The organism is Pelomonas sp. Root405 (assembly GCF_001425165.1).
In the GTDB taxonomy this organism is placed as follows: Bacteria; Pseudomonadota; Gammaproteobacteria; order Burkholderiales; family Burkholderiaceae_C; genus Pelomonas.
In genome coordinates this window covers 399,230-629,915 of sequence record NZ_LMDU01000014.1, presented here as the reverse complement: position 1 = coordinate 629,915, position 230,686 = coordinate 399,230, and the positions used below count along the sequence as shown (strand labels likewise).

The window sequence follows — 230,686 nt, the reverse complement described above, 5'->3', positions numbered from 1 at the left end:
ACAGCGCCTACCAGCTCTACCACCGCCCGGCCAACCGCTTCGTCGCCGATTTCGTCGGCCAGGGCGCCTTCCTGTCGGGCAAGGTGGAAAGCGACTTCGAGCTGCGCGTCGAGCTGGGCGTGGTGCGCAGCCCGCAAGTGATCCGCTGCGCCGAACGCGGCGAAGTCTGCGGCAGCGGCTGCGCGGTGGACGTGCTGCTGCGCCCGGACGACGTCGTGCATGACGACGCCAGCCCTATCACGGCCGAAGTCGTCGCCAAGGCCTTTCGCGGCGCGGAGTTCCTGTACACGCTGCGGCTGCCGAGCGGGGCGACGGTGCTGTCGGTTGTGCCCTCGCATCACAACCATGCCGTCGGCGAGCGCATCGGCATCCGGCTGGAACTCGATCACGTCGTCGTCTACCGGTAGCCGACGCACTCGGTGCGCCCTCGGATTGATGTCGATGTCCTTTACACCTGCCGACGCGGCAGCGTGTGTGTTTCATAGAGGGAAGGCCCGGTGGCCTGAAGCTTGCTTGTAACAGGCAGATCGCCCTGGAGAACAAGATGAACTTCCGTACCGTCCTTGCTGGTCTCGCATTCGCCGCAGCTGTTGTGGCCGCTCAGGCTGCGCCTGTCCTCAGCATCCAAGCCGTCGGCGGCGTCGACCTGAACAATCTGGTCGTCGGCCAGACGTTCCAGGTTGAAGTGATCGTGAACGGCGACATCGCCGGTGAGGTGGACGCCGGCGGTTCCGGCGGCGGTGGTCTGTCTGATGGCTCTCCATTCCTTGACCTGACGAACATCGTGATCGGAACGCTTGGCCAGGGCGTCGATTGGAGCTTGAACCCTTCGCTCTTCATCATCGATTTCGAAGCCATGGCTGTCGGTAGCAGTTTCATCGGTACCAGCAATCAGTGCCTGAACTCCAACATCCAGAACTACGGCTGCGGTTTCTCCAGCGGCCCGCTCAACTTCACCGTGCGTGACCCGAACCGCCTGCCCGAGCCGGCCAGCCTGGCGCTCGTGGGCCTGGCGCTTGTCGGTCTTGGCAGCATCCGCCGCCGCCGTTGAACCTCGCGGCCTCGGTGGCCGCCTCTCGTCTCATCAGGGCCCTCAGTGGGCCCTGTTTCATTTGCGCATGACCGCGCGTGGAAAGCCGTGTTGGATGCATGGGCGCGGCATGGCGCCTTGTCCGACGCACGCCATGACGCTGCAATCCTAGGCTTGGCCGCATGGCTTCTCAGAAGATTGCGGGCCCTGTCATCGGCACGGCTGGCTGGTCCATTCCCGCCAAGACGGCGAGCGCCTTCCCGGCCGAAGGTTCGCAGCTGCAGCGCTACGCCAACCTGATGCGCTGCGCGGAAATCAACACCTCCTTCTACCGCCCGCACCGGCCGCAGACCTACGAGAAATGGGCCGCCAGCACGCCGGCCGACTTCCGGTTCGCCGTCAAATGTCCCAAGCAGATTTCGCATGAGTGCCGGCTCGACGGCGCGGATGCGCTGCTGGCCCGCTTCGCCGAAGAGGCCGGCGGCCTCGGCCCGAAGTGGGCGGTGCTGCTGGTCCAGCTGCCGCCCTCGCTGCAGCTCGACGCGTCGGTGGCCAAGCGCTTCTTCAAGCGGGCGCATGCCGTGTTCGGTGGCGTCATCGTCTGCGAGCCTCGCCACGCCAGCTGGTTCACGCCCGAGGCCGAAAAACTGCTGATCAAGAGCGAGGTGGCGCGTGCCGCCGTCGACCCTGCCAAATGGCCCGGAGCCGACGCGCCCGGCGGCTGGGCGGGCCTGCGCTACTACCGCTGGCATGGCTCGCCGCGGGTCTACTGGTCGTCCTATGAGGCCGAGTGGCTGCAGGCGCGGGCGCGCGAACTGACGAGCGACGCCGACTGCTGGTGCATCTTCGACAACACCGCGTCCGGTGCGGCGCTGCAGAACGCGTTGCAGCTTCAGGAACTCGTTTGAAGGCTTACCACTTGCAACCCTTGCCACGCGCCGTGTCCAGGGCCAATGGCACGACGGCCAGGATGCCGGCGCCTGCGTAGGCATTGCGGCAGTCCTTGTTGGCGGCGTCCTCGATGGACTGCTCAAGCTTGGACTTGCGCTCGGGGGGCTGGGGCAGCATGTCGACGAGGCCCGGGCCGCGGCGGGCCGCGATGTCGCCGCGTGGCAAGGACAAGTTGAGCGGCGCCCTCGGCGCGCTGGCGGCTGCCGAGGGCGGCACGGCCAGGTCGACACCCAGGCGCGAGCCCGCATCGGGCGAGCCGGCCGAGGCCTTGGGCGCCGCGTACGGGTTGGCGTTCGGGTCGCCCCTGGCCGGGCCGCTTGGCGCGACCACCTCGCCCGGCAAGGCGCCTGACAACTCGGGCAAGGATTGCCCGCCCGCCGTGGCTGCCGCTGCGCGCGCGTTGGGCGCGGCCTGCAGCGGCGCGACGCCGCCGGCGCTGTCTGCCGATTCCAGCCGGCGCACGGGCGCGGGCAGGTCCTGGCCAGCCTGCAGCGTGGCCGCGGCAGTGGAAGGCGTGGCGGTGCGCAGCTCGCTCGACCGGCTCAGCGGCGTGACGGCGGCGCCTTGCCCGGTCGCGGCCTCCAGCCGCTGCACCGCGGCGGGCAGGGCAGTGCTGGGCGCGGACTGCGCGGCGGCGGTGCCCGGGGCAGCGCGCAGCTCGGCTGCGTTCGGCAAGGCGGTGGCGACGCCGGTTTCGGCGGGGGCTTCGAGGCGGCGCACCGGCGCCGGCAGATCGGCGCTGGGTGCTGCCGCGGCGGCCGTCACTGCGGGCGTGCGCAGGTCGGCCGGGCTCGGCAGCGTGGCGGCACGGGCCGCGGTGGGCGCGGCATCCAGGCGACTGACGGCGGCCGGCAGCTGGGCAGGCAGCGTGGGCAGCTCGGCCGGGCGGCTTTGGGGTCGCAGCTCGGCAGCCGACGGCAGCGGCGCGACGGCGGCGTCGGGGCGGGCTTCCAGGCGGCCGACGGCGGCGGGCAGCTCGGCAGCGGCCGCCGGCTGCGCGGCGCTGCGCGGCTGCGGCGTGTCGACGCTCTCTCGCTCGATGGGTTTGAAGCCCTCGGGCAGGCTCAGGGTTGCCGTGCTCGGCGGCGCGGGCGAGACCTCTTCGGTCCGGGCGGCCTCGGGCGGCACCTCGCGCGGGTTCCAGCGGCCGAGTTCGGCCGCTCCGGTCTCGGCCGCCTCCGGCGCGGCGGGGCGGACCTGGCCGCCCTGACGCGGCGCCGCGCCGCTGCCCGGTGCGCCGTTGTCGCGCCATTCCGTGCTGGGCTCGCCCGGCGGTGCGCCGGCTTCACCGCCGCTTCGGCCCAGCAGCTTGACGGTCAGGCTGCCCCAGACGCCTTCGCCGGGCGCGGCCGTGCCGGTGGCATTCCCGAACACCAGCACCAGCCAGATGTGCAGCAGCACCGCCAGCAGCAGGCAGCGCTCCAACTGGCGCGGCTGCAACTGGCGGAGGTAGGGCGGTGGGCGACGGAGAACGGCAGCAGTCACGGCCGGCGGATTGTGGCGCGGCGCGGCAGCGGGCTTGTTACCGGCTCTGTCGTTCAGAAGACCGTTTGCGCAAAGGTGTCACGGCCTGCCGCCTTGGCGCGATAGAGCGCGCGGTCGGCGCGGTCAAGGATGTCGTCGGCGCCATCGCCCGTGCCGCCCCAGCAGGCCATGCCCAGGCTGGTCGTCACGCTGATTTCCTGGCCGCTGGGCAGCAGCATTGGCGCACGGATCGCGTCAACGAGCTTGGACGCCACCTGCGAGGCCTCGGCGGCATCGTGCAGACCTTCGAGGATGACGATGAATTCGTCGCCGGCCAGGCGGGCCGCGGTGTCGGTGGCGCGCACGGCGTTGCGGACGCGGTTGGCGAATTCCTTCAGCACGACGTCGCCGGCGGCATGGCCGTGGCCATCGTTGATGCCCTTGAAGTGGTCGACGTCCATGAAGATCAAAGCCATGGCCTTGTGGCTGCGGCGGGCGCGGGCCAGCGCCAGCACCAGCCGGTGTTCGAACTCTCGACGGTTGGGCAGGCCGGTCAGCGGGTCGTTGCGGGCCAGGTCCTGCAGCCGGCGCTCGGCTTCCTTGGTCAAGGTGACGTCGCTGGACAGCGCGTAGATCCCGCTCACGCTGCCGTCGATGTGGCGGTCGGGGATGTAGATGGTGTGCAGCTGGCGTGTGACGCCCAGGGCCTGCGACGCGACGTCGAACTCGACGCGCTGGCCGCCCAGTGCTTCCTCAATCGCCGGCAGGCGCTGTGCGTACAGGTCGGGGCCAATCAGGGCTTTCAGGTGGGTGCCGATCGCCTGCTCAGGGTCGACGCCCATCCATTCCTTGAAGGTCTTGTTGACGAAGGTGAGGCGGTGGTGGCGATCAATGTAGGAGATGAGCACCGGCAGGTTGTCTGCGATGGCTTTCAGGTGGGCCTGGGCGTCGCTGACACGCTGCTCGGTCAGCTTGCGTTCAGTGATGTCGAAGGTGACGGCGAACACGCCGGTGACGTGGCCGCCGGCATCGAACTCCGGCACATAGGTCTGCTGGTACTTGCGCGCGTCGCCACCGCGCGGACCGGTCTCGGGCTCGAAGACGACGGTCTCGCCGGCCATGGCCCTGCGCAGCCAGGGCATGACTTGCTCCACGTAGGCCTTGTCGCGCACCTCGCCGATGTGTTTGCCCAGCAGCTGTTCAGGCGGCAGGCCGAGCATGGTCTCGAACTGGCGGTTGGCGAACAGGTAGCGGCCTTCGGCGTCGAGGTGGGAGATCAGCGCCGGCAGGTTGTCGGTGATGGCGCGCAGGCGCCGCTCGCTGCGCTCCTGCTGCAGTTGGGCGCTACGCAGCTCGGTGATGTCGAAAGTCATCAGATAGAAGCCGTTGACCGCCTGGGTCAGCGCGTCACGCATGGGCACGAGGTGGACCTGGAAATGGCCCGTGCCGCCGCGCCAGGGCAGGGTGCCCTCGAAGGACTGGGGGTGTCCTTGCAGCACGGCCTGTACATAAGCCTCGTGCAGTGCGTAGCTTTGCTCGCCCAGGCCTTCCTTCATCGTCATGCCGATGGCGCTCTCGGGCCGCAGGCCATGCACCTTGAGCGCCAGGTCGTTGGCGTAGATGCAGCGCTGCTCGGCATCGAAGACGCCCACCAGCGCGGGAATGGCGTTGGTGATGTCGCGCATGCGCTGCTCGCTGGCGGCGAGCTGGCTGGCAGCGGCCTTGCGCTGGCCGATGTCGCGCACGAAGGCATGCGCCGTGTAGCCGTCGCCCGAGTGGGTGGGCGAGGCGGCCACGGACAGCTCGACATCGATGCGCCGGCCGTCGCGGTGCTGTGCGGCGACTTCGACCCGCTGGTTGACGACGCGCCCCTGGCCGGTGTGGCGGAAGCGCGCCATGCCGGCCTGGTGTGCGGCACGCGATTCGGCCGGAATGATGAGCTCCGCCAGGCGCTGGCCCGTTGCCTCGGTGGCGCTGTAGCCGAACAGCGCCTGCGCCTGCAGGTTCCAGTCGGTGACGCAGCCTTCAACGTCGATGGCGATGAAGGCGTCGCCAGAGTGGTCAAGGATGGCCCGGCAGCGTGCCTGCTCGTTGGCCAGCTGTTTGACCAGCGGACGCACGTGCAGCCTCAGCACCCAGGTGCCCACCAGTGTCAGCCCGCACATCAGCAGTACCAGCCAGCCCAGGCGCTCGCGGATGGTGGCGAAGACCGCTTCGATGTCTGCCTTGACGACCATCGCCAGGCCGGTGCGCGCCAGCGGCACATAGGCCGCGACGACCGGTTTGCCGCGCAGGTCGGGTGTCAGCAGGACGCCGGATTCGCCCAGCAGCGCTCGGTTGATCGGCAGGTTGACCCGGCCGCTGGCGTCGAACATCGGGATCGTGAAGGCCGTCGGGTAGAGCTTGGACGGCACGCAGGAGGCCACGGCATCGACGCGGTTGCAGATCAATACATCGGCGGAGGCGTCACTGTCGTGCACGCGCAGCACGAGGCGGTCCATCAACGCCAGGCGTTGCTCGCTCTGGAAGCGGCCGACGACCTCGCCGCGGTCGGTGACCGGCCGGTCGGTGGCGAGGATGAAGCCGCTGGACCAGAGCAGGCGGCTGGTCGGCGCGTAGTCGCGCGCCAGCGCCAGCGACGGCGTATCGGCCTGCGCCGCGAATTTGCCGGCCTCGGCCAGCGTCGTGCCTGCGGTGCCGACAAAGCGGGCCGCGGTCACCCCGGCCGTCAGCAAGCTGCCCGTGATGGCGCGCAGGCGCTCGCGCCGGGCCGCGTCGGCGGGGTTGTCGGCCAGCTGGACCAGCTGTTCGACGACGACCGGCCGGGTGGCAATCGTCTCGGCCAGCCAGACCCCCTGGTCCACCGCGCTGGTCAGCGCCTCGCCGGTGACGACCGCGGAGGCGTACACGTCCTGCTTGCGCATGCGCTCGAACTCGGGCGCCAGTGCGGCGAAGCCGCCCGCGCCGGCGGCAACGGCCACCAGGGCCAGCACGGCCAGCGACCGGTGGGTGATGCGCCGCTCATGCAGATCCAGGCGCTGCTGCACGCCCGTCCAGCGCAGGCGCAGCTCCCACAGCGCCGTCGCCAGCAGGGCCAGGCCGAGGGCGGTCGGCAGCGTCAGGCGGTTGAACGAACCCCAGTGGTAGAGCTGTTCCAGGTTCAGCAGATAGCCCAGCACGCCGAGCGCCGCAATGAGGGCGGCACCCGCGATGCAGGCGGTGCTGAGGCGACGCGCGAGGCGGTCCGCCCGGCCGGCCAGCAACGCCATGCTGGCAAACAGCAGGAGGAAGCCGAAGCAGGCATTGGGCGAGATGCGGCCCGGGTGCGGGTTCTGCGCCGAAGGCAGCGCGCCGCGGCCGAAGTCGATGCCCAACGACATGCCGCTGGCGGCTTCGATCAGCATCAGCACCGGCATCACCGCCAGCAGCAAGGCCAGGCCGCGCACGACATGGCCCGCCTTGGCGCTCGGCGGCTGGCCCTGGGGCCAGCCGGCCATGAACCAGACCGCCGCGCTGCCAGCCAGCAGCAGCGTCGCCGCGACGATGCCCGCCTCGTTCAGGCCGGGTAGCCAGTCGCCGAGGTCGATCCTGAAGGCCCAGCGCAGGGCCACCAGGCCGGCGATCAGCATGCAGGCCAGCGCCGCCCAACGGGCGGTGGTCAAACGAAGCAGGGGCGTCATCAGGGCAGCGCGCTGGTGGGGATGTGTCCGGCCAGCAGCTTAGCCGCGCGAAGCCGCGCCGTCAGGGCCAGTTGCCCAGGATATGAGTGACAGGCGCGAGCCAGCGGCCGTCAGCGCTCACGCTGCGCTCGGTGACGACGGTCGCGCCGCTGGCCTCGCTCACCAGCACGGTGGAGCAACGCGTGCCGTAGACCGCCGCAGCCGGCTGAGCGGGGTCGGGGATGCGGATGAAGCGCGGCGACAACAGGCGCTCGCGCGCCAGGCCGACGCCGGTGTCCGGCAGTTCGTCATCGCGCGCGGGGCTGTCGTCGGCGAGCGCCTGCAGCAGGCGCTCGGCCAGGTCTTGCGTGCCCGTTGCCGCGGCCAGCGCCTCGGCCATCGCTGCCTTCAGGCCAACGGCCTTGGGCCAGGGCGTGTCCAGCGCGGCGTTGGACAGCGCGTGAATGCCCTGTACCAGCGCGACGGGCGCCGCGGCCCGATTGCTGAGCCAGTGCCAAGCGCCACGTGCGACATCGGCCGTGATCAGGTTGAAGCCGTTGTAGCCGCCGGTCAACCGGCTGGCGAAGGCCGGCGCTTCATCACTGGCGCCCAGCCAGTCCACCACGAGGGCGCCGCGTGACGGCGCATCGGGGTTGTGTCGACCGGGCTCCCGCACATTGGTCAGCAGGGCCAGCCGGCCGGCGCGGCTCAGGCCGAACCAGGTGCCGCCGGCGCTGAGATCGCGGCCTGCAAGGATGTCTGGGTGATCCGCCCACCACGCCATGGGCGCTGCATCGCGGGCGAAGAACTCGTCGCGGTTGGCCGCGATGACGAGGGGGAAGCGCGGGTGGGCGTTCAGCGCGAACGCGGCGAGGCACATGCCTTCAGCACTCGACGATGTTGACAGCGAGCCCGCCGCGCGCAGTTTCCTTGTACTTGGTCATCATGTCTGCACCGGTGTCGCGCATGGTCTTGATCACCTTGTCGAGGCTGACGAAATGTGTGCCGTCGCCGCGCAGCGCCATGCGCGCGGCGTTGATGGCCTTGACCGACGCGATGGCGTTGCGCTCGATGCAGGGGATCTGCACCAGGCCGCCGACCGGGTCGCAGGTCAGGCCCAGGTGGTGCTCCATGCCGATCTCGGCGGCGTTCTCCACCTGCTCGGGCGTGCCGCCCATGACGGCGCAGAGCGCGCCGGCGGCCATCGAGCAGGCCACGCCCACCTCGCCCTGGCAGCCGACCTCGGCGCCGCTGATGGAGGCGTTCTCCTTGTAGAGGATGCCGATGGCCGCAGCGGTGAGCAGGAAGTCGATGACGCCGCGCTCGCTCGCATGGTGGACGAAGCGCGTGTAGTAATGCAGCACCGCGGGGATGATGCCGGCCGCGCCGTTGGTGGGCGCCGTGACGACGCGGCCGCCGGCAGCGTTCTCCTCGTTGACGGCCAGCGCATAGAGGTTGACCCAGTCCATCACCTGCAGCGGGTCGCGCAGCGCGGCCTCGGGGTTGGCGGTCAGGTCGCGATGCAGCTGCGCCGCGCGGCGCTTGACCTTGAAGCCGCCGGGCAGGATGCCCTCGGTCTTGCAGCCGCGCACGACGCAGGCCTGCATGACGTCCCAGATCTTCAGCAGGCCGGCGTCGATCTCGGCCTCGCTGCGCCAGTGGCATTCGTTGCGGCGCATCAGCTCGGCGATGGAGATGCCGTGGCGCTGCGTCTGCACCAGCAGCTCGTCCCCGCTCTTGAAGGGGTAGGGCAGCACGGTCACGTCGGGTGCGATGACCTTCTGCTTGCTGCCGTCGGCCGCTACTTCATCGCTGACGACAAAGCCGCCGCCGACCGAGTAGTAGACGCGGTTGGCGATCTCGCCACCTTCCGCGTCGAAGGCGATGCAGCGCATGCCGTTGGCGTGGAAGGGAAGCGTCTCGCGGCGCTTGAAGATCAGGTCCTTGGCCTCGTCAAAGGCGACGGCGTGCTGGCCAAGGAGTTGCAGATGGCCGGCGCGGATGTCGGCCAGCAGCAGAGGGATGGCTTCGATGTCCACCGTGTCGGGCTCATGCCCGGCCAGGCCGAGCAGCACCGCCTTGTCGCTGCCGTGGCCCTTGCCGGTGGCGCCGAGCGAGCCGTACAGGATGACCTGCACGCGCGCCACGTTGGGCAGCAGGCCGTCGTGCTGCAGCCGCAGCCCGAACAGGCGCGCAGCGCGCATCGGCCCGACGGTGTGCGAGGAGCTCGGGCCGATGCCGATCTTGAAGAGGTCGAAGACCGACACCGCCATGGCTCAGGCCTCCTCGTATTCGGACAGGGGCACGCAGCTGCAGAACAGGTTGCGATCGCCGTAGACGTTGTCGACGCGGCCCACCGGCGCCCAGTACTTCTGGCGGCGCAGCGAGGGCAGCGGGAAGGCGGCGACTTCGCGGCTGTAGCCGTGCGTCCACTCGGTGGCGCTGACGACCATGGACGTGTGCGGGGCGTTGACCAGCGGGTTGTCGTCGCGCTTCAGCTTGCCGGACTCGACATCGGCGATCTCGTGACGGATCTGGATCATCGCGTCGATGAACCGGTCCAGTTCAGCGCGGCTCTCGCTCTCGGTCGGCTCGACCATCAGCGTGCCGGCAACCGGGAAGCTGAGCGTGGGCGCATGGAAGCCGTAGTCGATGAGGCGCTTGGCGACGTCCTCGGCGCCGACGCCGGAGGTTTCCTTCAGCGGGCGCAGGTCCAGGATGCATTCATGGGCCACGCCGCCGCCCTTGATGCCGTCGATCTCGCCGCTGAAGTGGATGTCGTAGTGGTCCGACAGCCGTGCGGCGACGTAGTTGGCCGACAGGATGGCGACCTCGGTGGCCTTCTTCAGGCCCTCGGCGCCCATCATGCGGATGTACATCCACGAGATCGGCAGCACGGCCGCGTTGCCGAGCGGCGCGGCGCTCACGGCGCCGATGTTGGTCGCCTTGCCGAGACCCGCGGTGCGATGCGCCGGCAGGAAGGGCACGAGGTCTTCCACCACGCAGACCGGGCCGACGCCGGGGCCGCCACCGCCGTGCGGGATGCAGAAGGTCTTGTGCAGGTTCAGGTGGCTGACGTCGCCACCGAACTGACCGGGCGCGGCAATGCCGACCAGCGCGTTCATGTTGGCGCCGTCCACGTAGACGCGGCCACCATGCGAGCGCACGAGCTGGCAGATCTCCTTCACGTGCGTGTCGAACACGCCATACGTGGAGGGGTAGGTGATCATGATGGCGGCCAGCTTGTCTGCATGCTGTTCGCACTTGGCCTTCAAGTCGACGAGGTCGATGTTGCCTTCCTTGTCGCACTTCGTGACGACGACCTGCATGCCAACCATCTGCGCGGACGCCGGGTTGGTGCCGTGGGCGCTCTCGGGGATCAGGCAGACCGTGCGCTGGTGGTCACCACGCGACTCGTGCCAGGCCTTGATGGCCAGCAGTCCGGCGTACTCGCCCTGCGAGCCGGCGTTGGGCTGCAGGCTGATGCCGGCATAGCCGGTGCACTCGCTCAGCCAGTTCTGCAGCAACTGGTCCAACTCGGTGTAGCCGGCCAGCTGGTCCTGCGGCGCGAAGGGGTGGACGCCCGCGAACTCCGGCCAGGTGATGGGGATCATCTCGGCCGTGGCGTTGAGCTTCATCGTGCACGAGCCCAGCGGGATCATGCTGCGGTCCAGCGCCAGGTCTTTGTCCGACAGGCTGCGGATGTAGCGCAGCATCTCAGTTTCGCTGTGGTGGGTGTTGAAGACCGGGTGGGTCAGGTAGGCGCTGCTGCGGCGCAACTGTGTGGGGATCAGGCTCTCCACGCCGCCGGCGAACTCGTCGACCTGGGGCCGGGTCGCGCCTGCGGGGGCGAGCCAGCGCCAGATGGCCTCGATGTCGGCGCGCGAGCTCGTCTCGTCCAGCGCGATGCTGACGTGCTTGTCGCTGTGCTTGCGCAGGTTGGCGCCCTCCGCCACGGCCTTGGCCAGCACGGTGGCGGCATCGCACTCGACCAACAGCGTGTCGAACACATGCGGCGTCACCACCTTGACGCCCATGCGCGTCAGGCCGGCGTGCAGGATGGCCGTGTAGCTGGCCACGCGCTCGGCGATGCGCTTGAGGCCCTGCGGGCCGTGATAGACCGCGTACATGCTGGCCACGACGGCCGGGAGCACCTGCGCCGTGCAGATGTTGGAGGTGGCCTTCTCGCGGCGGATGTGCTGCTCGCGCGTCTGCAGCGCCAGGCGCATGGCCGGGTGGCCTTGGGCGTCCTTGCTGACGCCGACCAGGCGGCCCGGCATCGAGCGCTTGAACTCGTCACGGCAAGCCATGAAGGCCGCATGCGGGCCGCCGCAGCCCATCGGCATGCCGAAGCGCTGCGTGTTGCCGACGACGATGTCGGCGCCGAACTCGCCGGGCGAGACCAGCAGCGTCAGTGCGAGCAGGTCGGTGCAGACGATGAACGCGGCCTGCTTGGCATGTGCCTGCTCAGTGAAAACCTTCAGGTCGTGGATGAGACCGGCGGTGCTCGGGTACTGACAGACGACGGCGAAGTAGTCGTTCTCGGCCATCAGCGTCGGTGCCATGCCGACCTTCACCTCGATACCCAGCGGTGCGCAGCGGGTCTGGATGACCTCGATGGTCTGCGGGTGCACGTCGCCGGCGACGATCAGCGTGTTGCTCTTGCTCTTGACGCCGCGCTTGGCCAGCGTCACGGCCTCGGCGGCCGAGGTGGCCTCGTCCAGCATCGAGCCGTTGGCGATGTCCATGCCGGTGAGGTCGGTCACCATGGTCTGGAAGTTGATCAGCGCTTCCATGCGCCCCTGCGAGATCTCGGCCTGGTAGGGCGTATAGGCCGTGTACCAGGCGGGGTTCTCGAGGATGTTGCGCAGGATGACGCCGGGCGTGTGCGTGCCGTAGTAGCCCTGGCCGATGAAGCTCTTGTAGACCTTGTTCTTGCCGGCGATGAGCTTCAACTCGGCCAGTGCGCCCGCCTCGGTGATGGGCGGGGGCAGCTTCATGCCGCCGGTGGCGCTGTGCTCGCGGCGGATGGATTTGGGCACCACGGCGTCGATCAGCGCGGTCCGGCTGGCCACGCCGACCGCTGCGCACATCAGGGATTCATCGACGGCATCCGGCCCGATGTGGCGGGCGTGGAATTCGGAGGCGTCTTCGAGTTGGGAGAGCGGCGTCGGCATGGCAGGTCTTTGGGCAAAGAGAGAACCAGATGCAACCACAGAGGCACAGAGACACAGAGACACAGAGAACTCATCTCTGCCTTGCTCCGTGCCTCCGTGGTTGCATTTACTGAGCTGGGGCGTACTACAGCGTCTTCAGCAGGGCGTCGTAGGCGGTCGAGTCCATCAACGCGTCGAGCTGGCTGGGATTGCTCAGCTTGACCTTGAAGAACCAGCCAGCCTTGAGCGGGTCGGTGTTGGCCAGGGCCGGGTCGTCGCGCAGGGCTTCGTTCACCTCGACGACCTCGCCGTCTACCGGCATGTAGACGTCGGCCGCGGCCTTGACGGATTCGACGACGCCGGCGACTTCCTTCTCGGCGTAGGTCTTGCCCACTTCGGGCAGGTCCACGAAGACCACGTCGCCGAGCGCATCCTGCGCGTGGACGGTGATGCCGACGGTGGCCGTGCCATCGCCATGCACGTCAAGCCATTCGTGGTCGGGGGTGTATTTGATGGACATGCTCAGCCTCTGTAGTAGCGGTTGGGGGTGAAGGGGGTAGCGGAAACGACCATGGGCGTGCGCTTGTCGCGCACGATGGCGAAGACTTCGGTGCCGATGGCAGCATGCGGCGTGCCGACATAGGCCAGGGCGACCGGCTGGTTGACCGTGGGGCCGAGGGTGCCGCTGGTGACGATGCCGATCTCGGTGCCGTCGGCTGTCACGATCTTGGCGCCCTCGCGGACCGGCATGCGTTCCTTGCCGATGAGGCCGACGCGCTTGCGGCTCGGCCCTTTGGCGAGTTGCTCGTCGATGACGGCAGCACCCGGATAGCCGCCGGCACGCGCGCCACCAGCGCGGCGCACCTTCTGGATGGCCCAGGTGATGGCCGCTTCGACCGGCGTGGTCGTCTCATTGATGTCGTGGCCGTACAGGCACAGGCCGGCTTCCAGGCGCAGCGAGTCGCGCGCGCCCAGGCCGATGGGCTTGACCTCGGCGTGGCTCAGCAGCTTGCGGGCCAGGGCGACGGCGGCGTCCTGGTGGACCGAGATCTCGAAACCGTCCTCGCCGGTGTAGCCGGAGCGGGTCAGGAAGGTGTCGATGCCGTCGAGCGCGAAGAAGCCGCCGGTCATGAAGGTCAGCTTGGCGACCTCGGGGTTCAGGCGGCTCAGCACGTCCACCGCCTGCGGGCCCTGCAGCGCCAGCAGCGCGCGCTCGGGGACAGGGATGACTTGGCAGCGCGAGCCGATGTGCTGCTGCATGTGAGCAATGTCCTGCGCCTTGCAACCGGCGTTGACCACGACGAACAAGTCGTCGGGCCGCCTGCAGACCATCAGGTCATCCAGCAGGCCGCCTTGCTCATTGGTGAACAGGGCATAGCGCTGCTTGAACTCACCCAGGTCGACGATGTCGACGGGCACCAGGGTTTCCAGCGCTGCGGCGGCATCGGCGCCGACCAGGCGCACCTGGCCCATGTGCGACACATCGAACAGGCCGGCAGCAGCACGTGTGTGCTTGTGCTCGGCCATCACGCCGGCCGGGTATTGCACCGGCATGTCGTAGCCGGCGAAGGGCACCATCTTGGCGCCGAGTTCGACGTGGAGGGCGTGAAGAGGTGTCTGCAGCAAAGAGGACATCAAGTGCTCCGATGGGTCGGGTTTGGATGTCCTCGCTGTCCGGGGTACCTGAGAGATTGACAAGGCGGTTTGCAGTCCCGCGCAAGCTTGCCCCTTCGGTGGACGGGCTCGGCGGCCCGCCTCTCTCCAGTGAGGAACGCGCCGAGTGTCTGTCACCCGTCGCGTCTTGTCAGTCCTTCTGCCTGAGCGTTTGAGTCTGACGACCCTGCGCCTTCGGCGGCCCCCAACTTCACCGGGGCGCTCTCCTGAACGGGGCGGATTCTAGCGGTCAGTCGCCATGCCCATGGGCGGTTTCCAGCGCCTCGCTGTCGATGGGCATGGTCTTGCCGTCCGCGCCCTCGAAGAACATCGGCTTGCGCGCCTTGGCCACTGGCGCCAGCTGGTTCATCGTCGCGGCATCGAACAGCCGGCCGTTCTGCATGACCTGCACGACGCGGTCGCTCTGGCGGATGTCGGCCAGCGGGTTGCCGTCGATGACCACCAGGTCGGCCAGCTTGCCCGGTTCGATGGAGCCCAGGTCCTTGGCCATGCCGAAGTTGCGCGCCGGGTTGATCGTGGCGGTGCGCAGGGCCTCATGCGGCGTCATGCCACCCATGACGAACATCCACATCTCCCAGTGAGCGCCCAGACCCTCGCGCTGGCCGTGGGCGCCGATCATCGTGTTGACACCGGCACGGGACAGGACCGTCGCGGTGCGGGCCACGCGCAGGATGTTGAAGTCCTCCTCGGGCGCGGTTTCCCGGCGCACGGCGCGCGGCTCCAGCACCGTGCGGGGGACATAACGGCTCAGCAGCGGATGCTTCCAGACCTCGGTGCGGGCATACCAGTAGTGCTCGCCGTCCAGGCCGCCGTAGCCCACGTTGAGCGTCGGCGTGTAGCCGACAGCCGCCTGGCTCCAGAGCTGCTTGACGTCGTCCCACACGTCGGCCACGGGCAGCGAATGTTCCACCGTCGTGTGGCCGTCGATGATCATGCTCATGTTGAGCTGGAACAGCGAGCCGCCCTCGGGCACGACCATCATGCCGGTCTGGCGCGCGGCCTCAAGCACCTGCTGGCGCTGGTCGCGGCGCGGCTGCTGGTAGCTCTTGACGCTGATCGCGCCTTCGGCCTTCTGGCGGTTCAGGTGGGTCAGCGCGTCGTCCAGGCTGTTAACGTTGGAATACGACGGCGTGCGCGCGCCGTAGAGAACGTTGCCGGTCGAGTAGATGCGCGGCGCCAGCACCAGCCCGGCGCGCTGCATCTCGGCCTGGGTGAAGATGGCCGCGTTCTGATTGCTGGGGTCATGCAGCGTCGTCACGCCGAAGGCCAGCGATGCGAGATTGATCCAGCTCTGCTGCGGGATCAGTCCCGCATCGCTCATCGCGCCGTGCCAGTGGGCGTCGATGAAGCCCGGCACGATGGTCTTGCCGCCGGCATCGATGCGTTTGGCATCCGCCGGGATGGCGATGTCCTTGCCGACGGCCGCGATGCGGTTGCCGTCGACGATGACGGTGCCGCCTTCGATGACCTCGTCACCCTTCATCGTCACGATGCGCGCGCCAGTCAGCGCGATCTTGCCGTTCGGCTTGTCGCTGGCCTGCTCGAAACCGATCTTCTGCGCCGTGGCCTTCTCCTTGCCCTCGGCCTTGGCCGTGAACAGCTCGTCGCCCAGCGTGAAATGCAGCTTGCTGCTGTCGCCGCTCCAGTGCAGGGCGGCGCCAGCGTTGGGGGCCAGCTGGCGCACCGGCAGCGCGTCCATCTTGGCGCCCACGGTGATGACCTTGCCGGACTGACCTTGCACCGCCGGCAGCGGCGTCACATAAGCGTGGAAGCGCTCCACGAAGCCCAGCCACTGGCCATCGGGTGACACGGTGTATTCAGAAGCCGCATCGCTGCGCGCCACCTCCGTCTCAGTGCGGTCGCGCAGGTTCAGGCGCGTCAGCGCGAAGCGCTGCTCGACCTCGCTGGGGCTGCTGGTCTTGGTGAAGAACAGCTCGTCGCTGCGGGCCGCGAAATGAGCGCCGCTGCCTTCCTTGCTGATCCGTTCCGGCTTGCCCGAGCCGTCGGCGGCCGCCAGGTAGAGGCCGGTGTCCAGGCTGTGCCAGGGGCTGGTCAAGCCGCCGCCCTTGACTTTGCGGTAGACGACCTGCCGGCCGTCCGGCGACAGGCGAGGCTCCAGGTATTTGCCGGGCTCCTTGACGAGGACGGTCTCTTTGCCCGACGCCATGTCCAGGCGGCGCACCGTGCCCTGCGTGTCGTCGCGCCAGGTGGCAAAGACGATGGTCTTGCCGTCGCGCGCCCAGTGCGGGGCGAACTCGAAGGTCTCGGCCTGCTTCGTCAGCCGGCGCGGCGAACCGTCCGGCAAATCCTTCACATAGAGCGAACCCAGCGCCGAGTACACGACACGCTTGCCGTCCGGCGACACCTGGGCGCCGCGCAGCTGGTGCACGGCGAACTTGTCCGGCGCCACCTGCTGGGCATAGCGCATTGGCTCGCGCATTTCGCGCGTGTCCTTCACGTGGAAGGGAATCTCCGCGGCCGTGCCCTTGAATGGGTCGACGCGCCAGATGCGGCCCTCGGCCCAGACGACGATCTCCTTGCTGTTGGGCATCCAGGCAAAGCTGGGATACACGCCCCACATCGCCCAGATCTCCTGCAGGTCGCGCGACAGGCCGCTCCAGGCGGGGCGTTCCGCGCCGGTCTGCAAGTCCTTCAGGAAGAGGGTGCTCTGGTTGCGCACGCGGCGCACGAAGGCGAGGTACTTGCCGTCCGGCGACGGGGTCGGCCGCACCGCGCCGCCCGGGCCTTGCACGAAGGGCTCGACAGAGCCATCGCTGAGATCCTGGCGGAAGATCTTGTAGATCTCGCCGTTGCTGTTCTTGTTGTACTCAAAGACGCGGCCGGGCGTCGTGTCCTGCGAGTAGTAGAGGTACTTGCCGTCCGGCGAAATGGCCGGCTCGCCGAGGTCCTTCTGCCAGTTGGGCTTTTCGTTGAGCTGCACGCCCTTGTTCTTGGCCGCGTCGCCATCGACGTGATACAGCCAGATCTCGCCCGAGCCCGCGCTGCGTGTGCCGGTGTAGTGCTTGCGCGCCAGCAGGTATTTGCCGCTCGGGTGCCAGGCCGGGTTGTTGAGCAGGCGGAAATCCTCCTTGGTCACGGCGCGGCTGCCGCTGCCGTCGACATTCATGATCCAGAGGTTGTCGCCGCCGCCGGCGTCGCTGAGGAAGGCGATCTGCGTGCCGTCGGGCGAGAAGCGCGCCTGGTGCTCCCAGGCGATGGAATGGGTCAGCGACTTGGCCTCGCCGCCGCCGATGGGCAGGGTGTAGAGGTCACCCAGCAGGTCGAAGACAAGGGTCTTGCCGTCGGGGCTGACGTCCACGCTCATCCAGGTGCCGGTCTTGACGTCGATGGTCGCCGTCCTGGCGACGCCGGGCGGGGCGTTGACGTTCCAGGCGGGCGCCTTGGCTGATTCTTTGGAGGCTTCTTTCGGCCCTTCCTGGGCATTTGCCGCCAGGGCGGCGGCCAGCAGCAGGGCGGGGGCGAGGGTCGGACGGCGCATGGACAAGGTTTCGGAAGACCAAAACCTTCGATGCTAACGAAGCCAGACTTGCCACGCTGGAGGTCAGGCCTCCTTCGGACTCAGGGCTTCCCCTGGGTCAGCCCAGCAGCCACCAGATCAGCAAGCCGCCAAAAATCAGCCATTGCAGGCCGTAGTAGGCGAAACGACTCCTGGCCTTGATGCGCTTGCCGAACAGCCGCACCTGCTGCACATAGGCAAACAGCTTGTTGATGCCGCCGGTGCGGTCGGTGTCCGAATTGGGCGCCGACGCGGCGCGGATCAGCGTGTGGCTGATGAAGTGGTTGAACCAGCGTGCCACCGGGTTGTTCAGCGGCCGCTCGATGTCGCAGAACAGGATGATGCGCATCATGTCCGACTGGTTCTCGGCGTAGTGCAGGTAGGTCTCGTCGAAGATGACACCCTCGCCATCGCGCCAGAAATAGCGCTCGCCGTCGACGGAGATGTAGCAGCTGTCGGCATTGGGCGTGACCAGGCCGAGGTGATAGCGCAGCGAGCCGGCGAACGGGTCGCGGTGCGTCACCAGCCGGCCGCCGGGCGGCAGGGCCGCGAACATGGCGGCCTTCACGGTCGGGATGCGCTGCAGCAGCCCCGTCGTCACCGGGCACAGCTCGCGGGCCGAGGAATGGGCCTCGTCGTACCACTTCAGGTGAAAGCGGGTCCAGCCGGTCTTGAAGAAGCTGTTGAAGCCGGCGTCGTTGTACTTGTCGCTCTTCTTGATCTCACCGGCTGCGGCCAGCTGATGCGCCTCGGCGCGGATGTCCTGCCAGTGCGCCTCCAGCAGCTTGAGCTCCGGAAACTCGGCCACTGGCAGATACGGCTTGGCCGGCAGCTTGGAGAACATGTACATCAGGCAGTTGATCGGCGCCATGAAGGTCGAGTGGTCCGTCAGCTGGCGGAAGAAGCGCAACCTCACCTTGCCGCGGAAATGCACATAGACCGTGCTCGCGATGAAGACCGCGACGATGCCGAGCTTGATGTAGGGAATGTCGTTCATCGTCAGTAAGTCAGCGCCCGTAAAAGTCGGCCTCGCCCGGCGGGCGCGACTTGAAGCGCTTGTGCAGCCAGAAGTATTGGTGCAATTGTCGGCGCGCCTGGGCTTCGATGACCGCGTTCATGCGCGTGGCGTCGGCCACCACGTCGGCGGTCGGGAAATTGTCGAGCGCCGGCTCGATGACCAGCGTGTAGCCATTGGCCTCGCGACGGGGGTAGCAGGGCAGCACCGCCGCCTTGGTCACCGCGGCCATGCGCGACAGCCCGCCGATGGTGGCCGCCTGCACGCCGAAGAAGGGCACGAAGACCGAGTCGCGGTGGCCGAAGTCCTGGTCGGGCAGGTAATACAGGCGGTAGCCGTCCTTCAACGCGCGCAGCGTCGGCCGCGTGCCCTGCTGGCGCGCAAAGATGATGCCGGTACCGAAGCGCAGCCGCTTGGCGCGGAAGAAAGCGTCCAGCCACGGGTCTTTCTGCACCGAGTAGATGCTGACCAGCGGCGTTTCCAGCGAGATGCGCAGGCCTGCCAGGTCCAACCCGGTGAAGTGCGGCATCATCAAGATCACATTGCGGCCGTCCAGCGCGCGCAGGTGCTCCAGGCCTTCGATGCGCATCAGGCGCTTGAGGCGCTCCTGCGATGCGAACCAGCAGTAGCCGTACTCCAGCAGCATCTGCACCATCGCGACGAAATGCTGGCGCAGCAGGCGTTTGCGCGCGGCAGGCGTCCAGTTCGGCAGCACCAGCGCAAGGTTGACCGTGCCGATATGCCGGCGCGACGAGGGCAGAGCGGCGAGCAGGCTGCCGATGACCCAGCCCAGCCCCGAGATGACGCGAAACGGCAGCCAGCTCAGCAGCCACACCAAGCCGACGAGCACGCGCAGCAGCAGCCTCACGCCCACGCGTCCACCTCAGTGAGAACCGTCCATGCCATCGTCCACGACCCCTTGCTCCAGGGCCGGCATCGTAGTGGCTGGGCTGCCGGCGTGCCGTCCCGGCATCGCGATTGCCGCCGTGGCAGGGCTTTGAAGACCACGAGCGGCCCCATGCCAGACGACCGAGACCCGAGCCCGCCATGAACCTCGCCCAATGGGCGCCCAACCTGCCGCGCGCCAGCGGCTGGACGCATGACGCCCGGTTGCTGGCCGACCCCTACCGCCATCTGTCGGTGCTGATGCTCGCGCGCGACACCGACGCGCTGCAGCTGCGCCTGATGGGCGAGCCGACGCTGTGCCTGGTCGGCGGCGAGGCGGTGGCCTTCTTCTACGACGACCGGCAGATCCGGCGCCACGGTGCGGCGCCCGAGCCGGTGCGCGCCACGCTTTTCGGCAAGGGCGGCGTGCAGGGACTGGACGACGCGCAACACCGCCACCGCAAGGCCTTGTTCACCGGCCTGCTGGGGCCGGGCGCCGTCGCGGCCCTGGTGGCACGGTGCGCCGCGAGTGGCTGCAAGCCCTGCAACGCTGGCAGCACTGCGAGGAAGTGCAGCTGTATGGCGCGCTGCAGGAGGTGCTGGCGGTGGCAGTGTGCGACTGGGCTGGCCTGCCGCTGGACCCCGGCGAGCGTGGCGTGCGAACGCGCGAGCTGGTGTCGCTGTTCGACGATGCGGCCCGGGGCGTCGGCGGGCATCTGCGTGCCCGGCTGCGCCGCCATCAGGCCGAGGCCTGGGCGCGCCGGCATATCGAGGCGGTGCGCGTGGGCGCACGGCGCCCTGCCGAGGACACCGTCCTGGCGCGTATCGCCCGGCATCCCGATGCCGACGGGCGCGAGCTGCCGCCAGCGATTGCGGCGGTGGAGCTGCTGAACGTGCTGCGGCCGGTGGTGGCCGTGTCGGTCTACCTGGTGTTCGTCGCCCATGCATTGCAGGGGCGTGCCGACTGGGCCGAGCGGCTGCGGGACGGCGCGCAAGGCAAGGAGGCCCTGCATTTCGTCCAGGAGGTTCGGCGGCACTACCCGTTCTTTCCGCTGCTTGCTGGGAGAACTCGCGCCGGCGCGCGCTGGCGCGGGGCCGCCATCCCGGCGGGCATGCGCGTCATCCTCGATGTCTACGGCACCAACCACAGCCGGCGCGACTGGGTCGAGCCCGATGTCTTCCTGCCCGAGCGCTGGGGCGCCTTTGCGCTCCAGACGCCGTCGGCCTTCGTGCCCCAAGGCGGCGGCCCGGCGGCGACCGGCCACCGCTGCCCCGGCGAGGACGTGGCGCTGCAGCTGATGCTGCTCTCGCTGGACATGTTCCTGCTGCGCATGCGCTACGAACCCGGCGAGCGCCGGCCGCCGCTTGACTTCAGCCGCCTGCCGGCCCTGCCCGAGGGCGGCCTGGTGATACGCCGGCCCGGCGCGATGCTGCGAAGCCCGCAGGTGCTGCGCGTCTAGCGAGGTGAGGGCGGTACCGGCAGGCGCTCGGGCCGGCCCGACAGGCGTTCGAACTCCTGCGGGTCGTGCGAGCAGAAGACCTGCACTTCCGGATGGCCGGCCGCAAAGCGGCGCAATCTCTCCTGGTTGGCCAGCCGCGTTTGGCGCGATTTCTCCATCAGCGTCTGGTACGCGCGCAGCCCCGGCGTGCACCAGGGGCGCTCCGCATCCATCTCACGATGATGGAAGTAGGCATCACCCGCCTGCAGCAGCCAGCGCCCTCCCATGTCGACCGCCACGCCCGCATGGCCGAAGGTGTGGCCAGGCAGCGGCACGAGCGCGATACCTGCGGGCAGGCCCTGGCCGGTGCAGACCTGGTCGAACCCGAACCACGCTTCGCCACCGCTGGCGCCGTGCAGCCGCCAGCGCGGGTGCGAACTCCATTGCTGCGGCCGGTAGCGCTGGCGGTCCAGCCACGTGGTCTGGCGGAAGGCCTCGTCGCGTTCACGTTGCAGCAGATGGATGGTGGTCTCGGGGAAGTCGTCGAGGCCACCGGCATGGTCGAAATCCAGATGCGTCAGCACGATATGGCGCACGTCGGCAGGCCGATAACCCAGCGCGGCGATCTGGTGCGCCGCCGTCATCTCCTGCCGAAAGTCGGGGCTGAGCAGGGCCAGGAAGAAGCCGCTGAGCCGCGCACGCGGGTTGGCCACGTCGCGTTGACCGAAGCCGGTGTCGACGAGCGCGAGGCCGTCCCGAGTTTCGACCAGCAGGCAATGGCAGCACAGGCTGCCGCGCGCCAGCACCGAGGGCGAACGCCCGTCCATCAGCCGGCCGCCGAGCGGACAGGACGAGACGCAGTTGAGATGGCGGGTTGCGAAATTCATGCGGCAAGAGCGGCGCGGGCGGTAAGTTCTACGCCTTCAAAATTTCAGAAGTAGCCGGCGTCCAGGCGCAGAGCTCGCCGCAGCTGCAGCGCCGTCTGCTGGCGCATGGCCGGTCGGGCCTCGCGGCCGATCTGCAGGCTGTGGGGCCCGGCCCAAAGCGTGATTGGTTCGCCGTCGCGCGCCTGAATGCGCACCATCGACACGGGCCAGCTGATGCGCTGCAGCCGGGTGCCGCATTGCTGCTCGATGTGCAGCATGCCGTCCTCGCCCAGGCGCAGGGTCTCGCCATCGAGTGCGTGCCTTGCATAGCTGCAAAGCGCTGCAGCGAGTACGACGATGTTGAGCAGCGCAAAAAGCACCACCCACCACATGCCCTGCGCCGCCGCGGCCAGCGACACCCCCAGCAGGGCGAGCGCCGGCACGCTCGCGGCAAGCAGCGCCTGGCACGGCGTCAAGGAACAGTTGCGCCGCAGCTGCCAGCTCGTGGTCGTCGGTGTCATGGTGCTCAGCCGATCACGCGGGTCGCGCTCTCGTCCAGCTTGGGCGGTGTTGCGAAGGTATGGAAGGGCGCGGGCGACGGCACTTCCCACTCCAGCCCTTCGGCGCCTTCCCAGGGCTTCTGCGGTGCCGGCGCACCGCGCTTGCGCAGCACGGGCAGCACGATCAACAGGGCGAAATAGGCCTGCGCCAGGCCGAAGGCAAAGGCCGCCACCGAGGCCAGCATGTTGAAGTCGGCGAACTGCAGGGGATAGTCGGCATAGCGACGCGGCATGCCGGCCAGGCCGAGGAAGTGCATCGGGAAGAAGGCGACGTTGAAGCTGACCATGGAGACCCAGAAATGGATCTTTCCGCGCAGCTCGTCATACATGACGCCCGACCATTTCGGTGCCCAGTAGTAGAAGCCGGCGAACAGCGCGAACAGCGAGCCGGCGACCAGCACGTAGTGGAAATGCGCGACGACGTAATAGGTGTCGTGCACCTGGATGTCGACGGGCGCGACCGACAGGATGATGCCGCTGAAGCCGCCGATGGTGAAGACGAAGATGAAGCCGACCGCGAACAACATCGGCGTCTCGAAGCTCATCGAGCCCTGCCACATCGTCGCGATCCAGTTGAAGACCTTCACGCCTGTCGGCACGGCGATCAGCATGGTGGCGTACATGAAGAACAGCTGGCCGGTGACCGGCATGCCGGTGGCGAACATGTGGTGCGCCCAGACGATGAACGACAGCACGGCGATGGCCGCGATGGCATAGACCATCGACGTGTAGCCAAACAGGCGCTTGCGTGCGAACGCGGGCACCACGTGGCTGACGATGCCGAACGCCGGCAGGATCATGATGTAGACCTCCGGGTGGCCGAAGAACCAGAAGATGTGCTGGAACAGCACCGGGTCGCCGCCGCCGGCCGGGTTGAAGAACGCGGTGCCGAAATGCCGGTCGGTCAGCGTCATCGTGATGGCGCCTGCAAGCACCGGCATCACCGCGATCAGCAGATAGGCGGTGATCAGCCAGCCCCAGCAGAACATCGGCATCTTCAACAGCGTCATGCCGGGCGCGCGCATGTTGAGGATGGTCACGATGATGTTGATGGCGCCCATGATGGAGCTGGCGCCGAGCAGGTGCAGCGAGAAGATCGCCAAGTCCATGCTGGCCGGCATCTGGTAGGTCAGCGGCGCGTAGATCGTCCAACCCGAGGCCGGCGCGCCGCCTGGCATGAAGAAGCCGGCCACAAGAATGATGGCCGCCGGAATCGTCAGCCAGAAGCTGAAGTTGTTCATGCGCGCAAAGGCCATGTCTGACGCGCCGATCAGCAGCGGCACCATCCAGTTAGCAAAGCCGACGAAGGCCGGCATGATGGCGCCGAACACCATGATCAGGCCGTGCATGGTCACCATGCTGGTTGTAGAGATGCGGGTTGACGAACTGCAGCCCCGGCTGGAACAACTCGGCGCGGATCAGCAGGGCCAGCACGCCGCCGACGAGGAACATCGCGAAGCTGAACAGCAGGTAGAGCGTGCCGATGTCCTTGTGATTGGTGGCGAACACCCAGCGCCGCCAGCCGTGCGGCGTGTCGTGGTGTTCATCGTGCGTGGCGCCCGCGTGGGGCGCGGCGATGGTGCTGCTCATGTCGGGCTCCTCGGCCGGCTATTTGGGTGTGGCGCCGGCCGGCAATCCAGATGCCATTCAGCCGCCGCCGATGCCGGCGATCACCTTGCCGCTGCCTGCGCAGTTCGGGCACACGCCACCACTGTCAGCGCGGCCGCTGCCGCCGCAGTCGGGGCAGGGCGCTTCACCGGTGCCGGGTGTGCCAGCCGGCGCTTCGTCCCCGGGTGCGGGGTCAGCGGCGGGCGATGGCGTGGGGGCGTCTGGCATGTCGGGCTCCTTGGCATTCGCGTGAGGCGGTGTGAGGTGCGAGCAAATCCGGCGCCCGGTGGTGCGCCCGGTAGTGCGCCCGGTAGTGCGCCCGGTAGTGCGCTCTGTTGTGCACCCGTTCGGGTGCCTCGTTTGCCCGGTCGTGCTCCCCGACCAGGAGAACGCCGACATGCTTGCCATGAACTACCGCGGGCCTTACCGCGTGCGCGCCGCGCACAAGCCCGATCCCTGCATCGAACACCCGGATGACGCCATCGTGCGCGTGCTGCGCTCGTGCATCTGCGGGTCTGACCTGCACCTCTATCACGGTCTGGTGCCCGACACGCGCATCGGCACCACCTTCGGCCACGAGTTCGTCGGCGAGGTCATCGACACAGGCCCGGGCGTGCAGCGCCTGAAGGTCGGCGACCGCGTGCTCGTGCCTTTCAACATCTTTTGCGGCAATTGCTTCTTCTGCCAGCGCGAGCTGTTCGGCAACTGCCACGACACCAATCCCGAGGCGACCGCGGTGGGCGGCATCTACGGCTACTCGCACACGGCCGGCGGCTACGACGGTGGCCAGGCGCAGTTCGTGCGCGTGCCGCGCGCCGACGTCGGTCCCACGCTGATCCCGCCCGACATGGACCTGGACGATGCGGTGCTGCTGACCGATGCGCTGCCCACCGGCTACCAGGCCGCCGAGATGGGCGACATCGCGGAAGGCGACACCGTCGTGGTCTTCGGAGCCGGGCCCATCGGCATCTTCGCGGCCAAGTCAGCCTGGCTGTTCGGCGCGGGGCGCGTCATCGTCATCGACCATGTCGAAGAGCGGCTGGCCTTCGTGAAGGACTATGCGCAGTGCGAGGTGCTGAACTTCCGCAGCGTCGACGACATGGCCATCAAGATCAAGAGCATGACCGATGGCCTGGGCGCCGATGTCTGCATCGACGCGGTGGGTTGCGAGGCCGAGGGCAGCGCCCTGCAGCGCCTCACCGGCGTGAAGATGAAGCTCCAGGCCGGCGCGGCCACCGTGCTGCACTGGGCCATCAACTCCGCGCGCAAGGGCGGCAACATCTCCATCGTCGGCGTCTACGGGCCGACCTTCAATGCCGTGCCCATCGGCAACGCGCTCAACAAGGGCCTGACGCTGCGCATGAACCAGGCCAGCGTCAAGCGCCACCTGCCGCGCCTCATCGAGCACATCCAGTCCGGCCACATCGACCCCAAACGGATCATCACGCACCGGGTGCCGTTGGAAGAGGTGGCCGATGCCTATCACCTGTTCGCCAACAAGCTCGACGGCTGCATCAAGACGGTGCTGATCCCGCCGGGCGTGTCGGTCTAGGAGCCCACCATGCAAAACACCCCGCAAGACAGCCCGAAAGACGCCCAGCGCTTTGCCCATATCAAGGGTTGGGGCAGCGATCTGCCGCAATCACGCCGACCTGCCGTGCCGATGGAGCACTCGCCACCGCGGCTCGATGTCCAGCCTGGGCCGCCCGCGCAGCAGCCTGTCCATGTCGAGGTGCTGCATTCCAACGAGCGACCGGGCATCACGCCGCTGTTCGGCTCGACGCTGCCGCCCAGGGGCCTCAGCGGTGCGCTGCGCCGGCAGGCCTTTCGCCGCAGCGAGAACGACCTGCGGCATTGGCTGATGCTGCTGGCGGCCGACCGGGTCGACATGGTCGAGGGCCTGGTCGGCGACCTGCTGCGTGGCCATGTGCCGCGCATCTATGCCGAGATGGGCGGCCGCGCCGAGATGCGCCACAACCCGGCTGGCACGGTGAAGAAGGCCGTCGGGCTGCTGGCCGTGGTCGGCGTGGCCTGTTGGCTGATGAAGCGGCGCGGGCGCGTCTGAAAATAGCGGGCGGCGGCTCATCGCCGTCGCCCGCCGACGCCATCGCGCCGCCCTCAGTTGCGGTCGGCGCGGGCGCCCAGGTCGCCGCCGGTCGAGCCGCCCGCACCGCCGTAGCCGGTGTTGCCGCCGCTGGTGCTGCTGGGGTCACCGGCCCCGCCCATGCCGCTGGTTCCCGATGTGCTGCCGCTGATGCTGGTGCCCGCGCGGCCGCCGGTCTGGCCCGTGACTTCGGGGCTGTTGGTGGTGCCCGAGCCCGTCGTGCCTTCGCGATGGTCGTTGGGGCGGGCGCTGTCGGTGCCCGCGATGCCACCGGATGTGGCGCTGGTGTTGCCGGCTGTGCCGCCAGCACTGGTGGACTGGGCGATCGCGATGGTGGCGACCGTCAGCGCGCCGGCGGTGAGGGCGGCGGTGATGAATCGAGTCTTCATGAACTGCTCCTTGGATGGGTTGAACCGCAACTTGTGCGGACCAACCCGGAGCAAGTGGCGTTCCCCGCCCCAGGTGGGCGTGGGTGCAGTTCGCGCATCAGCGACGCGGCGGTGTTGAGATCCTGCCCAGGAAGTCCGCGTGCGCGGGCATGGCCGCCACCGTGCGGGAGATCGCGCCGTGCACCGAGTGGAGCTGCCGGCGGATGAGCTGCGGGTCCACCAGATCGATGTAGGGGTCGTAACGCTCGGGGTAGACGCCCAGGCCCATCAGGATGGAGGCCCATGACGGCTCGGCAAAGCCCTCGGGCTCGATCACGGCGACGCGGCCGGTCTTGCGGAACAGTTCAATCTGATGCGCGAGCTCGTCGGGTATCGGCATGTCGGCGCAGTAGCGCCAGAACTCGCTGTCACGCCGTTCACCGAGCTTGTAGTGAAGGATGATGAAGTCGCGCACGGACTCGTAGCGGTAGGCCATCTGCCGGTTGAACTCGTCCGCCAGCGCGGGCTGGAATGACAGGTCCGGCAGCATGGCGGTCAGGCGACTGACGCCGTCCATGATGAGATGCAGGCTGGTGGATTCCAGCGGCTCCAGAAAGCCCGACGACAGGCCGATGGCCACCACGTTCTTGACCCAGCCCTGCTTGCGTCGCCCGGTGACGAAGCGCTGAGGGCGCGGCTCGTCGAGCGGTTTGGCGTCGAGGTTATCGAGCAGCATGCGCTGCGCCTCGTCTTCGTTCAGGTAGCCGCTGCAGTAGACCAGGCCATTGCCGGTGCGGTGCTGCAGCGGGATGCGCCATTGCCAGCCCGCGGTGCGGGCCGTCGACCTTGTGTAGGGCGTGATGGGCTCGACACGCTCGCTCGGCACTGCCAGCGCGCGGTCGCAGGGCAGCCAGTGGCTCCAGTCCTCGTAGGGCGAGTTCATCGCACCGCCGATCAACAAGGCACGAAAGCCGGAGCAGTCAATGAAGAGGTCTCCCTCCAGCCGGCGCCCGTCATCCAGGTGCAGCGCGGCCACGAAACCGTCGTCGGGGCGCGTCTCGACGCGCGTGATGGTGCCCTCGACGCGCTCGGCGCCGTGTCGCAGCGCGTAGTCGCGCAGGTAGGCGCCGTACAGCGACGCGTCGAAGTGAAAGGCGTAGTCGAAGGCGTTGGACGCAGCTGGCTCGCCGGAGGTCGGCGGGGTGAAGCGCATCTGGCGAGCCATCACCGTCGCGGTCGACCATTCCTCGTAGGAAGGCAGCTTGTCGCCCAGCGCCTGCAGACGCAGCCAGTAGGCCCACAGCGGGCGGTTGTGAATGGCCGGGCCGAACCCGCCAAAGCCGTGGAAGAAGCGGTTGCCCATGCGACCCCAGTCCTGGAACTCGATGCCGAGTTTGAAGGTGGCACGGGTGCGGCGCACGAAGTCGGCCTCGTCGATGCCCAGCATCTGGTTGTAGAACCGGATGGTGGGCAAGGTCGCTTCGCCGACACCCACGGTGCCGATGTCCGCCGACTCCACCAGCACCACCTCGCAATGCTGATCGGGTTGATCAGGCCGGCACAGCATGCGCGCCAGCGGCGCGGCGGTGATCCAGCCTGCGCTGCCGCCGCCCACGATGACGATGCGCTGAAGTGGACGATTTCGCACAGGCAGTCTCCAAAAAATGACAGATGTGGTCAGTCCAGGAGTTTGCCCTATGTCCAGTTGGTCATACCAGTTGTACGCTTGCGGCACGGCATCTGAAAGTGATTCTGGAGGACGCCCAAGGTCTGCTGGTCGCCCGGCAGGCCCAGACAAGGCACCCCAAGGCGGTTTTCTCGGCAACAAATAGTTGGTGCGATGGCCGAACTAAATGGCTGCAGTTCAGGCTCTGAAGTCAGGTGCCCCAGTTCAATCAAAAAACAGGAGACAGAACGTGGCGAAAAAGTTGGTTCCGCAGGCGCGCAAGTTGACCGTTGCAGCGGCCTGCGCTTTTCTGGCCGCCTGCGGAGGCGGGGGTGGAGGCAGCGGAGGCTCCGAAGGCCGGCTGCAAGTCATCGACTTCAAGTACCCGGGCGGCAACACCCTGCTGAACGGTCCGACCACTTTGGTGGCCACCGCCACGTCCGGCCTGCCGGTCAGCTTCCGCAGCGGCACGCCCACCACCTGCACGGTCGCGGGGGAGAACCAGCTGACGCTGGTCGCTGCCGGTGAATGCCTAGTGATCGCCAGCCAGCCGGGCGGGGCGGGGTCGAGCGGCGTCAAGTGGGCAGCGGCCGACGATACGAGCCAACTGTTCAACGTGTTGAAGCGTGCGCAGGTGGTCGCGTTTACGCCGCCCGACTATGTGCTCAGCACGGCCACGACATCGGTCGCGCTCAGCGCGACGGCGGACTCGGGGCTGCCGGTCACGTTCTCGAGTGACACGCCGGCCGTGTGCGCCATCAGCGGCAGCACGCTCAATCTGCTGGCCAAGGGCTCTTGCGCGGTGTCGGCCAAGCAGGCCGGCAATGAGAACTACTCGGAGCAGACGACGCAACGCTTCATCGCCGTCGACCCGCTGCTGGTCGCCGACGGCTTCGCGCCGGGCGGCGGCCGCGGAACCATGAACAACCTGCGCACGAAGCAGGGCGGCGGCGTCATGGTCAACCCCTGGGCCAGCCCGTTGAACGCGGGATGGGAATGGTGCGATGCCAGCGCAGGCGATTGGTGCTACAGCACGGTCTCCACCGATGGCACCACGCTTGAGTCGGCCCTGCATATCCGCGACACCGCGTACACCGGTGGCTGGCAATACAGCTTCAACCGCATCGACATCTTCGCGCCCGGCCTGACCGGCTTCAATGGGTCGGGCGACACGACGGGCGGGCTGCAGGTAACCACCGAGAAGGCGCTGGGCTTCACCCTGGGCTTGAACGCCGATCTCTACTCGGCCGGCAAGCCCGTCGTCGTGCACCTGGACCTGGGCAAGCGCAACAACGGCTGCAACGTCACCCTGAGCACCCTGGTGTGGGCGCCGGCGCCTGGGCTGATCGGCTACGCCGTGCCGCTGAGCAACTTCGCGGTGACCGAGGCGTGTGGCCTGTCGGGCGTCACCACGGCGTCGCTGGACAACGATGTGCGCACGCTGCCCAACCCGTTCAACAGCTCGGGCGTGCCAGTCAACGCTGCAGCGTTTGCGGCGGGTCTGGAAAAGATGGCGGCCTCGCGCGCCTCGGCGGCGACGCTGCTGCAGTCCTCCAACATCGTCCGTACGCGCTTCTGGTTGATGGATGCGAACGTGGACAGGAAGACCGCCGGCATCTTCGCCTCCGACTTGAGCATCAAGGGCGCCATCACCATCCAGTAACCAGTCGGCGAGCGGCGTGCAGGTCAGCGAGCAGCCCCCGGCGCCGATCTGGACTGTGACGCCAGCATCGCAACGAGCGGCCCCGGCATCCGGCGCCAGGGCAAGCGGCAGCGCCGAGCACCGCGGTTGCCGCCGGACACATCGAACGAATACGGAGACACCATGAAAAAACAGTTCCGCACCACGGCCATTCATCGCGGCATGGTCCACATGATGCTGCTGACCGTCGGCAGCGCGGCCCTGGCGCAGTCGGCAACGGAGAAGCCACCCGCCACGCCCGCCAACCTTGAAACCGTCGTTGTCACCGGGCAGCGCGCGGCGCTGCAGACGGCACAGAAGATCAAGCAGAACGCCGAGGAGATCGTCGACTCGGTCGTGGCAGAAGAAGCCGGCAAGTTGCCGGACAAGTCGATCACGGAGGTGCTGCAGCGCGTGGTCGGCATCACCATCGACCGCAACAAGTCACGTGGCGACCCGGAGCATTTTTCCGTTGAGGGATCGGGCATCAGCGTGCGCGGCCTCAGCTGGGGCTCGTCGCTGCTGAATGGCCGCGAGACCTTCTCGGCCGGCTGGCCTGGCCGGGAGCTGAGCTGGGGCGACGTGCCACCCGAGCTGATGGCTGGCGTGGACGTTTACAAGAACCCGTCCAGCGAGATCATCGAGGGCGGCGTCAGCGGCACGGTGAACCTGCGCACCGCGCTGCCCTTCGACTTCAAGGGCACCAAGGCCTACGTGTCGCTGGGCAACAACTACACCCAGCGCTCGGGCAAGAGTTCGCCCAACGTCTCCGGCCTTTACACGACGCAATGGAACACCGACCTGGGTCGCGTGGGCGTGCTGGTCGACCTGTCCTACAACCACTCCAGCTTCAAGAACGAAAGCATCCAGCTCGACGCCTACTACCCCCGTACCGATCTGATCGCGGGCCAGACGGCGTGGGCGCCCAAGTCGGCGTCCTACCGCACCAACACCGGTGACAACGAGCGTGGTGGCTTCTACGGCGCCCTGCAGTGGAAGAAGGACCGCATGGAGTCGGCGCTGACCTACTTCGTCGCCGGCGTGCGCGAGGAGGGCAGCGAGCAGGGCATCTATGCCACCGTCGAGAATGCCTACCGATCGGTGATCAAGGACGCCAAGTACGACGACCGCAATGTGCTCGTCTCGGGCATCTACACCTACCCGTCCGGCGGCCTGGGCGCCAATGACTTTGCCGAGGGCGGCCTGAGCTTCGCCGCCCCGCGTGGCTGGAACCGCAGCAAGTCTCAGACGGGTGAGCTGGCCTGGAAGTTCAAGTGGACAGTCAACGACCGCTGGCAGGTCGAGAACGACCTGCAATGGGTGCACGCCAAGACCGAGGGCTTTGGCGGCAGCGTGCAGCTGGGCACGTTCGTGCCTAGCATGTCGGTCGACGTGAGCGGCACCGACCCGGCTCGCATCGGCTTCGACGATGCGGCGCGCACCTTCCTGGCGGACCCAAAGAACTACTACTGGAACATCGTCATGCCAGGCCAGAGCAAGGCGGACGCCGACCTCTACGCCTGGAAGGCCGATGCGCGGTTCCGCTTTGAGCACCCCGTGCTGCGCGACTTCCGATTCGGGTTCCGCACCGCCTACCGTGTCGCCGACCGCCAGGAAGGCAGCGGCAACGGCTGGACCTCGGTGGCCGAGCCCTGGTCGGTCCGCCAGACCTCGCGTCCAGGCAACCCCCCGCTGCCCACCGATGAACAGAGCTGGCAGTCGCGTGGCAGCTTCGGCTACATGAGCGATCCGCGCTACGCCACTGTTCCCGTCGAGGTCTACGACTTCGGCAAGTTCTACAACGGCAAGGTCGGCACGCTGCCCAACATCGTGCTGCCGACGCTGGACGTGGTGCGCGACTATCCCGGCTCCTATGCGACGCTGGTCAACGAGTACCGCTATCAGCAATGCCTGGACGGCGCCCAGCTGTTTGGCCAGCCGGCCGCCAATTGCGACCCGGCCACCTACAACAACTTCAAGGCGTTCACCTACGACAACGATCCATCCAAGAAGAGCTCGCACAGCGAACGCACCCAGTCGGTGTACGGCACGCTGCGGTTCGGCTTCGATGACTGGAAGTTCCCGCTGGAAGGCAACCTCGGCGTGCGTGTCGTGCACACGCATGTGGTGTCCCATGGCTATGAGAAGTTCAAGCCGACTTACAGCGCAACGACGCCGCCGGACCTGCCTCGCTTCGACGAGGTCGAGGCGCCGTTGAACGTGGAAAAGAAGGCCGTCCATGTGCTGCCATCGTTGAACCTCAAGCTGAATTTCAGCGACACGCTGCAGGCCCGCCTGGCCATGGCGCAGAGCATGAACCGCCCCGGCTTCGACAAGCTGCGCGAATACATCGAGCTGAGCCAGAACTACGACGTCACCAACAAGACCGTGACCTACACCGGCAGAAACAACGGCAACGTCAATCTGAAGCCCATCACGGCCAACAGCTTCGACCTCGCGCTCGAGTGGTATCCGCAGGGCGGGCAGTCGCTGACGGGAACGGTGTTCCACAAGGATGTCAAGGACATCATCATGAACACGGTCTACACCCGCACCTACAAGAGTGCAGCGGGGAATCCGCAGACCTTCGCCATCAGCGGCCCCGACAACGTAGGGCGCGGCACGGTCAGCGGCATCGAGATCGCCGGCATGACCTATCTTGACCGCCTTCCCTTCCTGGCGGGCGTGTTGCCCGAGTGGGCCAAGGGATTCGGCGTGTCGGCCAACTACACCTACATCGACGGCAAGCAAAAGCTCTACAAGGAGTTCGACATTCCCTATTGCGGCGCGGGCAACGCGACCAGCACCGCTGCCCTGCAGGCCTTCGGCTGCGACACCAACGGCCTGCCGTTCCGTGACCTGCCACTGCCCTATATGGCGAAGAACTCGGCCAACTTCATCATCATGTACGACCGCGGCCCGCTGTCGGCGCGGCTGGCCTACAACTGGCACAGCCGCATCCTCCAGGCGACCGATGCCAACGGCACGCGCGGCACCGACGCCACCAGCGCGGACCCCGCGCGGCCCGGTGCACGGGATGTCGGCTGGGGCCTGCCGACCTGGCAGGAGGGCTTCGGCCAGTGGGACGGCAGCATCAGCTACCGGTTCAGCGACAAGCTGAGTCTGTCGCTGAACGTGACCAACCTGAACGACGTCATCGTGCGCCAGACGCAGCAGCAGCACATCGGCAACATGGGCCGCGCCTGGTTCTACCCCGGTCGCACCTACAACATGGGCGCTCGCTACGAGTTTTGAACTCGTCCGGTCAGAAGTCGCATGCCGCCAGGGCGGTTTCAACGCGGGTCGCTGCTTCGAACCCAGTGAGGTGCAAGTTGAAATCACCCAGGTCCATGCTTGGCCATCACGATGGCAGCGAGAACCATGTCGCAGACGTTTAACCGCATCGTCGTCGTGGGTGGAGGCAGCGCTGGCTGGATGACGGCAGCTGCCCTCGTCACAGGGCTCAAAGGCCGCGTGGCGGTGGAGGTGGTCGAGTCCGAAGACATCGGCATCGTCGGTGTCGGCGAGGCCACTTTCCCGTCGATCCGCGACTACAACCAGCTGCTGGGCATCGACGAGGCCGAGTTCCTGCGCGCCACCAACGGCAGCTACAAGCTCGGCATCCGCTTTGGCGACTGGCTGGAGGTGGGCCAGGACTACTTCCACACCTTCGGCCATTTCGGCAACCTGTTCGGGTCGCAGACCCTGTGGGCCCAGCATCGGCGCATGGGCCTGACCGAACCGCTGGGCCAGCAGTGCGTGCCCACGGTGATGGCAATGAAGGGGCGCTTCGTTCTGCCGAGCGAGCAGGCGCAGTTCAAGTACGCCTATCACTTCGATGCGGTCAGGTATGCGGCGTTCCTGCGCGAACTGGCGGTCAAGCGCGATGCGCGGCACACGCAGGGGCGTATCGCCGACGTGTCGCGACGGGCCGACGGCGGTGTCGCGGCCCTGCACCTTGACGACGGGCGGCGGGTGGAGGGCGACCTCTTCATCGACTGCTCGGGCTTCAACGCGCTGCTACTGGGCAAGACGCTGAACGAGCCCTTCGTCGACTTCGGCCACTGGCTGCCCGTTGACGGCGCCTGGGCCTGCCCCTGCGAGCGCACTGGCGAAGAACTGGCCCCGTATACCCAGGCCACGGCGCTGGAAGGCGGCTGGGCCTGGCGCATCCCGCTGCAAAACCGCACAGGCCACGGCCACGTCTTCGCGAGCCGTTTCATCGACCCCGACCGCGCGCGCGAACAGCTGCTGGCCCGGCTCGACGGCAAACCGCTGGCAGAGCCGCGGCTGCTGCGCTTCAGCACCGGCCACCGTGAACGCTTCTGGGTGCACAACGTCGTCGCCATCGGCCTGTCCTCGGGCTTCCTGGAGCCGCTGGAGTCGACCAGCATCTACCTGATCCAGGACGGCATCAGCCGGCTGATGGCTGCGCTGACGGCAGTAACAGCGGGACGCCCGCTCAACGAGTCGGACCTGGCGCTGTTCAACGACGGCGCCGCGCGGCGCTTTGCACGCATCCGCGACTTCATCATCCTGCACTACTGCCTGACCCGCCGCCGCGACAGCGCGCTGTGGCGCCACGTGTCATCGATGGAACTGCCCGAGACGCTGGCCTTCAAACTGGAGCTATGGCGGCGCTACGGCGTGCTGCACCAGTACGACGACGAGGGCTTCGACGCGACCAGTTGGCTGGCCGTCCACGCCGGCATGGACCACTGGCCCGAGCGCCACGACCCGGTGTATGGCGAGATCCCGCGCGAGCGTGCGCTTGCGGCGCTGGACCAACGCCGTCAGGCCATCGAAGCCTCGGTGGAGCGCATGCCGCCTCACCACTTCACGCTGCTCAAGATGCTGGCTGAGCGCCGGGTCTGAGAAAGGACGGCGCCAGGTGGCGTCGCCTCAGCACCTGTTGACGTGGTCGAGTGAACACGTCAGTCAAGACAACCTTTGAACTTCACACCAAGCGATGCGCCTCCCCAGCTTTGTGCAACACCTCACCGTCTGCTGTGCGGCCCTTGCCTGCGCGGCCGCGCATGCGGCGGAGCCGGCGCCCGGCGCCAACCCCGTGCTGCGGGACCGCTTCACCGCCGACCCCGCACCGCTGGTCGTGGGCGACACGGTTTACCTCTATGCCGGTCGTGACGAGGCCAAGGGCAACGACTTCTTCCTGATGAAGGAGTGGGTGGCCTATTCGTCCAAGGACCTGCGCCACTGGACCGCCCACGGCGCCTTCATGAAGCCCACCGACTTCAAGTGGGCGGTGGGCGACGCCTGGGCCGCACAGGTGGTGCAGCGCAACGGCCGCTTCTATTTCTACGCCACCGTGCAGCACGACAACACCCACCAGGGCAAGGCCATCGGCGTCGCGGTGGCCGACAACCCGCTGGGCCCGTTCAAGGATGCGCGCGGGTCCGCGCTGGTCACTGATGCCACGACGCCCGGCCCCTACGGCTGGAACGACATCGACCCCACCGTCTTCATCGACGACGACGGCACAGCTTGGCTGGCCTGGGGCAACCCGGTGCTGTACCTGGCCAAGCTCAAGGCCAACATGACCGAGCTGGACTGCCCCATCGAAAAGATCGCGCTGCCCAACTACACCGAGGGGCCGTGGCTGTCCAAGCGCAAGGGGATGTACTACATGACCTACGCGTCCATGGCGCATCAAGGTCTCTTCGAGCACCTGTCCTATGCCACCGCGCCCAGCCCGCGCGGGCCCTGGACCTATCAAGGCCTGCTGACCGGGCCGGTGCCCAACAGCTTCACCATCCACGCGGGCCTCATCGACGACTTCAAGGGCCAGTCCTATCTTGTTTATCACAACGCCGGCCTGACCCTGAACGGCGAGACCGGCGCCGGCAGCCGCCGCTCCGTCGCGATGGAGTACCTCCACTACGACGCCGACGGTCGCATGTGGCCGGTCAGGCAGACCGAGGCGGGCGTCAGCAAGCCGCCGCAGCCGCCCACCGGCAAGGTGGCGGCGCTGGCGGACCCGGGCCGCTCTGACCCGCGTGTGGCCGTCCAGCAGTTCGCTCAGGGCTATCCCGACACCTGGCCGGGCGACCCGGCACTGGCCTCGGTCACCCGGCCTTTCGAGCAGACGCCCGAGCCCATCGGCTTCAACCGAGACGGCGGCTCGACCCGCCTGACGCAGACCTTCGTGCCGCGCGCCGACATCCCGCTGGGCCGGCTGAGCCTGTATGCCGGTGACGGCCACGGCACCGACGCCACGCGCTCGCTGCGCCTGTCGCTGCGCGACGTGGAGGCGGGCACCGAACTGCTCGGCGCCGGCGAGGGCCTGGCCATCGCCTACCGGCCGCAAGGCGCCGGCCTGCTGACTTTCGACTTCGGCGCCCATCCGTCCATCGTGCTGAAGTCCGGTCGCCGCTACGCACTGGCGCTGCAGGGCGAGAAAGACGCGGTGACGATCAATCTGCGTGCCAGCCGCAGCGACGTTTATGCCGACGGCGAGGCGACCCTCGATGACCGGCCGCTGAAGGACAAGGACGGCCGGCCCGCGGACTTCGCTTTCGCGCTGTATGCGCGCCAGGCGCGCTGAGACGGCCGAGGCGTGCTCCCCGGATTCGCAATGACCCGAGACATGGACAAACACCCTGACAGCCCGAGCCGCACGACCACCGGCTCTCCGGCCCGCCTCATGAAGCGCGCGATTTCTCCGCTGCTGATGGTCCTCGCACTCTCGGTCGCGCCCCAGGGCGTTGCGGCGGCCGAAGCGTCACAGACGGCTTCTGCCCGCAACCCGCTGATCTGGGCCGACGTCCCGGACATCGCCATCATCCGGGTCGGCAAGACCTACTACATGAGCAGCACGACCATGCACATGAGCCCGGGTCTGCCAATAATGAAGTCGACCGATCTGGTCAATTGGCGCATGGCGTCCTACGCCTACGAAACCCTGGCCGACAACGACGCCCTCAACCTCGCCAACGGCAAGAGCGCCTATGGTGAGGGCTCGTGGGCCAGCAGCCTGCGCTACCACGACGGCGTGTTCCACGCGTCGACGTTCTCGGCCAACACCGGGCGCACCCACATCTACACCACGCGCGACCCTGATCGCGGCCCGTGGAAGGCGACGAGCTTCGAGCCCTCGCTGGGTGACCACAGCCTGTTCTTCGACGACGACGGCCGCGTCTACATGGTTTACGGCAGCGGTCGCATCATGCTCATCGAGCTGAAGCCCGATCTCTCCGGCATCAAGCCCGGCGGCGTGAACAAGACCCTCGTCGAAAGCGTCAACGCCCTGTTCGGCGCCGACCAGGGCGGGCTCAAGGGCGAGGGCTCGCAGCTTGTGAAGGCCAACGGGCGCTACTACCTCTTCAACATCGCCTCGCCCGGCAGCCGCTGGGCGCGCACCGTCATCATCAGTCGCGCCGACAGCCTCGACGGCCCCTACGAAAGCCGCATCGCGCTCGATGACCGTGGCATCGCCCAGGGCGGCCTCATCGACACGCCGGAAGGCAAGTGGTACGCCTACCTCTTCAAGGACAACGCCGCCGTCGGCCGCATCCCCTACCTCGTGCCCGTGACCTGGAAGGACGGCTGGCCCGTGCTTGGCAAAGACGGCAAGGTGCCCATGACGCTGGATATCCCCGCCGGCGCGCAGGGCGTCTCTGGCGCCTCGGGCATCGTCGCCTCCGACGAATTCGACCGCCGCGCTGGCGACCCCGAGCTGCCCCTGGCCTGGCAATGGAACCACAACCCCGTGCCGGGTGACTGGTCTCTGACCCAGCGCCCGGGCCACCTGAGCCTGGCCACGAGCCGGGTCGTTCCCACGCTGCTGGAGGCGCGCAACACCCTCACGCAACGCAGCTTCGGCCCACGCAGTTCGGCCACCACCCGCATCGACGTGAGCGGCATGAAGGACGGCGACTGGGCCGGCCTGGCCGCCTTCCAGAGACAGTACGGTTTTGTTGGCGTAAAGATGAGCGACGGCGCCAGATCGCTGGTGATGGTCAGCGCCGAATCCGACAAGCCCGAGGAAGTCGCGTCCATTCCGCTGTCCGGCAAGACCGTGCACCTCAAGGTCGACTGCGAGTTCGAGCCTGCGCCCGAACTCGCCCGGTTTTCCTACAGCCTCGACGGCAAATCGTGGACGCCCATCGGCCGCCCCTCGCGCCTGGCCTACACCTTCCCGCACTTCATGGGTTACCGCTACGGCCTGTTCTATTACTCGACCAAGACCGCCGGCGGACGGGTGGACTTTGACTACTACCGCGTCGGGCAATGACACGGCCTGGCCGCATGCCGCCCCCAGCCGGTTCGGCCCTACATGAGATGACAACCCTGTGAACACCCTCAAACACGGCCTCGCCGTTCTCGGCCTGGTCGCGGCGCCGGCCTTTGCCGCCAACACGGTCAGCATCCACATCGACGCCGGCAAGCCTGGCCCGGTCATCAACAAGTACGTGTACGGCCAGTTCGCCGAACACCTCGGCACCGGCGTCTACGAAGGCATGTGGGTCGGCACCAAGTCGACCATCCCCAACACCCGGGGCTGGCGCAATGACGTCGTCGGCGCGCTCAAGGCCTTGCAGGTGCCGCTGGTGCGCTGGCCGGGCGGCTGCTTCGCCGACACCTACCACTGGCGCGACGGCATCGGCCCGCAGGACAAGCGCCCGAGCAACATCCACGGGGACAAGGTCGAAGAGATCAACGCCGTCGGCACCCACGAGTTCTTCGACCTGATCGAGATGATCGGCGCCGATGCCTACGTCAACGGCAACGTCGGTACCGGCACGGTGCAGGAGATGGCCGACTGGGTCCAGTACATGACGGCGGAGGGCGGCTCGCCGCTGGCCAGGCTGCGCGCGCAGAACGGCCGCGAGAAGCCGTTCAAGGTCGCCTACTTCGGCATCGGCAATGAGCTGTGGGGCTGCGGCGGCAACATGAAGCCCGACTACTACGCCAACCTCTACAGCAACTACGAACACTTCCTGTGGGCACCCGAGAAGTCCCGGCCGAAGATGATCGCCAGCGGCGGCAGCGGCTTCGACACCGCGTGGACGCAAGTCCTGAGCAAGGAACTCAAGGGCCGCACGATCGGCATCACCGTCCACCAGTACACCGTCCCGACCGGCAAATGGGAGCTCAAGGGCAAGGACCTCGGCTTCAAGGAAGGCGAGTGGATCTCGACCCTGGCCAACACCTTGAAGATGGATCAGCTCATCAAGGATCACGTGGCCGTGCTGGACAAGAACGACCCCGAGAAGAAGATCGGTTTGATGATCGACGAGTGGGGCACCTGGTATGACGAAGTGAACCCCCGAGGCGGGCTGTTCCAGCAGAACTCCCTGCGCGACGCGCTGGTGGCGGCGCTCAACTTCCACATCTTCCATGAGCATGCCGAGCGGGTCCCCATGACGACCATCGCCCAGATGGTCAACGTGCTGCAGGCGATGATTCTGACGGAGAAGGAGAAGATGGTCCTGACGCCGACCTACTACGCCTTCCAGATGTATGCGCCGTTCCAGGACGCCAAGTCGCTGCCGACGGCGATCAAGGACAACACAAGCTACAGCTTGGGCACGACGACCATTCCGGGCGTGAGCGCTTCGGCGGCGCGTGCCAAAGACGGCAAGGTCTACCTGTCGCTGGTCAACACCGATCCGCACAAGGCGGTTGATGTCGCCGTCAACGTGAGCGGCACGAAGGTCAACGGTGCGGCCGGCAGGGTGCTGACCTCGGCCGCGATGGACGCGCACAACACCTTCCAGAACCCGCAGGTCATCAAGCCCGCCGCGTTCAGCACGCGTGCCGCAGGCGGCAAGCTGTCGATCAAGGTGCCTGCCAAGGCCGTGATGGTGGTCGCTTTGGAGGAGTGAGCCTCGTCTAGAAAGTCTGAGGAAAAAGATGCGAGGTTCAATCGCTACAGGCCTGATCGTCGTCGCGCTTGTTGCTCAGCCTGATACGTCCTTCGCGTGCAGTTGCGTACACCGCTCGCCGGAACGCGCGCGGGATGCAGCGGCCGCGGTGTTCACGGGGCTGGTCACCGCCGTCACACTCGACACGAAGTGGATTGACTCATCGGCCAGGCGACCGGGCGATTGCCGGACCCTGATTTCCGGCGACGAAGACGGAGTCGCCCTCTGCGAGCAAGGGCAGGTCGCGGTCCGCTTCCGGGTGTTCAAGTCATGGAAGGGGGCCACCGCGAACGAATTGATCGTCCGAACTGACTCTCAGGTCACCGCCTGTGGTGTGGACTTCCGTGTCGGAGGCATCTACCTGGTCTACGCCGTCGGCGAGGTCGGCGGGGCGTTGGAGACAAGCCGCTGCCTGCGGACACGTGTGATCGGCGAGGCTCAAGGCGATATTGACGTGCTGGGTCCCCCTGAGCGAGATGCGTTCCAGCAAGGGCTCCAGCGAGAACCCCCAAGGCCCTGAAGCCGTGGTCAGCGCATAGCCCTTGTGGCCGCGCTGCCATGCTGATGTTGTTCAAAAGATCTCGATCACCGTCGCCGCCGAGGCCAGGCCGTCACTGACGGCGCGCAGCGTCGCGCGGCCACTGTCCCCGGTCTTGCCAGTGGGCTGCAGGATCACCTGGGTCTGGCCGTTGAACAAGCTGCGCTGCCACGGTGCAGCCGGTGTGGTGGTGCGCAGCGTCGCCCAGCGGCGGCCGCTCTGGGCGGCGTCGAACAACGCGCGCGTGCCGCCTGCGGGTGTCGGGAAGACGGCGGTCAGCGTCGCCTCGGGCCCCTGCGGCCGGGTCGAGGTCGATGGCCGCCATACCGGCCTCCTGGCGCGGTGTGACCGCACGGCCGTCGAGATGGAACTGCACGCCCGGCGTCACCTCGCCGAGCAGACGGCCGGCCAGCCGAACGGGGTGGTCTCGCCGCGATAGTCGAAGCCGGTCCAGACGAACATGCCGGCCAGGAAGGGGCGCTCGGCGACGAAGCGCCAGCCTTCCTCGATGGACGAGGTGTAGCTGGCGCCCGTGCGCTTGTCGTAGGCGGCGACGTGGGCGCGCGCCGGATCGTTGGCGTAGACGCCGCGCGTGGCATGCGTCGCACCTTCCTCGCTGACAAGCATGGGCCGGTCGGGGAAGCGCCGGTGCATGGCGTCGATGTCAAGCTGGCCCTTGTAGTTGAAACCGATGACCTCTGCGCCCGCCGACGTGCCTTGCGGCTGGCCCGAGCTGGAGGCGGCCTGCGTCACCGGTCGCGTCGGGTCCAGGCGCTTGACGATGGCCGTCATCTGCTGCGTCAGCCGGGTGCCGATCTCGCTGTTCTCGATCGCCCATTCCTCGTTGCCGACCGACCAAAGGATGACCGACGGATCGTTGCGCCCGCGGCGCACCATGCGCTCTAACTCGTCACGGATCTGCGGCGCCGTGCCCATCATGCGGTGCTCGTCGATGATGAGCATGCCCAAGCGATCACAGGCCTCCAGCAGCTCGCGCGTGGCGGGGTTGTGGGCCGAGCGGATGGCGTTCACGCCCACCACCTTGAGCATCCTCAACCGCGCCTCGTGCATGCCGTCCGGCAGCGCCACGCCGATGCCGGCATGGTCCTGGTGGTTGTTGACGCCGTGCAGCTTGACGTGGCGGCCGTTGAGGAAGAAGCCCTGGTTGGCATCGAAGCGGATCGTACGGATGCCGAACGGCGTGTCGACGCGGTCGACCACCTCGGCGCCGCGCTTGACGACGGTCGTCAGCGTGTAGCGCTGCGGCGCCTCCAGTCACCACAGCCGCGGCGCCGTGACGCTCAGTTGCGCCGTCGCGTCCAGGCTGGCATCGGCGGCCATGCGGCTTGCGGGCACGCTGGCGCGGGCGACGACGCTGCCGGCCGGGTCATGGTGTGCGGGCGTTGGCGTGCGGTGGTGCTGATCATCTTGCCTGCGGCTTGATGTGCAGGATCACGCGCTGGTAGCGGGTGAGGGCGGGCGTGCCTTTGTCGGTGACCTGCACGATGACGTGGGCGGTGGCGGGCTCGTCCACTTCGGGTGCACGCAGCGAGATGCGAGGCTGAACCTCGGCGCCCAGCGGCAGCGGAGCCTTCAGCGTGCCGGCCTCGGGGTAGGGGATCCACAGAAAGCTCAGGCTGTCGCCGTCGGGGTCGCTGCTGGGGGTGGCGTCGAGGGTGACCCAGTCGCCGCCTCGCACGCGCAGCTCGGCGGCGTGGGCCAGGCGCGCGACGGGTGCGTGGTTGGCTTCGGCGGGCGCGCGCGTCGTCCACAGCATGCGGGCGGCGAAGTCGTTCTGGATGGCATCGCGCCAGCGCCACAGCGTCACGAGCGCATCGTTGAACTCACGCGCCCCGGGCTTGAGCGGGCGGCCGTAGGCTGAAGCAACCACGGGCCGGTAGCGGTCCACGGCGTTGGTCCAGATCGGGCGCGTCTCCTGCTCGACGGGCACGCCGCCGGTGAAGCCATCAGGGTCGGTGTCCTCGCGGCGCGGCGTGTAGAGCTCGTAGCGCCCGCCCCAGCCGCCCCAGTTCGGGTGCTCGGGCGCGTTCAGGCCGTTGGGAATGATGCCGAGGAAGGAGGGCGTGTCGCCCTCCATGCCGTAGGCGATGTCGGGGTAGGCGGCGCCGAGCGGGCCGTGGCCTTGCTGGATGTGGCGCGCGATCCAGGCGTTGCTGACGTGCTGGTTGTCGATGCCTTCGATCTCGCGGTGCATCGCGGCCCAGGTGGGGCGCGCATAGCTGCCGGGGCTGACGATGTAGAAGAGGCCCGGGAACTCGCGGCGCAGCCAGGCGCCGCTGTCGTCCTGGTCGGAGATGGTGTAGACGCGCAGGCGGCTGACGGCCGCGTCGACGGCGTCTTTCGGGCGCGTGCGGCGCAGGCTGTGCAGGGCCTGCGCCAGCGTGTTGGCGCCGCCCCAGACGCTGACCCACAGCGGGCGCGGGTCGGCGCGTTCAAGCTCGCGCAGCAGCAGCTCTGAGCCGGGGCTGTCGCGCCCGTCGCCGATGGCCTGCATGCCGTAGCCGGGCTGGCCCGGCACCACGCGGGCCAGCAGCTGCGCGGCGTCCGGGTAGGCGCGGTCGTGCTGGCGCAACCGGGGCAACACCTGGGCGTAACGCTGAATGAGCTGTTTGATCGACCCGGGATGTAGGCCCTGCTTCATGTGCACCGACGTCGTGGCCACGAGGCCGCGCAGCTCGATGTCGTTGGCATAGAGCAGCAGCCGCACGAGGGACTGGGTGTCGTCGGGCTCGTTCTCGATGTCGGTGAGGACGACGAGGCGCGGCTTGACGGGCGGCGCTTCAGGGGCGGCCGAAGCGGTCGAATCGGCAACTGACAGCATGAGCGCGCCGACGCACGTGAAGAGGGCGTGCTTGAGCTTCATGCGTTCACGGGTTGGCGGAGGCGGCTGCAGCGCGCGGCCATTGCAGCGACATCCTTGACTGGTTGCGCACGACCGTGAGTTCCACGCGCCGGCCCGTGGCCAGCAGCGCCTGCAGCGTCACCATGTCTTTGATCGCCTGCTGGCCGCTGCCAACGATGACATCGCGCGGCTTGAAGCCGGCCGCCTCGCCCGGGCTGCCCGCCTCGACGCTGAGCACGATGAGCCCCGCCTTGTCGCCCAGCCCGGCGGCCGACTGCTCGCCCAGCGTCTCGACCGGCTTGAGGCTCAGGCCGTGCAGTTGCTGCGCGGCTTGCAGCGGCGCGGCCTGGCTGAGCTGTTGGGGCACCGGGAATGCAGGCCGCAAGGCCAGCGCCTTCAGCCGCGCCGGGCGCACGCCGAAGTCGTCCATCGGGAAGTTGACGAAGCCGACGCGCTCAGCAAGCGCAGCGTTCGTGACCGTGTAGTCGCCACTGGCCGGGGCGGCGAAGCGCGGGTCACCGGCGACGGAGTCGGCGTCGACGCCATGGGCCTGGGTCTTGCGCAGGTCGGCCTCGTTCGCAAAGAAGTTGCGGTTGACGCTGCGCCCCCAACGCCTGATCTCCACCGGCTGGTGCGCGCCCATGACGAGGTTGGACTCGAACACGTCGCCGCCGTTGTCGAACCACACATGCGGGTGGAAGCTGCCGTTGATGAGGATGTTGTTGCGCACGATGCGCTGGAAGCCCTCACGCAACTTGAGGCCGCCGGCCAGCATGAGGTTCTCCTCAATGACGTAGTTGGAGGCGCCGTCGTCCAGGTCCACGTCCCAGCCGCGGTCGCAGCGCCAGCGGTTGCGACGCATGACGATGGGCTCGACGGCGTCCAGCAGCGCCAGCTCGGGGTGCGCCGCCGCGCGGCGGTCCATCTCGGCGCGGTCCGGGTGCCAGAAGCGGTCGCGGCCCCAACTGTTGAAGCTGCCGTGGTCGCCGGTCAGGCGCACCGTGTCGAAGACATCGTTGTGCGTGATGCGGTGGCCGCCCCAGGTGCCGTCGCCAATGTTGATGCCGGCGCGCGGCATGCGGTAGATGCTGTTGTGGTCGACGCTGATGCGCGCGGCCATCGCGATCTGTACGCCGGTGGCCTGCCGGTCGATCTGGCCGATGTCGTGGATGAGGTTGTCGCTGGCCTCGGAGTCCTTGGGGTAGGCATCCGACTTCGGGCCGGGCGTGCGGTCGATGGCCGCGACCTCCAGCCGCTCGTGGTATTCGAACAGCGGCGAGCGCACCGCCTCCGGCCGGCCGACGAAGGCGATGGCCGTGCCGCCGATGTCATGGATGTGGTTGCTCGACACGGCCACGCGCTGCGCGCGGCCGCTGACGACGACGGCATGCCCGCCCAGCCCGGTGAACTCGGAGCTGTCGACGCGCACGTCGCGCGCGTTCTCCACCGTCACCGCGCCCACGCGGTAGAACTTCCAGTCCGAGCGCAGCAGCGGCTCGGTGGCCTTCAGGAATGTCGGCTCGGTGTCGCTGAACTGCAGGCCGCGCAGATGCACATGCTGCACGTCGGCTGCCCGGCCCTCGATGCGCACCAGCGCCTCCAACGTGCCGGCGCGAAAGCCCCGCGCCGGCGGGCGCTCGCCGGCAAGCGGCTTGAAGTACAGCCAGCCCTGCTGGCCGTCATGGAACCACTCGCCCGGCGCATCCAGCTCCTCCAGCACGTTGTCGACCCAGCGGTCCTTGTCGCTCGGGGGCATCACGCGGTTGTTGGCCAGCTGCGGGCCGTAGTCCAGGCTGCCGTCAGCCGTCTTGCCGAGGATGGGGACCTGCAGGCCACCCCAGCCATAACCGTGCAGTGCGTGCAGCACCGCGCCCTGCGGGTCGCGCCAGCGCGCCACGCGCTCGGGCGACGTGGCATCGGCCGCGCCGCCGAAGCCCGGGGCGGCTTGGTCGAAATTCGGATAGCGGGCGCGCACCAGCGCGTGCTGGCCCAGCCACAGGCGTTGAAACGACGCGCCGGTGAAGCGCGCGCGCCAGAGGCCGTCCTTCCATCGTTCCCAGCGCAGCGCCGGCAGCGGCGTCGCGCCGCTCAGCACCGGCTGGGCGCCGGGCGCAGCGGCGAGCACGAAGGGCTGCTGGGCCGTACCCGACAGCGTCTCGTCGATGACGATGGGCGCGGCCAGCGCGTAGCGGCCGCTGGCCAGCTCGATGCGGCGGATGCGCTTGTCGCTCCGGGCCTTCAGCAGTGCCGCCTCCAGCGAGCTGGAGTCCTTGACGGTCAGTGTCTCGGCCTGTGCACCGCCGGCCAGAACCGCCAGCGTGAGCAGCAGCGCCTTCATCCTCATGACGCGGCCTTGATGCGAATCATGACCACGCCATGCGGCGCGACCTTGGCGCCGTAGCTGCCGCTCACGCCCTTCGTGACCTTCTTGCTCCACAGGTCCTTCACGTCGGCCTTCTTGTCGTTGGGCAACTGGAGCAGCTCCCAGGCCACCTTCATGTCGGCCGGCGTCTTGCCGCGGTTGAACAGCACCACCGCGTGCTCACCGCCCGACAGCGGCCGCACCCAGACCTCCAGGTCACCTTCCTTCAGCGCGCGCTGGCCTTGCTTGCCCAGCGGGTCCTGGTCGACGGCGATGACGTCCTTGTTGGTGAGGATGCGCAGCGTGTCGGCGTCCATCCTGGAGAGGTCATTGCCGGCGATCAGCGGCGCGGCCAGCATGGCCCACAGCGAAAAGTGGCTCTCGTACTCGGTGGTCGTCATGCCGCCGTTGCCCACTTCGAGCATGTCGGGGTCGTTCCAGCCGTTGGGGGCGGAGTCGCCCGACAGGTCGGCGTTCATGTCGAGGATGTTGGTCATGCCATGCGACCACCCCTTCTTGCCCTCCCAGGCGTCGTAGATGTCGCCCGTGGTGCGCCACAGATGGCCGACGGGGTGGGCCCAGCGGCCAGGCTTGCTGCCGCCCCATTCGCAGAGGGAAAACACGATGTCACGGCCCGACTCGCGCAGGGCCTTGGCCATGATGGTGTAGGCCGCCTCGGCGTTGCGGGTGCCGGTGTAGCACCAGTCGTACTTCAGGTAGTCGACACCCCATTTGGCGTATTGGCGCGCGTCCTGGAACTCATGGCCGGCGCTGCCCGGGCGGCCGCCGCAGGTCAGCGAGCCGGCGTCGGAGTAGAGGCCGAACTTCAGGCCCTTGCTGTGCACATAGTCGGCCAGTGCCTTGATGCCCGACGGGAAGCGCTCGGGGTCGGCCTGGATGTTGCCGTCGGCATCGCGGCTCTTCTGCCAGCAGTCGTCGATGACGATGTACTGGTAGCCGGCGTCTTTCATGCCGGAGGCGGCCATGGCGTCGGCCTGCTGGCGGATCAACTGCTCGCTGACGTTGCAGGCGAACTTGTTCCAGGAGTTCCAGCCCATGGGTGGCGTGGGCGCAAGTTTGGGCTTGGGAGCCTCGAGCTTGAGGGTGTCATGCGCGTGGGCCGGCAGGGCTGCCAGGGCGCCGAGCAGGGCGAGCGTGTGAGCGGTGCGTTGGATCAGATGATGCATGGGGACTCTTTCAAAGATATGCGGCGGTGGACTACTCAACGGCCGTAGCGGCGGCCGGCCGATTCCAGCGGCCAGTCGTCGGTGCGCAGTGGCGGCAGGGGCAGGCCATCGCCGCCGACGACGTTGGCCTCGCTGGCGTTGTTGACCCAGGCATAGCGCGCCGCGACAGGCGACGGCACGGCGGCACTGCGCAACACGATGCGGTCGCCGTCGAGCCGGGCTTCGGCCGGTAGCCAGCGGCGATCGGCGCCGGCGACGTAGAAGCCGCGCGGCGCCTCACCGGTGCGCGCGGTGCGCAGGCCGCCGACGGTGGTGTCGAAGCGCAGCTCCATTTCGCCGCCCCGCACCTGGTGGCCGGTCAGGCGCGGGCCGGTGGCCGGTGTGGCGCGCAGGCCCAGCTCATGCAGCGCGAGCCCGGCCAGGCGCTGGCCCACCGTGCGCTTGTTGCGCGGGTGGATGTCGACCGCGTCGCCCACGTCGATGGCCGTGGCCATGCCGGTGTGGGGCAGGGCCAGCGCGGCGGCCTGGCTGGCGCGCAGTTCGGCCCAGCCGTTGCCGTCGGGCCGGTTGTCGGCCAGCGGGAACCAGGACGCCAGCTGCACGAAGTAGAAGGGCAGCTTCGCGTCGGCGAACTGCGCGCGCCAGTCCTGGATCAGGCGCTTGAAGCCATCGGCATAGGCGGCCGCGCGACCTCCGTTCTCCTCGCCCTGGTACCAGAGCACGCCACGCACCGACAGGCCGTTCAACGGCGCGATGAGGCCGTTGTGGCCCAGCGTCGGTGCGTCGTTGATGGCCGGGCCAGCCGCCGCAGCGACCTTCTCGACGCGCGCCCGCCAGGTGCCGGCCAGCGAAACCGCGCCGGCCGCCGTGTCCAGCCGCAGTTCTGCGGCTTCGCCCTGGATGCCGCCGCCGCCACCGTTGTCGGTCACGCGCATGGCGATCCAGTTGGCGCCGGCGCGCAGCAGGCCGGCGGGCACGGCGTAGCGGCGCGGCTGATCCCAGCCGCACTGGCCGCCGACCTTCTGACCATTGACCCAGGCCTCGTCGCAGTCATCCACCTTGGCCAGGTGCAGCTGGGCCGTGCCTGCCGCCTGCGCCGCGTTCAGCTCCACGCGCTTGCGCATCCAGACCACGCCGTCCACGTCGGGCAGGCCCTGGCGTTCCCAGTTGCCGGGGGCCTTCAGCGTGGGCCAACTGCCTTCGATGTCGCCGGTGGCCGACCAGCCCGCAACGTCGACACCCTGCAGCGGCAGGCCTGGCTGCCAGGCGGCAATGCGCGGCAGCACGCGCTGGGCCAGCGTGGTGCCGAAGGCGGCGTTGTCGGCCGGCAGGTTCTGGACGAAGGGCGCGAGGTCCGGGTCGCGCAGCGCGGCCTCGCGGCTCATCCAGGTCTCCAGCATGGAGCCGCCCCAGGCGGTGTTGACAAGGCCCATGGGCACGCCCTGCACAGCCTGCAATTGCTTGGCGAAGTGGTAGCCGACGGCGCTGAACTCGGCCACGCGGCCCGGCTCGGCGACGACCCAGCGCGCGGGTGCGATCTCGGCCTCCGCCTTCACGCTGGCGCGGTGCGGCACGCGCAGATGGCGCAGCTGCGCGTTCTGCGGCGAGGCGACTTCCTGCGGGCCGGTGTCGGTCTGGGCCAGCACCCATTCCATGTTGGACTGGCCGCCGAGCAGCCAGACATCGCCGATCAGCACGTCGTTGAGCGTCACGGTCTGGTCGCCCTTGACGACGAGGCGGTGCGGACCGCCGGCCGGCAGCGGCGCCAGCTGAACACGCCAGCGACCGTCGGCGCCGACGCGCGCTGTGCCGCTGCGGCCACCCAGTTCGACGTTCAGCGTCTGACCGGGCGTGGCCTGGCCCCACACGTTCAGCGGCCGGTCGCGCTGCAGCACCATGTGCTCGCCGAACACTTCGGCCAGGCGCACATCGGCCTGTGCGTTGGCGGCCAGCAGCGCCAGCAGCAGGGGGAGGGAAGTCTTCTTCATCAGGTCTTGGGGGAGGAATCAAAAGTGATGTTCTGCGCGGCGCCCTGGTAGGTGACGGTGCGGGCCTGCTCGGCCTGGCCGGGTGGCGCCATCAGTCGCACGTTCAGCTCGCGACGCGCGACCATGCCGGGGTAGCGCCCCTGGCGGGCGCCGATGTGCAGCGTGCGGCGCGCGTCGTCCCAGCGCAGCGCGGTGGTGGTGCGCTCGCCGCGCTCGTAGCGGTAGGTCTCGCCGTCATCGTCGTAGAGCGTGCAGCTGGCGTCGGCGCCGGGGTAGATGCGGATCTCCCACGGCGCGTCGCGGTGTTGGCCGGTGTGCTCGACGACCGGGCCCAGCGGCACGACCGAGCCGGCGCGCACGAACAGCGGGAACTGGTCCAGCGTGTAGTCGCGCTCGACACTGCGGTCGCCTTTGTGCAGCTCCCCGGTCCAGAAATCGAACCAGTCGGTGCCGGCGGGGAGCAGCGTGCGCTGGCGCTGGTCGATCTTGCGCTGGGCCTCGGCCGCCTCGCGGCGCTGGGCCGGCGTGCGCCAGGCCAGGCGCAGCACACGGCCGCCACCGGCCTGGAAGAAGTCCACGCGCAGCTTGATCACCTGGCCTTCGCGCAGCGTCATGAGCTGGCCCTTGAAGCGGGCGGCGCCCATGGTCCAGTCGTCGACAACCAGCTTGTCCTCCAGCCACATGCGAAAGCCGTCGTCGCCCTCGACACCCAGCTCGTAGTCGCCGCTCTCCGGCACGGTGATCTCGCCAGTCCAGCGCACGGAGAAGTTGCTCAGGCCCTTCAGCCCCGGCGGGATGCTGCCCAGCGGCGGGTCGGGCCAGTGGTGGGCGACCACGGTATCGACGGTGCGGCTCGCCGGTTTGTCGAAGTTGACGCCGTCGAAGTACTCCATGACCAGGCCGCGCTGGCCGTCGGGCGTGCGCAGCTGCGTGGCCGGCACCGTCTGCGGCGGTGGCGCCTCGGGGTGGAACATGGCCCGCGTGATTGGCTGCACCAGGAAGGCGGGGCCGAACATGTAGGTGTCGTCGACCTTGCGCAGCGCCGTCTGGTCGGGGAAGTCCATCGCCAGGCCGCGCATCATCGTGTAGCCGTCCTGCGTGCTGCGCCAGGCCAGGCCGTACAGATACGGCAGCAGGCGCATGCGCAGCTGCGCGGCGCCCAGCAGCGAGGCGTAGACCTGCGGGTCCAACGTCTTGAACAAATAGGGCTCGCGGTCCACCGAGGTGCCGTGGATGCGGTAGACCGGGTTGAAGATGCCGAACTGGTTCCAGCGCGCGTACAGCTCGCGCCAGGACGGGTTGTTCTGGCCGCCGGCGAAGTTGACGAAGAAGCCCCCGGTGTCCTGCGTCCAGTAGGGCTGGCCGGCCATTGCGACGTTGAGTCCGCCGGCGATCTGCGCGCGGAACGTGGCCCAGGAGGCCGTCGTGTCTCCAGACCAGGATAGGGCCGCATAGCGCTGCTGCCCGGCCCAGGCTGAGCGCGTCAGCGTCAGCACCCGCTTGGCCGCAGGGCCGGCGGCGCGCTGGCCCTCGTAGACGCCGCGCGTCGTCACCAGCGTGTAGACGTTGAGGTAGCGCGTGGTGTCGCCCATCGCGGTCATGCCCAGCTTCTTGATGTCGGCCTCGACTTCGCGCGGGTCGTGGGCGGCACCGCCCACCTCGACCTCGGTGCCGTCCATCCACAGGGCATCCACGCCGATGTCCAGCAGCCCCTTCTTGGCATGCTTGAAGTAGATGCGGCGGCCCTCGGCGCTGAAGGCGTCGTAGATGCGCGCCTTCTTGGAGATCCAGTGCAGCGGCTCGAAGCGCAGGCCCTTGGCATCCAGCTCGCGGGCCAGGTCGGTGTCGTTGCCGACGCTCGGCCAGATGGAGGCCATCAGCTTCACGTTGAGCTTGCCGTGCAGCTCGCGCGCCATGCCGGCGGGGTCGGGGAAGCGCTCGGCGTCCCAGACCATGCCGCTCCATTTGCCGTCCCACTCGCGACCGTTCGGACCGTTCTTCTCGCCGCCCCAGTACTGCCAGTCCTGCACGATGTAGTCGAGCGGGAAGCGCTCGGCGCGGAAGCGCTTGACCACGTCCAGCAGCTGCGCTTGAGTCTCGTAGCGCTCCTTGCTCATGAAGAGGCCGAAGGCGGCCTTGGGGAACATCGGTGCGGCACCGGTCAGGTGGCGGTAGCCGCGGATGACGGCGTCCATGTCGGCGCCGGCAGTGAGGTAGTAGTCGGCACCCGCCGGCGCGCTGTCGGCCGTGAAGCTCATGCCCTCGGGCCGGTCGCGGAAGGTCATCTTGGAGTAGACGTCCAGCAGCAGGCCCCAGCGCCGCGTGGACACGAGGAAGGGCACGACGATGCCGATGTTGGTCTGCACCATCAGCACATCGCGGCCGCGGTAGTCCATGTAGGGCTCGTCGTACTGGCCCAGGCCGTAGAGGGACTCGTCAGGCGTCAGCGTGAAGGTCTGCGCCAGCGTGTAGCTGGGGCTGCCGGCGATCTCGACTTGCTTGAGCTCGGTGGGCGAGGTTGCGCGCTCACGCGTCAGCGGCCGGCCGTCGGCGGTGAAGAAGGCCAGCGCGCCGCTGCGCTTGTCCACCGTGATGCGCAGGCCGGCGCCGGTCAGCGCGAGCTGGTCGCCTGCTTCCTGCACGTCGAAGGCGAGCGGCTGCGGCCGTGCCACCACGACGAGGCTGGGCTGGGTGGTGTGGGCCTGGCCAAGGTGGGCGGCCACCCGCACCAGGCTCGGGCCGTAGAACAGCACGCTCTTGGTCAGCCCGCCAGCGCGGAACTGCAGGCCCTCGGCGACGCGCCGCCAGGCGAAGCCGTCGGGTGGGCCGTCCAGGGGCAGGGCACGCAGCTGGCCGGCGGCGTCCAGCGCTGAAGGATGGGGGGACGCCTTGGCGCCCGGGGCAGCCAAAGCGCCGGCGGGGACACAGGCCATCAGGCCGACGAGGTCTCGACGCTTCATGTCAACGCAGCGTGGGATGGTGAGCGCGCGGGTGAGCCGTGGCGGTTCTCGTGTTCATGAGCGATAGAGGGATGAGAGAGAAGCGGGCGTTCAGTTGCTGTACAGCAGGCCCCGGCCGGTGCCGCTGAAGTAGATGCGTCCGTACATGCCTTGGTCAGCCGCGATCGCGCCGATGCCGCCGAACTGGTGGGCGTCGTCGTTGAAGCGCGTCCAGGTGGCGCCGGCATCGTCGGAGCGATGCACGCCCCACACGCCGCCCACCACGCCCACCACATAGACCGCCGCCGAGTGCGGTGCGCCGGCTTTCGGCTTGCCCAGCGCGATGGCGCTGGCGCCCTGCACGGCGGCCCATTGGTTGCCGGTGAAGATGGACGCGAAGTGGCTCAGCTTGGTCCAGGTCGCACCCGAATCGGTCGAGCGGTACACGGCGTTGCCGTCGGCCAACCAGAGCTCACCTTCGGCGTTGGGGTTGACCGCCAGCGAGGTGTTGCCGAAGTAGTTCGGCGCCAGCTCTGCGGCCACCGAGCCGGCGCTCAGCGTGAAGGTATGGCCGCCATCCGTCGACACATACACCTTGCCCGGCGTGCCCCACCAGTGGCCACCGGAATCGTAGGCATACACCTTGTTGGAGTTCTTGCGATCCGCGACCAGGCGATAGGCGCGGGGGAAGACGGCGTTGATCGCCGGCAGATTGGTCGCGGTCCAGCTGGCACCGTTGTCCGTGGTGTACGAGGGCACCGAGTTGCCGGGCGCCCAGACCGCCTTGTTGCGCCCGGTCACGGCGATGCTCGCTTCTCCCCCCTTGTTGTCTGCCACTCCTTGCGGGTAGCTGGCGAACTTCGTCCAGGTCTTGCCGCCGTCGCCGGACCAGTAGCCGAAGCCGGTGCTGGTGCCCAGGACGACGCCGATGGTGGCCATGTATTGCGGGTCGGACCAGGCCATGTCGGCGGCGAAGCCGTTGCTCCATTCGGTGCGCGGCGTGAGCGTCGGCTTGGTGGCGAGATCGGTGTGCACCCAGGTGCCGACGTCGCCTGAGCTGTTGATCACGGTGTACGTGGCGCCAGCGGGCGGCGTGGCCAGGCTCAGCACCGCTGTCTCCTCCAGGCCGTCGACCAACTCGTTCCAGCTTGGCGTGGCCGAGGCCGCGTTCCGCGTTTCCCATATGCCGCCGCCAGTGACGTGCAGGACGCGATCCGGGTTGAACGGATCGATCTCGACATCGTCAGGCCAGCCCCAGAAGCCGCCATCAGCCGGCATGCGCGGCATGGTGGCCGCGATTTCGCGCCAGGTCTTGCCGCCGTCGCCCGACCACTGGATGACCTGCTGACCGCTGTAGTTGCCCCACGAGTTGGTCACGCCCAGCGCGATGCGGGTGCTGGCGCCCGTGCCCGACACCGACAGGCCACCGAGGCCAAGGCCCGTGCCCGTCCCGCCGCTGTTCGGGTCTTTCAGCAGGGTCCAGCTGCTGCCGTCGAACTTGTAGAGCCGCGCGGGGCCGCCTGCGCCTGGGCCGGGGTCCTTGGTGAACACGACATAGAACACGCCGTCGGCAGCGCGCACCATGTGCGGAATGTGATGGCCGGAGACCGGCGTCGACACCGCGGCCCACGAGGCGCCGCCGTCGGTCGACCGGTACAGGTTCGAGGCCAGGCCCGCTGCATTGACGTAGTCCGGGTTGATGGCTGCATAGATCGTCTGCGTGGCCGAGCCGCTGCCCTGGGTGCCGGTGTCGTAGACGACAAGGCTGACGCCCATCGCGCTGCCCATGCTCAGGGCGTTGACCTGGTCCTGGGTCAGCCGCGTGCTCGACAGCGACGTGACCTGGGCCCAGGTCAGGCCGGAGTCGGCCCTCTTCCACAGCCCGGCCGTGCGCGAGCCGTAGAACATCGTCGACGGCTTGTTGGGGTCTACCATCAGCCGTTCGCCGATGGCCCGGCCGGGGTTGTTGCCGCCCAGCGGGAAGGGCAGGGCGACGTGGGTCCACTGGTCACCGCGGTTGCTGGAGATGTACAGGCGGCCGTTGCCCTCGGACGTGTACATGCCGGCGGCCATGTAGACGAGCTGGTCGTTGTTCGGATCGACGGCGATGCTTTCGATGCCGTGGAAACGGGCCTCGCCGCCACCGAAGCCCACGCCGTCGGTGATGGGCAGCCAGGACGACGTGGCCTCGTGCCATCGGTAGGCGCCGCCGATGTCGGTGCGTGCGTACAGCAGGTTGGCGGTGGTCGGGTGGAAGACGAGGCCGGTGACGTAGCCGCCACCGCCCCATTTCACGCTCGTCCACTTCGCGGCAGGGGATGTCGTCCCACCACTGCCGCCTGCGGGCGGCGGCGGTGGTGGCGGGGGAGGCGGCGGCGGAGGGGGCGGCGGCGTCCCGCCGCCGGACGATGGGGGCGGTGGCGTGTCGCCGCCACCGCCGCCACCGCCGCCACCGCCGCAACCGGCGGTGATGCTCGCGGCAAGGATGGAAAGGACGAAGGACCGTTTACTGCACTTGTTCATGAGGGAATCCTTGCCCCTTGCGGGGCAGCTGGCGCTCCGTGCCTCGACTGCGGCAACCCAATCGCGCACGAAGATCAGCGGGAGCCGCCGGCGGGCTCGACCCGGTAGTAGTCAAAGTCCACACGGCCGCCGGCGGTCTTGGTCGAGTAGAAGAAGAGGCCGAAGCGGTAGCCCATGAAGTGCGGCGCGGTGTAGGCCAGGCGCGAGGGGCGGCCGATGGGTGTCCAGGTCTTGCCGTCCAGGCTGTAGGAGAAGCCGGCGACTTCGGGCGCGGGCTGGAATTCCGTGTCGACCTTGAGGTGCACGGTCTTGCCCGACAGCGCAACGGTGGCGACCTCCTCCGGCTTGTCGGCGTCGGCGCTCACCATGACGAGAGACCTGACCCCGCCGCTCATCTTGACGCCGACAAAACCGTAGTTCTTCTGGAAGGCGCTCAGGCCGGCCCAGTCGCCGTCCTTCATGCCGCTCACGTCGATGCGGGTGGTGGCCGAACTCTTGGGGCCGAAGGTGCGCTGGGTGAGGGTGTTGGTGGCCTCGGGCAGCGTGGCGACGACCCGGCTGGTGGACAGGCTCAGGTGGCCCGGGCGTTGCGTGAGCGACCAGTCGCGCGGCACGGGGTTGTGGTTCCATTGCCAGGCCAGCGGCAGGTCGGGGTCGCCGGGCCGGCGGTCGAACTCGTCGGAGGCGACGATGCCCGAGACGCCGGAGACCCCTTGACCACCGGCAGGGATGTCCAGCGTCATGGGCGCCTTGCCGTCGGTGCCGAGCACGGGCCAGCCGTCCTTCCAGGTCACGGGCACGAGGTAGGGGATGCGACCGACGGCGCCGTTGTCCTTGAAGAGATAGGCGTACCACTTGCCGTCCGGCGTGTCGATGAGGCCGCCCTGGGCGATGCCGCGGTCGTCGAGCGCGATGCGACTCTCGTAGGGGCCGTCGATGCTGTCGGCGCGGCTGATGATGACGGTGCGCGCCCAGCGGCTGCCGGGCGAGGCGATGTTGAAGAGGTAGTAGCGGCCGTCGACCTTGAGCAGCTGCGAACCCTCGCCATTGAGCCCGCCCAGGTCGGTGCCGAAGACGGTGTTGACGTTCTCGATGAGCACCTTGTTCACGCCGCCGGGCTTGATGCCGGAGAGGTCCGGTTTCAGCTCGACGAGCGTGATGCGACCGCCGCCGTAGACCATGTAGACGCGACCGTCGTCGTCGAAGAACAGGCTGTGGTCATGCAGCGCGGGCGCGAAGCTCACCTCCTTCCACGGGCCGCGCTCGGGATCGCGCGTGCTGTAGATGTGGGTGCGTTCGCTGGTGTACGCAAAAGTCGATGCGTAGAACACGCCGTTGTGGTGACGCAGGCTGCTGGCCCAGGAGCCGGCACCGTAGGCGTTCTTGCCGTTCTCTAGCCGCATGGCTTCGTTGTCGGCCAGGTTCTGATGGGCGTAGGAGGCCATGCGCCAGTTGACGAGGTCCGGCGAGGTCATGATCGGCAGGCCCGGGCTCATGTGCATCGTCGTGCTGCTCATGTAGTAGGTCTTGCCGACACGGATGACGGCGATGTCGGGCACGTCGGCCCAGATCAGCGGGTTGTGGGCAAGGGCAACCTGTGCAGCGGGTGCGGCCTGTACGGCCGGAGCCGCCAGACACGCGACGCCGGCGAGCGCGACGGCCCTCAGCAGGGACGGGATCTTGTCGGTCATGGGGGTGTCTGACCCTGAGCCAGGGCGGGCGTTCATTTCTTGCACAACGCGCTGATGGCGTTGGAGGCGGTGGCCGTGATCACGCCGAGCCGATAAGGCAGCTCGATGTAGTCGTAGCTCTTGCCCTTTTCCATGTCCAGACCCTGGTAGAGGAATTGCAGCGGCTTGCAGGGGTCGATGCTCAGCGTCTGGTCGATGCCGTCGCGGATCAGCTCGCCGTGGGACACGCCTTCGGACCAGATGCGGCCGTTGAACTTGACGTTGTCCGTGCCTGCAAACAGGTTCATCGGCGCGCCGGGTACGGGTTGCCAGGCGCCATCCAGGCGATCCGCTGTCCAGGCGCGGAAATACCTGCCCTTGGGGCCCATCGCCTCGATCAGCGTCAGGTACTGGTTGGTGCCAGTGATCTTGTAGGTGTTGCTCGCCTCGAACACGTCGTCACGCTTCGCATCCATGACAACGACAGGTTCGGAGAAGCCCTGAGGGAAGCGCGCCAACGTCGTCTCGCCGCGGTAGAAGCGGCCGTTGTCGCCGGTGAAGAAGAGATAGCACTTCTTGTCGTCGCAGATGTTCCAGAAGTCCAGCCAGGCCGCATGGCCCTTTTCGTCTTTGACGCTTGCCGGCACGGCGGAGTAGAAGGGCTTCGGCGCGGTCCACGACATCGGGTCGGCGATGTTGCTGGTGGTGGAGTACAGCGGGTCACCGCCCTGGTAGATCAGGTACCAGAGCTTTTGCGGCGCAAAGTAGTAGACCTGGGGAGCGGCGCGGTAGCCGGGCCCGATGGGGGACTTGTCGAGCATGAACTGAGGGGCTTTGGGGGCATCGTCCCAGTTCGCAAAGCTCGTGTAGGCCATGCCCCAGCCGCTCTTCGCGGCCGTGGTCATGAAGACGTGATAGCGGCCGTCGTGATGGACGATGGTCGGGTCCTTGACGCCGAAGATGTCGGCGCGGTCGGCCGGCGGCCTGATCAGCGTCTCGCTGGATTTCCATTCAAAGCCGATGGCTTGGGCCGCCGTCCCGCCACCGGCGTCGGGCTTGGCGTCCGCGGCTGCGCTGCTGCCACCGCAGCCAGCGACGAGCCCGGCCGCGAGCATCGAAGAGACGAGAAGTTGTTTATTGCACTTGGTCATGAGGGAAGGCGGTTTCTGTTTGGATGGAATGGCTCGCGCGTCGGCAGTGCTCACGGCGCTGGCTCCAGCACCACGGCGGCGCCGCCCGCTGCGGCCAGCGACAGGTTCAGCACGTCTTTGCGGGTCACCTTGCGTTCGGTGCGGCGCACTTCGCGCACGACCTCGCCGTCCTGCCAGATCGTGGCGCGCCAGTTGCCGGGCGGCAGGAAGCCGAGCGGCACCTTCTGCGTGCGGGCCTGGTCGCCGGTCATCGCGCCGAGGTACCAGGTGTTGCCCTGGCGGCGCGCCAGCACGATGTCGCGCCCCGGCTCGCCGGAGATGAAGCGGGTCTCGTCCCAGGCCGTGGGCACGCGCTTGATGAAATCGAAGCCGGGCTCGCCGCGATAGTTCGAAGGGTCATCGGAGACCATCTGCAGCGGGCTGTCGTAGACGACGTACATGGCCAGCGCCTGGCCGCGCGTGTTGTGCACCAGCGGCATCTCGGCACGCACCTCGAAGGAGGCCGCCGTCGCGTTGCGGAAGCCGCCCGGCGTGTAGTCCATCGGCCCGACCAGCATGCGCGTGTAGGGCAGGGTCACGTTATGGCTGGGCGTGACGCGCGTGCTCATCTTGCTCCACTCGGCGCCGAGCACGCCCTCCTGCGTGATGTAGTTGGGATAGGTGCGCTGCAGGCCCGCGGGCACATAGGCGCCGTGCAGGTCCAGCAGCAGCTTGCGCTTGGCGGTGGCGGCGGCGATGCGCTCGTAGAAGTCCACCACCTGCTGGTCGTCGCGGTTCATGAAGTCGACCTTGACGCCCTTGATGCCCCAGCGGACGTAGGTGTCCAGCACCTCGTCCATGCGCGCGTCCACATGCACCCAGTGCGCCCACAGCAGCAGGCCCACGCCCTTGGCCTCGGCATAGCGCGCGAGCTCGGCCATGTCGATGCCCTTGGCCGGGCGGGTGATGTCGGTCTCTGGGTGCGCGTCGCAGCAGCCGCTCGGGCCCCAGGCCCAGTTGACGTCGATCAGGTAGTAGGGAAAGCCGGACTCGGCCGCGAAGTCGATGAAGCGCTTGTAGGCGCCCATGTCGGCCTTCATGCCGACCAGCGGGCCCGACCACCAGTCCCACGCCGCCTTGCCGGGCTTGACCCAGCTGAAGTCGCCGGTCGGTGCCGGGTTGAGGTTGCCGACAAGGTGCGACTCGATCAGCTTGCCGGCCTGGTCGGCCATCATGACGGCGCGCCAGGCGGTCGTCAGGCCGGCGGGCGAGACGAAGGCCGGGCCTGGCCGCCCCGGCACGCCGGACAGGTGCAGGCGCAGCGCGTTTCCCTCCTGCCGCAGCGAGGCGCCGGTGTAGCCCTTCAGGTTGGCCTGCGTGATGGCGTAGTGCGTGCGACCCGAGGGCGTGGCGCACACCACCGGCACGTCGTAGGCAACGCTGGGCTTCAGCTGCGAGATGCGCAGGCGCTCGAACGACTGCTCGTGCGAGCCGTCGGCATGCGTGACGAGGCAGGACGGGTCACCGGCCGGCACAAAGGCCGTGCGTTCGCCGCGCAGCTTGACGGGGCCAGTGTCCTCAAGACGGTAGCGAAAGGCGACGCCGTCGTCGTAGGCGCGGGCGTCGATGAAAAGGCGGCGGCCGGCGCCCGCCTCGCGGAAGGTGAGGGTCGCGCCGCGGTAGTGGTCGCGCGCCGAGGCCGCCTTCGTGGCGACGAGGGGAATGACGCGGTCTTCCGCGACGTCCTGGCGCGACTCCAGCGTCAACGTGCCGAGGGCGGGGCCGTCCAGCTCCAGCCCGAGCGGGGAGGGCGCGATGACGGCTTCGCCACGGCGGCTGATGCTGAACTGGCTGCCGTTGTCGGCGATGCGCAGCGCGACGCGGCCGTCGGGCGAAGTGATGACGGCGTCGGCCGCCTGGGCGCCTGATGCAGCCAGGGCGAGCGCGGCGATGGCGAGGTGGATGGTGGTGGTCTTCATGGGAATGTGTCGGCTGTGCTGGTCTTGGGGAGCGTTCATCCCAGGCGTATTTCGACGGCGCGGCCGGTGTAGACGACCTCGCGCAGCGGTGTGGATTGCAGCGTCGGCACGCCGCTGCCGATGCGGTGGATGCGCAAGCGCTTGGTGGTGCGCATGCCCGCGAAACGCCCGCTGCGCGCGGCCAGGCGCAGCACGCCGCGGCGGTCGTCCCAGGTCATGCGGATCACGCTGAGCCCACCCTTCTCGTAGGCGTAGTCCAGGCCGCCGTCCTCGTAGAGGTTGAAGGCACCGTCGGCGCCGGGCACCACGTAGAGGTCGAGCACCTCGCCGGTGGCCTCGGCGGTGGACTGCAGCACCGGCCCGAGCGGCAGGACGCTGCCGGCGCGCAGGTGCAGGGGCATGCGCTCAAGCGGCGACGCCACGTCATGCGTGCGGCCACCGGCACGCCGTTCTCCTGTCCAGAAATCGACCCAGCCGCCGGTGGACTGCGGCAGGTACACCGGCCAAGTCGACACCTCAGGCGCCAGGACCGGCGCTACATGCAAGGCGCGGCCGAACATGTAGGTGTGCGCCTGGTCCAGGGCCTGCTCGTCCTGCGGAAAATCGAACACCAGCGGCCGCATGATCGGCGCGCCTTTGGCATGCACCTCGTGGGCCAGGCTATAGAGATAGGGCAGCAGCTGATAGCGCAGCTCCAGGTACTGGCGCGCTAACGTCTCCACCGTGTCGCCATAGCGCCAGAACTCGGTGTTGGTCATGTAACCGTGCACGCGCTGCAGCGGCAGGAAGGTCGCGTACTGCAACCAGCGGATCAGGCGCTCGTGGTAGGCCTTGTCGGTGTACTGGCCGTCGCCCGGGCGGAAGAAGCCGCCAGCGTCGATCGTCCAGTAGGCATAGCCGGCGGCGGCCATGTTGAGGCCCGCGGGGATCTGCCGCTTGAGCGTGTCCCAGTCGTTGCCGATGTCGCCCGACCAGGTGGCCGCCGCATGGCGCTGCTGCCCGGGGAAGGCCGAGCGCGTCATGATCATCACGCGCCGGTCGGGCGCCGCCTGGCGCTGGCCTTCGTAGACGGTGCGCGTGACGTACCACGGATAGGCCAGGCGCACGCGCTCACCGCGGCCCGCGGCCGTACGCCGGCCCACCAGGTCGTCGTTCTCGGGCTCCGTCGCGTCCTGCCACCAGGCGTCGATGCCGAGCTTGAGCAGGCGTTCGCGCTGGTTGTTCCAGTAGAAGGCGGCGGCCTTGGGGTCGAAGAAGTCGACCCAGTCGGTCTGGTCGATGTAGTGACCGCCGGCTGCGGCTGCGCGACCGAGTTCGGTGTCGCGCGCGATCTTGGCCCACACCGACAGCATGAGCCGCCCGTTCAGGCCGTGCACCTCGCGCACCAGCGCGGCGGGGTCGGGGTAGTGGGCCTCGTCGAAGCGCATCGCGTTCCAGCCGTGGCGGCCCCAGTACTGCCAGTCCTGCACCATCACATCGACGGGCAGCTTGCGGCGGCGGAATTCGCGCAGCGTGTCGACGATCTCCGCCGACGAATGGAAGCGCTCCCGGCAGTGGATGTAGCCATAGGCCCAGCGCGGCATCACGGGCGTCGCGCCGGAGATCTCGCGGTAGCCCTCGAACACCTCGTCCGCGCTGGGGCCGGCGATGACGACGTAGTCGATGGCATCGGCCACCGGCGAGCGCCACGAGGTGCTTGCGCGCACGGGGCCGAAGCGCAGAGAGGGCGAGTCGTCCTTGTCGGCGTGGATGCGCACCTGATGCTCGCCCGGCTGCAGTTCGACGACGAAGCCGACCGTCGGCGGCAGCCAGTGGTTCGCGATCTCGACACAGGACTTGCCATCGATCTCCACCGAGTGGCGCGAACCCATGGCGCGGCCGACGTCGAGCAGGAATGCGAAACGGCCCGGCGTGCCCGTCTTGAACGTGCCTTCGAAGCGCGTCAGGTTGCGCACGACCTGCGCATTGCCCGTGGTCGTCGTCACATCCACGACTTCGGCCTTGCTTTCGGCATTGGCACGACTCAGCGCCACCCACTGCTCGGGCATGTTCAGCTCGGCCATGCCGTTGTTGTGCCAGAGCAGGCCGTAGCCGCGGCTGGACAGCATGAACGGCAGGCTGATCTGCGTGTTCACCTGTGTCAGGCGGCGCGGGAAGCCGCGCAGGTCCATGGCGCCGTCCTGGAAGCAGCCGGTGCCGTAGAGCCGCTCGCCGGCGGGTGACTCGAACACCTGCTCGGCGATGAACACGGGCTCGTCACCCAGCTGCGACGGCGTCAGCCGCCGCGTGCCGGGCGCTTCAGCGAGCAGCAAGGCGCCGCGGCGGTCGAAGAAGCGCAGCGCCCCGGTCCCTTTGTCCACCTCGCAGCGGATACCCGGCAGTTCCAGGCGGGTCGCGTTGGCACCCGACGTCTGCTTCATGAGGGGCTTGGCGCGGCCGGGCAGCAGCGCGAGGCTGGGCGGCGGCACTGGAGTCGCGGCCTGCGGTGGCAGGAAGCGCACGCGCAGCGCCCGGTCGCAGAGCGCGCTGATCCGCAGCGTGCCTTGCGGCGTCGTCAGCACCCATTCCGGCGTTAGCGATGCCTGCACGCCGTGGGTCGCGACGCTCGCTGGCTCCAGGTTGCCGGCGGCGGCGTTCGCCACGCTGGAGGAGGCCATCGGGGCCGTTGCTGCCGCAGCGCCCAGTGGCGCCGCGGCTGCGAGGGCAGCCTGCAACGCCTGGCGCCGGGAGATGGTGGGTTTGCTATTCATGCGTGATTGCGGTTGCTGGCTTCACTTGCGCTCGAAGCGCCAGTGATCGAACTCGAACATCGTCGGCTCGCCATGACCCCTGAAGATGAGGAAGAGGTCGTGCACGCCCGTGGCGCCCGCGACGGGCACGCTTTGCTGCTGCCACTGATCCCGGCCGCCGGTTCGGGCTACGGTCAGCGTGCCGAGGTGTGGCCCATCGACGCTGTCGAGGCGCAATTCAATCTTGCCGCCGTCCTTCTCGCTGGCCAGGTTGGCGACAAAGCGGGCCGCGCCCTTGCTGCCAAAGTCGACGCCGTTGACCTTGATGTAGCTGTGATCGGTGATGCGCGTGACGACCATGCCGACCTTGTCATTGCGCGCGGTCTTGATGCCAGGCGCCCAGTCCATCGGGCGGTCCCGATCCCGCTTCACGCGGGACGTCCAGGCCATGGTTTCGGCCTCCACGCGTTCGTAGGGCGACAGGGGTTTGAGCGGAGCGACCCCGACGTTGTCCCACCAGGGAAGCATGTTGATGGTGCCGTCCGCGTTGTAGTCGAACCGGGTCACCGTGACGGAGCGGCGCTCGCGATGGATGGGCGTGTCGGCAAAGTTCAGCCGGTAGTTGAACCCGAACACGTAGGACCCGCCCATGAAGTCGACGATGCCCGGGTGGTTGCCCGTCGAGTTGGCGTTGTGGTCCATGATGTCGCCCTTGTAGACCCAGGGGCCGGTGGGCTTGTCGCTCATGGCGTAGCCGATGCCTTCGGGGCAGCAACTCGACGCGTAGGCCATGTAGTACCTGCCCTGGCGCTTGTAGACCCAGGGGCCTTCCTGGTAGTTACGCGGCTTGCCCTCGGCCTGCTGGATCTCGCCGCTGTAGGAGACCATGTCCGGGTTCAGCTTCACGTAGTACAGGTTCGGGTTGCCCCAGTACATGTAGGCCTGCCCGTCGTCGTCGACGAAGGCGGTGGGGTCGAAGTAGCCGATGGCCTTGTCGATCAGCGGCTTGCCCAGGGCATCCTTGAACGGCCCCTCGGGCCTGTCGGCCACCGCGACGGCGATCACGTTCTTCGGCCAGCCCTGCACGCTCACCGACGCGTAAAGGTAGAACTTGCCGTCGCGCTCGACCACCTGGGAAGCCCATGCATCGTTGTCCTGCACTGCCCACGGGAAGGTCGCCAGCGATGCGACGACGCCCTTGTCGGTCCAGTTGGACATGTCGGTCGACGTGTAGAGCCGCCAGTTGCGCATCTTGAACTCGCGGGCGTCGTCCTCGTCCTGCCCGGTGTAGAGGTAGACCACCCCCTTGTGCACCAACGGCGCCGGATCGGCGGTGAAGCTGGTCTGGACGACCGGGTTCTCGGCTTGGCTCGGCTGCGGCCAGACGCAGGCGAGTACAAGCGCCACGAGCGCATGCATGCCACGATGGGTGGTCATGCGAGCCCGCCTCCTCGAATCCTCAACGCCACCGCCGGCGTGCCGGCCAGGCCCTCGGGCAGCCGCACTTCCAGCCCTTGCGGCGTGCGCTTGAAGGGCAGGCCGTCGGTGGAGCCCACGGCTTCGACGCGCTCGATCACGCCCGGCGCCAGCGCCGAGTCCTGCGCCAGCGATGCGATGCGCATGACGCCGTCCTTCGGCCAGGCCAGCCCGATGGCGTAAAGCGCGCCGGCCTTGGTCGTGAAGCGGATGTCCTGGGCGGTGAAGCCCTTGACCTGGCCTTCGCTGAACATGCCGCCACCGATCTGCGTCGGCCCCTCGCCGAAGCTGCGCCACGGGCGGGTGCCATGGATGGCCTCGCCATTGCTGCCCATCCACTCGGCAAGCCCGTCCAGCACCTTGCGCTCGTCGGCGTCGATCGTGCCGTCGCCGCGCAGCGGGATGGACAGCAGCAGGTTGCCGTTCTTGGAGACGATGTCGACCAGGCGGTGGATGACGCTGGCCGCCGACTTGTAGTGGTGGCCTTCGAAGACGCCGCGGTTGTAGTGCCAGTCGCCGAGGCAGGTGTCGGTCTGCCAGGGCAGGGGCTCGATGCCGGCGCGCTGGCCGCGCTCGACGTCCTCGACCAGGCCGGCACGCCTGTCATGCGGAAGTTCCTTGGCGTTGAGGACGGCCTCCAGCTTGCCGCCGTGCCAGGCCATGCTGGCGTTGTAGAAGTGCGCCGCGATGTCCAGGCCGGCCTGGCCCAGCGGCAGGCCGGTGTTGTCGAAGTAGACGAGGTCGGGCCGGTAGCTGTCGATCAGGTCGCGGCAGCGCAGGAACCATTGGCGCGTGAATGCCGGGGTTTGCGCGGGCGGCTTCTCGTCCCAGACGCGGTCGTTGCGCTCATGCCATTCGGTGGCGGCGCTCGCGGTGGTGATGCCGTCGGGGATCACCATGTTGCGGCCGGTGTAGAGGTCCTGCGGGTCCAGGCCTTCCCACCATTTGCCCTTACCGTCCGCCTTGGTCAGCTTGAAGGCGTCGTAGCGCTGGCCGGCCAGCGGGCCTTCGGCGTCGTAGCCATAGGCCGTCTGGAACCAGTGCCAGGCATGCGCCGAGTGGTTGCTGACGCCGAAGCGCAGGCCCCTGGCGCGGGCGGCCTTGGCCCAGGTGCCGACGATGTCCTTCTTCGGGCCGACGCGGACGGAGTTCCAGGGGTGGTATTTGGAGTCGTAGGCGTCGAAGTTGTCGTGGTGGTTGGCGAGCGAGACGAAGTACTTGGCACCGGCCTTGGCGTACAGGTCCATCAGCGCTTCGGCATCCCAGTTCTCCGCTTTCCAGCGGTTGTTCATTTCCATGAAGCCGACCTTCGTCGGATGGCCGTAGGTCTTGACGTGGTGGTCGTACTGCCAGTTGCCTTGCAAGTACATGCTGCGGGCGTACCAGTCACCGGCCTCGGGCACGCACTGCGCGCTCCAGTGGGCCCAGATGCCGAACTTGGCGTCGCGAAACCAGTCGGGCGTGCGGTAGCCGCCGACCAGGGAATCCCAGGTCGGCTTGAAAGGAGAGGGCGCGGCTTGCGCGGCCGGCAGGCCGGCGGCGCCCATGGTTGCGGCGGTGGCCTGCAGCAGCGCGCGGCGGGAAAGTCTCTGGTTCATGGCTTGCTTTCAGTGAAATCGGTGGCCGCTCACGCCAGGCCCCGGCCGCGGACCTTCAGCGCGATTGCGGGTGCCAGCAGGCCTTCGAGCAGGCGCACTTCTTCAGCCGCGGGCAATGCGCAACGCGCTGGCGTGGCGGCTGGGCACGCGCTCGGGCACGTCCACCTCCAGCGCCTGGGCGGTCTGGCGGAACTTCAGCGGCCCGCCTCCCAGCAGCTCGACCCGGCGCACCGGGCGCGGGTCGTGACCGTTGCCTTGGCGCAGCGAGGCGATCTTCAGCGTGCCCCTGGGTTCGCCCAGCGTCAGCGCGTACAGCGCATCGCCCCGGGTCGTGAAGCGGATATCTTGCGCGGTGTAGTCCGCGTTCTCCTTGAAGGCGCCGCTGGCGGCTTCGGTCGGACCTTCGCCGTGGATCTTCCACGGCCGCGTGCCGTGGATGGCTTCGGCGTTGACCTTCATCCAGGCGGCCATCTCGGTCATCAGCAGGTCCGATTCGGCCGTCAGCGTGCCGTCGGCACGCTGCACCACGTTGAGCAGCATGTTGCCGTTCTTGCTGACGATGTCGCACAGCATGGCGATCACCTGCGCCGGCGTCTTGTAGCGGTCGTGCTCGGAGTGGAACCAGTCGCCGTTGGACGTGCAGGTCTGCCACGGCAGCGGGTTGATGCCCGGAAGCACGCCACGCTCGACGTCCTGCACGCCCACCTCGGCGATGTACTCGCCCGACCCCAGCGCCTTGTGGTTGTACACGGCCTGCATGTCGCCGTGGCGGCGGATCGAGGCGTTGAACAGGTGTGCCACCATGCTGCGGCCCACCTCGCCGAACGGGATGCCACCGTCGGAGTACAGCAGGTCCGGCTGGTGGCTGTCGATGAGGTCGACGATGCGCCGGTACCAGATCTCGTGGAACTTCGGGTTGGTGGTGTACCAGTCGCCGCCGCGGTTCAGGTACGGCGTGTCGTGAGGCTCGTGGTAGAGGTCGAAGTTCTCCGGCTTGGCGCCGTCATAGGCCACGCCCAGCTTGGGCCAGAACTGGTCGCACTGGTGGCTGGTCCACCACCAGTTGTGACTGGTCGCCAGGTGCTCGGAGACACCGAAGCGCAGCCCGCGCTTGCGCGCGGCGCGGCCCCATTCGCCGACCACGTCGCGCATCGGCCCCACCTTGGTGGCGTTCCAGCGGTGGTGCTTGGAATTCCACAGGTCGAAGTTGTCGTGGTGCACGCCCATCGAGACGAAGTACTTGGCACCCGCGGCCACGTAGCGGTCCATCAGCGCCTCGGGTTCGAAGTGCTCGGCTTTCCACAGCTTGAGGATGTCCTTGTAGCCCACCTCCGAGGGATGGCCGTAGGTCTTCACGTGGTGTGCGTAATGCGGGTGCCCTGGCACGTACATGAAGCGCGCGTACCAATCGCCCTGGGCGGGCACGGCCTGCGGGCCCCAATGCGACCAGATGCCCAGCTTGGCATCGCGGTACCACGCAGGGATCGCAGACTTGCGCAGCGACTCGGCAGCCGCCGTGAACGGACCGGACGCCGGCGGCGGCGCGTACGGCGCGGGCGCCACTTGCGCGCAGCCTTGCGCCTGTGCGAAGCGGGCGGCGCCCAGGCCGCTGGCGGCCAGCAGAGGAGTGGTCAGGAAGCGGCGTTTGCTCAGGTGGGACATGGGTTCTCACTCAGTGGGCGGGGGTAGGGTGGTCGTTCCGCGAACACCACCGCTGCCGCCGCCGCAGGCGACGACGCTGAAGGCCAGCAGCAACCAGGCGAAGGCCGAGGCTGGGGTGAGGCGAGGCGGTTTCATCGTTGGAGTTACTGCTTGGTGCTGCGTGGCACAGCCCGCCCTGCTTGGGGCGGGGCAGGCTGCTTTGATGGAGCGAATGGAGGCGCGGCGGACGGCGCTCGGTGCCACCGTCCTGATGCCGCTACCTCACTTGGCGCTGTCGACGATGGCCTTGATCAGGTCGGGGAAGTACTGCGCGCCGGTCGAGCGGTTGAACAGGCCGAACTGATGGTTGGCGTCGTAGCCGTTGTCCCACCACACCGGCACGATGCCGCGCTGGAAGGCCGACTTGGTCACGTGCCGGGTCCAGTAGGTGCGATAGGTGCCGGCCGGGTCGTACTCCGACTTCAGGATCGCGCCGTACTCACCCAACAGCACGGGCATGCCGGCATCGACGAAGCGGGTCTTCAGCTTCTGGAACTGCGAGTCGACATAGGCCTCGTTGGCCCAGGTCTCCGTCACGGCCGGGTTGGTCGCGATGGCACCCCATTGCCAGATCGTGCTCTTGTCATTGAGCGCGAAGTTGAACGGGTCGTAGAAGTGCACTTCCAGGAACATCCGGTTGGTTGCCGAGTCCGATGGCTTGATGAAGCCGTTCAAGGTCGAGTCGATGTTGGTGTTGAAACCCTGCACGACGAGGTGGCGCTTGGCGTTGTTGCCGCCCGTGGCCCGCACCGTGTCGACGAAGACCTGGTTGAACCCGTTCTGGACGGCCTGGTACTCGGCCGTCGGCGGACCGTAGTCGCCGGACACCATCACCTCGTTGGTGCCGGCGAACAGCAGGTAGTCGTCGTGGTTCTTGAAGTTGTTGGCGATCTGCGTCCACAGCTTGGCCAGGCGGGCGTTGGCACTCGCCTGGTAGGCGTAGGTCGGGATCAGCCAGCTGCCTTCGTGGTGCGTGTTCAGCACGACGTACAGACCGGCGTTGCGGGCATAGCCGACGACCTCGGTGACGCGCGCCATGAAGGTCGGGCTGATGTTGCCGTTGGCGTCGGCGTACTGGTTCCAGCTGACGGGCAGGCGGATGGTCTTGAAGCCGGCCGCCTTCACCGCGTTGATCAGCTGCTGGTTGATCAGCGGGTTGCCCCAGTTGGTCTCGTTGGGCGAGGCGTCCAGCGAGTTGCCCACGTTCCAGGCGGGCGACATCTGCTGCGACAGCTGCACGCTCGTCAGGTCGCGCATGGAGCCCGGCACGGTGATCATGAAAGCTTGAGTGCTCTTGGCGCCGCACGAGTTGGTGTAAGTGGCGGTGGCCGTACAGCTGGCGGCGGGCGTGATCGTCTGCTCGCGTGCCGAGCCGGACGTGCCGCAGCCGCTCCAGCCCCACGAGCCGCCGGTCACCGGCTGCGGGCCGAGGATGGCCGAGTTGCCTGCGGTGACGGACGCCGACGAGGTCTGCGTCCAGGAGCCGTTGGCGCTGATGTAGGGCGTGATGGCCGTCGGCGTGCAGGCAGTGCCGCGCGTGGCGGTGGCCGCGCCGGAGTTGTAGCTACCGCCTTGGGCCGTGAACTTGACCCAATACCAGTACGGCGTGCCGGTGTTGGCCGAGGTGTCGGCATAGCTCCTGGCGCTGCTGCCTGGCACGGCGATGCGGCTACGGCCGGCGGGGTCGGCGTCGGTGTCGCGGTAGACCTCCAGTCGCGAGACGTTGCCGCTGACGGTCCAGTTGAGCTGGTTGCTGTTGGCGGAGCCGCTGGCCGTAAGGCAGACGGTGGCGCCGCCGCCGCTGCCGCAGCTTTGCGCCTGTGCGAGCGTGCCTGCGCTCGCGCCGAAGGCGAGCAGCAGGGCTGGTATCAAGGTTCTCATGTTCTACCTTTCACGGTTGAAAGTGCTCGGCCGGTTGTCTCCTCCGGACACGAGCGTTATGTGCCGGCAGGCCCGGCGCCGCGAACTGGACGCCAGCCTGCCGACCCTTGCTTCAATTGCTGTAGAGCATTCCCCGGCCGGTACCGCTGATGTAGATGCGGCCGTAGATGCTCTGGTCAGCCGCCATCACGCCGATGCCGCCGAACTGGTTCGCGTCGTCGTTGAAGCGCGTCCAGGTGGCGCCGGCATCGTCTGAGCGGTAGACGCCCCACACGCCGCTCACCACGCCCACCACATAGACCGCCGCCGAGTACCCAGTGCCAGGCTTGGCCTTGCCCAGCGCGATGGCGCTGGCGCCCTGCACGTGGGCCCACTGATTGCCGGTGAAGATCGAGGCGAAGTGGCTGAGCTTGGCCCAGGTCGCACCGGAATCGGTCGAGCGGTAGACCGCGTTGCCGTCGGCCAGCCAGAGCTCGCCCTCGACGTTGGGGTTGACGACCAGGGAGGTGTTGGCGAAATAGTTCGGGGCCAGCCCCACGCTCACCGAGCCCTGGCTCAGCGTGAACGTGCGGCCACCATCCGTCGAAACGTAGACCTTGCCCGGCGTGCCCCACCAATTGCCGCCGGAATCGTAGGCATAGACCTTGTTCGGGTTCTTGCGATCGGCGGCCAGGTGGTAGCCGCGGGGGTAGACGCCGTTGATCGCCGGCAGGTTGGTCGGCACCCAGGTCGCGCCGTTGTCCGTGGTGTACGACGGCACCGAGTTGCCGGGTGCCCAGACCGCCTTGTTGCGCGCGGTGACTGCGATGCTCGCTTCCTGGTTCGTGTTTGCTGCGGCGCCGGGCGCGTAGGTGGCGAACTTTGCCCAGGTCTTGCCGCCGTCGCCGGACCAGTAGCCGTAGCTGATGTTGCTGCCGAGGACCGCGCCGATGGTGGCCATGTACTGCGGGTCGGACCACGCCATGTCGGAGGAGAAGCCATTGCTCCAGCTGGTGCCCGGCGTCAGCGTCGGCTTGGTCGCGAGATCCGTGTGCACCCAGGTGCCGACGTCGCCCGTACTGTTGATGACGGTGTAGGTTGCGCCGGCCGGCGGCGTGGCCAGGGCCAGGACGGCGGTCTCCTCGATGCCGTTGATCGGCTCGGTCCAGCTCGGCGTGGCCGAGGAGGCGTTGCGCGTCTCCCAGATGCCGCCACCAGTGACATGCAGCACGTGGTCGGGGTTGAGCGGATTGATCTCGACTTCGTCGACCCAGCCGGCGAACCCCTCATCGGGTGAATGCGGCATGGTGGCCGCGATCTCGCGCCAGGTCTTGCCGCCATCGTTGGACAGCTGCACGACCTGCTGGCCGTTCCAGTTGCCCCAGGAGTTGGTCACGCCCAGCGCGATGCGGGTGGTCGCGCCGCTGCCGTAGACCGACACGCCGCCGAAGCCGAAGTTGGTTCCGCCGATCGGGTCGACACTCTTGAGCAGGGTCCAGGTGCTGCCGTCGAACTTGTAGAACCGGCCGGGGCCGCCAGCGCCGGGCCCGGCGTCCTTGGTGAAGGCGATGTAGAACATGCCGTCCGCGGCGCGAGCCATGTGCGGGATGTGGTAGCCGGCGACCGGGACAGTGACCGCTGTCCAAGAGGCGCCGCCATTGGTCGACTTGTACAAGTTCGAGCCCAGACCCGCTGCATTGGCGTAGTCCGGGGCGACGGCTGCGTAGATCGTCTGCGTGGCCGTGCCGCTACCCTTGGTGCTGGTGTCGTAGACGACCGTCTCGACGCCCATGGCCGTGCCGCCGTTGGCGTTGATCTGCTCCTGGGTCATCTTGAGGGGCGACAGCGACGTGACCTGGGCCCAGGTGAGGCCCGAGTCCGTGCTCTTCCACAGGCCGGCCGTGCGCGAACCGTAGAACAGCGTCGAGGGCTTGTTGGGGTCGACCATCAGGCGCTCACCAATGGCGCGGCCGGGGTTGTTGCCGCCCAGCGGGAAGGGCAGGGAGACGTGGGTCCAACGGTTACCTCGGTCGCTGGAGATGTACAGGCGACCATTGCCTTCGGACACGTACATGCCGGTGGCCATGTAGACGAGCTGGTCGTTGTTCGGATCGACGGCCATGCTTTCAACGCCGTGGAAACGGGCCTCTCCTCCGCCGAAGCCCAGGCCGTCGGTAATGGGCAGCCAGGACGACGTGCCCTGGTTCCAGCGGTAGGCGCCACCGATGTCGGTGCGCGCGTACAGCAGGTTGGCGGTGGTCGGATGGAAGACGAGGCCGGTGACGTAGCCGCCACCGCCGAACTTCGTGTTCGTCCAGGTGCCCACCTTGATCGAGAACGCCTGCTGCGTCTTGGCGCCACAGCTGTTGGTGTAGGTGGCGGTGGCCGTGCAGGCTGCGAGCGGCTGGACGGTCTGCTCGCGCGACGCGCCGGCGGTGCCACAGCCGCTCCAGCTCCACGTGCCGCCGGACGACGGCTGCGGACCGAGGATGGCCGAGGCGCCGCTCTTGATGGTGGCCGATGACGTTTGCGCCCACGCGCCGTTGGCGTTGATGTAGGGCGTGATGGCCGTCGGCGTGCAGGCGGTGCCGAGCGTGGCATTGGCCGAGCCGGAGTTGTAGCTGCCCGCGTTGGTCGTGAACTTGATCCAGTACCAGTAGCGCGTGCCGGTGCTGCCCGAGGCGTCGGTGTAGCTCCTTGCGCTACTGCCTGGCACGGCGATGCGGGTGCGGCCGGCGGGGTCGGCGTCGGTGTCGCGGTAGACCTCCAGGCGCGAGACGTTGCCGCTGACGGTCCAGCCCAGCTGAACGTTGCTGGCCGTGCCGGTGGCCGTCAGGCAGACGGTGGCACCACCACCGCTGCCGCAGCTTTGCGCCTGTGCATGCGAGCCTGCGCTCGCGCCGAAGGCGAGCAGCAGGGCTGGTATCAAGGGTCTCATGTTGTACCTTTCACGGTTGAAAGTGCTCGGCCGGTTGTCTCCTCCGGATACGAGCGTTGTGAGGGACGTGGCTCAGCGCATGGACCTACATCCCGATGACGATGGATTTGGGCGGCAGTTCACAGGCTGGCAGAAGCTGTCCATGCCTCGCCAAGAAGCCGGTGCAGCGGGGCAGGGGGGTAGGGCATCCGCAGCAGATTCCACGCATTGCCCTCAGCGGCGGCGTCTTCACGCCACCTGGCTTTCATTGCGCCGGTAGAACTTCAGAAACTCGTCATCTCGGCACAGGCGTCTCGTCTGCTGCGCGCCCCCGGCGCCGTCAAGGCAGCCGACTTTTGGGAAGTCAGCGGCCTGACCGGTTCGTTGGTGTTGAAAGTTTGTCTCCTGTCTTCTTGCCCAAGGACGCGCTGCGCGGAGGCCGTGGCAACGTTGTCAATTGATCGCGCCTGCGGAGCCAATCGGCCGCCGTTGATCAAGCCAATCTGGTCTATCCACTTTGCCACAAACGATCAATGTGGTCTTACCAGGAAAATCCCGAATGCCGATTGGCTTGGCTACGTTGTTTTACATAATGCACATTGTCGATATCTGGCTTGCATTGGTCACCGGGTACGGCATCGTTCCATGCCGGCAATGCATAGGGAAAACCCTTGTGTTGATCAGTAAAAACCCTAAGATAGCGTTGCACTTACAAAGAAAGGGAAACAAATGGAACTGCTTATCGTGACCTTGGCATTCGCAACGCTCGCTCTCGTCGGCCAACTCGGCGATGTTCTGGGTGGTCAGTACGGCGACAAGCGCATCTGACATGCACCGCCGCAGGCGCCAAGCCTGCATAGCGTCTCAGGGCTGCTTTGGCAGCCCTTTGTTTTGTCTGAGCGTCCTAACTGCCGACGATCCATATGAACTCGATATAGAAACCGGCAAAGAAACGATATTTCAGACGTAGCAGCGACTTTTAAGCTTCGAGCCGTTTCTGTAGCAGTCACGGCCCATGCGAATCACCAAGCTGACGACCTACCGCCTCGCGCCGCGGTGGATGTTCCTGAAGATCGACACCGACGCCGGCATCAGCGGCTGGGGCGAGCCCGTCATCGAGGGCAAGGCGCGCAGCGTCGAGGCCGCCGTACACGAGTTCGAGCCTTACCTCATCGGCCAGGACCCTTCGCGCATCAACGATCTCTGGCAGGTCATGTACCGCGGCGGCTTCTACCGCGGCGGCGCCATCCTGATGAGCGCCATTGCCGGCGTCGACCAAGCGCTATGGGACATCAAGGGCAAGGTGCTCGGCGCGCCAGTGCACGAGCTGCTGGGTGGCCTGGTCCGCGACAAGATGAAGGTCTATTCCTGGGTTGGCGGCGACCGCCCGGCCGACGTCATCCGGGATATCAAGCGTCTCCGCGAAGGTGGCTTCGACACCTTCAAGATGAATGGCAGCGAAGAGATGGGCCTGATCGACAGCGCCCGCAAGGTGGACGAAGCCGTCGCCCGCATCGCCGAGATTCGCGAGGCCTTCGGCCACGACATCGAGTTCGGCATCGATTTCCACGGCCGCATCGGCGCGCCGATGGCCAAGGTCATGCTGAAAGCGCTGGAGCCCTACCGGCCGCTGTTCGTCGAGGAGCCTGTGCTGGCCGAGCAGGACGAGACCTATGCCCGCCTGGCCCAGCACACCGCCATTCCGCTGGCGGCGGGCGAGCGCATGTATTCGCGGTTCGAGTTCAAGCGCGTCTTCCAGGCCGGTGGCCTGTCCATCGTGCAGCCCGATCTGTCGCATGCCGGTGGCATCACCGAGTGCCACAAGATCGCCGCGATGGCCGAGGCCTACGACGTGGCCTTCGCACCGCACTGCCCGCTCGGCCCGATCGCGCTGGCGGCCTGCCTGCATGTCGACTTCGTCTCGCACAACGCCGTGCTGCAGGAGCAGAGCATGGGCATCCACTACAACCAGGGTGGCGAGCTGCTCGACTATGTGTTGAACAAGGAAGACTTCCACGTCGAGAACGGCTACATGAAGCCGCTGACCAAACCGGGCCTGGGCGTGGTGGTCGATGAAGAGAAGGTCATCGAAGCCAGCAAGATGGCGCCCGACTGGCGCAACCCGCTGTGGCGCCATGCGGACGGCAGCGTCGCCGAATGGTGATGAGCGACGCCCGTCTCATCGCGCTGGACTGGGGTAGCACACGGCTGCGCGCCTTCCTGCTAGGGGCGGACGGCGCCGTGCTGGCCACCCGACAGTCCGAGCAGGGGGCGTCGACCTTGTCCGGCGCTGACGCCTTCGCTGCGGCGCTGGCCGCCGTGGTCGCTGAGTGGCCCGCGCTGCCGATGCTGGCGTGCGGCATGGTCGGCAGCCAGCACGGCTGGCGCGAGGCTCCCTATGCGCCCTGCCCGGCCGACGCCGGCGCGCTGGCACGCGACGCCCTGCAGATCGACGTCCGCTTCTGGATCGTTCCCGGGCTGATGCACGACGCCGGCCAGCCCGACGTCATGCGTGGCGAAGAAACGCAGATCGTCGGCGCCCTCGCCTTGCACCCTGAGTTGTCCGAACAGGCCTGCCTCGTGCTGCCCGGCACGCATTCCAAATGGGCGCGCATCAGCGCCGGCCGTGTGACGGATTTCGCCACGCACATGACCGGTGAGCTGTACGCCGTGCTGCGCCAGCATTCGGTGCTGGCCCGACTGATGCCGGCCGACGCGGTCGCGGCGCCGTCCTCCCAAGGGTTTCTCGCGGGCGTCGATGCCGCACGCCAGGACGGGGCCCTGGGTCATCAGCTGTTCGCCGTGCGCACGCTCGGCCTCTTCAAGCGCCTGCCCGCCGAGCAGTTGCCCGACTACCTGTCCGGCCTATTGATCGGCCACGAGATTGCCAATGAGCTGAAGGCCGGACCGCCAGAGCGCCTCGCCCTCGTGGGCGACCCGGCGCTGTGCGAGCGCTACGCCTTGGCGCTCGGGCGCTTCGGCATCCAGGCGCCGCTGCAACTCGACAACACCGCGCCCGCCGGCCTGTGGCGGCTCGCGCAAACCATGGGGCTCTGACATGCTCGACCAGGCACTGCAACAACTGCCCCTCGTCGCCATCCTGCGCGGGGTCAAGCCCGATGAGGTCGAGGCCGTGGCCGACGCGCTCTACGCCGAGGGCTTTCGCGTCATCGAGGTACCGCTGAACTCACCCCAGGCGCTCGATTCCATCGGCCGCCTGGCGCGCCGCATGCCCGAGGACGCACTGATCGGCGCCGGCACCGTGCTCAGTGCCGACGCCGTGCGCGACGTGCAGATCGCCGGCGGCCGCCTCATCGTCATGCCGCATGCCGACGTGGCTGTCATCCGCGTGGCCAAGGCCCGCGGCCTGGCCTGCGTGCCGGGCGCCGCCACGCCGACGGAGGCCTTTGCTGCCCTTCAGGCCGGGGCCGATGCCCTCAAGCTTTTTCCCGCCGAGCTGGTCACGCCGCCTGTGCTGAAGGCCATGCGCGCCGTGCTGCCGCGTGAGCTGCGGCTGCTGCCGGTGGGCGGCATCACGCCCGAGACCATGGCGGTCTACCGCAAGGCCGGTGCGGCGGGCTTCGGCCTGGGCTCGGCGCTGTACAGCCCTGGCATGACAGCGGCCGATGTGACGACAAGGGCGCGGGCCTTCGCGCAGGCCTGGGCCAAGCCCTGACTCGCAACGCGAGACAACGACATCCGGAGACTTCCCATGAACCGCATGCTCACACTGTGTGCGGGCCTGGCGCTGGCCGCCCTGGGCCAGGCCAATGCTGACACCCTGCTCAAGCTCGACGCCCGCGCGGACACGGCGGCGCCGCAGACGGGCCACATCCAGCTGGGCACCGCGCGCGCTCCCAAGGGTGAGACGCTGGCCATCAACAACCAGTACCTGCTGCGCGACGGCAAACCGTGGCTGCCGGTCATGGGCGAGTACCACTACACCCGCGCACCCGCCGCGCAATGGGACGCGCAGCTGCGCCTGATGAAGGCCGCCGGCATCGACATCGTCGCCAGCTACGTGTTCTGGAACCACCACCAGGAGCAGCCTGGCGCCTTCGACTGGAAGGGCAACCGCGACCTGCGCCGCTTCGTCCAACTGGCCCAAGCCGCCGGCTTGCAGGTGGTCGTTCGCCTGGGCCCCTGGGTGCATGGCGAGGCGCGCTACGGTGGCATCCCGGACTGGGTCGTCGACGCGATGCCGACGCGCGGCAATGACGCGGAATACCTCGGCCATGTGGAGCGCCTGTACGCCGAGATCGGTACGCAGATCAAGGGCCTGCTGTGGAAGGACGGCGGCCCCGTCGTGGGCGTGCAGTTGGAGAACGAATACAACCTGCGCGGCCCCGGCGGCGGCGAGGAACACATCAGCGCGCTGAAGAAGCTGGCGCTGAAGGCCGGCATGGACGTGCCGCTCTACACCGTGACCGGCTGGGACGGCGCGGTCTATCCGTCGGGCGAGGTGATCCCCGTGTTCGGCGGCTATCCCGACGAGCCCTGGGCCAGGAGCGAGAAGGAGCTGCCGCCGAAAGAGACGCACGCCTTTCGCTTCAACACCCGCGTCAGCGGCGATCTGGGCGCGCAGACCAGGTCGCACGGCGCCGGCACCGCCGAGACCGACAAGGACAAGGTGCCCTTCTTCGGCGCGGAGTACGGCCCCGGCCTACCGGCCATGTACCGCCGCCGCACGCTGGTTTCGCCGGACGACATCGCGGCCATGCTGCCGGTGCAGATCGGCTCGGGCGTGAATCTGCTGGGGTACTACATGTTCCACGGCGGCCGCAACCCGGTCGGCGTGGGCGGCACGGGCCTGGAGGAAAGCTCCCTCAGCGGCGGCTACAACGACACGCCGCGCATCAGCTACGACTTCCAGGCGCCGCTTGGACCCGACGGCCAGCAGCGCGCGGTGCTGACCAAGCTGCGGCCCTTCCACTACTTTCTACGCGACCACGGCGCCCTGCTCGCCCGCATGACCGTGCGCCAGCCCGAGCGGGTGCCGGCCAACCCCACGGACCTGCAGACGCTGCGCTGGTCGGTGCGCAGCCGGGGTGACAGCGGCTTCCTGTTCGTCAACAACCATGTGCGCCAGTACGCGATGCCGGCCCACACGGCGGTGCGCTTCGAGGTGCAACTGCCTGGCGGTGCGCTGACCCTCCCGAGCCGCCCGATCGACATCCCCAACGGGGCCTACTTCATCTGGCCCATCAACATGGACCTGGACGGCGTGCTGCTGCGGCATGCCACGGCCCAGCCGGTTGCGCGCCTGGATGCAGGCGTGCAGGGCATCGTGCACGTCTTCGCGGCAGTGGCCGGTATTGATGTCGAGTTCGCCCTGCCCGAGGGCGTCAGGACGTGGGCGCCGGATGCCGGCACGCTGCAGCGCGTCGGCAGCGCCGGCGGCCGCGCGGTCAGCGTCATGCTGCTGACGCCGGCGCAGCGGGATCAACTGCAGATCCTCGACCTGGCTGGCCAGCGCCGTCTCGTCTTCAGCGACCAGCAAGCCTGGGTGGCCGACGGCAAGCTCCAACTGCGCGGCACCGGCACGCAGCCGCTGCGCGCCGCCGTCTTTCCCGCCCTGCCCAAGCCGCGTGCGGCTGGCCTGCAGGTCAGCCAGGACGGCTTGCTGCAACGCCTGGAACTGGCCGCCGATTCAGCGGCTGAGCCGGCGCTGCACGTCAGCGCTCTGCGCCCGGCCGGCAATGCACCGCGCGTCCTCAAAGGCGGCCTGGCCGGTGCGGCCCTGCAGCCCATCCCCGAGGCCTTTGCCACGGCCGCAACCTGGTCGCTGAAGCTGCCCACCCAGCTCACCCCGGACGCCGAAGACGTGCTGCTGGAGCTGGACTTCGTCGGCGACATCGGCCGTGTCTTCCACGGCACACGCATGCTGGATGACTGGTTCTACAACGGCCAGCGCTGGCAGATCGGCCTGCGCCAGTTCGGATTGAAGCCGGGCGCCGAACTGCGCCTGGGTGTGCTGCCGCTGCGTGCCGACGCGCCCATCTACATCGACGCCGCGCACCGCCCTGCGTTCGCTGCCGGGCAGGCCCAGATTGCCGAGTTGCGCGGCGCACGGCTGCTGCCGGTGCGCCGCGTGAGCATCACGCCATGAGCGCCGTGCTGCCCGACACGGCGCTGGAGTTGGCGCTGCCGCACGGTGCCACCCTCGGCGAAGGCCTGCTGTGGCACGCCGGGCGCTGGTGGTGGACGGACATCGAAGCCGCCACGCTGTTTGCCTGGCAGCCCGGTGCGCCGGGACCGCTGTTCTGCCGGCTGCCAGACCGGCTGGGCAGCTTTGCCCATTGCCGCTCGGGCCGCGTGTTGCTCGGCCTGGCCAAACGGCTGGCCGTCGCCACGCTGAGCGACAAGCTCGAACTGGGCCAGCTTCACACGCTGGCGCCCGTGGACGCCGCCGAGCCGCGCACCCGCATCAACGATGGCCGCACGGACCGCAGCGGCAACTTCGTCTTCGGCACGATGAACGAGGCGAAGGAGAAGCGCCAGATCGCCAGCTTCTACCAGTTCTCGCTGCGCCACGGCCTGCGCCGCCTCGCCCTGCCGGCGGTGGCGATTGCCAACAGCATCTGCTTCAGCATCGACGGCCGCCGCATGTATTTCTGCGACACGCTGTCCCAGCGCATCCAGCAGTGCGACTACGACGCCGAGTCGGCACGGGTTGACAACCTGCGCCCGTTTGCCCACATGGACCGCCCCGACGCCTGGCCCGATGGTTCGGTCATCGACGCGCAAGGTTGCCTTTGGAATGCGCAGTGGGGCGCCGGCCGTGTGGCACGCTACGACCCCGACGGCCGGTTGATGGGCGTGATGACAGCCCCCGCCGCCCACACCACCTGCCCAGCCATCGGCGGCCCGCGGCTGGACCAATTGATGCTCACCACCGCCCGCACCGGTCTGGGCCGCGAGGCGCTGGCCGCGCAGCCGCTGTCCGGCAGCCTGTTCGGCCTTCGCCTGCCCAAGGCGCTGGGTGTGCCCGATGCCCTGTTCGAAGATTGAGACAAGACTAGGAGACGACCATGAACATCCAACGACGCACCCTCACTCTGGCCATGCTGGCCACACCCTTCGCGCTGCACGCCGCCGAGCCCGTCAAGATTGGCTTCCTCGTCAAGCAGGCCGAGGAACCCTGGTTCCAGGATGAATGGCGCTACGCCGAGCAGGCCGCGAAGGACAAGGGCTTCACGCTCGTCAAGATCGGCATTCCCAACGGCGAGAAGATGATGGCCGCCATCGACAACCTGGCCGCGCAGAAGGCCGTGGGCTTCGTCATCTGCGCGCCCGACGTCAAGCTCGGCGTGGCGGTGAACCGCGCCGCCAAGCGCCACAAGCTCAAGGTCATGTCGGTCGACGACCAGCTCGTCGACGGCGCCGGCAAGCCCATCGCCGACATCCCGCACATGGGCATCTCGGGCTACGAGATCGGCAAGCAGGTCGGCCAGGGCTTGTTGGCCGAGATCAAGGCGCGCGGCTGGAAGCTTGACGAAGTCGGCGTGCTGCGCGTGGCCTTCGACCAGTTGCCCACCGCGCGTGACCGCACCATGGGCGCAGCGGATGCACTCAAGGCTGCGGGCGTGCCGGCGGCCAACATCGTCGACGCGCCGCAGGCCAAGACCGACACCGAGAGTGCCTTCAACGCCGCCAACATCGCCTTCACGAAGAACGCCAAGTTCAAGAAGTGGGTGGCCTTTGGCCTCAACGATGAAGCGGCCCTGGGCGCCGTGCGCGCCGGCGAAGGCCGCGGCATCAAGCAGGACGCGATGCTGGCCATCGGCATCGGCGGCAGCCAGACCGCGCTCAACGAGTTCACCAAGCCCACGCCGACCGCCTTCTACGGCACGGTGCTGATCAGCCCCAAGCGGCACGGCTACGAAACGGCCGCGATGGTCTACGACTGGGCGACGCAGGGCAAAGCGCCCCCACCCGTCACGCTGACCAGCGGCATCCTGATGACGCGCCAGAACCAGGCCGAACTGCGAAAGCAAATGGGTCTCTGACATGGCCGTTCTGCAGTTCGACAACATCAGCAAGGTCTTCCCCGGCGTCAAGGCGCTGAACGGGGTGAGCTTCGAGGCCCATGCCGGCCAGGTGATGGGCTTGCTCGGCGAGAACGGCGCAGGCAAGAGCACGCTGTTGAAGATCCTTGGCGGCCAGTACAAGCCCGACGGAGGGCGGCTGCTGCTGGAGGGTCAGGAGCGCCACTTCACGTCGGCTGGCGATGCCATCGCGGCCGGCGTGGCCATCATTCACCAGGAGCTGCAGTACGTGGCCGAGCTGACGGTGGCCGAGAACGTGCTGCTGGGCCGGCTGCCGACGCGCCTTGGCTTCGTCGATCACAAGGCCGCGCGCCGCATGGTGGCTGCACAGCTCGCGGCGATTGGCGTGGACCTGGACCCGGCGGCACGGCTGTCCGACCTGTCCATCGCCCAGCGCCAGATGGTCGAGATCTGCAAGGCCGTCATGCAGGACGCCAAGGTCATCGCCTTCGACGAGCCCACCAGCAGCCTGTCGCACCGCGAGACCGAGATCCTGTTTCGGCTGGTGAAGCGCCTGCGCGCCGAGGGCCGCACGCTGATCTACATCTCGCACCGGCTGGAAGAGCTGTACGAGCTGTGCGACGCCTGCACCATCTTTCGCGACGGCCGCAAGATCGTCACGCACCCGGTGATGACCGAGGTGCCGCGCGAGCGGCTGATTGCGGACATGGTGGGACGCGAGCTGCAGGACATCTACGACTACCGCTCGCGCGACCAGGGCCCGATGCGGCTCGAAGCCCGCGGCCTGCACAGTGCGCGCCTGCCCGAGCCACTGAGCTTTGGCGTGCGTGCCGGCGAGGTGCTGGGCTTCTTCGGCTTGGTCGGCGCCGGCCGCAGCGAGTTGATGCGCCTGCTCTACGGCGCCGACCCGCGCCGGGGCGGCGAAGTGCTGCTGGACGGCAAGCCCGTGCCCACGGCCGGCCCATCGGCGGCCATCGCCGCCGGCATCGTGCTGTGCCCGGAGGACCGCAAGGAGCAGGGCATCCTGGCCCATTCGTCGGTGGCCGAGAACATCAATATCAGCTGCCGCCGCCACGGCCTGCTGGGCGGCGTCTTCCTGCGTCACGGCCAGGAGGCCCGGCGCGCCGACGACTTCATCCAGAAGCTGCGCATCAAGACACCCCACCGCGAGCAGGAAATCCGCCTGCTGTCCGGCGGCAACCAGCAGAAGGTGATCCTGGCGCGCTGGCTGGCCGAGCCGGGGCTGAAGGTGCTGATCCTCGATGAGCCGACGCGCGGCATCGACGTGGGCGCCAAGAACGAGATCTACAAGATCATCCACGACGTGGCCGCTTCGGGCTGCTGCGTCATCGTCATCTCCAGCGAGCTGCCCGAGGTGCTGGGCATCACCGACCGCCTCATCGTCATGCGCGACGGCCGCATCAGCGGCGAACTCTCGCGCGAACAAGCCAGCGAGACCGCAGCACTCGCGCTGGCGCTTCCGGATGGCGTGCCTACTCAGCCTGCTGCTGCCCTGCATTGATCATGAACACCACCACACTGCCTGAACCCGCCCAGCGCCCCGCCATGAACTCACCCGCCCGCGCCCTGCTTAAGGAACACAGCATGACGCTGGGCTACGGCCTGCTCTTCATCGTGCTGGCCTTCACCGTCGAGAACTTCTTCTCGGCGGCCAACATCACCGGCCTGCTGCTGTCGGTCGCGCAGATCGGCATGGTGGCTTGCACCATGATGTTCTGCCTGGCCTCGCGTGACTTCGACCTGAGCGTCGGCTCCACCATCGCCTTCGCTGGCGTGCTGGGCGCGATGGTGCTGGAAAGCACCGGCAGCGTGCCCATCGCCGTCTTTGCCGGCCTGGCTGCCGGCGCGCTGATTGGCGCCGGCAACGGCGTGTTGATCGCCTACCTGCGCGTCAACGCGCTGATCGCCACGCTGGCCACCATGCTGATGGTGCGCGGCCTGGCCTTCATCGCGTCGCAGGGGCAGGCGGTCGGCATCGCCGATGAAAGCTTCTTCGCCTTCGGCGACACCGTCGTGTTCGGCCTGCCGCTGCCGATCTGGATGACCGTGGTGTGCTTTGTCATCTTCGGCGTGCTGCTCAACCACACGGTGTTCGGCCGCAACTCGCTGGCCATCGGCGGCAACCCCGAGGCCGCGCGGCTGGCGGGCGTCAAGGTCGAGCGCCTGCGCGTGTGGATCTTCCTGCTGCAAGGTGTCGTCGCGGCGCTGGCCGGCCTGATCCTGTCGGCCCGCATCACCAGCGGCCAGCCCAACGCGGCGACCGGCTTCGAGCTGGACGTCATCTCTGCCTGCGTGCTGGGCGGCGTGTCGCTGGCCGGCGGCAAGGCGCGCATCTTCGGCGTCGTCATCGGCGTGCTCATCATGGGCACGGTCGAGAACGTCATGAACCTCTTGAACGTCGATGCGTTCTACCAGTACCTGGTGCGTGGCCTGATCCTGCTGGCGGCCGTGTTGCTGGACCAGCTCAAGACCCGCGGCGAACGCCGGAGCTGACACCATGGGTCAACGCCTGCAAGGCAAGGTCGCGCTGGTCACCGGTTCCACGCAGGGTATTGGCAAGGCCGTCGCGCGGCTCTTCGTCGCCGAGGGCGCCAAGGTGATCCTCAACGGCGTGGACACCGATGCCCACGGCGAGGCGCTGGTGGCCGAGCTGGGCACCGACAACGCGCTGTTCGTCGCCGCCGACATCGCCGACGAGGCCGCCGTGCAGGCCATGGCCGCGCGTGGCGCCGAGCGCTTCGGGCCCATCAACGTGCTCATCAACAACGCCGGCATGAACGTCTTTGCCGAGCCGCTGGCGATGACCATGGCCGAGTGGCAGCGCTGCTTCGCGGTCGACCTGGAAGGTGCGCTGCATTGCAGCCGCGCCGTGCTGCCCGGCATGCTGGCCGGTGGCGGCGGCAGCATCGTCAACATCGCCTCGGTGCACGGCCACCGCATCATCCCCAACACCTTCCCGTATCCGGTCGCCAAACACGCGCTGATCGGCATGAGCAAGGCGCTGGGCATCCAGTACGCGGCGCAGAACGTGCGCGTCAACTCGATCTCGCCCGGCCTCATCCTGTCCGAGCGCATCGTCGAATGGCTGGACACCCTGACGCCTCAGCAGCGCCAGCAGCAGATCGACCTGCTGCCGCCCAAGCGCATCGGCGAGCCCATCGAGGTGGCCTACACGGCGCTCTTCCTCGCCAGCGACGAGGCGCGATTCATCAACGCGACCGACATCCTCATCGACGGCGGCCGCGCGCAGCTCTACCACGAGTAGGCGGCATCATTCAGGCATGACCGACCCGCGCTCCGACCGCTTCGTCCGCTCGCACCTCAAGACCCGCCAGCTCGTGCTGCTGGTGGAGCTGGGCCGCCACGGCTCCATCCTGCATGCCGCGCAGGGCGCCAACCTGACGCAGCCTGCCGCCTCCAAGCTTCTGGCTGACCTGGAGCACGCCCTGGGCGTGAAGCTGTTCGAGCGCCTGCCGCGCGGCGTGGCACCCACCTGGTACGGCGAGGTCATGATCCGCCGCGCCGGCGCGGCACTGGCCGAGCTGGACGCGGGCCACCAGGAGGTCATGGAGCTGCTGTCCGGCCTGTCGGGCCGGGTCGCCGTCGGTGCCGTGCTGACGCCGTCGACCACGCTGCTGCCGGCTGCCATCACGCTGCTGAAGGCGCGCCAGCCGCGTGTGCACATTGCCATCTCGGTCGACACCAGCAAGCTGCTGATCCAGCACCTGCAAAGCGGTGAGCTGGACATCGTCATCGGCCGCGTGCTGGACAGCGAGTCCGCCGCCCAGCTCAGCTTCGAGCCGCTGACCGACGAACCGCACTGCCTGGTCGTGCGCGCCGACCATCCGCTGGCCGGCCGCAGCGACCTCAGCCTGCCCGAGCTGGCCCGCCAGAGCTGGATCCTGCCGCCCGGCGGCAGCATCCTGCGCGACCGCCTGACCGCCCTCTTCCTGTCCGCCGGCCTGGACCAGCCCCAGCAGACCGTCGAGACCCTGTCCCTGCCCGTGATCACCAGCCTGTTGAGCCAGTCCGACATGGTGTCGGCCCTGCCCGAGGAGCTGGTGAAGCCTTATGTCGAGACGGGCCTGTTGACGGTGCTGGATTTCGACTTCGGCCTGCGCATGGACGCTTACGGCATCGTCACCCGACGCGGCCATCAGCTGTCGCCGGGCGCGGAGCTGATGCTCAACTGCCTGCGCGAGGAAGCGGCACGGCGCCATCTGGCCGGCCGCTGACGCCGGCGCCGCTATCCTTCCCCGGAACAGGCAACCGGGACCGCTCAACATGAATCTCACCTGCGACGTCGCCATCATCGGCGCCGGCACCGCCGGCATGGCGGCCTACCGCGCCGCACGCGTGCATACCGACCGTGTGCTGCTCATCGAGGCCGCGCACTACGGCACGACCTGCGCGCGCGTCGGCTGCATGCCCAGCAAGCTGCTGATCGCCGCGGCCGAGGCCGCTCAGGGCGTGCGCGAGGCGCACCGCTTCGGCGTGCAGGCGGAGCCGCCGCGCATCGACGGCCGCGCCGTCATGCAGCGCGTGCGCGACGAGCGCGACCGCTTCGTCGGCTTCGTGCAGGAAACGGTGCACGGCTGGCCCGAGGCGACCCGGCTGTTCGGGCGCGCGCGCTTCGTCGGCGCGGGTGTGCTGGATGTGGACGGCCAGCGCGTCGAGGCCAAGGCCGTCGTCATCGCCACCGGCTCACGACCCTTTGTGCCGCCCGGCTGGCGCGAGCGCCTGGGCGCCAGCCTCATCGTCAATGACGACGTGTTCGACTGGACCGACCTGCCGCGCTCGGTGGCCGTCGTCGGCGCCGGCGTCATCGGCCTGGAGCTGGCCCTGGCCCTGCACAAGCTGGGCGTGCGGGTGCGCTTGTTCAACCGCGGCGAGCGTGTCGGCCCACTGACCGATCCTGAGCTTCAGAAGCTGGCGCAAACCATCTTTGCTGCGGCGCTGCCGCTGTCGCTGAACGCCACGCAGCTCGACCCCGTGATGGATGGCGACCAGGTGCTGATCGGCGGCGAGCGCTTCGACGCCCTGCTCTGTGCCGCCGGCCGTGAACCGAACCTGGACGACCTCGGACTGGAAGCCCTGGCCCTGCCGCGTGATGCCAAGGGCCGACCGCTCGTCAACCGCCACACCAGCCAGTGGGGCGGCCTGCCGGTGTTCATCGCCGGCGATGCCACCGACGACCGGGCGCTGCTGCACGAGGCGTCGGACGCCGGCCGCATCGCCGGCGACAACGCGGCGCGCTGGCCCGATGTGCACCATCGGCCGCGCCGCACGCCGCTGGGCGTCGTCTTCAGCGAGCCGCAGATCGCGTTGGCAGGCGCCAGCCATGCGGAGCTGGTGGCCGACGGCCGCCACTTCGACACCGGCCGCGTCAGCTTTGCCAACCAGGGGCGCAGCCGCGTGATGCTGGTCAACCGCGGCGCGCTGCATGTCTATGCCGAGCGCAACACCGGCCGGCTGCTGGGCGCCGAGATGATCGGCCCGGCCGCCGAGCACCTCGGCCACCTGCTGGCCTGGAGCGTGCAGCGCGGCGACACGGTGCAGCAGATGCTGGACTGCCCCTTCTATCACCCCGTCATCGAGGAAGGTCTGCGCACCGCGCTGCGCGAGCTTCACAGCGACCTGCATCTTCCGGCGCCGCCCATCGAGAACTGCATGGACTGCGATACCGAGGCCGAGGTGGGCGGCTGACGACGCTAGGATGACCTGATGAAGAAGTTCGCCACCTGGAACGTCAACTCCCTCGCCGTCCGCCTGCCACAGGTGCTGGACTGGCTGGCCGCCCACCCCGTCGATGCGCTGGTGCTGCAGGAGACCAAGCTCACCGATGACAAGTTCCCCACCATGGAGATCGGCGAGGCCGGCTACCAGGTGCAGTGGTTCGGCCAGAAGACCTACAACGGCGTCGCGCTGATCAGCCGCGAGCGGGCCGATGACGTCGTCAAGAACATCACCGGCTTTGCCGACGAACAGGCACGCGTCATTGCCGGCACCGTGGGCGGCGTGCGCGTCATCGGCGGCTACTTTCCCAACGGGCAGGCACCCGACAGCGACAAGTTCACCTACAAGATGAACTGGCTGACCGGCCTGCGCACCTGGCTGATCGAGGAGATGAAGCAGCATCCCGAGCTGGTGCTGATGGGCGACTTCAACATCGCGCCGGAAGACCGCGACGTCTACGACCCCATCGGCTGGGCCGGCCAGATCCACTGCACGCCACAGGAGCGGGAACACTTCCAGCAGCTCATCAACCTGGGCCTGACCGACGCCTTCCGCCTCTTCGAGCAGCCGCCCAAGAGCTGGAGCTGGTGGGACTACCGCAACCTGGCCTTCCGCAAGAACCAGGGGCTGCGCATCGACCACATCCTCGTCAGCGAAGCGCTGAAGCCCCGCGTGACCGCCTGCGAGATCGACAAGCTGCCGCGCAAGAACGAGCGGCCGAGCGACCACGCGCCGGTCATCGTGACGATTGACGGCTAAGCGCGCGCGGCGCTACTTCTTGGCCAGAACCCAGGCGACCAGCGCATTGGCATGGCCATGGCCCATCGCATGCTCGGTCTTCAGCATGTTGACCAGCTCCATGTGCTTGAGCGGACCCGAGCTGGTGATGAGCTGCTCCCAGTAGGCAATGGGATGGCCGTATTTCTGCTCGATGGAGGGGAAGTAGCTGGCGGGGCCTTTGACCTTGTCTTGCGTTGCCATGTGGCTGATCCTGGGTTGTGGCGAGCGCCTGGCGGCTCTTGCTGACGACGATTCAACACGGCCAGTTTCGACCAAGGCGCTGAGGAGATCGACATGAGCAGCAAGACATTGGCCGGCAAGGTCGCCCTGGTGGCGGGCGCGACCCGCGGCGCGGGCCGCGGCATCGCCGTGGCACTGGGCGAGGCGGGTGCGACGGTGTACTGCACCGGCCGCAGCACCGTCGCGGCGCGGTCCGAGATGGACCGGCCCGAGACCATCGAAGAGACGGCCGCGCTCGTTGATGCCGCCGGCGGCCGAGGCATCGCCGTGCGTGTCGATCACCTCGTGCCTGCCGAGGTGCGCGAGCTAGTCACCCGCATCGAGAGTGAACAAGGCTCCCTGCACATCCTGGTCAACGACATCTTCGGCGCCACACGGATCGAATGGGGCAAGACGGTCTGGGAGTCGGACCTCGACTTCGGCCTGCACAGCCTGCGTCTGGCCATCGACACCCACGCCATCACCAGCCACTGCGCCATTCCGCTGATGTTGAAGGCGCCCGGCGGACTCGTCGTCGAGATCAACGACGGCACCGAGGCCTACAACGGCACCCGCTACCGCAACTCCTTTTTCTACGACCTGAGCAAGGCGGCCGTGCTGCGCATGGGCTTTGCGCTCGGGCATGAGCTGAAGTCGCATGGCGCCACCGGCCTGTCGCTGACGCCGGGCTGGCTGCGCTCCGAAGCCATGCTGGAGGCGTTTGACGTGACCGAGGACAACTGGCGCGATGCCATCCAGCGCGTGCCCGGCTTCGCCATTGCCGAAAGCCCCGCCTTCGTCGGCCGGGCCGTCGTCGCGCTCGCCGCCGACCCCGACGTCGCGCGCTGGAACGGCCAGTCGCTGTCGAGCGGCCAACTGGCGCGTGTCTACGGCTTCACCGACCTCGACGGCAGCCAGCCGGATGCCTGGCGCCACATGCTGGACAGCGAGGCGGGCGACGTCGACGTGGCTGACTACCGCTAGATCGCGTCCAGGTTCGCCTGCAGCCGCTCGAAGAAGCGGCCCATGTGCGAGCCGTCGCAAAGCGCGTGGTGAACGTCCACGGCCACCGGCATCAGGAGCCTGCCGTTCACTTCGTTGAAGCGGCCGAAGGCCACCTTGGGCCGGTCGTCGCCCTGGCCGCGGGCGTGGGTGAAGGCAGTGAAGGCCAGCCAGGGCAGCGCGGTCATGTGCACCAGGGTCTCCTCGCGCACGTCACCGGAATCGTCGGCGGCAAAAAGATCGCCGCTGGCGCGGCGCACGCGCTCAATGCCGGGTTTGGCCCGGGCGGCAAAAGCCGCGAGCGAGGGTTCGCGCGGTAAGGTCAGGAAGCCGAAGCTGCCGTCATCGCGCAGCACCGTCGTGCTGGCGTGGATGACGGCGAATTCGCGCACGCCATCTGCGGTCAGCGTCTGGTGCATGCCGTCGATGCCGTTGGCAGCCTCCAGCGCGGCGTGGTGGTAGGCCAGCCACGGCGTGGCGCCATGCCTTGCGGCGCGCTCGCGCAGGCCGGTCACGTCGACAGGCACGGTGACGCTGAACGCCGGCTGGGCCATGCGGCGGAAATGTTCGAGGGCCGCGCGGCGCGGCCAGGTGTCCAGGGGGATGTCGCGGTCTTGCATGTTGCGCATGCTCGCACGACAGGCAAAAAGAAGCCCGGAACCGTGAGGCTGCCGGGCTCTAAGGAGTTGAACGTTGCTGGCGCGTCAGGCGCTCAGATCGCCCAGCTGCGAGGGTCGCATGCCGAAGTCATAGAGCGCACGCTGAAGCTCCTCGGCGCGGTCCTCGCCAAGATCGGCGAAGAGCCGGCTGTTGGGCGTGCTGCGGATCTGCCCGATCTGGTTGTAGCCCAGCGTCTTGGCGCACGCCAGGGTCCGCGACGTGAGCGGCAGGCATTCGAGCGGCGCCTGGTCGGCGAGGCTCAGCAACCGGGCATAGGTTTTGGCGGAGATGGACACGGTGCCAGGGACGGATGAGGAGATCGGGACCGGGTGCAGCGGATCTGGGGAACGGACCGTCGGTGCGGAGCTCGTTGTCTGGAGCTGGTCACCGGCGCCGTCCACTACCGCATGCTTGTCGGCCAATGATGCTGTCTCGCCGATCAGCCACCAAGCTTAGGCAGGCCGAGGATTTCGCAGATCAGGTCGATGACTTTCATGGGGGCTCCTGGTGAGTGACGGGGCTGGAATTCGCTTGACCGAACTGTCCCTGTTTTCACCCCCCTAGAAACCTAGCAAGTCTGCTAGGTTGCGCTCACGCCAAGCGCATCAAAGCAGTCCGAAGGCAACGCACTTGAGCACGGCTTGGTGCTTGGACGTCACGTCCAATTTGCGCATGGCATTGCCAAGATGGAAGTTCACTGTCTTTTCACTCATGCCCAAGATGACGCTGACTTCCCAGGCAGTCTTTCCTTGGGCAGTCCAACTCAAGACATCGAGTTCTCGCTTGGTCAACTTCGGCAAATCGCCCTTGTTTAACTTCGGGCTCAACAACCGGTCCGCAGCTGTCAACGCATGGGCCGCGAGCAGTTGAAGCCCTGCCACCATTTGCATGAGCTGCATGCCGGACTCAGGTAGCGCTTCTTCGCGGTCCACGCCAAGCAGAAAGTGCTTGTCTCCTGGGAGATGCAGCTTGACCGCGATGCCTGTCTTGTAGCCAAACGGTGCCTGCGCTTCCCAGATTTCTCCAGCCCCTGCGGATGAATAGGTCCGCTGGTCGTACACGACAGGCACCGCCTGCGTCATGAGCTTCGTCATCACCGGATCACGACGAGCCTCTCCGAGATCCTTGGCGACTTCGAGGTACCCCTCTGGTGTATTGCCCAACGAGGTGATTTGTACGTTTGTGTCCTGGAGCACACCGCGCATCAGCACGCCCGAAATGATGGGGAACCCCATCGCATCCGCCGTCGCCACAAGCCGGCGCTCGAAGCTCGCAAAGTCCTCGCTCAAGCCGACGTCGATCAGCTGCTGATAGTTCATTTCGGGCTTACCCATACCTGCCAAGTCTGCCAGCTTGTTCCTCCTCGACCGTGAACAGAGACTGCCTCCACGTTTGAATCCCACGACCTAGAGGTAATGTTCATGCCGACCTTGATCAAGCTGCCCGAGGGCAGCGTCTGCTGGCCCGTTGCTGCCTTGTCCAGCGCCGCCCAGGATGTCCGTCACGCCCAGACCAGCGTGCACCGCAACCGCAGCAGCGAGCGCCCGACCGCCGGCACGACGCGTTGGGAGCGCTGCTATGCCGATGCGCGCGCCTGGGTCGAGTGGGACTGGGTTGAAGTGGGCGAAGGCACCGTGGTGCAGGTCGATCCCCTCAACGTGCGTTCCAACGTGCTGCTGCTGGACGACCACAACCGGCCCTTGCTGTCGTCCCGCCGCCGCGCCACGCTGGCCACGCTGGTCTATCTGCTGCCCTGGCAGGGCCCGGTCCTGGACCAGCTGCGCCTGGGCGAGCCTTCGCGCCGCAGCGGCGCGCCAGCCGAACGCCTGGCGGCCTGAACCTCGGCGACAGCGCGCCTCGGCGCGCTTGCGCAGAATCGGTGGCTCTTCCACTGCCGCCACCACCATGAATCCGACCGCCCCCGAAGACGTCCTCGCGCAATGGCAAGCCGACGAAGCCGCGCTGCGCGCCGTCACGCGACCCGAGCCAGGCGTGGCGCCGCGCGCGCTGATGGCCGGCAAGACCGGCCTGCAGCAGATGCAGGCGCTGATCGACGGTGAGGGCCCGGCGGCGCCGATCAGCCAGACGATGGACTTTGTGCTGGTCTCGGTGGCCGACGGCGAGGCCATCTTCCAGGGCCGGCCGCAGTTCAAGCATTACAACCCGCTGGGCAGCGTGCACGGCGGCTGGTTTGCGACGCTGCTTGACTCGGCGCTGGGCTGCGCGGTGCACACGACGTTGCCCGTCGGCCGCGGCTACACGACGCTGGAGTTCAAGGTCAACCTGGTGCGGGCGTTGAACGACAAGGTGCCCCTGGTGCGCGCCGTCGGTCGCGTCGTGCACCGCGGGCGGCAGGTGACCACGGCCGAGGCCAACCTCGTCGGCCATGACGGCAAGCTCTACGCGCATGCCTCGACGACCTGCCTGCTCTTCGACTTGCCGGCCTAGACCCGTTCCAACTTGGCGTGCGGCAGGGCCGGCAGCCGAACGCTGATGCGGTCTCCCGGGCGCACGACGCCGCCGGCCAGCACCACGCTCATGACGCCGGCCTTGCGCACGATCTCGCCGTTCGCATCCTTGTCGACCACGGCCTTCAGCAGGCCCGCTTCGAAGTTCTCGATCTGCGGGCAGGGGTTACGCAGGCCGGTCAGGCGCAGCAGGACGTCGGCGCCGATGCGCAGTTCGGTGTCGCATGGCAAGGCCAGCAGGTCGATCCCGCGCGTGGTCAGGTTCTCGCCCAACTGGCCAGGCTGAACCCCGAAGCCCCGCCGCGCAAGCCCGTCGAACAGCTCGCCCTGGATCAGGTGCACTTGGCGCAGGTTCAGCTGCGTCGGATCCTTGGCAACGCGCGAGCGGTGCTTGACCGTCACGCCGCAATGGGCGTCGCCTGCAACGCCCTGCCCTGCAATGAGCGTCAGCTCTCTTTGCGCGACCTTGGAGAAGCTGTGCGTCGCGCTGGCCCACACGGCCGCGACGACAGCCGCGGTCATGCGCGCAGCGCTGCGGCCTCAGCGGCCAGCCGGGTGATGCGCGCCCAGTCCTTGGCATCGACCGCGTCTTGCGGGGTCAGCCAGGAGCCGCCGCAGACCTTGACGTTGGGCAACTTGAGGAACTGAGGCGCCGTCTCCAGCGAGATGCCACCGGTGGGGCAGAAGGCCACGTCCGGGAAGGGCCCGGCCAGCGACTTCAACAGGTTGACGCCGCCGACCGCGACGGCCGGGAACAGCTTCAGGAAGCCGAAGCCCGCCGCGTTGGCCGTCATCACTTCGGAAGCTGTCGACACGCCCGGCAGCAGCGGCAGGCCGGCGGCCTTGCAGGCTTCGGCCAGCGCGTCGGTATAGCCGGGGCTGACGCCGAACTGGCAGCCGGCGTTCTTGGCATTGGTGACGTCCGCGGGGCTGCGCAGGGTGCCCGCACCGACGATGGCGCCCGGCACCTTGGCCATGGCTTCCATGGCCTGCAGGGCGACGGGGGTGCGCAGCGTCACTTCGAGCACGCGCACACCGCCGGCGACCAGCGCCTCGGCCAGCGGCACGGCGTCTTCCAGGCGCTGGATGACGATGACGGGGATGACGGGGCCGTAACTGGCCAGGCTCAGGGTTTCAAGCATGCTTATGAATCTCACAACCAGGTGACGGCGCCTTCCTCGGCGCTCAGGGCATTGCGGCGCATGCCGGCGAACAGTTCACGGCCCAGGCCGTGTGCGTTGATATCGGCTTCGGCCGGGTCGAGTGTGGCAACCGGGCGCGCGGCCCAATCGGTCTCGCTGACGAGGGCCTGCAGCGTGCCGGTCAGCGCGCACAGGCGCACGAGATCACCGTCGCGCAGCCTTGCGAGCGGCCCGCCGGCAAGGGCCTCGGGGCTGACGTGGATGGCGGCGGGCACCTTGCCCGACGCGCCGCTCATGCGGCCATCGGTGACCAGGGCGACCTTGAAGCCCTTGCCTTGCAGCACAGCCAGCGGCGGCGTCAGCTTGTGCAGCTCAGGCATGCCGTTGGCATGCGGGCCCTGGAAGCGCACGACGACGATGACGTCGCGCTCCAGCTCACCGTTCTTGAACGCGTTGAGCATGGCTTCCTGCGTCGTGAAGATGCGGCAGGGGGCTTCGACGGTATGGCGGTCCTCGGGCACGGCCGAGACCTTGATGACGGCGCGGCCCAGGTTGCCATCCAGCAGCTTGAGGCCACCGGTCGCGCTGAACGGCGCGGTCGCCGTGCGCACGACGCTGTCGTCGCTGCTGACGGCCGGCAGGGCTTCGCGCAGCACCTCCCCGCCCTGCCCCACCGCATGCGGCACGAAGCTGTAGGGGCGCAGGCTGTCGCCGGCGACGGAGAGGACATCCTCGTGCATGAGGCCGGCGTCCAGCAGCTCGCGGATGACGAAGCCGGGGCCGCCAGCGGCCTGGAACTGGTTCACGTCGGCGCTGCCGTTCGGATAGACACGCGACAGCAGCGGCACGGCGGCAGACAGGTCCGAGAAGTCGGTCCAGTTGATCAGGATGCCGGCCGAGCGCGCGACCGCGACCCAATGGATCAGGTGGTTGGTCGAGCCGCCGGTGGCCAGCAAAGCGGCCATCGCGTTGACGATGCAGCGCTCGTCCACGATGTGGCCGATCGGCTTGGCGGCATGGCCCTCGATGCGGCCACTGATCTTCAGCGCCGTGGCGACGGCCTCGCGCGTCAGCGCCGCGCGCAGGTCGTCATGCGGGTGCACGAAAGCGCTGCCTGGCGTATGCAGGCCCATGGCCTCCAGCAGCATCTGATTGCTGTTGGCGGTGCCGTAGAAGGTGCAGGTGCCCGCGCCGTGGTAGGCAGCGGACTCGCTCTTCAGCAGTTCGTCGCGCCCGACCTTGCCTTGCGCATAGAGCTCGCGGACCTTGCCCTTGTCGCTGTTGGAAATGCCCGTGCTCATCGGCCCCGCCGGCACGAAGACGCAAGGCAAATGGCCGAAGTGCAGCGCGCCGATCAACAGGCCCGGCACGATCTTGTCGCAAATGCCCAGCAGCAAGGCCGCATCAAACACGTCATGCGTGAGCGCGACGGCCGTGCCCATGGCGATGGTGTCGCGCGAGAACAGGCTCAGCTCCATGCCGGGCAGGCCCTGGGTGACGCCGTCGCACATGGCCGGCACGCCACCGGCGACCTGCACCGTCGCGCCCAGGCGGTGGGCCTCGGCGCGGATCTGCTCGGGATAGGTTTCGTAGGGCTGATGCGCCGACAACATGTCGTTGTAGGCCGTGACGACGCCGAGATGCGGCGCCTTCTCGGCAACGATGCGCAGCTTGTCGTTGGCTGGCAGCGCCGCGACAGCATGGGCCACATTGGCGCAGCCCATGCGCTCGAAGCCGCGCTGGCGCCCGCCCAGCTTGGCGATGCGGGCCAGGTAGTCCCCACGCAGCTTGGCGCTGCGTTCGCGGATGCGGTCGGTGACGGCGATGAGTGTGGGATTCATGATGTGCCTCCGTGGGTCTCGTTCACGTAACCGACCCTTGGGAATTTAGGTAACCATATTACTTTGTCATTGGGGCCAGCGGGTTACGGGCTGGGTACCAGGCAAACGCTGACAAGATAGGGCTGATGGCTTCAAAGGCAATCAACATTCCCCACGGCCCGGTGCGCAGCGAACACCTGCTGCTGCGCACGGCGGCCGAATGGCGGGCCAGCGGGGACGACCTGCTGCTGTTCGCCTACGGCTCGCTGATCTGGCGGCCCGAGTTCGAGTATGCCGAGGCCTTGCCGGCCAAGGTGCTGGGCTTCCACCGCGTGCTGCGCATGCGCTCTCGCGTGAACCGGGGTTCGCCGCAGGAACCGGGCCTGGTGCTGGCGCTGATCTCCGGCGGCAGCTGCCGCGGCCTCGTCTACCGCATTCCACGCGCCGCCGGCGAAGAAGTGCTGGCACGGCTGTGGGCACGCGAGATGCTCAATGGCGTCTACGAGCCGCGCTGGCTGAACTGCGACACCGCCTCGGGCCGGCTGCGCGCGCTGGCCTTCACGTTGTCGCGCCAGAGCCCGAACTGGACGGGGCAGCTGCACGAGCCCGAGTTGCTGCATATCTTCCAGCACGCCAGCGGCCGCTACGGCACCACGCTGGACTACCTGCTGCGCACCGTGCAGGGTTTGCGCGAGCACGGCATCCGCGACATGGAATTGGAGCGCCAGGTCCATCTGGCCGCGCAGCACGGCCTGTGCGCACCGCTTTAGTGGCGGTTCAGCGAGTGTTTGCGGTCAGGCGCGCGAGGTCTTCCTCGGTGTCGACATCGACATGCACGCCGGGATCGTCGACGGCAATCGGCTGCGCCGCATAGCGCGCCACGATGCGCCGCGCGCCTTCATCGCCCTGCAAGGCCATCAGCTCGGAGTAGAGCTCGGTGCCGAAACCGACCGGATGCCCCTGGATGCCACGGTATTGCGCATAGCAGACCGGATAGCGCTCCAGGCCGTGGGCGACGGCCATGATGGTGGCGGGTTGGACGAGCGGCATGTCCGCCGGCAGGATCAGCCAGCCATCGGCGTCACCCGTGGCGCTGACGCCGGCGACGATGGAGTGGCCCATGCCCTGGGCGTCGCGTTCAGACAGCGTGACCACGTCGCGCGCGGCCACCAGCTTGTGGACCGCCGGCGCCAGCGCCGGCGTGGTCACGACAACGACGGGCAACTGCGTGGCGATGGCGTGGCGCAGGCTGCGGGCGAGCAAGGTGTCGGCACCCGGCATGCCATCCAGCTGTTGCTCGAGCTTGTGGCCCGGGCCGCGGAAGCGTGAGCCGCGACCTGCGGCCAGCACGACGACGGCGGGGCGTCGCTTTGTCATTGGCTATTCGTCCTTCCAAACCCCATCGCTGCGCGACGGTCTGTGCCGTTTGCTGCAGTGCCACAAGCATGCCGAGTGCCACTGCGCTTGAAACTGGTACGTTCACTTAAGGGAAGGCCTTTAAGGGAAGGTCTGCATACTTCCACCCATGAGCAAATTGAGCGACTTCCGAAAGAGCTATGAACTAGGGGAGCTGGACGAGGCGCAAGCCGCGGACGGCCCGCTGGCCCTCTTCCAGCGCTGGATGGACGAGGCCATCGCCCACGATGTGTCCGAACCCACGGCGATGACGCTGGCCACCGTCGGCACGGGCAATCGGCCCTCCACCCGCGTCGTGCTGCTGAAGGGCTGCGACGAGCGTGGCATGGTCTGGTTCACCAATTACGAAAGCCGTAAAGGTGCGGAGTTAGCACACAACCCCTTCGCGGCTCTGCAGTTCCATTGGGTTGAAATGGAGCGTGTCGTGCGTATTGAAGGTCGCGTCGAGAAGACCTCTGCCGAGGAGTCCGACGAGTACTACAGGACCCGCCCGCTGGATTCACGCCTGGGCGCCTGGGCGTCGCCGCAGAGCCGGGTCATCAGCACACGCGCGGTGCTGGTGGCCAATGCAGCCAAGGCGGCCATGCAGCATGGGATCAACCCCGACCGCCCCCCGCATTGGGGCGGCTATCGCCTCGTGCCGGACCGCTTCGAGTTCTGGCAGGGCCGCCGCTCACGCCTGCATGACCGGCTGTGCTTCCGCTTGGACGGCAGCGACTGGCTGCGCGAGCGGCTCGCGCCTTAGTTGACCGCGTTGCCGTCCTCGACGCGGTAGTACAGGCCGTAGGGGTCGTCGTTCAGCACGGCCAGCACGCCTTCGACGACGACGGGTTCCAGCGTGTAGCGCACGGGTTTCTTGGTGCGCACCTCGACCAGGCCTTCAGGGCCCGCTGGTACACAGAAAGAGCAGCTCGTCGGCACGGCTGAGAGCAGGAAGTGCTGCTGCTTGTCGCCCGCCTCCAGCGGCATCATGAAGCCCTGCACCTTGACCGTCTTGCGGTCCAGCGCTTGCACCGCCGCCGGAAAGGTCGGCACGATCTTCTTTTTCTCGGCCTTGGCGGTGACCTGGGACAGCAGCTTCCAGGACACGACATCGGCGCGATCCTCCAGCGGCTTGAAGGCGCTGCGCGGGTCGTGATAGCCGGCGCCTTGTCCGACAACAGGCGGCACTTGGGCCACTGCGGCTGCGGATGCCAGAGAGAGAGCGAGAAGGGCCGAAACGGCAACAAGGGGCTTGAACTTCATGATGGCGGGATTGTCGTCGTTGCTCAGCGCGGAGCTTGCAGCAGGGTTGTGACATCCAGTCGATAAGCCCGCCAGGCCGGCCAGGCAGCGGACAGCAGCGCCAGGCCGCAGGCCAGCAGTGGTACCAGCCATTCGGCTTCGCTGAAGCCCAGTGGGCCCAGACGCAAGGACTGCCGCTCCGCCAGCACGCGCTCCAGCACAGCCACCAGACCGTGTCCTGCCGCCAGGCCCAGCACGGCGGCAAGGCCGGCCAGCAGCAGCGCCTCCAGCGCGATCAGCACGGCGACGCGGCGGGCCGGTGCACCCAGCATGCGCAGCATGGCCAGGTCGCCCTGGCGGGCGCGCACGGCATGAAGCAGCGCCACCCACACGGACAGGCCCGCAGCAACCAGCAGCACGACGCCGAACCCGCGCAGCACCTCGGTACCCGCGCCGACCAGCCGCATCAGCCGTGCGGTCTCCAGCGCAGGCGCGGCGGACTGCAAGCCGTCCTGGGCATTGACCCAGCGCGGCAGCGAGACGGCCGCAAGCGGGCTGCGGTATCGCACCAGCGCCAGCGTGATCTCGCGGTGCTGGTCTTCGTCATGATGGGTTTCATCGGCATGGTGCTCTTCATGCACTTCCCACACCGAAGCGAGATCCGCCAGCACCAGGCGGTCCAGCACACTGCCTGATTCGGCCAACACGCCGACAACTTCGAACTGCTGCTCGCCATGCGCGCCGCCGCCCTCGGCCAGGCCATGGCTGCCCGCGAAGCGGTCGCCGGGCTTGAGCCCGGTCGCACGAGCGACTTCGGCGCCGAGTACGGCCTGCATGGGCTTTGTCCACAGTACGCCCTGGCTGAGCTTGCCACCGTAGAGATCGATGTACTCAGGCGCCGTGCCGGCGATGCGGAAGCCTTGATATGAGTCGCCCAGCGACAGCGGCACGGCCTGGGCCACCAGCGGCTGTTGCCTGAGCAGCTCCAGCGTCGCCAGCGGGATGTTGCCGGTCGGGGCATCGAGGTGGAAGACGCCGGCCAGCATGATCTGCATCGGGCTGCCCTTGGCGCCGACGACGAGGTCGATGCCGGCGAGGTCGCGCCTGAGCCCGGACTCGACCTGGGCACTGGCGCGCAGCACGAAGGTCACGGCCGCCAGGCTCAGGGTCAGCAGCAGCAGGTTCAACGCCGTCGTCAGCGGACTGGACCACAGGTATCGCCAAGCCAAGCGGATCATGTCGACCCCTCGCCCGACGAGTACGTCGTCCGATCCCCCGAGGGGATGGCGGGCCGGCTTGGGAGCGGCCGGGCGCTCGGCCCGCCCCGCAGCACCACCTCGCTGACGTCAGCACGTTCGCCAAGCGCCTCGACCACGCGTGCGTCATGGCTGGCGATGACCAGCGTGCAACCCTCGCGTTCGGCCGCGTCAAGCAGCAGGGCCAGCATGTGCAGGGTGTGCTCATCGTCCAGGTTGGCGCTGGGCTCATCGGCCAGCAGCAGGCGCGGCCGGCGCATCAGTGCGCGCGCCAGGGCCACGCGCTGGGCCTGGCCGACGCTGAGCTGGTGGGGCCGGCGCGCGGCAAGCTCGGAGATGTCCAGCGCGTCCAGCAGTTCGGCCGCGCGCGCCGGGTCGGCGCCCTGCCCTGCAGCCAGGGCCGGCAGCGCGAGGTTCTCGGCCACCGTCTGCGCCTCGCTCAGGTGCAGGCGCTGGGGCACGAAGCCGAGCGTGGCGCCGCGCCAGGCGTCCAGTGCGCGCGCGCCGAGCGTCTGCAGCTCCGTGCCGGCCACGACCAGCTCGCCCTGCTGCGCACGAAGCAGCCCGGCCAGCAGCGCCAGCAGCGTCGACTTGCCGGAGCCCGAGGCGCCCCGCAGCAGCAGGTGCCGCCCCGGCGCCAGCGCGAAATCGGCATAGCCGATCTCGGCGCCGCCGGTGTAGCGATGGCGCAGGCCGCCCCAGGCCAGCATCACTTGACCAGGCGCTTGAAGCTGGCCAGGAACTTGTCCACCTTGCCCGCGACGACGAAGGCGCAATAGCCCTGCTCGGGGTTGCGGGCGTAGTAGTGCTGGTGATAGGCCTCGGCCGGGTGGTAGTTGGCCTCGGGCAGCAGCTCGGTGACGACGCGGCCGCCGTGGTGCTGGTTCGCCTCGGCCATGACTTCGGCCGCGAGCTGGCGCTGGGTCTCGGTGTGCCAGTAGATGGCCGAGCGGTATTGCGTGCCGACGTCGGCGCCCTGGCGGTTCAGCGTGGTCGGGTCGTGGATGGTGAAGAACACTTCGAGCAGCTCGCGCAGCGACACCTCGGCGGGGTCGAAGTCGATCCGCACCACCTCGGCAAAGCCCGTGTTGCCACCGCAGACGGCCTCGTAGGTGGGCGCCGCGGCACCTTGGCCGTTGCTGTAGCCGTTCTCGACCTGGTGCACGCCGCGCACGCGCTCGTAGACGGCCTCCAGGCACCAGAAGCAGCCGCCGGCCAGGGTGATGCGTTCAAGGGTCGGTGTGGTCATGGGTGGCTTTCAGTGGGCCGAAAGGGAAAGTTCGACATGGGGGCGCCAGACCTCGTCACAAGCCGTGTCGCAGACCTGAGGGGCGCCGACGATGACACGCGCGGCGGGCGCACCACGGGCCAGCAGCGCGTCGCGCACGGCGTTGGCGCGGGCCACGGCCAGCTGGGTCAGCGCCTCGCCGCTGACCGTGTAGCTGCCCAGCAGCAGGCCGCGCATCTGCTCGGGCGGCAGGTCCTTGGGCAGGCCAAGCAGGTTCTTTGGCTTGTTCGGCAGGGTGCTGGCCTCGTACAGGCGCTTCAGGCTGGCTTCGGCCGTGGGTGCGGTCTCGGCTTTCAGCGCCTGCGCCAAGCGCTGCTCGCGGATGGCCTGGCCTTCGGCGGCGATGCCGGCCCAGCCGATCAGCATCAGCTGTACCCCGGGCTTGTCGACCAGCAGCTTGGCGACACGGTCGAGCTTGGACGCGTCGCCCAGCTGGGCACCGCCGGGCGCGAACGCGACCTGGGCGGCTTCGGGCGCGTCACTGCCGCTGAACAGCGCGAAGGGCGACGTCAGCGCCTTGCCGAAGAGGTTCAGGACCAGCTTCCACACCAGTCCGCCGACGCTGAACTCGGGGTCGTTCAGCGAGCCGCTGACGGGCAGGTCGACGTCGATGACGCCATTGCTGTCCTTCAAGAGCGCCACGGCGAAGCGCACCGGCAGCGTCGTCGCGTCGGGGCTGTCGACGCGCTCGCCCAGGCTGAGCTGGTTGAGGATGATCTGGTTGCTGGCAACCAGCTGACCGCCCGGCTCGACCTTGTAGCGCAGCTTGGTCGACAGCTTGCCGCGCTCGATCACATAGCCGATGTATTTGGCGGCATAGGGCGACAGCGGCGCCAGCTCGATGTCGGTCGCGTTGGCGGCCACGTCCATGGCCGGCGGTGAGCCCGGCTTGAGCTGGCCGTCGATCTCCAGCACGCCGGTGCCGGCGACCTTGCCGCGCACCGTCAATGGCGCCATCAGGGGGCTGGTGGATGAGAAGGCGCCGAGCGAACCATGCAGTTCGGACAGCCGCGCGCTGTAGTTGGGGCGCACGAAGCGGTCATTGAAATCGACCAGACCGCGGTTGACGCGGATGCGCTCGACCGCGATCTCAGGCTGCGGCGCCTTGGCGATGGCGGCGGCCGAAGCCGCTGAAGCGGCAGCCGAGGCCGCCGCGGCCTCGGCGGGGCCGATGTCACGCAGGTTGAAGCGGCCCTGCTCGTTGACGATGAGGCGGGCATAAGCGTCGTCGAGCTGGGCGTCCTTGACGGCCAGCCGCAGCGGCGCGCCGGGCGCCAAGGCCAGCTTGACGCCGTCAAGCTGCAGGGATTGCCAGCTCATCAGGTCTTCACCGATGACGCGCTGGCCATCGACGACGCGGGCCTGCAGCAGCGCCAGCGGCCCGACGCGTACATCGCCACCCAGATCCGTCTGCCAGCCGCCGCCCGCCTGCTGGCTCGCGTTGAAGTCAGCCTTCAGCCCCAGCTCGGCGCGCTGCAGCTGCAGGCCCCAGGCAGGGTCGAGGTAGGCGTTGAGCAGATGGACCGGCAAAGCTGCGGCCTGCACGCTGCCGATGACTGACAGGGGCGACAGGCCGACGCGGCCACTCCATTGGAGGCTGCCGGCGCTGTCGGCGATGGGCTGGTCGTTGGGGCCGACGGCCACGAGCTGGGCCGCCAGTTGGGCCTGCACCGGCGCTGCGGCGGGCCAGGTCAGCGCAGTGGTTTGCAGGCGCAGGGGCTCGATGGCCAGCGCCACCGGCGCCACGCCGCCTTGCACCGCGGCGTCGTGCCAGCGGACCGCGCCGCGCTCGACGTTGAGCGCGGCGAGCCGCAGTTTCCAGGCGGGGTTCGCCACGGGCGCAGGCGCGGACGCCGCACTGTCGGGCGGCAGCAGCGCTGCGATGTTCAGCTGGCCATCGGCGCCACGCGCAAGTTGGGCACGGGGAGCGTCCAACGTCAGCGCGCCGAGGCTGACGGTCCGGGTCGCGGGCTCGACGCTGGCCTTGTCAAGCCGAGCCAAAGCCAGCGTCAACAGCCGCGGCGCACCGGGCAGGCTGAGGCGGGCATTGCTGATCTGCGTCTCGGTGAGCGTCAACTGGGCCCGATCGGCCGCGCCATCGGCCAGCGGGTTCATCACACTGAAATTGGCCTTGGTGGACACGCCGGCCGCCAGCCGCGCGCCGGCTGGCAAGGGTAGCCAGGCAGCCAGGCGTTCGGCGGCCAGGTCGACAAGTTCGGCGTCAGCCTGCAGTAACTCGGGCGACAGCTTGACCTGCGTTGTCAGCGTCGCATCGTCCAGGCGCAGGCTGCCGTCGAGCTGTGCTGGCGCCTTCAATGGCCAGGCGGCCCCGCCAAGTTTGAGCTGGATGGCGTTGAGAGTCAGATCCCGGACGGTGAAGCGGCCGTCGCTGACCTGCAGGCCGGTCAAACTGAATTGCCAGGGCTGCGTGGCGCTCGGCGCTGGAGCGACGCTGGGTTTGCCCGCCGGCTTGTTGGAAGCGAGCGGCCTCAACGTGGCGCTGGGCGACTCCAGCAGGATTTCCCCCAGGCCCATCCGGCGCTTGAAGGGCTGCACGTCGACCAGCGGCAGGCTCAGCCGCTTGAAGCCGAGCATCGGCTGACCATTCGGCTGGGTCAGCGCCAGGTCGCGCAGTTGAACCTGGCCGCTGAGCTTGACGCCCGGCGGGCCCTTGGCCTGCTCGGCGAAGTCCACAGCCAGGTCGACGTCGAGTTGGCCGGTGGAAAGGCGCAGCGGCAGGCTGGTCGGCACATAGGCGCCCAGCGGCGCGAGGTCGAGGCCGGCCAGCTTGAACGACAGCCGCGCGCTGACGTCATCGGCAAAGGGCAGCGCCTCGGCGCGGCTGTCGAAGGCGACGCCGTCAAGCCTGCCGCTCAGATGCGGCTGCACGGTGACCTTGACGTCCGATTCAAGCGTCGACACGAAAGGCAGGGCCAGTTGCAGGGCAGCCAGTTCATGCTTGCGCTGCACCGGACGGTCGTCGAAGAAGACGCGCCCATCGGTCAGCTCGACGTTGTAGACGGCGAACTCAACCGGATCCCCGTCGGGGACGCCAGGCTTTGCGGCAAAGCGCTGGATCAGGTCGTCGATGTCATAACGACCTTCGGCAACACGGGCCAGGCGCAGCACAGGCTGGGTCAGCGCCAGTGATTCGACGACAAGGCTGCCGCGCAGCAGCGAGCGAAGCGATAGAGCGGCGTCGAGCTTGGCCAGCGTGAACAGGGGCGGCTGGCTGGGTGCCTGACCATCGATGCGCAGGTCGTCGATGACGACCGCCAGCCGCCAGGGTTGGAAATGCGCCTGCTTGATGTGCACCGGCCGCCCGAGCGTCTCGGTGGCCAGCGTCACCCCGCGGCTGGCGATCCAGCCGGGCAGTGCCAGGGTCACGAACACCAACAGCAGCGAGACCAGGGCCGACAGGGCGACCAGGGTCCAGAGGGCGATGCGAACAGGGGAACGGGGAGCTGTCTTCACGGCGGACGCATTATTGATGTGGGCGATGATGCCGGCGGTGAGCCTCGCCCTTGACTATTCCGGCCTGAAGACCTTGCTGCTGGCGGCCGCCCTGCCCCCGGCACCCATGCTGCTGCTGGCCGTCTGGGGCGCCTGGCGGCTCCGGCGCGGCCGGCGCTTTGGTGGGCTCTTGCTGATTCTTGCGCTTGCCGGGGTGTGGCTGTCGGGCACCGAGGCGGCCGGCGAGCTGCTGAGCCGGGCCGCCGGCCAGCCGGCGCTGCTGAGCCCCGGCCAGGCCGATGCCTTGCGCGGCCACACGGATGGCGCGGTGCTGGTGCTGGGCGGTGGGGTCAGGCGCCACGTGCCGGAATTCGGCGCCGGTGCGCCCACTCGCATCACGGCCGAGCGCCTCGCCTATGGCGTATGGCTGGCGCGGCGCAGCGGCTGGCCGCTCGCGTTTTCGGGTGGCATCGGCTGGACAGCGACCGAATTGCGCCAGCCCGAGGCCGACATCGTCGCCCGTGTGGCCGCGGAAAACCACGGCCTGCCGCTGCGTTGGGCCGAAGCCAGTTCAAGGGACACGCGCGAGAACGCCACCCAGACACTGCCGCTGCTGGCGAAGGCCGGCGTGAAGCAGGTCATCCTCGTCACACACGACGCGCACATGCGCCGCGCTTTGCGCGCCTTCCAGGCGGAGGCGGCCCCGCTCGGTCTGCACGTGCTGCCGGCCCCCGTCGGCTTGAGGGACGACGCGCTGAGCAGCTTTGACGACTGGTGCCCGTCGGTCGAGGGCTTTGCGCGGGTGCGCTATGTCGTCTATGAAACGCTGGCTTGGTGGGCAGGGCGCTAAGCCCACCGGAAAGTAGAAACCCCGCCGGGCTTGAAGGCCGGGCGGGGTTGGGTGGCTATGCCACCTTGGGGCTCGACGGCAATCTGCCGAAGGGCTCCTGGCGCGCAAAGATTGCGCCAGAGGTTTTGCCTCAAAAGGCAGTCAAACAGTAGGCGAGCCCGCAGCCGGGTTCAAGAAGAGTTGCCCGAATAGCGCTTCAGCCCGGGCCGTGACCTCAGGTGGCAGGCTGATACCGCGCCCCCATTCACGGCTGGTTTCGCCGGGCCACTTGTTGGTGGCGTCGAGGCCCATCTTGCCGCCCAGGCCGCTGATGGGCGAGGCGAAGTCGAGGTAGTCGATGGGCGTGTTGTCGACCAGCGTGGTGTCGCGTACCGGGTCCATCCGCGTCGTGATGGCCCAGATCACTTCCTGCCAGTTGCGCGTGTCGATGTCGTCGTCGACGATGACGATGAACTTGGTGTACATGAACTGGCGCAGGAAGCTCCAGATACCGAACATCAGCCGCTTGGCATGGCCGGGATAGGCCTTCTTGATGGAGACGACGGCCATGCGATAGCTGCAGCCCTCGGGTGGCAGGTAGAAGTCGACGATCTCCGGGAACTGCTTCTGCAGGATGGGGACGAAAACTTCGTTGAGCGCGACACCAAGAATAGCGGGCTCATCCGGCGGCTTGCCGGTGTAGGTCGAGTGGTAAATCGGGTTGCTGCGCTGGGTCTGGCGCGTGATCTCAAAGACCGGGAACCAGTCCTGCTCGTTGTAGTAGCCCGTGTGGTCGCCAAATGGCCCCTCCAGCGCGTGCAGATAGCCGCCCTTTTCCTTGAGCGGCACGCCTCGCTCGCTCAAGCCTGTGTACCCCGCGGAGGCGGGCGGGATATGGCCCTCCAGGACGATCTCCGCCGACGCGGGCGCTTGCAACGGCGGGCCTTTGCCGACGCCTGTGTTGACCAGTTCCGTTCGGGAGCCGCGCAGCAGCCCGGCGAACTGGTACTCCGACAGGCTGTCGGGCACCGGCGTGACGGCGCCAAGAATGGTTGCAGGGTCCGCGCCGAGAGCCACGGCGATGGGAAACGGCTCGCCGGGATGGGCCAGCGCATGGTCGCGAAAGTCCAGCGCACCACCACGGTGCGCGAGCCAGCGCATGATGACTTGGCGAGGCCCGATCAACTGCTGGCGGTAGATGCCAAGGTTCTGGCGAGTGCGATTCGGCCCGCGGGTGATGACGAGACCCCACGTGATCAGGGGGGCTGCGTCGTCCGGCCAACAGGTCTGGATGGGCAAGCGGTTGAGGTCAATGTCGGAGCCTTCAAACACCTCCTCTTGGCAGGCCGCCCGACGCTGTACCGCCGGCTTCATGTCCCACAAAGCCTTGACCATTTGCAGCAGCTTGCCGGCGTCTTTCAAACTCTTGGGCGGGTCGGGTTCCTTGAGGCTGGCCAGCACCCGGCCGACATCACGCAAATCGGCCAGAGAGTCAGCGCCCATGCCGAGTGCGACGCGACGCGTTGTCCCGAAAAGATTGGTCAAGGCAGGGGTCGAGTGCCCTGTCGGCGCCTCGAAAAGCAAGGCCGGACCGCCGGCTCGCAACACACGGTCGCTGAGGGCCGTCATCTCCAGGACCGGCGAGACTTTTTCACGCACGCGTTTGAGTTCCCCCAGGCCTTCCAGGCCTGCGATGAAGTCCCTCAAGTCGCTGTATTTCATAACCAAAAGTAGTTTAGAAGACGGCAAACGGCCTTGACGGGTTATCTTAGGCCCATAAAATCCGTCGCTTCGGGTTTGTACTAGAGCCCAACCGGCCAGGTCATCTTGGCGTAGCAGCGCCGCAGACCAGCGCTTTCGGTCGGGAAATTATCACTGTCGCCGCATCTCGCCACCGTTCTACGACGACGGCGGCGAGGTGCGGCGGCGATTCAAGGAGTCGAATGACGACACGTCAAGACTTGATGAGCCTGGCTCGCCATACGCACCTGTCGGTGTCGCTGTTCGTCAAGGACATCGGCAACGGTCTGCTCGTGGTCAGCCACAACACGCTTGCCCTCGTCGGCTTGGCGGTGGTGGCCGTGCTGCTGGTGTTTTCAAGCCAGGCAGGTCTGCGTGAAAAGCTCGAGTCCGCCACGCTGGGTTGGCTCAACGCCCGCCACGAGGCGCGCGCGGAGGCCGAAGGCAATACCTTGCTTGCGGCTGCCGAGCCCGACGCCATCGCGCGCGCCACCGCGACCGATCCGCGGGATCTCAGCCGCCAACAGTCGGCAGTGGCCCATTGGCTTGCCCGCCGCTACAGCGTGGCGCCCGAGCCGCTCAGCCGCCTTGTGCAGGAGGCCTGGGCTGTCGGCCAACGCGCCAAGGTCGAGCCGACGCTGATCCTGGCCATCATGGCCATCGAATCGCGGTTCAATCCTTTTGCGCAGAGCCCGGTCGGCGCCCAGGGCCTGATGCAGGTCATGACCCGCGTTCACGATGACAAGTACGAAGCTTTCGGCGGCACGCTGGCGGCGTTTGACCCGGTGACGAACCTGCGCGTCGGCGTGCAGGTCTTGAAGGAATGCATCCAACGCGCCGGCAGCCTTGAAGAAGGCCTCCGCTATTACGTCGGTGGCGCAAACCTGGAGGAGACCGGCTACACGGCGCGCGTGCTGGCCGAGCACGATCTGCTCCGTGCTGTCGCTTCCGGCCGCAGCGTGCCAACCAACACCATCGCGCGCCCGCCGCTGCGGGAAGCCGCATCGGCACCCACGGGTGGCGATTCAGAGCAGGTTGCCCTGCTGCGCTGAACTACACTGAGCGCTCACGCGACTGGCGATCAAGGGCACGAGCTGCCCCGAGGTGGGACACCACCGGGGAGCGTGAGGCGGTTGCCATCACCGCTATCAGCCGTTCGCCTGGGCAGCCTTGACCTCACGCCAGCTCGTAGAGCGCCAGGGATTCACCGCCTGACCTTCGGAACACCAGCCATGTTTGACCGCAACACCTCCACCCTCGCCCTGGTTGACCCAGAACTTTGGACCGCCGTCCAAAACGAGAACCGCCGCCAGGAAGACCACATCGAGCTGATCGCCAGCGAGAACTACACGTCTCCGGCCGTCATGCAGGCCCAAGGCAGTCAGCTGACGAACAAATATGCCGAAGGCTATCCGGGCAAGCGTTACTACGGCGGCTGCGAGTACGTCGATGTCGTCGAGCAACTGGCCATCGACCGCTTGAAGCAACTCTTCGGCGCCGAGTTCGCCAACGTGCAGGCCAACTCCGGTTCACAGGCCAACCAGGGCGTGTTCTTCGCCCTGCTGCAACCCGGCGACACCATCATGGGCATGAGCCTGGCCGAAGGCGGCCACCTGACCCACGGCATGGCACTGAACATGAGTGGCAAGTGGTTCAACGTCGTCAGCTATGGCCTGGACGCGAACGAAGCCATTGACTACGACGCCATGGAAGCCCTGGCCCGCGAGAAGAAGCCCAAGCTCATCATTGCCGGGGCATCGGCTTACTCGCTGCGCATCGACTTCGAGCGCTTTGGTCGCATTGCCAAGGAGATCGGCGCCTATTTCATGGTCGACATGGCGCACTACGCCGGCCTGATCGCCGCTGGCGTCTATCCGAACCCCCTGCCGCATGCCGACGTGGTGACGTCCACGACGCACAAGAGCCTGCGCGGCCCGCGTGGCGGCATCATCCTGACGAACCGCGAAGACATCGCCAAGAAAATCAACTCGGCGATCTTCCCCGGCATCCAGGGCGGCCCGCTGATGCATGTCATCGCCGGCAAGGCCGTAGCTTTCAAGGAAGCGCTTACGCCGGAGTTCAAGGCCTACCAGGAGCAAGTCGTCAAGAACGCCAAGGTGCTGGCCGAGACGCTGATCGAGCGCGGCTTGCGCATCGTGTCCGGTGGCACGGAAAGCCACGTCATGCTGGTTGACCTGCGTCCCAAGAACCTTACCGGCAAGGAAGCCGAGGCCATCCTGGGCGCCGCCCACATGACCTGCAACAAGAACGGCATCCCCAACGATCCGCAAAAGCCGATGGTGACGAGCGGCATCCGCCTGGGCACGCCGGCCATGACGACGCGCGGCTTCAAGGAGGAGCAGGTGCGCGCCACCGCACACCTGATCGCCGACGTACTGGACAAGCCGCATGACGAGGCCGTTCTTGCGGTCGTACGCGAGAAGGTCGCCGCGCTGACGGCAGCCTTCCCCGTTTACCGCGGTTGAGCCAATTCGACCGTGCGTTGCCCGTTTTGCTCTCACACTGAAACCCAGGTCTCCGAGACCCGGGAGTCGGACGAGGGCGACGTCATCCGCCGGCGCCGCCGCTGCCTGTCCTGTGACAAGCGCTTCACGACCTATGAGCGAGCCGACATCGCCCTGCCCTCGGTCGTCAAGAAGGACGGCCGACGAGCCGATTTCGATTCGGCCAAGCTGCGCGCCTCCATGCAGCTTGCTCTGCGCAAGCGGCCTGTCAGCGTCGAACAGATCGACGCTGCCATCAACCGCATCGAGGAAAAGCTGCTGGCCAGCGGTGCACGCGAGATCGCATCGACGCGTGTCGGAGAACATGTCATGCGCGAGCTCAAGCGCATCGACAAGGTCGCCTACGTCCGCTTCGCGTCGGTCTACCGCAGCTTTGAAGATGTCGACGAGTTCCGTCAGCTGATCCGCGAGATCTGACTCGGGGTTTCCCTATCCCTCCAAAGGGGGAGCCGCGGGGGATGCGGCCACCCCTCTCCCCCATCGTTCCGCCTTTCGGGTGAAAGACGCGGAGCGACCCGCTTCCTAAAGTTCGTTCCATCAACAACGAACCGAGGAAGCGCCATGAACCGCACCGCCAACAACCGTCGCAACAGCCGTGGCTTCACCCTCGTCGAACTCTGCGTCGGCGTTGGCATCTGCGCCACGCTGCTCGGCCAAGCGATACCCGCCCTGGGCAAGCTGCAGCAGGAGCAAAAGCTGCGAGCCAGCGCCCAAGCCCTCGGCGCCGATCTGCGTCTCGCGCGCAGCGAGGTGGCGCGTACCGGCAACTCCGTCTTCTTCCGCGTCAGCGGCAAGGGTGCCAACGCCTGTTATGTGCTGCACACCGGCGCAAAGGACGACTGCGACTGTGCTGGCGGCAAGGCCGTCTGCAAGAACCCCGATAGCGAGATCATCAAGGCTGAATGGCTGGCTGCCAACCAGCCCGTGCGCATCAGCAGCAATGCCGAGACGCTGGAATTCCAGTACCGCCAGGGCTTGGTCACGCAGACTGGCAGCATCGAACTGCGCTTGGACCAGGGGCCAGCCCTTCGCCAAGTGGTGGCCATCACAGGTCGGATCCGGACGTGCTCGGTCGGCGCCAAACTCGGTAGCGTCGCCAAGTGTTGAGTCCCTCATTTATGGTGTCTGCCGACAAGCGGTAGCTTCACTCCGATGAGCGGCCATGCGCTTACGAGTTGGAACAGATGACTGCCGAGAATCCGTCAATGTCCCTTGTTCGACTCCAGCGATACCGCGGTTTTACCCTGATCGAACTGATGGTCGTCGTTGCCATCGTCGGCATCTTGGCGGCCATCGCTTATCCGGCATACACCTCACATGTGCAACGCAGCCGGCGCGCGGATGCCGCCACGCTACTTTCGGCCGTGGTGCAGGCGCAAGAGCGCTACCGAGCCAACCAAAGCGCCTATGCAGACACGTTGACAGCCCTGGGCATCACGGCCAGCACAATCTCCAGGCACTATGACGTCACGATTACCGGCGTTGGGAACCCGGCCAGTTTGACCACAGGGTACGTCGCAACGGCAGCTGTGTTGAGCACGAGCCCCCAAAGACATGACGCGAAATGTGCGTCACTTGGCGTGCAGGTTGATGGCGCGACGATGACATATGTCGCTGCCGACTCCGGCGGGAATGTGAGTTCAACTGACTGTTGGCCGCGATGATCATGAAGTTATTTCGCGCACCTAGTCTTGCGGGCCGGTCAACCGGAGTCGGATTGGTTGAATTATTGATTGGCGTGGCAATTGTTGGAATTCTTGCCGCAGTAGCGCTACCGTCGATGGCCGATTTTATAGAGCGGCGACGCGTCGTGGCCGTAGCGGGCGAGGTGAGTAATATCATCGCATTTGCCAAGGCGGAAACCAATGTCATTGCCAGGGCCGTGAGCGTTCATATGGAAAACGGCGCCAGCAAACAATTGAGTTGCATTGCGGTAGTTACGCAGGCGAACGTTCCAAATTGCAAGTGCTACAACCCTCCTTCTCAGATTTGCACCGCCGCGGCGGGAGGATCCAAACTGCTACGCCTGTTCCAGGTGCCTTATGCCGACGGTGTTGAATTTTCGGCCAGGGCAACAAATTGGGGCCCGGCACACGAGGTCATGGGCTTCAATCGCGCCAACCGCCTTCAAGCTGAGAAGGACGTTCAAATCTCGGTCAAGGGCCGGCGCACGGGCGTCGAATTGCGAATCGATATCAACGAAGCCGGTCGTGCGACGGTGTGCTCCAAAGTGGGTCGCCTAGGAGGGTACCCAACATGTGTGTAATGTTAAGTCGCCGGGTCACGCAGCGAGGCCTTAGTCTCGTCGAGTTGATGGTGGGAATCACCATCGGGCTCATTGTGGCCGCAGGCGCCTCGATGGTGGCTGTCAACCAAATCAACGAGCACCGCCGCTTGATGCTCGAAGTGCAGGTTCAGCAAGACCTGCGAACGGCTGTTGACATACTGCAGCAGGATATGCGACGGGCTGGTTACCGGGGCTTGGCGCAGTATTCTGTTTGGCAACCTGCCAGCGGCGTTGGCACGCCGTTCGAAGTGCCTGCGCGGGCCGCGAGTGCCAGCCCCTATGCCAGTACCGCAAGAAGCGATACCACCGGCAGCCGAGAGTTCATGTATAGCTACGCTCGCTCGTCAACCAATAAGTCTGATATTCCGTCGAGCAATGATTTTTTTGGCATCAAGTGGGATAAGGGAAGCAAAGTTCTGTATCTGCAACTCGGGACAGGTAATTGGCAGCCCATCACCGATCCTGAATCAGTCAAGATTGTTGACTTCGACATCAACGTTGCCACCAAGGCAACAGATTTGACTGACTTCTGTGAATGCCCCACGGCCGGATGTCCCGCACCGCCACAACAGCTAGTGCGAAGCGTGTCTTTCACGATCAGGGGTCAGGCTAATCACGACCCCAACGTCGTCAGAACCCTGAGGGGCGTTGAGCGGATCCGCGCCGACGAACTCACAGGAACCTGCCCGTGAGCGCGATCTCCTTGTCACGAAGCGTCAGACCTCAGCGTGGTGCGGCAACGCTTGTCGTCGTCATGGTGCTGTTTCTCATCATGGCGCTGCTGGCCGCGTACGCCAATCGCACCATGATGTTCGAGCAGCGCATCTCCGGCAGTTACTTCCGGGCGAGCGTCGCTCAGGAAGCGGCCGAGGCTGGCCTTGAGTGGGGCATCGCGCAATTGAATGGCGAGGCCATCAACGCGAGTTGCGAGCCGGATGCCACGGGTGGGACCCGTTTTGTCGACCGCTACTTGAGCATGTCGGCAGCAGACCGGAGCATCAAACACAGTGGCGCGGTCCCCGCTACCGAAGCGACGCTGGCGGACTGCACTCGCAACGGAAATGGCTGGACATGCCGCTGTCCAGCGATCGGCGCATGGGCTGCGCCGGCACCGGCGGCGGGAACAAGCATCACACCCAGTTTCGGCATTCAAATTGAAAAGGCCGACAAACCTGGTTTGCCCTCCGGTGCCGGCACCGTGTTGCTAAGAAGCATTGGATGTACGGACAGTGTCGTCTCTGCTTGTGCAAATGCAGAGTTAACCAGCAAGGCTGCACAGGGCGTGATCGCTCACCAAACACTGGTGGCACTCGTCAGTGCCGTGCGCTCCCCGCCGGCTGCGCCGCTTGTCGTGAAAGGCGACGTGACGGTTAGCGGTACGGGGCTGGGCTTGCACAACACCGACGCGCGTTCAGCCGGATCGCTTTATGCCGTTGGAGGGGTTGTCACAGGGTTCAATGAAAGCCGGCTCAGCAGCGTGCCCGGAACGTCCCCAAGCCAGGCTCGCATCGCCGGCGACACCACTCTTTCAATGTCCCCGGATGTCTTCCAGATGTTTATGGGCTCCACGAAGGCGCGCTACCTCCAGCATCCCTCCTTGCGGCAAGTGACCTGCAACGGTGACTGCACAGCGACGCTGGCAGCAGCCTACACAGCGGGCAAACGAATCATTTGGGTTGACGGTGACATGGCCATTCAGAGCAGTCAGACACTGGGCAGCGCTTCGGACCCCATGGTCATCATTGCCAAGCGTGACATCACGCTCAGTGGAGGCTTTCAATTGAATGGCATGCTCGTGGCAGGCAGGCATGTCAACTGGACCAACGCGAGCGGTGGCTCCATGATCGTCGGCATGTTGCTGGCGGAAGGCAATGTGGTCACCGATGGCGTCATGGACATCGTCTACCAGCCGGCCATTGCCGACCAGTTGCGCAACAGGGTGGGCAGCTTTGTCCGCGTGCCGGGTGGTTGGACTCCGCTGAACCGATGAAGAACGGACCGCAACGATGACGCCCGCCATGTTCTCGCTTCGCCGCTCTCGCCAGCGCGGGGTGACATTGATCGAAGCGCTCGTGGCGCTGATGGTCATGTCCTTCGGCATGGTCGCGCTCGTCACGCTGATGGGTAACCTTCGCCGCAGCGGAGACGTTGCCAAGCAGCGCAGCGAAGCCATGCGGTTGGCCCAGGCAGACCTGGCGCAGGTGCGCTCGTTCTACACGTTGACAAAGCCAAACCCGGCCAACACCGCCGAGTTTGATTATGAAAACGACATCGGGTCGGATGCCTGGTCTGAAACTGTGCCCGACTCCAACACCACGTTCGCCATCTCGCGAAACGTCAGCCAATTGACGGCGGGCCGCGAGATCTCGGCTAAATCGGTTCAGGTCACCGTCACCTGGAAGGACCGCGCCGCCAAGTCGACAGACGGGTCGCAGTCCCTCGAGCTGTCCACGCTCGTCGCGCGCGTCGAACCGGCATTTTCCGGCGCGCTCAGCATCGCCCCGCCGCCTGGTGGCATTCGCCAGCCGCAGGACAGGCATGCGGCCATTCCGTCGGGTGCCGCCGACCTTGGCAACAAGACGAGCGCCTTTCGTCCGAGCGGGCTCGCCAATAACGTGTGGGTGTTCAGCAACGTCACCGGCTTTGTGACCCAGCTTTGTTCCATCGCCCCGGCTACGGCTTTGACGTTGAGCAACGTCGCGGCCGCCGGATGCACCAACGCGCTGGGCTTTCTGGTCAGCGGCACGATCAACTTCTCCAGCACCAATCCTGCCAATCCCGCTGCGCCCGAAGCAACCGCGCTGCCGCTCGACCTGACCATCACCGGCGGCACCTACACGGTCCCGCAGCTCTCCAACGGTCAATTTGTCAGGGATGCGAACGGCAACGTGGTCATGGACCCGGTCACGGTGGTGGCGCCGACGTCGTACCAATGCTTTGACGACGCCCCCGGCACATCCCCTGCAACGCAGCCCTTCGTCAACTACAGCTGCGTCGTCTTTCCGGCCGCCGCCACGGTGCCTACTTGGTCTGGCAGCCTGCAAATCACCGGCTTGAGCATCGGAACGACCGCAAGCGACTACCGCGTTTGCCGATACAGCGCCGACTACAACGGCAACGGCAGCCTTTTCGTGAATGACCGACTGGTGTGGGACAACTTCGAGCATCCCGCGACCTACGCGCAGGTCACCGGCTCACTGCCCCGCCAGAACTTCCTCGTGGTCAAAGGCGACGTGAGCTGCCCCACTGCCCCCGCAGTCAACTTGAGCACGGGCGTGTTCGCCGACTACTCGACCGTCCAACTGCAGCCCTGACCGCTCGCTAGACTGCCGGCATGAATTCGCCTGCAATCGCGGCGGCGCTACGCCGAGCGCTGTCATTGGCTGAACAGGCCATCGGCCTCAGCGACCCCAACCCCCGCGTCGGCTGCGTCATCCTCGCCGCCGACGGCAGCGAACTCGGTGCGGGCCATACCCAGGCGGCCGGGCAAGCGCATGCCGAAGTGATGGCCTTGCGAGACGCTGCGGCGCGCGGCCACGACGTCCGCGGCGCAACAACCATCGTCACGCTGGAACCCTGCTCCCACCACGGTCGCACGCCACCCTGCTGCGACGCCTTGATCAGTGCCGGCATCGCCCGCGTCATTGCGGCCGTCGAAGATCCGAACCCCCAGGTCGCCGGACAAGGCTTGCGTCGCCTGGCAGGCGCTGGCATCCAGGTGGAACTCGCAGACTCAGCGGCCGCAGATGCCTCACGCGAGCTCAACATCGGCTTCTTCTCGCGCATGCAACGCGGCCGCCCCTTCGTGCGGCTGAAGTCGGCGATCTCGCTCGACGGCCGCACGGCCCTGCCCGACGGCCGCAGCCAATGGATCACCGGCGAGGCTGCTCGCACCGACGGCCATGCCTGGCGCAAGCGCGCCGGCGCCGTGCTGACGGGCATCGGTACCGTGTTGGCCGACGACCCGCGCCTGGATGTGCGCCTGGTGCCGACAGCCACACAGCCTTTGCGCATCGTGCTGGACCCACGGGGCCGCATGCCCGCCTCAGCGCGCATCCTGCAGGCGCCCGGCGAGGCCCGTGTCATTGGCTCTGGCCGCGCAGACCTGACTAGGCTGCTGGCCGAACTCGGCGCCGACGGCATCAACGAACTGCATGTCGAAGCCGGACCGACGCTGTCGGGCGCCTTCCTGAACGCCGCCCTGGTCGATGAGCTTCTGATCTACCAGGCGCCCATGTTGGTGGGCGAAGGTCGCCCGTTGGCCCTGCTCGCACCCTTGGCCCAGCTTGGTGACGCTCGCCGCTGGCGCCTCGTCGAGGCCACACCCGTCGGCCAAGATCTGCGCCTTCGCCTGCGTCCAACCTAGGGTCGCCACCTACAATCGCCGGCTATGCCCATCTCCCCCATTCCCGAGTTGGTGGCCGAGTTGGCTGCTGGCCGCATGGTCATCCTGGTCGACGAGGAAGATCGTGAGAACGAGGGCGATCTCGTCCTTGCCGCCGACCTCGTGACACCGGAGGCCATCAACTTCATGGCCAAGCACGGCCGCGGTCTGATCTGCCTGACGCTCACGCGCGAGCATTGCGAGCGCCTGCAGCTACCGCCGATGACGCGTCGCAATGGCACCCAGCACGGCACCGCCTTCACCGTGTCCATCGAGGCTGCTACCGGTGTCACCACCGGCATCTCCGCCGCTGACCGCGCCCGCACCGTGCAGGCCGCCGTCGCCGCCGATGCCAAGGCCAGCGACCTGGTGCAGCCCGGCCACATCTTTCCGTTGCAGGCCCAGGAGGGCGGCGTGCTGATGCGCGCCGGCCATACCGAAGCGGGGTGCGATCTGGCGCGCATGGCGGGCCTGTCCAGCACCTCGGTCATCTGCGAGATCATGAAAGACGACGGCAGCATGGCGCGGCTGCCGGACCTGGAGGTCTTCGCCGCGGAGCACGGCCTGAAGATCGGCACCATCGCCGATCTCATCGAATACCGCAGCCGCCATGAAAGCCTGATCACCCGCGTCACCCAGCGGCGCCTGAACACGGCACAGGGCGAGTTCGACTGCCAGGTCTTCACCGACCGCACCGGCGCCGCCCACCTCGCCCTCAGCCATGGTCAGTGGACGCCAGAGGACGAAGTGCTGGTGCGCGTTCACGAACCGTTGTCGGTCATGGACTTGCTGGAAGCCGGTCCCTGCGGCCATTCCTGGGCGCTGCCCGCCGCGCTTGCCGCCATCCAGGCCAGCCCGTCCGGGGTGGCCGTGCTGCTGAACTGTGGCGAGGATGCCGCCAGCGTGCTGGCGCGCGTGCAGTCTTGCGAACCCGCGCCGGCGCCCAAGGGCGCGATGGACCTGCGCACCTACGGTGTCGGCGCGCAGATCCTGAAGGCCCTGGGCGTGCATCGCATGAAGCTGCTCGGCAGCCCGCGCCGCATGCCCAGCATGACCGGCTATGGTCTCGAGGTGACGGCCTTCGTCGCCCCTCCCCTCTGCTGAACCTCAAGAGGCACACGCAATGCAAGATTCCGAACAAGCCCTGCCCAGCGCCGAGGGCGTACTCGACGGCAGCGAGCTGAGCGTCGCCATCGTGCAGGCGCGCTTCAACGACTCCATCACCTCGGCGCTGGCCAGCGCCTGCTTGGCCGAGCTGTCGGTGTTGGGCGTGCCGGCCGAGGCCATCCGCCACGTCACCGTGCCGGGTGCGCTGGAGGTGCCGCTGGCCCTGCAGGTGCTGGCCGAAAGCGATGACTACGACGCCCTCATCGCCCTGGGCTGCATCATCCGCGGCGAGACCTACCACTTCGAGCTGGTTGCCAACGAGAGCGGCTCGGCGGTGACGCGTGTCGGGCTGGACCATGGCATCCCCATCGCCAACGCCATCCTGACCGTCGAGAACGAGGCCCAGGCCTGGGCCCGCGTCGAGCCCAAGGGCCGTGACGCCGCGCGTGTCGCCGTCGAGATGGCCAATCTGTTGAAAGAGATCGAGTGAACGCACCCCAGAAGACCGCCACCAAGACGGCCGGCAAGCCCGGAAACGCCGCTGGAGCCAGGCGCGCCCCCACCAAATCGGCGCGCCGCCGCTCGCGTGAAGCCGCGGTGCAAGGCCTCTACCAGTGGCTGTTGACCGGCGAAGACATCGGTGCGATCACGGCCCTGGGCCGTGAGCAGGAAGGCTATGCCAAGCTCGACGTCAAGCACTACGACGCGCTGCTGTCAGGCTGCGTCAACGAAGCGGCCGACCTCGATGCCATCCTGTCGCGACACGTCGATCGCAAGACGACGGAACTCTCGCCCATCGAGCACGCCATCCTGATGATCGGCGCGTACGAGCTTAAGCACTGCGTCGACATTCCCTACCGCGTGGCCATCAACGAAGCGGTCGAGCTGGCCAAGTCCTTTGGCGGCACCGACGGCCACAAGTACGTCAATGGCGTGCTGGACCGTGCCGCCGGCGATCTGCGCCCTAACGAGGTCGCTGCAAAGCGCTAGACACGGCAGCCGATGAAACTGGCGTCCCGGCTCGACCGCATCGAGCCCTTCTACGTGATGGAACTGGCCAAGGCAGCGGCGCACATGGCGGCCGGGCCGCTGTGCGACCCCGCGCAGGGCGGCCGGCGCATGATCCGCCTGAACGTCGGCGAGCCGGACTTCGGCGCCGCGCCTGCCGTGCGCGAGGCGGTTGCCCGGGTGGCGCAAGACCCCACGCCCTACACCGATGCCCTCGGCCAGCCGGCGTTGCGCGAGGCCATCTCTCGCTGGTACGCCCAGCGCTTCGGCCTGGCCATCGCAGCTGATCGCATCGCCATCACGGCCGGCGCGTCGGCCGGCTTGCAACTCGCCTGCCTCGCCCTGTTCGAGCGGGGCGACGAGGTGCTGATGCCCGACCCCTGCTACCCCTGCAACCGCCACTTCGTGACGGCCGCGGACGCGACACCGCGCCTGCTGCCCACCGGCGCTGCGGAGCGCTTCCAGCTCGGCGCCAGCCAGGTGCGTGCCGCCTGGACGCCGGCCACGCGTGGTGTGCTGCTCGCTTCGCCCAGCAACCCGACCGGCACCTCCATCGCGCCGGAAGTGCTGGCCGACATCGCCGGCTTCGTGCGCGGCCAAGGCGGCGTCACCGTCGTCGACGAGATCTATCTGCCGCTGAGCTACGAAGAACACTTCGGCCACAGTGCACTCGCGCTGGGCGACGACATCGTCTCGGTCAACAGCTTCTCCAAGTACTTTGGCATGACGGGCTGGCGGCTGGGCTGGCTGGTGCTGCCGCCGGCGCTGGTGCCGGCAGTCGAGCGTCTGGCGCAGAACCTCTACATCTGCCCGTCCACGCTGGCGCAGATGGCGGCGCTGGCCGCCTTCGAGCCTGCGTCCATCGCCGAGTTCGAGCGCCGTCGCGCGGTGCTGCGCGAGCGTCGAAACTACATCGTGGCGGCCCTCAACGACCTGGGCCTCACCGTCCCAGTGCCGCCGGACGGCGCCTTCTATGCCTGGATGGACATCAGCCGCCACCACGCCGACAGCTGGACCTTCGCCCACGAGCTGCTGCAGCGCGCCCAGGTGGCGCTGACGCCGGGCCGCGACTTCGGTCTGGCCGCCCCGCAGCGCTGGATGCGCCTGTCCTTCGCCTCGTCGATGGAGGACCTGCAGGAAGCGGTGGCTCGATTGCGCGAGGTCCTGGCGTGAGTTTTCATTTCCCGGTCCGCGTCTACTGGGAAGACACCGATGCCGGCGGCATCGTCTTCTACGCCAACTACCTGAAGTTCTTCGAGCGCGCCCGCACGGAATGGCTGCGCGCGGCCGGCGTCGAGCAGCACCGGCTGCGCGAAGACACCGGCCTCATCTTCGTTGTCGCCGCCACCAGCCTGCGCTATGCCGCGCCGGCACGGCTCGACGACCTGCTGACCGTCACCGTCGAACCGCAACCGGCTGGCAAGGCCAGCTTGGTCGTGCGTCAACGCGCCCTGCGTGGTGACACGTTGTTGGCCGAGGGCGAGATCCGCATCGGCTGCGTGCGCGCCAGCGACCTCAAACCCCAACGCCTGCCCGACTCCGTCATCTCGGCGATCACCGCATGAACCAAGACCTGTCCATCGTCTCCCTGATCCTGCATGCCAGCCTCGCGGTGCAGCTCGTCATCGCGGGCCTGCTGCTCGTGTCGCTGGCGAGCTGGAGCGTCATATTCGGCAAGCTCATCGGCCTGGGCCAGATCAAGCGCCGCAACGACGCCTTCGAGGCGGAGTTCTGGAGCGGCAAGAACCTCAACGATCTCTACCAGTCGGTCGGCAACCGCACCGACGCCGCACCGCTGGAGCGCATCTTCGCGTCCGGCATGCGTGAGTTCATGAAGCTGCGCGAGAAGCGCGTGACCGATCCGAGTGCCTTGCTGGACGCCGCCCGCCGCGCGATGCGCGCCAGCTTCCACCGCGAGCTGGACGCCATGGAGCACAACCTGTCCTTCCTCGCCTCGGTCGGTTCCGTGTCGCCTTACGTGGGCCTGTTCGGCACCATCTGGGGAATCATGCATGCCTTCGTCGGCCTGTCCAATCTGACGCAGGTCACGCTGGCGACGGTGGCGCCGGGCATCGCCGAAGCGCTGGTGGCCACGGCCATCGGCTTGTTCGCCGCCATCCCGGCCGTGCTGGCCTATAACCGCTTCGCGCGCCAGATCGACCGCAGCGCGATCACGCTGGAGACCTTCATCGAAGAGTTCTCCAACATCCTGCAACGCAACGCGACGCAGCACTGACATGGCTTCCACCGTCAGCCGAGGGGGCGGCCGCCGGCGCCGCACGATGAATGAGATCAACATGGTCCCGTTCATCGACGTCATGCTGGTGCTGCTGATCATCTTCATGGTCAGCGCGCCGCTGATCACGACCGGCATGGTCGACCTGCCCAGCGTGGGCAAGAGCCGCCAGCAGCCCGAGCATGTCATCCAGATCATCGTCGGCACCGACGAGAAGCTGAAGATCAAGGTCGACCAGTTGGAGCCCGAATCGATCCCGGCGAACCGCCTGGCCGAGCGCGTCAAGAAGGCGCAGGGCAAGGACGCCAACAACCCTGTCGTCATCTCCGCCGACAAGAACGTCAAGTACGAGGCCGTCGTGCAGGTCATGGACACGCTGCAGCGCGCCGGCATCCAGCGCGTCGGGCTGGCCGTGAAAAGCGGCGCCGCCAGCAACTAGATGAGCACGGCCACGCTGCGTCCTCCCGAAGCCGCCGGCCTTGGCCGGGGCATCGTGTTTGCGTTGTGCGCGCACGGCCTGCTGATCCTCGCGCTGACCTATGGCCTGAACTGGCGCAGCGACTCGTCACCCGCCTTCGAGGCCGAATTGTGGTCGGCCGTGCCCCAGGTGGCCGCACCGCTCGAAGAAGCGCCGCCCGAACCCGAGCCCGAGGCGCCCAAGCCCGACACGCGCGCCCAGCAGCGTGCCGGCGAGGAAGCCGCCGCCGAGCAACGTGAAGCGGAGATCGCCATCGCCAAGGCGAAGAAGCTGAAGGAAGAGAAGGCCCGCGAGGACGCCGAGAAACGCGAGCGCGACAAGGCCGCCAAGGACAAAGCGGCCAAAGACAAGCTCGCCAAAGAGAAGGCCGAGAAGGAAGAGCAGGACCGCAAGAAGGCGAAGGACGCCAAGGCGGCGAGGGAAACCAAGGAAGCCGACGCTCGCCGCGAGGCGCTGCGCCAGGAGAACCTGCGCCGCATCCAGGGCATGGCCGGCGGCACACCGGGCTCCACAGGTGCGGCGGCCCAGAACTCTGCGCCTTCAGCGGGCTATGCCGGCCGCATCAAGGCCAAGATCCGCCCGCTCATCATTTACTCGGAAGAAAGTGCCGCCAATCCGACCGCCGAGGTCAAGGTGACCCTTGGCCCCGATGGCCGCATCCACGGTGCCCAGTTGCTCAAGCCCAGTGGCGACGGCGAATGGGACCGCGCGGTGCTGCGTGCCATCGAGAAGGCCGAGACACTGCCGCGCGATGTCGACGGCCGCGTGCCGTCGGTGCTGATCCTCACCTTCCGTCCACGCGAGTAGCCCCGGGCCCGCGAGGCTTCAAAGCTCCACGGAGATCGGCCGCCCCGGCAGCACGCGATGCAACTCGTCGGCCAGTGCTTGCAGGTCCATGGGCTTGCTGAGGTAGCCATCCATGCCGGCTTTCAGGCAGGCATTGCGCCGCAGATCCGTGTCACCCGACGTGGCGGCAACGATGGGGAATGGCGGCAAGTTGCCGACGCGCTGCAAGGACCGCAGATGCTCGCTCGCTTCCAGCCCGTCCATGACCGGCATGTCCACGTCCATCAACACCATGTCTGGCGGCTCGTCGCAGCAGGAGTCGAGCGCCTCGATCCCGTCGCCAGCCACCACCACCTCATAGCCCAAGGCCTCGAGCTGACCGCGCGCGACGATCTGGTTCACGACGTTGTCGTCCACGACGAGCACGCGTCGGCTCTCCTGGACGTACAGCGGCGCGGGCGATGTCAGCCGCGACAGGGCCGTCGAAGTGCGGGTGTCGACATGCGCGGTGAAGCGCTCCAGTTCAAGCGGGCTGAACGGGAGCACCCGGATGTCGACCGAGCACTGAGGCCGGAAGCGCAGGGTGTCGGAGCCGGAGACCACGGCAAGCACCGTCCAAAGGCTGGGCAGGCGCTGGGCGATCTGCTCGAGCAGCGCCAGATCCTGACTGCCGTGCTCCGCGGCGATCATCAGCATTGGAGCCGGCGCAGCCGGCATCGCCGCCGCCGCCTCCTCGATCCGCTCGAACGAAATAACGTGCCAGCCCAGATGCCGCAGCCTCGTCTCGACCGAGTCCAGTGCGCCGGTCAGAGGGCTGACCAGCCATGCCACCGAGCCGCCCGCGTCTGGTGCGTGTTCAAACGCGATTTCCTCTGCGGCAACTTCACCGCTCAGCGAAATGACCAGCCCGTTCAGTCCGGCGTCGACGAACTGGACCGAGCCGGCAGTCGCCGGACACGACGCCTGCGCTTGCGCAATCAGCCCCTGGGCCGCATCGGCATCCTCGCCAACCAACTGCAGGCGCTGCAGCACGCCGATGACATCGGCTGGGCGATGCGCCCCCGTGCCGGCGGCATGAATGACGATGCTGCTGCGCCCAAAGACCGGCGGCTCGACTTCCGCGCTGAACATGACGAAACCCGACTCAAAGCAGTCGACGATGCCGAGCAAGATGCGGTGGATGCCGGCACGCAGGTAGGGCCCGGGATCATGAAGCTCAAGGTGCGGCCCGCGATAGTCGAAGTAGGCCACCAGCCCCTTCCTTCTGGCGTGCGGCAGCACGTCGCGCGCGCTCTGGGTGAACAGCTCTGAAAACTCCATGACAGACCATTGGTTACTGTCACGAGACTAGAGTAAACGCGGTGGCCGGGCCGTTTCCAAATGTGGCGTCTGCTTACAGAATGCCGCATTCAACGCAGCTGACCAGCCGCTCGATTCAGCGCCATGCTGTCGACCGACCAACGGCCCGAGCCCCACAGCGCAACGCCCAGGGCCAGCACGCCCCACAGCAAGTGCTGCGCTTCGCCGGCGGCCGAGAGATCTTCGGCCGGCAACGAAAGCGCCGCCATCAAGTTGACGACAAACAGCCCTGCCCCCGCGAAGCGACCCGCTAGGCCTAGCGCCAGCAACACGGGTATCACCAACTCGCCGGCCGTGCCCGCGTAGGCCGCCAGCGCCGGCGGCAGCAGTGGCACCTGGTAGTAGTCGTTGAACAGCGCCAACGTGGACGACCAGTCGCGCAACTTGACCAGGCCGGACATGAAGAAGATCTTGGCCACATAGAGCCGCGCTGCCAACAGCGCGAGCGACTGCAGATGGCTGACCAGCGTATCCAGCGGCGCGGGCAGTCGAGTGGGTTGCAGGCCGGGGTCGGTGAAGGCGCGCAGCGTGTTGGAGATCAGGGGATTCATGGTGGGGTAGTCCGGGTGATCAGGTTGAAGGTGTCGACCTGACCCCTTGCAGCCAGGCATTGCGCAACGCGGCTTGCAGCCAGGCGCTGAAATCGAAGTCGGCTTCAGCGCCAGAACCTTTCACTTCGGCAGCCTGCAGCGCGTCGGCAAGGTTCACGCCGCGGAGCAAGGCCTGCATGAACGCGGCATCAGCTGCACAGATGTCATGCGAGACGGCACGCCAGCCCGCACGCCACACGAGCAGCGGACCGTCGCGCTGGGCGAGCAAGGCGACGCCGGGGCGCAACTGCAGGCACAGCTGTTCGGGCGGCGTGCTGCCAAGCAGCGCGAGCGATTCGGCGTCCAGTTCCGCATCCGCCGCGTGCTCTGCCAGGTGCGATGCCCAGTCCAGCCGGGCCAGATCGGGCAAGCCCGAGTCCTCGCCGGCGCGTTCAATCAGAAAAGCTTCGAGCGCCCCACCCCACTGCGCCAGGTCGCCCCGCTCGGGCGGGTGGTTGCGCCATAAGCTCCAGGCCAGCGCGGCAAAGTCGCCCTCGCCCAGCGCTTCACGCAGCCGCGCGAAAGGCACGGCCAGCGCCTGGGCCGAGAGCGACCTCAGGTTGCCGACGTACGCCGACAGCCCCCGCTCGCTGCCCGTCAGGCCCGGCGGCGCCTCGCTGCGGCCCAGCACCGCATCGACAAAGGCCTGCTGCTGCGCCTTCATCGCTGCATCGCCCTCGCCCGCTGGGCTTCGGCCAGCAGCACGCCCAGTGCCGGCACGGCGGTGTCCCATTCGATCAGCGTCGGCACAGCACCGAGCCGCTCGATGGCGTGTTCGTAGACCCGCCAGACCTCGTCGCGCACGCGGCTGCCGTGGTCGTCGATGACGAGGCCGTCCTCACGCTCGCAATGACCGGCGAGGTGGATCTCACCGACGCTGCCGGGGCGGATCGCGTCGACCCAGCGCATGGCCTCGCGCGCTGCGTCGTCGGCATCGAAGCCGGCATTGCGCGCATTGACGACCAGATTGTTGACGTCCAGCAGCAGGCCGCAGCCGCTGCGCTGCGTCAACTCGTTGAAGAACTCGGGTTCGGCCAAGGTGTCGCCGGCCCAGCCGACATAGGCGCTGATGTTCTCGACCAGCATCGTTCGGCCCAGGCGCTGCTGCACCTCGTCGACGTGCCGGGCCAGCAAAGCCAGCGATTCGTCGGTGAAGGGAATGGGCAGGAGGTCGGCTGCATGCAGGCCCGAGCCCACGCGGGCGAAGCAGGCATGGTCAGACACCCAACGTGGCTGCACGCGAGTGACCAGCCTCGCGAGGCGGTCGAGGTGCCAACCGTCCAGCCCGGCCGCCGAGCCGAGCCCGAGGCCGACGCCGTGCAGGCTGATGTCGTAGGCCTCACGGCCGGCGTCCAGCACGGCGAGCGTGATGCCGCCGTCGGCGAAGAAGTTCTCTGAATGAACCTCGATGAAGCCGAGCGCGGGGCGCTCGGCGATCAGGGACTCGTAGTGGGGCTGGCGCCAGCCGATGCCGACGCAGGAAGCTGGCGCCATGCCGCGCTTACTTCTTGGCGGGCGCCTTGGTGGAGCCGCCTTCCTTTTCGCACGTGCCCTTGGCAACGTACTTCCACTCGGTGGGGGCCTTGTCGACCTTGGCCTGCCCGGCGCAGGAGTGGGCGCCGTCGGAGCTGGCGCAGTCGTTCTGGCCGGCTTTGGCGACGCCGTAGCACTTCTCCTTGGCGGCCTTGTCCTGGGCTTGGGCGTGCGCGACGAGGCCGAGGGAGAGGGCGGCGGCCAGGGCCGATGACACGAGGGCTTGGTTCTTCATGAGCAATTCTCCGAAAAGGTTGGGGGACGAGGGCGGCCGATCATCCGGCGGCAGCAACGAAGTCGCAAGACATGCGCGACTCCTTACACTCCGCGCCGCCATGACCGCATTACCCGACTACTGCCACCAGATCGAGGCCCTGCGCCCGGCGCTGCTGAAGTACGCACGCCTGCAACTGCGCAACCCGGCCTGGGCGGAGGACGCGGTCTCCGACACGCTGCTTGCCGCCTTGGAAAAGCCGCAGGCCTTCGCGGGCAACAGCCAGCTCAAGACCTGGCTCATCGGCATCCTCAAGCACAAGCTCATCGACCAGATCCGCAGGAACAGCCGCGAGATGTCGACGACGGCGACCAGCGACGACGGCGAGGACCTGGATGACCTGATGTTCTCCAGCGACGGTCACTGGCGCGAGGCGCAGCACGATTGGGGCAACCCCGAGGATGCGCTGCGCCAGGTCGACTTCATGCTGGTGCTGGAAGCCTGTGTCGAAAAGCTGCCAGGCCAGCAGGGCCGCCTCTTCATGATGAGGGAGTGGCTGGAGCTGGAGTCCGATGAGATCTGTAAGGAACTCTCGATCACGCCGACCAATCTCTGGGTCATGCTGCACAGGGCCCGGCTGAGACTGCGGGAATGCCTTCAGCTCGGATGGTTCGGCGGCGCGGCCGCTGGAGGTGCTACTTGATCAAGTTGACGATTACCTGCCGCGAAGCCACGCAGATCACGCTGCAGGCCGAGGATCGCCAAGTGCCGCTGGCCGAGCGGCTGTCGGCGCGCCTGCACCAGCGCGTCTGCAGCAATTGCCGGCGCTTTGCCCGGCAGGTGGCGCTGATGCGCCAGGCCAGCGCGCGCTGGCGGCAATACACGGACGAGTGATCAGGCGACGGGCGCGCCCTCGTCCGGGCTGGCCGAGGCAAGAGATTCGTCGCCCTGCAGCGCGACGGCCACCGCCAGCCTGATCGCGTCGATCTGCGCCGCGAGGCCCATGCTGGGCATGGCAGCCTGCGCACGCGCCGCCTGCTCCGGCAATGCCGGCACATGGATGAAACCGCTCCTCAGACCACGGCCGGCCAAGCGGTGTTGGAGCTCGAAGAACACCTGGTTGCACACGAAGGCGCCCGCCGTCAGCGACAGCCCCGCCGGGTGGCCCGCCGCCCGCAGCGCATTGCGCATGGCTTTGACCGGCAGCGTCGAGAAATAGGCCGTCGGGGCGTCGGCCCGAACCGGCACGTCATGCGGGCGCTCGCCCGCGTTGTCGGCGATGCTGGCATCGATGAGGTTGACCGCCACGCGCTCGATGGAGATCTCCGCGCGGCCGCTGGCCTGGCCCAGGGCGATGACAACCTCCGGCTTGAGCACGGCCAACGCTTCAGCCAGTGCCTCAGGCGCCCCACCGAATGTCGTCGGCAGGCAGCGCGCATGCACGACGGCGCCGGCAATGACTTGGCCGTGCAGCGAGCGCGCCACCTCCCAGGACGGATTGATGGCCTCGCCGCCGAAGGGCTCGAAGCCGGTGAGCAGGATGTTCATGGCGTCATTCTCCTCAACCCGTCCGGGCTCGGGGCACGACGGTGCCGCCCATCTGCCGCCTTTGCACCGTGTTTCTCCAGGGCGGCCGGCCCGCCACGGCCCTCCATAATCATCGGCACTCATACAGCGCCAGCCCATGACCGACCCGTCCCAGCCCCTGCCCTGGCCCCACGGCGATGCCGACTCCACCGCTGCCGCCACGGGGGCGCCGGCCTCGGGCTTCCTGTGGCCCTGCCCGCCCTATGCAGCCTACCCCCAGCCGCAGGTGCAACGCACGGCCGAAGCCTGCGAGATCCTCGGCCTGAACAACAGCCGCAGCACCGGCCAGCTCTTGCAGCTGGATGCCAGCGACCGCATGGTGCAGATCAATGTGCCGCCGGCGCGCAACAGCATGCCGCTGAAGTTCAGCCAGTTCCGCGCCATCAAGATGCAGCGCGTGGTGAGCGTGCCGCCGCGCGACGCCAACGACATCAATTCGCCGCTCAGCGTCGACCAACGCCCGCGCAGCGACTTCCGCATCGTCTTCAACGGTGGCGACGAACTCAAGGGCGTGACCATCGGTCATCACCATGACCACCTCGGCCTCTTCCTATTCCCGCCGCTGTCCGACACCGACGACTCGGTGCGCCGGGTGTTCGTGCCGCGCGAGGTGCTGACGCATTTTGAGATCGGCGAGCGGCTGGGGGACATGCTGTTGAAAGACGCCCTCGTCACACCCGAGCAGCTCAACGCCGCTGCGGCCGAGCAGACCGACCTGCGCCAGCGCCGCGTCGGCGACATCCTCGTCAACCAGCACATCGTCACGGCCGAGCAGCTGCTGCTGGCCATCGAGCAGCAGGCCAAGATGCCCATGGTGCGCATCGGCGAGGCATTGCTGGCGCTGGAACTGGTGTCGGCTGAGCAGCTGGAGCAGGCCCTCGTGCAACAGCGCGACGACCGCTCGGTGCCGCTGGGCGAGCTGCTGGTGCGCAAGGGCGTCATCAGCCGGGCCCAGCTGCAGTCGGCGCTGGCGCGCAAGATGGGCTATCCGGTCGTCGACGTCGAGAACTTCGCCATCGAGCCCGACGCCGTGCGCAAGCTGCCGCACGCCGTGGCCAAGCGCCTGGAAGTGCTGCCGCTGGTGCTGCGCGATGGCCGCCTCGTCGTGGCCATGGAAGACCCGACGCGACGCGACGCCCTCGACGAGGTCGAGTTCATCACCCAGCTCAAGGTCGTGCCGACGCTGACCAAGCTCGGCACGCTGCAGTTCGCCATCCCCCTGGCCTTCGACCGCTATGGCGCCGAGGCCCTGCCGCGCGGTGCGACCGACACCCTGCCCGACTTCACGCCCGATTTCGCGCTCGAAAGCTCCAACAAGCTCATCGAAAGCCTGGAGCGCGACAGCAGCGAGCGCTCGACCAAAGAGGACGATGCGGCCATCGAGCAGAGCGACAACTCGCTGGTGCGCCTGATCAACTCGATGATCATCGAGGCGGCCAACCAGGGCGTGTCCGACATCCACATCGAGACCTACCCGGGCCGCGACAAGCTCAAGATCCGCTTCCGCCGCGACGGCGTGCTGCAGCCCTACCTGGAGCTGCCCCACACCTACCGTAACGCGATGATCGCGCGCATCAAGATCATGTGCGACCTCGACATCTCCGAGCGCCGCAAGCCGCAGGACGGCAAGATCAATTTCGCCAAGTACTCGGCCCAGCACAAGCTGGAGCTGCGCGTCGCGACCATCCCGACCAGCAACGGCCTGGAAGACGTCGTCATGCGTCTGCTGGCCAGCAGCAAACCCATGCCGCTGGAGCGGATCGGCCTGGCACCGGCCAACCTCGCCGGCTTGCAGGCGGCGGTCGGCCGCCCCTATGGCATGGTGCTGTGTGTCGGCCCGACCGGCTCGGGCAAGACGACGACGCTGCATTCGGCGCTGAGCTACATCAACACGCCCGAGCGCAAGATCTGGACGGCCGAAGACCCGGTCGAGATCACCCAGGCCGGCCTGCGCCAGGTGCAGGTCAATCCGAAGATCGAGTGGACCTTCGCGAAGGCGCTGCGCGCCTTCCTGCGCGCCGACCCCGACGTCATCATGGTCGGCGAAATCCGCGACCAAGAGACGGCCGAGATCGCCGTCGAGGCCTCGCTGACCGGCCACCTGGTGCTGTCCACGCTGCACACCAACAGCGCGCCCGAGACCATCACGCGGCTGCTGGACATGGGCATGGACCCGTTCAACTTTGCCGACTCGCTGCTGGCCGTGCTGGCCCAGCGCCTGGTGAGGCGATCCTGCGCGTCCTGCCAGACGTCCGAACCGCTGACCGAGGCCGAGCTTGGCGAGCTGTTGGATGACTATCTGCACGTTTTCCCCGCCGACGCGCGCCCTTCCAAGCTCGCGCTGATGGCCGACTGGATCAAGAATCACGGCCGCCAGGGTCGGCTGATGAAGTTCACCAGCCCCGGCTGCCCCGCCTGCGGCAACAGCGGCTACAAGGGCCGTGCCGGCCTGCATGAACTGCTCACCGTGTCCAAGAACATCCGCCGCATGATCCAGACCGGCGCCCGCGCCGAGGAATTGCAACAGGCCGCGCTGGCCGAGGGCATGCGCTCGCTGCGCCAGGACGGCATCGTCAAGGTGCTGCAGGGCGTCACGACCATCGCCGAAGTGCACGCCACCAGCAACGTATGAACGAACCCGTCGCCGAGACCGCTGCCGCCCCCCGCCCCAAGCTGCGCCTGGGCGACGTTCTCGTCGAGCAACAGCTCATCTCCGCCGAGCAGCTGACGCAGGCGCTGGCGCTGCAGCGCGCCACCGGCAAGAAGCTGGGCCGCATCCTCATCGAGGCCAACCTCATCACCGAGGAGGCCCTGGCCCACGTGCTGGCCCGCCAGCTGCGCGCGCCCTTCGTCAACCTCAAGACCTTCCCGCTCAAGACCGAGCTGGTGCGCCTGCTGCCCGAGACGCCGGCACGGCGCTTCCGCGCCCTGGTGCTGGAAGAGCGCGGCGACACCCTGCTGGTGGCCATGGCCGACCCGCTGGACCTGTTCGGTTTCGACGAGCTGGCCAAGATCCTCAAGCGGCGGCTGGCGATGGCGGTGGTGGCCGAAAGCCAGCTGCCCGCCGTCTTCGACAAGCATTACCGCCGCAGCGACGAGATCTCCGGCCTGGCCAAGGCGCTGGAGAAGGACATCGGCGACGCCGTCGACTTCGGCGCCCTGCAGGCCAGCGTTGGCCAGGAAGGCGCCCCCGTCGTTCGCCTGCTGCAGAGCGTGTTCGAGGACGCCACCCGCGCTGGCGCTTCCGACGTGCACATCGAGCCGGGCGAAGGCGAGCTGCTGATCCGCAACCGCGTCGACGGCATCCTGCAGACGCTCACGCAGGCCGACAAGCGCATCGCGCCCGCGCTGGCGCAGCGGCTGAAGTTGATGGCCGGCCTGGACATCTCCGAAAAGCGCCTGCCGCAGGACGGCCGCTTCACACTGCGCCTGTCGGACCGCACGCTGGATGTGCGCCTGTCCACCATGCCCAGCCAGTACGGCGAATCGGTCGTCATGCGCCTGCTCGGCCAGGGCTCAGCACTGCGGCGCCTGGGCGACATCGGCATGCCCGACGACATGCTCAAGCGCTTCCGCGAGCTGCTGGGGCGGGACTCCGGGATGATCCTGGTCACCGGCCCGACCGGTTCGGGCAAGACCTCGACGCTGTACGCAGCGCTGGCCGAGATCGATGCGGAACAGCAGAAGATCATCACGGTGGAAGACCCGGTCGAATACCGCCTGCCGGGCCTGACCCAGGTGCAGGTCAACGACAAGATCGAGCTCGACTTCGCCCGCGTGCTGCGCGCCGCGCTGCGGCAGGACCCCGACGTCATCCTGGTGGGCGAAATGCGCGACGCCGAGACGGCCGAGATCGGCCTGCGCGCCGCCATCACCGGCCACCTGCTGCTCAGCACCCTGCACACCAAGGACACCGTCTCCACGCCCTTCCGCCTGCTGGACATGGGCGCCCCGCCCTTCATGGTGGCCACCTCGCTGCAGGCCGTGCTGGCCCAACGCCTGCTGCGCGGCGTGTGCAAGCACTGCGCCGAACCCCACCTGGCCACGCCGCAGGAGCAGGCCTGGATCAACGAGGTGCAGGCCCAGAACGGCGAGACGCCCGAGCCGGTCAAGAGCGTCAAGGGCCGCGGCTGCGCCGAGTGCAACGGCACCGGCTCGCAGGGCCGCCGCGGCGTCTACGAGATGCTGGAGCTGGACCCCGACATGGCGCTGGCCATCCAGCGCAGCGACGCCGGCGCCTTCCTGACCGCCGCGCGTCGCGCGCTCAAGGGCAAGACGCTGGCAGACCGCAGCCTGGCCCTGGTGCGCGAAGGCAAGACCTCGCTGGCCGAGGCCGTGCGGATCAGCGTCGTCGCCGAATGATTGGCTGAATGAGCAACTTCTCGTTCAAGGGCCGCAATGGCCGCGGCGAGCTGGTCGAAGGCATCGTCGATGCCGTGAACAGCGACGCCGTCGCGGCGCAGCTGATGTCGGGCGGCGTCGTGCCGGTCAGCATCGAGGCCACGACCGAGGCCATCAGCGTCGCGGGTGGAAGCAATTGGCTGGAGGCACTGCTTGCCCGGTCCATCAGCATGGACGACACCTTGGTGCTGACGCGCCAGATGTACACGTTGCAGAAGGCCGGCGTGCCCATCCTGCGGTCGCTGGCCGGCCTGGAGGCGTCGACGACCCACCCGGCCATCGTCAGCCTGCTGCAGGACGTGCGCGCCAGCCTCGACCAAGGCCGCGAGCTGGCGACCGCCTTCGCCCGCCACCCCGCCGTCTTCAGCCCCTTCTTCATCGCCATGACCCGCGTCGGCGAGCTGACGGGCAAGCTGACCGAGGTGTTCCAGCGCCTGGCCGAGCACCTGGAATTCGAGATTGACATCCGTGCCCGCATCAAGCAGGCGCTGCGCTATCCCATCATGGTCATGCTGGCCATGGGCATCGCGCTGGTGGTCATCAATCTGTTCGTCCTGCCGAAGTTCGCCGACGTCTTCGCGCACTTCAAGACCGAGCTGCCGCTGATGACGCGCATCCTGCTCGGCTTCTCGACCTGGACGGTGAAGTGGTGGCCGCTGGTGCTGGCCGGCGGCATCGGCGCGGTGCTGGCCTGGCGCAACTGGGTCGCTACGCCGGGCGGCCGCTACACCTGGGACCGCTTCAAGCTGCGCCTACCCATCGCCGGCAACATCGTGCTCAAGGCCACGCTGGCCCGCTTTGCACGCAGCTTCGCGCTGGCCAGCAGCTCGGGCGTGCCCATCAGCCAGGCCATGACGGTGGTGGCGCAGACGGTCGACAACGCCTACATCGGCGCGCGCATCGAGCAGATGCGCGATGGCGTCGAGCGTGGCGAGAGCATCTCGCGCTGCGCCACCGCCACCGGCGTGTTCACACCCATCGTGCTGCAAATGATTGCGGTGGGCGAGGAGACCGGCGAGCTCGACACGCTGATGACCGAGATCGCGCAGATGTACGAGCGCGAGACCGACTACGCCATCAAGGGCCTGTCGGCCGCCATCGAGCCCATCCTGCTGGCCATCATCGGCGCGCTGGTGCTGGTGCTGGCCCTGGGCGTCTTCCTGCCGCTGTGGAACCTCGGTCAAGCGGCACAGGGGCGCTGACGCTACCGCGCGTGTGAAGCTTGCAACGGTTTGCAGGCCGGGAGCGGTAAGTGTCACCAATGCCGTGCGCTATTCACTCCTGGGTGCCGCCACCGTGGCCGATAGTCTTGCCATCACGGACCACAGCGCAGCGAGCGCAGGAAGACAACCCATGAACAAGTCCCAGCAAGCCGGCTTCACCCTGATCGAGTTGGTGATGGTCATCGTCATCCTGGGCGTGCTGGCCGCTGTTGCGCTGCCGAAATTCGTCAACGTCGACGACGACGCCAAGCAAGCCGCCGTCAACGGCGTGGCCGGTGCCCTGAGCTCGGCCTCGGCCATCAACTACGCCAGCCGCAAGGCCAAGGGCGAAACCGGTACGGCTTCGACCAACAAGACGGTGCAGGTCAACAAGTGCTCCGACGTTGTCGCTGCGCTGCAGGCTCCGCTGCCGACCGGCTTCTCCGTGACGACTGACAGCGCTGCAGGCGCGGACGTCACAGTCACCACCTGCGTGCTGACCGGCAACGCCAAGACGGCCACGTTCACCGTGACCGGCACCGGCACCTGATGACCCAGAACCCGCGCACCGTCGCGGGCTTTACGCTGATCGAGCTCATCCTCGTCATCGTGATCACAGCCGCCCTGGCGGTGTTCGCCCTTCCCAAGGTGGTGGACACGACGCTCTGGCGGCTGCGTACTTTTGGCGACGAGCTTCAGTCGCGCCACCAGGCCATGCTGAGGGTGGCGCTGCAGCAGCGCCGGCCCATCGTCGCCACCATCACCGGCAGCGGCGTCAGCTGGGCCTATGGTGGCGGTGCGGTCATCGACACCCTGCCCTGCCCGGCGACCGAGAGCCCCTGCATCGCCGAGGGCGGCAGCCGAACGGTGACCTTCAACAGCGCGAACAGCGGCACCACGGCCACCAGCACCGGCTCGGCCCTGACCGTCACGGTGGCCTACGGCAGCTACAGCCAGGCCCATCGCATCGAGTCCGATACGGGCCTCATCTACCCGACACCTTGAGGCATTGACGATGGGTTGCTCGGCTAGCATTCCCCACATGCCGGCCCTGCACCGCGGGCGGCGCACGCGCGGCCTGACACTCATCGAACTCTTGCTCTTCGTGGTCGTCGTCGGCATTGCGCTGAGCGCGATGCTGCGGGTCTTCGTCACGGCCACGGCGGCGAGCGCCGACCCGATGATCCGCCGCCAGCAACTGGCCATCGCCGAGTCGCTGCTGCGCGAGGTGACGCTGATGCCCTTCACCTGGTGCGACCCCAACGATCCCAGCGTGGACACGGCCACCGGCACCGGCGACTGCACCACCGTCGAGGTCACCGGCCCGGAAGGCGGGCAGACCCGCTACAACGGCGCCAACCCCTTCAACAACGTCAACGACTACGCCGGCTTCTCGATGAATGGCATCCGCGACATCAGCAACACGGCGATTGCCGGGCTCAGCGGCTACAGCGCTGCAGTGGCCGTCGTACCGGCTGCGCTCGACAGCATCCCGGCCGGGGGCGAGGCGCTGAAGATCACGGTCACCGTGACCGCGCCCGACGGCAGCACCGTCAACTTGCAGGGCTGGCGCACGCGGCATGCCCCCAATGCAGCGGACTGACATGCGGGCGCAGCGCGGTTTCACCCTGATCGAGTCGGTGATGGTCATCGCCATCACCGGCGTGGTCATCACCGTCGTGTCCGTCTTCATCGTGCCGGCGACGACGGCCTATTTCGCCAGCGCCGCGCGCGCCCAGCTCGGCGACCAGGCCGACACCGCCCTGCGCCGCATCGCCCGCGACCTCAGCCTGGCCTTGCCCAACAGCGCGCGCGTGTCGGCCAGCGAGCGCAGCCTGGAGCTGATCCCCATCAGCGGCGCAGCGCGCTACGCGACCGAGTCGGGCAATCCGCTGCAGTTCGGCGCTGTCGACCCCAGCTTCGACATCATCGGCCCGCCGCTCAGGCTGAGCCACGCAGGCCAGCAACTCGCCTGGTACAACCTCGGCGCCGGCATCCCCGACGCCGACGCCTACACGCTCGGCAATGTCCGCACCGCCACCAGCGCCGCAGGCAATGCGACCACTGTCGGCATTGGCGGTGCGGCTCTGGCGAACTCGCTGCAGGCGCCGCCCTTTCGTGTCTACGCCATCGAACCGCCCGTCAGCTACCGCTGCGACCTGACGACCCGTACGCTCACTCGCCACACCGGCTACGGCTTCAACGCCACCCAGCCCGATCCCCCGGCCGGTGGCACCAGCGCCGTACTGGCGCGGAACGTGGAAGGCTGCAAGTTCAGCTTCGACGCGGCCACCATCACAGCGCGATACGGCCTGGTCAGCCTGGAGATCACGCTGAAGGACCGGGGCGAGACCGTGACGCTGCATCACGCGGTCCATGTGGACAACTTGCCATGAGCGCGCCCATGAACGCACCGCGTGGCTTCACGATGGTGTCCATGCTCTTCATCCTGGTGGCGCTGGCGGCCATGGGTGCGGCGCTGGCCTCGTTGAGCCAACGCCAGCAGCTCGGCTCTGCCGGCGAGCTGGCCGCAGCCAAGGCCTACCAAGCCGCACTGGCCGGCCTGGAATGGGGCAGCCACCAGATCCTGCCCGGCACGGCCCGGCCGGGCTGTTTCGGCACCAAAAGCTTCGGGCTGCCCGACCAGCTGGCTGGCTACACCGTGACCGTCACCTGCACCCGCACGCCAGGTGCCGGCACGGTCAAGGATGGCGACAACGATCTCGCCTTTTACGTGCTGCTGGCCACCGCCTGCAACATCCCGGCCGGTGGTGCCTGCCCGAACGCCGCCATCAACCAGCCCGCCTATGCGGAGCGGCAGCTGACCCGCACACTTGCCAAATGAAGGCTCCATGAGCACCACGCCGCATCGCCTGCTGTTCCGGCTTTTCCCCTGGCTTTTTCCGTGGCTCCTTGCCCTCCTGACCCAGGGTGCCGCGGCGCAGGGCGTGCCCGGCGTGCGCGTCGAGTACTTCAACTTCGGCGGCACGCCGCCCGCGTCCATCCCCGGCACCGGCGCGGTGGTGGACCGGGTGGAATCCAACATCAGCGTCATCCGCTCCACCTCCGCCCCCGCGCCCGGCGTCGGCAGCGACAACTACCAGGCCCGCTACAGCGGCAGCATCCTGGTGCCCACGACCGGGGCCTACACCTTCCAGGTGGAAGCCGACGACGGCGTGCGCCTGTACGTCGACTGCAACAACAGCGGCACCTTCCAGAGCACGGAGCTGCTGATCGACCGCTGGATCGAGCAGTCGACGGCCACCTACCAGGCGAGCTGCCCCTCGAACCTCACGGCAGGCACGTACTACCGGTTCCGCGTCGACTACTACGAGCGCGGCGGCGAACAGTCGATGCGCCTGAGCTGGGCCGGACCGGCGCCCGTGGGCAACACGCAGACCGTCATTCCCCGCGGCAGCGCCACGCAGGGCCTGTACAGCGGCGTGGTCGACAACACGCCGCCGACCATCAGCTCCGCGCAGCTCGCCTGCGGCGCGACGAACCAGATCCTGGTCACGTTTTCCGAAACCATCGACGTTGCCAGCGCCCAGACGCTGTCCAACTACAGCCTGAGCGGCGGCCACAGCATCACCAGCGCCGTGGTCACTGGCGACGGCACCGCGGTCGCATTGACGCTGACCCCCAGTCTCACGACCAACCGCACCCTCACCGTCAACAACGTGCGGGATCTCGCGGCCAACAGCATTGCGGCGAACAGCACCGCCGCCGTCCCCTATGCGCCGACGGCAATCGCCTCCGGCCTCGTCGGCAACTATTTCGGCCAGAACGGCACGCAGCGCGCCTACTTCGGCGGCAACTCGGTCCAGCGCATCGACAGCACGGTGGACTTCGACTGGGGCAGCGGCACAGCCGGGGTGAGCGGCGTCGGCGCGGACGACTTCTCGGTGCGCTGGACCGGGTTGATCCGCATCCCCACGACGGGCACCTACAGCCTTCGCACCTCGTCGGACGACGGCGTGCGCCTCTACATCAACGGCAGCCTGGTCATCGACAACTGGACCGACCATGGCCCGACGCTCGACACCAGCAGCGGCATCGCTTTCACCGCCGGCAGCTACATCCCTGTCACGCTCGAATTCTTCGAGCGCGGCGGCGGCGCGACGATACGCCTGCAATGGTCGACGCCCGGTAGCGGCGGCGCCTTTGCGGCGATCCCGGCGTCCCAGCTGTTCCATTGCGTGCCGGCGGCCGTTGCCAGCTTCACCATCAGCGGGACCGGCGCCGGTTCGACCTGCGTGCCGCAGGTGCTGACCATCACCGCCCGCGATGCCAACGGCGCCACGCTGACCAGCTATGCCGGCACGGTCAACCTGACCAGTTCCACCGGCCGCGGCGACTGGCTGACGGGCACGGCCGTTGCACCGCGCGGCAACCTCACGCCGGGTGCGGTCAACAGCGGCAATGCCACCTACCAGTTCTCGGCCGCCGACTCCGGCAGCGTGCAGCTGCGCCTCAGCCACAGCCTGGCGCAAAGCCCCACCGTCACGGTCGTGGACAACAACGTCAGCAGTACAAGTACGACATCCGCGCCCATCGTGTTCAGGGATAACGCCCTTGTCTGGGCCGAGGACCTGAGCAACCGCATCGCGGGCAGCAACATCGTCGTCGCCGGCCGCCCGCACGATCTGCAGGTGTCGTTGATCAAGAAGGACCCTAGCAGCGGCAGCTGCGGGACCGCGACCGACTTCAACGGCACGCGCAGCATGAAGATCTGGCGCACCGACAGCGGCGGTGCCTGGGCCGCGCCCAGCGTCGTCGCCCCGGCACTGGTCATGCCGGCCGCCCGCCCGGCGAGCAACAACCTCAACCTGAGCTTCACCGCGGGCGTCGCCACGCTCAACCTCGCCACCACCGACATCGGCAAGTACACCCTCAACCTCGACGACGACTCCCTCGCCTACGCGGGCACCACCGTCAGCGGCGGCATCGGCGACCTGGTCGTGCGGCCTTTCGCCATCGTCGTCAGCGGTCTGACGCTGTCGGGCACTGGCAACCCCGGCGTCGGCAACCCGAACGACGCCGTCTTCGGCAAGGCCGGCGCACCGTTCTCGGCCACCGTGGCCGCCTACCGCTGGGCCGTGGGCGCGGACGGCGGCGGCGATGGCGTTCCGGACGCATCAGCCACGCTGGCGCAGGTCACCGCCGCCGGCCGCACGGCCAGTTTCAACGCCACCGTCGCGCTGACGCCCTTGTCCGGCTCGCAAACGCCGACGATCTCCAGCGGCGGCGTGCTCGGCAGCCTCAGCAACAACATCGTCAGCGGTTTCTCCGGCGGCACGGTCACCGTCGCCAACCTGGCCTACAGCGAGGTTGGCAGCTTCCAGCTCAACACCAGTGCGGTGGTCGGCAATTTCCTCGGCAGCGGCCTGGCACTGGACGCCACCGTGTTCAACGCCGCCGGCGCGCAGCAGAACCGGGTCGGGCGCTTCATCCCGGCCGGCTTCGTCGCTAGCGCGTTTGCCGCCACCCACCGCAGCGCGCTGGCGTGCACGCCTGCCTCGACCTTCACTTACCTGGGCGAAGACATGCGCCTGGCCTTCACGCTGACCGCCCGCAATGCCGTCGGCGCGACGACGCTGAACTACTTCGACGCCTTCGCCAAGCTCAGCTTCACGGCGCCGTCGGCCCTCAACCTTGCCGGCATCTCGGGCACGACGATGTTCAAGCCGACGGCGCGCCTTTCCACCTCGGCCAGCACCGGCGACTGGGGGCGGGCCACCAACACGCCGCCGGCCAACACCACCCCCGGCACGGCCCAGGTCACGCTGACCGCCAACGCCTTGCGCGGCGCCAGCCCGGAAGGCCCGTTGGCGCCGTCGTTCGGCATCGCGCCCGTGGACAGTGACGGCGTCGGCATGCTGTCGCTGGACCTCGACACCGATGTGCCAGCCAACGTGGCAGATCGCGCATTGCTCGGGCAAATCCCCCTGCGCTATGGTCGGCTGCGCCTACAGAATGCGATGAGCGCGGCCAGCCGCACGCTCAGGCTGCCGCTCATGGCCCAGTACTGGGACGGCAGCAGCAGCACCTTCAAGATCAACGATTTGGATTCCTGCACCCGCGTGACCGCCGCCAACCTGAGCTTCGGCAACTTCCGCAAGCAGCTTGCTGCCGCCGACGCGGTCATGAGCCCCAATGCCGTCACCGTCAATCCGACGGGCAGCAGCTTCATCACCCTGCAGGCGCCCAGTGGCAGCCGCGTCGGCAGCCTTGACGTCGCCATCGCGCTTGGCACGGGTGCCGCGCCGGCCGATGACTCCTGCATGCCGACCGGCTGGCGCACGACGGCGGCCGCCACTGGCGCCAACCTCATCGCACTGCGCGGTCCCTGGTGCGCCGGCAACAGCGACCCCAGCGCCCGCGCCACCTGGGGCCTCTACCGCGGCGCCGACGGCATCGTCTTCCAAAGGGAAAACTACTGATGCGCTTTCCCTGGTCCCCCCGCCGCAGCGGCCAGCGACTGCTGCTGCGGCGCATCGGCAGCCAGCACGCCTTCGTGCTGACCGACGGCGCGCCGGACGACGAGCCCGCGCGCCTGCTGCGCTGGGGCCTGCTGGCCGAGGCAAGGCCTGTCCCCGCGGGGGATGCCATCGCCTTGCTCGACCCGGCCGACTACCAGATCCTCAAGGTCGACACGCCCAACGTGCCGCAGGAGGAACTCAAGGCCGCCGCGCGCTGGCAGATCAAGGAGATGGTCGATGTTGACGTGGCCGAGCTGACGCTGGACGTGATGCACGTCGGCGGTGATGTCGAGCGTGCCCAGCGCCAGCTCTTCGTCATCGCCGCGCGCAACAGCGCGATCAAGGCGCTGACGACCGGCGCGGCCGGCATCAGCGACCAGATCACCGTCGTCGATGTCTGGGAGACGGCGCTGCGCAATCTGCTGGCGCGGCAGGCCCGCGCCGACGACCTGGCCGCGCGTGCCTGCGCTGCCGTGCTGATCGATGCTCGCCACTGCCTGCTGATCGTCTGCGCGGGCGACGAGCTGTTCTACACACGCCGCCTCGAAGGCGACGCCGGCTTGCTGGCCCGGGCCCGCGGCGAGCAAAGCGAGGCGGCCTCCGCCGAGATGCCGCTGGGCTTCGAGTACCAGCCCGGTGGTGCCTTCGATGCACCCGGCACGCAGGAGTCGCCGCTGGTCGTCGAGCTGCAGCGCTCCATCGACGTCTGGGAGCGCAGCTGGCCCGAGCTGCCGCTGGCGCGGCTCTACGTCATCACAGCCGAGCATGGCCCCGAGGTCGCCACGCTGATCCAGCGCGAGCTGGGCCAGCGCACCGTCGCCCTGGATGCGCTGGCAGCCTTCGCGCCCGAGGCGCCGCCGCCCGAGGGCGAAGCCGCGCAGGCCCTTGCCGCCTGCCTGCCGCTGCTGGGCGCCGCGCTGCGCACCGAGACACGAAAAAAACTCTGATGCCGCAGCAAATCAACCTGCTCACGCCCATCCTGCTGGCGCCCAAGCGCTATTTCTCGGCGCTGGCCTTGCTGCAGGCGACGGGTCTGTTGCTGCTTGCCGGCCTGGCCGCGGCGTTGTGGCTGCAGCAGCGCGACCGCAGTGCCGAGGCGCAGCACCAGACGCTGCTCGCCCAGCTAGCGGCCGAGCGCCAGTCCCTGCTGGTGGCCAGCGCGTCGCTGCCGGCACCGGTCGACGCCGCTACCGTGCAAAGGCAGCTCCTGCCGCTGGAGGCCGGCAATGCCGAGCGCCGCGCGCTGCTGCAGGCGCTGGGCGCTGACGCCGCGGGCCAACGCCATTCCGACCTGCTGAGCCTGGTGGCCCGCAGCCTGCCCGACGCCGCCTGGCTCAGCGAGCTGCGCTATGCGCCCGGGCGCGTCGAGCTGGTGGGCGGCACGCTCGACACCGCCGTGCTGCGCCCGTGGCTGGGCCGGCTGGCTGCCCACCCGCTGCTGGCCGGCCAGCAGCTGTCGGCGCTGCGCGTCGAACGCCTCGGCGCGCCGGGCACCGAGGCCGGCAGCAACCCGCTGCTGGCGAGCGGCAGCCCCCTGGCCAACAGCCGCCTGCCGGTGTGGGCCTATCGCGTCGTCAGCGCGCCGGCCCAGGCAGCCAGTGCCGCAATGGAAGGCGCGCAATGAAGGCGCAGACGACCATCGATCTGGCGCTGCTGCGCCGCCGCTTCGCGCCGCTGCGGGCGCGCTGGGAGCGCCAGGCCAAGCGCATCGACGCGCTCAGCCTGCGCGAGCGCGCCATCCTCTTCCTCAGCATCGTCGCCGTGGTGGCGCTGTTGTTCGACACGCTGGTGCTGTCGCCCCAGGCGGCGCGCGCCAAGCTGCGCAGCCAGGCGCAGGCCAAGGAGGCGGCCGAGGTGGGCCAGTTGCGCGAGCAGTTCGTGGCCGCCAGCCGCGTCAGCGCCAGCACGCCCGCCGCTCAATTGCAGACCCAGCTGGACGCCGCCAAGGCAGAGCGCCAGCGGCTGGACGATGCCCTGCGCCAGGCCAGCACCGTCAGCCCGGCCGAGGGTCTGTCCGTCGTGCTGCAGCGGCTGCTGGCGCGGCAGCCCGGGCTGGTGCTGGAGCGCCTGACGCTGCTGGACGATGCCCCCGTCGCCCTGCCCTCGGCTGCGGCCTCGTCGCCAGCTTCCGCTAGCGCCGCGCCACCCAGCATGCCGGGCATGAGCTGGCAAGGCGTCGAATTGCACGTGCAGGGCAGCTACCGCGACATCCAGCGCTATGTGCAGGCGCTGGAAGCCGAACTGCCGGCGCTGCGTTGGGGCGAGATGCGCCTGAGCAGCGGCGGCCCCGGCGAGACGCCGCGGCTGCTGGCCCGCATCCATCTGCTGAAAGTGCAGCCATGAGAACGACGCTGATCGCCCTGCTGCTGACAGCATCCTTCGCCCACGCCGACGAGGCCGCCCGCGATCCCACGGCGTGGCCGCCCGCCTTGCGCAGCGCAGTGGCCGCCGCCTCGGCCGCCTCCGCGGCATCGGGCGCAGAGCCTGCCGACAGGGCCGTCCGCCAGGTCGTGTTTGCCGACGGCCGCGCCTATGTCGTGCAGCGCGGCCGGCGCTACGCCGTCGGCCAGCAGCTCGACGGCGCCCGCATCGAGCGCATCACCGAACAAGCCGTCTGGCTGCGCGAGGCCGGCCAGGTCAGGCGCGAGCCGCTGTACGGCGGCGTCGAGAAGCGCGCCGAGCCGTCGGCCCCGGCCACCAAGGCTGTGTCTGGCGCTAAGAAATCTAAGGAGAAGCCATGAAGGCCCCTGTTCCCCGTCTCTTGCTGCTCAGCGCTGCCGTGCTGCTGGCAGGCTGTGCCGACAAGCCGCTGCGTGTCGCCCAGCCCAGCCAGGCGCTGCGCGAAGAGCTGCAGGCCCAGCGCGCCGTGCCGGCCGCTCCGGCGGCTTCGGCCGCGGCGCCGGCAGCCCAAACCCAACCGGTGCCGCCAGCGGCGCCCGCCTTGCCGCCCGAACCGCGCTTCGACCTCATCGTCAACGGCGCACCGGCCCGCGATGTCTTCCTGTCCCTGGTCAGCGACACGCGCTACAGCATGCTGGTGCACCCCAGCGTGTCGGGCCAGCTGTCGGTCACGCTCAAGGGCGTGACGCTGCGCGAATCGCTCGACGCCATCCGCGATGTCTACGGCTTTGACTACGCCATCGACGGCCGCCGCATCACCGTCTTCCCGCCCACGCTGCAGACCCGCGTCTTCACGATCAACGCGCTGGCCCACCAGCGCAGCGGCCGCAGCGAGGTGCGCGTCAGCTCCGGTGCCGCGCCGGCCGGCAGCCCCAACGGCGCAGCAGGCGCCGCCGGCACGGCTACCGGCGGCAGCACGACCACGGTGCAGCAGCAGGAGAGCAGCCAGCTCAGCACGAGGGTCTCCGGCGATTTCTGGAGCGAGACCAACGCCGCGCTGAAGGCGCTCGTCGGCACCGGTGAGGGCCGCACCGTGATCACCAGCCCGCAGTCAGGCACGGTCGCCGTGCGCGCCATGCCCGAGGAGCTGCGCCATGTCGACGCCTGGCTGAAGGCCACGCGCATCGCCGTAGAGCGCCAGGTCATGCTGGAGGCCAAGATCGTCGAGGTCGAGCTGCGCGAGGGCTACCAGAGCGGCATCGACTGGTCGCGCATCGGTGACCGCGGCGCCATCGGCCAGACCAGCGTCAACCCGTCCATCCCGAGCGGCGTCGGCAGCATCATCAACCCGCTGGTCAGCAATTCTCGCGGCCTGCCGGTGCTGTCCACCGGCACGCAAAGTCCGGCCTGGCCCGACCTTATCCCGTTGCCGTCCGCGGGTGGTGGCACCTTCGGCCTGGCGCTGGCGCGCGGCGGCTTCCAGGCGCTGCTGAGCTTCATCGAAAGCCATGGCGACACGCAGATCCTGTCCAGCCCGCGCATCGCGACGCTGAACAACCAGAAGGCCGTGCTCAAGGTCGGTACCGACGACTACTTCATCACCGGCATCAGCGGCAGCAACAGCGGCACCAACACGGGCAACACTGGCACCAATAGCACGACCAACCAGATTCCGACGCTGACGCTGACGCCATTCTTCAGCGGCATTGCGCTCGACGTCACGCCACAGATCGACGCGGCCGACATGATCACGCTGCACGTCCACCCCTCGGTGTCCAGCGTGACCGAGAAGGTCAAGCAGGTCGACCTCGGCTCGGTCGGCAACTTCCGCCTGCCGCTGGCCAGTGCCAACATCAATGAGAGCGACACCGTCGTGCGCATCCCCGACGGCCACATCGTCGCCATCGGCGGTCTGATGCAGATGGAGGCCACGCGGCGCGGCTCCGGCCTGCCCGGCGCCGACAGCAACCCGCTGACATCCATGCTGTTCGGCAACCGCGCCAACAACGGCCGCAAGCGCGAGCTGGTCGTGCTGATCAAGCCCAGCATCATCCGCAGCGCCGAGGATTGGCAGCAGCACAACCGCCTGGTCAGCGAGTCGCTGCAGGACAGCGAGAACCGCGCCCACCGCGTGATCCGGTTGGACGGCACGGCTGCACAGCCCAAGTAGCTCGCGCACGCCGGCGCATCATTGCCACGGTCCGCTGATCCCCGGAGAACGCCATGGCAGCACCGTCCCTCGCCCTGCTCTACCCCGGTGACCGCGCGGCGCGTGAGCGCAGCGATCCGGCGGAGGGCCGCTTCGCCGCACTGTTCGAGGCGTTCGCCGAGGCGGACGTGGCGGCCCAGCCTGCCATCTACGACGACGACTTCGCCGACGAGGTGGCTGCGCAATTGCGGCGCGTGGACGGCGTGCTGGTCTGGCACAACCCCATCGAGGCCGGCCGCCGCCGCGACCGCCTGGACGCCCTGCTGCGCGAGGTGGCCGACGCCGGCGTCTTCGTCAGCGCTCACCCTGACGCCATCCTCAAGCTCGGCACCAAGGACGTCCTCGTCGACGTGAGCGACCTGCCCTTCGGCAGCGATGCGGTGCGGGTCGACAGCCTGGCCGAACTCGCCGACGACCTGCCGCAACGGTTGCAGGGCGGCGCCCGGGTGCTGAAGCAGTGGCGTGGCCACAGCGGCATCGGCGTCTGGCGGGTCGAGCAGGTCAAGGCCTCGCCCCTGCTGAAAGTGCGCCATGCCCAGCGCGGCAGCGATGAAGAATTGCTGAGCCTGCGCGAACTGCTGCTGAGGCTGGCGCCCTATTTCGAGCCGCGGCACGGCGCGCACATGATCGACCAGGCCTGGCAGCCCCGCTTGGTCGACGGCATGGTGCGCGCCTATCTCGTGCAGGACCGCGTCGCGGGCTTCGGCCACCAGGCCGTCAATGCGTTGTACCCAGCCCCCGCCGGCCAGCTCGCACCCGCGCCCGGGCCACGGCTGTATCACCCCGCGGACCTGCCGCAGTTCCAGGCCTTGAAGGCGCTGCTGGAAACCGAGTGGGTCACGCTGCTGCGCGAGCGCGTCGGCCTGGCGCGGGCCGAACTGCCGATGCTGTGGGACTGCGATTTCATGCACGGTGAGGAGCCCGGCAGCCATGTGCTGTGCGAGATCAACGTCAGCAGCGTCTCGCCCTTTCCGCCTTCCGCCATCCCGCTGCTGGTCGGCGCCGTGAAGGCGCGGCTGTCGGCCTGACTCGGTCGCGCACTTGCAGCGCGGCCTTGCCGGCCGCCATGACGCGCCCCGCCACGGCGGCATCGGCAATGCCATGGGCTGCAAAGATGACCGGCACGGCCTCGATGCCGACGAGCAGCTCTGCAGTGATCGGCATTGCCGCGGTGTGGCCGGCGCCGCTGCCGCTGCGAAAAACCGCGGTGGTACATTTGTGCCAATGTAGTTACAGCAGTTCTCCCCATGCCGCCGTTGTCCAAAGTCGTTCCACTTGCAGTGCTCGCCGCAGCGGTCCTGGCCGGTGCCTGGTACGTGCGGGAGGAACGGGAGAGCCTGAGGTCACGGTTCGTCGCAGCACCGCCGAATGCGGCCTCCGCCACGGCGGGGCCGCCCCCTGCATCGGCTGCATCAGCCTCAGCGTCTGCCGCAAGCGCCCCTGCGGTGGCGGCCTCGGTGCCCGAGCCAGTTCCCGCCGAGCCGTTGGAGGCCACCGGCGTGGAGGACGCGCTGATCACGCTGCTCGGGCGCAAGGCGGTGATGAACCATCTGCGCGTCGACGGCTTCGCAAACCGCATCGTCGCGACGGTCGACAACATGGATCGACCGCAGCTCTCTTCCCGCCTGTGGCCGTTCTACCCGAGCACCGGCCAGTTCAGCGTTCGCAAGCAGGACGGGCGCACCTACATCGATGCGGACAACGGGCTGCGGTATGCGCCGCTGCTGCTCCTGGCCGAGACGGTCGACCCGGCTCAGGTCGCCGAGCTGTATCGGCGCATGTACCCCTTGCTGCAAGCGGCCTATGTCGAACTGGGCTATCCCAAGGGCCGGTTCAACGACCGGCTGCTGGCCGTCATCGACCACCTGCTGGCCACGCCCGTGCCGGACGGACCGCTCGAAGTGCGCCTGCCACCCATCGACCCCTCGGTGGCACCCCCTCGGCCCTGGGTGCTCTATCAATTCACCGACCCCGCGCTCGAATCGCTGTCGGCAGGCCAGAAGTGGCTGTTGCGACTCGGGCCGGTCAACGAGCGCCGCGTGAAGCTCAGGCTGCAGCAATTCAAGCGCGAACTCATCGGCCAGGCGGCTGCCGCCCCATGACGCGGGGCGGTGGCGACGACCGCCCACCCCGCCCTTCCATCGAACAACCTTTGCGTGAGACCACCACGAAGCATTCCCGACGACGTCACTCGCTTTGTCCTGACCAGCGTGCCCTCGGTACCCCACCTCGAAGCCATGCTGCTGTTCCATCGCGAGCCTGCATTGCGGCGCACCGCCGCGGAGGTGGCGCGTGCGCTCTACCTGCAAGAACCTGCGGTCGCGGAACTGCTGCGGGCGCTCTGCGGCGCCGGCATCCTGGCCTGCGACGACGCTTGCTACTGGTACGCCCCGAGCGAAGCGCTGGCCCGCTCGGTGGACAGGCTCGACCAGGCCTACCGCGACAACCTGGTCGGCGTGACCCATCTCATTCACGACGCGACGCAAAAAAGCGCCATGCGATTTTCGGAGGCCTTCAGATGGCGAAAGGACAAGTGACATGGGCAAGCCGATGCTGATCCGGCGTACACCGGCTGCGAACACCGTCTGGGCAGGCCCCCATGCTTGACAGCATGAAGGCGCTGCAGGAGCTCGGCTGGCCCATCGCCGTCGTGCTGGCCTGGGTGGTGGGCGAGCTGGGGCACCGCTGGACGGGGCTGCCACGCATCTGCCTGTACGGCGTGGTCGGTTTCGCCCTCGGCCCGGCCCAGGCCGGGCTGCTGCCCGCGGACGCCGGCGGCACCGTCATGCTGCTGGCCAACGTGGCGTTCGGGCTGATCCTGTTCGAGTTCGGCTACCGCATCAACCTCAACTGGCTGCGCAACAACCCCTGGCTGGCAGCCAGCGGGCTGCTGGAATCGGGGCTGACCTTCGCCTGCGTGCTGCTGCTGGCCTCCTTCTGGGGGCTGCCGACGCTGACCGGCCTGCTGCTGGCCTCGCTGGCAATGTCGACCTCGCCGGCGTCCATCATGCGGGTCGTCAACGAGCAGCGCAGCTCCGGCCAGGTCACCGAGCGTCTGGTGCACCTGACCGGCCTGAACTGCGTGCTGGCGGTGTTCACCTTCAAGGTGATCGTTGGGGTGTGGACCTTCCAGAGCTCGGGCAGCCTGCTGCAGGCGTCGTTGAACAGCGTCGTGCTGCTGGCTGCATCCGCGGCGCTGGGCGCGCTGTTCGGCATCGGCGTGCCGGCCCTGCTGCGGCGCACCGGCAATGTCAGCCGCGACGCGACGGTGGCGTTCGCCATCGCCGTCATGCTGCTCGTGGCGGTGGCGCACGCCTTCAAGCTGTCGCCGGTGCTGGCCACGCTCACCTTCGGCCTGATGGCGCGCCACCGCCGCATCGCCTTCAGCGCCACCCAGCGCAACTTCGGCGCCCTCGGCGATGTGTTGACGGTCGTGTTGTTCATGTTCGTCGCCAGCACGCTGGAGTGGCAGCGCGTGTGGCAGGGCATGGGCCTGGCGCTGGCGTTGATCGCCGTGCGTGCGGCGGCCAAGGTCGCCGGCGTGACGGCGTTCGCGCGGCTCAGCGGCGTCACGCCGCGCAAGGGCATGCTGACCGGCCTGGCCATGACGCCGATCTCGGTCTTCGTCATCCTGCTGCTGGAGCAGGCGCGCTATCTCGGCGTCGACCTGGTCGACCAGCTCGCCGCGCTCGCCGCCACCACGCTGCTGCTGGAGTTGGCCGGCCCGGTCGTCACGCAGCGCGCGCTCATCTGGGCGCGCGAAACCCATGAGCCCGCGGAGCACTGATGGCCCTTGAAGCGTTCACCAAATCCGCCGCGCTGACGCTGGGCGTCGAGCTGGAGCTGCAGCTCGTCTCGTTGAGCGATTTCGACCTCATCGACGCCAGCCCCGACATGCTGGAACTGCTGGGCCGCACCCGCTTCCCGGGCAACGTGGTGCCCGAGATCACCGAAAGCATGATCGAGATCTCCACCGACATCCAGACCGATCACACCGGCCTGCTCGCGCAGCTCAAGGACATCCGCAATGCGCTGGTGCGCGCCGGCGACACGCTCAATGTCGGCGTGGCCGGCGGCGGCACCCATCCCTTCCAGCAGTGGAGCCAGCGCAAGATCTACTCCAAGCCGCGCTTCAAGGAGGTCTCGGCGCTGTACGGCTACCTGGCCAAGCAGTTCACCATCTTCGGCCAGCACGTGCACGTCGGCTGCGCCTCGGGTGACGACGCGATGTTCCTGCTGCACTCGCTGAACCGCTACGTGCCTCACTTCATCGCGCTGTCCGCGTCGTCGCCCTTCGTGCAGGGCAAGGACACGCTGTTCAACTCCGCGCGGCTGAACTCGGTGTTCGCCTTCCCCCTGAGCGGCCGCGCGCCCTTCGTACTTGACTGGCAGGGCTTCGAGCAGGGCTACTTCGCCCACATGGAGCGCACCGGCATCGTCAAGAGCATGAAGGACTTCTACTGGGACATCCGCCCCAAGCCCGAGTTCGGCACCATCGAGCTGCGCGTCTGCGACACGCCGCTGACCGTCGAGCGCGCCGCGGCGCTGGCCTGCTATCTGCAGGCCCTGTGCGCCCACCTGCTGGAGCGCGTCGAGCCGCCGCCGGTCGAGGACGACTACCTGGTCTACAACTACAACCGTTTCCAGGCCTGCCGGTTCGGCCTGGACGGCACCATCGTGCATCCCAAGGGCTACGAGACGCTGTCGCTGCGCGAGGACATCTTGGCCACGCTGCGCCACCTGGAGCCGCATGCCGACCGCCTCGGCAGCCGCGCCGCGCTCGACCACCTCTACCGCGCCACGCACGAGGGCAGCGACGCCAATTACCTGCGCCAGCAGCATGCCGAGCGAGGCAGCCCGGAGGGCATGGTCGACGCGGCGCTGATGCGCTTCCGGCACGACGAGGCGCAGCAGCCGTCCTTATGATTTGCGGATGCCTGCACGCGCATCCCCTCCCCCGCCCACCAAGCAAGACGACGACGAAGCCATGCTCGTGCTGCGGCAGTTCAGGCAGGTGCTCAACACCGTCAAGACGCACTTCCAGCAGGTCGAGAAGAAGGCCGGCCTCGGCGGCGCGCAGGCCTGGGCGCTGAGCGTCGTGCAGCAGCAGCCGGGCGTGGGCGTCGGCGGGCTCGCGCGGGCGATGGACATCCACCAGTCCACAGCGAGCAACCTCGTCAAGGCGCTGGTGGAAAGGTCCCTGGTGGAAGCGCGCAAGGAAGGCACGGACCGGCGCTCCGTGCAGCTGCACCTGCTGCCCGCGGGCGCGCAGGCGCTGCGCAAGACGCCGGGGCCCTTCGAAGGCGTGCTGCCCGGTGCGCTGCGCGAATTGGACGCGCCGACGCTGCGGCGCCTGCGCAAGGACCTGGCCAAGCTGATCCTGGTGCTGCACGCCGACGAGAAGTCGGCCGGCATTCCGCTCGGCGAGATGTGAGCCGCTGCGCCGGCGCCCGGCCCGCCTTGGCGCGCGGGCCGTGAAGGCTCGGCGGTCGGCCTGACTCAGTCGCGCACTTGCAGCGCGGCCTGCCCGGCCGCCGTCACGCGGCCCACCACGGCGGCATCGGCAAAGCCATGGGCTGCAAAGATGGCCAGCACGGCATCCACCGCGCTCGCGTCGCAGGACACCAGCAGGCCGCCGCTGGTCTGCGGGTCGGTCAGCAACGCGCGGTCCTCGTCGGCGAAGCTGGCCGGCAGCGCGATATCGCCGCCATAGCCGGCCCAGTTGCGGCCCGAGGCGCCGGTGACGAAGCCGCGCTGCGCCAGCTCGCGCACACCCGCCAGCAGCGGCACGGCGCGCCAGTCGATCTCGGCGGTGCAGCCGGCGCCTCGCGCCAGCTCCAACGCATGGCCGGCCAGACCGAAGCCGGTCACATCGGTCAGCGCGTGCACGCCCGGCAGGGCCGCGAGGTCGGGCCCCGGCGTGTTGAGCTTCGTCGTCGTGTCGATCATGCGGGCATAGCCCTCGGCGCCGAGCTGCTCTTTCTTCAGCGCCGCGCTCATGACGCCCACGCCGAGCGGCTTGCCCAGCACCAGCACATCGCCCGGCCGCGCATCCGCATTGCGCTTGACGCGCTTGGGGTGGACAAGGCCCAGCGCCACCAGGCCGTAGATGGCCTCGACCGAATCGATGGTGTGGCCGCCCGCGATGGGAATGCCGGCCGCGCGGCAGACCGAGGCGCCGCCCTCCAGCACGCGGCCGATGGTCTGCGTGGACAGCACATTGATCGGCATGCCGACCAGGGCCAGGGCCAGGATGGGCCGGCCGCCCATGGCATAGACATCGCTGATGGCGTTGGTGGCGGCGATGCGGCCGAAGTCGAACGGGTCGTCGACGATGGGCATGAAGAAATCGGTCGTCGCGATCAGCGCCTGCTCGTCGTTGAGCTGGTAGACGGCGGCGTCGTCGGCGGTCTCGATGCCAACGAGCAGCTCCTTGGGAATGGGCATGCCGGCCGTGCCCTTGAGGATCTCGGACAGCACGCCCGGCGCGATCTTGCAGCCGCAGCCGCCGCCATGCGACAGCGACGTGAGGCGGGGTTCGGCGGCGGGAGCGGGGCAGGCGGTGGCGGTCATGGCGGCGTCGGTCTGGCAAGCAGCGCGGCGACAAGGCCGCGCAAGGTGGCCCGCTCGGCCTCGGGCGCGAAAAGGGCGGCACGTGGGGCGAGCTGGGCGGCGAGTCGCGGCAGCATATCGGCATCGTCCCGGGCGCGCGCCAACAGGGCCGCCAGCGCGGCGTCGTCGCCGGGCTCGAAGACGCCCTCGTAACCCGCACCGAGCAGGCCCAGGTTGCCGTCGATGCACGAGGCCAGCACCGGCGTGCCGCTGCGGATGGCCTCGATGACGACATGGGCGCCTCCCTCCATGCGGCTGGGGTGCACCAGCACGTGGGCGGCCTGGATGCGCCGCCGCGCGGCTGCGTGCGGCAGGCCGCCGAGCCAGCGGAAGCTGGGCAGGACCGCGGCCAACGCTGCGGCCTCGGCGCCCAGGGTCGGGTCCAACGCGGCGCCGAGGTGGTCGAGCCGGATGTCCGCGCGCGCTGCCAGGCGCTCGGCGGCGCGCCAGTAGGTGCGCGGATCCTTCTCGTCACGCAGGTGGCCCACCATCAACGCGCGCAGGTGCCGGTTGCTGCAGGGCAGCGGCGCGCGGGCCGCGCAGGACTGCAGCACGACATGGGCCTTGGCCCGCAGTGCCTCGGGCAACTGGCGCGCGCCCAGCTCGTTGAGCACGACGAGGGCATCGGCAATCTCCAGCGAGCGCTGCGCGGCGGCATCGGTGGCGATGTCGCGGTAGAGGTCGGTGCCGGTCAGCACCAGCACGATGGGCCGCGCCGGATGCTCTGCGCGAAACGCGGCGATGGCGGCGGCCGAACGCCGCGCATGCAGGGCGACCAGCAGCGCCTCGTCGCCCCCGGTCCAGTGCTCGACCAGGCCGACGCGATAAGCTGGCCGCAGCAGCTGCGCCCAGCGATGCGCCGTCTGCCAATTGCCGTTGTTGGCCTGGGCCAGGGCCGGCGTCACGATGACCAGGGATTCAAGACGATGCACGATGCAAGCCTAACCCGCGCGGCGCTGGACGCCCGTCGGGGCGGCCCCGAGGCGCTGGCCCAGGCCTTGGCCGCCAGCCGGGCCGACACGCTGGCCACCTTCGCCGACTACGAGCGCGCCTTGCCCGGCTTGGCCGTGCCGCTGCGTGCCGACATCAACCCGCCACTTTGGGAGCTGGGCCATATCGGCTGGTTCCAAGCCTTCTGGATCGCCCGCAACCCCGAGCGCGACCGCGGCCGGCGCGCCGACCCGCAGGCCTCGCGGCGGCCCTCGGCGGGCGACGCCCTCTACGACTCCAGCCAGGTGCCGCACGACAGCCGCTGGCTGTTGCCGCTGCCCGATGCCGCCGCCACGCGGCAAGACCTGGCACACCAGCTCGACGAGACGCTGGGCCTGTTGCGCGACGCCGGTCGCGATGACGACGCGCTCTACTTCTACCGCCTGGTGCTGCTGCACGAGGACATGCACCACGAGGCCGCGCTCTACATGGCGCGTGGCCTGGGCGTGCGCATCGACGATGCGCGCTGGCAGCCCCGCCCGCTGCCGGCCCGGCCCGCGCCGCTGCAGTTCGGCGCCGGGCGCTGGCGCCTGGGCAGTGCCAAGGGCGAGGGCTTTGCCTTCGACAACGAGCTGCCGGGCATCGACGTCCATCTGCCGCCCTTCTGCATCGACGCCCAGCCGCTGCGCTGGGCCGACTACCTGCCGGTCGTCGACGCCGGCCTCGCCCCGATGCCGCGCTATCTGCGCCGCGACGGCAGTGGCTGGCTCGAGTGGCGCCACGGAAGCTGGGAGGCGTTGGATCTGAGTCTGGCCGCCTGCCATCTGACGCAGGCTGAAGCGCTGGCCTGGTGCCGCTGGGCCGGCCGGCGCTTGCCCACCGAGGCCGAGTGGGAATGCGCCGCCAGCACGCGGCCCGAGGCCTTCCGCTGGGGCGACGTCTGGGAGTGGACGGCCAGCGCCTTTGCGCCTTTCCCCGGCTTCACGCCCCATCCCTACCGCGACTACTCGGCGCCCTGGTTCGACGGCCGGCCGGTGCTGCGCGGCGCCTCGCACCTCACGCAGCCGCGCATGCGCCACCTGCGCTACCGCAACTTCTTCCCGGCCGGGCGCAACGATGTCCCTGCGGGCTTTCGCAGCTGCGCGGCCGGCTAGAGTCCGGCCCGTGAAACTTTCCCTGCACGACCTGTCGGCGCGCCACGCGACCGCCCGGCGCGACGTGGCCGATGCCCTCGCCGGCCTCAGCCTGGAGATCGCCGAAGGCGAACGACTGGCCGTCATCGGCCCCTCGGGCGCCGGCAAGACCACCTTGCTGGAAGTGCTGGCCTGCGCGCGGCTGCCGTCGCAAGGGCAGCTGGCAGTGGACGGTGCCGACCCCTGGGCTTTGCCGCGAAGCGCCCTGCAGCGGCTGCGCGGCCGGCTCATCCTCGTGCCGCAGGTGCCGCCGCTGCCACCGCGCCAGCGTGTCGTCACGGCCGTGCTGGCCGGGCGGCTGCCGGGCTGGAGTTTGTGGACCGCACTGCGCTCGCTGTTCTACCCGGTCGACATTCCGGCGGCGGACGCGGCGCTGGCAGCCTTCGAACTGAGCGACAAGCTGTTCGAGCGCGTGGACCGCCTGTCGGGCGGCGAGCGCCAGCGCGTCGGCCTGGCGCGGGCGCTAGTCGCCCCGGCCGGGCTGTGGCTGGTGGATGAGCCGCTGTCGGCGCTGGACCCCGCCCGGGCCCAGCGCGCCGTTGCCGCGCTGGTGCGCGAGGCGGGCGCACGCGGCGTCACGCTGGTGGCCTCGCTGCACCAGGTGGACGCGGCGCTCACCCACTTCCCCCGCGTGCTCGGCCTGCGCGAGGGTCGGCTGGCGTTCGACCTGCCGGCCGCCGACGTGACACCTGAACTGCTGGCGCGGCTCTATGCCCAACACGAGCATGAGCTGCATGGTCATTCGCCTGCCGCCATCGACGAACCGCCCGCGCCCGCGGCGCCCGTGGTCATGCAATGCCGCTGAGCGCGCCCGGCTCGGTCATCGCTGCACGCCGCGACCCGGCCTGGCTCGGCCGGCTCGGCCTCGGCTTGACGAGCCTCGTGCTGCTGTGGCCACTGCTCGTGGCCACCGAGTTCAAGCCCTGGCTGCTGCTCGACGCGGACGCACTGCGCGTCACCGGCCGCTTCGTCGACAGCTTCTTCCCGCCGGCGCTGGGCGCGGACTTTTTGCTGCTGCTGGCGCGCGAGACCTGGCGCACCCTCGCCATTGCCACTGCGGGCGTCACGCTGGCCCTGCTGCTGGCCCTGCCGCTGACGCTGCTGGCGACGCGGGCGCTCTCGGTTTCGGCGCTGACCGGCCGCATGGCCGCCCTGCCCTATGCCGTGCGCCAGGCCGTGCGCCTGCTGCTCATCGTGCTGCGCAGCATGCCGGAGCTGGTCTGGGCGCTGGTGTTCGTGCGCGTCGTCGGCCTGGGGCCGGCGTCGGGTGTGCTCGCCATCGCGCTGACCTATGGCGGCATGCTGGGCAAGGTGTATGCGGAAATTCTGGAGAGCGGCGACGCCCAGGTCACCCAGACCCTGCTGCGCAACGGCGCGGGGCGGCTGCAGGCCTTTGCCTACGGCCTGCTGCCGCAGAACGCGGCCGAGCTGACGAGCTACACCGTCTACCGCTGGGAATGCGCCATTCGCAGCTCGGTGGTGCTGGGCTTTGTCGGTGCCGGCGGCCTGGGCCAGCAGATGGACAGTTCGATGAAGATGTTTGCCGGCGGCGAGGTGGCGACGATGCTGCTGGTCTTTGTGGCGCTGGTGGCGCTGGCCGACAGGTTGAGCGCCGCGCTGCGCCGCGCGCTGGGCTGATGCAATGAAGCCGACCGACCCGCGCCGCCTGCCGCCGCCGCTGTTCAGCGCGCGCTGCCGCGCCTGCTGGCTGGTGGCGGGCGTGGTGGCCTTCGTCATCGCCAGCTTTGCGTCGCTGGACCTGCAGCTGGCGGCCTTTTTCACCGCCGAGTCGCTGGCCAGCATGGGCCGCTTCTTGCGCGAATTCATTCCGCCCGACCTCAGCCCCGCATTTGTCGCCCGGGTCACCGCGGGCGCCTGGGAGACGCTGGCGATGTCGGCCCTGGGCACGCTGCTGGCGGCGCTCGCCGGGCTGGCGATGGCCCTGCCCGCCAGCCGGCTGCAGGGCCCCGCGCGCGGCCTCACGCGGCTGCTGCTGAATGCGCTGCGCTCGGTGCCCGAGCTGGTGTGGGCCGCCCTGCTGCTCATCAGCGCCGGCCTCGGCCCCTTTGCAGGCACGCTGGCCCTGGCCATCCACACCAGCGGCGTGCTGGGCCGGCTGTTCGCCGAGGCGCTGGAGAACGCCCCGCCGGGCCCGGCGGCAGCGCTGCGGGCCCAGGGCGCGGGCGGCGTGCAGGTGTTCCTGTACGCGACGCTGCCGCAGGTGGTGCCGCAGCTAATGAGCTACACGCTCTACCGCTGGGAGAACAACATCCGCGCCGCCGCGGTGCTGGGCGTCGTCGGCGCCGGCGGGCTGGGCCAGTTGCTGAGCTTCCACATGGGCCTGTTCCAGATGGACAAGACGGCCACGGTGCTGCTGGCCATGCTGGTGCTGGTGGCGCTGGTGGACGCGGCGAGCTTCGCGCTGCGCCGCTGGTTGATGCGTTAGTACGCGCCCGGGAGGCGTGGGGCGCCGGTCCAGCCGAGCAGCTTGCGCACATCGGCAGGAACGGGCAACGGCTGCACGCCCTCGGGCACGCGCGCCAGCTCGAAGCGGCGCAGCTCCGGGCTGCGGAACACGGTGCCCTCATGGCCCAGCAGTGCCCTGCCCTTGGCCTCCACGCCCGGCACAGCCTTGCGGAAGTCGTCGAGGTTGGCAAAGTTCGTCTGGCAGGCGGCCCCCACCACTGGCGCCCAGCTGATGAGCGGCTGGCTGTTGCCCGCGCGGATGTAGACGTTGCCGTCCACGCGCGTCGTCATCGGGGCCGTGACCTTGCCGCAGACGACCGGCGGTTGCTCGAAGCGCAGCAGCGGGCCCTTGACGGCGGCATCGGCGACCAGCAGGTTGCCCTCGAAGACATGGCCGGTGCGCTCGTTCACGTCCGGCCCGGTCTGCGGATGCCAGCCGAAATGGTCGCCCTGGGCGCTGCGCTCGTTGCGGTCGATCAGCACCGGCGAATTGACGAAGGTGTTGTGGTGGACCTTGGCGCTGGCGCTGTTGAGCACGCGGATGCCTTGCTGGTTGTTGACGAAGACGTTGCCGGCGACGGTGACGCCCTTGGATATCTCGAAGAACAGGCCGGCCATCGTGCCTTCGACATGGTTGTTGACGAAGACGCCATCATGGTTGCCCACGTCCCACCAGACACCGTTGGAGTGAGGCTGCTCGACGACGAGGTTGTCGCGCACGACGACGCGGTGCGACTGGTTGAAGATCTTGACCGCCGCGGGGTAGTAGCCCGTCAGGCGCTCGACGTTGTTGCGCCGGATGAGGTTGCGCTCCAGCAGCACGTCCGACGAGCCGATGACGTAGATGCCCTCGGTGCTGGTGTCGCTGATCAGCGAGTTGCGGATGACGAGCTTGTCGCCGCGGAAATAGCCGGCCACGCGCGAGCAGTGGCTGATGGTGACGTTCTCCAGCAGCGTGCCGACGACCTCCTTGCCGTGCTCGCTCTCGGGAGACGGGCCGACGGGGTCGTCGGTGGGCTCCTCTTCCACCTTGGTGGAAGGCTTCTTGCCCTCGATGTCGATGGCGCGGTAGGCATATTGCGTGAACGTGATGCCACGCAGCGTCGGCCCCTTCCGGTCCGACGCCTTGCCGTGCACCGGCCGCGAGGGTCGGTGCAGCGCGATGTCGTGGGCGGTGATCTCGACTTGCCTGCCGGCCGGGTTCACGCCGATGTAGACATGGCCCCTGGCGTAGTCGATGTAGAAGCCCTTGCTGCCCATCTCGCCCACCCAGCCGGCGGACTGCAGCGCCTCACCGTCGATGAAGACCATGTCGTTGTTGAAGCGGTGCAGCGGCGTCAATGCGCCCTCACGGTCGGGCTGCCACCAGCCCATCGGCTGCGCCGGGAAAAGCGTCGACCATTTGGTGCGCCAGACATTGTTCGGCAGCGCCTGCCACTCGGTGGCCACGCGGGTGCCCTTGAGGACCGGCACTTCGTCCAAGTAGGGCTGAATGGTGATGCCCTGGTTGAGCTGCAGGCCGCCAGTGCGGTAGGTGCCGCCGCGCATGACGATGGCATCGCCCGTGACGACACGGGCCATGGCCGCCTCGATGCTGGTGGGCTGTTCGACGGACGCGCCGCGCGCTTCGGCCTTGCCGTCGGGCGCGACGAAATAGACCTGCGCCGCCTTCGGCACGGCATAGCGTTGCGGGACGGGGCCATAGGGGCCGCCCGAAGGCTGGGCGATGGCGGCAACAGCCAGCCATTGCGCGGCCAGCAAGCTGAGGGCGCCGGCCCAGAGGCGCAGTCGGGGGCGGGTTGGGTGAGAGGAACGGCTCATGAAGTCTCCAGGCTTGTCTTCGCGCCGGCGGCGTAGGTAGCGCTACCAGTCACTGAAAGCCGAACGCTATCACGACCACGGCCGCACCTCCTGGAGACGTGCTGGGATCAGCGTGGTTTCGCTCCCACGAGCCCCAGCGCCAGCGCAATGCCGACCAGCACGATGGCACCGCCGACGACCATCTGCGCGGTGATCGCTTCGTGCAGGAACAGCGCGCCCCACACGATGGCGAAGACGGGGATCAGGAAGGTCACCGACACGGCATTGGTCGGCCCGACGCGGCTCATGAGCCGGAAGTAGAGGATGTAGGCCAGGGCCGTGCACAGCGCCGCCAGCGCCAATGCACTGCCCCAGGCGACGGTGCCCGGCATCTCGGCCGGCCACAGCCAGGCGGCCGGCAGCGCCAGCAGCAGCGCCGCCGAGAACTGGCTGCCTGTCGCGACGGCCAGCGGCGACACGCCGGCCAGGTAGCGCTTGGTGGCATTGGCCGCCACGCCGTAGCAAAGGGTCGCGGCGGCGCAGGCCAGCACGGCCCAAAGGCCGCTGTGGTCGGCCCCGGGCTTGAAGCTGGCCTTGTCCCAGGCCAGGAAGGCGACGCCGGCAAAGCCGATGGCGAGGCCGAGCACGCGCCATGGTGTCAGGCCTTGCCGCAACCAGACAAAGGCGACGACGGCGGTCCATAACGGCGTGGTCGCGTTGACGATGCTGGACAGGCCGGCCGTGATGGACAGGGCCGCGAACGAGAACAGCGCGAAGGGGATGGCGCTGTTCAGCGCGCCGACCAGCAGCAGGCCCTTCCAGTGCGTGCGCAGTTCGGCGAGCTGGCCGCGCAGGGCCAGCAGCGGGATCAGCATGGCGCTGGCCAGGCCGACGCGCACGGCGGCCAGCGCGACCGGCCCGAACTCCGGCACGCTCACGCGCATGAACAGGAAGGACGCGCCCCAGAGCGCGGCCAGCAGGACCAACTCGCCGATGTCGAAGGGCTTCATGCGGTAGCGCTTTCCAGCTTGAGCAAGGCCTGCTTGCGATCCAGTCCCCCTGCATAGCCCGTCAGCGAGCCATCGGCGCCGACGACGCGGTGGCAGGGCACCAGCACCGAGATCGGGTTGCGCCCGACAGCAGCTCCCAGCGCCCGCGCCGCGCTGGCGCGACCCAGCCGCCCGGCCAGCGCGCCGTAGGTGGCCGGCTGTCCGGGCGCGATGGCCAGCAGCGCCTGCCAGACCTCGCGCTGGAAGGCCGTACCGGCCGGGTCCAGCGGCGGCAGGTCAAAGGACTTGCCGCTGAAATAGGCCGTCAGCGCCGCTTCGGTGGCCGACAGCAGCGGGTCGCTGCCATCGTCTTCCGGAACGTCGAGCGTGCCCGGGTGGTGCTTCTGCCCGTCAAACCAGAGGCCCGACAGGCCGGCCTTGCTGCGCGTGGCAGTCAGCGGGCCCAGGGGCGTCGCAATGCGGCGCTGCAGGATGTGGTGGGTGCTCATGAATGTCTCCAGAGATGCAGGACGGCGTAACTGCGAAACGGACGGTAGCGCTCCGCAGCGGCCAGGTAGGCCTTGGGCGAGAGCAGCGCGCCATCGCCACTGAGCGCCTTGCGCAGCACGACGTCGCCGGGCGGAAACGCGTCAGGCCAGCTCCAGCCGCGCATCAGCATGTAGCCGGCCGTCCAGGGGCCGATGCCGGGGATGGCGGTCAGGGCTTCGGCCGCCGCTTCGGCGCTGCCCTCGCGGCGGGCAAAGGCGAGTGTCGGCCAGGCGCCGGCCAGCGCGATCAGGCTGTCGGCGCGGCGGCCGATGATGCCGAGCGCGGCGATCTCGTCGCGCGTCGCAGCGACAATGCGCTCGGGCGTCGGGAAGAACCGGCTGCAGCCAGGCGGCGCCTGATCACGTTCAGCCAGCGCCTCGCCAAAGCGCTCGACGAAGCGCCCCGCCAGCGTGCGCGCCGCGGCGACGGTGACCTGCTGGCCCAGCACCGCGCGCACCGTCAGCTCGAACCGGTCCAGGCAGCCCGGCAGGCGCTGGCCCGGCACGGCGCCCTCACCCAGTGCGGCAGCAATGGCCGCGGGGTCGGCGTCCAGGTCCAGCCAGCGGCGCAGCAGCGGCAGCAGCGAGCCTGCGGCCGGCCATAGCGTGGGCGACAGCTCGACACCGACTTCGCCCGGTTTGCCGAAGCTGACCCGCAGCCAACCGGCATGGCGCTGGCCGGCATGCGTCAGCGCCAGCGTGCGGGTGACGGCGCCCGCCTCGACCTGCTCGACGCCTGCGATGGCGCGCGGCGCCAGGAAGGCCAGCACGCCCGCGACGTCATAAGGCTCGCGATAGCCCAGCCGCAAGCGCGACGTCGGGGCGGCGCCACTGCCCTCGCGCCCGGCACGGCGAAGAGCCGTCGGCTGCAGCCGGTAGTGCTCGATGAAAGCGGCGTTGAAGCGGCGCAGGCTGGCGAAGCCGGCGGCATACGCCACGTCCTGCACGGGCAGCGCGCTGTCGGTCAGCAGGGCCTTGGCCAGCAGAAGGCGGCGGGTCTGCAGGTATTGCAGCGGCGAAACGCCATGCTCGGCCTGGAAGATGCGGCGCAGATGGCGGCTCGTGATGCCGAGGTGACGGGCCAGTTGCTCCACGCTGGCGTCGGCATCGTCGCAGGCATCCAGCCACGCGGCGGCTTGGGCTGCGAGCGTGCGCGAGGCGTCCATCGTCGTCCACGGCAGGGCCCGCGGCGCCAGCTCGGGCCGGCATTTCATGCATGGACGGAAGCGCTCGGCCTCGGCCTGGGCAGCGGTGGAAAAGAAACGGCAGTTCTCGCGCCGTGGCAGCCGCACCCGGCAGACCGGGCGGCAGTAGATGCCGGTCGATGTGACGCCCACATACAGCCGCCCGTCGAAGCGTGCGTCATGCGCCTGCAGGGCGGCGTAGGCGGCGTCGGGCGGGAGCGGTGTGCTGAGCATGGCGCCAGTCTAGGTGTCGACCGGGGCCGCTACCGGCCGTTTTCGGACACGTCCTCAGCCGTCGATGAAGCTGTGGGGATGGCGCCGCCTGAGCTGGTGGACGACGCCACCGTCCTGCAACTGGCGATAGGCCGCCGACAGACGTTCGCGTACGCCCTCGGGCATGGCCGGGCCGGCGACGGCATACAACTCGCTGTACTGGACGAGCGGCGTCTTGTGCAGGCTGCTGGCCGCGAGCTTCTGATGCTCGAGCTGATCGAGCATCACAGCCTCGGGCGCCAGGATGGCGTCGACGACGCGGCGCTGCAGCAGCGCCAGCAGCTCGGCGTAGTCCTTGCCGTCAATGCCGGTCATGCCAACGCTGTTCAACAGCTCGCTGCTGGCCGAGCCGCGCAGCACGGCCACACGCCGCTCGCGCAGACCGGCCAAGTCAGTGGCCATGGCGCCGTCCCCAGCGCGGGTGAAGATGGCAAAGCGGAAGCTGCCGACAGGAAAGAGCCATTGGAACTTGCGTTCGCGCTCCGGCGTCCGAGAGACGACGAGGCCGCCCTGGGCCTGACCGCTGAGCAACATGCGCGCAGCGCGTGCCCAGGGGTAGAAATGCAGCTCTCCGTGCAAGCCCGCTTGTTTGTGCACACGCACGAAGAGCTCGTGCGCATAGCCCTCGGCGCCTTGGGGACCTTCCCGCACAAAGGGCGGCACTTCGGCGGTCACCCAGAGCAACGGCGCGGCCAGCGCCGGTGCGGCCAGCAGGGCCAGCGGGGCGAGGAACAAGGTTCGGCGATAGATCATGGGGCGCACGCGGCTGCCCCGACTCTAGCTCGCTACATCGCCTTGAAGAGGTGCACATAGGCGCGGCTGACGGGCAGCTCCCGCGCCTGGCCGCGCACCCGCACGAACAGCCGGCTCTGGTCGTCGCGCCGCGTGCCGGCGAGATGGTCGAGGTTGATGATGGTGGACCGGTGCACCTGCCAGAACACCTCGGGATCGAGCTGGCCGGCCAGCTCGAAGATGGGCGTGCGGATCAGGTGCTCAGCCGTCGCCGTCTGCACGATGGTGTATTTGTCGTCGGCGTGGAAGAAGAGCACCTCGTCGACCGGGACCTGATGCATGAGCTCGCCCTGCGCGGCGCGGATATAGCGCAGCCGGGCCGGTTGCGCGGCCGCCGGCAGCAGACGCTTGAGAGTCTCGGCCAGGGCGCCCTCGGCCGTCGCAGGCGCCTCGCGCAAGCGCGCCACACAGGCGGCCAGGCGCTCGGTCTTCAGCGGCTTGAGCAGATAGTCGACAGCGCGCGCCTCGAAGGCGTCGACGGCGTACTGGTCGTAAGCCGTCACGAAGACGACGCGTGTCGCGCCCTCGATGCCCTGGGCCACTTCCAGGCCGGTCAGGCCGGGCATCTGGATATCGAGGAAAGCCAGGTCGGGTTCGAGGTCGGCAATCGCGGCAGCCGCCTCGACACCGTTGGCGGCGGTGCTGACGATCTGCAGCTCAGGCCAGACCTGGGCGAGCTGGGCTTTCAGGTACTGGACCAGATGGGGTTCGTCGTCGGCGATCAGGGCTGTCGGCATGGGGTGGGTGTCTGCAGAGGGATCTTGATGCGGGCCAGTGTGCCGCCGGCGTCGCGCGGCAACAGTTCGAGGCCGGCGGCAGGGCCATAGCGGGCGGCCAGCCGGGCGCGGATGTTGCCCAGCGCCAGGCCGTTGCCGCCGCGACGCTTGGGCGCGTCGAGCCCCTGGCCGTCGTCCTCGACCTCGATCCACAGCTGGCCGCCGACCTGGCGGGCGGTGACGGCCACCGTGCCGCCTTCGATCTTGGGCTCCAGGCCGTGGTGGATGGCGTTCTCGACCAGGGGCTGGGCCAGCAGCGGCGGCAATTCGATGGCGCCGAGTTCGGCGGGTAGACGCAGCTCGACGCGCAGCCGCTCGCCCATGCGCAACTGCATCAGCGCGAGATAGGCCTCCAGCATGGCGAACTCCTGCGCCAGCGTTGTCGAGTCGCCGCGCAACTGGCCGAGGCTGGCACGCAGGTAATCAGTGAAGCGCTCGAGCATCAGCTTGGCCCGCGGCGGGTCGAAGTCGATCAGGCTCTGCACATTGGCCAGCGTGTTGAACAGGAAGTGGGGCTCGATCTGCCCCTGCAGCAGCTTGAGCTGAGCCTCCGTCACGCGGGCCTGCATCACTTCATGCTTCCAGCGCGCGCGGTAGCGCAGGCCGATGAAGAAGGAAATGACCACGGAGATGCCGAGGAACTCGGCCCAGAAGGCCGGCTTGGCCAGCAGCGGCGCGGTGATCTGCGTCAGCCACACGCCGTCCACTGCCGCCAGGCCCAGGACCATCCCGAGGGCCGAGCAGGCGACCGACAAGGCCGTGTAGAACACCCCGGCGCGCCAGTCTCGCCAACCCGCGATGGCGTCCAGCCAGCCCTGCGGCGCGAGCTTCTCGAAGCCCCGGAACACAAAGAAGAAGCAGGCCGTGACGCAGGTACTGATCAGCAGATGGGCCGGCACGTCAGTGCGCCACCAATGCTCGGACCCGATGCGGCCATTGCGCAGGCCGAAGCCGATGGAGAACAGCGCCGCGAAAGCCAGCAGCCAGATCAGATAGATCAGCAGCCTGACGGCCAGGCGATCCGACCGATGCTTCATCAGCACGCGCTGGTGGCGCAGGGCCTGGCTGAATTCCTCAGTGAATGTCATGGGGCGCGAGTGTAGGAAGGCCGGCAGCCCTGCCCCCTGGACAGGCGACGAATCGACAGCGCGGGCGATGGACGGACAGACACGGGGCCTGCCTACAATCCGCCGCGATTTCAACCCAGTTCGATCCGAGGCATTCATGCAGGTAACCGCGTCCATCTTCAAGGCCTATGACATCCGCGGCGTCGTCGGCCAGACCTTGAACGAAGAACTCGCCGAGCACCTGGGCCGGGCCTTCGGCACCGAAGCCAAGGCGCTGGGCGAAAAGGCCGTCGCCGTCGGCCGCGATGGCCGCCTGTCAGGCCCGAACCTGGTGGCCGCACTGATCCGCGGGCTGCAGTCCACGGGACTCGACGTTGTCGACATCGGCGCCGTGACGACGCCCATGCTCTATTACGTGGCCGCCACGCGCGGCAAGCATGGCTGCAACTCCGGGATCATGGTCACCGGCAGCCACAATCCCAAGGACTACAACGGCTTCAAGATGGTGCTGCAGGGCGCCGCCGTCTACGGCGAGCAGATCCAGGGCCTGCGCCAGCGCATCGAGGCCGAGGACTACGCCAAGGGCAAGGGCCGCGTCGGCGCGATGGACATCGTGCCCGAGTACACCGCCCGCGTTGTCAAGGACTGCAAGCTGGCTCGGCCGATGAAGATCGTCGTCGACAGCGGCAACGGCATCCCCGGCGCCACGGCGCCCGCCATCCTGCGCGCGCTCGGTTGCGAAGTCATCGACATCTTCAGCAAGGTCGACGGCGACTTCCCCAACCACCATCCCGATCCCAGCCGCCCCGAGAACCTCGAAGACCTCAAGCGCGTCGTGCATGCCTGCGACGCCGAGCTGGGCCTGGCCTTCGACGGTGATGGCGACCGCCTCGGCATCGTCACCAAGGACGGCGAGATGATCATGCCGGACCGCCAGATCATGCTGATCGCGGCCGACATCCTCAAGCGCCAGCCCGGCGCCGAGATCATCTTCGACGTCAAGTGCACCCAGCGCCTGGGTCCCTGGATCCGCGAGCACGGCGGCAAGCCGCTGATGTGGATGACCGGCCACTCGCTGGCCAAGGCAAAGCTCAAGGAAACCGGCGCCCCGCTGGCGGGCGAGCTGTCGGGCCACATCTTCTTCGCCGAGCGCTGGTACGGCTTCGACGACGCCATGTACACCGCTGGCCGCATGCTGGAGATCCTGTCGCGCGACGCCGACCCCAGCGCCACGCTGCAGGCCTTGCCCAACAGCTTCAACACGCCCGAGATCAACGTGCCCTGCGCCGAAGGCGAGCACCACGAGGTCGTCAAGAAACTCAAGGAACTGGCAACGCTGAAGGACTTCCCCGGCGCCGAAGAGCTGATCACCATCGACGGCCTGCGCGTGGAGTACGCCGACGGCTTCGGCCTGATCCGCCCGTCCAACACGACGCCCGTGCTGGTGCTGCGCTTCGAAGGCCACACGCCCGAGGCGCTGGAGCGCATCCAGCACGACGTGCTGGCGCAGCTCAAGCGGGTGAAGCCGGACGCGAAGTTTGCCGCTGGGCACTGAGCGAGGAGCGGCCGCAGAGCCGCCTTTGATCCATCACAGGGAGAAACGACATGCCATTGATCGGAGGCCTGCACATCCTGATCGCGCTGCTATGCGCGGTCCATGTCGTGCGGAGCGGCCAGCAGCTTTACTGGCTCTTCATCCTTTTCGCCTTTCCGCTGCTGGGCAGCGCGGTCTACTTTTTTGCGATCTATCTGCCGAACTCGCGCCTTGACCGCGGGGCGCGCAAGGCCGTATCGGCTGCGGCGCGCGCCATGGACCCAGGCCGCGAGGTGCGTGAAGCGCGCATCGTCTACGACATATCGCCTTCGGCCCAGAACCAGATGCGCCTCGCCGACGCCTTGCTGAATGCAGGCGAGGCGCGCGAGGCGGCTGAGCTGTACGAGGGCGCGCTGAAGGGGCCTTTCGCGAGTGACCCCGACCTGCGCTTCGGCGCCGTGCGAGCACACGTTGAATGCCAGCGCTTCGACGCCGCGCTGAGCCATCTGCAGGTGCTCAAAGCCGAACGGCCCGACTACCGGCGCGACCAGGTCTTGCTGCTGCTCGCCCGCTGCTATGCCGGCACCGGCCGCCAGGCGGAGGCTCGCGAGAGCTTCGAGGCGGCGGTTCGCCAGTTCGCCAGCTTCGAGGCGAATGCCGAGTATTCGATCTGGGCGCTGGCCACGGGCGACGCCGCCACCGCCGCGCGCCTGCAGACCGAGATCGACCGGCAGGTCCAGCTCTGGAATCCCGTCAGCCGGGAACTGAACGAGCCGGTCATGCGCCGGCTGAAGGCGGCGCATGAGCTGGCGCGCAATGGTGGCTGATGCCTGAAGCCCTGGCGCGAGCCCTTTACGCGGCTGCGCTGCGCCTGCTGACGCCGCTCTACCTGCTGCGCCTGTGGCGCCGCGGCGCCAAGGAGCCGCTCTACCGTCACGCGATGGTCGAGCGGCTCGGTTTCTTTGCGGCTTCGACGGCACCGGGCCGGCTTTGGATTCATGCCGTGTCTTTGGGCGAGACGCGCGCGGCGAGCGCCCTCGTCGAGGCGCTGCGTGAGCGTGACCCGGCGCTCAAGCTCTTGCTGACCCATTCGACCGCGACCGGCCGCGAAGCCGGCCAGGCCCTGTTACGCGACGGTGACGCCCAAGCCTGGTTGCCCTACGACACCCCAGGCGCGGTGCGCCGTTTCCTGCGCCACTGGCAGCCACGCCTGGGCGTGCTGATGGAAACCGAGGTCTGGCCGACGCTGCAGCGCGAGGCCGAGCGCGCCGGGGTGCCGATGGTGCTGGCCAATGCGCGCCTGTCCGATAAGAGCCTGCGCCAGGGCCTGCGCCTGGCCGCGCTGATGCGGCCGGCCGCGCGGCGCATGACGCTGGCCCTGGCGCAGACCGCGGCCGATGCCGAGCGCATCCGCGCGATGGGCACGGCGCGGGTCGAGGTGGCCGGCAACCTGAAATACGACATCTCCGTCGATCAGGCATTGATCGAGCGTGGCAGGGCCTGGGCCGCACGACTGGGTCGGCCTGTGCTCATGCTTGCCGTCAGCCGCGAGGGTGAAGAGGCCGCGCTGCTGGCCGAGTGGCCCCGGCAGCCCTCGCCTCGTCCGCTGCTGGCCATCGTGCCGAGGCACCCGCAGCGCTTCGACGAAATTGCGGCGCTGATCGAAGGCGCCGGCATGAAGCTGGCGCGACGCAGCAGTTGGGCGGCCGAGCCACCGGCGGAAGCGCTTGCGGTCGACGTCTGGCTCGGCGACTCGATGCGGGAGATGCCGCTCTACTACGGCCTCGCCAGCGTCGCGCTGCTGGGCGGCAGCTTCGAGCCGCTGGGCGGCCAGAACCTCATCGAGGCCGCCGCCTGCGGCTGCCCGGTGCTGACGGGACCGCACACCTTCAACTTTGCAGAGGCCACCCAGTTGGCGCTGGCAGCAGGTGCGGCCGAGCGGTGCGCATCGCTGGCCGAGGCCGTCACGCGTGGGTTGGCGCTGTGCGCCGCCCCTGCTGCACGCGAGGCGATGAGCGTCAGCGCCCTGGCCTTCTCGGCGGCCCACCGCGGTGCCGCGGGCCGCATGGCGGCTGCCCTGCTGGCGCTCTGACTCACTCGCGCAATCCACGCGACTCTCAGGGCGACGGGCTCGCGCGCTTCCAGAGCTCGATGTTCTTGTCGATCCAGCCGCTCATCAGGCCCTGGCGGGCCAGCGAGTACATCGCCCGGGCGAGGCGGCCGCGCATCTCCGGCGTGTTGCAGGGGGACCGGTGCGACAGCGTCAGGTACAGCGGCTCGCTCGCCACGGCGGGTCGCAACGGGCGCACGCCATCGATGTTCAGCCGCGCCAGGTAGGCCAGTGCGGGGCTGTCCTCGTAAATCAGGTAGTCGACGCGCGAGCGCTGCAACATCTGCAGGGCTTGCTGCAGGCTCGCCACCTGGGAGAGGTTCAGGTTCTCGCGGGCATAGCGGTCGAACTCTTCGCCGAAGCTGTTGCCGATGACGGTGCCGCCCTGGAGCTTGGCGAGGTCGCTCCAGCGCCGGTACTCGAGTCGGCTGCCTCTGCGAACAAGGACGACGGACCGCGTCTCGTGGAACGCCGGGTGGAAATAGTCCATGTATTCCGTGCGCGCCAGCGTGAAAAAGGCACCGGCGATCAGGTCGATGCGGCCCGCGCGCATTTCCTCCTGCACGCGGCCCCAGGGGCCGACGTAGCGCGCCTCGATGGGCAGCCCCAGTTCCTTGGACAACCAGGCGAGCATCTCTGCATTGGCGCCGACCAGTCGGTCTTCGTCCTCGGCGCCGCGCCACAGATAGGGTGGGTACTGCGGATTGCCCGACGCCACCATCTGGCGACATGTCGGCGCACCCGGCGAAGCAGGCGCCTGTGCTTGCGCGCCGCCTGCCCACACCAGCGCCTGCAGGAGCACCAGCAAGCAACGCAACGCGCCGATCCGCGGCATCGTCTTCATGGGCCAATCCTCCCGATCACGGCTCAAGCGGGTCATGGAGCAGCGTGCGCGGCCCCTCCTCGTCCAGCACGGTAACACCCGGCCTGGGCGCTTTCGCCGGGATGTCATGCAGCATCCAGCAAAGCCCTCAGACCCGCTTCGTCGAGCACCGTGACGCCGAGCGTCCTGGCCTTCTCCAGCTTGCTGCCCGCCTCCTCGCCCGCGATGACGTAATTCGTCTTCTTCGACACCGAGCCGCTGACCTTGCCGCCCGCGTCCTCGATCAAGGCTTGCGCCTCGTCGCGGCTCAGCGTCGGGAGCGTGCCCGTCAGCACCAGCGTCTTGCCCAGCAGCGGGCGCGGCCGGTCGTTGGCCTCGCCGGCGCTTTCCTTCGGTGTCACGCCGGCCGCCAGCAGTTGCTCGACGACCTCGCGGTTGTGGGGCTGGGCAAAGAAAGTGTGGATGCTGGTCGCGACGATGGGGCCGACGTCGGCCACCTCCAGCAGCTGCTCCACGCTGGCGTTCATCAGCTTGTCCAGCGTGCCGAAGTGGCGCGCCAGCTCCTTGGCCGTCGTCTCGCCGACCTGGCGGATGCCGAGCGAGAACAGGAAGCGCGCCAGCGTCGGCTGCTTGCTCTTCTCCAGCGCGTCGACGATGTTCTGCGCGCTCTTGACGGCCATGCGGTCCAGGGCCGCCAGCTTGGCCACGCCCAGCTTGTAGAGGCCGGGCAGGCTCAGCACGATGCCCGCATCGACGAGCTGCTCGACCAGCTTGTCACCCAGGCCCTCGATGTCCATCGCGCGGCGGCCGGCAAAGTGCAGCATGGCCTGCTTGCGCTGGGCGGGGCAAAAGACGCCGCCCGAGCAGCGGTGGTCCATGCCGCCGCGCTCGCGCACGACCTCGCTCTTGCAGACCGGGCAATCGTGCGGCATGCGGAAGTTCGGCACGTAGCGCGGCCGCTCGCCCGGAACGCGACCAACGACTTCCGGGATCACGTCGCCGGCGCGGCGGATGATGACCTTGTCGCCCACACGCACGCCCTTGCGGCGCATCTCGAAGACGTTGTGCAGCGTCGCGTTGCTGACCGTCGTGCCGCCGACGAACACCGGCTCCAGCCGCGCCACCGGTGTCAGCTTGCCGGTGCGGCCCACCTGCACGTCGATGGCCAGCAGCGTCGTCACCTGCTCCTGGGCCGGGTATTTGTGCGCCACGGCCCAGCGGGGTTCGCGGGTCTTGAAGCCGAGCTTCTGCTGCAGCTCGCGGGAGTCGACCTTGTAGACGACGCCGTCGATGTCGAACGGCAGGCCGTCGCGGGCGTCGGCCACGCGCTGGTGGAAGGCGACCAAGCCGGCCGGGCCTGCGGCCACGGTGCGCAACTCGTTGACCGGCACGCCGAACTTGGCGAGCGCGTCCAGCAGGCCGGACTGCGTTGCAGGCAGCGCCCAGCCCTGCACCTCGCCGAGGCCGTAGGCATAGAAGCTCAACGGCTTGTCGCGGGCCTGGCGCGAGTCGAGCTGGCGGATGGCGCCGGCGGCCGTGTTGCGCGGGTTGACGAAGGTCTTGTCGCCCTTGGCGCGCTGGCGTTCGTTGAGTGCCTCGAAGGCATCGCGCCGCATATAGACCTCGCCGCGCACCTCCAGCACCGGCGGTGCCTCACCTTTCAAGCGCAGCGGGATCTGGCCGATGGTGCGCACGTTATGCGTGACGTCCTCGCCCGTCTCACCGTCGCCGCGCGTGGCGGCCTGCACCAGCACGCCATCCTCGTAGCGCAGGTTGATCGCCAGGCCGTCGAACTTCAGCTCGGCGTTGTAGTCGACCGGCGGGTCGCCCTCCTTCAATCCCAGCTCGCGGCGCACGCGGGCATCGAAGGCGATGGCGCCCGCCTCGGTGGTGTCGGTCTCGGTCGTGATCGACAGCATGGGCACCGCATGGCGCACCGGCGTCAGCCCCGGCAGCACGGCGCCAATGACGCGCTGCGTGGGTGAGTCCGGCGCCAGCAGCTCGGGGTGCGCGGCCTCGATGGCCTGAAGTTCCTGGAAAAGCTTGTCGTACTCAGCGTCCGGCAGCTCGGGCGTGTCGAGCACGTAGTAGAGATGGGCGTGATGGTTCAGCTGGGTGCGCAGCTCGGCGGCGCGCTGTGCGGGCGTGGCGGTCATGCGGGCATTGTCGCGGCGGGACAATCGTTCCATGACCTCCCGCCTCGTCCTGCATGCCGGCCCAGCGGCCGGGTTTGATCAGCCCTTCGAAATGCTGGCCGCCTGCCACGAGCGCGTGCGCCGCAGCCTCGATCTGCTGCAGCGCCTGCAGGCCCATGTGCAGCAGCACGGCGTCGACGCACAGGCCCGCGAGGCGGCGGCCGACGTGCTGCGTTATTTCGACCGGGCCGGCCCGGCTCATCACGAGGACGAGGAGCGCCATGTGCTGCCCCAGCTGCGCCGTTCCGGCCACGCCGTGATGGCGGACCGCCTGCATGCCGACCATGTCGAGCTGACGGGTCTGTGGACCGCGCTGCGAGAGCCGTTGATCGCCTGGTGTGGCGGCGCGGCCGCGACGTTGGATGCCAGCCTGTTGAAGCGTTATGTGGCGCTGTACGACGCTCACCTTGCGGTGGAGGACGGGCAGGCTTTTGCCGCAGCGCGCGCCGGCTGCGACGAGGCGGCATTGATGCGAATGGGCCAGGAGATGGCGTCACGTCGCAGCTGAGATGGCCGCCCCAACCGCTGATTTTCAGCGGCTCAGTAGGCAAACTACATCAAGAAACACATAGAGCATCGAGTTATTATGGATGATCTTGCCGAATAAGTAGTTTTACTACGGCGACATGGCGTGACGGTGTCTAGAGTGATGCGCACTTTCCAGAAGCAGGAAAGTGCGGCCATGGCATGCAGTCGATTGGCCGGACGCAGCCGCCCCATGATGAGGGCGGCGGTCGATCAACCAGGAGACACACATGCCCTCGACCTCCATGCCGAGCCAACGCCTCGCCCACGCGCTGGCGCTGGCTGCCAGCGCTGCTCTCGCCGCCTTTGCACCCCCTGCCCTCGCACTGAACCCGGCCTCTACGTCGGTGCAGATGTTCCAGTGGAGCTGGCCCGACATCGCCACCGAATGCACGCAATGGCTGGGGCCCAAGGGCGTCGGCGGCGTGCAGATATCGCCACCGCACGCGTCCAAGGTGGCGGGTGGCTGGTGGGGTGTCTACCAGCCGGTCAACTACACCAACCTGACCAGCCGTATGGGCACGCCCTCGCAGCTGCAGGCCATGATCAACGCCTGCCACGCGGCCGGCGTGCGCGTTTATGCCGACATCGTCGTCAATCAGATGGCCGATGGCAGCGGCACCGCCACCGACGGCTCGACCTGGAATGCGAACACGCTGAGCTACCCCTTCTTCAGCGCCAACGACTTCCACGCCAACTGCAACATCCAGGACAGCGACTACAACTCGCCCGCCGGCCGCTGGGCGGTGCAGAACTGCCGTCTCGGCGGCCTGCCCGACCTAGCCACCGAGAACCCCTATGTGCAGGGCCAGATCGTCAACTACCTGAAATCGCTGCTGGCCATGGGCGTGGACGGCTTTCGCATCGATGCGTCCAAGCACATGCCGGCCAGCGCCTGGACTTCGATCATGAACGCGGTCAAGGCGACCTACCCGACAACGCTGCAGGGCGAGCCGATCTGGGTCACGCAGGAAATCATCAACGATGGCGAGGTGGACCGGCCGAGCTACTTCCCGGTCGGCACCGTCAACGAATTCCAGTTCCCGTATTCGATGCGGGACATCTTCCGCGGCAACAACGGCCTGAGCCTGTCGAGCATTCCGGGCGTCATGGGCACTTGGGGCAACTGGGGTGGCAGCTGGGGCTTCCTGCAGCCGCAGAACGCGACGGTCTTCATCGCCAACTGGGACACCGAACGCAACGGCAGCTCGCTCAACATCAACAACGCCGCCGGCAACGATGGCGGCGGCCACCGCTACACGCTGGCCCATGTCTTCATGCTGGCCCAGGGCTATGCCGAGGCGCAGCTCTACTCGGGCTACAAGTTCAGCGACCACGGCGCCGACCGGCCGACGGCCAGCCCCTACAGCGGCGGCACGCCGCAGATCAACGTGGTGTGGGACTTCGCGCACCGCTGGACGCCGCTGGCCAACATGGTGGGCTTCCGCAGCGCGGCCATTGGCCAGGCGCAGCAGAACTGGATCGTGGGCAACAACGGCAACCAGGTCGCCTTCAGCCGCGGCAATGTCGGCTTTGTGGCGCTGAACAACAGCGGCAGCGCCTGGACGCGCAGCTTCGCGACCGGCCTGGCCGCCGGCACGTATTGCAATGTCATCAACGGCACGAAGAACGCGGCCGGCACCGGCTGCACGGCCGACTCGGTGACGGTGGATGCCAGCGGCAATGCCAGCTTCACCGTGCCAGCCAACAGCGGCAGCGGCACGCCGGCAGTGGCCGTCTACACCGGGCAGAAGGTCAATGGCGGCGGCGGGGGGAGCTGCGCCGTGACCTTCACGATTGCCAATGCCAACACCACGATGGGGCAGAACCTGCGCGTCGTCGGCAATGTCGGCGGCCTGGGCGCCTGGGCACCGGGTTCCGGCTTCGCGCTGACCATCCAGGGCTCGGGCGCCAACGTCCCCTGGAGCGGCACGGTCAGCCTGCCCGCCGGCACGTCGGTTCAGTACAAGTACGTGAAGTGGAACGGCTCGTCGGCCGTCTGGGAAAGCAACCAGGCCACCGGCAGCGGCAACCGCGAGTTCACGAGCTGCGCCAGCGGTTCGCAGGCGCGCAGCGACGGCAACTTCAAGTTCTGACGGCGGGGGCTATCGCAGTGATCATCACCTGATCCACGCGGTAGCTGTCCACGTCGACCACCTCGAAGCGCCAGCCTTCCCACTCGACGACATCGGTGCGCCGCGGAATGCGGCGCAGCATGACCATCAGGAAGCCGGCCAAGGTGTCATAGGTGCCGGCATGCGGCCAGCCCTCGATGCCGAGCGATCGCTCGACATCGGGGATGGGCGTGATGCCGTCGGCCAGGAAGCTGCCGTCCTCGCGGCGCACGATCTGCTCCTCGTCGTGCGGCGCGACCAGGCTGCCCATCACGGTGTTCATCACGTCGTTCAGCGTGATGACGCCCACCACGCGGCTGTACTCGTTGACGACGACGGCGAAGTCCTCATGCGCCTCGCGGAACTGCGTCAGCATTTCCGACAGCGTCAGCCGGTCGGGCACGATGAGCACCTTCTTGACGAGCACGCCGCCGTCCTCGCGCAGCGACAGTGTCTCGTCGCGCAGCACGCGCTGGAACAGGTCGGTCGCGTCCACATAACCGACGACCTGGTCGATGTCACCGCCGCAGACGAGGTAGGTCGAGTGCGGCGTGTCGGCGATGCGGTTGCGGATCAGCACGTCGTCGTCGTCGCGCGAGAAGAACACGATGCGCTCGCGCTCCGTCATCACCGTCTCGACGGTGCGCGTGTCCAGCTCGAAGACATTGGCGATGACCTGCTGCTCCTCGTCCGCGACGACGCCGGCCTGGTAGCCGGCCTCCGTCAGCGCCAGGATGTCGCGATAGCTGATCGTTTCGTCGCGCTTGGCCGGCAGGCCGAGCAGGCGAATCAGGCCTTCGGTGATGCTGCTGAAGAACCAGGCCAGTGGCTTCAGCACGCGGCACAGCCCCAGCATCGGCCCCACCAGCGCCATCGCGACGCGCTCGGGCTCGCTCATCGACAAGCGCTTGGGCACTAGGTCGGCCATCACGATGAACAGCGACGTGATGCTGATGAAGGACGCCGCAAAACCGAGCTTTGCCGCAGCTTCGGGGTTCGCGACAAGGCGGAACAACCCCTCGAAATAAGGCGTGAACGCCCCCTCGCCGACGATGCCGGCCAGGATGGCGACGGTGTTGACGCCGATCTGCACGACGGTGAAGTAGTCGCCGGGATGCTCCTGCACGGCCAGCACCTTGGCGGCGCGGGCGTCGCCCGAGTCGGCGCGCTGCTGCAGGTTCAACCGCCGCGAGGCGGCGAGCGACAGCTCGGCCATCGAGAAGAAGGCGCTGGCGGCGATGAGGAGGGCAATCAGCAGCAGGCTGGTGGTCAAACGCCGGGTCCGGGTTCTGAGCGGACGGTCAGTTTAGGCCTCGCGGCTGCACCGCTCCATGAAGGCGGTTGCGTCTGCGACGGGCACCGGGCGCGCATAGCCAAAACCCTGCATCACGTCGCACTGCCAGCCGCGCAGGCAGGCTTCCTGGGCGGCGTCTTCCACCCCTTCGGCCACCACCGTCATGCCCAGACTGTGCGACAGCTGGATCATGGCCTGCACGATGGCTGCGCCACCCTCGTCCTGGCCGAGGTCGCGCACGAAGGCGCGGTCGATCTTCAGCCGGTTGATGGGGAAGCGCTTCAGATAGGCCAGGCTGGAATAGCCGGTGCCGAAGTCGTCGATGGCCAGGTGCAGGCCCAGCGCGCGCAGTTCGGCCATCTTGGCGATGGTGGACTCGGCGTCGTCCATCATGGCGCCCTCGGTGATCTCCAGCTCGATGAAATGCGGATCAATGCCGGCGCTGTCCAGCGCCTCGCGCACTGTGGCCATGAACTCGGGATGCTGGAACTGCCGCGGCGAGATGTTGATGGCCACGATGGGCTTGCCCAGGCCGCTGTCATGCCAGGCCCTGGCCTGGCGACAGGCCTGCTGCAGCACCCAGCGCCCGATGGGCACGATGAGGCCCGACTCTTCGGCCAGCGGGATGAAGCGGTCGGGCGGAATCAGGCCGTCAGGGCTGCGCCAGCGCAGCAGGGCCTCGAAACCCGAAAGCTTGCGCGTGCTCAGGTCGCACTGCGCCTGGTAGAAGAGCTCGAACTCGCCGCGCTCCAGCGCCTGCGACAAACGCGCCTCCAGTTGCAGGCGGTCCTGCTGGTCGTCCAACAGACCTTGCGTGAAGACCACCGCGCTGTTGCCGGGCAGGCCCTGCGCCTGCCGCATCGCCAGCTGAATGGCCTTGGCAATGTCGGAAGTCTGCGCGCCGTGCCGGGGGTACTCGGCGGCGCCGATGCTCAGCGTCACAGCCAGCTGCTGGCGCTGCACCTCGAAGACCGGCTGCATCACCAGCAGCAGCTGGTCCAGCAGGCCGCGCAGTTCGGCGTCGTCGGCCAGGGCCGGCACGATGGCGCCAAAGGACAGCCCGTCCATGCGATAGAGCCGGCCGCCGGCACCCTCGACGACGGACCTCAGCCGGGCCGCCACCTGGCACAGCAAGTCGTCGCCGGCGGCATGGCCCAGGCTGCCCATGATGCGGCTGAAGCGGTTGATGGCGATGCCCAGGCCGATGAAGCGCTCGTTGCCGAGTTCCCTGGCGCGCTGCTCCAGCGCGCGCCGGTTGGGCAGGCCGGTCACGCGGTCATGCAGGCCGACATGGGCCAGTTCGGCGTTGTGAGCCTGCAAGGCGCTGTTGGCCTTGCGGGCGCGGCGGTACAGCGCCACGGTCAGCAGCACGACGACCAGCATGGCGAAGGCCAGCCCCAAGGTCAGCTGCCTTTCACTGCGGTGGCGCTGCAGCTGGCTGGCCTGCAGTTCGTTGTCATGCTTCAGGCTGTCCATGGCGCGCTGGTTCTGCTCGAAGCTGGAGCGCCGCTGCAGCTCCAGCACGGTGCTGACGCGGTCGCTGCGCACCAGCTCGGCCTCCAGCGCCAGCGCCCTGCGCGATTGGCGCAGCGCGCCCGCCGCATCGCCCAAGGCTTCCAGCAGGTCGGCATGGCGGTTCAGCTGCTCCAGCAGGCGCACCTTGCGGCCCTGCTTCTCCAGCATCGCCAGGCCTTCGTTCACCAACCGTTCGCCGGCAGCCGTCTGGCGCAGTCCGAGCCGCGCCAGCCCCGAACTGATGGTCGCCACCGCCACGGCATCCTCGTCGCCGCCCTCCTGCCGGGCCAGGCTCAGCGCGCGTTCGGCATAGCCATGGGCGGCAGCAAAGTTGCCCGCGCTCAGGTGCAGGCCGGCCAGTTCCTGCACCACCTCCGCCTGGCTGTTGAGCCAGGTCGTGCTGCCCGAGGCCGGGTTCACGGCGGCCGCACTCGCGGCAACGGCAGGGTCGATGCTGGCGGCTAGCCGGCGTGCCTGCTGCTGAGCCTGGTCGCGCGCCGGGTCGCGGCCGGCCTCCTCCTCGACCAGCGATTCCATCAACTTGGCGGCCAGCTGCAAGGGCAGGCTGCCGGCCGCTTCGGCGAGGCGGGAGGCCTGCTGCGCGTCCGCACGGGCACCTTCAATGTCGCGCAAGGCCAGCCGGATGGGCGCCAGCGCGTTGTGTGCCTGCGCGCCGCGGCGCGGGTTGGCCTGGGCGAGCGCAGACCGGCTCGCCGCCGCATAGGCGCGCAAGCCCTCCTGCAGGTGTCCCGTCGCCAGGCTCAGGTTGCCCGCCGTCATGAAGACCCAGTAGCGCAGCGGCTCGTCCCGCGTCTTCTCGACCCACGGCAGCGACTCCTCCACCCAGCCGTAAGCGGCGTTCAGGCGCCCGGACAGCTGCAGCATCGTCGCGCGCAGTGCAAAGGCGGAGGCCATGGCCGCGGCGTTGCCTTCTCGCTCGCCCAGGTCGATGAGTTCGGCGGTGGCCGCATCCACGACGGTGTACTGGTTCGTCATGCCGTGGGCATAACCCCAGGCGGCGAGGAAGACGCGCAGGTTGTCGCCGCCCAAGGCACGGGCCTGTGCCTCCAGCGGCCGCAGGCGCGCAACCACCTCGGGCGGCGCGTTGCCATGGCTGGCTTCGATGGCTTCGATCTGCTGGGCGAGCGTGGAAGCGGCGAGACCCGGTTGGCCGAACAGCGCCAGCAGCCACACGCAGCCCAGCAGCCACAGCCGGGCGGCCGGACGGAAGATGGAACCGAAGACTGGGGGTGGGCCGCTGCTGCGCATCAGGCTTGTTGAGCCGTGTAACCCGCAGACTTTAGAAGCTTTGCCTTGCCGCCGCCCCGCGGGCAGTCAGTCAGACCGCGCCGTTTGCGCGGCCAATGTCACGACGACAGCGAACCACTGAACGTCCGTCAGCTGAACAACCTGCGGGCCGCCGGCGAGCCGGCGGCAAGATCACGCTCGACCAGCGCCTCGTAGAGCTTCTTCAGCTCCACGTCGATGGCCGCGAACGCATGCAGGCCCAGCACCTGGCCGCGGTCGTCGCAGACATCGGCCTCCAGGTCGCGCGCCAGCGCGCGGGCGGCCTCCTGCCAGGCTGCAAAGGGCTCGGCCTCGGCCGGTGTCTGCGGCACGTCGAGCGCCAGTGTCAGCTCGCGCAGCGACTGCGCCTCGGGGTCCTCGGCGAGCGCTGCCTGGGCGTCGAACTGCAGCGTCAGGATCGGCGGCGCGCCTTCCTCTGCCGACGGCATCACGAGACGGCCGGGCAGGGAGCCCGCCACAAAGCCGTGGCGGGCGGCGGCCTGCTGCACGAAACCGGGCGTCCAGGCCGCAGCCTTGGCGCGCAGCAGCAGCGCGAGCTGCGCGTCATGGCTGGCGGCGAATTGGTCCAGCTCGCGGGCGCGGGCGACGACGTCGAGCATGTCGGGGAACTGCACGAAGCCGCCCACGCCATCGGCAAAGGCCTGGATCTTCTGCACGAACTCCGAGTACTCGATCTCGTTGAGGGCGCCGCTGCGGTTGGCCATCTTCAGACCGGCCTGGAATTCGCTGTAGCGCTGGCCCGGCCCGGGCAGTTCCCAGTCACCGGTCCCCGCGTTCAGGCCTTCGATCTGCAGCGGCTTGGTACCGGCGCGGCGGCTGCCGGGCTGGTGCTGCAAGGCCAGCTCACCGGAGACAGGCGCCTCGACGGTGATGGTTGCAATGGCGTCGATCAGCGCGTCGATGCGGGCCGAGGGCCGGCGCGGGCGGGCGACGGCCGGCAGCGTCACCTCCAGCGGCTCGACATCGCCGCCGCTTTCCGCCGACAGCGGCGGCGCATCGAAATGCGGCTCCTCGGGCGGCGGCAAGGCCCGCTTGGGGCCGGCCTTGCGCGCTGCCCAGGCGCCGTGGGCGATGACGCCCGCCAGCAGGAGGCCGCCGGCAATGGCGAGAAGTTCGGTCAGCGAGAGGTTCATGCTTCAGCCAGGGCCAGCGCCTTGTCCATGTCGACGGCGACGATGCGCGACACGCCCTGCTCCTGCATGGTCACGCCAATCAGTTGTTCAGCCATTTCCATCGCAATCTTGTTGTGCGAGATGAAGAGGAATTGCGTGCCGGCGCTCATCTTGGTGACCAGGCGCGCATAACGCTCGGTGTTGGCGTCATCCAGCGGCGCGTCCACTTCGTCGAGCAGGCAGAAGGGCGCGGGGTTGAGCTGGAAGATCGCGAACACGAGGGCAATCGCCGTCAGCGCCTTTTCACCACCCGACAGCAGGTGGATGGTGCTGTTCTTCTTGCCCGGCGGCTGGGCCAGCACCTGCACGCCGGCGTCCAGGATTTCGTCGCCGGTCATGACGAGGCGCGCCTCGCCGCCGCCGAACAGCTCCGGGAACATGCGGCCGAAGTGGTCGTTGACCTGGTTGAAGGTCGAGCCGAGCAGGTCGCGCGTCTCCAGGTCGATCTTGTGGATCGCGTCTTCCAGCGTCTTGATGGCCGAGTTGAGGTCGGCGCACTGCGAGTCGAGGAAGGTCTTGCGCTCGCGGGCGGTGGTCAGCTCGTCGAGCGCCGCGAGGTTGACGGCGCCGAGAGCAGCGATCTCGCGGTTGATGCGGTCGATCTCGCCCTGCAGGCCGTAGAGCTTGACGGCGCCGTCCTCGATGGACTTGGCCAGAACTTCCAGGTCGACGGCCGCGGCTTCGAGCTGCTCGCGGTATTGCGCGCCGCCCAGCTGGGCGGCCTGCTCTTCCAGCTGCAGCTTGGTGATGGCCTCGCGCAGCGGATCCATGCTGCGCTCGAACGTCATGCGCTGCTCGTCCGCCTTGCGCAGGCGCAACGACAGGTCGTCGTAGCCGGCGCGCACGGCAGCCAACTGGCCCTCACGCTCGACCTTGATGGCCAGCGCATCCTGCAGCCCGGCCTGGGCCGCGGCATCGTTCAGCGTGTCCAGCTCGGCCTGCAGGTTGGCGGCGGAGGTGGCGACGGTGGCGATCTGCGCCTCGGCCGTCTCGATGCCGCGCTGCAGCTCGCCGCGGCGGGCGGCCAGCGTCTGCGTGGCAAAGCGAGCCTCCTGGGCACGACGCTCCAGCGCGCGCAGTTGCTCGCGGGCGTCGGACAGCTTGCGTTCAGCGGCGATGGTGCCGTCTTCCAACTCGGCGTGGCGCTGCTGGGCGTCGCCAAGCTGGATGTCGAGTTCCTCGAAGCGCGCCTCGCCCACCGCACGACGCTCCTGCAGGCCTTCCTGCTGCGCGGCGATCTCGGCCAGCTCCGCATCGAGCGCGCTGCGGCGCTGCTGGCTGGCTTCGGCCTGTTGCGACAGGCGCAGCAGCTCGACATGGATCTGGTGGGCGCGCGTCTGCGCCTCGCTGGCTTCGCGGCGCAGCGTCGTGAGTCGCCCGTTGGCGTCGTTGAACTGGTGCTCGATGCGGCTCAGCGACAGGCGGGCCTCATCGGCGATCAGGTTCTGCGCGCGCTGGGCCGTCGTCAGCTGCTCGATCTCCTGCGCGCGGGCCAGCAGCCCGGCCTGCTCGGAATCGGGCGCGTAAAAGGTCACCGAGAACTGGCCGACCGCGTGGCCGGCTGGCGTCAGGATCAGCTCGCCATGCGTCAGCTTGCCGCGCGCGGCGAGCGCGTCGTCCAGCGTCGGCGCGGTATAGACGCCTTCCAGCCAGTCGTTCAGCAGCGCGCTCAAACCGGCGTCGTTGAGACGCAGCAGCGCGCTGAGTTTGGGCAGCGTCTCGTGCGTGTTGGCAATCGCGCCGGGCGGCGTCGAATAGAAGGCCAGGCGAGCCGGCGGCGCGTCCGCCTCGAAGGCGCGCACCGTGTCCAGCCGGCCGACGCTGAGCGCACCCATGCGCTCGCGAAGGGCGGCTTCGAGCGCGTTCTCCCAGCCGTGTTCGATGTGCAGCTTGGTCCACAGACCTTGCAGGCCGTCCAGCCCATGCTTGGCCAGCCAAGGCTTGAGCTTGCCCTCGGTCTGCACCTTCTCCTGCAGCGCCTTCAGGGCTTCCAGGCGGGCGGTCAGTTCCGACTGCCTGGCGAGCTGGGCGTTGGCGTCCTGCTGGGCAGTGCGGCGCTGCTCTTCAAGTTGGGGCAGCTGCTCGGCCAGCTCCTGAAGACGCGCATCGGACAGATCACGCGCCTCGTCCGCGGCGGCGGCACGCTCGCGCAGCGATTCAAGCGCCTCGTGGTCGGGCGCACCGAGGGCGCGCGATTCGGCCGTGAGCCGGTCCTCGCGCTGGCGCAGCGCCCTCGCCTGCTCGTCCACGCTGCGGCTCTCGGCGGCCAGCACCTGGATCTGCTGCTGGACCTGGGTGACCAGCGTGCGCTGCTCGTTCGCACGGGCCTGCGCTGCCCGCAAGGCATCCTCGACCACCGGCAGTTGGCCCTGCTGCTCCTCGGCCTGGGCGGCGAGGATCTCGCTCTGCTCGTCGGCACCGGCAATCTGCTCGGCAATGCCTTCGAGCTCGGCCTTGGCCTGCTCGACACGCTCGCGCCACTGGCCGTCCTGCGCGTGCAGTTCGGCCAGGCGCGCCTGGGCGCGGTTGCGGCTCTCGACGACGAAGCGGATGCGTTCCTCCAGCCGGCTCACTTCCAGTTGCGCTTCGGCATAACGGCCTTGTGAAGCGTGCAACTCGTCGCCGGCGGCGTAGTGCTGCTGACGCACCTCCTCCAGCTCGGCTTCGACGGCGCGCAGCTCGGCCGTGCGCGATTCCAGCGCGTTCAGCGCCTCGGCATGCGCCGCCTTCACGCGCGTCGCTTCATTGCCGGCGTCGCGCAGCTTCAGGAACCACAGCTGGTGCAGCTTCAGCGTGCCGCTGTCCTGCAGGTCGCGATACGTTGCCGCCACCTCCGCCTGACGCTCCAGCTTCTCGAGGTTGGCGTTCAGCTCGCGCAGGATGTCGTCGACGCGGGTCAGGTTCTCGCGCGTGTCCTTGAGCCGGTTCTCGGTCTCGCGGCGGCGTTCCTTGTACTTGGACACGCCGGCCGCTTCCTCCAGGAACAGGCGCAGCTCCTCGGGCTTGCTCTCGATGATGCGCGAGATGGTGCCCTGGCCGATGATGGCGTAGGCCCTCGGCCCCAGGCCCGTGCCCAGAAACACGTCCTGCACGTCACGGCGGCGCACCGGCTGGTTGTTGATGAAGTAGCTGCTGGTGCCGTCGCGCGTCAGCACGCGCTTGACGGCGATCTCGGTGAACTGGTTCCAGGGGCCGCCGGCACGGGCCGATTGGTTGTCGAACACCAGCTCCACGCTGGAGCGCCCCGCCGGCTTGCGGTTGCCGCTGCCGTTGAAGATGACGTCCTGCATGGACTCGCCGCGCAGCTCGCTGGCCTTGCTCTCGCCCAGCACCCAGCGCACCGCATCCATGATGTTGGACTTGCCGCAGCCGTTGGGGCCGACGACGCCGACAAGCTGCCCGGGCAGCTGGAAGGTCGTGGGTTCGGCAAAGGACTTGAAGCCGGCGAGCTTGATCGAGTTCAGCCGCATGGAGGAAGGTTCGTAAGCCCTTGATTTGGCTAAAGAAAAGCGCCTTTAAAGGGCGCTTCGACGGGGCCGGATGATAGCATTCGCCCCCTCCCAGATAGACCCGTCACCATGGCTACCAAGAAGTCCGCCCCCGCGCCCGCCGCCAAGAAGAAACCCAAGATGCGCGAGGTGCCCAAGAACCCGCCGACCAAGCCGAGCAAGGACATCCTGGTCTTTCCGAACCCGAACCCCGAGCGCGACTACGTCATCCAGTTCCAGGTGCCGGAGTTCACCTGCCACTGCCCGCTGACTGGCCAGCCCGACTTCGCCCACTTCACCATCGACATGATTGCGGACGAGCTCTGCGTCGAGCTCAAGAGCCTGAAGATGTACTTCTGGAGCTACCGCAACGAGGGCGCCTTTCACGAGAAGGTCACCAACACCATCCTCGACGACATCATCAAGGTCACCGACCCGCGCTTCATCCGCATCACGGCCAAGTGGTATGTGCGGGGCGGCATCTACACCAATGTGGTGGTCGAGCACCGCAAGGCCGGCTGGACGCCGGCGCCGCGCGTGGACCTGCCGGCGCATGGCTTCGAGTCGGGGATGTTGGGATGAAGCGTGACGAGCACCGGGCCGCTCCCAAGCCGGCACGCATCCCCTCGGGGGAGCGACAGCGGTACGCCGCTGGCGAGGGGCAGACATGAATCCCTTGCTGGACCGGCTGCAGCCCTACCCGTTCGAGCGCTTGAAGGCGCTGACCGCCGACATCACCCCCAACGCCGGATTCGCGCCCATCTCGCTCGGGATTGGCGAGCCGCGCCACGCCGCGCCGGCACTGATCGAAGAGGCCATCAAGGGCGCCATGAAGGGCCTGTCGGGCTATCCGGCCACCGCTGGCATGCCGGCCTTGCGCGAAGCCATCGCGGCCTGGATCTCGCGGCGCTACGGGCTGACGCTGGACCCGCTGACCCAGGTGCTGCCGGTCAACGGCTCGCGCGAGGCGCTGTTCGCCATTGCACAAACGGTGGTCGACGCGAGTCGCGTCGGCGCCACGGTTGTCTGCCCCAACCCCTTCTATCAAATCTACGAAGGCGCGGCCTTGCTGGCCGGGGCGCAGGTGGCCTTTGCCAATTCGGACCCAGCACGCAACTTCGCGGTGGACTGGCGCCAGATCGACGATGCCACCTGGGCAGGTACCCAGCTGATCTACGTCTGCTCGCCCGGCAACCCGAGTGGCGCGGTGATGCCGCTGTCGGAATGGCAGGCGCTGTTCGAGCTGAGCGACCGCCATGGCTTCGTCATCGCGTCGGACGAGTGCTACTCGGAGATCTATTTCCGTGACGAAGCGCCGCTCGGTGGCCTGGAAGCCGCCGCCACGCTGGGCCGCGGCGACTTCAAGAACCTGATCGCCTTCACCTCGCTGTCCAAGCGTTCCAACGTGCCCGGCCTGCGCTCGGGATTCGTGGCCGGCGACGCCGCCCTGCTGAAGAAGTTCCTGCTCTACCGCACCTATCACGGCAGCGCGATGAGCCCGCTGGTGCAGGCCGCCAGCATCGCCGCATGGGGCGACGAGGCCCATGTCGTTGAGAACCGGGCGCGCTACCGCCAGAAGTTTGCCGAGGTGACGCCATTGCTGGCCGACGTCTTGGACGTGGCCCTGCCGGACGCCGGCTTCTACCTGTGGGCGAGCATCCCTGGCGGCGACGACATTGCCTTCGCCCAAGGCTTGCTCGCTCAATACAATCTGGCCGTCCTGCCGGGCAGCCTGCTGGCCCGCACCGCCCACGGCAGCAACCCCGGCGCCGGGCGCATCAGGCTGGCCCTGGTGGCCGACGAGGCCGAATGCCTTGACGCCGCCCGCCGCATCGTCTCCTTCACGAAATCTCCTCAAGCTCGCCCATGAACACCGCCGAACTGCAAAGCCTGATCGACCTCGCCTGGGACAACCGCGCCGCGCTGGACCCCACCAACTCGCCCGATCTGCGCCAGGCCGTCGAGCATGTGATTGCCGAACTGGATGCCGGCCGCCTGCGTGTGGCCACGCGTGAAAGCGTCGGCCAGTGGACGGTGAACCAGTGGGTCAAGAAGGCCGTGCTGCTGTCGTTCCGCCTGAACGACAACCGCATCATGGGTGACAAGGAACTGACCTTCTTCGACAAGGTGCCCACCAAGTACGCCGGCTGGAGCGACGAACAGCTGCGCGCCAGCGGCGTGCGCATCGTGCCCCCGGCCGTCGCCCGCCGCGGCAGCTTCCAGGCGAAGAACGTGGTGCTGATGCCCAGCTACGTGAACATCGGCGCCTATGTGGACGAAGGCGCCATGGTCGACACCTGGGCCACCGTCGGCTCCTGCGCGCAGATCGGCAAGAACGTGCACCTCTCCGGCGGCGTCGGCATCGGCGGCGTGCTGGAGCCGCTGCAGGCCAACCCGACCATCATCGAAGACAACTGCTTCATCGGCGCCCGCTCCGAGGTGGTCGAAGGCGTCATCGTCGAAGAGAACTCGGTCATCTCGATGGGCGTCTATATCGGCCAGAGCACGCCCATCTACGACCGCGCGACCGACACCGTCAGCTACGGCCGCATCCCGGCCGGCTCCGTCGTCATCTCGGGCAGCCTGCCCAAGGATGGCGGCCGCTACTCGTTGTATGCGGCCATCATCGTGAAGCGCGTCGACGCCCAGACGCGCTCCAAGACCAGCATCAACGAACTGCTGCGCGCCTGATCATGAGCAGCCCAGCCGCCGGCAACATGGAACGCATCCTGCGGCTGATGGCCGACAAGGGGGCGTCGGACTGCTATCTGTCGGCCAATATGCCGGTGCTGATCCGCATCAACGGCCAGACCGTGCAGTTGTCGGACCAGTTGCTGACGCCGCCGCAACCGCGCCAGCTGATCGCCGAGGTCGTCGACCCGACATCGCTGGCCGAGCTTGACAACTCGGGCGAACTCAACATGGCCGTGTCGGTGCGCGGCGTCGGCAGCTTTCGCCTGTCGGGCTTTCGACAGCGCGGCTCGATTGCCGCCGTGTTCCGCCACATCCCGCACGACATCCCGACGCTGGAGAGCCTGCAACTTCCCCTCGTGCTCGGCGGCATGATCAAGGAGAAGCGCGGCCTCATCTTGATGGTGGGCGCGACCGGCACCGGCAAGAGCACGACGCTGGCCTCCATGCTGGAGCTGCGCAACCAGACGATGACCGGGCACATCCTCACCATCGAGGACCCGATCGAATACCTCTTCAGCAACAAGCGCTCGGTGGTCAACCAGCGCGAGATCGGCCGCGACACCGCGTCGTTGCAGGTCGCGTTGAAGAACGCGCTGCGCCAGGCGCCCGACTGCATCCTGATCGGTGAGATCCGCGACCGCGACACCATGACGGCGGCCATCAGCTATGCGCTGTCGGGCCACCTCGTGCTGGCCACGCTGCACGGCAACAACACCTATCACGCGCTGAACCGCATCCTGTCCTTCTACACGCCGGAGTCGCGGCCGGCGCTGCTGAACGACCTGGCGGCCGGTCTTAAGGCGGTCGTCTCGCAGCGCCTGGTGCGCGCCACCGCCGGCGGCCGCGTGCCTGTCATCGAGATCCTCTTGAATACCAAGCTGGTGTCCGAGCTCATCGAGCAAGGCGACTTCGCCGGTGTGAAGGAGGCGATGGAGAAGTCCATCGCCGAGGGATCGCAGACCTACGAAGAACACTTCGCCAAGCTCATTACCGACGGCGTCATCACCCGCGAGGAAGGCCTGGCCTTCGCCGACTCGCCGACCAATCTGCTGTGGCGGCTGCAGAACGAGGCGCCGGGCTCGCGCCTGACCAACGCGCCGCGCAAGGAAGAGAAAGCGGGCGACGAGCCCAGCTTCACCGAAATCACCCTGGACGTTCGCGGCTCTTGAAACTGATCCACTGCATTGACACCCAAGCCGCCCGCCTCTCCCAGGCGGGCTTGTTTTTTGGCCATGGCACGACGAATGCCTTCGACGAGGCGATGTGGTTGGCGCTGTGGCGCCTGGGCCTGCCGCTTGACGCCCTGGAAGCGCACGAAGAGCGCGAGCTGAGCCAGGCCGAACTGGCGGCCATCGTCGCGCTGATCGACGAGCGCATCGCCACCCGCAAGCCGGCCGCCTACCTGACCGGCGAGGCCTGGCTGCAGGGCGTGCCCTTCACCATCGATGAGCGTGCCATCGTGCCGCGCAGCTTCATCGCCGAGCTGATCGCCGACGCCAGCATTGATCCCTGGCTGCACCCGAACAGCCGCCGCGTGCTCGACCTGTGCACCGGCAACGGCAGCCTTGCCGTGCTGGCCGCGATGGCTTGGCCTGATGTGGAAGTCGATGCGTTGGACATCGACATCAACGCGCTCGCCGTCGCGAAGCTCAATGTCGAGCGCCACGATCTGGCACTGCGCATCCGCCTGCTGCAAGGCGACGGCCTCGCCGCCGCAATCAACCAAGATGCGGGACCCTACGACTTGATTCTCTGCAACCCGCCCTACGTGAACAGCAACAGCATGGCTGCCCTGCCCGCCGAATACCGCGCCGAACCCGAACTGGCGCTGGCCGGCGGGTCGGACGGCATGGACTTCATCCGCGAGCTGCTGCGCGCCGCGCCCGCCGCGTTGACCGACGACGGCGTGCTCGTGCTGGAGATCGGCAACGAGCGCGAGCACTTCGAGGCCGCCTTCCCGACGCTGGAAACCGTCTGGCTCGAAACGTCGTCCGGCGCCGATCAGGTGCTGCTGCTGACGAAGGAGTCCCTGCAATGATCACGCTGCGCGACATCACGCTGCGCCGCGGCGTTAAGGTGGTGCTGGACAACGCGTCCGCCACGCTGCAACCCGGCGAAAAGATCGGCCTCGTCGGCCGCAACGGCGCCGGCAAGTCCAGTCTGTTCGCGCTGCTGACGCACCGCCTGGGCAACGACAAGGGCGAGGTCAAGGTGCCCAGGCACTGGCGCCGCTCCGAGGTGGCCCAGAACATGCCGGAGACCGACGACGGCGCGACCGACTACGTGCTGGAGGGCGATCTGCCGCTGGTGGCCGCCCGCGCCGCGCTCGACGCCGCCGAGGCTGCCAACGACGGCCACGCGATGGCCGACGCGCATGCGCTGCTGGCTGACGTCGGCGCCTTCGACGCCCGCTCCCGCGCCCAGGCACTGCTGATGGGCCTGGGCTTCAAGACCGAGCAGCTGGACGCGCCCGTCAACAGCTTCTCCGGCGGCTGGCGCATGCGCCTGCAACTGGCCCGCGCGCTGATGTGCCCGGCCGAGCTGATGCTGCTGGACGAACCGACCAACCACCTAGACCTGGACGCCCTGGTCTGGCTGGAAGCCTGGCTGCAGCGCTACGACGGCACGCTGATCATCATCAGCCACGACCGCGAATTCCTCGACGCGATCACCAAGGTCACCCTGCACCTCGACGAAGGCAAGCTGGTGCGCTACGGCGGCAACTACACCAGCTTCGAGACCCAGCGCGCCGAGCGCATGGTGCTGCAGCAGGCGGCCTTCTCCAAGCAGCAGGAGCGCGTCGCCCACCTGCAGAAATTCATCGACCGCTTCAAGGCCAAGGCCAGCAAGGCCAAGCAGGCACAAAGCCGCGTGAAGGCGCTGGAGCGCATGGAGCGCCTGGCTCCCGTGCTTGCCTCTGCCGACTTCAACTTCGAGTTCCGCGAACCGCTGAACCTGCCCAACCCGATGCTGATGTTCGACGAGATGTCGGCGGGCTACGGCACCACGACCATCGTGCGCAACATCGACCGCTCCGTGCTGGCCGGCCAGCGCATCGGCATCCTGGGCGCCAACGGCCAGGGCAAGTCCACGCTGGTCAAGACGATTGCCGGCACCCAGCCCGCGCTGGCCGGCAGGCTGACGCAGGGCAAGGGACTGTCCATTGGCTACTTCGCGCAGCAGGAGCTGGACGTGCTGCGCCTGGACGAAGGCCCGCTGGAGCACATGGTGAGGCTCGCACGTGAAGTCGGCCCGGCGGGCCGCGAGCAGGAGCTGCGCGACTTCCTCGGCCAGTTCCGATTCACCGGCGACATGGTCAACCAGCAGGTCGGCAGCCTGTCCGGGGGCGAGAAGGCGCGCCTCGTGCTGGCCATGCTCGTCTGGCAGCGCCCCAACCTGCTGCTGCTGGACGAACCCACCAACCACCTGGACCTCAACACCCGCGAGGCGCTGTCGATGGCGCTCAATGAGTTCGAGGGCACGGTGATGCTGGTCAGCCACGACCGCGCGTTGCTGCGCGAGGTCTGCGACGAGTTCTGGCTGGTGGCCGATGGCGTCGTCAAGCCCTTCGACGGCGACCTGGACGACTATCAGCGCTGGCTGCTGGAGCAGAGCAAGGAAGCCGCACGCGCCGCCAAGAAGCAGCCCGCCGCCGCGCCTGCGCCTGTCGTGGCCGCCGCACCTGTTCAGGCGCCCGCGCCACGCGAGGACCGCAAGGCCTCAGGCCAGGCCCGCGCCAAGCTCGCCGAGCAGACGCGGCCGCTGCGCAAGGAGATGGAAGCCATCGACAAGCGCATGCACACCCTGGCAGAAGAGCGCGCGGGCATCGAGGCCCAGCTCGCAGAAGGCGCAGCCGCCTCGGCCATTGCCGAGATGGGCAAGCGGCTGAAGGCGATCAGCGATCAGCTCGAAACCGATGAGGCGCGCTGGCTGACGCTGAGCGAGCAGATCGAAGCGCTGAGCTGAGCTGGGTCAGGCGAGCAGGACGGCTGCCAGCGCCAGTGCGCCGGGCAGCGCCTGCACGTAAAGGATCTTCTTCGATGCCGTCGCCGCGCCGAAAACGCCGGCCACGATGACGCAGCCGAGGAAGAACACCAGCCAGGGCTTGCCCGCACCCGTGGCACCCTGCATCAGGCCCCATGCCAGGCCGGCAGCGAGAAAGCCGTTGTAAAGCCCCTGGTTGGCGGCCAGCGCCTTCGTCTGCTCGGCAAAGACAGCCTTCAGCCCGAAGGCCTTGCGGCCCAGCGGCTTGGTCCAGAAGAACATTTCCAGCACCAGGAAATACAGGTGCAGCAGCGCCACCAGCGCGGCCAGCACGATTGCCACCATCTGCATCGCATCTCTCCTCGTCGTTGTTCGATTGGGGGTGGCGCATCCTCGCAGATCACCCTAGCCTCTCCTGTCGCCCAAACGACCCGGCGCAAAGACCATTTGTATTGTGCGCAATTGAATTGCCAACTACATTAACGGCCATGGCACGCAGCAAGGCATCCGCACCCGTCGATTCGCGCGAGCAATGGCTCAAGCTGGATCGGCAGTTGTGCTTTGCGCTCTACAGCAGCTCGCTGGCGATGACCAAGCTCTACAAGCCGCTGCTTGCACCGCTCGGCCTGACCTATCCGCAATACCTCGTCATGCTGGTGCTGTGGGAGACCGAGGGGCTGAGCGTCAGCCAGCTCGGCGAACGCCTGTCGCTGGACTCCGGCACGCTGACGCCACTTCTGAAGCGGCTGGAGGCCCTCGGCCACATCGAGCGCCGCCGCGCCACGGAAGACGAACGCCGCGTCGACCTTTTCCTGACATCTGCCGGCCGCAAGCTGCGCGCCAAGGCTTTGGACATTCCCGGCCAGCTGGCCTGTGCCAGCGCCTGCGAGCTGGACGAACTCGTCACCCTGACGCAGCGGCTGCACCAACTGCGACAGCAGCTGGGCCAGTCTGCAGGCAACTGATTTCCCCCACCCCACCGTCAACCCAAGGAGCCCCACATGGCCATCGAAAAAGCCCTCTACACCGCCACCGCCACCGCCACCGGTGGCCGCGCCGGCACCGCCAAGTCGTCTGATGGTGCCATCGACGTGACGCTGTCCACGCCCAAGGAACTTGGCGGCGCGGGCGGCCCGGGCACCAACCCCGAGCAGCTGTTTGCGGCCGGCTATTCCGCCTGCTTCATCGGCGCGATGAAGGCCGTCGCCGGCAAGCAGAAGCTCAGCCTGCCCGCGGAGGTCTCGATCACCAGCGACGTGGCCATCGGCCCGCACGCCAACAAGCCGGGCGCCTTCGGCATCCAGGTCGACATGAAGATCTCCGTGCCCGGCATGGAACGCGCCGCCCTCGAAGCCCTGGTGGCCACGGCCCACGAGGTCTGCCCCTACTCGAATGCCACGCGCGGCAACGTCGATGTGACGCTGACCATCGTCTAAGCCGACGGTCGTTCCTGCAGCGGCGTCGAGCTTCGGCTCGGCGCCGCTTTTCTTTATGCCGCCAACAGCGACAGGATCAGTTCGATCCTGGCCTTGACCGGGCTCAGCGCGCCGGCGCTGGGCAGCAGCCCGGGCAGCGCCATGACCGGCCCCGCGTCACAGCGCGTACTGCGAACGACACGAACACCGCGGGCTTCGGCGTCACGCAAGGCCGCATCCAGCGCGACGCTCAAGGTGCCGTTGCCAGTGCCTGCGGCGACGATGCCATCGACGCCTGCCGCCAGCAGCGCTTGCACGATGCGGCCATCCTGGCCAGCATGGTTGATCACGACGTCCACACGCGGCCAGTCCTGAACCGGCTTGGCAATGTGCGCCAAACCCAGCGCCTCGCCCTGTGGCCAGCGGCCGAGAAGCCTGACCGCGCCCTCCTCCACGCGCGCCACCAGTGCACCATCCGTCGATTCGAAGGCGTCGACCCGGTAGCTGTGCGCCTTGCGCACCTGGGTGGCGTCGTGCACACGGCCCGCAAACGCCACCACCACACCGGCCGCGTCTGGCGTCGCGGCCACATGCACGGCATCCAGGAGATTCTGTGGTCCGTCAGCGGCCAGCGCCGTTGCCGGACGCATCGCAGCGGTCAACACGACGGGCTTGGTCGGCGCCAGCACACGGTGCAGGAAATACGCCGTTTCTTCGAGCGTGTCGGTGCCATGGGTGATGACGATGCCGCCAACCTCGGACCTGTCCAGCTGCGCTTGCACCGCGTTTGCCAATAGTTGCCAGGTCGCAAAGTCCATGTCCTTGCTGTCGAGCTGGGCGAGTTGATGCGCCTCCAACTGGCGCGTTGCCAAACCCGGTATTGCAGTGAGCAGATCTTCGACCCGCAACTGCGCGGCCGTATAGCCGACGCCGTCAGTGGCACTCTGCGCCGTGCCGGCGATCGTGCCGCCGGTAGCCAGGATGACAATTAAATTCGCGGGAGTTTGCAATTGATGGATTCCTGGACAAAAATACAGTTGCTGGACAAATCACCAGCCACTTGAAAAGGCCGCCCGTGCAAGATCGACCCAAGCTTACCGCCCGCCAGCAGCAGATCTTCGACCTGGTCCGCAACGCGATTGAAAGCACGGGCTCCCCCCCGACGCGAGCTGAAATCGCCGCCGAGTTGGGCTTCAAATCCGCCAATGCGGCCGAGGAGCATTTGCAAGCACTGGCACGCAAGGGCATGCTGGAACTGATCGGCGGCACCTCGCGCGGCATCCGTCTGAAGTCCGACGCGCTCAGCGCCGTCAACCGTGCCCGGCAGTTCAACCTGCCCATTCCCAGCCTGGCGCAGCTGAACCTGCCCTTGATTGGCCGCGTCGCTGCCGGTGCACCCATCCTGGCGCAAGAGCATGTCGAGCAGACCTATAGCGTCGAGCCCAGCCTGTTCGCCAAGAAACCCGACTACCTGCTCAAGGTCAAGGGCATGAGCATGAAGGACATTGGCATCCTCGACGGCGACCTGTTGGCCGTGCAGTCGGCCAACGAGGCTCGCAATGGCCAGATCGTCGTGGCCCGTGTTGGCGACGAAGTCACCGTCAAGCGCTTCAAACGCGGCCCGGACGGCATTGAACTGCTCCCCGAGAACGCCGATTTCGAACCCATTCGCATCGGCGAAGGCAGCGAAAGCTTCAGCATCGAAGGCTTGGCGGTTGGTTTGATTCGGGGCCAGGGTTTCAATTGACGATGGCCTGACCCAGGACGCCCTTATCCGGCGGGCGCGGGTCGTGGATGGGTTGGCACGCGCAATGCCATGTATCCCACATGGGTACGGCGCGATCTGCAAAGGGCGACATCCGCATCGGCATTTCAGGCTGGCGGTATGAGCCGTGGCGCGGCGTCTTCTATCCCAAAGGTTTGGCGCAACGCAGGGAGCTGGAGTTTGCGTCGCGGATGGTCCCAACCATCGAGATCAACGGCTCTTTCTATTCACTTCAGCGCCCTGCCTACTACGCCGCTTGGCGCGATGAGACGCCCGACGACTTTGTGTTTGCCGTCAAGGCGCCGAAATACATCACCCATCTGCGGCGGCTGAAGGAGATCGAGACGCCGCTGGCCAACTTCTTCGCCAACGGCATCTTCGAGTTGCGTCACAAGCTGGGGCCCATCCTCTGGCAGTTTCCGCCGATGCTGCCGTTCAAGCCCGACCGGTTCGAGGCCTTTTTTGCGATGCTGCCGCATGACACCGCCGCCGCAGCGCGCATCGCGCAGGGGCACGACGAACGCGTGGCTGATCGGATGAGCCTGGAGGTCGACCGCAAGCGCCCGATGTGCCACGCGGTGGAGATTCGCCATCCGAGCTTTGTCGATCCCGCTTTCATCGCCATGTTGCGCCACTACAAGATCGCACTGGTCGTCGCCGACACGGCCGGCAAATGGCCATTGCTCGAAGACCTGACAGCCGACTTCGTCTATGTGCGCCTGCATGGCGACAAAGAGCTCTACGCCAGTGGCTACAGCGACGCAGCGCTGGACCACTGGGCCGCCCGGGTTGATACATGGAGTCGAGGGGCTCAGGTGGCCGACGCCCATTTGGCGGCTCAGAAGACGGCACCCAAGCGAGCCACCCGAGATGTCTATTGCTACTTCGACAACGACGTGAAGGTGCACGCGCCCTATGACGCGGCGACACTGAGCCGCAAGCTGGGCATGGAGAGCCGCATCGGTGAGAGAGGGGCACCGCTGCCAGAGTGGCTGACGGCCAAACCTCGGCAACGGGCCGAGGGTTTTACGGCGACAAAGAAAAAGGCCCAAGTCGCTGGATGACTTGAGCCTTTTGACTTCATCTTTCCCTGGGCCGGGTCACGGGCTGCTCAACTCGCCGGTGGTGTCTCCCACGTTGGAACGCAGCAGCGCCACAACGCCTTCGACCAGTGCGACAGGCTCCAGTGGTTTGGCCAGGTGCATCTCGAAGCCGGCGTCGATGGCACGCTGGCGGTCTTCCGCACGAGCGAAGGCGGTGAACGCGGCGGCGGGCGTGTGGCGGCCTTCGGAATGTTCGATCTCACGCACCAGCCGGATGAAGTCGTAGCCATCGATGATCGGCATGCCGATGTCGCTCAGGATGGCATGCGGCCGCCGTGTCCGAAATAGCCCCAGCGCCTCCTCGGCGCTTCCCGCCTCGGTCACTTCCGCCCCGGCAACGCGCAGCGCATAGGCCGCCGCACCACGACCATCCGGCTCGTCGTCCACCAGCAACAGCCGAAACCCGCTCAGCCGGTCGTCATGCGCCAGCGCCTCGATACCTTCAGTCGCGGACCCGTGGCCGGTTTGGCGCTGCCGCTGAGGCGATAGCGCGGGCAGGCACAGAACGAATGTCGAGCCCTTGCCGATACCTTCGCTGCTGGCCTTCACCTTACCCCCATGCAAGCGCGCGAGCTCTCGCACGATAGACAGGCCGAGCCCCAGACCGCCATGGCGACGCGTCATCGAGGAGTCCTGCTGCTTGAAACGTTCGAAGGCCTGCTCGACGAACGAGGGGTCCATGCCCTGTCCGTTGTCGTCCACGGCGATTTCCACCTTGTCGGCTTCACGTCGCACGGCGACATCGATCCGCCCATCATGCGGCGTGAACTTCACGGCGTTGTTCAGCAGATTGGCGACCATCTGCTGCAGCCTGGCGGCATCGGCCATCAGCACGCCCACGTCGGGGTCGGCTTCCATCTTCACGGTGATGCGTTTGGCTGCGGCCGCCGGCATGACGGCCTCCACCGCTCCCCTCACGACGACCGTCGGATCGGTGGGCTGCAGCTCCAGGCGGAGTTGGCCCGATTCGATGCGGCTCACATCAAGCAGGTCTTCGACCAGTCGGGCTTGAATGCCGGCGTTGCGAGCGATCGCATCGATGGCGTGCTTGAGCGTCTGCGGCTCCGGCACCCGACGCTGCAGCACCTGCGCCCAGCTCAGGATGGCACTGAGCGGCGTGCGCAGTTCGTGCGAGACCGTCGCCACAAACTCGTCCTTCGCCCGACTCGCCTGTTCGGCGGCGACCCTAGCCGACTCCGCGTTGCGCAGCGTCTGGTCGCGCTGCGCTTCCACGCTCTTGCGCTCGGTGATGTCCTGTGTCAACTTCAGATAGCCCAGCAGCTCGCCGCGCGGGCCGCGGAGCGCAGTCAGCACCACCTCGGCCACGAACAGCGCACCGCTCTTGCGCAGGCGGGTGCCTTCGCCCTTGTACTCGCCCGTGCTGGCAGCCACGTCCATCTCGTACTGGGGTCGCCCTTTTTCACGATCCTCTGGCGTGAACAGCTGCGCGAACGGCATGCCAATGGCCTCTTCGGCTGTGTACCCCTTCATGAGCTGCGCCCCGATATGCCACGACGAGATGCGGCCCTCCACGTCAACGGTGAAGATGGCGTAGTCGCGCACGCCGCTCACCAGCGCCCGGAACTCCTCCTCGCGCTCGCGCAACTGGTTCGCCATCCGTGAGATGGCGTGGCGCTGCTCCTCCATCTCGATGCGGTAGGTGAGGTCGCTGTTGATGGCGATGGCGCCGACGATTTCGTTGTCGACGCGGATGGGAGCCGCCGTGCCCCGGATCAGCACGTCTTCGCCGGTGGGTTTGGTCACCCAGGTGTCCAGCATGGCGGTCTCGCCCGTCAGTGCGCGCGCAAAGGGAAGACGATCCGGCTCCACCAGCGGGCCGTCACGTTCGTACCGCACGCGGAAGCGCTGCCCCAGTTCGCCAATGCGTTGCTGCAGATCCTCAAGCGAGGTTGCGCCCAGCAGAGCCAAGCCTTTGGCGTTGCATTCGGTGATCCCCTCTGCACTGCCAACGTACAACGCGTCCGGAATGGCATCAATGATGGCGCGCAGCTTGGCCGCCTCGCGCTCCGCCTTTGCATGTTCTTCCCGTTCAGCGGCCAACGCACGCTGATACTCCTCGGCCGCAAGCCGCAGGCTCGTGCCGTCTTGCATCACCTTCAGGAACGCGACGACCGTGCCGGAGGTATCGCGAATCGGCGTGACGCTGCCGTTACAGAAAAATCGCACACCACCTCGCTTGAGCATCCAACGGGAGTCATCGGCACGACCGTCAATTTCGGCTTGGCGAAGCTCCCGAGCCGGTACCCCAGCGGCCAGGTCCTCCGGTGTGAACACCACTTCCACGGATTGGCCGATCCAGTCCTCCTCTTCCCAGCCCAGAACCTCGCGGACGCCTTCGTTCCAAGTGGCGACCCGCCCCCGTCGGTCTATCAGGAACATGGCGTGGTCCCGCACCTGCCGGACAAGCACGTCCGCTGGTATCCGTGCGAGAGCGAAGGGTTCCAAGGACTCTGGGGACTGCATCAATCAGACGCGGGGCAAAAAATGCTCCCGTTGCCGCTCGGGTTGAGCAGGAGCCAACGCGCCAGCGCCGTCACCATCACGCTCCCGCTTTGATGTACGCGGGAACGTAGGGGCTCGGCCTCGGGTGGATCGAGCAAAAGCGGGTTTATTAACCGCTTGCCGTCGATCTCGCCGAGCGGGCGCCGGCGATCCGCAGATCCGGGTGAATCCGTGAGCGATGTTGCCCCGGGTAGCCCATTTGCCCGGAAAGCCACCCGGTCGGCTGCCGGGACACTAACGGACAAAGAAAAAGCCCTAAGTGGTTGATTACTTAGGGCCTTTGGAATTCAGCGGACTCCGCTGAACTCTGAGATGGTGGAGCCGGGGGGAATTGAACCCCCGTCCGCAAGCCATCACCGGGCAGATCTACATGCTTAGCCGGCTGATTTGAATCTCACGGTCAACTCGCGCAGTGGCACGCTAGCTTTTCCGCCAGTCACTTGATCTCACAACACACTGAGTGACCCAGCGCATTGCCAGCCGATGTGAGTGACTTCTCAGCCTTGTCCCTTGCGGAACTCAGCCCGGCCCATCGGCCTGCCGTTGAGAAGCTCAACCGCAATTAAGCGGCGAGTGCGAACGTAGAGTCGTTTGCAGTTACTTTGTTTCCAGTGGTTTTACGAGCGAACTGGTGCTCGGCATGCCCTACTCCGGATCCGCACCCACGTCGAAACCTGGTCGGCCCCAGAACTCTTATTTTAGGCCAGCCCGAGCAACTTCAAGAGGGCTCCGGGCGCGGCAAGTTCGATATCAGCACCCCATCGGCAATGTTCGGCTTGCGGGCCGAGATAGCCCCAGGCGGCCACCGCGGTCGACATGCCGGCCGCCCGCCCGGCAATGACGTCCCTTTCATCGTCACCGACGTAGAGGCAGGCCCCCGGCGCCACTGCCAGGCGCGCCGCCGCTTCCAGTAGCGGTGCCGGATGCGGCTTGGCGTGGCCGGTGGTATCACCTCCCACGACAACGCCTGCACCGAGGTTCAAAGCCTTGGTCAACGGCAGCGCAAAACGCTCGGCCTTGTTCGTGACGATGCCCCACGACAAACCCGCTGCGTTCAGGGCGGCCAGTTCCACTTCGACACCGGCAAATAGGTGCGTGCAGTCGTACATCAAGACCTCATAGCGGTCGAGGAATTCCCGCTTCAGGTCTTCGTAGCCGGGCTGGCCAGGCGCCACATCGAAGGCTTGGCTGAGCATGCCACGTGCACCGGATCCGCCATGGGGTCGGTACTGCGACAAAGGCAGCGGGCCCAGCCCGCGATCAGCGCGCATGGCGTTGGCGGCGCGCGCCAGATCCTCGGCGCTGTCGATCAAGGTGCCGTCAAGGTCGAAAAGCACAGCCCGCAGATGGGACCACCGTGACGCGAGCGCCATTACGTGGGGCGACGGCAGGCGAGCAGGTAGTTGACGTCGGTGTCAGCGCCCAGGCTGTATCGTTGCGTCAGCGGGTTGTACGTCAAACCGCGACTGGCTTGAGCGTCCAGTCCGGCGTCGCGGCAGAACTGGGCCAACTCCGATGGGCGCAGGAAGCGCGCGTACTCATGGGTGCCCTTGGGCAGCATGTTCAACACGTACTCCGCACCCACAATGGCCAACAGGAAGGACTTGGCGTTGCGGTTAAGCGTCGACAGGAACACCCACCCTCCCGGTTTCACGAGCGCCGCACAGGCACGCACGACCGAAGCGGGGTCCGGCACATGCTCCAGCATCTCCATGCAGGTCACGACATCGAAACCGCCCGGCTGCTCTGCAGCCAACGCTTCCACGGCGATCTCGCGGTATTCGACGCCCTGGGTACCCGCCTCCATTGCATGCAGTTCGGCGACACGGAGCGGTTTGATCGACAGGTCGATGCCCAGCACCTGAGCACCTGCGCGTGCCATCGAATCGCTCAAAATGCCCCCGCCACAACCGACGTCGAGCACGCGTTTGCCGCTCAGCGGACATAGCTGTTGGATCCAACCCAGGCGCAGCGGGTTGATCTGATGCAACGGCTTGAAATCACTTTCAGGATCCCACCAGCGGTGGGCAAGTTCGCCAAACTTGGCGAGCTCTTGCGGATCGGCATTGATCATGGCGGATGCAGAAAATAGAAAAGCCCCGACGGCGTGCCGTTCGGGGCTCTGCGCAAAGCGCCCAAAGGCGCCTGAGCTTACTTGTTGCGCGTACCGACGACTTCGATCTCGGTGCGGCGGTTCTTGGCGCGGCCTTCGGCGGTCTTGTTGTCGGCGACGGGCTGCTTCTCGCCCTTGCCTTCGGTGTAGACGCGGTTCGGCTCAACGCCCTTGTTCACCAGGTAGGCCTTGACGGCTTCCGAGCGACGGATCGACAGCTTCTGGTTGTATTCATCGCTGCCCACCGAGTCGGTGTGGCCCACGGCGATGATGACTTCCAGGTTGATGCCCTTGGTCTTGCCGACCAGGTCATCCAACTTGGCCATGGCTTCCGGCTTCAGCGTCGACTTGTCGAAGTCGAAGAAGGCGTCAGCGGCGAAGGTGACCTTTTCGCTGACCGGAGCCGGCGGCGGAGTCACGGGCTTCGGGGGAGCCGGCGGAGCAACCGGAGCGGGCGGAGCGACCGGAGCCGGAGCTTCGACCTTCGGTGCCGGCTTGATTTCGCCGTCGCAACCCTTGGCAGCCGTCGCCGGCGTCCAGAAGTTGTTGCGCCAGCAGTATTCGTTGGTGCCGTTCTTCCAAACGGTGCCGTCAGTTGCGCGCCAGTTGTCGATGGTTTGCGCGGACGCGCCAGACGCTGCCGCAGCGGCGACCGCAGCCACCGCAAACAGCGACGCCACGCGATTCAATTTCTTCATGATTCTCCTCTCAAGGAATGCCGCAGTTGCCCTGCGAGAGTCGGTACTCAAACCTCTAACCACAGGAGAGACTTTAGGGTTTCTCCTAGGGACTCGACGATTGTGCCATGTGGGCACCGAGACGGACGCATTGTGGCGGCCTACGTTCATAGGCACCGTGACGCTGTTGCGCTGCTGCTACATGGGGGCGAGCCGCTTAGAATTCGCGCCTTTCACCTACCTCTGAGGACGCCGCGTCCGTGTAACGCGTGCGTAAACCCGCCGCATGACCCAGTTCGCCAAGGAAACCCTGCCGATCAGCCTAGAGGAGGAGATGCGCCGCTCCTACCTTGATTACGCGATGAGCGTGATTGTTGGTCGTGCACTGCCTGACGCCCGCGACGGCCTCAAACCGGTGCATCGCCGCGTTCTGTTCGCGATGCACGAACTGAACAACGACTGGAACCGGCCCTACAAGAAGTCGGCCCGTATCGTCGGCGACGTCATCGGTAAATACCACCCGCACGGCGATACCGCTGTCTACGACACGATTGTGCGAATGGCGCAGGATTTTTCTCTGCGCCACATGTTGGTCGATGGCCAGGGCAATTTCGGTTCCGTGGACGGCGACAACGCCGCTGCGATGCGATACACCGAAATTCGGCTGGACAAGATCGCGCACGAAATGCTGGCCGATATCGACAAGGAAACCGTCGATTTCGGGCCGAATTACGACGGCAGCGAGAAAGAGCCCCTGGTATTGCCAACGCGGCTGCCGAATTTGCTTGTCAATGGGTCGTCGGGCATTGCGGTTGGCATGGCCACCAATATTCCGCCACATAACCTCAACGAGGTCATTGACGCCTGTTTGCTGGCTTTGCGGAACCCTGAGTGCACCGTCGACGAGCTCATGGAGATCATCCCGGCGCCAGACTTCCCGACCGCCGGCATCATCTACGGCTTGGCCGGTGTACGCGACGGCTACCGCACCGGTCGTGGTCGCGTGGTGATGCGCGCCAAGGTGCACTTCGAAGACATCGACAAGGGTTCGCGCCAGTCGATCATCGTTGACGAGATCCCCTACCAGGTCAACAAGAAGACGCTGCTGGAACGCATCGCCGAGTTGGTCCACGAGAAAAAGATCGAGGGGATCAGCCACATCCAGGACGAGTCCGACAAATCGGGCATGCGCGTCGTCATCGAGCTGAAGCGCGGCGAAGTCCCTGAGGTGGTGCTGAACAACCTCTACAAGCAGACGCAGCTGCAGGACAGCTTCGGCATGAACATGGTGGCCCTCATCGACGGCCAACCAAAGCTCTGCAATCTGCGCGACATGGTGGTGGTGTTCCTGGAGCACCGCCGAGAGGTCGTGACGCGCCGGACCATTTTCGAATTGCGAAAGGCTCGCGAGCGCGGCCATGTGCTCGAAGGCTTGGCCGTGGCGCTCGCCAATATCGACGAGTTCATCGAAACCATCAAGACCTCGCCGACACCGCCGGTTGCCAAGGCGGCGCTGATGGCCAAGAGCTGGGACTCATCGCTGGTGCGCGAGATGCTAACCCGCGCCGAGGGCCAGACGCCCGGCGGCCGCGCGGCATTCCGCCCTGAGGGCCTGGAGCCCGAGTACGGCATGCAGACGGACGGCCTCTACCGCCTGTCCGACTCCCAGGCCAGCGAAATCCTGCAGATGCGCCTGCAGCGCCTGACCGGCTTGGAGCAGGACAAGATCGTCGGCGAGTACAAGGATGTCATGTCCCAGATCGCCGACCTGCTCGACATCCTCGCCACGCCGTCGCGTGTGACGACCATCATCAGCGATGAGCTGATCCAGCTGAAGACCGAGTTCGGCCAGACCAAGCTGGGCGCGCGACGCAGCGTCATCGAGCACAACGCGCAGGAACTCGGCACCGAGGACCTGATCACGCCGACCGACATGGTCGTGACGCTCTCGCACACCGGCTACATCAAGAGCCAAGCGCTCAGCGAGTACCGCGCCCAGCGCCGCGGCGGTCGCGGCAAGCAGGCCACGGCGACCAAAGATGACGACTGGATCGACCAGCTCTTCATCGCCAACACGCACGACTGGATCCTGTGCTTCTCCGACCGTGGCCGCGTCTACTGGCTCAAGGTCTGGGAGGTGCCGCAGGGCTCTCGCAATTCGCGTGGCAAGCCCATCGTCAACATGTTCCCGCTGCAAGCGGGCGAAAAAATCACCGTCGTGCTGGCGCTGACCGGTGAATTCCGGACCTTCCCGGAAGATCACTTCATCTTCATGGCCACCGCCATGGGTACGGTCAAGAAGACCTCGCTGAAGGACTTCAGCAACCCACGCAAGGCCGGGATCATTGCCGTTGACCTGGACGAAGGCGACCATCTCATCGGTGCGGCGCTGACCGACGGCCATCACGATGTGATGCTCTTCAGCGACGGCGGCAAGGCAGTGCGCTTCGATGAGGACGACGTGCGCCCCATGGGCCGCACAGCCCGCGGCGTGCGCGGCATGATGCTTGAGCCGGACCAGCGTCTGATCGCGATGCTGGTGGCCGAGGACGAAACGCAGTCGGTGCTGACCGCGACCGAGAACGGCTTCGGCAAGCGCACCAGCATCCTTGAGTACACCCGCCACGGGCGTGGGACCAAGGGCATGATCGCCATCCAGCAAAGCGAGCGCAATGGCCGCGTCGTCGCCGCGACGCTGGTGCGCCCCGAGGACGAGATCATGCTGATCACCGACAAGGGTGTGCTCGTGCGTACCCGCGTGGGTGAGATCCGCGAACTCGGCCGCGCGACCCAGGGTGTCACACTGATCGCGCTGGACGATGGCAGCAAGCTGTCGGGCCTGCAACGCATCGTCGAGAACGACGCCAACGAAACCACTGACACCGACAGCGCCGCCGAACCTGGCGAAGCCGGTGACATCCCTGAAGCCCCCAAGGACTGACATGAATTCTCGCAAGTTGGGCCTGGCCCTCGCCGTCGCGCTGGCCACCAGCACCGCGCTGGCGCAACCCTCGGCGGCCAAAAAGGCATTGATCGACAAGATCGTGCAACTTCAACAGCAAGGCCTGGCTGAAAGCATGGCCGCCAACATCGTGCAACAGCCTCTGCCCCAACTGATGCAAGCGGGCCGTGCGGCGCTCCAGCAGGTGCCCGCGGACAAGCGCGAGGCCACGGGCAAGCTGATGGACGCGGAACTGAAGAAGTTCGTCGAGGAAAACGTTCCCTATCTGAAGGACAAGATCGCCAAGGCCGTACCGACCACGGCTTCGGCGCTGCTGGACGAACGCTTCAGCGAGGACGAACTGAAGCAGATCGTGGCCTGGGCAGAATCGCCGGTCAGCCAGAAATTCGGCCTGGCCAGCATTGAGTTGCAAAAGGCCGTCGCGCAAAAGGTGATGGCCGAAGCCGGCCCGACGCTGGAAGGCCGACTGAAAACGCTGCAAGGCACCCTGGCCAAGCAGCTCGGCATCCAGCCGCCCGCGGCAGCCCCCAAGGCTGCGGCGTCGGCACCCAAGAAGTAGCCCCCTGACTCGATGACCCGATGACCGCTGCTCGCCCGTTCAACTTCTCCGCCGGACCGGCGACCCTGCCGGAACCTGTTTTGCGCCAAGTGGCCGCGGAGATGCTGGATTGGGGCGGCAGCGGCATGAGCGTCATGGAGATGAGCCACCGCGGCAAGGAGTTCGGCAGCATCCTCGAACGCGCGGAGGCTGACCTGCGCGAGCTGCTCGCCGTGCCTGCCAACTTTCGCATCCTGTTCATGCAGGGCGGCGGGCTGGGCGAGAACGCCATCGTGCCCATGAACCTCAGCCGAGGTGGCAAGGTCGATGTCGTCGTGACCGGCTCCTGGTCGCGCAAGAGCGCCACCGAAGCGCGCCGTTATGCCGATGTTCGTGTTGCGGCCAACATCGGAAGCGGGCGTTCGATTCCGGGCGACTGGCAGCTGCGCACGGACGCGAGCTATGTGCATCTCTGCACCAACGAGACCATCGACGGCATCGAGTTCCATGAACTGCCGCAGCTGGGCAACAGCGTGCCTCTGGTTATCGACTGCTCGTCGCACCTGCTGTCCCGCGCGATCGACTGGCGCCGTGTCGGCCTGGCTTTTGGCGGCGCGCAAAAAAACATCGGCCCGGCCGGCCTGACGCTGGTGTTCGTGCGCGACGACCTGCTCGGCCACGCGCTCGACATCTGCCCGACAGCCTTCAATTTCGAGACGGTGGCCGCCAACCACTCCATGTACAACACGCCGCCGACGTTCGCGATCTACGTCGCCGGCCTCGTGTTCAAGTGGGTCAAGAACCTGGACCACGCCGGCCAACGCGGCCTGGCCGCCATCGAGCAGCGCAACATCGACAAGGCCCGGCTGCTCTACGCCGCACTGGACGCTTCGAGCTTCTACGAGAACCGCGTCGATCCCAGCTGCCGCTCCCGCATGAACGTGCCGTTCTTCCTGCGCGACGAAAAGCTCAATGACGCGTTTCTCGCCGAGGCAAAGACCGCCGGCTTGTTGCAGCTCAAAGGCCACAAGTCGGTCGGCGGCATGCGCGCCTCCCTCTACAACGCGATGCCGCTGGAAGGCGTGCAGGCGCTGGTGTCGTTCATGAAGGACTTCGAGGCCCGTCATGGCTGAACCTGTCGCCTCACAAGCCTTGCTCGCGCTGCGCGGCCAGATCGACGGTCTGGACAAACAACTGCTCGAGCTGCTGAACCAACGCGCCCGGGTTGCCGAGCAGGTCGGAGAGATCAAGCGCGCGGAGGGCACGCCCTTCTTCCGACCTGACCGCGTTGCCCAGGTCATCGACAAGATCCGCGCCGCCAACCCCGGCCCGCTCAAGGGCGAACATGTCGCAGCCATCTGGCGCGAGATCATGTCGGCCTGCCTGGCACTGGAATCGCCGCAGCGCGTTGCCGTGCTCGGCCCCGTCGGCACCTTTTGCGAGCAAGCCGCCATCGAATACTTCGGTGGCGCGGCCGACATCATCTTCTGCGCCAACTTCGACGAAGTCTTCCACGCGACGGCCAGCGGCAGCGCGCAGTTCGGTGTGGTGGGCGTTGAGAACATGACCGAGGGCGTCGTTACACGCTCGCTGGACCTCTTCCTTCACACGCCCTGCCATGTGGTGGGGGAAGTCAGCTTGCTGATCCGCCACAACCTGATGCGCAAGGAGCCGTCGATGCACGGCATCGAGGCCGTTCTCGCCCATCCGCAGGCGCTGGCCCAATGCCAGAACTGGCTCAACAAGCATCTGCCAGACGTCGAACGGCGCGCCGTGTCGAGCAATGCCGAGGGCTCGCGCCTGGCAGCCGAAAACCCGGCCTGGGCGGCCCTGGGCAGCGAGCGGGCTTCCACGGTATTCGGCCTGCACATCACGGCGCACGCCATCCAGGACGAGGCCTACAACCGCACCCGCTTCGCGGTCATCTGCCTGCCGCAGACGATGGCCACGCCGCCTGCTACGGGTCGCGACTGCACCAGCCTGGTCGTCTCGGTGCCCAACCGCCCGGGCGCCATGCACGACCTGCTCGTGCCGCTGAAACGGCATGGCGTGTCCATGACCCGCCTGGAGTCGCGGCCGGCCCGCACCGGCCAGTGGGACTATTACTTCTACATCGACCTCGACGGCCATCCGACGCATCCCAACGTCGCCGACGCGCTGGCCGAGCTGCGCGAGCTTTGCGCCTTCTTCAAGATTCTGGGCGCCTACCCAGTCAAGAATTAACCATGTTCCAGCAGCTCGGCGTGATCGGATGCGGTCTGATGGGCGGCAGTTTCGCGCTGGCGATGAAGCGCGCCGGACTGGTCAAACGTGTCGTCGGCTACAGCAAGTCGCCGTCGACGACGGAGCAGGCCAAGAAGCTCGGCGTCATCGATGTGGCTGCGGAATCGGCGCTACTGGCCGTGTCGGGTTCCGACATCGTGCTGATCGCCGTACCGGTTTCGGCCACCGAGAGCACGCTCAAGGCCATCCGCCATCTGGTCAACCCGGGCGTGCTTTTCATGGACGTGGGCTCGACCAAATGCGACGTCATCGAAGCCGCGCGTCGCGCCCTGGGTGACCGCTCCTCCAGCTTCGTGCCCTGCCACCCGATCGCGGGCAAGGAATCGGGCGGCGTCCAGCATGCCGAGGCCAACCTCTACGAAGGTCGCCAGGTCATCCTGACGCCCCAGCCCTTCACCAACCCGCAGCTCGTGCAGCGCGCGACCGATGTGTGGTCAGCGCTGGGCGCCACGGTGTTGAAGATGCGGCCGCACAACCACGACGCCGCGTTCGCTGCCGTCAGCCATCTGCCCCACCTGCTGGCCTTCGCCTATTTCCAGGCCATCGCCGAGCAGCCCGCTGCGCGTGACTACCTGAGCCTGGCCGGCCCGGGCTTTCGCGACTTCACCCGCATCGCCGCCGGCGAGCCGGCCGTCTGGCGCGACATCCTGCTGGCCAACAAGCATGAAGTCCTCGCCCAGTCCAAGCGCTTTCGCACCATGCTCGACCAGCTCGAAGCGCTGATCGAATCGGGTGACGCGCCGGCCCTGGAAGCCGCGCTGCGCCCCATCTCCGAGGGCCGCGCGGCCTGGGGCAATCCTCCTCCTGCAGTCCCGCCGGGCCGCCCGGCTGGCAAGTGATGTTCAAGATCCCCTTCCTCGACTTGCCGCCCCTGCGCGGCGCCGCAGGCACGGTGCGCCTGCCCGGCTCCAAGAGCATTTCCAACCGCGTGTTGCTGCTGGCAGCCTTGAGCGAGGGCAAGACCTTCGTGCGCGACCTGCTCGACTCCGACGACACCGCCGTCATGCTCGATGCCCTGCGAGCCCTCGGCTGCGGCGTCTGGCGAGAGGGCGACGCTGTCGTCATCGACGGCCTCGGCGGCCAGCTCCGGGCCAAGGAAGCGAAGCTCTTCCTCGGCAATGCCGGCACGGCGATGCGCCCCCTGACCGCCGCGCTCGCGCTGCTGGCGGCGACACAGGGCGGCACTTTCGAGGTCTCGGGCGTGGCGCGCATGCATGAGCGGCCCATCGGCGACCTCGTTGATGCGCTGCGTGGCCTGGGCTGCGAGATCGACGACCTCGGCAACGCCGGGTATCCGCCGCTGCGCCTGCGCGGGCCGGCCGCACTCGCTTTGAATATCCCCGTTCGAGTGCGGGGCGACGTATCCAGCCAGTTCCTCACCGCACTGCTGCTGGCCCTGCCCCTGGTTGCTGACCGCGACATACGCATCGAAGTCATCGGTGAGCTGATCTCCAAGCCCTACATCGAGATCACGCTGGCGCTGCTGGCGCGCTTTGGCATCGCCGTGAAGCGTGAGGACTGGGAGGCGTTCGTCATTCCCGCCGGCAGCCGCTACCGCTCTCCGGGCGAAGTGTTCGTCGAGGGGGACGCCTCCTCGGCGTCCTACTTCGTCGGCTTGGGCGCGATTGCGGCGACCGATGCGCCCCTCCGCATCGAAGGCGTCGGTAGCGAGTCTCTCCAAGGGGACGTGCGCTTCATCGAGGCCGCCGCCGCCATGGGCGCCGAGGTGAAGACGGGGCCCAATTGGCTGGAAGTCCGCCGGGGCGCCTGGCCGCTCAAGGGCATCACGCTGGACTGCAACCACATCCCCGATGCGGCCATGACGCTGACGGTGATGGCTCTCTATGCCGATGGCCCGACGACCTTGACCAACATCGCCAGCTGGCGCGTCAAGGAGACCGATCGCATTGCCGCAATGGCAACCGAGTTGCGCAAGTTGGGCGCAAACGTCGATGAAGGCCCTGACTGGATCCGGGTGCAGCCGCTGCGCGGCTGGAAGGCGGCGGCCATCCACACCTACGACGACCACCGCGTCGCCATGTGCTTTTCGCTGGCGGCTTTCAACGGCCTGGTCACTGACCATGCCGTGCCGGTCCGCATCCTGGAGCCGCACTGCGTCGCCAAGACCTTCCCCGACTATTTCGAGACCTTGTTCGGCGTCGTCAGTGCCAACGCAGAAGACGTTCCCGTCATCACCATCGACGGCCCGACCGCCTCGGGCAAGGGCACCCTCGCGGACGAGGTAGGCAAGGCGCTGGGCTTTGGCGTGCTCGACTCCGGCGCCCTCTACCGCGTCACCGGCCTGGCCGCGCGGCGGGCCGGCCTGGATCTGGACGATGGCGCGGCCGTTGCAGCCATCGTGCCGACCTTGCAACTCGCCTTCCGCAACGGCCAGGTCTTCCTTGGCCAGGAAGATGTCAGCGCGCGGCTGCGCGCCGAGGCCACCGGCCTGCTGGCGTCGCAGGTGGCCGCCCACGCCGAGGTGCGCCAGGCCCTGCACCAGCTGCAACTCGATTTCCGCCGCCTGCCAGGCCTGGTGGCCGATGGCCGGGACATGGGCACGGCTGTTTTTCCGGACGCCAGCCTGAAGGTCTTCCTCACGGCAAGTGCCGCCACGCGGGCCGAGCGCAGGCATAAGCAATTGATTTCCAAAGGTATTTCGGCTAATATCACGGGCTTGCGCGAAGATCTGGAGGCGCGGGACGAGAGGGACAAGAACCGCTCGGCCTCGCCTTTGAAGCCCGCGCAAGACGCGCAGTTGCTGGACAACTCGGCGCTGACCATCGAAGCCTCGGTGGATCAGGTGCTGGGATGGTGGCAGCAGCGCCGGCCCTTCTGACCCACGTCAGAGGGACCCAGGCCTGAGAAGCCACGGCCCGCGGCCCTTCCCTCCGAACGTCAGTTCACTGAGGGTCGCGATGTCAACAACTTAACCCGCAGCTTGTCTGCACGCCGCGTCGGGGCTCCCCGCCGCATCAAGGTCCAATACATGTCCCAAACCCAAACCGCCCAAGCTTCCGGCATGGAATCCTTTGCCGCCATGTTCGAGGAGTCGCTGCAGCGCTCCGACATGCGCGCTGGCGAAGTGATCTCGGCCGAAGTCGTTCGTGTCGAACACAACTTCGTCGTCGTCAATGCAGGCCTCAAGTCCGAAGCCTACGTGCCCATCGAAGAGTTCAAGAACGACCAGGGCGAACTGGAAGTCCAGGTCGGCGACTTCGTGTCCGTCGCCATCGACGCGATCGAAAACGGCTACGGCGACACCATCCTGTCGCGCGACAAGGCCAAGCGGCTGGCCTCGTGGCTGAGCCTGGAAACGGCCCTGGAGTCCGGCGACTTCGTGACCGGCACCGTCTCCGGCAAGGTCAAGGGCGGCCTGACCGTCCTGGTCAACGGCATCCGCGCCTTCCTGCCCGGCTCGCTGCTGGACACGCGCCCGGTGAAGGACATGAGCCCTTACGAGGGCAAGACCATGGAATTCAAGGTCATCAAGCTCGACCGCAAGCGCAACAACGTTGTGCTGTCGCGTCGCGCCGTGGTCGAAGCCTCCATGGGTGAAGAGCGCGCCAAGCTGCTCGAGACGCTGTCCGAAGGTGCCATCGTCAATGGCGTGGTCAAGAACATCACCGAATACGGTGCGTTCGTGGACCTGGGCGGCATCGACGGCCTGCTGCACATCACCGACATGGCATGGCGCCGTGTCCGTCACCCGTCGGAAGTCGTGACGGTTGGCCAGGAACTGACCGCCAAGGTCCTGAAGTTTGACGCCGAGAAGAACCGCGTCTCGCTGGGCATCAAGCAGCTGGGCGACGACCCGTGGTTCGGCGTGGCCCGCCGCTACCCGACCGGCACCCGCCTGTTCGGCAAGGTCACGAACATCGCCGACTACGGCGCGTTCGTCGAGATCGAGCCAGGCATCGAAGGCCTGGTGCACGTCTCCGAAATGGACTGGACCAACAAGAACATCGCCCCCAGCAAGCTGGTCTCGCTGGGCGACGAAGTCGAAGTCATGGTCCTCGAAATCGACGAAGACAAGCGCCGCATCAGCCTGGGCATGAAGCAGTGCAAGGCCAACCCGTGGGAAGAGTTCGCCGAGAACGTCAAGCGCGGCGACAAGGTCAAGGGCCCGGTCAAGTCGATCACCGACTTCGGCGTGTTCGTGGGCCTGGCCCAGGGCATCGACGGCCTGGTGCACCTGTCCGACCTGTCTTGGGACGAGACCGGCGAAACCGCCGTTCGCAACTTCAAGAAGGGCCAGGAAGTCGAAGCCGTCGTGCTGGCCGTGGACGTCGAGCGCGAGCGCATCTCGCTGGGCATCAAGCAGCTGGACAGCGACCCGTTCACCGCCTACACCACGATCAATGACCGTGGCGCCTCGGTGACCGGCAAGGTCAAGACCGTGGACCCGCGCGGCGCCGAGATCGAGCTGGCTGAAGGCGTGATGGCCTATCTGCGCGCTTCGGAAATCTCCCGCGACCGCGTGGAAGACGCCCGCAACGTGTTGAAGGAAGGCGATGAAGTCACCGCCGTCGTCGTCAACATCGACCGCAAGACCCGCAACATCCAGCTGTCCATCAAGGCCAAGGACAACGCCGACAACCAGGAAGCCATGACGCGCCTGAGCCAGTCGAGCGAGCGTGAGAACGCCGGCACCACCAGCCTGGGCGCCCTGCTGCGCGCCAAGCTCGACAACCAAGGCAACTGATCGCCCTGGAAGTCCGCCCGGCATCCTCGTGATGCCGGGTATGCTCCCCACAGGCTCGCCGGCATCGCCAGCGGGCCTGTTTCAATTCCACGCTCCGCCACGCCTTGCCAAGCCCCGCCATGACCCGCTCCGACCTTGTCGCCGTGCTCGCCGAACGCTTTGGCCAACTGACCCAGCGCGACACCGAGTTCGCCGTCAAGACCATCCTCGACGCGATGAGCGATGCGCTCGCGCGCGGCCACCGCATCGAGATCCGCGGCTTCGGCAGCTTCTCCATCAGCCGCCGTCCGCCCCGCGTGGGGCGCAATCCGCGCAGCGGCGAACAGGTCATGATTCCCGAGAAGCTGGCACCTCACTTCAAGCCCGGCAAGGCGCTTCGCGAGGCGGTCGACGAGCATCTCCCAGTCACGGACGCCTGAGCCAGAATCCGGGGCCATGCGCACCCTCGTTTGGCTCCTGCGGGCCCTGCTCTTCTTCACGCTGTTCGCCTTCGCGCTGAACAACAGTCACGACGCCGTCGTGCGCTGGTTCTTCGGCCACGAATGGCGCGCGCCTCAGGTCATCATCGTGTTGCTGGCCTTCGGCTTCGGTGCCGCGTTTGGCGTGCTGGCCATGGTGCCCGCATGGTGGCGTCACCGTCGTGCCGCACAACGCGTAGAGCCGCTCCCCGGCGCGGTCACCCCGGCGCCTGACGCGCCCCCGTCCCTGTCCACGCCTTTCGCTGCCCACCAAGATGGAGTTTGATCCGCGCTGGCTGCTCTTCGTCCTGCCCGTCGTCTTTGTCCTCGGCTGGCTCGCCTCCAAGCTTGACTCCAAGCAGTGGAAGCTCGAACAGCGTGATTCACCCAAGGCGTACTTCAAGGGGCTGAATCTGCTGCTGAACGAGCAGCAGGACAAGGCCATCGACGCCTTCATCGAAGCCGTCCAGAACGACCCCGACACGTCCGAGCTGCACTTCGCCCTGGGCAGCCTGTTCCGGCGCCGCGGCGAGACCGAACGCGCCGTGCGCGTGCATGAACACCTGCTGCGCCGCGGCGACCTGCCCAAGACCGACCGCGACCGCGCCCAGCACGAGCTGGCCCAGGACTTTTTCAAGGCCGGCCTGTTCGACCGCGCCGAGGCCGCCTATGCCGAACTGCGCGGCAGCGCCTTCGAGCGCGAGGCGCGCCTGGCGCTGCTGTCGCTGTACGAGCGCTCGCGCGACTGGTCCAAGGCGGCCGAAGTCGCTGCCGAGCTGGAGGCCGCCGGCACTGGCTCCTTTTCGGGCCGCATCGCCCACTACCTTTGCGAGCAGGCCCTCGTCGCGCAATCTCAGGGTCATGCCGACCTGGCGCAGGAGCTGCTGAACCAGGCACAGCGCCGCGAGCCCGAGGCGGCACGCGCCTATGCACTGCAAGGCCAGTTGTTGCTGAAGGCCGGTCATCCGGAGGCCGCGTTCGCGGCCTTCGGCAAGCTGCTGGCCGCCAATCCGGCCGCCTTCAACCTGGTCGCTGCCGACTGCGCCACGGCCGCGCAGCAACTCGGCCAACCCGAGCGCGCCATCGCCCTGCTGCTGGAGCAGTACCAGCGCGCGCCCAGCATGCATCTGCTGCGGGCGCTGTCCGCATTGCAGCCGGCGCCGCAGCGCGAGCGCCTCGCCGCCCACCTGCGCGAACAGCCCGCCCTGTCCGCCGCCACCGAATTGCTCAAGCTCAACGCTGCTGCGCTGCCGACCGGTGAAGCCGTCGCCATGGTGCAGACGCTGGAGAAGGCCACCAAGCCGCTGCTGCGCTATCGCTGCGCCGCCTGCGGCTTCGAGGCCGCCCACTACTTCTGGCAATGCCCCGGTTGCCTGAACTGGGACACCTATCCTCCGCGCCATGTTGAAGAACTCTAAGCGCACCATCGTCTGCATGAAGTGGGGCACCAAGTACGGCCCCGAGTACGTCAATCGCCTCTACGCGATGGTTCGCCGCCATCTCAAAGGCGACTTCGACTTCGTCTGCTTGACCGACCGTACCGAAGGCATCCGCGGCGAGGTGAAGTGCTTCCCCATCCCCGAGCTGACGCTGCCTAACGGCGAGCCTGAGCGCGGCTGGAAAAAGCTGACGACATTCAGCCCCATCCTTGTCGAGCAATACGGCCTCGACGGCACAGGCCTTTTCCTCGACCTCGACGTCGTCATCGTCGACGACATCACGCCCTTCTTCGTGGTACCGGGTGAGTTCCTCGTCATCCACGACTGGAAGCGCCCCTGGCGCGTCACCGGCAACTCCTCGGTCTACCGCTGGGAACTCGGCGCCCACCAGGACGTACTGACCGAATTCGTCGCCGACCAGGCCAAGGCCAAGGCCGATTACCGCAACGAGCAGGCCTTCCTGAGTGCCGTGCTGCACCGGCAAGGCAAGCTCAAGTACTGGCACGATGCCTGGTGCGCCAGCTACAAGTACCACTGCATCCCAGCCTGGCCCACCAGCTACTGGCGTGACCCCTTCATCCCCGAGGGCGCGCGCATCCTGATCTTCCACGGCGTCATGAACCCGCCCGACGCGCTGGCCGGACGCAGCAACGGCAACTGGCGGCACGCCCGGCCGGCGCGGTGGATCGCCGACCATTGGCGAGAGTGACTCGCGGATGACCACGGCTGTTCTCGTTCTCAAGGCCTTGCTCGTTCTCCTCACGCTGCTGTTCCTGCGCGAGGTCTGGACGGTGCTGCGCGCCCGGGTGCCGGCGCGCACACGCGAGACCGTCGTCGGCGAAGGTCGCTGCGAGGCCGACATCCCCAAGGTGATCTGGACCTATTGGCACACCGCGCCGCCACCCGACTTCATCACGGCCTGTGTCGAGAACTGGCGCCGTTTCGCGCCCGACCATGAGATCCGGCTGCTGAATCGCGACAGCGCGCCCGGCTGGCTGCCCGGCCTGCGTGCGGACTTCGATGCCTTGCCGGCCTACCGCCAGGCCGACTGGCTGCGCATCCAGCTGCTGGCCCGCCATGGCGGCATCTGGCTCGACGCCTCCATCCTGCTCGCCCGCGATCTCGACTGGCTGCACCAGCAGCGCGCCCATCGCGCGGCCAGCTATGTCGGCTTCTACATCGACCGCTTCACGACGCGCCCGGACCAACCCATCGTCGAGAACTGGCTGATGGCCGCCGCACCCGGCTGCCCGTTCACACGGGACCTGGCCGAGGCCTTCGACAAGGCGCTGGACGAGGGCGCTGAAGCCGTGCTCGCCCGGCTCGCTGAGCAAGGCCGCGCCAGCCGGGTCCTGCAACGGCTGGACCACGATTCGCAGCGCTACCTGCTGATGCATGTCGTGGCCGCGGACCTGCTGGACCGCCATGGCGCGGGCTACCGCCTGGCCCTGCTGCGCGCCGAGGACGGCCCGTTCGCCTGGCTGTGCGGCGTGGGCTGGCGCAAAACCCATCTCTATGTGCGCGTCGCGCTCACCCCCTGCCCGCGCCGGTTGCCGGCAGTGCTCAAGCTGCGCGGCAACGACCGTCGCGTCATCGAGCGCCACTGGCAGCGCGGTCGCGTCCTGCCCGGCAGCGCCCTGGATGAATTGATCCGCCGTCCATCGTGACCTGGCTCAGCTTGCTGTTGCCGATGTACCGGGTCGAGGCGTGGCTGCCGGCATGCATCGACTCGCTGTGCGGCCAGCTCGACGACAGCGTCGAGGTCGTCTTCGTGGACGATGCTTCCCCCGACGGCTCTGCGGCGCTCGCCACAGCCCTGCTGCCCCAGGCCCGCGTGATTCGCGAGCCGGTCAACCGCGGCGTCAGCGCGGCGCGCAACCGGCTGCTCGACGCGGCGCGCGGCGACTACCTCTGGTTCATCGACCCGGACGACCTGCTGGAGCCCGGTGCCATCGCGCAGCTCAAGGCCGTGATTGCCGAGCACCGGCCGGACCTCGTCACCTGCGATTTCCGCGTCTTCGACGACGGCCCGTCGACCACTTCCACCAAGCCACGTCACCGCCACATCACAAGCTTTGACGGCCCGGCGGGCATGTTGATGGCCGATGTGAACCAGCGCCTGCGCGGCCTGTTCGCCCGCGGCCAGTTCCATCCGTGGAGCAAGATCGTGCGGCGTTCGTGCTGGCCGGCCGGGCTGCGGTTTCCCGAGGGCCGCGTCTTCGAGGACATGGCCGTCTACCCCCGCCTGGCACTGCACACGCCTCGCCATGTGCATGTGGCCGAAGTGTGGGTCGCTTACCGCCAGCGCGCCGGCAGCCTGCTCGGCCACCTGGACGCAAAGCGGCTGGACGACTGGACCGCGGCGCTGGACGGCCTGGCCACCGAGTTGCCGCCGCTTGATGACGACACCCGCTTCGAGATCGCCCACTTCTGCGCCCGCACGCTGCTGCGCGCCCGGCGGCGGCGCCAGCAGCTGGGCGGCGAGGCGCTGGCAGGGCTGAGGACCGACGCCGAGCGCTTCGACCACAGCTCGCCGCTGAACCGCCGAGAGCTGCGGTCCGCCTACTTCAAACGCGGCCGCTGGCTGCGCGCCCTGCAATGGTGGCGCAGCGCGTGATCAGCGCCTCGTAGCGCTCGCGCATCAGCGCCACGCCGTGCTCGGCCAAGGCACGCTCGCGGGCCGCGGCGCCGAGGCGGGCCGCCAGCGCGGGATCATGCAGCAGCCGCGCGATGGCGTCGGCCAAGGCGGCCGCATCGCCCTCGGGCACCAGCAGCCCGGTCACGCCGTCCTCGACGACGCCCCTCACACCGATGACGTCCGACGCGATGCAGCCGCAGCCGGCGGCCATGGCCTCCACCAGGGCCAGCGGCATGCCTTCATAGTGCGTGGACAGCACGTAGATCGCCTGCGACCGCAACAGCCCGGGCATGTCGCCGTGATGGCCGAGAAAACGCACCTGGCCACCCAGGGCCATTTGCTGGACCTTGGCCTGCATGCGCGCCTGCCGCGGGCCGGTGCCAGCGAGCTGCAACGGTGGCCTCAGCCCATGACGCGAAGCCAGCAATGCCATCGCATCGATCAGCGTGGCATGGTCCTTCTGACGCGCGAAACGCGCCGACATCAAGACGCCCGCTTCCCGGTCGCCACCGGCTTGCGCAAAGCGCTCAAGGTCGATGCCATTCGGAATCGCGATCGTCTTGTCCGCCGGCAGGCCCTGCGCCAGCAGGCTCTGCCGAACGCCCTCGCTGACGCCGACCAGCGCGGCCGAGCGCCGCGCCAGCTGGCGCGACTGCCAGCGGCTCCAGGCGGTGTAGCGCTCGCGCGAGTTGTGCTCGACCTGGATCAGCACCGGTACGCCGGCCCGCACGCCGGCATGCCGGCCCAGCAGGTGCTCGGGAAAGCCGTGCGCCAGCAGCGCCGCGGGCTGCAAACCTCTTAGCAGCGATGCCAGCTCTGCGATGGTCACGAGATGCGACCAGCCCGACACCAGGTGCACCGACAGCCCCTGCGCCTTCAGCGCCTCGACGCGGGCCATGGGCGTGTGCCGCTTTCGCCTGAGCACGAGGACCGGCTCGAACGGCCCGCCCCGCAGCGCCGAAAGACAGAGATCGACGGCAACCTGCGTCGCGCCGGAGAAGCCGCCCGTCACGAAATGGACCACGCGAGGTCGGTCGGCGGGCGGGGTCTCATTCGGCATTGCGCGGCAGTGTAGGAGAGACAATCGCGCCCCATGTCTTCCGACGCCAACGCCTCCATCGCCAGCCGCCTGCGCCGCTTCGTCTACCCCCACCGCTGGGGCGCCGTGCTCACCGTGCTGGCCTTCGTCGGCGTCGCGGCCACCGAGACGATGATCCCGAGGCTGGTTGGCTATGCCTTCGGCGAAGGCTTCGCCAAGGACGCCTTTCCGCTGTGGATGGTGCCCGCCGTGCTGATCGGCCTGTATCTCGTGCGCGGGGTGTTCGGCTTCGCGGGCCAGTACCTCTTCAACTGGACGCTCACGCGCAGTGTGACGGACTTCCGCGCCGCGCTCGTCAACGCCTTGTTGCGCCTGGACGCCCAGGTCTACACGCGCATGCAGGCCGGAACGGCGGTCAGCAAGGTGGTCAACGATCCGCAGCAGATCCTGCAGCTGGTCGGCAATGTGGGCCTCAGCGTGCTGCGCGATGGCCTGCCCGCCATCGCCATGGTGGGCTACCTCTTCGTGCTGAACTGGCAGCTGACCCTGCTCAGCCTGATCGTCACGCCGCTGATGGCGCTCGTCATGAAGAAAGTCAACCAGCGCATGCGCATCATGTCCACGCGCGCCTACGACTCGCAGCTGCTGCTGGTCAACAAGGTCGACGACATGACGCGGGCCTGGCGCGTGGTTCGGCAGTTCGGCGCCGCGGCGCACGAGCGCGAGCGCTTTGCCGAGGTGTCCCAGGTCGTGCGCCGCAACGACCTCAAGACGGCCGCGGCCGCCGCGCTGGCCCAGCCGCTGTCCCAGCTCGTCGCCAGCGTCGGTCTGTCCTTCATCATCTGCGTGGCCCTGTGGCAGGCGCGTGCCGATGCCACCGGCGTGAAGGCCTTCGCCGAGTTCGTGACTGCGCTGATGCTGCTCACTTCGCGGCTGCGCCACCTGTCCGACCTGGCTGCGCCGCTGACCCGTGCGACGGTGATCGCCAAGGGTTGCTTCGAGCTGATGGATGCGCCCAAGGAAGCCGACAGCGGCACGACGGAGCTCGCCGTGCCGGCTCAGGGCGACATCGCCATGGAGGCCGTGCGCCTCACCTACCCCGGCGCCTCCCAGCCAGCGCTGGACGGGTTGGCCCTGAGCTTTGCCGCCGGACGCACGACCGCCCTGGTGGGGGCCTCCGGCGCGGGCAAGAGTTCCATCATCCATCTGCTGCTCGGCTTCGGCCGGCCGGACGCCGGGCGCATCTTGCTCGACGGCACCGACATCGAGACGTTGACGCGCCTGTCCCTGCGCCGCCAATTCGCCGTCGTGTCACAGGACATCGTGCTGTTCGACGACTCGGTCGCCAACAACATCGCCTACGCGCAGCCGCGTGACGAAGCCAAGCTCGAAGCTGCGCTGCGCGCCGCCCACCTGTGGGACTTCGTGCAGACGCTGCCCGAGGGCGTGGATACCCACGTCGGCGCCAACGGCAGCAAGCTGTCCGGCGGCCAGCGCCAGCGCCTGGCGATTGCCCGCGCGCTCTACAAGGACGCACCTATCTGGATCTTTGACGAAGCCACCTCGGCGCTCGACACCGAAAGCGAGCGTGCCGTGCAGCAGGCATTGGCGGCCTGGTCCGGCCGCAAGACGCTCATCGTCATCGCCCACCGGCTGTCGACCATCCGCGACGCCGACGCCATCCATGTGCTCGGCGCTGGCAAGCTCGTCGAGACCGGCACGCACGCCGAGCTGCTGGCCCGTGATGGCGCCTATGCGTCGATGGTGCGGGCGCAGGCGGGCGAGCCATGAAGCGCCGCGGCCTGCTGCTGTGGGCTGCATGGTCCATGCCGGCGGCACTGGCCCAGACAGAGGTCGAGGTCAACTCGGCGACGCGAGCCGAACTTGAATCCCTGCCCGGCCTGGGCCCGGCTTTGGTCCAAAGGCTGCTGGCGGCACGACCGTTTGCCGACTGGGGCGACCTGATGAAACGTGTGCCGGGGATACGCGCGGCGACGGCGGCGAAGTTGTCGGGTGCAGGCTTGCGCGTGGGCGGGCGACCCTATGAGCCACCCAAATAATTGAATTTAAATAATTCACCGTATAAATTTCGATTTCTTGATTCGTACGGTGATGAGTTATCTTCCCCTGCCCGACAACGCCGCCCGTCAGGTGATCGACTCCGCGGTCATCTTTCAGGCCTGGCTGAAAGCCTCTGCCGAGGCGCAGCGCTTTGCCGGCGGCATGTACTTCAAACGCGAAGGCGACTACGAGTATCTGGTCAAGACCTCACCGACCAACCGGCAGCAACGTCTTGGCCGGCGCAGCCCCGAGACCGAAGCGGCCTACCTGTCCTTTACCGAGGCCAAGCAAGCAGCGCAGGAGCGCAGCAAGTCCATGGGCGCGGCGCTGCATGAGGCCGAACGCATGAACAAGGCGCTGAAGGTGGGCCGAGCGCCGAACTTGGTCGTTGACGTGCTCAATGCGCTGGAAGCGTCTGGGCTGAGCCCGCACTTCACCGTCGTGGGCACGCATGCGCTCTACGCCTACGAGACGGCAGCCAGCGTCCGCATCGAGGCCGGCGCCATGTCCACGCAAGACGTCGACCTGCTCTGGGACGCCCGCAAGCGCGTTCAGTTCCTCGGCACGATGAAGAAAATGGACAGCTCGATGCTGAAGGTGCTGCAGCAGGTGGACCCGACGTTCCGGCGGATCGACACGCAGCTTGAATCGGTCATCAACGGCAAGGGTTTCATGGTCGACTTCCTCCGCCGGATGGCCGTGGACGGCGACCCTCATCCGTTTCGATTCACTGCTGACGAGGACGACCTTTGGCCGGTTCAAGCAGAGCGCGCCGAAGCCTTCCTGAACACGCCGCGCTTTGAGCAGCCTATCGTGTCGGTGACCGGCCGCATGGCGCTGATGCGCACCATCGCACCGCAGGTGTTCGTCGACTTCAAGCGCTGGATGTCTGGCCTCGACGACCGGCCGCCGGCCAAGCGACGGCGCGACCGGTTGCAGGCCGACATCGTTCAGCAGATGCTCGACGAGAAGCTGCTGCTGATTTGATCAGCGCGCCATCCGGTTCCTGATGACACCCATCAGCGGGCCGTCCAGCGGCAGCTTGTCGCCGTTGCCCTGTTCACGCAGGTAGTACACCTGGCCGGCGGGGAAGGCGGGCGGGATCTCGTAGTCCATGCCTTCCCAGACATCTTCGCGGAAGCTGTAGAAGGCCCAGTGGGCGCCGTGGGCGTTGAGCGCGTCGAGCACGTCGCCCAGGTAGGCGCCGCAATCTGCCCACACCCGCACGCAACCCAGCTCGCCGGCCACCATGCGGTTGGCCGGCACGCCTTTGGCCTTGGCCCAGGCAAACGGCACACCGAGAAACTGCTGCATCGCCGCCTTGTCGAAGCTCAGCGTCTTGTCGCCCCAGGTCACCTTCGAGCCCGGGTAGCGCAGCTGAGGCCGGCGCTTGATCTGCGGCGCGCTGGTGAGGTTCCAGGGCTCGTACATGTGGAAGGCGTAGAGCAACTTCGCGTCCTTCAGCGGCGTCCAGTGGCTGAAGCTCCAGGCATGCGCGTACCAGCCACCGTCGAGCATGAGCGGGGTGTCCGCATCGACTTCTCGGATGGCGGCGATGAGCTGCGCGTAGAAGACCGGCAGGTCATGCGTCGTGCCCTGGTGCTTGGCGTACCAAGCCTTGCGCACCTCGGGCGCGGCCTGTTCGTCCAGCCCCATGCCCTTCTCGGGCGTCGGCTCGTTGAGCAGGTTGTAGCCCGCCAGCGCCGGATGGTCCTTGACGGCCGCGGCCAGGTCGCGCCAGAAGGTGGCGGACTGCGCCCAGTACCGGCGGTCCCTCCAGAGCCGGTCGTCCTGCCTGTCCTGGTTGTGCTGCACCCAGCGGTTGCCGGGAAGGGACAGCGGCACCAGCACGACCTTGATGCCGGCAGCGTGCGCTGCGTCCATCGCCTGTCGCAACAACGTCAGGTCCGGCGCGGGGATGCCGCGATAGTCGTCGGCATCGCCGATCAGAAAGTCGCGCCCCTGCCCCTTCCACTTCGAGAACGTCAACCGCACCCAGGTGGCGCCGGTGGCCTTGAGCGCACGGAAATAGGCTTCGTCGGGCGGCCTGCCGTTGAAGCTGTTGCCGCCATGGCGGGGGGTGTCCCAGAACGCGATGTCGGCCGCCTGCGCCGGAACGGCAAGGAGCCCACAAAGCAATGCAACCACAGAGGCACAGAGGCACGGAGACATAGACTTGATTGAAGACCTCTGTGTCTCAGTGCCTCTGTGGTTGCCTTTGAATTCCATTCAAACGCTCGCCGCGAAACCCGCTGATCGGCTGCGCCGAAGCAGCGCTGGGTCGATCTGCGGCGCGCGCGCCGGCCAGCCGAAAAAGCGCTGCACCTCGGCGCGCTTGGCCAGCGTGTCGCTCATGCCCAGGTTGATCAGCTCGTTGATGAAGCTGGGTTCGAACAGCAGGTAGCTGACCAGCGCCGAGCCGCTCATCGCGTTGCCCTTGCCGCTGACGCCGAAGGCTCGCAGCATCGCCCGCACGGAATGCGGCAGGCTGGCCTGGTGCTCCGCGGCCAGGTCGTCCAGGCGGCGGCTGGGCGCGATGACGAGCAGCTCGATGGGCCGCAACGCCGTCGAGGCACGCGTCTCGCGCGACAACAGCGCCAGGGTGCGGTTGATGCGGCGCAGGCGCTCGACGTCGACCGACAGCGCATCCAGGAAAATGTTGGACAGCGCATGACCGGCAATCTGGGCCATGCTGGGATGCTCGTCAGTGGCGCGGATGCGTCGGCCCTCGGGCTCCTTCATGCGGCCCGCGCCGATGACGAGCACGCGCTCGGCGCCCAGGTGCACGGCTGGCGAGATCGGCGCGCTCTGGCGCATCGAGCCGTCGCCGAACCATTCGGGCATGCCTTCCAGGTCAAGCAGCTCGGCCGGGAAGATGAAGGGGATGGCCGACGAGGCCATCAGATGACTCAGCGTCAGCCGCGCCTGCACGGCCATGCGCTGCTCACGCAGCCACGGCACGACATGGTGGTGGGTCTGGAAGAAGGTGACGTGCTGGCCCGAGGTGTAGCTGGAGCCGGTCAGCGCCAGCGCGCGCAGGTGGCCGCCGTCCAGCATGGTCTCGATGCGATCCATGCTCAGGTACGTGCCGAGCAGGTCACGCAGCGGCGAGTTGTCGAGCAGGCTCTTGGGCCGGCTGCGCCGCCAGCGCGCAATCGCCCAGCCCAGGCTGAGCATGCTCAGCCAGCGCGCGCCACTCTTCACGGCCTCGAACGCGTCGGCGCGGTAGATGTTCTCAACGTGCAGGCCCTGCCACAGGTGCAGCAGGCCGTCGACGGCGCCGTCGAAGTCATCGGCATGGCAGGCCAGCGTGGACGCATTGATGGCGCCGGCCGAGGTGCCGCTGATGATGGGAAAGGGGTTGGCCGTGACGCCGGCGTCGCGGCGCAGCTGGGCGATGGCAGCCAGCACGCCGACCTGGTAGGCCGCACGCGCGCCGCCGCCGGTCAGGATCAGGCCCGTGACCGGCTGGGGGCGGACGAGCCCCATGTCCCGCGTGGGAGAGGGCCTGGGCACGGCTTGCAGCATCGGCGAAATCATCGCCGATGGCGGGCCTCATCCAGCTTCGTAAATGACCTCAGCTGCCGTGCCCAATTTCGCTAAAGCTTCGTCTGCGGGCCAGAAGCGGCTGGCTTCGCCCAGTTCCACCAGCCAGCGCGCGCCCACCTTGTCGCCCTCTGGCTCGGCCTTGACCGACACGCGCACCGGCAGGCCGACCTTGCGTGTGCCGCCCTCCTCCATCTCGACGTCGCGCGGCGGGAAGCGCTGCACCAGCTCGTGCACCAGGCCCGCCGCGCCGGCATTACCGATCAACAGATGCCGGCCGAATTTGGCGCGCGCGGCGGCCAGGCCCCACACGGCCTGCACATTCATGCGCAGGCCGCCGGAGAAGCGGTCGTTCTGCACCTTGCCCTGGGCAATGATGAGTTCGTCCTCGGCCAGCAGCTCCTTGTTGGCGTTCAGCAGTTCCTCGTTGGCCACGGCCTCGATGGCGTCGCTCTTGTCGTCGAGCTTGAAGATGGCAACGCGGCCGCGCTGGCCGTTGATGATGCGCAGGTCGCTGACGATGCCGGCCACCAGCGTCGGCTCGCGGCTGTCGACGAGGTCGGCGATCTGGCGCTTGACGATGCGCCGCACCTCGGCGCCGCCATGGTCGAACAGGTGACCCGACAGGTAGAAGCCGATGGCCGTCTTCTCCAGCGACAGCCGCTCCTTGATGCTCCATGGCGCCGCGTCGACGAGGTCGGGCTCGGCGGTGGACGAGGCGTGCGAATCGCCGAAGTCGAACAGGCCGCCCTGGTCCGCATTGGCCTCGGTGGTCTCGGCATGCGTGTAGCCACGGCCCACGCTGGCGAGCAGCTTGTGGCGCTCGGGGTTGATGCTGTCGAAGGCGCCGGCCTTGATGAGCGCCTCGACCGCGCGCTTGTTGACCGACTTGCGGTCCACGCGCAGACAGAAGTCGTAAAAGCTCAGGAACGGCCCGCCCGATTCACGCGCCGCGATGATGGCTTCGATGGCGCCGCGGCCCGTGCCCTTGACGGCGCCGAGGCCGTAGTTCACCAGGCGGTTGGTCATCGGCTCGAAGCGATAGACGCCCTTGTTGACGCAGGGCGACTGGAACTCGATGCCGAAGATCTTCGCGTCGTTGAGCAACACCTTGAGCTTGTCGGTGTCGTCCATTTCGATGGTCATGTTCGCGGCATAGAACTCGGCCGTGTAGTGCGTCTTCAGCCAGGCTGTGTGATAGCTCAGCAATGCATACGCGGCGGCGTGCGACTTGTTGAAGCCGTAGCCCGCGAACTTTTCCATCAGGTCGAAGACCTCGTCGGCCTTGGCCTGGTCGATGCCCTTCTCCGCGGCCCCCTTGCGGAAGATCTCACGGTGCATGGCCATCTCCTCGGCCTTCTTCTTGCCCATCGCGCGGCGCAGCATGTCGGCGCCGCCCAGGCTGTAGCCACCCAGCACCTGGGCCGCCTGCATCACCTGCTCCTGGTAGACGAAGACGCCGTAGGTCTCCTCCAGCACCTGGCCGAGCAGCGGGTGCGGGTACTCGATGGTCTCCTTGCCGTGCTTGCGCGCGACGAAGGACGGGATCAGGTCCATCGGCCCCGGGCGGTACAGCGACACCAGCGCGATCAAGTCCTCGAAGCGCGAGGGCTTGGCGTCCTTCAGCAGGCGCTGCATGCCGGGCGATTCAAACTGGAACACGCTCTCGGAGTAGCCCTTGCCGAACAGGTCGAACACCTTCTTGTCGACCAGCGGCACATTGGCCCAGTCGAAGTCCTTGCGCTCGGGGTAGCGGGCGACGATGAAGTCCTTGGCGAGCTCCAGGATCGTCAGCGTCGCCAGGCCCAGGAAGTCGAACTTGACGAGGCCGATGGCCTCCACGTCGTCCTTGTCGAACTGGCTGACGGCGCTGGTCGAGCCCGGCTGCTGGTACTGAGGGCAGAAGTCGGTGATCTTGCCCGGCGCGATCAGCACGCCGCCGGCATGCATGCCGATGTTGCGCACCATGCCTTCCACGCGGGCCGCCAGCTTCAGCAGCTCGGCCACCTCCTCGTCGGCAGCCTCGCGCTCCTCCAGCTCCGGTGCCTCGTGGCGGGCGTAGATGACCTTGGACTTCTCGGGGTCGAAGTTCGGCGGCAGCTTGGCCAACGTCACCGCCTTGCCGGGCGGCGCCGGGATCAGCTTGGCGATGCTGTCCACATGCCCGTAGCCCATGCCCAGCACGCGGCCGATGTCGCGCAGCGCGGCCTTGGCGGCCATGGTGCCGAACGTCGCAATCTGACTGACCGCCGGGCGGCCGTACTTGTCCTTGACGTAATCGATGACGCGGTCGCGGTTGCCCTGGCAGAAGTCGATGTCGAAGTCGGGCATCGACACGCGCTCGGGGTTCAGGAAGCGCTCGAACAGCAGGTTGTATTTCAGCGGGTCCAGGTCGGTGATCAGCAGCGCATAGGCCACCAGCGAACCCGCGCCCGAGCCCCGGCCCGGGCCGACCGGGCAGCCGTTTTCCTTAGCCCAGCGAATGAAGTCCGACACGATGAGGAAGTAGCCCGGGAAGCCCATCTTGATGATGGTGTTCAGCTCGAACTCCAGCCGCTCCACGTAGCGCGGACGCTCCTTGTCGCGCTCGGTCTCGTTGGGGAACAGGTGCTTCAGCCGGCCCACCAGCCCCTCGTGGCTCAGCTCGCGGAAGTACTGCTCCATCGGCATGGGCGTGCCGTCTGCCAGCAGTGGCGTCGGGAAGTTCGGCAGCTGCGGCTTGCCCAGCACCAGCGTCAGCGAGCAGCGGCGCGCGATCTCGGTGGTGTTGCGGATGGCGCTTGGAATGTCCTTGAACAACGCGCGCATCTGCGCCTGCGTCTTGAAATACTGGCTGGGCAGGAAGCGCTTGATGCGCTTGGGGTTGGCCAGCGTCTCGCCTTCGGCCACACAGACACGCGCCTCGTGCGCCTCGAAGTCGTCTTCGCCGAGGAACTGGATCGGGTGGGTCGCCACGACCGGCAGGCCCAGCTCGGCGGCCAGCGGCACGCTCGCCTGCACGAGCGCTTCTTGGCCGGGCAGACCGGCGCGCTGCAGCTCGATGTAGAAGCGGTTGGGGAAGAAGGCCGCAAGGCGCTGCGCCCACTCCCGTGCGCGCACCTTGTCGCCCTGCATCAGCGCCTGGCCCAGCCCGCCGTGCTGGGCGCCTGACAGGCAGATCAGCCCGCCGCCCAGCTCCTGCAGCCACTCCCATTTCAGGCAGGCCTGGTTGCGCTGCACGTTATCGATCCACGCGCGTGACAGCAGCTCGCTGAGATTGAGATAACCCTGGCTGTCCTGCACCAGCAGCAGCAGCCGGGTGGGCGGCTTGTCGGTGGCGTCGGTCTCCAGCCAGCAGTCCGCGCCCAGGATGGGCTGCACCCCCTTCTTGCGCATCGCGCTGTAGAACTTGATGCCGCCGAAGAGGTTGGCCAGGTCCGTGATGGCCGCAGCCACCTGCCCGTCCGCGGCGGCCGCGTCGGCGGCGTCATCGGTGCGCAAGGTTCCGTCCACGACCGAGAACTCGGTGTGCATGCGCAGGTGGACGAAGGGAAGTTCTTGCGGATTCTGGGCAGCGGTCTCGGGCATTGCGGCATTGTAGGAATGCCGCTCCCGGGCCACGCCTGGCCGCCACGCCCGCCTGCCGTAAACGCTTTCACGCAAAAAGATTAAGTATTACTTTTAATCGATATCAACTCTCGAATCGGCGTTACCGCGAGGTTACGGCGGCTAATTAGTCATGTTTAATCTTTCCAGGCTGCACGACGAGGCGGCCGGCAACACGACCGGAGACAACCCATGTTCCTGACCTTGAAGCGCCTGGTGCGCTTTGCTGCTGGTTGCGTTTTCGCCGCCGGCCTGGCCACCAGCCATGCCGCGCCGTGGGCGCTGACCGGCTCCCTCGGCACCCACGACCCGCACATCTACAAGACCAGTTCGACCTGGTGGCTGTTCGAGACCACCGACAACGGTGGCATCGCGGTCAAGTACTCGAGCAATGGACGCGCCTGGACGCAGGGCCTGCCCATCTTTGGCAACGGCCTGGCCTGGTGGAAAACCTATCTGCCGGCCGACAAGACCGCCATGGTCTGGGCGCCGGGCTGCGGCGAGTACGGGTCGCTGGGCTATTGCTACTACGCCATCTCCAGCTTCGGCTCGCAGAAATCGGCCATCGGCCTGGCGACCTCGGCGGGTGGCATCGCCACCGGGCAGTGGGTCGACCAGGGCGCCATCCTGAGGTCCCAGGCCGGCGACGGCTACAACGCCATCGACCCGGCCTTTGTCGTGGCCGCCAACGGCGATCCCTACCTGGTGTTCGGTTCGTTCTGGAACGGCATCTACATCACGCGTGTCAGCAAGGTGAACCTCAAGCCGCCCACGGGCGGCCTGGTCAACATCGCCCGGGACACGGTCAACGGCATCGAGAACGGCTTCGTCGTCCGCCGGGGCAGCTGGTACTACCTGTTCGCGTCCAAGGGGGCCTGCTGCAGGGGTGCGAACAGCACCTACTACATCACCGTCGGCCGTTCGACCTCCATCACCGGCCCTTACGTCGACAAGGCCGGCAAGTCGATGATGTCGGGCGGCGGCACCGTCCTGGCGACCAGCGGCAGCCGCTTCAAGGGCCCGGGCGGGCAGTCGCTGCTGGCTGACGGCGCCGTGATGGCCTGGCATGCCTATGACGCGCAGAACAACGGCGCGCCGGTGCTCTTCGTCGGCGACGTGACCTGGGGGTCGGACGGATGGCCGCAAGCGGTCTGGTGATCGCCCCGCCGGCTGCGCTGGCCCTCGGGCTGGCTTTGCTGGCCTGGGCGTGGTGGGGGCAGCCACTGATTCACGTCGAGCCAGCGGGCCCGGCCGTGGTTGCCACCACGCCGACCCCTGCCTTGCCGGCAATTGAAACGCCACGTCCGGCAAGGCAAGCCGCTGCAGCGGCATCGACGCCCTCCCCCGTGGACCTGCCCGGCTTGCTGGCTGCACCGGAGTCAGCGCTGCGAGCCAGCGTGCATGCCGCGCTGGCGGCCCGCGCAGACGGTGGGAGGTTGTATGCCCGTGCGCTCGCGCGGCGCTGCGCACTGCTGGCCGGCCTGCCCGCGCCCGAGCAGCCGCCCGACGTCAACGATGCCCGCCACCAGCGCGCGGTCGCTCGCCAGGCGGCGCTGGCCGCCGGCTGCGGCCAGTTCGCCAACTCGGAGTGGCTGGCCTTGGTCAACATCGCGCCCGACGAACCGACGTCCGGTGACCCATTGCTGGCCCTGCAACAGTCCGACCTCGACGACACGGCTCTGCTGCAGGCCGTGATGGCGCGGCCCGACCCGCTGCTGCTGGACGAACTCGGCAAGCGCCTGCTGCTGCGCCGCATTTCGGGCGAGCCGACGCTGTACTTCGACGGGCAGCGCTTCGACACCGAGACCGACCGCGCCACCGCATCGGCGGCGTTGCGCCTGCTGCCCTGCCACTTCGGGCTGGCCTGCGACGAGCGCGACCCCGACGTCTGGCTGGCCTGCCTGCGGGGTGACGGCTGCACAAGCTCGCGCTTCGAGCAGGAGGCCGTCGCCGCGCACGCGCTGGCAGTCCGTGTGGCGGAGGCGTTACGGGCGCGTGAGCTGGCCCGCTTCATGCCGCCGTCCTGATCCTGCGCGCGGGCGCCGTTAAGCTCGGCGCCCATGAGAAACCTTGCCCTGATGCTGGCGCTGGCCGGCCTGTTGTCCACCGCCACTGCAGCGCCCGCCAAGAAGAAGCCAGCTGCGCCGAAGAAGACCGCCCAGCAGATCCTCGCCGCCTCGCCCGCCAGCGACTGGCGCGGGCTGGACGCGGAGAACACGCTGCTGATGGAACTGGGCACGGGCCAGGTCATCATCGAGCTGGCCCCGCGTTTTGCGCCCGCCCACGCCGCCAACATCCGCGCGCTGGCCCGCGGCGGCTACTGGGACGGCCTGGCCGTCCTGCGCGTGCAGGACAACTTCGTCACCCAATGGGGCGACCCCAACGGCGAGGACGCAACCAAGGCCAAGCCCCTGCCGACCGGCGCCAACGCCAAGCTGCCCGCCGAGTTCTCGGCGCCGCTGGACCGCGTCGGCAAGGCCGCCGGTTTTGCCGCCCTGCCCGACGCTGACGGTTGGGCGCCTCGCACCGGCTTCATGCAAGGTTTCCCGGTGGCTGCCGATCCCAAGGCCAGCAAGGCCTGGCTGGCGCATTGCTACGGCATGGTCGGCGCCGGCCGTGGCGACGCGGTCGATTCGAGCAACGGCGCCGAGCTCTATGTCGTCATCGGCCAGGCGCCCCGCGGGCTGGACCTGAACATCACGCTCGTGGGCCGCGTGCTCAAGGGCATGGAGTTGCTGTCCGCCCTGCCCCGCGGCACGGCGGCCATGGGCTTCTACGACAAGCCCGAGCAGCGCACCGGCATCCAACGCGTGCGCCTGCTGGCCGAGGTGCCTGCCGCCGAACGGCCCGCGCTGCAGGTGCTGAAGACGGAGTCGAGCACCTGGACGCAGTTGCTGGACGCGCGCCGCTACCGCAGCGGCTGGTTCGTGCACAGCCCGGGCTATATCGACGTCTGCAGCGCAACCGTTCCCACGCGGCCCATCCCTCAGCCGCCCAAGTAAAGCGCCGCTCGGTAGGTGATGAACGACGCCAGGTAGGCCAGCCCGAACAGATAGCCCGCCACGATCAGCGGCATCTTGTAGCCACCGGTCTCGCGCTTGATGGCGGCCAGCGTGGCCAGGCATTGCGGCGCGAACACGTACCAAGCCAGCAGCGACAGTGCCGTCGCCAGGCTCCAGGTCTGGGCGATCAGCGGCATCAGTGCCACGGCCGTGTCGTCGCCCGTGGCCGACAGCGCATAGACCGTGCCCAGCGCACTGACGGCGACCTCGCGCGCGGCAAGACCCGGCACCAAGGCCAGGCTGATCTGCCAGTTGAAGCCGATGGGCTCGAAGATCGTCGCCAGCCCAGCACCCAGGTAGCCGGCAATGCTGTACTGGATGGGCGCGCCGGTCGCGCCTTCCGGCGGACCGGGGAAGCTGGACAGCAGCCACAGCGCCAGCGTCAGCACGAGGATGATGCCGCCCACCCGCTGGATGAAGATGACCGCGCGCTGCCACAGGCCGATGGCGATGGAGCGCGGATGCGGCCAGTGGTAGCTGGGCAGTTCCATCATCAACGGGCGCACCAGCCGGCCGCTGCTGGTGAAGCGCTTGAGCACCCAGGCCACGGCCATCGCACCGACGATGCCCGCCAGGTACAGGCCGAACAGCACCAACCCTTGCAGCTCGAAGCCGCCGACGTCGCGGTTGGGGATGAAGGCGCCGATCAGCAGCGCATAGACCGGCAGGCGCGCCGAGCAGGTCATCAGCGGCGCGATCAGGATGGTGACGAGCCGGTCGCGCGGGTTGGCGATGGAGCGCGTGGCCATGATGCCGGGAATCGCGCAGGCAAAGCTCGACAGCAGCGGGATGAAGCTGCGCCCCGACAGGCCGACGCTGCCCATCAGCCGGTCCAGCAGCAGCGCCGCCCGCGGCAGATAGCCCGACTCCTCCAGCACGAGGATGAAGAAGAACAGGATCAGGATCTGCGGCAGGAAGACCAGCACGCCGCCGGCGCCGGCGATGACGCCGTCGACGATGAGGCTGCGGAACCAGCCTTCGGGAATGAAGCGACCGACCTGCTCGCCCAGCCAGGCCATGCCGCCCTCGATCAGCCCCATCGGCGCCTCCGCCCACGAGAACACGGCCTGGAAGAGCAGGAACAGCAGCACGGCCAGGATGATCGACCCGACTACCGGGTGCAGCAGCAGGCGGTCGACGCGGTCGCCGGGCAGCGTGGGCAGCTCTTCATCCAGGTCCAGCATGCGCAGCAGCGTCTTGACGGTGACATGGTCGTCGACCTGCTGCTCGGCTGCTGTGGCGACAGACGCGACTTCCCAGACCTCGGGCCGGTCCAGCACGGCGCGCAGCTCGTCCAGACCTTCCTTGTGAATGGCCACGGTGCGCACGACCGGCAGGCCAAGTTGGGCGCTCAGCGCGGCGGGGTCAATCTTGAGACCGCGCCGCGCCGCGAGATCGGCCATGTTGAGTGCGACGACGACGGGCAGCCCCATGCGGCGCACGGCCAGCAGCAGGCGCAGGTTGCGGCGCAGGTTGGTCGCGTCGAGCACGCAGACGATGAGGTCGGGGCGCTTTTCGCCCTTGGCTCGGCCGGCCAGCACGTCGCAGGTGACGCGCTCGTCGGGCGAGCGCGGGTGCAGGCTGTAGGTGCCCGGCAGGTCAAGCAGGCGCAGCGCCTTGCCGGCGGCAGTGACAAGGCGGCCTTCCTTGCGCTCGACGGTCACGCCGGCGTAGTTGGCGACCTTCTGGTGGCTGCCGGTCAGCCCGTTGAAGAGGGCGGTCTTGCCGCAGTTGGGGTTGCCGACCAGGGCGACGAGCTTGCCGCCGCGGTGCACATGGACGACGGCCTCAACCATGGCGCGGCGTCACGGCGATGCATTCCGCCTCGGCATGACGCAGCGCGAAGGTCGACTGACCGACGCGCACGACCAGATTGCCGGTCTGTTCGGCGCCGCGCCGCAGCACGCGGACGGCTTCGCCGGGCAGGAAACCGAGGTCGGCCAGCCAGCCTGCCCATTCCGGCGAGTGCGCAGGCGCGCTGACCTGGCTGACGGTCAACGCCTGCCCGGCGGGGGCGGCGGCGAGGCTGGACAGCAGCGGCTCGGACATGGGATTGGGCTCGACGGCGCGTCGCTTTGATGAGAATGATTCTCATTGTACGCACTGGCGCCGTGGGAACGGCGCTTGCCCGTCAGCGCGGATTGAGGCGATCCAGCAGCTGGTCGCAGGCTTTCAAGGCCTTGGCGAAATCGAGCCGCGCGACCGCGGCCGACAGCAGGGCCAGGTCTGCACCCAGCGCGTCGGCGTGGGTGCCGGTCAGCTCTTCACAGATGGCCACCGAGCGCATGTTGCGTTCCACCAGCAGCAGGCGCAGCCGGCGCAGCGATTCCAGCGGGTCGACCGCTTCTGCCTTGGGGGCCACAGGCGCGGCAGGCGGCAGAACGCCGGCCAGCGCGGTGAGGCTGTCGTCGAGCAGGCCCTGCAGTGCCGTCATGTCGACCGCAGCAATGTCGGCCCCCTCTCGAAGGTGCTGCTCCTGCTGGCCAGCCAGCGCGGCCAATGCGGTCGCGCCGACAGCGCCGGCCAAGCCGCGCAGCGTGTGCAGCACGCGCACCGCATCCGTGGCGCTTGACGCTTGCAAGTGCCGCTTCAGTGCCTCGATCTCGACTGGCGCGTCCTGGGCAAAGGACTTCACCAGCCGCTCGTACAACGCCTGGCGTCCGCCGAGGCGTTGCAGCGCCGCCTCATGATCCAGCCCTGGCGGCTGAGGCCGAGGTGGGGCTGCGGGCGCGGGCGGCTGCGCGGCCAGCGGCCCGACATAGCGCCGCAGGCAGGCCACCAGCTGTTCCAGGTCCACGGGCTTGGCGACGTGGTCGCGCATGCCCGCCGCCAGGCAGGCCTGACGGTCGGCGTCCATCGCATTGGCCGTCATCGCGATGATCAGGCTGCGCGGCCGCCGCGCCACGATGCGTTGCGTGGACTCGAAGCCGTCGATGTCGGGCATTTGCAGGTCCATCAGCACGGCGTCGAAGGGCGGCTCGGTGACCAGCGCGAGATGGGCGCCCTCCACCCCCCCGCCGGCCAGCGTGACAACGGCGCCCTCGCCTTCCAGCAGCTCCTGTGCCACCTGCTGGTTGAAACCGTTGTCTTCGACAACGAGCAAACGCATGCCGGCCAGGCGCGGTTCTGCCGGTTCCGCACGCAGTGCAGTGGGCTGGCCCCGCGTGGCCTCGGCCACGGCGTCGTGCAGCATCGACGCCGTCACCGGCTTGACCAGATAGCCGCCCAGGCTCTGGATGTCGTGCTCGCTGCGCTCGGCCAGCAGCTCGCGGCCATGGGCCGTGACCATGATGATGACGGGCGCATCCGACTCGTGGCTGGCGCGGATGCGGCGCGACGTCTCCCAGCCGTCCAGTCCCGGCATGCGCCAGTCCATGAGGATCAGGTCGTAGTGCGGCTCGCCTTGCTCGGCGGCTTCGTGCACCAGGGCCAGCGCCTGCTCGCCGCTGGCCGCCATGTCGCAATCCCAGCCCAGGCTGGTGCCGATGCCCTGCAGCACCTCACGCGCCATCGGGTTGTCATCGACGATGAGGACCTTGAGCCCGCGCTGGGCCGTGTCGGGCTCGCCGGTCGGTTCTTCTGCGGCTTCCATCTGCAGCTCGAAATGAAAGCGGCTGCCCTCGCCGACGCGGCTGTCCACGCGCAGTTCGCCGCCCATCAATGCCACCAACCGGCGGCTGATGGCCAGGCCCAGGCCGGTGCCGCCATAGCGCCGCGACGTCGACTGCTCGGCCTGGCTGAAGCCGACGAAGATGTGCTGCAGCTTGTCGGCCGGGATGCCGATACCGGTGTCGCTGACTTCGAAGCGCAACCTCACGCGCTCACCCTCCGCAGCCAGCAATGCCAGGCCGATGACGACCTCGCCGCGCTCGGTGAACTTCAGTGCGTTGCCGGCTAGGTTGAGCAGCACCTGCCGCAGCCGCGTCGAATCGCCCATCAGCGCGCCGGGCAGGCGCGGGTCCAGGCGGAACAGCACCTCGACATCCTTGGTGCCGATGTTGGCCGACAGGATGACGGCCAGCTCGCGCATGAAGTCACTGAGGTCGAAGCGGTGCGGGTCCAGGTCCATCTTGCCGGCCTCGACCTTGGAGAAGTCCAGCACGTCGTTGATGACCGCCAGCAGCGCCTGCGCCGCCGTGCGAGCCTTGCTCGCGTAGTCGAGCTGGCGCGGCGAAAGCTCGGTGCGCAGCAGCAGGTTGAGCATGCCGAGTGCGCCGCTCATCGGCGTGCGGATCTCGTGGCTCATGTTGGCCAGGAAATCGCTCTTGGCCTGGCTGGCGGACTCGGCCGCCACTCGCGCGCGCACCAGCTCCACCTCGGCGCGATGCCGCTCGGTCACGTCGACCAGCATCTGCACCATATTGACGAGCCGGCCACGCCGGTCGCGGATGGCGCTGGCACTGCCGTCGACAAACAACTCGCCGCCGCCCGGCAGGGCAAAGCCGCGTTCAAAGCGGACATGCTCGACCCTCGCGCCGGCCAGGCGGGCCAGCTCGCCACCCAGAGCACGACCGGGCCGGAAGTCCGGCAGGTCGGCCAGCTTGGCGCCGCGCAGCTCGCCGGCCTCGCGGCAGAGCATGGCGGTCAGCGCCCGGTTGACGTCGAGCACGACGCCCTGCGCATCGCAAAGCGCGATGCCCACCTGCGCACGCTCGAACACGCCGCGGAAGCGCTGCTCGCTGTCGTTGAGCGCGCGCGTGCGCTGCTCGACGCGGGCCTCCAGCAACTGCCGTTCGACGACGAGCTGGTCGGTCATGCGGTTGAAACCCCGGGCCAGCTCACGGAACTCGGCAAAGCCGCAGACCGGCGCACGCTCGTCGAGCTTGCCGCCGGCAATGCGCGCCACCGCGCCACCCAGCATCTCGACGGGCTCGACGATGCGCCGCCCGAGCAGCAGGCCCAGGCCCAGGGCCAGCAGCAGCGCCAGCCCGAGCGCCAGCGCCAGGCGGTCGCGCAGCGCTCGGGCCGGCGCGAACGCCTCGGCCGCATCGATGTTGACCGAGATGCCCCAATCCAGCGCCGGCAGGTGGCGCCATGAAGCGACGACATCGACGCCGGCATAGTCGCGCGACGGGCCGCTGCCGCTTTCGCCGCGCAGGCCGCGCAGGGCCGGTGGCACCACGGGCGCGGACAGGTCCAGCGCGCCGCTCAGCGTCTGGCTGGGCGCCCGCTTGAGGTCGTTGATGAAGACCGCGCGGTCGCCCTCGCGCCGAACCAGCACGGTCTCGCCGGTCAGCGCCAGGCCCGAGCGTTCGGTGGCCACGCGCAGCAGCCGGTCCAGGTCCAGCTGCAGCACGACGCTGCCGAGCACACGGTCGCCGTCGACCACGGGATGGGCCAGGAACAGCGTCACCGGACCTTCCCCGCGCAGGCGCTGCGCTGGCGACAGCTGCGGTTGCAGTTGGCCGACGGCGCGGCGGTGCGCGGCGAGCAGCTCGCTGCCCTCGAAGTCGCCGCCGTCCAGCCGGGCCAGTTCGGGTGTCGAGCCGGCCGGAGGCTTCATCGCGAAGCTGATGCGGCCGTCGGGCTGCACCAGCATCAGGTTGAGGTATTTGCCGGTGTCGTAGACCCGCTCGAAGAAGGCAAGGCTGCCGGCCGGGGCCCGGGTGCTGACCGCATCGCCGCCCTGCACCAGCAGGTCGCGCGTGTTGATGGACTGGCCGACCAGGCGGCCGTCGACCTCGACCTCGTTGAGGTACTCATTGATCTCGTGCACCTTCTTGCGCGAGATGGCGACGAGGCCCTCGGTCACCGTCTCGTGCAGGCTGCGCTCGAAGCTGCCGAGCTGCCACAGGCCCACCAGCCCCAGCGGCAGCATGGACAGCAGGATCAGGCCCATCAGCAGCGCCGGGCCCACGCGCCAGGCGCGTCGCGACGACTCGGCGGCCGGACTGGCGGGGGTCACGGCGCAGCCCTCATGGTCCTCATCGTCATCAAGGCCTCGCATCGGCGCGCGCCAGCGCGGCTTGCCAATGCGCCTGCGACCGGAACGCCGGCCAGGGCTCGGGCCGGATATAGCCCGGCTGCAAGAAGACCTCACTGAGCTGCCCCCCGGGCCGGACCTGGGCGATGCGCAGCTGGCGCCACAGGTGGCGTGTGCGGCTGTCCACCGAGGCGAAGCCCTGCGGCGCCGAGACGGTCTGCTGCAGCACATTGGCGTTGACCGCCTCGGTCTGCGCGCTGCCCACCTCGCGTACCGCTGCCGCCCAGAGCTGCACGCTCACATAGGCCGACACGGCCGGGTCGCTGGCCTGGGCGGCATCGCCCTGGCTGCGCCGCAGCCGCGCCAGAAAGTCCTGGTTGGCGGGCCCGGGCTGGCTCTGCAGATAGCCCCAGGCCGTGAAGTGCCGGTCCAGCCGCCCGCCGCCGAAGGCCTGCATCTCGGGCTCGGCGGCGCGGAAGGACAGCAGCGGCAGGTCGGTCAGCGCCGCCGCCACCAGCGCGTCGAAGAAGGCGCCGTTGCTCAGGCCGCTGACCGTGCTGAGCACGACATCGGGCTGCAGCTTCTGCAGGTCGTCGATGACAGCGGCCATGTCCGTGCCGGCCTGCGGCACGAAGCGCTCGCCGAGCAGCTGGCCGCCGCCCAGCACGATGAAGTCGCGCAACACGGCGTGCACGCGGCGCCGGTAGAGGCCATCGGTGCCGACCAGGTACACGCGCCGGCCAAAGCCCTGCAGCGCCCAGGCAGCCGCGGGCAGCGCCTGCTGGTTGGGCGTCGGGCCGGTGTAGATGATGTGGCGCGATTGCTCCATGCCTTCATGCGCCAGCGGGTAGAACAGCAGGTGCCGGTGCGTCTCGACGACGGGCTTGACGGCCAGGCGGCAGGCCGACGACCAGCAGCCGAACAAGGCCACCGCGCGATCCGTCGAGATGAGGCGCTCCGCGGCGGCCGCAGCGACGCGCGGGTCGCCGCGCGTGTCCTCGATCTTCAGCTCGACGCGGCGGCCGAGCAGGCCACCGCCGGCGTTGATCTCGTCGACGGCCAGCTTGACGACGGCGACCAGCGGCGCCTCGGTCTTCGCCATCGGCCCGCTGAGCGCCTGCAGCAGCCCGATGACGATAGGGCCGCGGGCGGCGTCGGCCGAGGGCCGTTTCACCAGAAAGACCACCAGCCCCACGGCCAGCGCCAGCAGCACCCCGCCCAGCAGCGCCAGTCGGGCGCGCAACGGCACCGGCATCAGCCCACCGCGCGCCGCGCCTCGGGCGAAATGAGTGGCAAGGTCAGCCTGACGGTCGTGCCCAGACCCGGCGTGGACTCGACCTGGATCTGGCCGCCCAGTGCAAACGTGACCAGGTTGCGCACGATGTAGAGCCCCGGCTCGCTGCGGTTGCTGCCGAAGCGCGTCGAGAAGAACGGGTCGAACACGCGGCCCAGCATGCCGGGCGGAATGCCCACGCCGTGGTCCTGCACGGTGACGACGAGCTGGTCAGCGCCCAGCGAGCGCACACGCAGGCGGACCTCGCCGCCGGCTTCGCGGTAGGCGTGCTTGATGGCGTTCTGGATCAGCGTCGTCAGCACCTTGGCCAGCGCGCCGCGGAAGCTCAGCAGATGCAGGTCGTCGACGACGTCGAGCTCGCAGCTGACCTTGTGGGTGTCCAGGGCCGACGCAAGGCTGGCAACGACCTCATGCACCAGCTCAAGCAACGAGAAGCTGCGGCGCTGGTCGCCAAAGTTGTCGGCCGTGGATTGCAGGAAGGAGTCGACGATGGACAGCGTGCGCTGCAGGTTGGACAGCACCAGGCCGACGCTTTCCTCGCTGACGCGCAGGTGCTTGTCCAGGTCGCTACGCTTGATGGTGCTGGTGTTGGACAGGCCGCGCAGATGGGTCAGGTCGTCCTGCAGCGTGCAGGCCGAGATCAGCGCATTGCCCAGCGGCGAGCTGAGCTCCTGGGCGATGCCGGCGATGGTGCGCCCCACCGAAGCCAGCTTGTCCCGCTGGAAGAGCTCGATCTGCGAGCGCGCGAAGCTCTCGGACGCGAGCTTGAGCGCCAGCTGGGTGCGTACGCGGGCCTTCACGACGACGTCGACGAAGGGCTTGGGGATGTAGTCGACCGCGCCGTGGGCAAAACCCTGGGCCTCGTCGGCGGCGCTGCCCTGCACGGTGACGAAGATGACGGGGATGCCGCGGGTGCGCGGATCGGCCTTGAGCCGGTCGCAGACCTCGTAGCCGCTCATCTCGGGCATCAGCACGTCAAGCAGGATCAGGTCGGGCAGCTGCTGGGCGCAGTAGGCCAGCGCTTCGGCACCGCTGGTGGCCATGGACACTTCGCATTCATCCACCAGCAGCTGATAGAGCGCGTGGATGTTGCTCGGCTGGTCGTCGACGACAAGGATGAGGGGCATGGCGGGTCAGGATAACCGCTGGCCCAGGCGGCACGCCAGAGGTCGTCCCGGGGCTTTCCCCAGGGCGTAGGCGCGCATTCCGTCGCACATTCGCGCCATCGGCCCCACCCATAATCGGCCCGTTCCCAACGACCGCCCATGCACCAGCGCACGCTCACGCTCGGCCTTCTCTGGTTTGCCTCGGCGGCGCTGCTTGCGCTGCTGGCCCTGCTCTGGAGCCTGCGCAGCACAGGCGGCGCGGCCGTCGACGCGGCGCTGGTCATCAA

General features: G+C 67.9%; 192 protein-coding genes, 1 other RNA gene, 1 pseudogene and 3 riboswitches (2 of these 197 cut by a window edge). Of the genes and pseudogenes, 110 read left to right on the top strand and 84 right to left on the bottom strand.

Features of this window, described 5'->3' with window-relative positions; all coding sequences use genetic code 11:
* From ASC81_RS20735 to ASC81_RS20725, 3 genes are all read left to right on the top strand, one after another.
* On the top strand, positions 1-407 hold the final stretch of the coding sequence (locus tag ASC81_RS20735) for an ABC transporter ATP-binding protein (protein WP_056271336.1). 667 nt of this gene lie to the left of the window's left edge; only the last 407 of its 1,074 coding nucleotides appear in the window; its start codon lies beyond the left edge, outside the window; the stop codon is at positions 405-407.
* Positions 408-544: 137 nt separating this feature from the next.
* Entirely contained in the window at positions 545-1,051 is a 507-nt protein-coding gene (locus ASC81_RS20730) for a PEP-CTERM sorting domain-containing protein (RefSeq protein WP_056271333.1), read from the top strand.
* Positions 1,052-1,212: 161 nt separating this feature from the next.
* Positions 1,213-1,938, top strand: a complete 726-nt coding sequence (locus ASC81_RS20725; protein WP_056271330.1) for a DUF72 domain-containing protein — start codon at positions 1,213-1,215, stop codon at positions 1,936-1,938.
* 4 nt (positions 1,939-1,942) lie between these two features.
* Here the strand turns inward: ASC81_RS20725 and ASC81_RS20720 are convergent, their stop codons facing one another.
* The 10 genes from ASC81_RS20720 to ASC81_RS20675 form a co-directional block, all read right to left on the bottom strand.
* Complete coding sequence (locus ASC81_RS20720) at positions 1,943-3,466, bottom strand: hypothetical protein (protein ID WP_156392336.1); 1,524 nt, start codon at positions 3,464-3,466, stop codon at positions 1,943-1,945.
* 53 nt (positions 3,467-3,519) lie between these two features.
* On the bottom strand, positions 3,520-7,125 hold the full coding sequence (locus ASC81_RS20715; protein ID WP_056271326.1) for a PAS domain S-box protein: 3,606 nt from the start codon (positions 7,123-7,125) through the stop codon (positions 3,520-3,522).
* A 61-nt stretch (positions 7,126-7,186) separates the two neighbouring features.
* On the bottom strand, positions 7,187-7,984 hold the full coding sequence (locus ASC81_RS20710) for an NRDE family protein (protein ID WP_056271323.1): 798 nt from the start codon (positions 7,982-7,984) through the stop codon (positions 7,187-7,189).
* Between the two features lie 4 nt (positions 7,985-7,988).
* Positions 7,989-9,377, bottom strand: coding sequence for an L-serine ammonia-lyase (locus ASC81_RS20705; protein ID WP_056271320.1), 1,389 nt, complete (start codon positions 9,375-9,377; stop codon positions 7,989-7,991).
* A gap of 3 nt (positions 9,378-9,380) precedes the next feature.
* Positions 9,381-12,281, bottom strand: a complete 2,901-nt coding sequence (gcvP, locus tag ASC81_RS20700) for an aminomethyl-transferring glycine dehydrogenase (protein WP_056271317.1) — start codon at positions 12,279-12,281, stop codon at positions 9,381-9,383.
* Between the two features lie 124 nt (positions 12,282-12,405).
* Complete coding sequence (gene gcvH, locus ASC81_RS20695; protein WP_056197006.1) at positions 12,406-12,780, bottom strand: glycine cleavage system protein GcvH; 375 nt, start codon at positions 12,778-12,780, stop codon at positions 12,406-12,408.
* Positions 12,781-12,782: 2 nt separating this feature from the next.
* A complete protein-coding gene (gene gcvT / locus ASC81_RS20690; protein WP_056271315.1) occupies positions 12,783-13,895 on the bottom strand; it encodes a glycine cleavage system aminomethyltransferase GcvT in 1,113 nt (370 codons plus the stop codon).
* A gap of 25 nt (positions 13,896-13,920) precedes the next feature.
* Positions 13,921-14,035: riboswitch (glycine riboswitch) on the bottom strand.
* 20 nt (positions 14,036-14,055) lie between these two features.
* Positions 14,056-14,153: riboswitch (glycine riboswitch) on the bottom strand.
* A gap of 10 nt (positions 14,154-14,163) precedes the next feature.
* Positions 14,164-17,433 (bottom strand): amidohydrolase family protein, encoded by a 3,270-nt coding sequence (locus ASC81_RS20685; RefSeq protein WP_056271312.1) that lies wholly within the window; start codon positions 17,431-17,433, stop codon positions 14,164-14,166.
* 97 nt (positions 17,434-17,530) lie between these two features.
* Positions 17,531-18,448, bottom strand: coding sequence for an aspartyl/asparaginyl beta-hydroxylase domain-containing protein (locus ASC81_RS20680; protein ID WP_235533719.1), 918 nt, complete (start codon positions 18,446-18,448; stop codon positions 17,531-17,533).
* 10 nt (positions 18,449-18,458) lie between these two features.
* Complete coding sequence (locus ASC81_RS20675; protein ID WP_162245942.1) at positions 18,459-19,334, bottom strand: lipid A biosynthesis acyltransferase; 876 nt, start codon at positions 19,332-19,334, stop codon at positions 18,459-18,461.
* A gap of 535 nt (positions 19,335-19,869) precedes the next feature.
* Between ASC81_RS20675 and ASC81_RS20665 the strand changes: the two genes are divergently transcribed.
* Positions 19,870-20,811: a cytochrome P450 gene (locus ASC81_RS20665; RefSeq protein WP_056271302.1), complete on the top strand. Its 942-nt coding sequence runs from the start codon at positions 19,870-19,872 to the stop codon at positions 20,809-20,811.
* Here the strand turns inward: ASC81_RS20665 and ASC81_RS20660 are convergent.
* The 4 genes and pseudogenes from ASC81_RS20660 to ASC81_RS20645 form a co-directional block, all read right to left on the bottom strand.
* Complete coding sequence (locus ASC81_RS20660) at positions 20,808-21,677, bottom strand: MBL fold metallo-hydrolase (protein WP_056271299.1); 870 nt, start codon at positions 21,675-21,677, stop codon at positions 20,808-20,810. The two genes, ASC81_RS20665 and ASC81_RS20660, sit on opposite strands and share 4 nt — an antisense overlap.
* Positions 21,678-21,721: 44 nt before the next feature.
* Positions 21,722-22,177, bottom strand: a complete 456-nt coding sequence (locus ASC81_RS20655) for a DUF2244 domain-containing protein (RefSeq protein WP_056271296.1) — start codon at positions 22,175-22,177, stop codon at positions 21,722-21,724.
* A gap of 5 nt (positions 22,178-22,182) precedes the next feature.
* Positions 22,183-23,806, bottom strand: a pseudogene (gene ctaD, locus ASC81_RS20650) (cytochrome c oxidase subunit I).
* Positions 23,807-23,863: 57 nt separating this feature from the next.
* The gene (locus tag ASC81_RS20645; RefSeq protein ID WP_056271294.1) at positions 23,864-24,052 is read right to left on the bottom strand and encodes a hypothetical protein; all 189 of its coding nucleotides are present in this window, start codon (positions 24,050-24,052) and stop codon (positions 23,864-23,866) included.
* Between the two features lie 169 nt (positions 24,053-24,221).
* Between ASC81_RS20645 and ASC81_RS20640 the strand changes: the two genes are divergently transcribed.
* Positions 24,222-25,376, top strand: coding sequence for a zinc-dependent alcohol dehydrogenase (locus tag ASC81_RS20640; protein ID WP_056271878.1), 1,155 nt, complete (start codon positions 24,222-24,224; stop codon positions 25,374-25,376).
* A 9-nt stretch (positions 25,377-25,385) separates the two neighbouring features.
* Entirely contained in the window at positions 25,386-25,889 is a 504-nt protein-coding gene (locus ASC81_RS20635; protein WP_056271291.1) for a hypothetical protein, read from the top strand.
* 53 nt (positions 25,890-25,942) lie between these two features.
* On the opposite strand, the gene ASC81_RS20630 is transcribed toward ASC81_RS20635, so the two are convergent.
* Positions 25,943-26,317 carry a hypothetical protein gene (locus ASC81_RS20630; protein WP_156392335.1) on the bottom strand — a complete coding sequence of 125 codons (375 nt, stop codon included), beginning with the start codon at positions 26,315-26,317 and terminating at the stop codon, positions 25,943-25,945.
* Between the two features lie 97 nt (positions 26,318-26,414).
* Positions 26,415-27,944, bottom strand: a complete 1,530-nt coding sequence (locus tag ASC81_RS20625; RefSeq protein ID WP_056271285.1) for a tryptophan halogenase family protein — start codon at positions 27,942-27,944, stop codon at positions 26,415-26,417.
* Positions 27,945-28,212: 268 nt separating this feature from the next.
* On the opposite strand from ASC81_RS20625, the gene ASC81_RS20620 reads away from it, so the two are divergent.
* From ASC81_RS20620 to ASC81_RS20590, 7 genes are all read left to right on the top strand, one after another.
* Entirely contained in the window at positions 28,213-29,625 is a 1,413-nt protein-coding gene (locus tag ASC81_RS20620; RefSeq protein ID WP_156392334.1) for a hypothetical protein, read from the top strand.
* 162 nt (positions 29,626-29,787) lie between these two features.
* A complete protein-coding gene (locus ASC81_RS20615) occupies positions 29,788-32,898 on the top strand; it encodes a TonB-dependent receptor (protein ID WP_056271279.1) in 3,111 nt (1,036 codons plus the stop codon).
* A gap of 126 nt (positions 32,899-33,024) precedes the next feature.
* Positions 33,025-34,518, top strand: coding sequence for a tryptophan halogenase family protein (locus tag ASC81_RS20610; RefSeq protein WP_056271277.1), 1,494 nt, complete (start codon positions 33,025-33,027; stop codon positions 34,516-34,518).
* A 94-nt stretch (positions 34,519-34,612) separates the two neighbouring features.
* A complete protein-coding gene (locus ASC81_RS26710; protein WP_082536689.1) occupies positions 34,613-36,205 on the top strand; it encodes a glycoside hydrolase family 43 protein in 1,593 nt (530 codons plus the stop codon).
* A 42-nt stretch (positions 36,206-36,247) separates the two neighbouring features.
* Entirely contained in the window at positions 36,248-37,894 is a 1,647-nt protein-coding gene (locus ASC81_RS20600; protein ID WP_200946924.1) for a glycoside hydrolase 43 family protein, read from the top strand.
* Between the two features lie 58 nt (positions 37,895-37,952).
* Positions 37,953-39,488, top strand: coding sequence for an alpha-N-arabinofuranosidase (locus ASC81_RS20595; RefSeq protein WP_056271274.1), 1,536 nt, complete (start codon positions 37,953-37,955; stop codon positions 39,486-39,488).
* 28 nt (positions 39,489-39,516) lie between these two features.
* Positions 39,517-40,047: a hypothetical protein gene (locus tag ASC81_RS20590; RefSeq protein ID WP_156392332.1), complete on the top strand. Its 531-nt coding sequence runs from the start codon at positions 39,517-39,519 to the stop codon at positions 40,045-40,047.
* 51 nt (positions 40,048-40,098) lie between these two features.
* Here the strand turns inward: ASC81_RS20590 and ASC81_RS27160 are convergent, their stop codons facing one another.
* The 17 genes from ASC81_RS27160 to ASC81_RS20505 all read right to left on the bottom strand — a co-directional run bounded on the left by ASC81_RS27160 (position 40,099) and on the right by ASC81_RS20505 (position 71,008).
* Positions 40,099-40,419, bottom strand: a complete 321-nt coding sequence (locus tag ASC81_RS27160) for a hypothetical protein (protein ID WP_156392331.1) — start codon at positions 40,417-40,419, stop codon at positions 40,099-40,101.
* A gap of 30 nt (positions 40,420-40,449) precedes the next feature.
* Positions 40,450-41,286, bottom strand: coding sequence for a glycoside hydrolase family 2 TIM barrel-domain containing protein (locus tag ASC81_RS20580; protein ID WP_056271266.1), 837 nt, complete (start codon positions 41,284-41,286; stop codon positions 40,450-40,452).
* A gap of 202 nt (positions 41,287-41,488) precedes the next feature.
* A complete protein-coding gene (locus tag ASC81_RS20575; RefSeq protein WP_056271263.1) occupies positions 41,489-42,949 on the bottom strand; it encodes a DUF1593 domain-containing protein in 1,461 nt (486 codons plus the stop codon).
* A 4-nt stretch (positions 42,950-42,953) separates the two neighbouring features.
* Entirely contained in the window at positions 42,954-45,272 is a 2,319-nt protein-coding gene (locus ASC81_RS20570; RefSeq protein ID WP_156392330.1) for a PDZ domain-containing protein, read from the bottom strand.
* Complete coding sequence (locus tag ASC81_RS20565; protein ID WP_056271258.1) at positions 45,269-46,477, bottom strand: glycoside hydrolase family 27 protein; 1,209 nt, start codon at positions 46,475-46,477, stop codon at positions 45,269-45,271. Before ASC81_RS20565 ends, ASC81_RS20570 begins: the two co-directional genes overlap by 4 nt.
* A 35-nt stretch (positions 46,478-46,512) precedes the next feature.
* Entirely contained in the window at positions 46,513-48,465 is a 1,953-nt protein-coding gene (locus tag ASC81_RS20560) for a sialate O-acetylesterase (protein ID WP_056271255.1), read from the bottom strand.
* Positions 48,465-51,425 carry a TIM-barrel domain-containing protein gene (locus ASC81_RS20555; protein WP_200946920.1) on the bottom strand — a complete coding sequence of 987 codons (2,961 nt, stop codon included), beginning with the start codon at positions 51,423-51,425 and terminating at the stop codon, positions 48,465-48,467. The genes ASC81_RS20560 and ASC81_RS20555 overlap by 1 nt, the downstream gene beginning before the upstream one ends.
* Positions 51,426-51,515: 90 nt before the next feature.
* A complete protein-coding gene (locus tag ASC81_RS20550) occupies positions 51,516-53,927 on the bottom strand; it encodes a hypothetical protein (protein WP_056271252.1) in 2,412 nt (803 codons plus the stop codon).
* A gap of 74 nt (positions 53,928-54,001) precedes the next feature.
* Positions 54,002-55,618 (bottom strand): glycoside hydrolase 43 family protein, encoded by a 1,617-nt coding sequence (locus ASC81_RS20545; protein WP_082536686.1) that lies wholly within the window; start codon positions 55,616-55,618, stop codon positions 54,002-54,004.
* A gap of 32 nt (positions 55,619-55,650) precedes the next feature.
* A complete protein-coding gene (locus tag ASC81_RS20540; protein ID WP_200946917.1) occupies positions 55,651-56,748 on the bottom strand; it encodes a non-reducing end alpha-L-arabinofuranosidase family hydrolase in 1,098 nt (365 codons plus the stop codon).
* A gap of 50 nt (positions 56,749-56,798) precedes the next feature.
* The gene (locus tag ASC81_RS20535; RefSeq protein ID WP_056271251.1) at positions 56,799-58,706 is read right to left on the bottom strand and encodes a glycoside hydrolase family 97 protein; all 1,908 of its coding nucleotides are present in this window, start codon (positions 58,704-58,706) and stop codon (positions 56,799-56,801) included.
* Between the two features lie 35 nt (positions 58,707-58,741).
* Positions 58,742-61,456: a TIM-barrel domain-containing protein gene (locus ASC81_RS20530; protein WP_082536684.1), complete on the bottom strand. Its 2,715-nt coding sequence runs from the start codon at positions 61,454-61,456 to the stop codon at positions 58,742-58,744.
* A gap of 21 nt (positions 61,457-61,477) precedes the next feature.
* A complete protein-coding gene (locus ASC81_RS20525; RefSeq protein WP_056271246.1) occupies positions 61,478-62,872 on the bottom strand; it encodes a glycoside hydrolase family 43 protein in 1,395 nt (464 codons plus the stop codon).
* Positions 62,869-64,509 carry an alpha-L-fucosidase gene (locus ASC81_RS20520; RefSeq protein WP_056271244.1) on the bottom strand — a complete coding sequence of 547 codons (1,641 nt, stop codon included), beginning with the start codon at positions 64,507-64,509 and terminating at the stop codon, positions 62,869-62,871. Before ASC81_RS20520 ends, ASC81_RS20525 begins: the two co-directional genes overlap by 4 nt.
* A 102-nt stretch (positions 64,510-64,611) precedes the next feature.
* Entirely contained in the window at positions 64,612-66,171 is a 1,560-nt protein-coding gene (locus ASC81_RS20515; RefSeq protein ID WP_056271241.1) for an alpha-L-fucosidase, read from the bottom strand.
* A 261-nt stretch (positions 66,172-66,432) separates the two neighbouring features.
* Complete coding sequence (locus tag ASC81_RS20510; RefSeq protein WP_056271238.1) at positions 66,433-68,091, bottom strand: glycoside hydrolase family 5 protein; 1,659 nt, start codon at positions 68,089-68,091, stop codon at positions 66,433-66,435.
* 112 nt (positions 68,092-68,203) lie between these two features.
* Positions 68,204-71,008 carry a sialidase family protein gene (locus tag ASC81_RS20505; RefSeq protein WP_200946914.1) on the bottom strand — a complete coding sequence of 935 codons (2,805 nt, stop codon included), beginning with the start codon at positions 71,006-71,008 and terminating at the stop codon, positions 68,204-68,206.
* Positions 71,009-72,002: 994 nt separating this feature from the next.
* On the opposite strand from ASC81_RS20505, the gene dgoD reads away from it, so the two are divergent.
* The 12 genes from dgoD to xth are packed head-to-tail and all read left to right on the top strand — an operon-like array spanning position 72,003 to position 85,512.
* Positions 72,003-73,151, top strand: coding sequence for a galactonate dehydratase (gene dgoD / locus ASC81_RS20500; protein ID WP_056271236.1), 1,149 nt, complete (start codon positions 72,003-72,005; stop codon positions 73,149-73,151).
* Complete coding sequence (locus tag ASC81_RS20495) at positions 73,151-74,044, top strand: 2-dehydro-3-deoxygalactonokinase (protein ID WP_056271853.1); 894 nt, start codon at positions 73,151-73,153, stop codon at positions 74,042-74,044. The genes dgoD and ASC81_RS20495 overlap by 1 nt, the downstream gene beginning before the upstream one ends.
* A gap of 1 nt (position 74,045) precedes the next feature.
* Positions 74,046-74,663 (top strand): 2-dehydro-3-deoxy-6-phosphogalactonate aldolase, encoded by a 618-nt coding sequence (locus tag ASC81_RS20490; RefSeq protein WP_056271233.1) that lies wholly within the window; start codon positions 74,046-74,048, stop codon positions 74,661-74,663.
* A 36-nt stretch (positions 74,664-74,699) separates the two neighbouring features.
* Positions 74,700-77,096 (top strand): beta-galactosidase, encoded by a 2,397-nt coding sequence (locus ASC81_RS20485; RefSeq protein WP_056271230.1) that lies wholly within the window; start codon positions 74,700-74,702, stop codon positions 77,094-77,096.
* Positions 77,093-77,998 carry an SMP-30/gluconolactonase/LRE family protein gene (locus ASC81_RS20480; RefSeq protein WP_056271227.1) on the top strand — a complete coding sequence of 302 codons (906 nt, stop codon included), beginning with the start codon at positions 77,093-77,095 and terminating at the stop codon, positions 77,996-77,998. The genes ASC81_RS20485 and ASC81_RS20480 overlap by 4 nt, the downstream gene beginning before the upstream one ends.
* Positions 77,999-78,024: 26 nt before the next feature.
* Positions 78,025-78,996: an arabinose ABC transporter substrate-binding protein gene (locus ASC81_RS20475; protein ID WP_056271851.1), complete on the top strand. Its 972-nt coding sequence runs from the start codon at positions 78,025-78,027 to the stop codon at positions 78,994-78,996.
* Position 78,997: 1 nt separating this feature from the next.
* On the top strand, positions 78,998-80,518 hold the full coding sequence (gene araG, locus ASC81_RS20470) for an L-arabinose ABC transporter ATP-binding protein AraG (RefSeq protein WP_056271224.1): 1,521 nt from the start codon (positions 78,998-79,000) through the stop codon (positions 80,516-80,518).
* A 44-nt stretch (positions 80,519-80,562) separates the two neighbouring features.
* Positions 80,563-81,510 carry an L-arabinose ABC transporter permease AraH gene (araH, locus tag ASC81_RS20465; RefSeq protein ID WP_235533734.1) on the top strand — a complete coding sequence of 316 codons (948 nt, stop codon included), beginning with the start codon at positions 80,563-80,565 and terminating at the stop codon, positions 81,508-81,510.
* A gap of 4 nt (positions 81,511-81,514) precedes the next feature.
* Entirely contained in the window at positions 81,515-82,282 is a 768-nt protein-coding gene (locus ASC81_RS20460; RefSeq protein ID WP_056271219.1) for an SDR family oxidoreductase, read from the top strand.
* 16 nt (positions 82,283-82,298) lie between these two features.
* Positions 82,299-83,252: a LysR family transcriptional regulator gene (locus tag ASC81_RS20455; RefSeq protein WP_056271216.1), complete on the top strand. Its 954-nt coding sequence runs from the start codon at positions 82,299-82,301 to the stop codon at positions 83,250-83,252.
* A gap of 49 nt (positions 83,253-83,301) precedes the next feature.
* Positions 83,302-84,723, top strand: coding sequence for a dihydrolipoyl dehydrogenase (locus ASC81_RS20450; RefSeq protein ID WP_056271214.1), 1,422 nt, complete (start codon positions 83,302-83,304; stop codon positions 84,721-84,723).
* A gap of 18 nt (positions 84,724-84,741) precedes the next feature.
* Positions 84,742-85,512, top strand: a complete 771-nt coding sequence (xth, locus tag ASC81_RS20445; protein WP_056271211.1) for an exodeoxyribonuclease III — start codon at positions 84,742-84,744, stop codon at positions 85,510-85,512.
* 12 nt (positions 85,513-85,524) lie between these two features.
* On the opposite strand, the gene ASC81_RS20440 is transcribed toward xth, so the two are convergent.
* Positions 85,525-85,734 (bottom strand): DUF4287 domain-containing protein, encoded by a 210-nt coding sequence (locus ASC81_RS20440; protein WP_056271208.1) that lies wholly within the window; start codon positions 85,732-85,734, stop codon positions 85,525-85,527.
* Positions 85,735-85,827: 93 nt separating this feature from the next.
* On the opposite strand from ASC81_RS20440, the gene ASC81_RS20435 reads away from it, so the two are divergent.
* Positions 85,828-86,736, top strand: coding sequence for an SDR family oxidoreductase (locus ASC81_RS20435; protein WP_056271205.1), 909 nt, complete (start codon positions 85,828-85,830; stop codon positions 86,734-86,736).
* Here the strand turns inward: ASC81_RS20435 and ASC81_RS20430 are convergent.
* From ASC81_RS20430 to ASC81_RS20420, 3 genes are all read right to left on the bottom strand, one after another.
* Positions 86,733-87,374, bottom strand: a complete 642-nt coding sequence (locus ASC81_RS20430; RefSeq protein ID WP_162245941.1) for a CatA-like O-acetyltransferase — start codon at positions 87,372-87,374, stop codon at positions 86,733-86,735. The genes ASC81_RS20435 and ASC81_RS20430 overlap by 4 nt on opposite strands.
* 84 nt (positions 87,375-87,458) lie before the next feature.
* A complete protein-coding gene (locus ASC81_RS20425) occupies positions 87,459-87,710 on the bottom strand; it encodes a hypothetical protein (RefSeq protein ID WP_156392328.1) in 252 nt (83 codons plus the stop codon).
* 309 nt (positions 87,711-88,019) lie between these two features.
* Positions 88,020-88,748 carry a helix-turn-helix transcriptional regulator gene (locus ASC81_RS20420; protein ID WP_056271197.1) on the bottom strand — a complete coding sequence of 243 codons (729 nt, stop codon included), beginning with the start codon at positions 88,746-88,748 and terminating at the stop codon, positions 88,020-88,022.
* An 87-nt stretch (positions 88,749-88,835) separates the two neighbouring features.
* Between ASC81_RS20420 and ASC81_RS20415 the strand changes: the two genes are divergently transcribed.
* Together ASC81_RS20415 and ASC81_RS20410 are read left to right on the top strand one after the other, a co-directional pair.
* Positions 88,836-89,252: a DUF4902 domain-containing protein gene (locus ASC81_RS20415; protein WP_162245940.1), complete on the top strand. Its 417-nt coding sequence runs from the start codon at positions 88,836-88,838 to the stop codon at positions 89,250-89,252.
* 67 nt (positions 89,253-89,319) lie between these two features.
* The gene (locus ASC81_RS20410; protein WP_056271192.1) at positions 89,320-89,862 is read left to right on the top strand and encodes a PaaI family thioesterase; all 543 of its coding nucleotides are present in this window, start codon (positions 89,320-89,322) and stop codon (positions 89,860-89,862) included.
* Here the strand turns inward: ASC81_RS20410 and ASC81_RS20405 are convergent.
* The 3 genes from ASC81_RS20405 to edd are packed head-to-tail and all read right to left on the bottom strand — an operon-like array spanning position 89,859 to position 92,865.
* Entirely contained in the window at positions 89,859-90,404 is a 546-nt protein-coding gene (locus tag ASC81_RS20405; protein WP_056271189.1) for an MOSC domain-containing protein, read from the bottom strand. The genes ASC81_RS20410 and ASC81_RS20405 overlap by 4 nt on opposite strands.
* Positions 90,401-91,024, bottom strand: a complete 624-nt coding sequence (eda, locus tag ASC81_RS20400; protein ID WP_056271186.1) for a bifunctional 4-hydroxy-2-oxoglutarate aldolase/2-dehydro-3-deoxy-phosphogluconate aldolase — start codon at positions 91,022-91,024, stop codon at positions 90,401-90,403. The genes ASC81_RS20405 and eda overlap by 4 nt, the downstream gene beginning before the upstream one ends.
* Positions 91,025-91,035: 11 nt before the next feature.
* Entirely contained in the window at positions 91,036-92,865 is a 1,830-nt protein-coding gene (gene edd, locus ASC81_RS20395; RefSeq protein ID WP_056271183.1) for a phosphogluconate dehydratase, read from the bottom strand.
* A 125-nt stretch (positions 92,866-92,990) separates the two neighbouring features.
* On the opposite strand from edd, the gene ASC81_RS20390 reads away from it, so the two are divergent.
* Entirely contained in the window at positions 92,991-93,614 is a 624-nt protein-coding gene (locus ASC81_RS20390; RefSeq protein WP_082536683.1) for a gamma-glutamylcyclotransferase, read from the top strand.
* 7 nt (positions 93,615-93,621) lie between these two features.
* Here ASC81_RS20390 and ASC81_RS20385 read toward each other — a convergent pair whose 3' ends face one another.
* Positions 93,622-94,221, bottom strand: a complete 600-nt coding sequence (locus tag ASC81_RS20385; RefSeq protein ID WP_056271180.1) for an NTP transferase domain-containing protein — start codon at positions 94,219-94,221, stop codon at positions 93,622-93,624.
* A gap of 148 nt (positions 94,222-94,369) precedes the next feature.
* Here ASC81_RS20385 and pdxH point away from each other — a divergent pair, with 148 nt between their 5' ends.
* The gene (gene pdxH / locus ASC81_RS20380) at positions 94,370-95,005 is read left to right on the top strand and encodes a pyridoxamine 5'-phosphate oxidase (RefSeq protein ID WP_056271178.1); all 636 of its coding nucleotides are present in this window, start codon (positions 94,370-94,372) and stop codon (positions 95,003-95,005) included.
* Here pdxH and ASC81_RS20375 read toward each other — a convergent pair.
* Genes ASC81_RS20375 through ASC81_RS20355 form a run of 5 tightly spaced genes read right to left on the bottom strand, consistent with a single transcriptional unit; the run spans position 95,002 to position 101,502 of the window.
* A complete protein-coding gene (locus tag ASC81_RS20375) occupies positions 95,002-95,505 on the bottom strand; it encodes a DUF3299 domain-containing protein (RefSeq protein WP_056271176.1) in 504 nt (167 codons plus the stop codon). The two genes, pdxH and ASC81_RS20375, sit on opposite strands and share 4 nt — an antisense overlap.
* A 23-nt stretch (positions 95,506-95,528) precedes the next feature.
* Positions 95,529-96,722 (bottom strand): FtsX-like permease family protein, encoded by a 1,194-nt coding sequence (locus ASC81_RS20370; RefSeq protein ID WP_056271174.1) that lies wholly within the window; start codon positions 96,720-96,722, stop codon positions 95,529-95,531.
* Positions 96,719-97,450 (bottom strand): ABC transporter ATP-binding protein, encoded by a 732-nt coding sequence (locus ASC81_RS20365; RefSeq protein ID WP_056271172.1) that lies wholly within the window; start codon positions 97,448-97,450, stop codon positions 96,719-96,721. Before ASC81_RS20365 ends, ASC81_RS20370 begins: the two co-directional genes overlap by 4 nt.
* Positions 97,450-97,989 (bottom strand): peptide-methionine (S)-S-oxide reductase MsrA, encoded by a 540-nt coding sequence (gene msrA, locus ASC81_RS20360; protein WP_056271169.1) that lies wholly within the window; start codon positions 97,987-97,989, stop codon positions 97,450-97,452. Before msrA ends, ASC81_RS20365 begins: the two co-directional genes overlap by 1 nt.
* Before the next feature lie 9 nt (positions 97,990-97,998).
* Positions 97,999-101,502, bottom strand: a complete 3,504-nt coding sequence (locus tag ASC81_RS20355; RefSeq protein ID WP_056271166.1) for a DUF748 domain-containing protein — start codon at positions 101,500-101,502, stop codon at positions 97,999-98,001.
* Between the two features lie 37 nt (positions 101,503-101,539).
* Here ASC81_RS20355 and ASC81_RS20350 point away from each other — a divergent pair, with 37 nt between their 5' ends.
* Positions 101,540-102,331 carry a YdcF family protein gene (locus tag ASC81_RS20350; protein WP_162245939.1) on the top strand — a complete coding sequence of 264 codons (792 nt, stop codon included), beginning with the start codon at positions 101,540-101,542 and terminating at the stop codon, positions 102,329-102,331.
* Positions 102,332-102,472: 141 nt separating this feature from the next.
* Here the strand turns inward: ASC81_RS20350 and ubiD are convergent, their stop codons facing one another.
* Complete coding sequence (gene ubiD / locus ASC81_RS20345) at positions 102,473-104,032, bottom strand: 4-hydroxy-3-polyprenylbenzoate decarboxylase (protein WP_056271160.1); 1,560 nt, start codon at positions 104,030-104,032, stop codon at positions 102,473-102,475.
* A gap of 221 nt (positions 104,033-104,253) precedes the next feature.
* Here ubiD and ASC81_RS20340 point away from each other — a divergent pair, with 221 nt between their 5' ends.
* The 18 genes from ASC81_RS20340 (at position 104,254) to tolA (ending at position 118,882) form a co-directional block, all read left to right on the top strand.
* Positions 104,254-105,102, top strand: coding sequence for a lytic transglycosylase domain-containing protein (locus ASC81_RS20340; protein ID WP_056271158.1), 849 nt, complete (start codon positions 104,254-104,256; stop codon positions 105,100-105,102).
* 8 nt (positions 105,103-105,110) lie between these two features.
* Positions 105,111-105,223, top strand: a riboswitch (ZMP/ZTP riboswitch).
* Positions 105,224-105,282: 59 nt separating this feature from the next.
* On the top strand, positions 105,283-106,536 hold the full coding sequence (gene glyA / locus ASC81_RS20335; RefSeq protein WP_056271155.1) for a serine hydroxymethyltransferase: 1,254 nt from the start codon (positions 105,283-105,285) through the stop codon (positions 106,534-106,536).
* A 12-nt stretch (positions 106,537-106,548) separates the two neighbouring features.
* On the top strand, positions 106,549-106,992 hold the full coding sequence (gene nrdR, locus ASC81_RS20330) for a transcriptional regulator NrdR (protein ID WP_056271154.1): 444 nt from the start codon (positions 106,549-106,551) through the stop codon (positions 106,990-106,992).
* 144 nt (positions 106,993-107,136) lie between these two features.
* Positions 107,137-107,682, top strand: coding sequence for a GspH/FimT family pseudopilin (locus tag ASC81_RS20325; protein ID WP_056271151.1), 546 nt, complete (start codon positions 107,137-107,139; stop codon positions 107,680-107,682).
* A gap of 98 nt (positions 107,683-107,780) precedes the next feature.
* Positions 107,781-108,239: a type IV pilin protein gene (locus ASC81_RS20320; RefSeq protein WP_056271148.1), complete on the top strand. Its 459-nt coding sequence runs from the start codon at positions 107,781-107,783 to the stop codon at positions 108,237-108,239.
* Positions 108,236-108,841 carry a Tfp pilus assembly protein FimT/FimU gene (locus ASC81_RS27155; protein ID WP_156392325.1) on the top strand — a complete coding sequence of 202 codons (606 nt, stop codon included), beginning with the start codon at positions 108,236-108,238 and terminating at the stop codon, positions 108,839-108,841. The genes ASC81_RS20320 and ASC81_RS27155 overlap by 4 nt, the downstream gene beginning before the upstream one ends.
* Positions 108,832-109,554, top strand: coding sequence for a prepilin-type N-terminal cleavage/methylation domain-containing protein (locus ASC81_RS26700; protein ID WP_082536680.1), 723 nt, complete (start codon positions 108,832-108,834; stop codon positions 109,552-109,554). The genes ASC81_RS27155 and ASC81_RS26700 overlap by 10 nt, the downstream gene beginning before the upstream one ends.
* Positions 109,551-110,852, top strand: coding sequence for a PilX N-terminal domain-containing pilus assembly protein (locus ASC81_RS26695; RefSeq protein ID WP_156392323.1), 1,302 nt, complete (start codon positions 109,551-109,553; stop codon positions 110,850-110,852). The genes ASC81_RS26700 and ASC81_RS26695 overlap by 4 nt, the downstream gene beginning before the upstream one ends.
* 16 nt (positions 110,853-110,868) lie before the next feature.
* Positions 110,869-112,176, top strand: a complete 1,308-nt coding sequence (locus tag ASC81_RS20305; protein ID WP_056271140.1) for a prepilin-type N-terminal cleavage/methylation domain-containing protein — start codon at positions 110,869-110,871, stop codon at positions 112,174-112,176.
* Positions 112,177-112,196: 20 nt separating this feature from the next.
* Positions 112,197-113,228: a bifunctional diaminohydroxyphosphoribosylaminopyrimidine deaminase/5-amino-6-(5-phosphoribosylamino)uracil reductase RibD gene (gene ribD / locus ASC81_RS20300; protein ID WP_056271139.1), complete on the top strand. Its 1,032-nt coding sequence runs from the start codon at positions 112,197-112,199 to the stop codon at positions 113,226-113,228.
* A 24-nt stretch (positions 113,229-113,252) separates the two neighbouring features.
* The gene (gene ribBA / locus ASC81_RS20295) at positions 113,253-114,350 is read left to right on the top strand and encodes a bifunctional 3,4-dihydroxy-2-butanone-4-phosphate synthase/GTP cyclohydrolase II (protein WP_056271136.1); all 1,098 of its coding nucleotides are present in this window, start codon (positions 113,253-113,255) and stop codon (positions 114,348-114,350) included.
* Between the two features lie 19 nt (positions 114,351-114,369).
* On the top strand, positions 114,370-114,843 hold the full coding sequence (gene ribH, locus ASC81_RS20290; protein WP_056271133.1) for a 6,7-dimethyl-8-ribityllumazine synthase: 474 nt from the start codon (positions 114,370-114,372) through the stop codon (positions 114,841-114,843).
* Positions 114,840-115,343, top strand: coding sequence for a transcription antitermination factor NusB (nusB, locus tag ASC81_RS20285; protein WP_056271131.1), 504 nt, complete (start codon positions 114,840-114,842; stop codon positions 115,341-115,343). Before ribH ends, nusB begins: the two co-directional genes overlap by 4 nt.
* 12 nt (positions 115,344-115,355) lie before the next feature.
* Complete coding sequence (locus ASC81_RS20280) at positions 115,356-116,534, top strand: pyridoxal phosphate-dependent aminotransferase (protein ID WP_056271128.1); 1,179 nt, start codon at positions 115,356-115,358, stop codon at positions 116,532-116,534.
* The gene (gene ybgC, locus ASC81_RS20275) at positions 116,513-116,926 is read left to right on the top strand and encodes a tol-pal system-associated acyl-CoA thioesterase (RefSeq protein ID WP_056271127.1); all 414 of its coding nucleotides are present in this window, start codon (positions 116,513-116,515) and stop codon (positions 116,924-116,926) included. Before ASC81_RS20280 ends, ybgC begins: the two co-directional genes overlap by 22 nt.
* Entirely contained in the window at positions 116,923-117,597 is a 675-nt protein-coding gene (gene tolQ / locus ASC81_RS20270) for a protein TolQ (protein ID WP_056271124.1), read from the top strand. Before ybgC ends, tolQ begins: the two co-directional genes overlap by 4 nt.
* 1 nt (position 117,598) lies before the next feature.
* Positions 117,599-118,036, top strand: coding sequence for a protein TolR (gene tolR, locus ASC81_RS20265; protein ID WP_056271121.1), 438 nt, complete (start codon positions 117,599-117,601; stop codon positions 118,034-118,036).
* Entirely contained in the window at positions 118,037-118,882 is an 846-nt protein-coding gene (tolA, locus tag ASC81_RS20260) for a cell envelope integrity protein TolA (RefSeq protein ID WP_056271118.1), read from the top strand.
* 18 nt (positions 118,883-118,900) lie between these two features.
* Here the strand turns inward: tolA and ASC81_RS20255 are convergent, their stop codons facing one another.
* The 5 genes from ASC81_RS20255 to ASC81_RS20235 all read right to left on the bottom strand — a co-directional run bounded on the left by ASC81_RS20255 (position 118,901) and on the right by ASC81_RS20235 (position 122,578).
* Positions 118,901-120,181, bottom strand: coding sequence for a response regulator (locus ASC81_RS20255; RefSeq protein ID WP_056271116.1), 1,281 nt, complete (start codon positions 120,179-120,181; stop codon positions 118,901-118,903).
* An 89-nt stretch (positions 120,182-120,270) separates the two neighbouring features.
* Complete coding sequence (locus tag ASC81_RS20250) at positions 120,271-120,771, bottom strand: DoxX family protein (RefSeq protein WP_082536678.1); 501 nt, start codon at positions 120,769-120,771, stop codon at positions 120,271-120,273.
* Between the two features lie 19 nt (positions 120,772-120,790).
* Positions 120,791-121,474 carry a putative DNA-binding domain-containing protein gene (locus tag ASC81_RS20245; protein WP_056271113.1) on the bottom strand — a complete coding sequence of 228 codons (684 nt, stop codon included), beginning with the start codon at positions 121,472-121,474 and terminating at the stop codon, positions 120,791-120,793.
* Positions 121,471-122,304: a DUF692 domain-containing protein gene (locus tag ASC81_RS20240; protein ID WP_056271110.1), complete on the bottom strand. Its 834-nt coding sequence runs from the start codon at positions 122,302-122,304 to the stop codon at positions 121,471-121,473. Before ASC81_RS20240 ends, ASC81_RS20245 begins: the two co-directional genes overlap by 4 nt.
* A gap of 7 nt (positions 122,305-122,311) precedes the next feature.
* Complete coding sequence (locus ASC81_RS20235) at positions 122,312-122,578, bottom strand: DUF2282 domain-containing protein (RefSeq protein WP_056271107.1); 267 nt, start codon at positions 122,576-122,578, stop codon at positions 122,312-122,314.
* A 100-nt stretch (positions 122,579-122,678) separates the two neighbouring features.
* On the opposite strand from ASC81_RS20235, the gene ASC81_RS20230 reads away from it, so the two are divergent.
* Positions 122,679-123,260: a sigma-70 family RNA polymerase sigma factor gene (locus ASC81_RS20230; RefSeq protein WP_056271104.1), complete on the top strand. Its 582-nt coding sequence runs from the start codon at positions 122,679-122,681 to the stop codon at positions 123,258-123,260.
* Positions 123,257-123,451 (top strand): hypothetical protein, encoded by a 195-nt coding sequence (locus ASC81_RS20225; RefSeq protein WP_082536676.1) that lies wholly within the window; start codon positions 123,257-123,259, stop codon positions 123,449-123,451. Before ASC81_RS20230 ends, ASC81_RS20225 begins: the two co-directional genes overlap by 4 nt.
* On the opposite strand, the gene pcp is transcribed toward ASC81_RS20225, so the two are convergent.
* Complete coding sequence (pcp, locus tag ASC81_RS20220; protein WP_056271099.1) at positions 123,452-124,105, bottom strand: pyroglutamyl-peptidase I; 654 nt, start codon at positions 124,103-124,105, stop codon at positions 123,452-123,454.
* Between the two features lie 136 nt (positions 124,106-124,241).
* On the opposite strand from pcp, the gene ASC81_RS20215 reads away from it, so the two are divergent.
* The 20 genes from ASC81_RS20215 to ASC81_RS20115 all read left to right on the top strand — a co-directional run bounded on the left by ASC81_RS20215 (position 124,242) and on the right by ASC81_RS20115 (position 146,212).
* Positions 124,242-126,776, top strand: a complete 2,535-nt coding sequence (locus ASC81_RS20215; RefSeq protein WP_082536675.1) for a GspE/PulE family protein — start codon at positions 124,242-124,244, stop codon at positions 126,774-126,776.
* Positions 126,773-128,506 carry a GspE/PulE family protein gene (locus ASC81_RS20210; RefSeq protein WP_056271096.1) on the top strand — a complete coding sequence of 578 codons (1,734 nt, stop codon included), beginning with the start codon at positions 126,773-126,775 and terminating at the stop codon, positions 128,504-128,506. The genes ASC81_RS20215 and ASC81_RS20210 overlap by 4 nt, the downstream gene beginning before the upstream one ends.
* Positions 128,507-128,514: 8 nt before the next feature.
* A complete protein-coding gene (locus ASC81_RS20205) occupies positions 128,515-129,747 on the top strand; it encodes a type II secretion system F family protein (RefSeq protein WP_056271094.1) in 1,233 nt (410 codons plus the stop codon).
* A gap of 151 nt (positions 129,748-129,898) precedes the next feature.
* Entirely contained in the window at positions 129,899-130,297 is a 399-nt protein-coding gene (locus ASC81_RS20200) for a type II secretion system protein (RefSeq protein WP_056271091.1), read from the top strand.
* Positions 130,297-130,752 carry a prepilin-type N-terminal cleavage/methylation domain-containing protein gene (locus ASC81_RS20195; RefSeq protein WP_056271089.1) on the top strand — a complete coding sequence of 152 codons (456 nt, stop codon included), beginning with the start codon at positions 130,297-130,299 and terminating at the stop codon, positions 130,750-130,752. Before ASC81_RS20200 ends, ASC81_RS20195 begins: the two co-directional genes overlap by 1 nt.
* A 37-nt stretch (positions 130,753-130,789) precedes the next feature.
* Entirely contained in the window at positions 130,790-131,350 is a 561-nt protein-coding gene (locus ASC81_RS20190) for a type II secretion system protein (protein WP_056271086.1), read from the top strand.
* Positions 131,337-132,143, top strand: coding sequence for a type II secretion system protein (locus ASC81_RS20185; RefSeq protein WP_162245937.1), 807 nt, complete (start codon positions 131,337-131,339; stop codon positions 132,141-132,143). The genes ASC81_RS20190 and ASC81_RS20185 overlap by 14 nt, the downstream gene beginning before the upstream one ends.
* 8 nt (positions 132,144-132,151) lie before the next feature.
* On the top strand, positions 132,152-132,592 hold the full coding sequence (locus ASC81_RS20180) for an agglutinin biogenesis protein MshP (RefSeq protein ID WP_235533718.1): 441 nt from the start codon (positions 132,152-132,154) through the stop codon (positions 132,590-132,592).
* A gap of 7 nt (positions 132,593-132,599) precedes the next feature.
* Positions 132,600-136,190 carry a DUF6701 domain-containing protein gene (locus tag ASC81_RS20175; protein WP_056271078.1) on the top strand — a complete coding sequence of 1,197 codons (3,591 nt, stop codon included), beginning with the start codon at positions 132,600-132,602 and terminating at the stop codon, positions 136,188-136,190.
* The gene (locus ASC81_RS20170) at positions 136,190-137,176 is read left to right on the top strand and encodes a hypothetical protein (RefSeq protein ID WP_056271076.1); all 987 of its coding nucleotides are present in this window, start codon (positions 136,190-136,192) and stop codon (positions 137,174-137,176) included. Before ASC81_RS20175 ends, ASC81_RS20170 begins: the two co-directional genes overlap by 1 nt.
* Positions 137,176-137,853 carry a hypothetical protein gene (locus ASC81_RS20165; RefSeq protein ID WP_056271073.1) on the top strand — a complete coding sequence of 226 codons (678 nt, stop codon included), beginning with the start codon at positions 137,176-137,178 and terminating at the stop codon, positions 137,851-137,853. Before ASC81_RS20170 ends, ASC81_RS20165 begins: the two co-directional genes overlap by 1 nt.
* The gene (locus ASC81_RS20160; protein WP_056271070.1) at positions 137,850-138,572 is read left to right on the top strand and encodes a hypothetical protein; all 723 of its coding nucleotides are present in this window, start codon (positions 137,850-137,852) and stop codon (positions 138,570-138,572) included. The genes ASC81_RS20165 and ASC81_RS20160 overlap by 4 nt, the downstream gene beginning before the upstream one ends.
* A complete protein-coding gene (locus tag ASC81_RS20155; RefSeq protein ID WP_056271067.1) occupies positions 138,569-138,970 on the top strand; it encodes a hypothetical protein in 402 nt (133 codons plus the stop codon). The genes ASC81_RS20160 and ASC81_RS20155 overlap by 4 nt, the downstream gene beginning before the upstream one ends.
* Positions 138,967-140,739: a pilus (MSHA type) biogenesis protein MshL gene (locus ASC81_RS20150; protein ID WP_082536673.1), complete on the top strand. Its 1,773-nt coding sequence runs from the start codon at positions 138,967-138,969 to the stop codon at positions 140,737-140,739. Before ASC81_RS20155 ends, ASC81_RS20150 begins: the two co-directional genes overlap by 4 nt.
* Before the next feature lie 53 nt (positions 140,740-140,792).
* Positions 140,793-141,806 carry a Cj0069 family protein gene (locus ASC81_RS20145; RefSeq protein WP_056271062.1) on the top strand — a complete coding sequence of 338 codons (1,014 nt, stop codon included), beginning with the start codon at positions 140,793-140,795 and terminating at the stop codon, positions 141,804-141,806.
* 429 nt (positions 141,807-142,235) lie between these two features.
* Entirely contained in the window at positions 142,236-142,880 is a 645-nt protein-coding gene (locus ASC81_RS20135; protein WP_162245936.1) for a DUF3014 domain-containing protein, read from the top strand.
* 135 nt (positions 142,881-143,015) lie between these two features.
* Positions 143,016-143,315: a hypothetical protein gene (locus tag ASC81_RS20130; RefSeq protein WP_056271054.1), complete on the top strand. Its 300-nt coding sequence runs from the start codon at positions 143,016-143,018 to the stop codon at positions 143,313-143,315.
* A gap of 62 nt (positions 143,316-143,377) precedes the next feature.
* Positions 143,378-144,565 carry a cation:proton antiporter gene (locus ASC81_RS20125; RefSeq protein ID WP_056271051.1) on the top strand — a complete coding sequence of 396 codons (1,188 nt, stop codon included), beginning with the start codon at positions 143,378-143,380 and terminating at the stop codon, positions 144,563-144,565.
* Positions 144,565-145,704 carry a YbdK family carboxylate-amine ligase gene (locus ASC81_RS20120; RefSeq protein WP_056271048.1) on the top strand — a complete coding sequence of 380 codons (1,140 nt, stop codon included), beginning with the start codon at positions 144,565-144,567 and terminating at the stop codon, positions 145,702-145,704. Before ASC81_RS20125 ends, ASC81_RS20120 begins: the two co-directional genes overlap by 1 nt.
* Positions 145,705-145,711: 7 nt before the next feature.
* The gene (locus ASC81_RS20115; RefSeq protein ID WP_056271046.1) at positions 145,712-146,212 is read left to right on the top strand and encodes a MarR family winged helix-turn-helix transcriptional regulator; all 501 of its coding nucleotides are present in this window, start codon (positions 145,712-145,714) and stop codon (positions 146,210-146,212) included.
* Between the two features lie 65 nt (positions 146,213-146,277).
* On the opposite strand, the gene selD is transcribed toward ASC81_RS20115, so the two are convergent.
* Both selD and senB read right to left on the bottom strand, forming a co-directional pair.
* Positions 146,278-147,351 carry a selenide, water dikinase SelD gene (gene selD, locus ASC81_RS20110; protein ID WP_056271044.1) on the bottom strand — a complete coding sequence of 358 codons (1,074 nt, stop codon included), beginning with the start codon at positions 147,349-147,351 and terminating at the stop codon, positions 146,278-146,280.
* On the bottom strand, positions 147,348-148,322 hold the full coding sequence (gene senB, locus ASC81_RS20105) for a selenoneine biosynthesis selenosugar synthase SenB (RefSeq protein ID WP_056271041.1): 975 nt from the start codon (positions 148,320-148,322) through the stop codon (positions 147,348-147,350). The genes selD and senB overlap by 4 nt, the downstream gene beginning before the upstream one ends.
* On the opposite strand from senB, the gene senA reads away from it, so the two are divergent.
* From senA to phnE, 4 genes are read left to right on the top strand one after another with little or no spacing between them, the layout of a single operon-like run.
* Positions 148,317-149,474 (top strand): selenoneine synthase SenA, encoded by a 1,158-nt coding sequence (gene senA, locus ASC81_RS20100; RefSeq protein WP_056271037.1) that lies wholly within the window; start codon positions 148,317-148,319, stop codon positions 149,472-149,474. The genes senB and senA overlap by 6 nt on opposite strands.
* A 10-nt stretch (positions 149,475-149,484) precedes the next feature.
* Entirely contained in the window at positions 149,485-150,318 is an 834-nt protein-coding gene (locus ASC81_RS20095) for a phosphonate ABC transporter ATP-binding protein (RefSeq protein ID WP_056271035.1), read from the top strand.
* Complete coding sequence (locus ASC81_RS20090; protein ID WP_056271033.1) at positions 150,309-151,151, top strand: ABC transporter permease; 843 nt, start codon at positions 150,309-150,311, stop codon at positions 151,149-151,151. Before ASC81_RS20095 ends, ASC81_RS20090 begins: the two co-directional genes overlap by 10 nt.
* Positions 151,152-151,155: 4 nt before the next feature.
* Entirely contained in the window at positions 151,156-151,959 is an 804-nt protein-coding gene (gene phnE, locus ASC81_RS20085; protein ID WP_056271030.1) for a phosphonate ABC transporter, permease protein PhnE, read from the top strand.
* On the opposite strand, the gene ASC81_RS20080 is transcribed toward phnE, so the two are convergent.
* From ASC81_RS20080 to ASC81_RS20050, 7 genes are all read right to left on the bottom strand, one after another.
* Positions 151,956-153,800: a right-handed parallel beta-helix repeat-containing protein gene (locus ASC81_RS20080; protein ID WP_082536670.1), complete on the bottom strand. Its 1,845-nt coding sequence runs from the start codon at positions 153,798-153,800 to the stop codon at positions 151,956-151,958. The two genes, phnE and ASC81_RS20080, sit on opposite strands and share 4 nt — an antisense overlap.
* A gap of 107 nt (positions 153,801-153,907) precedes the next feature.
* Positions 153,908-154,789: a DMT family transporter gene (locus ASC81_RS20075; RefSeq protein WP_056271028.1), complete on the bottom strand. Its 882-nt coding sequence runs from the start codon at positions 154,787-154,789 to the stop codon at positions 153,908-153,910.
* Entirely contained in the window at positions 154,786-155,277 is a 492-nt protein-coding gene (locus ASC81_RS20070; protein WP_056271026.1) for a methylated-DNA--[protein]-cysteine S-methyltransferase, read from the bottom strand. Before ASC81_RS20070 ends, ASC81_RS20075 begins: the two co-directional genes overlap by 4 nt.
* A complete protein-coding gene (locus ASC81_RS20065; protein ID WP_056271023.1) occupies positions 155,274-156,734 on the bottom strand; it encodes a DNA-3-methyladenine glycosylase 2 family protein in 1,461 nt (486 codons plus the stop codon). The genes ASC81_RS20070 and ASC81_RS20065 overlap by 4 nt, the downstream gene beginning before the upstream one ends.
* Before the next feature lie 54 nt (positions 156,735-156,788).
* Positions 156,789-157,526 carry an ABC transporter substrate-binding protein gene (locus ASC81_RS20060; RefSeq protein ID WP_156392319.1) on the bottom strand — a complete coding sequence of 246 codons (738 nt, stop codon included), beginning with the start codon at positions 157,524-157,526 and terminating at the stop codon, positions 156,789-156,791.
* A 32-nt stretch (positions 157,527-157,558) separates the two neighbouring features.
* Entirely contained in the window at positions 157,559-158,302 is a 744-nt protein-coding gene (locus tag ASC81_RS20055) for a LytTR family DNA-binding domain-containing protein (protein ID WP_056271017.1), read from the bottom strand.
* Complete coding sequence (locus ASC81_RS20050; RefSeq protein ID WP_056271013.1) at positions 158,287-159,429, bottom strand: sensor histidine kinase; 1,143 nt, start codon at positions 159,427-159,429, stop codon at positions 158,287-158,289. Before ASC81_RS20050 ends, ASC81_RS20055 begins: the two co-directional genes overlap by 16 nt.
* Before the next feature lie 136 nt (positions 159,430-159,565).
* Between ASC81_RS20050 and ASC81_RS20045 the strand changes: the two genes are divergently transcribed.
* From ASC81_RS20045 to ASC81_RS20035, 3 genes are read left to right on the top strand one after another with little or no spacing between them, the layout of a single operon-like run.
* The gene (locus tag ASC81_RS20045; RefSeq protein ID WP_056271009.1) at positions 159,566-160,963 is read left to right on the top strand and encodes a phosphomannomutase/phosphoglucomutase; all 1,398 of its coding nucleotides are present in this window, start codon (positions 159,566-159,568) and stop codon (positions 160,961-160,963) included.
* A 50-nt stretch (positions 160,964-161,013) separates the two neighbouring features.
* The gene (locus tag ASC81_RS20040; protein WP_056271005.1) at positions 161,014-161,769 is read left to right on the top strand and encodes a tetratricopeptide repeat protein; all 756 of its coding nucleotides are present in this window, start codon (positions 161,014-161,016) and stop codon (positions 161,767-161,769) included.
* Positions 161,769-163,034 carry a 3-deoxy-D-manno-octulosonic acid transferase gene (locus ASC81_RS20035; RefSeq protein ID WP_056271004.1) on the top strand — a complete coding sequence of 422 codons (1,266 nt, stop codon included), beginning with the start codon at positions 161,769-161,771 and terminating at the stop codon, positions 163,032-163,034. Before ASC81_RS20040 ends, ASC81_RS20035 begins: the two co-directional genes overlap by 1 nt.
* Positions 163,035-163,059: 25 nt before the next feature.
* On the opposite strand, the gene ASC81_RS20030 is transcribed toward ASC81_RS20035, so the two are convergent.
* Positions 163,060-163,896 carry an ABC transporter substrate-binding protein gene (locus tag ASC81_RS20030; RefSeq protein WP_162245935.1) on the bottom strand — a complete coding sequence of 279 codons (837 nt, stop codon included), beginning with the start codon at positions 163,894-163,896 and terminating at the stop codon, positions 163,060-163,062.
* 104 nt (positions 163,897-164,000) lie between these two features.
* Positions 164,001-166,031 carry an NAD-dependent DNA ligase LigA gene (gene ligA, locus ASC81_RS20025; protein WP_056271835.1) on the bottom strand — a complete coding sequence of 677 codons (2,031 nt, stop codon included), beginning with the start codon at positions 166,029-166,031 and terminating at the stop codon, positions 164,001-164,003.
* Positions 166,032-166,062: 31 nt separating this feature from the next.
* On the opposite strand from ligA, the gene ASC81_RS20020 reads away from it, so the two are divergent.
* Together ASC81_RS20020 and ASC81_RS20015 are read left to right on the top strand one after the other, a co-directional pair.
* Positions 166,063-166,578 (top strand): hemerythrin domain-containing protein, encoded by a 516-nt coding sequence (locus ASC81_RS20020; protein ID WP_056271001.1) that lies wholly within the window; start codon positions 166,063-166,065, stop codon positions 166,576-166,578.
* 247 nt (positions 166,579-166,825) lie between these two features.
* Positions 166,826-168,691 (top strand): alpha-amylase family glycosyl hydrolase, encoded by a 1,866-nt coding sequence (locus tag ASC81_RS20015; protein ID WP_235533717.1) that lies wholly within the window; start codon positions 166,826-166,828, stop codon positions 168,689-168,691.
* On the opposite strand, the gene ASC81_RS20010 is transcribed toward ASC81_RS20015, so the two are convergent.
* The 4 genes from ASC81_RS20010 to smc form a co-directional block, all read right to left on the bottom strand.
* Complete coding sequence (locus tag ASC81_RS20010; protein ID WP_056270997.1) at positions 168,681-169,982, bottom strand: hemolysin family protein; 1,302 nt, start codon at positions 169,980-169,982, stop codon at positions 168,681-168,683. The genes ASC81_RS20015 and ASC81_RS20010 overlap by 11 nt on opposite strands.
* 33 nt (positions 169,983-170,015) lie before the next feature.
* Positions 170,016-172,787, bottom strand: coding sequence for a bifunctional diguanylate cyclase/phosphodiesterase (locus ASC81_RS20005; protein WP_056270994.1), 2,772 nt, complete (start codon positions 172,785-172,787; stop codon positions 170,016-170,018).
* A gap of 128 nt (positions 172,788-172,915) precedes the next feature.
* Positions 172,916-173,959: a cell division protein ZipA C-terminal FtsZ-binding domain-containing protein gene (locus ASC81_RS20000; protein ID WP_056270991.1), complete on the bottom strand. Its 1,044-nt coding sequence runs from the start codon at positions 173,957-173,959 to the stop codon at positions 172,916-172,918.
* Entirely contained in the window at positions 173,956-177,468 is a 3,513-nt protein-coding gene (smc, locus tag ASC81_RS19995) for a chromosome segregation protein SMC (RefSeq protein WP_056270988.1), read from the bottom strand. Before smc ends, ASC81_RS20000 begins: the two co-directional genes overlap by 4 nt.
* A 159-nt stretch (positions 177,469-177,627) precedes the next feature.
* Between smc and queF the strand changes: the two genes are divergently transcribed.
* From queF to ASC81_RS19965, 6 genes are all read left to right on the top strand, one after another.
* Complete coding sequence (queF, locus tag ASC81_RS19990) at positions 177,628-178,068, top strand: preQ(1) synthase (protein WP_056271832.1); 441 nt, start codon at positions 177,628-177,630, stop codon at positions 178,066-178,068.
* A gap of 85 nt (positions 178,069-178,153) precedes the next feature.
* The gene (gene dapC / locus ASC81_RS19985; RefSeq protein ID WP_056270985.1) at positions 178,154-179,356 is read left to right on the top strand and encodes a succinyldiaminopimelate transaminase; all 1,203 of its coding nucleotides are present in this window, start codon (positions 178,154-178,156) and stop codon (positions 179,354-179,356) included.
* Entirely contained in the window at positions 179,353-180,177 is an 825-nt protein-coding gene (gene dapD, locus ASC81_RS19980) for a 2,3,4,5-tetrahydropyridine-2,6-dicarboxylate N-succinyltransferase (protein ID WP_056270982.1), read from the top strand. The genes dapC and dapD overlap by 4 nt, the downstream gene beginning before the upstream one ends.
* Positions 180,178-180,179: 2 nt before the next feature.
* Positions 180,180-181,349 carry a PilT/PilU family type 4a pilus ATPase gene (locus ASC81_RS19975; protein ID WP_235533716.1) on the top strand — a complete coding sequence of 390 codons (1,170 nt, stop codon included), beginning with the start codon at positions 180,180-180,182 and terminating at the stop codon, positions 181,347-181,349.
* Complete coding sequence (gene prmB / locus ASC81_RS19970) at positions 181,346-182,218, top strand: 50S ribosomal protein L3 N(5)-glutamine methyltransferase (RefSeq protein WP_056270980.1); 873 nt, start codon at positions 181,346-181,348, stop codon at positions 182,216-182,218. The genes ASC81_RS19975 and prmB overlap by 4 nt, the downstream gene beginning before the upstream one ends.
* The gene (locus ASC81_RS19965) at positions 182,215-184,146 is read left to right on the top strand and encodes an ATP-binding cassette domain-containing protein (protein ID WP_056270977.1); all 1,932 of its coding nucleotides are present in this window, start codon (positions 182,215-182,217) and stop codon (positions 184,144-184,146) included. Before prmB ends, ASC81_RS19965 begins: the two co-directional genes overlap by 4 nt.
* 6 nt (positions 184,147-184,152) lie before the next feature.
* Here ASC81_RS19965 and ASC81_RS19960 read toward each other — a convergent pair whose 3' ends face one another.
* The gene (locus tag ASC81_RS19960; protein ID WP_056270974.1) at positions 184,153-184,515 is read right to left on the bottom strand and encodes a DUF1304 domain-containing protein; all 363 of its coding nucleotides are present in this window, start codon (positions 184,513-184,515) and stop codon (positions 184,153-184,155) included.
* Between the two features lie 137 nt (positions 184,516-184,652).
* Between ASC81_RS19960 and ASC81_RS19955 the strand changes: the two genes are divergently transcribed.
* Both ASC81_RS19955 and ASC81_RS19950 read left to right on the top strand, forming a co-directional pair.
* The gene (locus ASC81_RS19955) at positions 184,653-185,129 is read left to right on the top strand and encodes a MarR family winged helix-turn-helix transcriptional regulator (RefSeq protein WP_056270972.1); all 477 of its coding nucleotides are present in this window, start codon (positions 184,653-184,655) and stop codon (positions 185,127-185,129) included.
* Between the two features lie 36 nt (positions 185,130-185,165).
* Positions 185,166-185,600 carry an organic hydroperoxide resistance protein gene (locus ASC81_RS19950; RefSeq protein ID WP_056270970.1) on the top strand — a complete coding sequence of 145 codons (435 nt, stop codon included), beginning with the start codon at positions 185,166-185,168 and terminating at the stop codon, positions 185,598-185,600.
* Positions 185,601-185,653: 53 nt separating this feature from the next.
* On the opposite strand, the gene ASC81_RS19945 is transcribed toward ASC81_RS19950, so the two are convergent.
* Positions 185,654-186,589 carry an asparaginase gene (locus tag ASC81_RS19945; RefSeq protein WP_056270963.1) on the bottom strand — a complete coding sequence of 312 codons (936 nt, stop codon included), beginning with the start codon at positions 186,587-186,589 and terminating at the stop codon, positions 185,654-185,656.
* A gap of 65 nt (positions 186,590-186,654) precedes the next feature.
* On the opposite strand from ASC81_RS19945, the gene lexA reads away from it, so the two are divergent.
* Both lexA and ASC81_RS19935 read left to right on the top strand, forming a co-directional pair.
* Complete coding sequence (lexA, locus tag ASC81_RS19940; protein ID WP_056270961.1) at positions 186,655-187,326, top strand: transcriptional repressor LexA; 672 nt, start codon at positions 186,655-186,657, stop codon at positions 187,324-187,326.
* Between the two features lie 47 nt (positions 187,327-187,373).
* The gene (locus ASC81_RS19935; RefSeq protein ID WP_369820867.1) at positions 187,374-188,408 is read left to right on the top strand and encodes a DUF72 domain-containing protein; all 1,035 of its coding nucleotides are present in this window, start codon (positions 187,374-187,376) and stop codon (positions 188,406-188,408) included.
* 36 nt (positions 188,409-188,444) lie between these two features.
* On the opposite strand, the gene ASC81_RS19930 is transcribed toward ASC81_RS19935, so the two are convergent.
* The 5 genes from ASC81_RS19930 to ompA form a co-directional block, all read right to left on the bottom strand.
* On the bottom strand, positions 188,445-190,847 hold the full coding sequence (locus ASC81_RS19930; protein WP_162245934.1) for a PAS domain S-box protein: 2,403 nt from the start codon (positions 190,845-190,847) through the stop codon (positions 188,445-188,447).
* A gap of 436 nt (positions 190,848-191,283) precedes the next feature.
* Positions 191,284-191,656: a transfer-messenger RNA gene (ssrA, locus tag ASC81_RS26690) on the bottom strand.
* Positions 191,657-191,668: 12 nt separating this feature from the next.
* Positions 191,669-192,343 carry an HAD family hydrolase gene (locus ASC81_RS19920; protein ID WP_056270949.1) on the bottom strand — a complete coding sequence of 225 codons (675 nt, stop codon included), beginning with the start codon at positions 192,341-192,343 and terminating at the stop codon, positions 191,669-191,671.
* Positions 192,343-193,044, bottom strand: coding sequence for a bifunctional 2-polyprenyl-6-hydroxyphenol methylase/3-demethylubiquinol 3-O-methyltransferase UbiG (gene ubiG, locus ASC81_RS19915; RefSeq protein WP_056270946.1), 702 nt, complete (start codon positions 193,042-193,044; stop codon positions 192,343-192,345). Before ubiG ends, ASC81_RS19920 begins: the two co-directional genes overlap by 1 nt.
* A 77-nt stretch (positions 193,045-193,121) precedes the next feature.
* Positions 193,122-193,781, bottom strand: coding sequence for an outer membrane protein OmpA (gene ompA, locus ASC81_RS19910; RefSeq protein WP_056270944.1), 660 nt, complete (start codon positions 193,779-193,781; stop codon positions 193,122-193,124).
* 265 nt (positions 193,782-194,046) lie between these two features.
* On the opposite strand from ompA, the gene gyrA reads away from it, so the two are divergent.
* The 13 genes from gyrA to ASC81_RS19845 all read left to right on the top strand — a co-directional run bounded on the left by gyrA (position 194,047) and on the right by ASC81_RS19845 (position 208,762).
* Entirely contained in the window at positions 194,047-196,701 is a 2,655-nt protein-coding gene (gene gyrA, locus ASC81_RS19905) for a DNA gyrase subunit A (protein ID WP_056270941.1), read from the top strand.
* Between the two features lies 1 nt (position 196,702).
* Positions 196,703-197,281 (top strand): DUF2059 domain-containing protein, encoded by a 579-nt coding sequence (locus tag ASC81_RS19900; RefSeq protein WP_056270938.1) that lies wholly within the window; start codon positions 196,703-196,705, stop codon positions 197,279-197,281.
* 20 nt (positions 197,282-197,301) lie between these two features.
* The gene (gene serC / locus ASC81_RS19895; protein WP_056270933.1) at positions 197,302-198,393 is read left to right on the top strand and encodes a 3-phosphoserine/phosphohydroxythreonine transaminase; all 1,092 of its coding nucleotides are present in this window, start codon (positions 197,302-197,304) and stop codon (positions 198,391-198,393) included.
* Positions 198,386-199,483 (top strand): prephenate dehydratase, encoded by a 1,098-nt coding sequence (gene pheA / locus ASC81_RS19890; protein ID WP_056270929.1) that lies wholly within the window; start codon positions 198,386-198,388, stop codon positions 199,481-199,483. Before serC ends, pheA begins: the two co-directional genes overlap by 8 nt.
* A 2-nt stretch (positions 199,484-199,485) precedes the next feature.
* The gene (locus ASC81_RS19885; protein ID WP_056270928.1) at positions 199,486-200,382 is read left to right on the top strand and encodes a prephenate dehydrogenase/arogenate dehydrogenase family protein; all 897 of its coding nucleotides are present in this window, start codon (positions 199,486-199,488) and stop codon (positions 200,380-200,382) included.
* Positions 200,382-202,382, top strand: a complete 2,001-nt coding sequence (locus ASC81_RS19880) for a bifunctional 3-phosphoshikimate 1-carboxyvinyltransferase/cytidylate kinase (protein WP_056270925.1) — start codon at positions 200,382-200,384, stop codon at positions 202,380-202,382. The genes ASC81_RS19885 and ASC81_RS19880 overlap by 1 nt, the downstream gene beginning before the upstream one ends.
* Positions 202,383-202,532: 150 nt before the next feature.
* Positions 202,533-204,248, top strand: coding sequence for a 30S ribosomal protein S1 (gene rpsA, locus ASC81_RS19875; protein ID WP_082536668.1), 1,716 nt, complete (start codon positions 202,533-202,535; stop codon positions 204,246-204,248).
* Between the two features lie 119 nt (positions 204,249-204,367).
* Complete coding sequence (locus ASC81_RS19870) at positions 204,368-204,667, top strand: integration host factor subunit beta (RefSeq protein WP_056270919.1); 300 nt, start codon at positions 204,368-204,370, stop codon at positions 204,665-204,667.
* A gap of 16 nt (positions 204,668-204,683) precedes the next feature.
* Positions 204,684-204,992: a lipopolysaccharide assembly LapA domain-containing protein gene (locus ASC81_RS19865; RefSeq protein WP_056270915.1), complete on the top strand. Its 309-nt coding sequence runs from the start codon at positions 204,684-204,686 to the stop codon at positions 204,990-204,992.
* Positions 204,982-206,124 carry a lipopolysaccharide assembly protein LapB gene (gene lapB, locus ASC81_RS19860; RefSeq protein WP_056270912.1) on the top strand — a complete coding sequence of 381 codons (1,143 nt, stop codon included), beginning with the start codon at positions 204,982-204,984 and terminating at the stop codon, positions 206,122-206,124. The genes ASC81_RS19865 and lapB overlap by 11 nt, the downstream gene beginning before the upstream one ends.
* Complete coding sequence (locus ASC81_RS19855; RefSeq protein ID WP_056270909.1) at positions 206,108-206,854, top strand: hypothetical protein; 747 nt, start codon at positions 206,108-206,110, stop codon at positions 206,852-206,854. Before lapB ends, ASC81_RS19855 begins: the two co-directional genes overlap by 17 nt.
* A gap of 7 nt (positions 206,855-206,861) precedes the next feature.
* Entirely contained in the window at positions 206,862-207,812 is a 951-nt protein-coding gene (locus tag ASC81_RS19850; protein WP_056270908.1) for a glycosyltransferase family 32 protein, read from the top strand.
* On the top strand, positions 207,809-208,762 hold the full coding sequence (locus tag ASC81_RS19845) for a glycosyltransferase family 2 protein (RefSeq protein WP_056270905.1): 954 nt from the start codon (positions 207,809-207,811) through the stop codon (positions 208,760-208,762). The genes ASC81_RS19850 and ASC81_RS19845 overlap by 4 nt, the downstream gene beginning before the upstream one ends.
* Here ASC81_RS19845 and ASC81_RS19840 read toward each other — a convergent pair.
* The gene (locus ASC81_RS19840) at positions 208,713-209,843 is read right to left on the bottom strand and encodes a glycosyltransferase (protein ID WP_056270902.1); all 1,131 of its coding nucleotides are present in this window, start codon (positions 209,841-209,843) and stop codon (positions 208,713-208,715) included. The two genes, ASC81_RS19845 and ASC81_RS19840, sit on opposite strands and share 50 nt — an antisense overlap.
* Before the next feature lie 33 nt (positions 209,844-209,876).
* On the opposite strand from ASC81_RS19840, the gene ASC81_RS19835 reads away from it, so the two are divergent.
* From ASC81_RS19835 to ASC81_RS19825, 3 genes are read left to right on the top strand one after another with little or no spacing between them, the layout of a single operon-like run.
* On the top strand, positions 209,877-211,613 hold the full coding sequence (locus tag ASC81_RS19835) for an ABC transporter ATP-binding protein (protein WP_056270900.1): 1,737 nt from the start codon (positions 209,877-209,879) through the stop codon (positions 211,611-211,613).
* A complete protein-coding gene (locus ASC81_RS19830; RefSeq protein ID WP_056270897.1) occupies positions 211,610-211,882 on the top strand; it encodes a helix-hairpin-helix domain-containing protein in 273 nt (90 codons plus the stop codon). Before ASC81_RS19835 ends, ASC81_RS19830 begins: the two co-directional genes overlap by 4 nt.
* A gap of 52 nt (positions 211,883-211,934) precedes the next feature.
* Entirely contained in the window at positions 211,935-212,870 is a 936-nt protein-coding gene (locus tag ASC81_RS19825) for a GSU2403 family nucleotidyltransferase fold protein (protein ID WP_056270894.1), read from the top strand.
* Here the strand turns inward: ASC81_RS19825 and ASC81_RS19820 are convergent, their stop codons facing one another.
* The 3 genes from ASC81_RS19820 to dnaE all read right to left on the bottom strand — a co-directional run bounded on the left by ASC81_RS19820 (position 212,871) and on the right by dnaE (position 218,996).
* Positions 212,871-214,031 carry a glycoside hydrolase family 5 protein gene (locus ASC81_RS19820; RefSeq protein ID WP_200946911.1) on the bottom strand — a complete coding sequence of 387 codons (1,161 nt, stop codon included), beginning with the start codon at positions 214,029-214,031 and terminating at the stop codon, positions 212,871-212,873. It abuts the gene before it with no gap.
* A gap of 81 nt (positions 214,032-214,112) precedes the next feature.
* On the bottom strand, positions 214,113-215,372 hold the full coding sequence (locus ASC81_RS19815) for a patatin-like phospholipase family protein (RefSeq protein WP_056271825.1): 1,260 nt from the start codon (positions 215,370-215,372) through the stop codon (positions 214,113-214,115).
* Positions 215,373-215,438: 66 nt separating this feature from the next.
* The gene (gene dnaE / locus ASC81_RS19810; RefSeq protein WP_056270889.1) at positions 215,439-218,996 is read right to left on the bottom strand and encodes a DNA polymerase III subunit alpha; all 3,558 of its coding nucleotides are present in this window, start codon (positions 218,994-218,996) and stop codon (positions 215,439-215,441) included.
* Between the two features lie 210 nt (positions 218,997-219,206).
* Here dnaE and ASC81_RS19805 point away from each other — a divergent pair, with 210 nt between their 5' ends.
* From ASC81_RS19805 to ASC81_RS19795, 3 genes are all read left to right on the top strand, one after another.
* Positions 219,207-220,172: a glycoside hydrolase family 43 protein gene (locus tag ASC81_RS19805; protein ID WP_082536667.1), complete on the top strand. Its 966-nt coding sequence runs from the start codon at positions 219,207-219,209 to the stop codon at positions 220,170-220,172.
* Between the two features lie 188 nt (positions 220,173-220,360).
* A complete protein-coding gene (locus ASC81_RS19800) occupies positions 220,361-221,041 on the top strand; it encodes a hypothetical protein (RefSeq protein WP_056270887.1) in 681 nt (226 codons plus the stop codon).
* Positions 221,042-221,074: 33 nt separating this feature from the next.
* Complete coding sequence (locus ASC81_RS19795) at positions 221,075-222,016, top strand: peptidylprolyl isomerase (protein ID WP_056270885.1); 942 nt, start codon at positions 221,075-221,077, stop codon at positions 222,014-222,016.
* Here ASC81_RS19795 and ASC81_RS19790 read toward each other — a convergent pair.
* The 5 genes from ASC81_RS19790 to ASC81_RS19770 all read right to left on the bottom strand — a co-directional run bounded on the left by ASC81_RS19790 (position 222,001) and on the right by ASC81_RS19770 (position 230,420).
* Complete coding sequence (locus ASC81_RS19790; protein ID WP_056270881.1) at positions 222,001-223,872, bottom strand: ferrous iron transporter B; 1,872 nt, start codon at positions 223,870-223,872, stop codon at positions 222,001-222,003. The two genes, ASC81_RS19795 and ASC81_RS19790, sit on opposite strands and share 16 nt — an antisense overlap.
* The gene (locus ASC81_RS19785) at positions 223,865-224,125 is read right to left on the bottom strand and encodes a FeoA family protein (protein ID WP_082536666.1); all 261 of its coding nucleotides are present in this window, start codon (positions 224,123-224,125) and stop codon (positions 223,865-223,867) included. The genes ASC81_RS19790 and ASC81_RS19785 overlap by 8 nt, the downstream gene beginning before the upstream one ends.
* A gap of 82 nt (positions 224,126-224,207) precedes the next feature.
* Positions 224,208-227,981 (bottom strand): response regulator, encoded by a 3,774-nt coding sequence (locus ASC81_RS19780; RefSeq protein WP_162245933.1) that lies wholly within the window; start codon positions 227,979-227,981, stop codon positions 224,208-224,210.
* Positions 227,982-228,009: 28 nt separating this feature from the next.
* Entirely contained in the window at positions 228,010-229,254 is a 1,245-nt protein-coding gene (locus tag ASC81_RS19775; RefSeq protein ID WP_056270875.1) for an urea ABC transporter substrate-binding protein, read from the bottom strand.
* The gene (locus tag ASC81_RS19770) at positions 229,254-230,420 is read right to left on the bottom strand and encodes a hybrid sensor histidine kinase/response regulator (RefSeq protein ID WP_056270873.1); all 1,167 of its coding nucleotides are present in this window, start codon (positions 230,418-230,420) and stop codon (positions 229,254-229,256) included. Before ASC81_RS19770 ends, ASC81_RS19775 begins: the two co-directional genes overlap by 1 nt.
* Positions 230,421-230,558: 138 nt before the next feature.
* On the opposite strand from ASC81_RS19770, the gene ASC81_RS19765 reads away from it, so the two are divergent.
* On the top strand, positions 230,559-230,686 hold the 5' portion of the coding sequence (locus ASC81_RS19765) for a response regulator (RefSeq protein ID WP_056270870.1). It continues 2,209 nt past the right edge of the window; 128 of the gene's 2,337 nt are visible here — the first part of the coding sequence; the start codon lies at positions 230,559-230,561; its stop codon lies beyond the right edge, outside the window.

Bases quoted from the DNA above. Each gene is read 5' to 3' on its own strand.
- ASC81_RS20730 (WP_056271333.1), top strand. From the start codon at position 545: ATGAACTTCCGTACCGTCCTTGCTGGTCTCGCATTCGCCGCAGCTGTT.
- ASC81_RS20725 (WP_056271330.1), top strand. From the start codon at position 1,213: ATGGCTTCTCAGAAGATTGCGGGCCCTGTCATCGGCACGGCTGGCTGG.
- ASC81_RS20715 (WP_056271326.1), bottom strand. From the start codon at position 7,125: ATGACGCCCCTGCTTCGTTTGACCACCGCCCGTTGGGCGGCGCTGGCC.
- ASC81_RS20710 (WP_056271323.1), bottom strand. From the start codon at position 7,984: ATGTGCCTCGCCGCGTTCGCGCTGAACGCCCACCCGCGCTTCCCCCTC.
- ASC81_RS20705 (WP_056271320.1), bottom strand. From the start codon at position 9,377: ATGGCGGTGTCGGTCTTCGACCTCTTCAAGATCGGCATCGGCCCGAGC.
- gcvP (WP_056271317.1), bottom strand. From the start codon at position 12,281: ATGCCGACGCCGCTCTCCCAACTCGAAGACGCCTCCGAATTCCACGCC.
- gcvH (WP_056197006.1), bottom strand. From the start codon at position 12,780: ATGTCCATCAAATACACCCCCGACCACGAATGGCTTGACGTGCATGGC.
- gcvT (WP_056271315.1), bottom strand. From the start codon at position 13,895: ATGTCCTCTTTGCTGCAGACACCTCTTCACGCCCTCCACGTCGAACTC.
- ASC81_RS20685 (WP_056271312.1), bottom strand. From the start codon at position 17,433: ATGCGCCGTCCGACCCTCGCCCCCGCCCTGCTGCTGGCCGCCGCCCTG.
- ASC81_RS20680 (WP_235533719.1), bottom strand. From the start codon at position 18,448: ATGAACGACATTCCCTACATCAAGCTCGGCATCGTCGCGGTCTTCATC.
- ASC81_RS20660 (WP_056271299.1), bottom strand. From the start codon at position 21,677: ATGAATTTCGCAACCCGCCATCTCAACTGCGTCTCGTCCTGTCCGCTC.
- ASC81_RS20655 (WP_056271296.1), bottom strand. From the start codon at position 22,177: ATGACACCGACGACCACGAGCTGGCAGCTGCGGCGCAACTGTTCCTTG.
- ASC81_RS20645 (WP_056271294.1), bottom strand. From the start codon at position 24,052: ATGCCAGACGCCCCCACGCCATCGCCCGCCGCTGACCCCGCACCCGGG.
- ASC81_RS20640 (WP_056271878.1), top strand. From the start codon at position 24,222: ATGCTTGCCATGAACTACCGCGGGCCTTACCGCGTGCGCGCCGCGCAC.
- ASC81_RS20635 (WP_056271291.1), top strand. From the start codon at position 25,386: ATGCAAAACACCCCGCAAGACAGCCCGAAAGACGCCCAGCGCTTTGCC.
- ASC81_RS20630 (WP_156392335.1), bottom strand. From the start codon at position 26,317: ATGAAGACTCGATTCATCACCGCCGCCCTCACCGCCGGCGCGCTGACG.
- ASC81_RS20615 (WP_056271279.1), top strand. From the start codon at position 29,788: ATGAAAAAACAGTTCCGCACCACGGCCATTCATCGCGGCATGGTCCAC.
- ASC81_RS20610 (WP_056271277.1), top strand. From the start codon at position 33,025: ATGTCGCAGACGTTTAACCGCATCGTCGTCGTGGGTGGAGGCAGCGCT.
- ASC81_RS26710 (WP_082536689.1), top strand. From the start codon at position 34,613: ATGCGCCTCCCCAGCTTTGTGCAACACCTCACCGTCTGCTGTGCGGCC.
- ASC81_RS20600 (WP_200946924.1), top strand. From the start codon at position 36,248: ATGGACAAACACCCTGACAGCCCGAGCCGCACGACCACCGGCTCTCCG.
- ASC81_RS20590 (WP_156392332.1), top strand. From the start codon at position 39,517: ATGCGAGGTTCAATCGCTACAGGCCTGATCGTCGTCGCGCTTGTTGCT.
- ASC81_RS20575 (WP_056271263.1), bottom strand. From the start codon at position 42,949: ATGAAGCTCAAGCACGCCCTCTTCACGTGCGTCGGCGCGCTCATGCTG.
- ASC81_RS20570 (WP_156392330.1), bottom strand. From the start codon at position 45,272: ATGAGGATGAAGGCGCTGCTGCTCACGCTGGCGGTTCTGGCCGGCGGT.
- ASC81_RS20565 (WP_056271258.1), bottom strand. From the start codon at position 46,477: ATGCATCATCTGATCCAACGCACCGCTCACACGCTCGCCCTGCTCGGC.
- ASC81_RS20560 (WP_056271255.1), bottom strand. From the start codon at position 48,465: ATGAAGAAGACTTCCCTCCCCCTGCTGCTGGCGCTGCTGGCCGCCAAC.
- ASC81_RS20555 (WP_200946920.1), bottom strand. From the start codon at position 51,425: ATGAAGCGTCGAGACCTCGTCGGCCTGATGGCCTGTGTCCCCGCCGGC.
- ASC81_RS20550 (WP_056271252.1), bottom strand. From the start codon at position 53,927: ATGAACAAGTGCAGTAAACGGTCCTTCGTCCTTTCCATCCTTGCCGCG.
- ASC81_RS20545 (WP_082536686.1), bottom strand. From the start codon at position 55,618: ATGACCGACAAGATCCCGTCCCTGCTGAGGGCCGTCGCGCTCGCCGGC.
- ASC81_RS20540 (WP_200946917.1), bottom strand. From the start codon at position 56,748: ATGACCAAGTGCAATAAACAACTTCTCGTCTCTTCGATGCTCGCGGCC.
- ASC81_RS20535 (WP_056271251.1), bottom strand. From the start codon at position 58,706: ATGAAGACCACCACCATCCACCTCGCCATCGCCGCGCTCGCCCTGGCT.
- ASC81_RS20530 (WP_082536684.1), bottom strand. From the start codon at position 61,456: ATGAATAGCAAACCCACCATCTCCCGGCGCCAGGCGTTGCAGGCTGCC.
- ASC81_RS20525 (WP_056271246.1), bottom strand. From the start codon at position 62,872: ATGACCACCCATCGTGGCATGCATGCGCTCGTGGCGCTTGTACTCGCC.
- ASC81_RS20520 (WP_056271244.1), bottom strand. From the start codon at position 64,509: ATGAACCAGAGACTTTCCCGCCGCGCGCTGCTGCAGGCCACCGCCGCA.
- ASC81_RS20515 (WP_056271241.1), bottom strand. From the start codon at position 66,171: ATGTCCCACCTGAGCAAACGCCGCTTCCTGACCACTCCTCTGCTGGCC.
- ASC81_RS20510 (WP_056271238.1), bottom strand. From the start codon at position 68,091: ATGAGAACCTTGATACCAGCCCTGCTGCTCGCCTTCGGCGCGAGCGCA.
- ASC81_RS20505 (WP_200946914.1), bottom strand. From the start codon at position 71,008: ATGAGACCCTTGATACCAGCCCTGCTGCTCGCCTTCGGCGCGAGCGCA.
- dgoD (WP_056271236.1), top strand. From the start codon at position 72,003: ATGCGAATCACCAAGCTGACGACCTACCGCCTCGCGCCGCGGTGGATG.
- ASC81_RS20495 (WP_056271853.1), top strand. From the start codon at position 73,151: ATGAGCGACGCCCGTCTCATCGCGCTGGACTGGGGTAGCACACGGCTG.
- ASC81_RS20490 (WP_056271233.1), top strand. From the start codon at position 74,046: ATGCTCGACCAGGCACTGCAACAACTGCCCCTCGTCGCCATCCTGCGC.
- ASC81_RS20485 (WP_056271230.1), top strand. From the start codon at position 74,700: ATGAACCGCATGCTCACACTGTGTGCGGGCCTGGCGCTGGCCGCCCTG.
- ASC81_RS20480 (WP_056271227.1), top strand. From the start codon at position 77,093: ATGAGCGCCGTGCTGCCCGACACGGCGCTGGAGTTGGCGCTGCCGCAC.
- araG (WP_056271224.1), top strand. From the start codon at position 78,998: ATGGCCGTTCTGCAGTTCGACAACATCAGCAAGGTCTTCCCCGGCGTC.
- araH (WP_235533734.1), top strand. From the start codon at position 80,563: ATGAACTCACCCGCCCGCGCCCTGCTTAAGGAACACAGCATGACGCTG.
- ASC81_RS20460 (WP_056271219.1), top strand. From the start codon at position 81,515: ATGGGTCAACGCCTGCAAGGCAAGGTCGCGCTGGTCACCGGTTCCACG.
- ASC81_RS20455 (WP_056271216.1), top strand. From the start codon at position 82,299: ATGACCGACCCGCGCTCCGACCGCTTCGTCCGCTCGCACCTCAAGACC.
- ASC81_RS20450 (WP_056271214.1), top strand. From the start codon at position 83,302: ATGAATCTCACCTGCGACGTCGCCATCATCGGCGCCGGCACCGCCGGC.
- xth (WP_056271211.1), top strand. From the start codon at position 84,742: ATGAAGAAGTTCGCCACCTGGAACGTCAACTCCCTCGCCGTCCGCCTG.
- ASC81_RS20440 (WP_056271208.1), bottom strand. From the start codon at position 85,734: ATGGCAACGCAAGACAAGGTCAAAGGCCCCGCCAGCTACTTCCCCTCC.
- ASC81_RS20435 (WP_056271205.1), top strand. From the start codon at position 85,828: ATGAGCAGCAAGACATTGGCCGGCAAGGTCGCCCTGGTGGCGGGCGCG.
- ASC81_RS20430 (WP_162245941.1), bottom strand. From the start codon at position 87,374: ATGCAAGACCGCGACATCCCCCTGGACACCTGGCCGCGCCGCGCGGCC.
- ASC81_RS20420 (WP_056271197.1), bottom strand. From the start codon at position 88,748: ATGGGTAAGCCCGAAATGAACTATCAGCAGCTGATCGACGTCGGCTTG.
- ASC81_RS20415 (WP_162245940.1), top strand. From the start codon at position 88,836: ATGCCGACCTTGATCAAGCTGCCCGAGGGCAGCGTCTGCTGGCCCGTT.
- ASC81_RS20410 (WP_056271192.1), top strand. From the start codon at position 89,320: ATGAATCCGACCGCCCCCGAAGACGTCCTCGCGCAATGGCAAGCCGAC.
- ASC81_RS20405 (WP_056271189.1), bottom strand. From the start codon at position 90,404: ATGACCGCGGCTGTCGTCGCGGCCGTGTGGGCCAGCGCGACGCACAGC.
- eda (WP_056271186.1), bottom strand. From the start codon at position 91,024: ATGCTTGAAACCCTGAGCCTGGCCAGTTACGGCCCCGTCATCCCCGTC.
- edd (WP_056271183.1), bottom strand. From the start codon at position 92,865: ATGAATCCCACACTCATCGCCGTCACCGACCGCATCCGCGAACGCAGC.
- ASC81_RS20390 (WP_082536683.1), top strand. From the start codon at position 92,991: ATGGCTTCAAAGGCAATCAACATTCCCCACGGCCCGGTGCGCAGCGAA.
- ASC81_RS20385 (WP_056271180.1), bottom strand. From the start codon at position 94,221: ATGACAAAGCGACGCCCCGCCGTCGTCGTGCTGGCCGCAGGTCGCGGC.
- pdxH (WP_056271178.1), top strand. From the start codon at position 94,370: ATGAGCAAATTGAGCGACTTCCGAAAGAGCTATGAACTAGGGGAGCTG.
- ASC81_RS20375 (WP_056271176.1), bottom strand. From the start codon at position 95,505: ATGAAGTTCAAGCCCCTTGTTGCCGTTTCGGCCCTTCTCGCTCTCTCT.
- ASC81_RS20370 (WP_056271174.1), bottom strand. From the start codon at position 96,722: ATGATCCGCTTGGCTTGGCGATACCTGTGGTCCAGTCCGCTGACGACG.
- ASC81_RS20365 (WP_056271172.1), bottom strand. From the start codon at position 97,450: ATGCTGGCCTGGGGCGGCCTGCGCCATCGCTACACCGGCGGCGCCGAG.
- msrA (WP_056271169.1), bottom strand. From the start codon at position 97,989: ATGACCACACCGACCCTTGAACGCATCACCCTGGCCGGCGGCTGCTTC.
- ubiD (WP_056271160.1), bottom strand. From the start codon at position 104,032: ATGAAATACAGCGACTTGAGGGACTTCATCGCAGGCCTGGAAGGCCTG.
- ASC81_RS20340 (WP_056271158.1), top strand. From the start codon at position 104,254: ATGACGACACGTCAAGACTTGATGAGCCTGGCTCGCCATACGCACCTG.
- glyA (WP_056271155.1), top strand. From the start codon at position 105,283: ATGTTTGACCGCAACACCTCCACCCTCGCCCTGGTTGACCCAGAACTT.
- ASC81_RS20325 (WP_056271151.1), top strand. From the start codon at position 107,137: ATGAACCGCACCGCCAACAACCGTCGCAACAGCCGTGGCTTCACCCTC.
- ASC81_RS20320 (WP_056271148.1), top strand. From the start codon at position 107,781: ATGTCCCTTGTTCGACTCCAGCGATACCGCGGTTTTACCCTGATCGAA.
- ASC81_RS27155 (WP_156392325.1), top strand. From the start codon at position 108,236: ATGATCATGAAGTTATTTCGCGCACCTAGTCTTGCGGGCCGGTCAACC.
- ASC81_RS26700 (WP_082536680.1), top strand. From the start codon at position 108,832: ATGTGTGTAATGTTAAGTCGCCGGGTCACGCAGCGAGGCCTTAGTCTC.
- ASC81_RS20305 (WP_056271140.1), top strand. From the start codon at position 110,869: ATGACGCCCGCCATGTTCTCGCTTCGCCGCTCTCGCCAGCGCGGGGTG.
- ribD (WP_056271139.1), top strand. From the start codon at position 112,197: ATGAATTCGCCTGCAATCGCGGCGGCGCTACGCCGAGCGCTGTCATTG.
- ribBA (WP_056271136.1), top strand. From the start codon at position 113,253: ATGCCCATCTCCCCCATTCCCGAGTTGGTGGCCGAGTTGGCTGCTGGC.
- ribH (WP_056271133.1), top strand. From the start codon at position 114,370: ATGCAAGATTCCGAACAAGCCCTGCCCAGCGCCGAGGGCGTACTCGAC.
- ASC81_RS20280 (WP_056271128.1), top strand. From the start codon at position 115,356: ATGAAACTGGCGTCCCGGCTCGACCGCATCGAGCCCTTCTACGTGATG.
- tolQ (WP_056271124.1), top strand. From the start codon at position 116,923: ATGAACCAAGACCTGTCCATCGTCTCCCTGATCCTGCATGCCAGCCTC.
- tolR (WP_056271121.1), top strand. From the start codon at position 117,599: ATGGCTTCCACCGTCAGCCGAGGGGGCGGCCGCCGGCGCCGCACGATG.
- tolA (WP_056271118.1), top strand. From the start codon at position 118,037: ATGAGCACGGCCACGCTGCGTCCTCCCGAAGCCGCCGGCCTTGGCCGG.
- ASC81_RS20255 (WP_056271116.1), bottom strand. From the start codon at position 120,181: ATGGAGTTTTCAGAGCTGTTCACCCAGAGCGCGCGCGACGTGCTGCCG.
- ASC81_RS20250 (WP_082536678.1), bottom strand. From the start codon at position 120,771: ATGAATCCCCTGATCTCCAACACGCTGCGCGCCTTCACCGACCCCGGC.
- ASC81_RS20245 (WP_056271113.1), bottom strand. From the start codon at position 121,474: ATGAAGGCGCAGCAGCAGGCCTTTGTCGATGCGGTGCTGGGCCGCAGC.
- ASC81_RS20240 (WP_056271110.1), bottom strand. From the start codon at position 122,304: ATGGCGCCAGCTTCCTGCGTCGGCATCGGCTGGCGCCAGCCCCACTAC.
- ASC81_RS20235 (WP_056271107.1), bottom strand. From the start codon at position 122,578: ATGAAGAACCAAGCCCTCGTGTCATCGGCCCTGGCCGCCGCCCTCTCC.
- ASC81_RS20230 (WP_056271104.1), top strand. From the start codon at position 122,679: ATGACCGCATTACCCGACTACTGCCACCAGATCGAGGCCCTGCGCCCG.
- pcp (WP_056271099.1), bottom strand. From the start codon at position 124,105: ATGAACATCCTGCTCACCGGCTTCGAGCCCTTCGGCGGCGAGGCCATC.
- ASC81_RS20215 (WP_082536675.1), top strand. From the start codon at position 124,242: ATGACCGACCCGTCCCAGCCCCTGCCCTGGCCCCACGGCGATGCCGAC.
- ASC81_RS20210 (WP_056271096.1), top strand. From the start codon at position 126,773: ATGAACGAACCCGTCGCCGAGACCGCTGCCGCCCCCCGCCCCAAGCTG.
- ASC81_RS20205 (WP_056271094.1), top strand. From the start codon at position 128,515: ATGAGCAACTTCTCGTTCAAGGGCCGCAATGGCCGCGGCGAGCTGGTC.
- ASC81_RS20200 (WP_056271091.1), top strand. From the start codon at position 129,899: ATGAACAAGTCCCAGCAAGCCGGCTTCACCCTGATCGAGTTGGTGATG.
- ASC81_RS20195 (WP_056271089.1), top strand. From the start codon at position 130,297: ATGACCCAGAACCCGCGCACCGTCGCGGGCTTTACGCTGATCGAGCTC.
- ASC81_RS20190 (WP_056271086.1), top strand. From the start codon at position 130,790: ATGCCGGCCCTGCACCGCGGGCGGCGCACGCGCGGCCTGACACTCATC.
- ASC81_RS20185 (WP_162245937.1), top strand. From the start codon at position 131,337: ATGCAGCGGACTGACATGCGGGCGCAGCGCGGTTTCACCCTGATCGAG.
- ASC81_RS20180 (WP_235533718.1), top strand. From the start codon at position 132,152: ATGAACGCACCGCGTGGCTTCACGATGGTGTCCATGCTCTTCATCCTG.
- ASC81_RS20175 (WP_056271078.1), top strand. From the start codon at position 132,600: ATGAGCACCACGCCGCATCGCCTGCTGTTCCGGCTTTTCCCCTGGCTT.
- ASC81_RS20170 (WP_056271076.1), top strand. From the start codon at position 136,190: ATGCGCTTTCCCTGGTCCCCCCGCCGCAGCGGCCAGCGACTGCTGCTG.
- ASC81_RS20165 (WP_056271073.1), top strand. From the start codon at position 137,176: ATGCCGCAGCAAATCAACCTGCTCACGCCCATCCTGCTGGCGCCCAAG.
- ASC81_RS20160 (WP_056271070.1), top strand. From the start codon at position 137,850: ATGAAGGCGCAGACGACCATCGATCTGGCGCTGCTGCGCCGCCGCTTC.
- ASC81_RS20155 (WP_056271067.1), top strand. From the start codon at position 138,569: ATGAGAACGACGCTGATCGCCCTGCTGCTGACAGCATCCTTCGCCCAC.
- ASC81_RS20150 (WP_082536673.1), top strand. From the start codon at position 138,967: ATGAAGGCCCCTGTTCCCCGTCTCTTGCTGCTCAGCGCTGCCGTGCTG.
- ASC81_RS20145 (WP_056271062.1), top strand. From the start codon at position 140,793: ATGGCAGCACCGTCCCTCGCCCTGCTCTACCCCGGTGACCGCGCGGCG.
- ASC81_RS20130 (WP_056271054.1), top strand. From the start codon at position 143,016: ATGCTGCTGTTCCATCGCGAGCCTGCATTGCGGCGCACCGCCGCGGAG.
- ASC81_RS20125 (WP_056271051.1), top strand. From the start codon at position 143,378: ATGCTTGACAGCATGAAGGCGCTGCAGGAGCTCGGCTGGCCCATCGCC.
- ASC81_RS20120 (WP_056271048.1), top strand. From the start codon at position 144,565: ATGGCCCTTGAAGCGTTCACCAAATCCGCCGCGCTGACGCTGGGCGTC.
- ASC81_RS20115 (WP_056271046.1), top strand. From the start codon at position 145,712: ATGCCTGCACGCGCATCCCCTCCCCCGCCCACCAAGCAAGACGACGAC.
- selD (WP_056271044.1), bottom strand. From the start codon at position 147,351: ATGACCGCCACCGCCTGCCCCGCTCCCGCCGCCGAACCCCGCCTCACG.
- senA (WP_056271037.1), top strand. From the start codon at position 148,317: ATGCACGATGCAAGCCTAACCCGCGCGGCGCTGGACGCCCGTCGGGGC.
- ASC81_RS20090 (WP_056271033.1), top strand. From the start codon at position 150,309: ATGCCGCTGAGCGCGCCCGGCTCGGTCATCGCTGCACGCCGCGACCCG.
- phnE (WP_056271030.1), top strand. From the start codon at position 151,156: ATGAAGCCGACCGACCCGCGCCGCCTGCCGCCGCCGCTGTTCAGCGCG.
- ASC81_RS20080 (WP_082536670.1), bottom strand. From the start codon at position 153,800: ATGAGCCGTTCCTCTCACCCAACCCGCCCCCGACTGCGCCTCTGGGCC.
- ASC81_RS20075 (WP_056271028.1), bottom strand. From the start codon at position 154,789: ATGAAGCCCTTCGACATCGGCGAGTTGGTCCTGCTGGCCGCGCTCTGG.
- ASC81_RS20070 (WP_056271026.1), bottom strand. From the start codon at position 155,277: ATGAGCACCCACCACATCCTGCAGCGCCGCATTGCGACGCCCCTGGGC.
- ASC81_RS20065 (WP_056271023.1), bottom strand. From the start codon at position 156,734: ATGCTCAGCACACCGCTCCCGCCCGACGCCGCCTACGCCGCCCTGCAG.
- ASC81_RS20060 (WP_156392319.1), bottom strand. From the start codon at position 157,526: ATGATCTATCGCCGAACCTTGTTCCTCGCCCCGCTGGCCCTGCTGGCC.
- ASC81_RS20055 (WP_056271017.1), bottom strand. From the start codon at position 158,302: ATGCCGACAGCCCTGATCGCCGACGACGAACCCCATCTGGTCCAGTAC.
- ASC81_RS20050 (WP_056271013.1), bottom strand. From the start codon at position 159,429: ATGACATTCACTGAGGAATTCAGCCAGGCCCTGCGCCACCAGCGCGTG.
- ASC81_RS20045 (WP_056271009.1), top strand. From the start codon at position 159,566: ATGCAGGTAACCGCGTCCATCTTCAAGGCCTATGACATCCGCGGCGTC.
- ASC81_RS20040 (WP_056271005.1), top strand. From the start codon at position 161,014: ATGCCATTGATCGGAGGCCTGCACATCCTGATCGCGCTGCTATGCGCG.
- ASC81_RS20035 (WP_056271004.1), top strand. From the start codon at position 161,769: ATGCCTGAAGCCCTGGCGCGAGCCCTTTACGCGGCTGCGCTGCGCCTG.
- ASC81_RS20030 (WP_162245935.1), bottom strand. From the start codon at position 163,896: ATGAAGACGATGCCGCGGATCGGCGCGTTGCGTTGCTTGCTGGTGCTC.
- ligA (WP_056271835.1), bottom strand. From the start codon at position 166,031: ATGACCGCCACGCCCGCACAGCGCGCCGCCGAGCTGCGCACCCAGCTG.
- ASC81_RS20020 (WP_056271001.1), top strand. From the start codon at position 166,063: ATGACCTCCCGCCTCGTCCTGCATGCCGGCCCAGCGGCCGGGTTTGAT.
- ASC81_RS20015 (WP_235533717.1), top strand. From the start codon at position 166,826: ATGCCCTCGACCTCCATGCCGAGCCAACGCCTCGCCCACGCGCTGGCG.
- ASC81_RS20005 (WP_056270994.1), bottom strand. From the start codon at position 172,787: ATGCGCAGCAGCGGCCCACCCCCAGTCTTCGGTTCCATCTTCCGTCCG.
- ASC81_RS20000 (WP_056270991.1), bottom strand. From the start codon at position 173,959: ATGAACCTCTCGCTGACCGAACTTCTCGCCATTGCCGGCGGCCTCCTG.
- smc (WP_056270988.1), bottom strand. From the start codon at position 177,468: ATGCGGCTGAACTCGATCAAGCTCGCCGGCTTCAAGTCCTTTGCCGAA.
- queF (WP_056271832.1), top strand. From the start codon at position 177,628: ATGCGCGAGGTGCCCAAGAACCCGCCGACCAAGCCGAGCAAGGACATC.
- dapC (WP_056270985.1), top strand. From the start codon at position 178,154: ATGAATCCCTTGCTGGACCGGCTGCAGCCCTACCCGTTCGAGCGCTTG.
- dapD (WP_056270982.1), top strand. From the start codon at position 179,353: ATGAACACCGCCGAACTGCAAAGCCTGATCGACCTCGCCTGGGACAAC.
- ASC81_RS19975 (WP_235533716.1), top strand. From the start codon at position 180,180: ATGAGCAGCCCAGCCGCCGGCAACATGGAACGCATCCTGCGGCTGATG.
- ASC81_RS19965 (WP_056270977.1), top strand. From the start codon at position 182,215: ATGATCACGCTGCGCGACATCACGCTGCGCCGCGGCGTTAAGGTGGTG.
- ASC81_RS19960 (WP_056270974.1), bottom strand. From the start codon at position 184,515: ATGCAGATGGTGGCAATCGTGCTGGCCGCGCTGGTGGCGCTGCTGCAC.
- ASC81_RS19955 (WP_056270972.1), top strand. From the start codon at position 184,653: ATGGCACGCAGCAAGGCATCCGCACCCGTCGATTCGCGCGAGCAATGG.
- ASC81_RS19950 (WP_056270970.1), top strand. From the start codon at position 185,166: ATGGCCATCGAAAAAGCCCTCTACACCGCCACCGCCACCGCCACCGGT.
- ASC81_RS19935 (WP_369820867.1), top strand. From the start codon at position 187,374: ATGGGTTGGCACGCGCAATGCCATGTATCCCACATGGGTACGGCGCGA.
- ASC81_RS19930 (WP_162245934.1), bottom strand. From the start codon at position 190,847: ATGTTCCTGATAGACCGACGGGGGCGGGTCGCCACTTGGAACGAAGGC.
- ASC81_RS19920 (WP_056270949.1), bottom strand. From the start codon at position 192,343: ATGGCGCTCGCGTCACGGTGGTCCCATCTGCGGGCTGTGCTTTTCGAC.
- ubiG (WP_056270946.1), bottom strand. From the start codon at position 193,044: ATGATCAATGCCGATCCGCAAGAGCTCGCCAAGTTTGGCGAACTTGCC.
- ompA (WP_056270944.1), bottom strand. From the start codon at position 193,781: ATGAAGAAATTGAATCGCGTGGCGTCGCTGTTTGCGGTGGCTGCGGTC.
- gyrA (WP_056270941.1), top strand. From the start codon at position 194,047: ATGACCCAGTTCGCCAAGGAAACCCTGCCGATCAGCCTAGAGGAGGAG.
- ASC81_RS19900 (WP_056270938.1), top strand. From the start codon at position 196,703: ATGAATTCTCGCAAGTTGGGCCTGGCCCTCGCCGTCGCGCTGGCCACC.
- serC (WP_056270933.1), top strand. From the start codon at position 197,302: ATGACCGCTGCTCGCCCGTTCAACTTCTCCGCCGGACCGGCGACCCTG.
- pheA (WP_056270929.1), top strand. From the start codon at position 198,386: ATGGCTGAACCTGTCGCCTCACAAGCCTTGCTCGCGCTGCGCGGCCAG.
- ASC81_RS19885 (WP_056270928.1), top strand. From the start codon at position 199,486: ATGTTCCAGCAGCTCGGCGTGATCGGATGCGGTCTGATGGGCGGCAGT.
- ASC81_RS19880 (WP_056270925.1), top strand. From the start codon at position 200,382: ATGTTCAAGATCCCCTTCCTCGACTTGCCGCCCCTGCGCGGCGCCGCA.
- rpsA (WP_082536668.1), top strand. From the start codon at position 202,533: ATGTCCCAAACCCAAACCGCCCAAGCTTCCGGCATGGAATCCTTTGCC.
- ASC81_RS19870 (WP_056270919.1), top strand. From the start codon at position 204,368: ATGACCCGCTCCGACCTTGTCGCCGTGCTCGCCGAACGCTTTGGCCAA.
- ASC81_RS19865 (WP_056270915.1), top strand. From the start codon at position 204,684: ATGCGCACCCTCGTTTGGCTCCTGCGGGCCCTGCTCTTCTTCACGCTG.
- lapB (WP_056270912.1), top strand. From the start codon at position 204,982: ATGGAGTTTGATCCGCGCTGGCTGCTCTTCGTCCTGCCCGTCGTCTTT.
- ASC81_RS19855 (WP_056270909.1), top strand. From the start codon at position 206,108: ATGTTGAAGAACTCTAAGCGCACCATCGTCTGCATGAAGTGGGGCACC.
- ASC81_RS19850 (WP_056270908.1), top strand. From the start codon at position 206,862: ATGACCACGGCTGTTCTCGTTCTCAAGGCCTTGCTCGTTCTCCTCACG.
- ASC81_RS19840 (WP_056270902.1), bottom strand. From the start codon at position 209,843: ATGCCGAATGAGACCCCGCCCGCCGACCGACCTCGCGTGGTCCATTTC.
- ASC81_RS19835 (WP_056270900.1), top strand. From the start codon at position 209,877: ATGTCTTCCGACGCCAACGCCTCCATCGCCAGCCGCCTGCGCCGCTTC.
- ASC81_RS19830 (WP_056270897.1), top strand. From the start codon at position 211,610: ATGAAGCGCCGCGGCCTGCTGCTGTGGGCTGCATGGTCCATGCCGGCG.
- ASC81_RS19825 (WP_056270894.1), top strand. From the start codon at position 211,935: ATGAGTTATCTTCCCCTGCCCGACAACGCCGCCCGTCAGGTGATCGAC.
- ASC81_RS19815 (WP_056271825.1), bottom strand. From the start codon at position 215,372: ATGGGGCTCGTCCGCCCCCAGCCGGTCACGGGCCTGATCCTGACCGGC.
- dnaE (WP_056270889.1), bottom strand. From the start codon at position 218,996: ATGCCCGAGACCGCTGCCCAGAATCCGCAAGAACTTCCCTTCGTCCAC.
- ASC81_RS19805 (WP_082536667.1), top strand. From the start codon at position 219,207: ATGTTCCTGACCTTGAAGCGCCTGGTGCGCTTTGCTGCTGGTTGCGTT.
- ASC81_RS19795 (WP_056270885.1), top strand. From the start codon at position 221,075: ATGAGAAACCTTGCCCTGATGCTGGCGCTGGCCGGCCTGTTGTCCACC.
- ASC81_RS19790 (WP_056270881.1), bottom strand. From the start codon at position 223,872: ATGGTTGAGGCCGTCGTCCATGTGCACCGCGGCGGCAAGCTCGTCGCC.
- ASC81_RS19785 (WP_082536666.1), bottom strand. From the start codon at position 224,125: ATGTCCGAGCCGCTGCTGTCCAGCCTCGCCGCCGCCCCCGCCGGGCAG.
- ASC81_RS19775 (WP_056270875.1), bottom strand. From the start codon at position 229,254: ATGCCGGTGCCGTTGCGCGCCCGACTGGCGCTGCTGGGCGGGGTGCTG.
- ASC81_RS19770 (WP_056270873.1), bottom strand. From the start codon at position 230,420: ATGCCCCTCATCCTTGTCGTCGACGACCAGCCGAGCAACATCCACGCG.